We start from the raw sequence: 230,686 nt of genomic DNA, 5'->3' as shown, positions 1-230,686 counted from the left end.
CGGGAGCTGGCGCAAGGCGACCGGCATCGCCGGTGCCGCGATAGGCGTGCTCGCCGCGGGCGCGGCGGCCGGCGTCGCCATCGAGCGGATGACGGTGGGGCGCGGGATGCGCCGCAAGGCCCGGCTGGCACTGGACTCGGCGGGGCCCTACGGCACCCTGCGCGGCACCCCCGGCAAGGCGTACGCCGACGACGGCACCGAGCTGTACTACGAGGTCGACGAGGCCGAGCCGGACCCGGGGCCGAACGTCTCGCCCCGCAGGCGCCGGCTCTTCGGCCGCAAGGCGCCCGCCCCGGTCAGCGTCGTCTTCTGCCACGGCTACTGCCTCAGCCAGGACTCCTGGCACTTCCAGCGGGCGGCCCTGCGCGGGGTCGTGCGGACCGTGCACTGGGACCAGCGCAGCCACGGGCGGTCCGGTCGGGGCGTGGCCCAGACCCGGGACCGGGTGCCGGTCACCATCGACCAGCTGGGCCGCGACCTGAAGGCCGTGCTCGACGCCGCCGTACCGGACGGGCCCGTGGTGCTGGTCGGTCACTCGATGGGCGGGATGACCGTCATGGCCCTCGCCGCCCAGTACCCGGAACTGATCCGCGACCGGGTCGTCGCCACCGCCCTCGTCGGTACGTCGTCCGGGAGGCTGGGCGAGGTCAACTTCGGGCTCCCGCTGGCCGGGGTCAACGCCGTGCGCCGGATCCTCCCCGGGGTGCTGAAGGCGCTCGGGCAGCAGGCGGAGCTGGTGGAGAAGGGGCGCCGGGCCACCGCCGAGCTGTTCGCCGGGATCATCAAGCGGTACTCGTTCGCGGGGCGGGACGTCGACCCGGCGGTGGAGCGCTTCGCCGAACGGATGATCGAGTCCACCCCGATCGACGTGGTCGCCGAGTTCTACCCGGCCTTCAGCGACCACGACAAGACCGAGGCGCTGGCCTGCTTCCGGGACATGCCGGTGCTCGTGCTGGCCGGCGTCCAGGACCTGGTCACGCCCAGCGAGCACAGCGAGGTCATCGGCGACCTGCTGCCCGACGCCGAGCTGGTGCTGGTGCCGGACGCCGGGCACCTGGTGATGCTGGAGCACCCGGAAGTGGTCACCGACCGCCTCGCCGACCTGCTCACCCGGGCGGGTGCGGTGCCCGCAGGGGCTACCGTAAGTGGCTATGGAACGACCAGCAGCACCAGCAGCACCGCACGAGGCCGCTGAGATCCGGCTGACGATCACCTCGCCCGAGCAGATGCGGGAGCTGGGCCGCCGGCTGGCCAAGCTGCTGCGCGCGGGCGACCTGGTGATGCTCAGCGGGGAGCTCGGCGCGGGCAAGACCACGCTGACCCGCGGGCTGGGCGAGGGCCTCGGCGTGCGCGGCGCGGTCACCTCGCCGACCTTCGTGATCGCCCGGGTGCACCCGTCCCTCGGCGGCGGGCCGCCCCTGGTGCACGTCGACGCCTACCGGCTCGGGGGCGGCCTCGACGAGATGGAGGACCTGGACCTCGACGTCTCGCTGCCCGAGTCGGTGATCGTCGTGGAGTGGGGCGAGGGCAAGGTCGAGGAGCTGACCGAGGACCGGCTCCAGGTCGTCATCCACCGCGCCGTGGGAGACACCACCGACGAGGTACGGCACGTGACGGTGACCGGGCTGGGGGAGCGGTGGGCCGAGGCCGGCCTGGAGACGCTGACCGGCTGAGGACCCCGACAGGATTCCGACAGGCCGTCGGCAACATATTGCGCAGGACGTCCCGGGCGTGGTGACATGGTAGCCAGCCCGTAGTTAGGTCTGCCTAACTACGCCCGCCCCCGTACGTCAGGAGGCGTCCATGACCGCAACGCGGCCTCCGGAGCACCCCCGCCCCACCGGGGTGTCCATGCACGACCTGCTGGCCTCCTGCGCGGCGGCGGACGTCATCTCCAGGCCCCCACGCCCCGAACGCCCCGAAGGCGCGACTGCCACGGCGTGGGCGCGACCGGCCCCGACGGCACCGCACACGGCCGACGGCGCGGCACGGCACCCCCGGATCGCCTAGGCCCTCTCGTTCGGATCAGCCCGGCGTCGAGGGGCCTAGCGGATCACCATCACCGGCACCCCGATCGTCGCGAACTTCCACAGCGCGTCCCCGTCCGCCCGGTTCTCCCGGATGCCGCCCGTCTTCACGCTCGGGTCGGCCATCGTGCCCGAGCTGCCGTCCACCGCCGCGCTGAACCCGATCGCCGTGCCGTCCACGCTGGTGAACCGCACCACGTGTTCGACGGGGATGCCGTCGGTGCCGGTGGCCGTGTTGGAGCGGGACGTGACCCAGTAGAGGCCCGGCAGCGGGTCGACGCTGCCCGGGCGCACCGGGAAGGTGCGCTGCACCCGGTTCCCGGGGGAGACCAGCCAGACCCGGTCGTCGTCCACCGAGTACACGACCCGTTCACCCGTTCCGGAGCCGCTCGGCAGGGCGGTCGGGTTGTGCAGGTCCCGGGGCGCCTTCGTCGCGGCCGCAGGGGCGGACGCGTTCGCCGCCCGGCCGCCGCGCAGGCTCGCCGGGACGGTCGCCTGGGCCTGGTAGGCGAGGAATGCGACGGTTCCCAGGGCCGCCGCGGCGAGGCCGGCCACGATCCCCGAGCTGGACCCTGCCAATGTCCGCTCACCTCCGCCTCGCGTATTTCGTGCCCTATGTCGTAGTTCGTACAGACCGTAGCAGTCGGTCACGGTCCGCCCCGGACGGCCATGCGCGAGCCGCGGGCGCCGTAGGCTGTTCGCGTGCTCTTGCTCGCTCTGGATACCGCCACCCCCGCCGTCACCGTCGCGCTGCACGACGGCACGGACGTCATCGCCTCGTCGAGCCAGGTGGACGCGCGCCGGCACGGAGAGCTGCTGCTGCCGGCCGTCGACCGGGTCCTCGCCGAGGCCGGGCTGAAGCTGGAGGCCGTCACCGGGATCGTCGTCGGCACCGGGCCCGGCCCCTACACCGGCCTGCGCGTCGGCCTGATGACCGCCGACACCTTCGGCCTCGCGCTCGGCGTCCCCGTGCACGGCGTGTGCACGCTGGACGGCCTCGCCTACGCCGCCGACATCGAGAAGGGCCCCTTCGTCGTGGCGACCGACGCCCGGCGCAAGGAGGTCTACTGGGCCACGTACGCCGACTCCCGGACCCGGCTGACCGACCCGGCCGTCGACCGCCCGGCCGACATCGCCGAGCGGGTCGCGGGCCTCCCGGCGGTCGGCGCGGGCGCGCTGCTCTACCCGGACACGTTCCCGAGCGCCCACGAACCCGAGCACGTGTCCGCCGCCGCCCTGGCCGCGCTCGCCGCCCGGAAGCTCGCCGCGGGCGAGGAACTGCCCGCGCCCCGGCCGCTCTACCTGCGCCGACCGGACGCCCAGGTCCCCAAGAACTACAAGGTGGTCACCCCCAAGTGACACAGCCGGCACCCCCACGACTGCGCGAGATGCGCTGGTGGGACATCGACCCCGTTCTGGAGCTGGAGAAGGTCCTGTTCCCCGAGGACGCCTGGTCCCGGGGCATGTTCTGGTCCGAACTGGCCCACGCCCGGGGCTCCGGGGCCACCCGGCGCTACGTCGTCGCCGAGTCCGCCGACGGCCGGATCGTCGGGTACGGCGGCCTGGCCGCCTCCGGTGACCTGGGCGACATCCAGACCATCGCCGTGGCCGGCGCCCTCCAGGGCACCGGGCTCGGCGCGCGCCTGCTCACCGAGCTGCTGCGCGCGGCGACCGCGTTCGAGTGCCACGAGGTGATGCTCGAATGCCGGGTCGACAACATCCGCGCCCAGAAGCTCTACGAGCGCTTCGGCTTCGCCCCCATCGGCTTCCGGCGCGGCTACTACCAGCCGGGCAACGTGGACGCCCTGGTGATGCGCCTGACCACAGCACCCGACAGCGGCTCCGCCGCGGACTCCGCTTCAGCACAAGGAACCGAGATCAATGGCTGACGAACCCCTCGTCCTCGGCATCGAGACCTCCTGCGACGAGACCGGCGTCGGCATCGTCCGCGGCACCACCCTGCTGGCGGACGCCGTCGCCTCCAGCGTCGACGAGCACGCCCGCTTCGGCGGTGTCGTACCGGAGGTGGCGTCCCGGGCGCACCTGGAGGCGATGGTCCCGACCATCGACCGCGCGCTGAAGGAGGCGGGCGTCTCGGCGAAGGACCTGGACGGCATCGCGGTCACCGCGGGCCCCGGCCTCGCGGGCGCCCTGCTGGTCGGCGTCTCGGCGGCCAAGGCGTACGCCTACGCCCTCGGCAAGCCCCTCTACGGCGTCAACCACCTCGCCTCCCACATCTGCGTGGACCAGCTGGAGCACGGCCCGCTGCCCGAGCCGACGATGGCCCTGCTGGTGTCCGGCGGCCACTCCTCCCTGCTGCTGTCCGAGGACATCACCTCCGACGTCCGCCCCATGGGCGCGACCATCGACGACGCGGCCGGCGAGGCCTTCGACAAGATCGCCCGCGTGCTGAACCTGGGCTTCCCCGGCGGCCCGGTCATCGACCGGTACGCCCGCGAGGGCGACCCGGAGGCGATCGCCTTCCCGCGCGGCCTCACCGGCCCGCGCGACCCGGCGTACGACTTCTCCTTCTCCGGCCTGAAGACCGCCGTGGCCCGCTGGATCGAGGCCAGGCGCGCCGCCGGCGAGGAGGTCCCGGTCCGCGATGTGGCCGCCTCCTTCCAGGAGGCCGTGGTGGACGTCCTCACCCGCAAGGCGGTCCGCGCCTGCAAGGACGAGGGCGTGGACCACCTGATGATCGGCGGCGGGGTGGCGGCCAACTCCCGGCTGCGCGCCCTCGCCCAGGAGCGCTGCGAGGCGGCCGGCATCCGGCTGCGCGTCCCGCGCCCCAAGCTGTGCACGGACAACGGCGCGATGGTGGCCGCGCTCGGCGCCGAGATGGTCGCCCGTAACCGGGCCGCCTCCAGCTGGGACCTGTCGGCCGACTCCTCCCTTCCGGTGACCGACCCGCACGTCCCGGGCCACGACCATGTGCACGAGGTCAGCAAGGAGAACCTCTACTCGTGACCGTCGCCCTGATGTGGGAGGCGCGGGCAGCCGAGGGCCGGGGCGCGGAGCTGCTCGCCTGGGTCCGCGAACAGCCGCTCGCCCCCGGCCCGTTGCGCCGCGAGACCTTCCGCGCCCCGCAGGACCGGGTGCTGGTCATCACCTGGTGGGACGCGCCGTACGACGCCGGCCTGCCCGAACTGCCCGAGCCGGACCCGGCTCTGGTGACCCGCACGGTGCACCGGTGGCGCTTCGAGCCGGTCGCGGACGACTGAGGTTGCGCGGACACCCCCTGTCTGCGCTATGATCATCACACAGCGAACGGCCGGAAAATCGGCTCGACGCAGTGCGTTGGTGGTCCAAGGAAAGACGTCCCGCTTCCTGCGGGGAGATGCAGGTGCAAGGCCTGCCCGGCGCTCCACTCGATACCCCGCCCCCGGGACTCCGGAGGCGGGGTATCGGCGTTCCTACGGCAACACCTCGCAGTGCAGCCGCCGTTCGGCCCCCACCACCCGCGTCGGCCCCGTCAGCCGCAGCCGCGCCCGGTGCCGTACCTCCGCGCTCGACGGGCCGAGGCGCAGTTCGAGGGCGCCGGGTTCCACCACCCGGGCTCCCGTGCGGTCGGTGAAGGACGACAGGTCCGCGTGGAAGCGGAAGGTGAGGCGGCGGGCGGTGCCCGGGGGCAGCTCCAGCCGCTGGTAGCCGATCAGGCGGACGTCCGGGCGGGTCACCGAGGCCACCGGGTCGTGGAGGTAGAGCTGGACGACCTCGGTGCCCGCCCGGTCGCCGGTGTTGCGGACCGTGAGGGAGATGTCGTACGAGCCGTCCGTGGCGATCTCGGCCGCGGAGCCCGTGAAGTCCTCCCAGACGAACTCCGTGTACGAGCGGCCGTGGCCGAACGGGTACAGCGGCGTCGGGTCCAGGCTGCTGACCTCGCCGGCCAGGCCCAGCGGTGGCTGGAGATAGGTCCAGGGCTGGCCGCCGGGCAGCCGCGGCACGCTCACCGGGAGCCGCCCGGACGGGTCGACCCGGCCGGACAGCACCCCCGCCACCGCGGGGCCGCCCTCCTCGCCCGGGAAGAAGCCCTGCACCACCGCGCCGAGCCGGCCGTGCCAGCGGCCCAGCGCGTAGGGGCGGCCGGTGAGCAGCACCAGGACCACCGGGACGCCCGTCGCCACCAGCGCGTCCAGCAGGTCGGCCTGCACGCCCGGCAGCCGGAGGTCGGTCGCGTCGCAGCCCTCGCCCGAGGTGCCGCGGCCGAACAGGCCCGCGCGGTCGCCCAGCACCGCCACGCACACGTCCGCCTCCGCCGCCCGGGCCACCGCCTCCGCGAAGCCGCCGGTGTCCGGACCCGAGACCCCGCATCCCTCCGCGAACGTCACCTTGGCGTCCGGGAGTTCGGCGCGCAGGGCGTCCAGCACGGTGGGGATCTCGATGCCGAGCGGGATCTCGGGGTGGTGGGTGAGGACGTGGGAGGGGAAGGAGTAGCAGCCGAGCATGGCGAGCGGGTCCGCCGCGCGGGGGCCGACGACCGCGATCCGGGTGTCGGGGGCCAGCGGGAGCACACCGTCCGGGTTGTCCAGCAGGACCACCGACTCCTCCGCCAGCCGGCGGGCCAGCGCCCGGTTCCCCGCCGAGTCCAGGTCGAGCGGGCCCGCCGGCTCCGGACGCCAGTCCTCGTCCAGCAGGCCCAGCTCGCACTTCTGGAGCAGGACCCGGCGGGCCGCGCGGTCCACCAGCTCCTGCGGGACGCGGCCCTCCCGTACGGCCGCCACCAGGGGCTCCCCGTAGCACTTCAGGGTCGGCAGCTCGACGTCGATGCCGGCGTCCAGGGCCAGCCGCGCCGCCTCCGCCTCGTCCGCGGCCACCCGGTGCAGGCTCTGCAGGAAGCCGATGCCGAAGTAGTCGGCGACCACCGTGCCGGTGAACCCCCACTCCTCGCGCAGCAGTCCCGTCAGCAGCCGCGGGTCGGCGGAGGCGGGCACGCCGTCGGTCTCCGTGTAGGCCGCCATCACCGAGCGGGCGCCCCCCTCGCGCAGCGCCATCTCGAACGGCGGCAGGGTGACGTCCGCGAACTCCCGCACGCCCGCCCGCACCGGCGCCAGGTTCCGGGCGCCCGCCGAGGACGCGTACCCCGCGAAGTGCTTGAGCGTGGCGACGACCCCGGCCGACTCCAGCCCGCGGACATAGGCCGTGCCGACCGTGCCGACCAGGTACGGGTCCTCGCCGATCGTCTCCTCGACCCGCCCCCAGCGCGGGTCGCGGACCACGTCCAGGACGGGGGCCAGGCCCTGGTGGACCCCGGCCGCGCGCAGGTCCCGGCCGATGCGGCGGCCCACCTCCTCGACCAGGTCAGGGTCGAAGGAGGCGCCCCAGGCGAGCGGGACCGGGTAGGCGGTGGCCCGCCAGGCGGTGAACCCGGCCAGGCACTCCTCGTGGGCGACGGCCGGGATGCCGAAGCGGTTCGCGGCGGCGATCTTGCGCTGCGCCCGCGCCAGCGCCCGCGCGCCCACGTCCGGGTCCACGGGGGCGGTGCCGAAGGAGCGGGTCAGCTGGCCGAGGCCGTGGGTGATCAGCTCCTCCCATTCGTCGGCGGAGAGGCCGGCGGTCATCTCGCGCTGCAGCGGGGCGACTCCGTCGCCGTCCGTGGCGGCGCCCACCCACACGCCGTACAGCTGGGCCGTCTTCTCCTCCAGCGTCATCCGGGACAGCAGGTCGGCCACGCGGGCGTCGGCGGGCAGGGCGGGGTCGCGCCAAGGAGCGGTGGTCATGGAACTCCCGTCTCGACTCTGCTACGCATCTTCGGCTACGAAGACTTCGAATGTTTCGGCTAACTCATCGAATGTTCCGGGAACCTATGGCGCGACAAGTCCTTCGTCAAGAGGGCCTGCGGGGATACGATCCCGGGCATGAAGCCTTCGAAGCCCCCAGAAACGCAGACGGCGACCCTCGCCGAGATCGCCCGTGAGGCCGGGGTGTCCGCTCCGACTGTTTCGAAGGTCCTCAACGGCCGTGCCGACGTCGCCCCCGCGACCCGCACCCGCGTCGAGGAGCTGCTGCGCGCCTACGGCTACCGGCGCCGCCGCGCCGAGGCCTCCCGCTCGCCCCTGATCGACCTGGTCTTCCACGAGCTGGAGAGCGCCTGGGCGCTGGAGGTCATCCGGGGCGTGGAGAACGTGGCCCGGGACGCCGGCCTGAGCGTGGTCCTGTCCGAGTCGGCCGGCCGGCTCACCCCCGGCCGGACCTGGGCCGACCAGGTCGCCGCCCGCCGCCCGCACGGCGTGGTGCTGGTGCTGTCCGGGCTCGACGAGTCCCAGCGGGCGCTGCTGACCAGCCGCTCCATCCCGTTCGTGGTGATGGACCCGGCCGGCGACCCGGGCCCGGACGTGCCGTCCATCGGCGCCACCAACTGGCAGGGCGGCCTGGCCGCCACCCGCCACCTGGTGGAACTCGGTCACACCCGGATCGGCGCGATCAGCGGCCCGTCCCGGATGATGTGCAGCCGGGCCCGGGTGGACGGCTACCGGGCGGCCCTGGAGACGGCCGGCCTGCCCGTCGATCCCTCGCTCGTGGTGGCCGGCGACTTCCACCACGACGCCGGCTACCGCCTGGGCCTGGAGCTGCTGCGCCGCCCGGACCGGCCCACCGCCGTCTTCGCGGGCAACGACCTGCAGGCGCTCGGCCTGTACGAGGCCGCCCGCGAACTGGGCCTGCGCGTTCCGGAGGACCTCAGCGTGGTCGGCTTCGACGATCTGCCGGTGGCCCGCTGGGTGGGCCCGCCGCTGACGACCGTACGGCAGCCGCTGACCGAGATGGCCGAGGCCGCGGCCCGGCTGGTGCTGGAGCTGGGGCGCGCGCGGGAGGAGCGGGCGGCGACCCGGGTGGAGCTGGCGACCAGCCTGGTGGTGCGGTCGAGCACGGCGGCGCCGGCGGTGGCCGGAAGGTGACGTGTCGACGGGTGGGGTGCCCGCCCCCACACTCCTCCGAAGTCAATCGGCTGCACCGCCGAAACTTTCGGAGGCCCGCGGCATCGCCGCACCCAGTCGGGGGCTGCCGTGTCCCGCGTCAACGCCTCGTACAACGGCTCGGTGCCGGACGGCGGTTCGGTGACGTTCGGTTTCAACGCCTCCTGGAGCGGCAGCAATCCGGCACCCACCGTGACGCTGGGATGAGAATCTCCCGAGAAAGCCGCCGCGCACGGTCTCTGCTAACACTCCCTTCATAATTCGGACGTACGTTCCTGCCGTGACGCGACACGAGGAGCACGACGACGCGGGCGGGCGGGTGGGCCGGCGGCCGAGAGCGCTGAAGATCGTCGGCCTCACCCTGGCGGGCGCCCTGGTGCTGGGCGCGGCGGCGGCCGGCTGGGCGTACCGGCACCTGAACGACAACATCACCAGCGTCGACATCGACAGCGCGCTCGGCGACGACCGGCCCGCCCGGGCGGTGATCAACCCCGCCACGACCGCCTCGGCCGACGCCTCCCCCCTGCCCAGCGGCTCCCTGAACATCCTGGTCCTCGGCTCGGACTCGCGCAGCGGCACGGCCAACCGGGAACTGGGCGGCGGCGACAGTTCCGGCGCCCGGTCCGACACCGCGATGGTCGTGCACATCGACGCGGGCCGGACGAAGGCCACCGTGGTCAGCATCCCCCGCGACACGCTCGTCACCCGCCCGTCCTGCCCGCTCTCCTCCGGCGGCGCCACGACGGTGGCGTACGGCGCCATGTTCAACAGCGCCTACTCGGTGGGCGGTCCGGTGTGCGCGGTGAAGACCGCCGAGTCGCTCACCGGCGTCCGCATGGACCACTACCTCGAAATCGACTTCTCCGGCTTCGCCCGGCTGGTCGACGCGCTCGGCGGCGTCGACGTCACCACCGGCCAGGACATCGACGACGACAAGAGCCATCTGCACCTCAAGGCCGGCGCCCACCACCTCGGCGGCAAGCGGGCCCTGGCCCTCGCCCGCACCCGGCACGGCATAGGCGACGGCAGCGACCTGGGCCGCATAGAACTGCAGCAGACGCTGGTCAAGGCCCTGCTGGAGCGGATGGCGGCCACCAGGCTGCTCACCGACCCGGCCAGGCTGTACCGGGTCGCCGACGCCGTCACCGCCAGCCTCACCACCGACACCGGCCTGGACTCCCTGAGCGAGCTGATGACGCTCGGCCGGAGCGTGCAGGGGCTGACCGCGGACCAGGTGAAGACGGTCACCATGCCGGTCGTCACGGCCCCCTCCGACCCCAACCGGGTGATCGCCGAGGAACCCGAGGCGGGCGACCTGTGGACGTCCCTGCGCTGAGCCGTACAACCCCGAGGGCGGCCCGCGGGTCTGCTGCGGTGACACAGCAGCCGTACACCTGGGAGTTCTCCGTTGTTCCGTTCACGTTCGCAGGCCCGCTGGGCGCTGCCGCTGGCCCTGGGGCTGACCGTCCTCGGACCCACCGCCTGGGCCGCGTCCGGGACCCCGGTGACGAGCGCCGCCCCGGTGCGGGACGACTTCGACGGCGACGGCTACGCCGACCTGGCCGTCGGCGCCCCGCACGGCACGATCGACGGCCGGGCCGGGGCCGGCTACGTCACCGTGATGTACGGCGGCCCGCACGGACCGTCCACCGGCCGGCGCACGCTCGTCAGCCGGTCCACCGCCGGCATCCCCGGCAGCGCGGCCAAGGGCGAGGGCTTCGGCCTCCAGGTGTCCAAGGGCGACCTGGACGGCGACGGCTACGCGGACCTCGTCGTCGGCACCGGCTCACAGCGCGCCGACGCGGTCGTGGTCTGGGGCGGGCCGCACGGCCTCGGGCGCGGCACGTCGATCCCCGCGACCGACACCCAGACCGGTGACTTCGACGGCGACGGGCGGCTCGACCTGGCCGCCTTCCGCACCGGCTTCGCCCCCGGCGACGACCCCGTCGGCACCACCGCCACCCTGTGGAAGGGCCCGCTGGGGCGCAGCGGCACGCCCGCCGCCCGGACCCCGCTCGACCCCGACGGCCTGCGCTTCCTCGACGTCCACGACGGAGCCACCGGCGACCTCAACGGCGACGGCCGCGCCGACCTGGCCCTGTCGGTGTACTGCGGCGACGGCAGCCACTGCACCCGCCTCTACGTCAGCACCCCCGCCGGCCTCACCAACAGCTACTCCTACCCCGCCGGCGACGGCCCCGTGGCCTTCGGCGACCTGAACGGCGACGGCTACGACGACCTCGTCACCACGTACATCGCCGACGAGCGGATCCGGGTGGCGTACGGCTCCGCCACCGGCCTCGGCGGGGCGAACACCTGGCGGGCGTACTGGCAGAACACCCCCGGAGTGCCCGGCACCGCCGAGACGGACGACGGGTTCGGCACCTCGGTCGCCGTCGGCGACGTCACCGGCGACGGCTTCGACGACGTGGCGGTCGGCGTGCCCGGCGAGAACGGCTCCGCGGGCGCGGTCGACCTGCTGCGCGGCAGCCGCACCGGTCTGACCGGCACCGGCGCGCAGGCCTTCACCCAGAACACCCGGGGCGTCCCCGGAACGGCCGAGCGGAACGACGCCTTCGGCCAGGCCGTCGGCCTGCTCGACCTGGGCGGCGACGGCCACGCCGAACTGACCGCCTCCGCCACGGGCGAGGACGGCGGCAACGGCGCGGTCTGGGTGCTGCGCGGGCGCACGTCCGGCCTGGTCACGGACGGTGCCCTGGTCTTCGGCGGGAAGGCGGTGAAGGCGCCGTACACGAAGGCGTCGTTCGGGTCGGAGCTGAAGTAGAAAAATTTCCCGGAGATTTTTCCGCGCCCGTGTCGATCCGCGTGCCGCCCGTTCGACGCATGGGTGAGCGGCGGGGAACGGCCCCGCCGCCCCGACCGAAGGAGTCACCATGCCCCGCTACCTGTCGATCATCCACATCGACGAGTCCTCCGCCCCGGCCGGCGGCCCCAGCGAGGAGCTGATGCGGCGGATGGGCGAGCTGATCGAGGAGGTCACGAAGGCCGGCGTCATGCTCGACACCGCCGGGCTGACCCCCTCCGCCCAGGGCACCACCATGCACTGGAAGGACGGGAAGATCTCCGTCACCGACGGGCCCTTCACCGAGGCCAAGGAGGTCATCGGCGGCTACGCGCTCATGCAGTGCAAGGACAAGGCCGAGGCCCTGGAGTGGACCAAGCGGTTCCTCCAGGTCCACGAGCCGTTCTGGACCGTCTCCTGCGAGGTGCGGGAGGTCGCCGAGGGCTAGGCCCTCTCGTTTGGCCTTCCGCCGGACAGGGTGTTGCATGGTGGGCTGTGGAACCACAGCCCACCGCGGCGCACGCCATCGAGACCGTCTTCCGCCTGGAGTCGCCCCGCGTGATCGCCGGCGTCGCCCGGATCGTCCGGGACGTCGGCATCGCCGAGGAACTGGCGCAGGACGCCCTGGTCGCCGCCCTGGAACGGTGGCCGAGGGAGGGCGTGCCCGACAACCCCGGCGCCTGGCTCATGGCCACCGCCCGGCACCGGGCCGTCGACCTGGTCCGGCGCCGCGAGACCTACGCCCGCAAGCTCGCCGAGATCGGCCGCGACCTGGAGACCACGGCACCCCCGGAGGAGCCCGCCGACCCGGACGCCATCGACGACGACCTGCTCCGGCTGGTCTTCACCGCCTGCCACCCGGTGCTGTCCCCCGAGGCCCGCACCGCGCTCACCCTGCGCCTGCTCGGCGGCCTGACCACGGCCGAGATCGCCCGCGCCTACCTGGTCCCCGAGCCGACGATCGCCCAGCGCATCGTCCGGGCGAAAAAGACACTCGCCACCAAGAACGTCGCCTACGAGGTGCCGTACGGTCCCGACCGCGCGGCCCGCCTCGGTTCCGTCCTGGACGTCATCTACCTGATCTTCAACGAGGGTTACGCGGCCACCGCCGGCGACGACTGGCTCCGCCCCGGCCTGTGCGAGGACGCGCTGCGGCTGGCCCGCGTGCTGTCCGCGCTGATGCCCAAGGAGCCCGAGGTGCACGGCCTGACCGCGCTGCTGGAGTTCCAGGCGTCCCGCGCCGCCGCCCGCACCCGCCCCGACGGCACACCGGTGCTGCTGAAGGACCAGAACCGGCGCCGCTGGAACCGCATGCTCATCGCGCGCGGGGTCCGCGCCCTCGACCGCGCCGACGCCACGGCGGCCGGCCCGCCCGGCCCGTACGCCCTCCAGGCCGCCATCGCCGCCTGCCACGCGCACGCCCACACGTACGAGGAGACCGACTGGCGCGCCATCGCCACCCTGTACGGCCTGCTGGCCGCCCGCGCGCCGTCCCCGGTGGTCGAGCTGAACCGGGCGGTCGCCGTGTCGATGGCCGACGGCCCGGCGGCGGGCCTGAAGCTGGTGGACGCCCTGGCCGCCGCCCCCGCGCTGCACGACTACCACCTGCTGCCCAGCGTCCGCGGCGACCTGCTGACCCGCCTCGGCCGCCCCGCCGAGGCCCGCGAGGAGTTCACCCGGGCGGCGGGGCTGGCCCGCAACGAGAAGGAACGCGAACTGCTGCTGCGCCGGGCGCGGGAGTGCGTCACCCCGCCGGATGACCGATCAGCATCGTCGGTGCCCCGGCCACCCGGGTGAGGAAGACGGTGGCCGCGTTCGGGCCCTGCGGCTTGACCTTGCGGCGCAGTTCCTCCGGCTCGACCGCCGAGCCGCGCTTCTTCACGGTCAGCGTGCCGACCTCGCGCTCCCGCAGCAGGGCCTTCAGCTTCTTGACGTTGAAGGGGAGCCGGTCGGTGATCTCGTAGGCCGAGGCGTACGGCGTCGGGCGCAGGTCGTCGGCCGTGACATAGGCGATGGTCGCGTCGATCAGGCCGCCGCCGAGCTGCTCGGCCACCTCGGCGACCAGGTGGGCCCGGATCACGGCGCCGTCGGGCTCGTACAGGTACCGGCCCACCGGGCGTACCTCCGGATCGGGCAGGCCCCGGCCGAGCAGGGTGCGCGGTCCGGGCAGCAGGGTGGCGCGGACCAGGCCGGGCTCGGTGCCGAACCAGAGCACCGCCTCCTTCACGTCACCGCCGTCCGAGATCCACTCCGCCTCGGCCTCGGCGGGGACCGCCTCGTGCGGGACGCCCGGGGCGATCTTCAGGGCGGCGCGGGGTGCGGCGAGGGCGGCGGCGACCGCCCAGGACAGGGGCGGTGAGTACGCCTCCGGGTCGAAGATGCGGCCCCGGCCGCCGCGCCGCGCCGGGTCCACGAAGACGGCGTCGTAGCCGGCGGTGCCGACCTCGGTGACGTCCGCCTCCCGGACCTCGATCAGCCGGCCGAGGCCGAGCACCTCGGCGTTCGCCCGGGCGACGGCGGCCGTCAGCGGGTCCCGGTCCACGGCCAGCACCCGGATCCCGGCCCGCGCCAGCGCGATGGCGTCACCGCCGATCCCGCAGCACAGGTCGGCGACCGAGGTCACCCCCAGGTCCTTCATCCGGGCCGCCCGGTACGCCGCCACGCTGCTCCGCGTCGACTGCTCGACCCCGTTCGGCGTGAAGAACATCCGCCCGGCGTCCTCCGCCCCGAACTTGGCCGCCGCGCGCTGCCGCAGCCGGGCCTGGCCGAGCGCGGCCGAGACCAGCTCGGCCGGATGGTCGCGGCGCAGCCGGGTGGCCACCGCCAGCTCCTGCGCGGGCTCGGTGTCGCGCACCTCGTCGAGGAGGGCGCGGCCTTCGGGGGTGAGGAGCAGAGCGAGGTCGTTCACCGGCTCATTGTGGGCCAGTCGGTGGATGGTGCGCCTCCGGCGGCGGTGTCGGCCCGGGACGCGGGCCGGCGCCTGGGAGGATCCGGCACCATGCGAGCAGTACTACAAAATGACAAAAACCGGGCGCGGGTCCGGAAGGCGGCCACGGGCTCCGCCGCCCTCGCGCTGGCTGCCTCCGCACTCCTGTCCGGCTGCGCCGACGGCGGCGAACCGGCCACCGGCCAGGGCGGCCCCGCCCGCCCCCTGGACCCGCGGACCCGCCAGGCTGCCGAACACGCCCGCCAGGCCGCCGAACAGGCCCGGCTGGCCGCCGCCGCCCGGCGCTGGGGCCTGGACCGCGCCCCGATCGCACCCCCGGCCCCGCCGGCGGAGAAGCCCAGGATCACCCCGCGGGACGGCTTCGAGGTGGACGGCCAGGAGGAGGAAGACCTCCCGCCGGTCTTCACCACCGTCCCCACCAGGAAGAAGATCGTCTTCCTCACCATCGACGACGGCGCCGAGAAGGACCCCGCGTTCCTGCGCATGATGAGCGAGCTGAAGGTGCCGTACACGGCCTTCCTCAGCAACTACCTCGTCAAGGACGACTACGGCTACTTCCGCAGGATGCAGGCGCAGGGCGTGACCCTCAACAACCACACCCTCACCCACCCCTACCTGCCCGGCCTGTCCTACGAGGAGCAGAAGGACGAGATCTGCGGCATGCAGGCCGTCATGAAGGAGCAGTTCGGCAGGGCGCCCACCGTGTTCCGGCCGCCGTACGGCAACTACGACGGCGACACCCTGCGCGCCGCCAAGGCCTGCGGGATCAGGTACGCGCCCATCTGGGACGAGGAGGTCTTCGTCGACCACTGGGAGTACCGCGACTGGGACCGCAGCCTGCACCCCGGCGACATCGTCCTCACCCACTTCCGCGGCCCGGGCGACTGGGACGGCACGATGGTGGACGACATGCGCCGCTTCCTGAACAAGGTCACGCGCGAGGGTTACGCCGTGGCCCGCCTGGAGGACTACCTGTGAGGCGCGTGCGGGGCCCGGCCGCGGTCCTCGCCTCGGCCCTGCTCCTCACGGGCTGCGCCCAGTCCGTCGACCCCATCGAACGCCTCGGCAAGAAGGCCGCCGAAGGGGTCCGCCCGTCCCGCCCCGCCGCCGACCGCCGCTACCGCCACTGGGGCCTGGCCCGCCCGCTCGCCCGCTCCCCGGTGCACCCCGCCCGGCCGCTCGCCGCGCACCCGGGGGCCCGCGCCCTGCCCCCGGTGGTCGACCACGTCCCCACCCGCGACCCGGTCGTCTTCCTCACCCACGACGACGGCGCCGAACGGGACCCCCGCTTCGTCGACATGGTCCGCGAACTCCGGCTGCCGGTCACCCTGTTCCTCACCGACAGCGTCGCCGCCCCCGGCTACCGCCACTTCGCCCGCCTGCGCGCCCTCGGCGCCGGCATCGAGAACCACACCGTCGACCACCGGGCACCGGCCGGGCTGCCGTACGCCGGCCAGCGCGCCGAGATCTGCGGCCAGCAGGACCGCCTCCGCGCCCGCCTCGGCGTCCGCCCCCGCCTCTTCCGCCCGCCCTACGGCTCCTACGACCCGACCACCCTGCGCGCGGCGGCCGACTGCGGCATCTCCGCGCTCGTCCTGTGGCGCGCCGCCCTCACCCCGGCCGGCCTCGTCTACACGCACGGCCCCCACCACCTGCGCCCCGGCGACATCGTCCTGGTGGGCCCCGAGGAGCCGGCCGGTCCGCCCCTGCGGGAACGCGTGGTGCGGGTGCTGAGGGAGGCTCAGGGGGAGGGGCTCACGGCCGGGCGTCTCGAGGACTACCTGTAGGGGCTTTCGGGGGGCAGTTCCGCGCGACGCGCCGCCGGCATTGGCACTCCGCTTGACCGAGTGCTAATCGCGGTCATAGTCTCAGGTCTGGCACTCCCCACTGGAGAGTGCCAACAACGCGACGGGCAGGTCCGGCACCCGCGACGACGGATCGACCTGGTCGCCACCTCAGACAGTTAACCCCGTGAGATCTCCGAAGGGGGAGGTCGGATCGTGACGACCGCCAGCTCCAAGGTTGCCATCAAGCCGCTTGAGGACCGCATCGTGGTCCAGCCGCTGGACGCCGAGCAGACCACGGCCTCTGGCCTGGTCATCCCGGACACCGCGAAGGAGAAGCCCCAGGAGGGCGCCGTCCTCGCCGTGGGCCCGGGCCGGTTCGAGAACGGCGAGCGTCTCCCGCTCGACGTCAAGGTCGGCGACGTCGTCCTCTACAGCAAGTACGGCGGCACCGAGGTGAAGTACAACGGCGACGAGTACCTCGTCCTCTCGGCTCGCGACGTCCTCGCGATCATCGAGAAGTAATCACCTCAAGCAACTCTCTGCTTTGAGCAGCGCCCCTGGCCCCCGCGATCGATAAGAAGCCGGGCGCCCGGGGCGCTGCGTTTTTCACCCACAGATTTCCGAGAGGGCTCCCGCTGCCATGGCGAAGATCCTGAAGTTCGACGAGGACGCCCGTCGCGCCCTTGAGCGCGGCGTCAACAAGCTTGCCGACACGGTGAAGGTGACGATCGGCCCCAAGGGCCGCAACGTCGTCATCGACAAGAAGTTCGGCGCCCCCACCATCACCAACGACGGTGTCACGATCGCCCGCGAGGTCGAGATCGAGGACCCGTACGAGAACCTCGGCGCCCAGCTGGTGAAGGAGGTGGCGACCAAGACCAACGACATCGCTGGTGACGGCACCACCACCGCCACGGTCCTGGCCCAGGCGCTCGTCCGCGAGGGTCTGAAGAACGTCGCCGCCGGCGCCTCCCCGGCCGCCCTGAAGAAGGGCATCGACGCCGCCGTCAAGGCCGTCTCCGACGAGCTGCTCGCCTCGGCCCGCCCGATCGACGAGAAGTCCGACATCGCCGCCGTCGCCGCGCTGTCCGCCCAGGACCAGCAGGTCGGCGAGCTGATCGCCGAGGCGATGGACAAGGTCGGCAAGGACGGTGTCATCACCGTCGAGGAGTCCAACACCTTCGGTCTGGAGCTGGACTTCACCGAGGGCATGGCCTTCGACAAGGGCTACCTGTCGCCGTACTTCGTGACGGACCAGGAGCGCATGGAGGCCGTCCTGGAGGACCCGTACATCCTCATCAACCAGGGCAAGATCTCCTCCATCCAGGACCTGCTGCCGCTGCTGGAGAAGGTCATCCAGGCCGGTGCCTCCAAGCCGCTGCTGATCATCGCCGAGGACGTCGAGGGCGAGGCCCTCTCCACCCTCGTCGTCAACAAGATCCGTGGCACCTTCAACGCCGTCGCGGTGAAGGCCCCGGGCTTCGGCGACCGCCGCAAGGCGATGCTCCAGGACATGGCGGTCCTCACCGGCGCCACGGTCATCTCCGAGGAGGTCGGCCTCAAGCTCGACCAGGCCGGCCTGGACGTGCTGGGCTCCGCCCGCCGCGTGACGGTCACCAAGGACGACACGACCATCGTCGACGGCTCCGGCAAGTCCGAGGACGTCGTGGGCCGCGTCAACCAGATCAAGGCCGAGATCGAGAACACCGACTCCGACTGGGACCGCGAGAAGCTCCAGGAGCGCCTCGCGAAGCTGGCCGGCGGCGTGTGCGTGATCAAGGTCGGCGCCGCCACCGAGGTGGAGCTGAAGGAGAAGAAGCACCGTCTGGAGGACGCCATCTCCGCGACCCGCGCCGCGGTCGAGGAGGGCATCGTCTCCGGTGGTGGCTCCGCCCTGGTCCACGCCTCCAAGGTGCTGGAGGGCAACCTCGACAAGGCCGGCGACGAGGCCACCGGTGTCGCCGTGGTCCGCAACGCCGTGGTCGAGCCGCTGCGCTGGATCGGCGAGAACGCCGGCCAGGAGGGCTACGTCATCGTGTCCAAGGTCAAGGACCTGGACAAGGGTCAGGGCTACAACGCCGCCACCGGCGAGTACGGCGACCTGGTCAAGGCCGGCGTCATCGACCCGGTCAAGGTCACCCGCTCCGCCCTGGAGAACGCCGCCTCCATCGCCGCCCTGCTGCTCACGACCGAGACCCTGGTCGTCGAGAAGAAGGAAGAGGAAGAGCCGGCCGCCGCGGGCCACGGCCACGGCCACGCCCACTGAGCCGAGCGCTCCCGAGCGAAGGCCCGGTACCCCGGACGGGGAGCCGGGCCTTCGCCCTGTCCGGCTACCGCTCCAACTCGTCGAGGGCGCCCAGCTGCTGCATCAGGCCCAGCTGGTCGTGCTGCCACCACATTTCGGCGATCTTGCCGGCCGCGCCGAACCGGAACAGCGTCAGCCCGGTCATGGTGACCTGCCTGCCGGTGGCCGGGATCCCCAGGAAGTCGCCCTTGTGCGTGGCGTTCCAGGTCCAGCGCGCGCAGGCCCGGTCGGCCTGGGCGAACACGTCGTCGACCGTGAACGCGAAGTCGAAGGCGCCGCGCCACATCCGGAACTCGGCGCGGACGTTGTCCAGTCCGATGGTGTCCTGCGGGTTCATCGGATCACGGCTGTGGATGTCCTCGTCGAGCAGGTCGTTGAGCGGAGGCAGCTCGTCCGCGGCACACAGCGCCTCCAGGAACCTGCGCACGGTGTCCTCGGACAGACGCTCGTCCCGTACGACGTCCAGGTCGGTGAACGTCGGCATCTCGTCGCACAGCGCGACCATCTCCCGGAAGATCCGGTCGGTCTCCGGGAGGTTCGAGTTCCGCATCGCCTCCTCGTACGAGGGGAACTCCACCACTTCGACGACATGCGACGTGTCCGAGCGGTCCGTGCCGACCACCGCGTGCGTCGCCGTCCGCTTCCCCTTGGTCTGCTGGACCCAGTCGTCCATGAGCCGGTTCATCTCGTCCAGCCGGCTCGTCCTGCACTCGATGAGCTGTACGAAGGTCATGACGCTGCCTCCGGGCCCCCCTGGTCCGGTACCGTCCCGCCCATTTTCCCACCGGGACGGCAGCGTCACCCGCCCGTCACTGCGGCCCGTACCTGCGCCCCGTACGGGAACTGATGCCGCCCAGCAGCCCACGCGGCGTCACCTTCGCCAGGCCCATCAACGCCTTGTACCGGGGATCCGGGACGGACAGCGACTTGCCGCGCGCGAGGTCGGCCAGGGCCGCCGCGACCAGCTTGTCGGCATCCAGCCACATCCAGCCCGGGATGTTGTCCGTGCCCATCCCGGCCCGCTGGTGGAACTCGGTGCGCACGAACCCCGGGCACAGCGCCATCAGCCGGACCCCGCTGCCGGCCAGGTCCCTGGCCGCGCCCTGGGTGAACTGCACGACCCACGCCTTGGACGCGCCGTACGTGCCGCGCGGGAGGAACGCGGCCACCGAGGCGACGTTCACCACCCCGCCCCGGCCGCGCTCGCGCATCGCCCCGGCCGCCGCCGACGTCAGCCGGAGCACCGCCTCGCAGTGCACCTTGAGCATCCGCAGCTCGTCCGCCATCGACACGTCCAGATAGCGGCCCTTGTTGCCGAAACCGGCGTTGTTGATCAGCAGGTCGACCGGGTTCTTCCGGTCGCCGAGCCGCTCGGCCACCGCCTCGATGCCCTTGTCCTGCGCGAGGTCGGCGGTCAGCACCTCCACCTCGATGCCGTGCCGGTCGTGCAGTTCGGTCGCCTGCTCGCGCAGTCGCCCGGTGTCCCGCGCCACCAGGACGAGGTCATGCCCGTCCGCCGCGAGCCGCCGCGCGAAGGCGGCACCGATCCCCGCGGTCGATCCTGTAATCAGAGCCGTTGTCATGGCCCAAGGGTAGTGACCCGGACCGTCAGCCTCCGCTGCCCGCGCCCACCGCGCCCCGCGTGCCGCCGACGGCCTCTCAACTGCTCGGCAGGGCACCGCGCTGACGGTTCCTCAGCCGTCGTGCTCCGCCACGTACTTCCGCGCCTTCGCCAGCGACTCCGGGTGCAGTGCCTCGCCCGCCGCGAGCAGCTCGGGCAGCAGCTCCCGTTCCGTGGTGACCGCGCGGAACTGCATCGCCGCCGTCACCCCGTGGTCCGGCCGGTGGACGATCTCGACCGGATCGCCCGTCCGTATCTCGCCCGGCTCGATCACCCGGAGGTAGGCACCCGTTGCGCCCTTCTGTGTGAACCTTCTGACCCAGCCGCGTTCGCCCAGATGGCCCTGGAACGTGGCGCACGGAATGCGGCCCGAGGTCACCTCCAGCACCACCTCGGAACCGACCCGCCAGCGCTCGCCTATGAGCGCCCCGGAGACGTCCAGCCCCTCCGTCGTCAGGTTCTCCCCGAAGCAGCCGTTGGCCAACGGTCGACCGAGTGTGCTCTCCCACGCGTCGAGGTCCTCGCGGGCGTACGCGTACACCGCCTGGTGGTCCCCGCCGTGATACCGGGTGTCGCACACCGCGTCCCCGGCCAGCCCGCTCGCGCCGACCCCCCTGGGTCCGGGCGCCGCCACCCGCACCGGCCCCTCGGCCGGGCGCTTGTCGATGCCGGTCAGGCCGTCCGGCTGGTTCGTGTAGGGCGCGTGCCGGGGGCTGCCCAGATTGACCGAAAGAAGCTTCATCCCCGCACGCTACGCGATCCGGGCTCAAAGCGTCGACGCAATATCGGGCGCCCCACCCAAGGCTGCCTTATGCTCGGAAGGTGATCGAGGCCCGTCATCTCCGTGTCCTGCGCGCCGTCGCCACCACCGGGTCCTTCTCGGCGGCGGGGCGCCAGCTGGGCTGCACCCAGCCCGCCGTCAGCCAGCAGATGAAGGCCCTGGAAGCCTCGGTCGGCACCCCGCTGCTGGTCCGCGCCGGCCGCGAGATGCGCCTCACCCAGGCCGGTGAGGCCCTGGTCCGGCACGCCTCCGGCATCCTCGCCGGGCTCACCGCGGCCGAGGAGGAGATCGCCGCCATCGCCGGCCTGCGCGCGGGCCGGGTCCGGCTGGTCTCCTTCCCGAGCGGCAGCTCCACCCTGGTCCCGACGGCCCTGGCCGCCCTGCGCGCCGCCCACCCGGGCACCCGCGTCTCCCTGGAGGAGGCCGAGCCCCCACGGTCGGTCGAACTGCTGCGCGAAGGCGACTGCGACCTGGCCCTGGCCTTCCGCTACGAGGGAGCGGCGGTCGCCGAGGACTGGGACGACCTCGTCGTACGTCCCCTGCTCGCGGACCGTCTGGTCGCCCTGGTGCCCGAACGCCACCGGCTCGCGCGCGCGGAGAGCGTCGCCATCGGCGAGCTGGCCCACGAGCCCTGGATCGCGGGCTGCCCGCGCTGCCGCGGCCAGCTGATCGAGGTGTGCGAGGGGGCGGGCTTCGCCCCGCGCATCGACTTCGCCACCGATGACTACCCGGCCGTGGTCGGACTGGTCGGCGCGGGTCTCGGCGTCGCCGTGCTGCCCCAGCTGGCCGTCGAGTCGGTACGGCCGCGAGGCGCGCGCACGGTGCGGCTGGAACCGGCGGTACGGCGGCAGATCGTCGCCCTCACCCTGCCCGACCTGGCCCAGGTGCCGGCCGTGTCGGCGACGCTGGAGCAACTGGCCCGGGCGGCCGGACGCCCCTAGGGGCGCGCTCAGGGGTACGGCGGCGGGTGCGACGGCAGAGTCATGGGCACGCGCGCGCGTGCCCAAGGGGGATGAGTGAGCGCACCCGGAGGGCCATGGGTGCAGAAACGTTCCTTCAGTGGTGGGGGGCGGTGTTCCCGCTGGTGGTCGAGGCCGCCACCAGACGGTTGCGCGCCCGCCCCATCAACTCCTCACGCTCGTCCTCGGTCAGGCCGCCCCAGACCCCGTACGGCTCGCGCACCGCCAGCGCGTGCGCCGCGCACTCCGCACGGACCGGGCACCTCATGCAGACCTCCTTGGCCGAGTTCTCGCGAGCGCTCCGAGCCGCCCCGCGCTCGCCCTCCGGGTGGAAGAAGAGCGAGCTGTCCACCCCGCGGCAGGCAGCCAGCAGCTGCCAGTCCCACAGGTCCGCGTTCGGTCCGGGAAGGCGGGAGAAATCTGCCATTACGTGACCCCTTGTCGCCGTTCTGGGCGGATACGGTGCCAACGACCGTACATCTCCGGTCTAAGGAGATGAAAATATGACTCATTGCGAATCTAGCCCCGGACACTGCGAAACGGGAAGAAAAGGGGCCGAATGGGGCATAGGTTGTGATGAAAAGTTGAGGGTCCGTTGGGCATGTCTGCACCGTGTCGGCGCCCTCACGTAGAGTGCCGAAGACGGCACGCAGCCCCGTAACTCTTTCGAGTGACCGTCGTTGAGAGTGCGGAGGCGGTTGAAAACACAAGTGCTCGGGCAGGCGTCCGAGACGGTCGACCGCACAGGTGACGATTCCGTACCAGCCTGGAGGCTCAAGGTGACGCGCATCAGCTGCGGAGGGCGGTCATGACATCCGTCCTCGTCTGCGACGACTCCCCGCTTGCCCGAGAAGCGCTCCGCCGCGCGGTCGCGACCGTGCCCGGTGTCGAGCGCGTGACGACGGCGGCCAACGGCGAGGAAGTCCTCCGCCGCTGGGGCGCCGACCGCTCCGACCTCATCCTGATGGACGTGCGCATGCCCGGCCTGGGCGGAGTGGAAACCGTGCGCCGTCTGCTCTCCGCGGACCCCGGCGCGCGCATCATCATGCTCACCGTCGCCGAGGACCTCGACGGGGTGGCCCTCGCGGTCGCCGCCGGCGCCCGTGGCTACCTGCACAAGGACGCCTCGCGGGCGGAGCTGCGCGCCACGGTGACGCAGGCGCTCGCCGACCCGACCTGGCGGCTCGCCCCGCGCCGGCTGCGCTCGGCGGAGATGGGCGCCGCGCCCACGCTCACCGCGCGCGAGATCCAGGTCCTGGAGGGCATGAGCCACGGCCGCTCGAACGCGGAGATCGGCCGTGAGCTGTTCCTCTCCGAGGACACCGTCAAGACGCACGCGCGGCGCCTGTTCAAGAAGCTCGGCGCCTCGGACCGGGCCCACGCGGTGGCCCTCGGCTTCCGCTGGGGACTGGTCCGCTAGCGAGCGCCGGGCCCCTGCGGGCCGCCCGGCACCGGGCACCACCCGGTTCCGCTCACGGCTCCCGCGGAGGCGGTCGGTCGGCGTGCGGGCACCGGGCTCGCTCGGGGCGGTCCGGTGCGGGCGCCGGGGGTACCTGGCGCGGGCGCGGGGCGGCGCTGTGCGGACTCCGGTCGCGTGCGCTCGTCGGACCCGGTGCGCCCGCAGCTCTCATGTGCTCGTCGCTCTCGTGTGCTCTTCGGTGGTGCGCGGGCGGCGGGTGCCATGAGGGGCGCGGGAGACCATGGCTGCGTCGGGCTTCAGCGCGGTCGGCGTGGCTGTCCGGGCCTAGTGCCCGTCGGTGACCACCCGGGGCGCGCGATCTCGCCGTACACGCCGGCGGACGAGCGTACGCGCCGGTGGAAACGGGCCGCGTGGCGCAGCGCGGGCGAGCCATGACGGCCCACGCGCTACGGCGCACAACCACGCCTCAGGAGGCGCGTGAATGCCCGGGCGCACACCCCTTCGGACCCCGCCAAAGGGCATGTGCAAGTCGGCCCGCCGGACGCGCGCTGCTCGTTTCGGCGCGGATGCCGCATCCTTGAGATGTGGAGTCTCTCGGGGACGAGTCGGTCGAGCGGAAGGGGAGGGCGCAGGGAATGAGTGCCGGCGCACCTGCTCATAACGCTTCGGTGCACAACCACGAACACGATGCGACGGACCGGACTGCCGCAAGGCACGATGGACCGATGCGCGACGACGAGGCGGGCACGGCCCACGGGGCGTTCGGTGCGCTCGTTCATCGTGCCGTCGACGGGGACGAGCAGGCCACGCACGATCTGCTCGCCCATGTGCACCCCTTGGCGCTGCGCTACTGCCGCACCCGGTTGTCCCGGCTTCCCGGCGACGCGCGCCACTTCGTCGAGGACCTCGCCCAGGAGGTCTGCGTGGCGGTCCTCCTCGCGCTGCCCCGCTACCGCGACACCGGCCGCCCCTTCGAGGCGTTCGTCTTCGCCATCGCGTCCCACAAGGTCGCCGACCTCCAGCGCGCCGCGATGCGCCACCCGGGGTCGACCGCGGTGCCGTCCGACGAGATGCCCGAGCGGCCCGACGACTCCCTCGGCCCCGAGGAGCGCGCCCTGCTCAGCAGCGACGCCGAGTGGGCCAAGAAACTGCTGGCCAACCTCCCCGAGAACCAGCGGGAACTGCTTCTGCTGCGCATCGCCGTGGGCTTGACCGCGGAGGAGACGGGGCAGATGTTGGGAATGTCACCCGGTGCGGTCCGCGTGGCCCAGCACCGGGCCCTGAGCCGCCTGAGGGCGCTCGCCGAACAGTAATCCCCTGTCGTGGAGCCCCTGTAGCTCCTTCGCTGAACAGGCGCGCCGTCGTTTCCGTACGAACATACGAAGCCTGAAGCGACCCCGTACCGTGGAATTTGCTAGCGATGCTTCCCGTTAGCATGGACATCCGCACCGATCAAGGCCATTTGGGGAAGGTGTCATGACTGCCAACGTCGACGGAGTGCCCGGTAAATTCGCGACACTCGGGCTGACCTACGACGACGTGCTGCTGCTGCCGGGCCCGTCGGACATGGCTCCCGACGAGATCGACACCGCCTCGTACGTCTCCAAGAACGTGCGGGTCAACATCCCGCTGCTGTCCGCCGCCATGGACAAGGTGACCGAGTCCCGCATGGCGATCGCGATGGCCCGCCAGGGCGGCGTCGGCGTCCTGCACCGCAACCTCTCCATCGAGGACCAGGCCAACCAGGTCGACCTGGTGAAGCGCTCCGAGTCCGGCATGGTCACCGACCCCATCACCATCCACCCGGAGGCCACGCTCGCCGAGGCGGACGCGCTGTGCGCCCGGTTCCGCATCAGCGGCGTCCCGGTGACCGACGGCGACAAGAAGCTCCTCGGCATCGTCACCAACCGTGACATGGCCTTCGAGAGCGACCGCAGCCGCCGCGTGCACGAGGTCATGACCCCGATGCCGCTGGTCACCGGCAAGGTCGGCATCTCCGGCCCGGAGGCCATGGAGCTGCTGCGCAAGCACAAGATCGAGAAGCTTCCGCTGGTCGACGGCGAGGGCGTCCTCAAGGGCCTGATCACGGTCAAGGACTTCGTCAAGGCGGAGCAGTACCCGAACGCCGCCAAGGACGCCGAGGGCCGCCTGCTGGTCGGCGCCGCGGTCGGCGTGGCCGGTGACTCCTTCGAGCGCGCCCAGGCGCTGATCGAGGCCGGTGTCGACTTCATCGTCGTGGACACCGCGCACGGCCACTCCCGTCTGGTCGGCGACATGATCGCCAAGATCAAGTCGAACTCCTCCGGCGTCGACGTCATCGGCGGCAACGTCGCCACGCGCGACGGCGCGCAGGCCCTGGTCGACGCGGGCGCGGACGGCATCAAGGTCGGCGTCGGACCGGGCTCCATCTGCACGACCCGCGTGGTCGCCGGCGTCGGCGTCCCGCAGGTCACCGCGATCTACGAGGCGTCGCTGGCCGCGCGTGAGGCCGGTGTCCCGGTCATCGGCGACGGCGGCCTCCAGTACTCCGGCGACATCGCGAAGGCCCTGGTCGCCGGCGCGGACACGGTGATGCTCGGCTCGCTGCTCGCGGGCTGCGAGGAGTCCCCGGGCGAGCTGCTGTTCATCAACGGCAAGCAGTTCAAGTCGTACCGCGGCATGGGCTCGCTCGGTGCCATGCAGTCCCGTGGCGACCGCAAGTCGTTCTCCAAGGACCGCTACTTCCAGGAGGGCGTCGCCTCCGACGAGCAGCTGATCCCCGAGGGCATCGAGGGCCAGGTGCCCTACCGCGGCCCGCTGTCCTCCGTGGTCCACCAGCTGGTCGGCGGCCTGCGCCAGTCGATGTTCTACGTCGGCGGCAAGACCGTGCCCGAGCTGCAGGTGGGCGGCCGGTTCGTGCGGATCACCTCGGCGGGCCTGAAGGAGAGCCACCCGCACGACATCCAGATGACGGTCGAGGCGCCGAACTACAGCAGCAAGAGGTAGCTCTCAGGTACGACACCGGCGCGTCCACGCGCGCGTGAGGCCGGTCAGGGGCGGCCCCGGGGTATCCGGGGCCGCCCTTGTCGTCCCTGTCGGCGATACTGGAAGGCGCTGCAACGCATAGGGAAAGGCCACCAACGTGACTGAGATCGAGATCGGGCGCGGCAAGCGCGGCCGCCGGGCGTACGCCTTCGACGACATCGCCGTCGTCCCCAGCCGCCGTACGCGGGACCCGAAGGAGGTCTCGATCGCCTGGCAGATCGACGCCTACCGCTTCGAGCTGCCGTTCCTGGCCGCCCCCATGGACTCCGTGGTCTCCCCGGCCACCGCGATCCGCATCGGCGAGCTGGGCGGCCTCGGCGTGCTCAACCTCGAGGGCCTGTGGACGCGGTACGAGGACCCGCAGCCGCTGCTCGACGAGATCGCCGAGCTGCCCGCCGAGCAGGCGACCCGCCGCCTCCAGGAGATCTACGCGGCTCCCATCAAGGAGGAGCTGATCGGCGCCCGCATCAAGGAGGTGCGCGACGCCGGCGTGGTCACCGCCGCCGCGCTCTCCCCGCAGCGCACCGCCCAGTTCTCCAAGGCGGTCGTGGACGCGGGCGTGGACATCTTCGTCATCCGCGGTACGACGGTCTCGGCGGAGCACGTCTCCCACTCGAGCGAGCCGCTGAACCTGAAGCAGTTCATCTACGAGCTGGACGTCCCGGTGATCGTCGGCGGCTGCGCCACGTACACCGCCGCCCTGCACCTGATGCGCACCGGCGCGGCCGGCGTCCTGGTCGGCTTCGGCGGCGGCGCCGCGCACACCACGCGCAACGTCCTGGGCATCCAGGTCCCGATGGCCACCGCCGTCGCCGACGTGGCCGCGGCCCGCCGTGACTACATGGACGAGTCCGGCGGCCGGTACGTGCACGTGATCGCGGACGGCGGCGTCGGCTGGTCCGGCGACCTCCCGAAGGCGATCGCCTGCGGCGCCGACTCGGTGATGATGGGCTCCCCGCTGGCCCGCGGCACGGACGCGCCCGGCAAGGGCCACCACTGGGGCATGGAGGCGGTCAACGAGGAGCTGCCCCGCGGCCAGAAGGTCGACCTCGGCACGGTCGGCACGATCGAGGAGATCCTCACCGGCCCGTCCCACACCCCGGACGGCTCGATGAACTTCTTCGGCGCCCTCCGCCGCGCCATGGCCACGACCGGCTACAGCGAGCTGAAGGAGTTCCAGCGGGTCGAGGTCACGGTGGCGGACAGCCAGCACCGGCGGTAGTCGCCGGGGCGGTCCCGTAGGACGCCTGAAGGGCCGGTCATCCCGGGTGGATGACCGGCCTTTTCGCATGCCCGAGTACGGCCAAGTGGGCCTGAACGGGGGCGCGTTGTGCGGAGGGGGCGCGTGGTTGCGTTCGGGGCGAATGTGGGCCGAACGGGCGTAGTGGGGCGGTAGTGTCCGTGATCGGCGACCCAAGCTCTCTGGGGCGCCCCCTTCCAAGGAAACGGACCGGACCCCGCCCTCGGGGCCCGGCCCGAAATCCAACGTGCTGCCTACCGGGCCAATGGGTGGCGTCGTGGAAGGGGGCGCGCCCATGGGCCGTCACCGCAAGCCCAACCGCTGGGACCGCATTCGGCTTCGGCTGGTGAAGTTCCGGAGGAGGTGGATCTTGTGGATTTACGGCCGGTGAGCGGCCGCCCCTATAGAGACTAGGGGCGGACACCCGGGAAACCGGCCAGGAGCCCGCTGCAGTGGCCTCTGCGGTGGGCTCCACCTGCTCCCAAAGTACCGGCGCCGAACCCCCCACGCCACCAACCCCCAGCCCCCACACCCCCACGCGCCCCCCTTCACAACCGATGCGCCGCCCCCGTGGGCGTGGCCCCCCGCGTGTCCAGCAGCAGCTGGGCCTTCACCGAGAGCCCCTGCAGGTCGTACGTCCGGTGCTGCTGGAGCAGGATCGTGAGGTCGGCGTCGGCGGCCGTCTCGTACAGGGAGTCCGCGCGCGGCACAGGCCGCTCCAGGACGCTCCACGCGGGCACGTACGGGTCGTGGTAGCTCACGGCCGCGCCCAGCTCCATCAGCCGGACGGCGATCTCCCGCGCGGGCGTGCCCTGCAGGTCGGCGAGGTCGGGCTTGTAGGTGACGCCGAGCAGCAGGACGCGGGCCCCGCGCGCGGACTTGCCGTGCTCGTTGAGGAGCGTGGCGGCGCGCTGGACGACGTACCGGGGCATCCGGCTGTTGACCTGCTGGGCCAGCTCGACCATGCGCAGGGTGCGGGTCGCGTGCCCGGTCAGGTCCTGCGGGACGCCGTGCCCGCCGACGCCCGGGCCCGGCCGGAACGCCTGGAAGCCGAACGGCTTGGTCTCCGCGCAGCGGATCACGTCCCACAGGTCCACGCCCAGCTCGTGGCAGAGGACGGCCATCTCGTTGACGAGCGCGATGTTCACGTGCCGGAAGTTGGTCTCCAGCAGCTGCACGGTCTCGGCCTCGCGCAGCCCACGCGCGCGTACCACCTTGTCGGTGAGCCGGCCGTAGAACGCGGCGGCCGACTCGGTGCAGGCGGGGGTGAGACCGCCGATGACCTTGGGCGTGCTGGCGGGGGTGTGGTCGCGGTTGCCGGGGTCGACCCGGCTGGGGGAGTAGGCGAGGTGGAAGTCGCGGCCGGCGGTGAGGCCCGAGCTCTCCTCCAGCAGCGGGCGCAGGAACTCCTCCGTCGTCCCCGGCAGCACGGGCGACTCCAGGATGACCGTGGTGTGCGGGCGGAGCCGTTCGGCCAGGGTGCGGGCGGCCGACTCGACCTGGCCGAGGTCGAGTCCGCCGTCGGCGCCGCGCGGGGTGGGCGCGCAGATCACGGCGGTGCGCACCCGGCCGAGCTGGGCCGGGTCGGTGGCGGGCCGGAATCCGGCGGAGTGCATCCGGCGCAGCTCGGCGGGGCTGAGCGAGCCCGCCTCGGGGCCGGTGGCGTAGCCGACGGTGGGGATGCCGGCGGCGACTGCGGCCTGGGCGAGCGGCAGGCCGTAGGGGCCGAGTCCGATGACAGCGAGGTCTGCGGGCATGGCGTGGGCCGTCCTTCCCAGTAACCGAAGCGGGGTACACGCGCAACCGCTGTGGACAGCAGGCACGAGCGCACTGTCAGACTAGGTACACATATGACCGATATGTGTGATTGTGTTTGTGTGTCTTCCGAGGGTTGCTCGTCAGTTGTCCACAGGTTGGGAGCCCGTGGTGGCTGAAGTCGGGCAAGCCGGTCAGAATTTGGGCATGAGGAGGGGATGAACCGGGCTACGCCCACCGGGTGCGGCCGACGCGAGCGAGTCAGCGACAGCGGGAGGCAGCGGTGAGGACAGCGACTCTGGGCCCGGCGCAGCGCGCCGAGGCACTGGCGGCGATGGCGGAGCGCGAACTGGACGTGCTGGTGGTCGGCGGCGGAGTGGTCGGCGCGGGCACCGCACTGGACGCCGTCACCCGTGGCCTGTCCACCGGCCTGGTCGAGGCCCGCGACTGGGCGTCCGGCACCTCAAGCCGCTCCAGCAAGCTCATCCACGGCGGCCTGCGCTATCTGGAGATGCTCGACTTCGCCCTGGTCCGCGAGGCCCTCAAGGAGCGCGGCCTGCTGCTGGAGCGCCTCGCCCCGCACCTGGTCAAGCCGGTGCCGTTCCTCTACCCGCTGCAGCACAAGGGCTGGGAGCGGCTGTACGCGGGCTCGGGCGTCGCGCTGTACGACGCGATGTCCATGGCCCGCGGCCACGGCCGGGGCCTGCCGCTGCACCGCCACCTGACCCGCCGTCACGCCCTGCGCGTGGCCCCCTGTCTGAAGAAGGACGCCCTGGTCGGCGCCCTGCAGTACTACGACGCCCAGATGGACGACGCCCGCTTCGTGGCGACCCTGGTGCGCACGGCGGCGTCGTACGGCGCGAAGGTGGCCAACCGCGCGCGCGTGACCGGGTTCCTGCGCGAGGGCGAGCGGGTCGTCGGCGCCCGGGTGCAGGACGTCGAGGCCGGCGGGGAGTACGAGGTCCGCGCCAAGCAGGTCGTCAACGCCACCGGCGTGTGGACGGACGACACGCAGGCCATGGTGGGCGAGCGCGGGCAGTTCCACGTCCGCGCCTCCAAGGGCATCCACCTGGTCGTGCCCAAGGACCGCATCCACTCCACCACCGGCCTGATCCTGCGCACCGAGAAGTCCGTCCTGTTCGTCATCCCCTGGGGCCGGCACTGGATCGTCGGCACCACCGACACCGACTGGGATCTCGACAAGGCCCATCCGGCCGCGTCCAGCGCCGACATCGACTACCTGCTGGAGCACGTCAACTCGGTGCTGGCCGTGCCGCTCGGCCGAGACGACGTGCAGGGGGTGTACGCGGGGCTGCGCCCGCTGCTGGCCGGCGAGTCCGACGCCACCAGCAAGCTGTCCCGCGAGCACACGGTCGCCCATCCGGCGCCGGGCCTGGTGGTCGTGGCGGGCGGCAAGTACACGACCTACCGGGTGATGGCCAAGGACGCCGTCGACGAGGCCGTGCACGGGCTCGACCTGCGCGTCGCCGACTGTGTGACGGAGGAGACCCCGCTGCTCGGCGCGGAGGGCTACCAGGCGCTGTGCAACGCGCGAGCGCGGATCGCCGCCCGCACCGGACTGCACGTGGTCCGCGTGGAGCACCTGCTGAACCGGTACGGCTCGCTGGCCGAGGAGATCCTGGACCTCATCGCCGCCGACCCCGCCCTCGGCGAGCCGCTGCACGCCGCCGACGACTATCTGCGCGCCGAGGTGGTGTACGCCGCCTCGCACGAGGGCGCCCGGCACCTGGACGACGTCCTCACCCGCCGCACCCGCATCTCCATCGAGACCTTCGACCGGGGCACCCGCAGCGCCCGCGAGGCGGCCGAGCTGATGGCACCGGTCCTCGGCTGGGACAAGGACCAGATCGAGCGCGAGGTCGAGCACTACGAGAAGCGGGTGGAGGCCGAGCGCGAGTCCCAGCTCCAGCCGGACGACCAGACGGCGGACGCGGCACGGCTGGGAGCGCCGGACATCGTGCCGCTGTGAGCACCTGGCTTCACTCGAACGAGTGACCGACGGCGGGATCTCTGCTCGGACCCCGGCCGTTCTACCAGGTGCGAGGGCAGAACTCGGCGGCGAGCAGTGCGGGTTCGAGGTCCGGGTCCGCCATCGCGTCCGTGTTCACACGGAAGGTGAGGACATGCCGGCCCCCCGTCGTGGCAGCACTCCGCACGTAGCTGCCGGATATCCGGCCGTTGTGCCCCCACACCGTGATGCCGCACGGGAGCCTCACGGGAAACAGGCCCATGCCGTACGAGCCGTGTGCGGCGCGGGTGTCGAGCATCTCGCGCAGCCGGCGCGAGGGAAGCAGCCGGCCGTCGAGCAGGGCCGCGTAGAAGCGGTCCAGGTCGGCCAGTGTGGTCACCAGCTCACCCGCCGCGCCGGCCACGCGCGGGTCGAGCCGGGTGACGTCGGAGCCGTCGGCGGCGTAGGCCCGGCCGTGCGGCGCGGGCAGTGACCTGCGGGCCCCGGGAAAGGAGGTATCCGTCAGACCCAGCGGAGCGATGATGCGGCGCTCGGCCTCGGCGGCGTAGGAGTGACCGGTGACCTGGCCGACGACCAGGCCGAGCAGGACGTAGTCGGTGTTGGAGTAGGAGTAGCGGCCCGGGCGGGCCGGAGGGAGGGCGAGAGCGATGCGTACGGCCTGAAGCGGGGTCACGGGCACGGTGCCCCGGGTGGTTTCGGCGAAGTCGGCCAGCCCGCTCGTGTGGGTGAGCAGGGCCCGCAGGGTGATGCGCCGGCCGTCGGCGCCGCGTCCCCGGAGCAGCCCCGGCAGGTGCCGCTCCACCGTGTCGGACAGGGAGAGCCGGTGCTCCGCGGCCAGCTGGAGCACGACCGTCGCGATGAAGGTCTTGGTGATGCTGCCGGCGCGGAAGTGGTCGGCGCGGCCGATGCCATGGCCGGCGTCCGAGTAGCGGAAGCGGACCCCGTCGCCCTCGGCGTCCCGGCTCAGCAGGGCCGCGGCGGGTGCCCTGCCGTCGGTGACGAGCCGCGGCAGGACCGTGTCCGTGGCCGCGGCGGGGGCGGTGTCCTGGGAGGCGGCCGGGGCGAACAGCAGCGCCAGGGACACCGGTATGGACAGGACTGTCCGAAGCGTCGGCACGGCGGTTCCTCCCTTCTTACGGCCCATCATCCCGATAAGCGGAACATCAGCTTCAGGGGGGTTCCCGAGGCGTGGAGGGCCGGTCCGGGCCAGGGGCACCCTGGGCGTCGGGCACTTGTCGGGTGAGAGACAATGGAGGCTCTGTCAGGGCGGGTTGTATGAGGGGACGCATGTCGGAGACGGAGCGGGCGGGTACATCTCGTCAGGAGACTCGTCGGGACAACAGCGAGCGGCGTCTCCTCGCCGGGCGGTACCGGCTGGGAGACGTGCTGGGCCGTGGCGGTATGGGCACGGTCTGGCGGGCCGAGGACGAGACTCTGGGCCGGACGGTCGCCGTCAAGGAGCTGCGGTTCCCGTCGAACATCGACGAGGAGGAGAAGCGGCGCCTGATCACGCGCACCCTGCGCGAGGCCAAGGCGATCGCCCGGATCCGCAACAACAGCGCGGTGACGGTCTTCGACGTGGTCGACGAGGACGACCGGCCCTGGATCGTCATGGAGTTGGTCGAGGGCAAGTCCCTGGCCGAGGTCATCCGCGAGGACGGCCTGCTGGAGCCGAAGCGCGCCGCCGAGGTGGGGCTCGCCGTGCTCGACGTGCTGCGCTCCGCGCACCGGGAAGGCATCCTGCACCGGGACGTGAAGCCGTCCAACGTGCTCATCGCCGAGGACGGCCGGGTCGTGCTCACCGACTTCGGCATCGCGCAGGTCGAGGGCGACCCGTCCATCACCTCCACCGGCATGCTCGTCGGCGCCCCCTCGTACATCTCCCCGGAGCGGGCCCGCGGCCACAAGCCGGGACCGGCGGCCGACCTCTGGTCGCTCGGCGGTCTGCTGTACGCCGCGGTCGAGGGCGCGCCGCCCTACGACAAGGGTTCGGCGATCGCCACGCTCACCGCGGTGATGACCGAGCCGCTGGAGGAGCCGAAGCACGCGGGACCGCTGCGCGACGTCATCTACGGCCTGCTGACCAAGGACCCGGCCCAGCGGCTCGACGACGCCGGGGCCCGGTCCATGCTCAACGCGGTGATCCGGGCGCCCGAGCCGGAGCCGATGGACGCCACCCGGGTGGTTCCGCTGCCGGTGCAGCCCGGCGGGCCGGAGGGCAAGCGGGGCGAGGAGGCCGGGGAGAAGCTGCGCGGCGCGCTGCGTTCGGTGCGCAAGGCGGCCGGGGCGGCCTCGGCCGCGGCGACGGCGCGGACGAAGAGCGGGAGCGAGCCGGCCGCGCCGGGCGCGGGCGGCACGGCGGGTGCCCAGGGCGCGGTGTCCGGTGGCGCGCGGCCCGGTTCCGCCGGCGGGCCGGGTGCCGGATCCGCCGCGCGCCCCGGGGGGCCGGCGTCGGGTGCCGCCGCTGTGCCGAACTCCAGCGCGAACAAGCCGAGTTCGGGGTGGCCCGTGGTGCCGCCGCCGGACCTGGACCTGCCGCCGCGGCCGGTGCCGAGGGCGCCGCTGACCGATGTGGTGCCCAAGCGCACGCTGGTGGTCATCGTCGTGGTCGTCGTGCTCGCCGTGCTCGGGACCGTGCTGGCCTTCGCCCTGAACAGCGGCGACGACAACGACGGCAAGAGCGACGGGGCCAAGGCCTCGGCCAGTGCCGGCGCGTCCACCAAGCAGGACAAGGGCAAGGGCAAGGACGGCGGCAAGGACACCGGGGCGCGGACGGACGGCGCCGGCTCGGCGTCCGCCGGCACGTCGTCGGGGGCACAGGACGCGGCGGACGACGACGCGAGCAAGTCCGCCGACGACTCCGACGCGTCCGACTCGGACGACTCCTCCGGCTCCAAGGACGGCGGCAGCGCTCCGGCGGTGACCACCCGCAAGGGCGGCCAGGGCTACTCGATCGGGCTGCCCGAGGGCTGGAAGTACCAGCGGGCCGGGTCCGCCGGCGACCGCTACACCGGGCCCGACGGGCAGAAGCTGCTCGTCGCCTGGACCGGCACGCCCAAGGGCGACCCGGTGGCGGACTGGAGGAACCAGGAGCGCTACATGGTGCGCTCCCAGTACCACAAGATCCGCATCGAGAAGGTGGGCTACCGCGGCTGGAACACCGCCGACTGGGAGTTCACCTATGTCGAGGGCGGCACGAAGTACCGCACGATCGACCGGGGTTTCGTGGTGAACGACCACCTCGGTTACGCGCTGATGTACACCGCGAAGGACGCCGAATGGCACGGCGATCTGCGCAAGGACACCTGGAAGACGTTGACGACGTCCTTCGAACCCAAGTCGTAGGCGCCGTGCGCCGGTTTGGTACGTGAGAATCCGTCATCCTCTCAATGCGGGTTGCCTCCGGCACGTATCGTGAAGGATCGCGGACCGTACGCAGCCGCATGCGTGTGCGAAACGGGTCGTGAGGCGAACGGATGTGACCGACCGGACGGCCGGGGGAGGCAAAGTGGACGACTACGCGGGTCGGGTGCTCGCCGACCGCTACCGCCTGCCACTGCCGCCGTCCGACGAGTACGAACTCACCGAGACCCGGGCCTTCGACACCTACAGCGGCCAGGAGGTCCTCGTCCGGCAGGTGCCGTTGCCCGAGGTCGTCGAGGCCGAGGTGCTCGACGCGGAGGGGCTGCCCGAGGGGTTCACCGCCCGGGAGCGCCTCTCCCGCCGGGCGCCTGAGGCCAGGACCGCCACCCGGCAGCCCGCCGATCCGGCGGTACGGCGCGCCGTCGAGGCCGCGCAGGCGGCGGCCCGCATCCCCGACCACCCGCGCCTGGACCAGGTCTTCGACGTGTTCGCCGAGGGCGGGTCCCTGTGGATCGTGAGCGAGTTGGTGGCCGCGCGTCCGCTGGCCGCCCTGCTCACCGAGAAGCCGCTGACGCCGTACCGGGCGGCCGAGGTCGCCTCCGACGTGCTCATGGCGCTCCGGGTGCTGCACGCCCACGGCTGGGTGCACCGCAACATCACCGTCCGCACGGTCCTGGTCTGCGACGACGGCCGCGTGATGCTGACCGGCCTCGCGGCCGGCGCGGCCGAGGAGGCCCTGTGCGGGTACGACCCGGTGCCGGCTCCCGAAGGCCCGGGAGCGGGCCCGGAAGAGCTGCTCGGCGCCCCGCCGGGGCCGGCCACGGGTGAGGGCGGCGGCGCACCCCCGGGCCGCGGTTCCGGCACCGGAGCCACCGGCGTTTCCGCCGGCTCCGGCTCTCGTGGGGACGGCATGTCCGGTGGGCCGGCCGCCGATGCCGATCCCGAGGCCGCGCGGCGCGCCGCGATCCAGGCGCGCGCGGCCGGTGCGCTGCCGGCGCCGGCCGGGAACGGGGTGTCCGGCGCGGCCGGTCCGGTGGGCCAGGCGGCCCTGGACACCGGCGCGGACATCCGGGCCGCCCGGGCCGGGGCCATCGCCGCGTACCGCGCGGGCGCCCGCGCCGCCGCCCGGGTGCACGAGGCCCAGCAGAGCGTGCGCACCGCCCTGCCCGGCGCCCGTCCGCCCGCCGAGGGCGACACGGGCACCGGCCGGGCCGACGGCCCGGTACCCACGTCGTACGCCGCGGAGACGGGCACCGCGTCGCCGCCCGGCCGGACAGCCGACCCCTACGGAGTGCGCGGCGCCCCGTGGCACGGCGCCGCACCCCGCACCGGGTCCGGCGGCACGCCCCCGGCCCTGGGCGGCGGTGCGCAGCGGCCCGGCCCGCCCTCGGGGGATCCCCGTACGGGGCACGCCTCCGTGCCGGGCCAGGGACACGGCCCCGACCAGGCGCCGGTCGCCGAGCGGGGTCGGCAGGGTGTCACCCCGGCCCACCCCGGACGCGCGGCCGCCCCGGCCGTCCCCGCGCAGGCGGGCGGCGGTTGGGACGAGTCCGGTGCCGTACGCCGGGGGCCCGGGACCGCGCTCGCCGCCGAGCGGGCGCGGCAGGTGCGGATGACCGTGGTGGGGCCGGTGACCGAGCGGTGGGCGCCGGAGCAGGCCGGTCCCGTGCACGAGAACTGGCAGCTGGCGGCGCCGATCGGCCCGGCCACCGACCTGTGGGCGCTGGGCGCGCTGCTGTTCCGGGCCGTGCAGGGGCACGCGCCGTACCCGGAGGAGTCGACGGCCGAGCTGGTGCAGCTGGTGTGCGCCGAGCCGCCCGCCTTCGCCGAGGAGTGCGGCCCGCTGCGGCCGGTCGTGGAGTCGCTGCTGCGCCAGGACCCCACCGAGCGGCCGGACGTGGAGGAGCTGAGCGGCTGGCTGCGCTCGCTGGTGCGGTCCGCGCCCGAGCCGGACGCCGGCACCCATGTCGTCCCCGTGCCACCCGTCGACCCGGCGCGGCTGCCGATCGTCCGGCGCCGCGGCGAGCTGGTGCGCCGGCGGCGCGCCGGGCTGCCCGCGGCCCATCCGCACGGCCGGCACAAGCGGGCCCGGGACGGCGCCCGTTCGCCGCGCAGCCTGGGCCGGACCCTGCTCCTGCTGATCCTGGTCCTGCTGGCCGGCGCGATCGCCTACGCGATGCTCTTCATGCCGAAGGAGAAGGGGAGCGGCGCGGCGAGCGGGGACCGTACGGGCAGCGCCGGGCAGGCGAGCCCCGCGCCCACGCACACCGGGCAGCCCTCCGCGGGGCAGAGCACGCCGAGCGGCGGCGGCACCGCGTCCGCGCCCGCGACGGAGACCCAGACCGGCGGCGACCCCTCCGTCCCCGACGGGTTCACCCTGCGCAGGGACCCGGACGGCTTCCGGGTCGCCGTCGCCGAGGGCTGGGACCGCACCCCGAAGAACGGCAGCGGCCAGGTGGTCTACACGCACGGGGACTTCGAGCTGATCGTCGTACCGGGCCGGGACGGCACGTCCGCGTACGGCAGCGATCCGATGGTCTACCAGCGGGACAAGGAGCGCGAACTCCAGCCGTACCGCGACTCCAGCTGGTCCACCGCCACCGGCCTGCGGACCATAGAGGTGGGCGGACGGACCATGGCCGAGGGGCAGTTCACCTGGACCGACGGGCAGGGCCGGGACCTGTTCGTGCGGAACACGGCGCTGCTGCTGAACGGCCGCTACCACATCGTCCAGGTGCGCGGCCCGGAGGCCGACCGGGACGAGGTGACGCGGCTGTACGAGCAGGCTGCGGCGACGTATCGCTACACGGGTTGAGCAGCGTGTATCCGGGGGAGGGCACGGGCGGCCCGGTTCCCCTTCTCGCGCAGAAATGACCATCGTCACAGTGCGGTTTCCTTGGCGCCCCGCTGGTTCCCTGTTCGGGGGCCGGTCCTTAGTCTGACCCTGTCAAGAGCATTGCGGGGCAACGTGAATCAGATGCAGGGCCTGCTCATAGCGGGCCGCTACCGGCTCGCCGACTCCATCGGCAGCGGCGGCATGGGCCGGGTGTGGCGCGCCCACGACGAGGTGTTGCACCGGAAGGTCGCCATCAAGGAGTTGACCGCCGCGCTCTACGTCTCCGACAGCGACCAGGCGGTCCTGCTCGCCCGCACCCGGGCCGAGGCGCGGGCCGCCGCGCGCATCAACCACTCCGCCGTCGTCACCGTGCACGACGTCCTGGAGCACGACGGCCGCCCGTGGATCGTGATGGAGCTGGTCGAGGGCGAGTCGCTGGCCGACGGGGTCAAGGAGCGGGGCCGTGTCGAGCCGACGGAGGCCGCACGGATCGGGCTGTGGGTGCTGCGGGCCCTGCGCGCCGCGCACTCCGCCGGCGTGCTGCACCGGGACGTCAAGCCCGGCAACGTGCTGCTCGGCGCGGACCGCCGGGTGCTGCTCACCGACTTCGGCATCGCCCAGATCGAGGGCGACACCACCATCACCCGCACCGGAGAGGTCGTCGGCTCGGTCGACTACCTGGCCCCCGAGCGGGTGCGCGGCCACGACCCCGGCCCGGCCTCCGACCTGTGGGCGCTCGGCGCGACGCTGTACACGGCGGTCGAAGGGCGCTCCCCGTTCCGGCGCACCTCCCCGCTGAGCACCATGCAGGCGGTCGTCGAGGAGGAGGTGGACGAGCCGCGCCACGCCGGTCCGCTCGCCCCGGTCATCGCCGCGCTGCTGCGCAAGGATCCCGCCCAGCGGCCGAGCGCCGAGGAGACGGAGCAGATGCTCGCCGAGGCGGCGGAGGGACGCCGACCGCGCGCGGCCGAGGCGTTCGTACCGACCCGGACGTCGGGCGTGCACACGGGCACCGGCCGTGGCACGGGCCCGGGCACACCCGGCGCCGGCGGCGGAACTCCGGCCACGGGGTACGGCTTCGTTTCCGGTACGCCGGGCCACGGCTCCGCCGGCTCGGCCTCCGGCTACGGCTCCGGGGCCAACCCCTCCGGTTACGGCCCCCCTCCCTCCCCCTACGGCCCCGCAGCCGGTGCCGGCCACCCCGCGACCGGCCCCACGGCCGTGGCCCCGGCGGCCGGTGGCCCGGCGTCCGCCCGCCCCCGTCGCCGGTTGCGCACGCTCGCGCTGGTCGTCGCCATGGCGGCGGTCCTCGGCGGCGCCGGAGCGGTGGCGATCCAGCAGTGGGGCCGACAGCACACCGGGTCGGGAAGCGGTACCGGCCCGGCCCCGGCGCCCGCCGACACGGACGGCACCGAGGGCGTGATCCCGGCGGGCTGGAAGACGTACGACGACCCGCTCGGCTTCAGCCTCTCCCTGCCCAAGGGATGGAAGCGCACGGTCTTCAGCGACAAGGGCGACCTCAAGCAGATCGACTACTCGCCCGACAAAGGCAAGCATTTCGTCCGCATCGCCATCGACCGCTCATCGGACTTCGTCGACGCCCTCTCCCACCAGGAGGACCTGGAGCAGCAGCTCAAACTCCACGGGCTGGTCGACTACCGGCGCGTCTCCATGGAGGAGAACCTCTACCGCGACCGCAAGGGCGCGCGGTGGGAGTACACCTGGACCGCGCTGGAGAAGGATCCGCCCTACGTGCCCGGGCCGCGTCACGCGACCGAGGAGACGTACTTCTCGCGTCAGGGCGTCGAGTACGCGATCTACATGTCCACGCCGGCCGAGGACTGGGCCACGACCAGCAAGCAGTTCCAGTGGGTGCTGCGGAGTTGGCGGCAGCCGGAAGCGGGCTGATCCGGCCGAAAATGGCTGGCTGCGCGGTGTGTCTTGGCCGGGCGGTGCCCCGGAGGCCGGGGGCCCGGTGCGGCATGATGGGGCGCATGGGGACCGAGGGAGCCGGATTCCGGCTGATCGCGGGCCGTTACCGCCTGGAGGAACGTATCGGGCGCGGCGGCATGGGCGTCGTGTGGCGGGCGAGCGACCAGGTGCTGGGCCGTCAGGTGGCGGTCAAGGAACTCCTGCCGGACGACTCGCTCCCGGACGACGACACGCGGCGCCGCCGTGCGCGCACGTTCCGCGAGGCCCGCGCGGTCTGCCAGTTGCGGCACCCGCACATCATCGTCGTCCATGACGTGGTGGAGCAGGACGAACGGCCGTACCTCGTGATGGAGTTGATCGACGGCGGTTCGCTCGCCGACCGGATCGCCCGGCACGGCCCGGTCGACGCCGCCGAGGCCGCGCGGATCGGCATCGCCCTGCTGAGCGCGCTGCGCACCGCGCACGAGGCGGGGGTGCTGCACCGGGACATCAAACCGGCGAACGTCCTGATCGAGTCTGGCACCGAGCGGGTCGTCCTCACCGACTTCGGCATCGCCCAGGTCGCGGGCGCCACCACGCTGACCGAGACCGGTTCCTTCGTCGGCTCGCCCGAGTACACCGCGCCGGAGCGGATGTCCGGGCTGCGCACCGGGCCGGAGTCCGACCTGTGGTCGCTGGGCGCGCTGCTGTGCACGGTGCTGAGCGGCGAGTCGCCGTTCCGGCGCGACTCGCTGGGCGGCATCCTGCACGCCGTCGTCGCCGACGAGATCCGCCCGCCGGTCGAGGCGGAGCCGCTGCTGCCCGTCGTACGGGGGCTGCTGGAGCGCGATCCCGACCGGCGCCTCGGCGCGGCGGACGCCGAGCGGATGCTGCGGGCGTACCTGGAGACCGGCCGCACGCCGGCCGTGCCGGGCGGCGCGGGCGCGGCGGGAGCGCACGGCGCCGGGCGCATCCACCGGATCGGCGCGAGCCGTACGGCGAAGGCCCCGGCGCCCTACACACCGACCCAGCGAGACCTGCCGTACGGCGGACCGCTGCCGTCCGACCCGGCCCGGCCGCCGGCTCAGTCGCCCCCGGCCCGGTCGTCCCCGCGCGGGGTACTGGTGGCGGCGCTGCTCGTCGCCGCGCTGGCCGGGGCCGGTGTGTCGGCCGCGGCACTGCTGCTGCACCGGGACGGTGACGGGGGCGGCGGCACCCCCGGCGGCACGGCGACGAGCCCGGCGACCCGGACCGGCACGAGCGGTACGGCGAGTGCGACCCGCTCCCCGTCGGGTACGGCGCCGTCCGGTACGCGGCCGGTGCCCACGTCCTCACCCGGCGCGCCCCGCCCGACCGGCGCCCCGCACACCGCGCCCTCCGGCTACCGCACGGCCCGCGAGCCGGCCGGCTTCTCCCTCGCCGTACCGGAGGACTTCACCCGCAGCCCGCAGGGCGAGCGCGTCTTCTACCTCTCGCCGGGGCAGACCTTCCGCCTGGGCATCAAGATCACCCAGCCGCAGCCGGGCGGCCCGCAGGGCGTCATGGAGCGGTCGGCCGCGAGCGGGCCCTCCACCAACCCCGGCTACCACGACGGCCGGGTCGTCCCGACCACGCACGCCGGACACCGGGCCGCGCTCTGGGAGTTCAGCTGGAACGGCTACAGCGCGGCGGAGGGCCCCCGCCACACCTACGACCTGTGCTGGGAGGAGGGCGGGCTGTTGTACGACGTCTGGGTGTCGGCGCCGGTGGGGAAGGTGCGGGAGGCCCGGGAGTACTTCGACGTGGCGGTCGACACGTTCTCGGTCACGGGTGTGTGACCGGTTCGCCCTCCCTGTGGCTGCGGGCGCCGGGCGCGCGGTAGAGATGACGCATGAGCACTGACGGGGGAGCCGGGCGGGTCCGGGGCACCGGCCACGGGGCCGACGACACGACGAGTTTTGTTCTGCAACCGCCGAGACCGCGACCGGGTCCGGCCGCCGAGGTCCCCACGGCGCCGGGCCCGGCCCCGCAGGCCGCGGGTCCCGCCTCGGCCGCGTCCGCCGCGGAGCCCGGCGTCGGGCGGCTCGTCGCGGGCCGCTACCGGCTGCTCGGCAAGCTGGGGCACGGCGGCATGGGCACCGTATGGCGGGCCAAGGACGAGACGGTGGACCGTGAGGTCGCCGTCAAGGAACCCCGCGTACCGGACCATCTTCCCGAGCGTGAACGGGCCAACGCCTTCGAGCGCATGCGCCGGGAGGCCCGCGCGGCGGCCCGCCTGGACCATCCCGCGGTGGTGAACGTGCACGACGTCGCGGTCGTCGACGGCCGGCCGTGGATCGTGATGGAGCTGGTGCACGGCCGCACCCTGGGCAGCGCGCTGCGGGAGGGCACGCTGGACGTCCGGGAGGCGGCCCGGATCGGCCTCCATGTCCTCGGCGCGCTGGAGGCGGCGCACGCGGCGGGCGTGCTGCACCGGGACGTCAAGCCCGAGAACATCCTGCTCGGCCGGCACGACCGGGTGGTCCTCACGGACTTCGGCATCGCCTGGATCGAGGGCGACCCACGGCTGACGGACACCGGCGGCTTCGTCGGCTCGCCCGAGTTCATCGCGCCGGAGCGGGTGCTGGGGCAGCGGCCCGGCCCGGCGAGCGACCTGTGGTCCCTGGGCGTGGTGCTGTACACGGCCACGGAGGGCGTGTCGCCGTTCCGCCGCAGCAACACGCCGGCCACCCTCCAGTCCGTCCTCAACGCCACCCCGGCCCCGCCCGTGTCCGCCACCGGCCCGCTGGCCGAGGTCGTCAACGGACTGCTCGCCAAGGACCCCGCGCATCGCCCGACGGCGGACCGGGTCCGCGCCCTGCTGACGGAGGCGGCCAAGCCCCCGGCGCCCCCTGCCCCGACGGCGCCTCCGGCTGCCGCGCGCTCCCGCTCCCGACGCCGTCTCGCCTGGCTGGGTGCCGGCGCGACGGTGGTCGCGGCGGCCGTCACGGCGTACTTCGTCCTCCCCGGCCCCTCCGCGGGCCCGCTGCCCGACGGCTGGGCGAAGCGGCCGGAGAGCAGGCTCGGTGTCACCCTCGCGGTCCCCGCGGGCTACCGGGCCGCCCGGCCGGAGAAGGACGACAGCGACAAGAACTGGGTGACGTACACGGACTGGAGCGGCGGCATCTGGATCCGCCTGCACCTGGAACGCCGGTCGCAGGACTCCCTGGACCGGATCAAGTCCAGCGCGCGGGCCCAGATGTACGACGACAACGAGCAGTTCAAGAGCCAGGGCGACTACGAGCTGGACATGGCCCGGGCCACGCGGACCGCCCCGGACACGGACGCCACGTACCAGGGCTGGCAGGCGGCCGGGAACACGGTCACGTACCCCTCGGACGACTCGGCCGGCCTCCCGCGCGAACTGCGGATCTTCTACTACCGCACCAGGTCCGGGGACATGTACGAACTGGCCGTCGGCTACCCGGGCAAGGGCGACTTCACCGCCCGCGGCCGGGAGGTGGCGAAGGCGGCGATCACCGACCTGGAGATCACGAAACCCTGAGATCGCGGTACCGGCCCGGGGTGATCCCGAACTCCCGGCTGAACGCGTGCGAGAGGGCGTACGGGCTGCCGTACCCCGTCTCCCGCGCCACCGTCGCGAGCGGCGCGTCCGTCTCGCGCAGCCGGGTCGCCGCCAGGGTCAGCCGCCACCAGGTGAGGTACGCCATCGGCGGCCGGCCGACCAGCGCGGTGAACCGGCGGGCCAGGGTGGCCCGGGAGACGCCGGCCTCGGCGGCCAGCCGGCCGGCCGTCCAGGGCGCCGCCGGGTCGGAGTGCAGGGCGCGCAGCGCGGCGGTCGTCACCGGGTCGGACAGCACCGCCGGCCAGGCGCCCGTCTCCGCCTCGGCCATCCAGGCCCGGATCAGGTAGACGAACAGCAGGTCCAGCAGGCTGGGCAGGGCGAGGCAGCCGCCCGGCCGGCGCTCCGCCAGCTCGCCCGCCAACAGGTCGACCGCCGCGCGCAGTTCCGGGTGGCCGCCGACCCGGTGCGGCAGATGCACCACCTGCGGCAGCTCCGCCATCAGGGGGTGCGTACGGCTGCGGTCGAGCCGGTACTTGCCGCACAGCAGCTCCACCTCGGGGCCCGGCCCGGGACGCCCTACGTCCGTGTCCCGCACCTCCTCGAAGGGCACCGCCCGCCGCACCTCGGCCGGCTCCGCCCCCGCGTGCGCCAGCACGTGCCCGGCGCCGTGCGGCAGCAGCACCACGTCCCCCGGACCCAGCGGCACCGGCGCGCCGCCCCCGTCCGGGACGAGCAGACAGGAGCCGCTCAGTACGACATGGAAGCCCGCGCCCTCGTACGGCGCCAGCCGCACGCACCACGCGCCGGCCACCCGCAGCCGGTCGGAGGAGGGGCTGCCCGCCCGGACCGCGGCGATCGCATCGCTGACCACATCCATGAGACGACAGCGTATTCCCCTGCGCCGGTCGAGCATTGGAACGCTCAGCGCGGCCTCCTAGGGTCCTGGGTATGACCGATGACCGTGTACAGAGTTTCCTGATCGGTGACGTCGAGGTGCTCCGCATCGTGGAGTGGCAGGGGCCGTACGTGCCCGCCGCCGACCTGCTGCCGGACGCCGGGCCGGACGTGTGGGAGGCCCATGAGGCGCAGCTCGTCCCGGACCACCGCGAGGCGGACGGGGACCGTGCCGTGGTGGCGCTGCAGACCTGGGTGCTGCGCACCGGCGGCCGGACCGTGCTGGTCGACACCGGTGTCGGCAACGGCAGGGAGCGTCCCGGCAACCCCCTCTTCCACCGGCGGCAGGGCGACTTCCTGGGCCGGCTGGAGCGGGCCGGTGTCCGGCCGCAGGACGTCGACGTCGTGATCAACACCCATCTGCACGCCGACCACGTCGGCTGGAACACCCGGGACGCCGACGGCGAGTGGGTGCCGTCCTTCCCCCGCGCCCGCTACCTCCTCCCGGCCGCCGACGACCACCACTTCGGCCCGGCGGGCGACTACGCGGGCGGCGCGCGTCCCGTGGACCGGCTGGTCTACGAGGACAGCGTCGCGCCCGTGCACCGGGCCGGGCAGGCGGACCTGTGGCAGGACACGTACCGGATCGACGAGCACCTCGTGCTGGAGGCCGCCCCCGGGCACACCCCGGGCTCCTGCGTGCTGCGCGTCGAGTCCGGCGGCGAACGGGCGGTGTTCGTGGGCGACCTGCTGCACAGCCCGGTGCAGATCCTGCGGCCCGAGTGCAGCAGCTGCTTCTGCCTCGACCCGAAGGAGGCGGCCCGGACCCGGCAGCGGGTGCTGGAACGGGCGGCCGAGGAGCGGGCGTTGGTGGTGCCGGCCCACTTCGGCGGGGCCGGGGCGGTTCAGGTGCGCGCGGCCCGGCACGGCTTCAGCCTGCACCGCTGGGCCGTCTGACCGCCCGCTTCGACAACGGCGTGGTGCGCACGGTACTCATGTGCCATGACTGAAGACGGCGAACTCCCGCCCGACGCACGTCTGATCGGCGGCCGTTACCGGCTGGCCGGACGCCTCGGGTCCGGGCCGACCGGGACCGTGTGGCGCGCCCGGGACGAGCGGGGGCAGCGGCTCGTCGCCGTCAAGGAGCCGCTGCTGCCCGGCGATCCGGCCACCGACGAGGAGAGCGGGCGCGTCGCGCACCGGCTCCACCACGAGGCCCGCGCCGCCACCCGGGTACGGCACCCCTCGGCCGTGACGGTGTACGACGTCGTCACCGAGGCCGGGATCCCCTGGATCGTCATGGAACTGGTGGCGGGCGAGTCCCTGCGCGAGGTACTGCGGCGCGGGCCGCTGCCGCCCGCCGAGGCCGCGCGCATCGGGCTCGCCGTGCTCGGCGCGCTGCGCGCCGCCCACGCCGTCGGGATCGTGCACCGGGACGTCAAGCCGGCCAACGTCCTGCTGGAGTCCGGCACCGGACGGGTCGTCGTGACCGACTTCGGCATCGGCGACGGGCACGCGGGCAACGCGCCCTCCGGGTTCGTCGCCCCCGAGCGGGCGGCGGGGCCCGGCGCCGGCCCGGCCTCCGACCTGTGGTCCCTGGGCGCGCTGCTCCGCGCCGCCGTGGGGGACGCGGACGCCGGCCCGCTGGGCCCGCTGCTGGACCGGCTGCACGCCGACGAACCGGCGGCCCGTCCCGGCGCGACGGAGGTCGCCGCCGTACTCCGCGACTACCTCGGCCTCGCCGACGTACCGGATGCACCGGAGCTGCCGACGCAGCCGGCACCGGAGCCGGAGCCGGAGCCGCGCCCGGCGCCCGCGGCCGTCCCCGGTCCCGACGCCCGCCGCCGCACCCCCCTCGGCGCCCTCGGCCTGCTGCTCGCGAGGAAACCCGGGGTCGACTGAGCGCCACCCCGCCAACGCCCTGATCAGCGCATTTACTGCCAGTGATCACTGGCAGTGTGTGAGCACTCGGTGAATCCGCGTTACCGACGGGTACACAAAGCCTGCGCTCCGGCATACCCTGCGCCTCATGACGGACACGCAGGCCCCGGACATCGCCGGTACCAACCCGCTCGCGCCCGCCCCCGAAGGCGCCCGCACCGCCGCCGACGTGGTCACCCCGGAATTGGTGGCCCAGCTCACCAAGGGCGTCGTCGGCTCCGGCCGCACCGCCAACCACACCCCGTTCACCGGCGACAAGCTGGCCGACCTGCCCGAGTCCACCCCGGAGGACGTCGGCAGGGCCTTCGACGCGGCCCGCGCCGCCCAGGCCGTATGGGCGAAGACCCCGGTACGGCAGCGGGCCGCCGTCCTGCTCCGCTTCCACGACCTGCTGCTGGAGCGGCAGGCCGAGGTCCTCGACCTGATCCAGCTGGAGACCGGCAAGGCCCGGCTGCACGCGCACGAGGAGGTGCAGGCCGTCGTCGTCGCGGCCCGGCACTACGGCCGCCGCGCCGCCGCGTACCTGAAGCCCAAGCGGCACGCCGGCGCCGTGCCGACCCTCACCAAGACCCTCGAACTGCGCCACCCCCGCGGGGTGGTGGGCCAGATCGCGCCCTGGAACTACCCGCTGGAGCTGTCCGTCGGCGACGCCCTGCCCGCCTTCGTCGCGGGCAACGCCGTGGTGATGAAGCCCGACACGGAGACCTGCCTCACCGCGCTGTGGGCACGTGACCTGCTCGTCGAGGCCGGACTGCCCGAGGGCGTCTTCCAGGTCGTCATCGGCGAGGGCCCGGTCGTCGGCCCGGAGCTGGTCAAGCGCGCCGACTACGTCTCCTTCACCGGCTCCACCCGCACCGGCCGCGAGGTCGCCGTCGGCGCCGCCTCCCGCCTGGTCGGCGTCTCCCTCGAACTCGGCGGCAAGAACGCCATGCTGGTGCTGGACGACGCCGACATCGAGAAGGCCGCCGCCGGAGCCGTCCGCGCCTGCTTCTCCTCCGCGGGCCAGCTGTGCATCTCCATCGAGCGGCTGTTCGTCCACGAGTCCGTCGCCGACGCCTTCCTGGAGCGGTTCGCCGCCCGCACCAAGGCCATGCGGCTCGGCAACTCCCTCGCCTACGGCGCCGACATGGGCTCGCTGGTCGGCGAACGGCAGCTGGAGACCGTCGAACGGCATGTCCAGGAGGCCGTCGCCAAGGGCGCGAAGGTGGTCGCGGGCGGTGTGGCCCGCCCCGACATCGGCCCCTACTTCTTCGAACCCACGATCCTGGACGGCGTCGAGCCCGCCATGGCCGTCTGCGAGGAGGAGACCTTCGGCCCGGTCGTCTCGGTCTACCGCTTCGGGACCGACGACGAGGCCGTCGAACGCGCCAACGCCACGCCGTACGGCCTGAACGCGTCCGTCTGGACGACGAACAGCCGCCGCGGCCTGGACGTCGCCGCCCGCCTGCGCACCGGCACGGTCAACGTCAACGAGGGCTACGCCCCCGCCTACGGCAGCGCCCAGTCCCCGATGGGCGGCATGAAGGACTCCGGTCTCGGCCGCCGCCACGGCTCCGAGGGCATCCTCAAGTACACGGAGGCCCAGACGGTGGCCCAGCAGCGACTGCTGCCGATGGCACCGTCGCTGGGGATGGACGACGAGGGCTACGCCCGCTTCATGAGCACGAGCCTTCGCCTGATGAAGGCGTTCCGTTTCCGCTAGACAACCGCGTTCGCACCACCCGGTTCTCAACGAGGAGAGCACGTGTCGCAGGAGAAGTCTGTCCAGACCCGGGACGACGACGGGTACGACTACGACGTCATCGTCGTGGGTTCGGGGTTCGGCGGCTCGGTGTCCGCCCTGCGCCTCACCGAGAAGGGGTACAAGGTGGGCGTCCTGGAAGCCGGCCGCCGCTTCACCCGCGCCGGGCTCCCGAAGAACTCCTGGGACCTCAAGAACTACCTCTGGGCCCCGAAGCTCGGCATGTACGGCATCCAGCGCATCCACCTGCTGGGCAATGTGATGGTGCTGGCCGGCGCGGGCGTCGGCGGCGGTTCACTGAACTACGCCAACACCCTCTACGTACCGCCGAAGCCCTTCTTCGACGACCCCCAGTGGCGGCACATCACCGACTGGCAGGAGGAGTTGAACCCGTACTACGACCAGGCCCGGCGCATGCTCGGCGTACGGCTCAACCCCACCATGACCCCCTCCGACGTCCACCTGAAGGCGGCGGCCCAGCGGATGGGCGTCGGCGACACCTTCCACCTCGCGCCGGTGGGCGTGTTCTTTGGCGACGGCAAGGACGCGGACGGGAAGGCGAAGGCCGGGCCGGGCGAGCAGGTGAAGGACCCGTACTTCGGCGGCGCCGGCCCCGACCGGAAGGCCTGCACCGAGTGCGGCGAGTGCATGACCGGCTGCCGGCACGGCGCGAAGAACACCCTCAACGAGAACTACCTGTACCTCGCCGAGAAGGCGGGCGCGGTCGTCCACCCCATGACGACGGTCGTGTCCGTCACGGACGACTCCCGGGGCGGCTACGCGGTGGCCACCCTGCCGACGGACCAGAGGAAGAAGGGCAAGGGCCGGATCCTCACCGCCCGCAGGGTGATCCTCGCGGCCGGGACCTACGGCACCCAGACCCTGCTGCACCGCATGAAGGCCGGCGGCCAGCTGCCGTACCTGTCCCAGCGGCTGGGCGACCTGACCCGCACCAACTCCGAGGCGCTGGTCGGCGCGCAGACCGACAGCCGCCGCTACCGCAGGGCGACCGGCGCGCCGAAGGCCGACTTCACGCGGGGCGTCGCCATCACGTCCTCGATCCACCCCGACGAGAACACCCACATCGAGCCGGTCCGCTACGGCAAGGGCTCCAACGCGATGGGCGGCCTGTCGATCCTCCAGGTGCCGTACGCGGAGGGCTCCTCGCGCGTGCTCGGCTGGCTGGCGAACGCGGCCCGGCACCCGCTGCTGGTGGCCCGCTCCCTGTCCAACCGGCGCTGGTCGGAGCGGACCATCATCGGCCTGGTCATGCAGTCCCTGGACAACTCGCTGATCACGTACCTGAAGCCCGGCGGCGTCGGCAAGGGCCTGCTCACCGCCCGGCAGGGGCACGGGGCGCCGAACCCCAAGCAGATCAAGGCCGCGACCGAGGCCGCCTCCGCGCTCGCCGCCGAGATCAACGGCTTCGCCGGCAGCAACGTCGGCGAGCTGATGGGCACCCCGCTCACCGCGCACTTCCTCGGCGGCTGCCCCATCGGCGACTCCGCGCAGACGGGCGTGATCGACCCGTACCACCGGCTCTACGGCCACCCCGGCATCTCGGTCGTGGACGGCGCCGCGGTCTCGGCGAACCTGGGGGTGAACCCCTCGCTGACGATCACCGCGCAGGCCGAGCGGGCGATGTCGTTCTGGCCGAACAAGGGCGAGGAGGACCCGCGGCCGGCGCCGGGAGCGGCGTACGAGCGGCTGAAGCCGGTGGAGCCCAAGGCCCCGGCGGTCCCGGCGGACGCCTTCGGCGCGCTGCGGCTGCCGTTCCTGGGGATGCCGGCGGTGCCGCCGAAGAAGTGAGCGGAGCGGGCCCGGAACGGCGAAGAGGGACCTGCATCCCCCTCCGAAGGCAGGTCCCTCTCAGCTTTTCTTGATCCGGCAGGTTTGATCAGCGAAAAGCGCGAAGGGTTGCTCCGGTTGTGCAGGGTTTCCCTGTGATGTGGGTCACGTCGGTGGATGCCGGTCGCGGGCAGGACCTCGTGGGCATGACGAAGGGCCCCGCGGGACGGAGAGACCGCGGGGCCCTTCGTGCAGTCAGCACCGGCGTCAGGGCAGCGCCGGTGCCTGGGAACGGCGCCGGGGGGTTGCGCCGCTTGTTCCTGTGCCCTGGTGACCTGTCTGCAGTTTTCCGCCGGCCGGCCCCGGGCGTCCCCGGGGCCGGCCGTTCTCTTGGATGACCGGGCTGCTGTCCCCTGCCGTCCGGTCACTTTCTGGAGCGAGGTCCCACGACATACGGCACGACCCGTACGCCTCATCGCCCCAGTGAGCCACGCGTGGTTCTGTCGGGCCCGCCCCTGGCTGGCACGGACACCCCCTCAACGAGGCGGTGCGCGGCCCGGTCACGCGCCGTACGGGTGAGAGCGGCACCGAACTCAGATGCGACCCCGGCACAGCTCCAGCAGGGTCATGGCGAGGGCGGTGCCGGGCTTGCCGAGGGCGTCCCGGTAGCGGCCGAGGATCTCCATCTCGCGGGACAGGTGCACCCGGCGCCCGCCGGAGGCGATCCGGGTCTGCTGGACGACGGCGGAGACGGCCATCCGCTCCTGGACGAGGCCGATGATCCGGTCGTCGAGCGCGTCGATGCGCTCACGGGCGTCGGCGATGGTCTGTTCCGGGGTGAGCGTGGTCATGGTTCGGGGCTCCTCAAGGAGTGAGTGCCCCGGAACGGCAGGACCCGGGAGAACGACAGACGCCCCGGGCCTTGTCGGCCCGGGGCGCCTGGGAAGTCGCTTGGCGGTTGGCTCAAGCAGCACGACCATGGCAGCCGGCGGGCCGGGTGCCATAGGTAAAGAAGAAGGTCGTCTGCGTGAACACGGGGCCAGTATGCCACGGCTGCCCACGCGAGCCGCCTTCCCGCCCCACCCCGTTAGACTCGGTAGCACAGACCCCCGCCCGACCACCAGAAGGCACCCCGTGTCATCAGCGACTCCCACTGCCGCCACCCCCGACACCGTCCTGGTCGTCGACTTCGGCGCGCAGTACGCCCAGCTCATCGCCCGTCGCGTCCGCGAGGCGCGGGTCTACAGCGAGATCGTGCCGAGCACCATGCCGGTCCAGGAGATGCTCGCCAAGAACCCCGCGGCGATCATCCTCTCCGGCGGCCCCTCGTCCGTGTACGAGGAGGGCGCCCCCCGCCTCGGCCGCGAGCTCTTCGAGGCCGGCGTCCCCGTCTTCGGCATGTGCTACGGCTTCCAGCTGATGGCGCAGGTCCTCGGCGGCACCGTCGACAACACCGGGGCGCGCGAGTACGGCCGTACCGACCTGCACGTCTCCCGCACGTCCTCCACCCTCTTCGAGGGCACCCCGGCCGAGCAGCACGTGTGGATGTCGCACGGCGACGCCTGCTCCGCCGCCCCCGAGGGCTTCACCGTCACCGCGTCCACGGACGTCGTCCCGGTCGCCGCCTTCGAGAACGACGAGAAGAAGCTCTACGGCGTCCAGTACCACCCCGAGGTCATGCACTCCACGCACGGCCAGCAGGTGCTGGAGCACTTCCTCTACCGCGGCGCGGGTCTGACCCCCTCCTGGACCACCGGCAACGTGATCGAGGAGCAGGTCGCCGCGATCCGCGAGCAGGTCGGCGACAAGCGCGCCATCTGCGGTCTGTCGGGCGGTGTGGACTCCGCCGTCGCCGCCGCCCTCGTCGCGCGCGCGATCGGCGACCAGCTGACCTGCGTGTACGTCGACCACGGTCTGATGCGCAAGGGCGAGACCGAGCAGGTCGAGAAGGACTTCGTGGCCGCGACCGGCGTCAAGCTGGTCGTCGTGGACGCCGAGGAGCGCTTCCTGACCGCGCTCAAGGGCGTCAGCGAGCCCGAGGAGAAGCGGAAGATCATCGGCCGCGAGTTCATCCGCGTCTTCGAGCAGGCGCAGGCTGACATCATCGCCGACGAGGGCCCGGCCGTGGAGTTCCTGGTCCAGGGCACCCTGTACCCGGACGTGGTCGAGTCCGGCGGCGGCACCGGCACCGCCAACATCAAGTCGCACCACAACGTCGGCGGCCTGCCCGAGGACCTCGAGTTCCAGCTGATCGAGCCGCTGCGCAAGCTGTTCAAGGACGAGGTCCGCATGGTCGGCCAGGAGCTGGGCCTGCCGGAGGAGATCGTCCAGCGCCAGCCCTTCCCGGGCCCCGGCCTCGGCATCCGCATCGTCGGCGAGGTCACCAAGGAGCGCCTGGACCTCCTCCGCGAGGCCGACGCCATCGCCCGCGAGGAGCTGACCGCGGCCGGCCTGGACCGCGACATCTGGCAGTGCCCGGTGGTCCTGCTCGCCGACGTCCGCAGCGTGGGCGTCCAGGGCGACGGCCGCACCTACGGCCACCCGATCGTCCTGCGCCCGGTCTCCTCCGAGGACGCCATGACCGCCGACTGGTCCCGGCTGCCGTACGACGTCCTCGCCCGCATCTCGACCCGGATCACCAACGAGGTCCGGGACGTCAACCGGGTCGTCCTCGACGTGACGTCGAAGCCGCCGGGCACCATCGAGTGGGAGTAGTCCCGCTCGCTGTGAAGGTCATGTCCGCTTGAGCGTGCGCACCGGCGCTCCGGGCTTCCAGACCTGGGCGACCAGATACGTGTCGTCCTCGACGTAGGTCCGTACGACCTCCGTCAGCTCGGTGCGGAAGAGGTGGAACGGCTGCGGCGGTTCCACCTCTTTCACGTACGCGGCCCTGGCCGTGCCCTCCACGACCTCGAAGGCCCGCCCGCTGATCCGGACGTCCCCGCCGCTCATGCCCGTCCCGTCCCCGGGGTTGGCCTGGAGCGTGAAGCGCGGATCGCGGCGCAGGTCGAGGGCCTTGAGAGAGCCCGGCATCATGCCGAGCCACAGCTCCCCGCCCAGGAACCGCACCTCCAGCCCACAGGTGCGGGGCGAGCCGTCCTTGCGGAGGGTCGCGAGGATGTGATGCCGGTACGCGCCGAAGCGCTCCTCGGCGGTCTTCGCCAGTTCGGGTACGGCGGTGCTGAAGGCTTCCCAGTCCATGCGGACCAGTCTCACCGGGAATCCAGACATCTTCTGTCCGGTATCCGCCGCGTACGGCATCTTTACAAACCGGCTCTGCCCTTTCGCGCCGGTCAGCGGTACCTTCCGGCCCGTACGCCATGCCAGTACGGGAGGATCTATGCACGGGCCCACCCCGCCCCTGCCGCTGTCCACGGACCAGCTGCAGTTCGCCATGCCGCCGATGCACGACTCGGCCGAGGACGAACGCAGGCACCGCAAGGAGCGGCTCGCGGGCGCCCTGCGGATCTTCGGGCGGGCCGGGTTCGAGGACGGCGTGTCCGGGCACATCACGGCCCGGGACCCGGAGTTCACCGACTGCTTCTGGGTCAACCCCTTCGGGATGCCGTTCCGGCACGTCACCGTCGGCGATCTGGTGCTGGCCAACCAGGACGGGCAGGTCGTCGAGGGCCGTTACCACGTCAACCAGGCCGCGTTCACCGTGCACGTCCAGGTGCACACCGCCCGCCCCGATGTCGTGTCCGTCGCCCACTGCCACTCCGTGCACGGCCGCGCCCTCGCCGCCCTCGGCGACCTCATCGACCCCATCACCCAGGAGAGCTGCGCCTTCTACGAGGACCTCGCCCTCTACGACGCGTACACCGGTGTCACCGTGGACGCCGAGGAAGGCCGCCGGATCGCCGCCGCCCTGGGCTCCCGCAAGGCGCTCGTGCTGCGCAACCACGGGCTCCTCACCGTCGGGGACTCGGTGGACGCGGCAGCCTGGTGGTTTCTCTCCCTGGACCGGTCCGCCCAGGTGCAGCTGCTGGCGAAGGCGGCGGGCCGGCCGGTGCTCATCGACCACAAGGCAGCCGTCGCCACCCGTGAGCAGCTCGGCGGCGACCTGGTGGCCTGGATCAACTACCAGCCGCTGTGGCAGGACATCTGCCGCAGCGAACCCGACCTGCTCAGCTGAGGCCGCCGCCGGCCGCACCACGGGAGCCGCTGTCCGGCCGGAGCCGCCGGTCAGCCGAAGCCCCTGAGGATGACCGCCTTGGTCGCCGCGAACTCCTCGTCCGTGAGCACCCCCTCCCGGTGCAGCTCGCCCAACTCCCGCAGACGGCGCAGCAGGACGTCGTGGTGGCCGTCCCGCCCCGGTACGGCGGCCCGTACCGGATGCCGGCCGGCCGGTGCCTCGCCACCTCGGGTGGAGGGATGCGGCAGCCGCGCGGTGACGGCCGCCGCGACCAGCGCTGTCAGCAGATCCCGCCGGACACTGCCCCACAGGTCCAGGGCGTACGGGTCCCGCTCGGACGGCAGCTTGGAGAACACCGTCTCCCGGGTCACGAACCGCAGAAACCCGTCCTCGTACCCGGAGTTGGGCAGCCACTCCACCTGCACCAGATCCGCGAGCCCGATGATCCGCGGGCCGGTCGCGCGCTTGATCCGGTCGGAGGTGTCCGCCCAGTCGATGCGCACCTGGCCGCCGTCGAACGACACCGTGCCGTCGGAGGACCGCACCGACACCGGCACCGGCGGCCCCGGCAGCAGATAGCCGGCCGTCGGCTCCCGGGGGACCTGGTCGAGGAGCAGCGCCTGCCGGATCTCCTCGGCGACGTACTCCGCGACTCCCGAACGGTCCGCGTCCACCGTCAGCCGGTAGGGATCGGCCGCCTCCGGCAGCCGGCCGCCGGTGGCCTGCAGCAGGGGGTCGGCGCCCTCGCGCAGCCGCATCCGCAGCCGGCCCCGCCTGCGCTCCGGCTCGTAGACGACACCCGAGACCGCCTCCAGCGGTACGACGATCTCCCCGTACGTCTGCCGGAACAGCGGCACGGAGCGGTGCAGTCCCGGGGTGATCCGGATCGTGCTGCCGTCGAAGGCCCAGGTCCCGTCCCGCTGGATGATCTCGGCCATACGGAGATTCTCGCAGCCGGGTCAACACGGCGGCCCCGGCTTCACCCGCGGTGACCCGGCCCCGTCCTCCCGAACGGTCTGATGTAGGGCACAATTCGCTGGCAACACAGGGGAGTTGCCGGACCGTCGTGCGCACCACGGGCGCCGGCGGCCGGGTCGGCAGGTCGTGCGGAAGGCGGGCGTCGGGCGTGGCGGTGCAGGAGGCGAGAGGGGACACGGATGCCGAGGGCGTCCACGAGGGCGGCTGCACCTGCGGGGACTGTCCGCACGGTGCCCGGGAGGGGCACCGGCGGGCCGTCGCCGCGTTCCTGCGCCGGCGTGACGAGTTCGCCGCCGGCCGGGGCCTGCCGGCGGCCGTGGCCCACTCGGCCTCGGCGTCCCGCCAGTGGGTCTCCGAGGAGCTGACCCAGCGGGCCGAGGCCGTCGCCGAACAGGGCCGGGCCGAGGGCACGGTCCGGCTCGCCCGGCTGTGGCTGCGGACGGTGTGCACCGTGTGGGGCGCGGTCACCGTGCTCCTGCTCGCCGAGGCGCTCACCGCGATCGGCGCGGGCTGGACCGGCGCCCGCACCGCGGCCCTGCTCGCCGCGCTCGTCGTCGCCGGCGCGCTGAGCGCTGCCTGCTTCTTCCACCGGGCGCGCGGCGGAGCGCTCGCGCCGGTGATCGGTGAGGACAACCGCATCTCCACCTCCCGTACCGTTGCCGCCTGCTGGGTGATGTTCGTCGGTTACGCCGTCCTGCTGCTCGCCGCCCGCCTGGCCGCCGCCTCCGACCACGCCGAACGCGACGCCCTGATCTCCGGCCTCGATCTGGCGCGCGGCGCGGGCGTGGTGACCGTCCTCGCCGTGGTGTGCGGCATCGCCGTCCTGGTCCGCCGGGTGGTGGGCCTGCGCATCCTCGCCCAGCGGCTGCAGAAGGTGCCGGCCCACCGCCCGCGCGCCGCCGACCTGCTCACCGACGACTCCGGCCGGGGCGCCTTCGCCGACATCCAGTACGTCGCCATCAGCGCCGTGGCCCTGCTGTTCGCCGCCGTACGGCTGGCCCGCCGCCCCGACCAGCTGCCCGACCTGCCCTGGGGCCTGGGCGTGGTCGTGCTGATCTCGGCCGCGACCTACCTGGCCGGCAAGTACGCCGAGGGCGGCCGGCCGGTGATCCTCTCGGTGGTCCGCGCCCGCGAGCCCGGCGACCTGGACGGCCCGGTCCGCACCGGCGACGACATCGAGATCCGCGGCTCCGGCTTCGTCCCGCCCGGCGCCCAGACCGCCGACCGGCTCTCCCGGACGGTCGTCCGCATCGGCACGGTCGACGTCCACGTCCCCCTCGTCCCCGTCGCGGGCGGCTTCCGCAACCCCACGGACAGCACCCTGACCGTGCCCGTCCCCGCGGACGTCGAGCCCGGCGCGGTGGACGTCCAGGTGGTGACCGCGGCCGGCGTGGCCACCAACCGGTACCCCCTCCAGGTGACGGAGTGAACGCCGGGAGAGGCCGCACGGACGCCCGAAATCCGGAAAATCGTCCGGGTGAGGATTGAACTGGCTCCCTTCGTCATACGTATCGTCATGTGAGGAGTGGCACGGCGGGCGAGAGGCGGCTGGCAGCGATGACTCACGGGATGCGGACGGAGAGGCACACCACCCGGCTGGACGGCCCCCGCGGCTGGCGCGACACGGCCGCCCATTACGCCCTGCTGCCGCTCCGCGTCTTCCTGGGCGTCACCTTCATCTACGCCGGCCTGGACAAGCTCACCGACAGCGCGTTCCTGCAGTCCGGCGGCGCCGGCTCGATCGGCGAGACCATGCGCGGGGCCCATGACTCCGCCGCGATCCCGGCCCTGGTCGATCTGGCCCTGAAGAGCCCGGTCGGCTTCGGCTACGCCATGGCCCTCGGTGAGCTGGCCGTCGGCATCGGCACCCTGCTCGGTCTGCTCGGCCGGCTGGCCGCTCTCGGCGGCGCGCTGATCTCGCTCAGCCTCTGGCTGACGGTGAGCTGGGCGACCACCCCCTACTACCTCGGCAACGACCTCGCCTACCTGATGGCCTGGCTCCCCCTGGTCCTCGCCGGCGCACCCTACCTCTCGCTGGACGCGGCCTGGCGGGCCCGGCGACGGTCCGGCGGCTTCCGCTAGGGCCGCTCTTTCGGACACCTAGCCGCGCTCGGCGCCGCCGCGTCTGCGTATCCCCCGGGCCAGCGCGGCCGTGACACCGGCCAGGCAGAGGCCGCCCACGACCAGCGGGACGACCACGAACCACGGCGTGTCCCACAGGCCGCCCGCGTCCCCCGCGTAGACCACACCCGTGACGGTGAGGAAGAGCCCGGCGACCAGCTTCCCGGGCTGGAACTCATGACGCAGCACGGCTGACCTCCACCTGTCCCACCCCGACGCCGAGCGTCAGATCCAGCGTGCCGGACCTCCCGGCACCCTTGGCCGGTGCCAGCGTCACGTCCTTGTGCCTGCCGGGCTGCACGTCCACGTCCTTTCCGCTGTCCCCGGGCAACCGGATGTCGCCCACTCCCACATCGATGCTCATCTTCACCGTCGCGTCCGCCGGCACGATCACCTTCAGCTGTCCCGCACCCACCCGGGCGTCCGTGGCGACCGTCTGCCCCTGACCCGGGTGCACCCGGGTCAGATCCAGGGTGCCCCGCCCGGTGCCGAGGTCGTACCCGGACCGCACCTGGGCCGTCGCGGCCGGCTTCCAGGACGTCTCCCGCCAGTGAGTGGTGATGTCCCGGGGCAGGGCCGCCGCCCCGGCGAGCAGGGCCGCCGTGACCAGTGCCAGGAACACCGTCCCGGCCCCGGTCCGGCCCAGGACCGCGCTGCCGGCGATGCCCAGCCCGAACACCGCGAGCGCGCACGCCAGACCGGTCTGCAGGCTGGTGCCCAGCGGGTGCGTGTCCCAGCTGAGACCGGTGCCCAGGCCGCCCGCCAGCAGGGCGAACAGGAACACCCAGCCGCCGATCCAGCGGGGGCCGCGCGGTCTCGGGGGCGCGGCGCGCGGCGGCTGTATCGCCCCGGGGTGTGTCCAGGGGGTGGCCATGCCGACGTCCACGACCGAGAGCAGGTCCCGCTCGCGGGCGTCGTCCGGCCCCCACAGATAGCCGGTGCCGCCGACATGGGTGCCGTCCTTGACGATCGGGTCCCGCCACCAGGAGGGGTAGGTGGTGACGACCGGCGGCGCCTGGGCCTCCGGCGGGGCGTCGGCGGCGGCCTGCGCGGCCAGGGGATCGGGATCGGCGGCGCCACGGCGCCGCGACCAGTACCCCGCGCCCGCGAGCAGCAGCGAGAGCACCGTGGCGAACGCCAGCACTCCGCCGTTTCTCAGCATCGTCAGGAAGATCCCGCAGCCGACCAGTGCGAACAGCACGGCGGCCAGCGCCTGGCCGTCGACCCGGCCCGTGAAGAGCTTGCGCAGCTCGTTCTCCTCCTCGTCCTCGTACGGCACCAGGAGCCAGACGAAGCCGTAGAAGATGAGGCCGAGGCCGCCGGTCGCGGACAGCACGGCCAGGGTGATCCGGAAGATCACCGGGTCCATGTCGGTCTGCCGCCCCAGTCCCGCGCACACGCCCGCGACCATCTTGTGCCCGCGGTCGCGCCGGAACCGGGCCGGGACCTCAGGGGCCTCCGGCTGCTCCGGCTCGTCGGCGGGGGACCGGGTGCCGGTCCGGGAGCGGGAGTCCGAGTGGGCGTGGGAGTCCGAAGGGGCGTGGGCGTCCGTGCCCCCGGTGCCGGTGTTGCTGTCGGCGGGGGTGCCGGTGCCGGCCGCTCCTGTCTCTCCCGTCGCGGCGGGCGCGGCATCCGTCGGTCCGGTGCCCGGGGCCGGGCGCGGGCCGGTGCCGGGTCCCGGACCCGTCGCGGCGTGCTCGTGATCCGTCATGCGTCCATGGTGACGGCCCGGCCGCCGCGACGGCAGTCGGGACGACCCTGGGCCAACCCTGAAATCGGCCCTGAGACGGGACGGGGAACCGTTCGAGCGGCGCGGATCGCCGTGGACCGGTGCACGATCCGCCCACCCGGACCGGCCCCGGCGGAAGATCAGGGGCGTCTCGGGGGCCGACCCTGATGCTCTGCCCGGCCGGTCGTGTGACCATCGTTGGCATGCCGGAAGCCGCAAGCCTGCCACTCGACGACCCGCGGCCTCCGCGCAAGCTCTACCGCAGCAGCGACGGACGCTGGCTCGGCGGAGTGGCGCGGGGCCTCGCCGGGCATCTCGGGCTGCCCGTCGTCTGGGTGCGGCTCGCCTTCGTCGGCCTGTTCATGGCCGACGGACTCGGCGCGCTGCTGTACGCGGCGTTCTGGTTCTTCGTACCGCTCGGCATCGGCGGCGTCGGCGACCAGAAGCCGTCGCTGGTGGGCACCGAGGCCTCGCCGGACGGCCGCCGCAGACTGGTGGCCCGCAAGCCGGACCGGGGACAGATCGTCGCGCTGCTCCTCATGGTCATCGTGTCGATGGTCTTCGTGGGCAGCGTCAACCTGGGCAGCGCGGCCAAGGCGTACCTGGTGCCCGCCGTGCTCGTCGCGGCCGGTGTCGCCCTCGTCTGGCGCCAGGCGGACAACGCCCGCCGGGCCCGCTGGGTCGAGGCCGGCCGGCGGCGCCGCACCCTCACCCTGCTGCGCGCGGCCGGCGGCGTCCTCCTCGTCACGGCCGGTGTCTCCGCCGTCTTCGTGCTCCAAGGCTCGACCGCCCACCTCGGCGCGGTTCTCCAGGCCGCGCTCGCCGTCCTCGTCGGTATCACCCTGCTCGCCGGCCCCTACCTGGTCCGCATGACCCAGGACCTGTCCGAGGAACGGCTGATGCGCATCCGCGCCCAGGAGCGCGCCGAGGTCGCCGCCCACGTCCACGACTCCGTGCTGCACACCCTCACCCTGATCCAGCGCAACGCCGACAACGCGAGCGAGGTGCGCCGCCTCGCCCGCGCCCAGGAGCGCGACCTGCGCACCTGGCTCTACAAGCCGGAGGGCACCGGCAAGGACGAGGCCGACGAGCCGGACACGGTCGCCGAGGCGGTGCGGCGCAATGCCGCCGAGGTGGAGGACAAGCACGGTGTGCCCATCGAGGTCGTGATCGTCGGCGACTGCCCGCTCGACGAGAAGACCGCCGCGCAGATGCAGGCCGCGCGCGAGGCGATGGTGAACGCCGCCAAGTACGGTGGCGAGGGCGGCGCCGTACAGGTCTACGCCGAAGTCGAGGGGAGGACGGTCTTCGTGTCCGTGCGGGACCGCGGCCCTGGCTTCGACCTCGACGCGATACCCGCCGACCGCATGGGCGTCAGAGAATCGATCATCGGCCGCATGGAGCGAAACGGCGGCACGGCCCGGCTGCGGGCGGTGCCGGGCGGCGGTACGGAGGTCGAGCTGGAGATGGAGAGGGCGGAGAAGACGTCATGAGCGATGCGACCGAGGCGAACGGCACGGCGGGAGCGGCGGAGGCGGCCGGGTCCGGCCGGCCCGACGGGGGCTCTGGCGGGCGGCATGTGCGGGTGGTGCTCGTGGACGACCACCGGATGTTCCGCACCGGCGTCCAGGCCGAGATCGGCCAGACCGCCGAGACCGGTGTCGAGGTGGTCGGCGAGGCCGCGGACGTCGACCAGGCGGTCACCGTCATCACCTCGACCCGGCCCGAGGTGGTCCTCCTCGACGTCCATCTGCCGGGCGGCGGCGGAGTCGAAGTGCTGCGCCGGTGCGCCGCGTTGATGGCGGACGCCGAGCAGCCCGTCCGCTTCCTCGCGCTGTCCGTGTCGGACGCGGCGGAGGACGTGATCGGGGTGATCCGCGGCGGCGCCCGCGGCTATGTCACCAAGACCATCACCGGCACCGACCTGGTCGACTCCATCTTCCGCGTGCAGGAGGGCGACGCCGTCTTCTCCCCGCGGCTGGCCGGGTTCGTCCTGGACGCCTTCGCCTCCACCGACGCCCCGCCGGTGGACGAGGACCTGGACCGCCTCACCCAGCGGGAGCGCGAGGTGCTGCGCCTGATCGCCCGTGGCTACGCCTACAAGGAGATCGCCAAGCAGCTGTTCATCTCGGTGAAGACGGTCGAGTCGCATGTGTCGGCGGTCCTGCGCAAGCTCCAGCTGTCCAACCGGCACGAGCTGACCCGCTGGGCGACCGCGCGCCGGCTGGTCTGACCCGCCCGCAACGCCTGCCCGTCACGCCACCCTGGTCGCCCCGGCGAACGGCATCTGGTCGATCGGGGCCAGGCGGACCGGCGCCGAGGGGTTCGGCGCGTGGATCATCTGGCCGTTGCCCACGTAGATGCCGACGTGACTGATCCCGGAGTAGAAGAACACCAGGTCCCCGGGCTGGAGTTCGGAGCGGGAGACCCGCCGGCCCGCGTTGATCTGGGCGTAGGTGGTGCGGGGCAGGGAGATGCCGGCGGAGCGGTAGGCGGCCTGGGCCAGGCCCGAGCAGTCGAAGGCGTTCGGGCCGGTGGCGCCCCACACATAGGGGCTGCCGAGCTTGCCGTAGGCGTAGGAGACGGCCGCCGCGGCGCGCGCGGTGGGGGCCGGTACCGAACCGGCCCGCTCCAGCGGCTCCCGCGGGTCCGCGGCCGACCGGGAGGCGCGTCCGGCCGTGCCGTCGGCACCGGTGACCTCGGCCCGCTGCCGCGGAGTCAGCCGCGCCAGCAGTCGCCGGGCCTCGTCCAGCTTGCCGACGACGGTCTTCTTCTGCCGCTTCAGCTCGGCCTGCCGTGACCGCAGTGACGTCAGCTCGATGCGCGCGGCACCGCGCAGCCGCTCGATCTCCCGCAGCTGCCGGCGCACCCGCGACACCGCGCCGGCCTGCCGGTCACCGACCCGCTCCGCGAGCGCGGCGCCGTCCAGGTACCGGTCGGGATCGCTGGAGAGGGCCAGTTGCCAGGCCGGGTCGATGCCGCCGTCCCGGTACTGCGCCGCCACCATCGAACCCAGCGCGTCCCGGGCGGAGTTGAGCTTCTCCTGACCGCGGGCGGTCTCTTCCTGGAGCGCGCTCAGCCGCCGCTGGGCCGAGTCCGACTCCTCCTTCGCCCCGTTGTACTTCTCGGTGGCGGCCTCGGCCTCCCGGTACAACGTGTCCACCTTGGCCTTCACCTGCGCCTGCGTCAGCTGCGGCGCGGCGTTCGCCGTCCCGTCGAAGCCGGTCGCGGTGGCCGCGCCCGCCAGGGCGAGAGTGGCGGCCGTCCGGGCCGCGTGGCCGCTGAGCGGGCGTTGCGGGGGCTTGCGGTGCGCTGCCACCTGGACTGTCACGTCCTTCCGTACGACTCGTACGAGCGAGCGGTCAGTACGCCCCGCGGCGGCCCGCACAGGGGGATCGGGCCGCCGCCGGGCCTTTCTCGGCGGTGGTGGCCGGCTGCCGTCCCGGTCCGGGCGGCGGTGGGGAGCCGGTCACCTGGGGGAGGACGCTAGGCCGGACGGTGACAAGCAGGTAACGCGGTGTACGGAACTGGCTGTGACAGACCGGGAAGTGACCATATGTGACCGCGCGGCCGGGTCGGCATCGTCACCTTCACGCAGCGTGGTGATCGAAGCACGGAAAGCGGGACAGGCGGGAGGTGTGGGGTGCTATAGGGCGCATATATGCAAGACCCGCGGTGCGTGGCCACACACCGTCACAGCGCCCCCTCCCGGCCGCCGGACGGTGGGCCCGGTGGCGGGAGGCGTGGTGGCTCCTCGTTAGGCTCCGGCTCCATGGACGTACTCATCCATCTCTTCGTCGGCCTGCACATCATCGGCATCGCCGCGCTGCTCGGCGGCTTCCTCACCCAGATGAAGGCGATGGGCCAGGGCACGGCCCGGTTCGTGCCCGGGATGCTGCACGGCGCGCTGACCATGCTGGTCACCGGCGTGGCTCTCGTCGGCCTCGACCAGGCCGACGGTCACCACGTCAACAACATCAAGATCGGCGTGAAGCTGGCCCTGCTGATCGTGATCCTCGGCCTGGTCTACGTGAAGCGGGACGAGGAGCGGATCGACAAGGGGATCTTCGGGCTGGTCGGCCTGCTGACCATGGCCAACATCTTCATCGCCGTCCTCTGGACCTGATCCCCGTCGCGCTCGGTCAGCCCGGCCGTACCACGCTGTGGACGGCCGCCCCGCCGACGCCGGAGACCGGCTCCTCGCGGACGTACGCCCCCGGCCGGGGAGCGTGGATCATCATGCCGTCACCGGTGCAGAGCCCGACATGGCTGACGTCGTCACGGAAGAACACGAGGTCGCCGGGGCGGGCCTCGTCCGGCGGGACCGGGGTGCCGGCGTCGGCCTGCTCGCGCGCGGTGCGCGGGAGGGTGACGCCGGCGGACTTCCAGGCGGCCTGGGTGAGGCCCGAGCAGTCGTAGGAGCCGGGACCGGCGGTGCCCGCCAGACACGGCTTGCCGAGCTGGGCGCGGGCGAAGGCGATGGCTTTCCTGGCCTTGCTCGCGTACGTGCCGGACGGTGTCGCGGCGCCCTGGGCGGTCTGCTGCGCCAGCAGCACGCGCGCGTGGGCGAGCTTTTTCTGAACGGCGGCCTTGGCCGCCTTCGGACCGCTCGCGGCGGCTTCCCGCGGGCTGCCGGCCGATGTCACAGCGGCGGTGCCGGACGCGGCCGGGGCATCGCCCATGTCCCGAACCGGCACGGCGCCCGGCGTGTCCCGAAGGGGCGAGGCCGTGCGCGCGCCCGGTACGGACGGGGTGGCGGCCTGGTCCCGTCCTGGCTGAGTCATCCCCGTGTCCCGTACGTATGGAGGGATGTCCTGGTCCCGCACGGGCGAGGCAGGGGCCGCATCCCGCACGGACGGCGTGGAAGGCGTGGACGGCACGGACGGCGGTGTGCCGCGCGTGTCCCTCACGGGCGCCGTCGGGGTGGTGTCCGGGGCCGGCGTGGAGCCGCGCTGGGCCGGGACCGCCCCCCGCTGGGCGGGCAGGCCACGGCCCTGGGCGCGCCGGGCGACCTCGTCGCGGAGCCGTTGGAGACTGTCCGCGCGGCGCCGTGAATCCTCGGCCCGCTCGGCCTGCCGCGCCCGGTCGGCCCGCTCGGCCTGCCGCGCCCGCTCGGCCTCCTGAGCCCATTCGGCCCGGTCCCTGCCCGTGCCGGACATGAGGGACGCGAAGGACGCCCCGGATGTCTCGGCCGTCGACTCCGCCCGGCGGTACAGGTCGTCGATCTTCCGCTCGACCTCCTCCAGGCTCGGCTTGCCGTGCGCGGCCATGGGCGTGGCCTCGGCGCTCTGGGAGAGGACCGCCACGGAGGTGAGGGCGGCGGTGGCGAGGGCGGGGGTGCGGATACCCGTCCCCGGGGTCCCGCCGGGGCGAGGCTTGCGGTGCGACGCCAAAGGAGGCGACTCCTTCCGTACTGCCGCCTACCGGGTTAGCTGTCGGGTTCGGGCGGGTGCTTGGAAGGGTTGCCCTACGGCGTCGTCCCGGGCGGGAGTCGGCCGATTCACCCCGGGATCGGTGGGTCCCCGGCTCCGGGCACCGTGCGGGGGCGCGCCGGACTCGGCGGAGGCCGCGCGGCCCGGCGACGTTCGCCGGAGTGGGGTCGTGCGGCCTGACGGCAACCTAGCCAACTCGTGTGTCTTCTGTGAAGGTTGGTGTGCGGTATGTCCGATACATTTCTGTGACCTGGCAGAGGTTTCACACGCGTGTGACCAGGTGCTTCCGCTGGGTGAGCGGTCGCCGGGCGCCGTCGGGGCGGGGATCGGCTGTCCGGGAAGTGAGCCATGTTCCCGGGACCGGGACCGGTTGTCGGTGGGGCGCCCTAGACTCGGAGAGCGATGAGCAGCCTCTTTGACGACAGCTTCCTGGCGGACCTCCAGCCCCCTCGCGGGCGCGAGGAGGAACCCCCGCCGCCGCCCGAGGACGATCACGCTCCGGAGCCGCTTCCGGACGATCTGTTCGGCGGGAAGTTCGACGTGCCGCCGGACCGGGACGCGTACTACCGCGATGGCGCCCCGCGCCCCGTGCTCGACGCGGCGGCCCTCCTGGCGGGGCTGAACGAGAACCAGCGCGCCGCGGTCGAGCACGCCGGCTCCCCGCTGCTCATCGTCGCCGGCGCCGGCTCCGGCAAGACCCGCGTGCTGACCCACCGCATCGCCTACCTCCTCGCCGAGCGGGACGTCCACCCGGGCCAGATCCTCGCGATCACCTTCACCAACAAGGCCGCGGGCGAGATGAAGGAGCGCGTCGAGCAGCTCGTCGGCCCGCGCGCGAACGCGATGTGGGTGATGACCTTCCACAGCGCGTGCGTGCGCATCCTGCGCCGCGAGTCGAAGAAGCTCGGCTTCACGTCGTCGTTCTCGATCTACGACGCCGCCGACAGCAAGCGCCTGATGGCCCTGGTCTGCCGCGACCTGGACCTCGATCCCAAGCGCTTCCCGCCCAAGTCCTTCAGCGCCAAGATCAGCAACCTGAAGAACGAGCTGATCGACGAGGAGGACTTCGCCGCCCAGGCCGCCGACGGCTTCGAGAAGACCCTCGCCCAGGCCTACGCGCTCTACCAGTCGCGGCTGCGCGAGGCGAACGCGCTGGACTTCGACGACCTGATCATGACGACGGTCAACCTGCTGCGCGCCTTCCCGGACGTCGCCGAGCACTACCGCCGCCGCTTCCGGCACGTCCTGGTCGACGAGTACCAGGACACCAACCACGCCCAGTACGCGCTGGTCCGCGAGCTGGTCGGCACCGGCGACCACGACGCGGAGACGCCCGCGAGCGAGCACGACATCCCGCCCGCCGAACTCTGTGTCGTGGGTGACGCGGACCAGTCGATCTACGCCTTCCGGGGTGCGACGATCCGCAACATCCTCCAGTTCGAGGAGGACTACCCGAACGCGACGACGATCCTGCTGGAGCAGAACTATCGCTCCACGCAGACCATCCTGTCCGCCGCCAACGCGGTCATCGAGCGCAACGAGTCCCGCCGCCCGAAGAACCTGTGGACCAACGCCGGCCAGGGCGCCGGGATCGTCGGGTACGTCGCCGACACCGAGCACGACGAGGCCCAGTTCGTCGCCGACGAGATAGACCGCCTGGTCGACGCCGGCGCGACGCGCGCGGGAGACGTCGCCGTCTTCTACCGCACCAACGCCCAGTCGCGTGTCTTCGAAGAGGTCTTCATCCGCGTCGGCCTGCCCTACAAGGTCGTCGGCGGTGTCCGCTTCTACGAGCGCAAGGAGGTCCGGGACGTCCTCGCCTACCTGCGGGTCCTCGCCAACCCCGAGGACTCGGTGCCGCTGCGCCGCATCCTCAACGTGCCCAAGCGGGGCATCGGCGAGCGCGCGGAGGCGATGATCGACGCCCTCTCCCAGCGCGAGAAGATCAGCTTCCCGCAGGCCCTGAAGCGCGTGGACGAGGCGTACGGGATGGCCGCGCGCTCCACCAACGCGGTCAAGCGGTTCAACGCGCTGATGGAGGACCTGCGCACGATCGTGGAGTCCGGCTCCGGACCGGCCACGATCCTCGAAGCGGTCCTCGAACGCACCGGCTACCTGGCCGAGTTGCAGGCCTCCACCGACCCCCAGGACGAGACCCGGATCGAGAACCTCCAGGAACTCGCGTCCGTGGCCCTGGAGTTCGAGCAGGAGTACGGGGAGGGCGAGCAGGGCACGCTCGCCGACTTCCTGGAACGGGTCGCGCTGGTCGCCGACTCCGACCAGATCCCGGACGAGGAGGACGGCGACGGCGTCGTCACGCTGATGACCCTGCACACCGCCAAGGGCCTGGAGTTCCCGGTCGTGTTCCTGACGGGCATGGAGGACGGCGTCTTCCCGCACATGCGTGCCCTCGGCCAGACCAAGGAACTGGAGGAGGAGCGGCGCCTGGCGTACGTCGGCATCACACGCGCGCGGGAGCGGCTGTACCTCACTCGGTCGGCGATGCGCAGCGCCTGGGGCCAGCCGTCGTACAACCCGCCCTCCCGCTTCCTGGAGGAGATCCCGGCCACCCACGTGGAGTGGAAGCGGACGGGAGCGGCGGCGCCGGTGTCCTCCGGGCCGGCGTCCGGGATCGCGGCCTCGCTGTCCTCGACCCGCTCGCGCTCCTCCGCGTCGGGCGCGTCCGGGTTCGCCACGCGGCGCACGGCGGAGAAGCCGGTGGTCGCGCTGGCCGTCGGGGACCGGGTCACCCACGACCAGTTCGGGCTCGGCACGGTCGTCGCGGTGAAGGGCACGGGCGCGAACGCGGAGGCGACGATCGACTTCGGCGACGCCAAGCCGAAGCGGCTGCTGCTGCGGTACGCACCGGTGGAGAAGCTGTAGCGACGGAAAAGGGCCCCGCTGAAGAGCGGGGCCCCAGGTCCGATGGGCGGCTCAGGTGGGATCCAGTCCGTGACTGCGGAGCCACGGCAGCGGATCTATCGCCGACCCGCCCGCCGGCCGGACCTCGAAATGCAGGTGCGGGCCGGTGGAGTTGCCCGAGTTGCCGGAGTAGGCGATCGGCTCGCCGGCCTTGACGGTCGTACCGGAGGCGACGCGGTAGCTGGAGAGGTGGCAGTACCAGGTCTCCGTGCCGTCCTTCGCCGTCACGATCATCATGTTGCCGTAGGCGCTGTTCCACTTGGTGGTGACGGTGCCGTCGGTGGCGGCCATCACCGTGGTGCCGTAGGAGACCGGGAAGTCGATGCCGGTGTGCACCGACATCCAGTTGATGCCCGCCTGGCCGAAGTAGGCGCTGAGCCCGTGCTGGCCGACCGGCAGCGCGAACTTGGGACGCAGCCGCTCCTTGAGCGCGGCCTCCGCGGCGGCCTTCTTCTTCTCCAGTTCCTGCTGCGCCTTGAGGTCGATGCGCTCCTGGGTGCGGCTCGCCCGGTCGGCGAAGTCGGTCGCGCCGGCGGAGAGCGTCTTGAGCTGGGAGTCCAGCTTGCTGTTGGCGACCGACGGCTGGACAGCGTGCGCGTCCGAGGCGGTGGTGGAGGTGTCCTTGGACGAGTCGTCGGTGAGCGCGCCGACCGAGGCGGCGGCGATTCCGGCGACGCCCATCACGCACGCCGAGGGCACGGCGACGGTCAGCAGCGCGGAGCGCTTGGCGGGCGTACGGCGCCGGGAGCGCGAGGCGCTGCGCGAGCCCGCGCGGGTCGCCGGCGCCGGAGTGATCTCCTCCTGGTCGTCCAGCAGGCCGGTCACGGCGGGCAGTTCACCGGTGGCGTCCGGTTCGCCCTCGCCGGAGGGCTGCTCGTCGAAGGCGGTGTCCTCGTACGACATCTGCTCGAAGGCCGCCGTCGCCTGCGGGTCGCCCGGCTGCTCGAACGGGGCGTGCGGGTCGGCGACCGCCTCGAACGTCGCGGTGGCCTGCTGGTCGAACGGTTCGCCAACCTGCTCGGGCCCCGCCGGCACGGCGTGCCCGGCCGAGTTCCACTGCGTGGCGTCGTACGCGCCCGTGTCGAAGGTCTGGGTGCCCCACTCCCACTGCTGGGTGGGGTCGGCGCCGCCGGACTGGTCGGGCTGCAGCCAGGCGTTCGCGTCCCACTGGCCACTGACGTCGTTCCCGGTGGGCTGCGCGGGCACGGTCCAGGCGGTGTTGTCGTAGACCCCGGAGTCGTAGGCGGCGTGGTGCTGGGCCGCGTACGGGTCGTAGGCCGGGGTGTGGCCGGTACCGGTGTGCCACTGGGTGGTGTCGTAGGCGCCGGTGGTCTGCTCGCTGCCCGGGAGGCTGCCGAAGAGCGGGTCGGTGTGGAAGGCCGTGGTGCTTCCGGAACCACCGGCAAAACCGGTGGCGTCATAGCCGCCGTACGTGGTGAGGTCGTCGTAGGGAGCTTCCTGTGCCCCGTACTGCGCGTAGTGCGCGGCGGAGGCGTCGGAAGCCGGGGCCGGGGTGGTCATGGTCCCCGACGGGTGACGGTCGTTCACCAACTTCTCTTTCGCCTCGACAACAGGGGCTGCCAGAGCAGTGCGGCGACTGTACCCGGCAGTACCTGGGCGCGACAATCTTCGGCCGGTTTCGCGTGGGCCGGAAACGGGCATTCGGCCGTGTTTCGGGGGAGCCGGACGCGACCTTGGCCTTGTGTTCGAAGAATGTTCGATGTCGAGTGGCGATGCGTCTGCTGTGCGCGGGCCGTGCGCCCCCTCGGAGCCGGCCATCGGGCCCGGCCTCCTGGTCGCCGTTCGGCCGGCCTCAGGCCACGGTCACGCCGCCGGCGGTCCGGTCCCCGGGGAGCGGGGCGTCGAGGGCCTCACGTATCCCGGCCGCCACGGCCGGATGCACGGGCAGGGCGAGATGACCGATGCCGCTCACCCGGACGTTCTGCGCGTCGAGGTCGGGATGCTCCAGGCAGGCCGTCTCCAGCGGGTCCATCAGGGAGTCCAGGTCGCTCCAGAAGCTCACGAAGCGGGTCCTGCAGCCGGGCGCGGGCCGGGACAGCTCCTCGATCACCGCCGAGCCGGGGCGCATCTGCCGGACGATCGGGTGCGCGTTCGCCAGCGGCGCGACCCGCGTGCCGGAGTGCGGGGTGCCGAGCGTGACCAGTGTGCGAACCCGCAGGTCACCGCCGAGGCACTGGGTGTAGTAGCGCGCGATCAGGCCGCCGAGGCTGTGCCCCACGATGTCGACCTGGGTGCTGCCGGTGCGCTCGCAGATCTCCTCGATGTGCCGGCCGAGCAGCTCGGCGGCGATGCGTATGTCACAGGTGAGCGGAGAGTAGTTGAGCGACTCGACGCGCTGCCTGCCGTCCTGCGCGAGGGCCCGGCGGAGCAGGACGAACACCGAGCGGTTGTCGATGAAACCGTGCAGCAGTACGACCGGCGGGCCGGGGCGGACCGGCAGCCGGGCGGTGCCGTCGGCGGCGGGTAAGGCGGTGGGGCGGCGTTCCTGGAGCAGGCCCGTCGGATACAGCAGGAGATGGCCGGCCAGGATCGCGGCCTCCAGAGCGGTCGCCTTGAGCAGCGTCACGGACAGTCCGGCCAGTCTGCCCGGCCAGAGGCGGCGGCAGAGCGGGAGAAAGAGTGGCAATACCCCGGTGACCTTCATGGCCGACCTCCTGTCGGCACGCCCGGAGGACGGCTAGGTCCCCCGTGTGCCCTCATGTCCCACCATGTGATTTCCCCCTCGCCGCGCACCGTAAAACTGCCGGCTGCGGGATGCTGGAGATAACGTTCGTTCACTTCGCGACGGTGGCGGAACGCGCCAAAAGTGCGGTACTTGTCGATACGGACGGAAGCGATCGCTTCCGTGGTCGCTTGATGGAGGCAGTGATGGGTGTGGCAGCCGGTCCGATCCGCGTGGTGGTCGCCAAGCCGGGGCTCGACGGCCACGATCGTGGGGCCAAGGTCATCGCGCGCGCCCTGCGCGACGGCGGTATGGAGGTCATCTACACCGGTCTCCACCAGACGCCGGAACAGATCGTCGACACCGCCATCCAGGAGGACGCCGACGCGATCGGCCTGTCCATCCTCTCCGGCGCCCACAACACGCTGTTCGCCGCCGTCATCGACCTGCTCAAGGAGCGGGAGGCCGAGGACATCATCGTCTTCGGCGGCGGCATCATCCCGGAGGAGGACATCCCGCCGCTGAAGGCGAAGGGCGTCGCGGAGATCTTCACCCCGGGGGCGACGACCACGTCGATCGTGGAGTGGGTCCGGGAGAACGTCCGTCAGCCGGCCGCGTCCGGCGGCTGAGCAACCGCCCGCGGTGACCCGGCGGGCGGCGTCGGCGGTGTCAGTTCCCGCGTCATCGCCGCCCGCAGCCGCAGTGTGGTGACCAGCCGCTGGAACGCCTCGGCCCAGTACCCTCCGGCGCCCGGCGCGGCGTCCTCCCGCTCGTCGGGTATCGCCAGCAGCGCCTCCATGCGTACGGCCTCCGCGGGGTCCAGGCAGCGCTCCGCCAGCCCCATCACCCCGCTGAAGCTCCACGGATAACTGCCCGCGTCCCGGGCGATGTTGAGGGCGTCCACCACCGCCTGGCCCAGCGGGGGCGCCCACGGGACCGCGCACACCCCGAGCAGCTGGAACGCCTCCGACAGGCCGTGCGTGGCGATGAACCCGGCCACCCACGCGGCCCGTTCGGCCGGTCCCAGCGCGGCCAGCAGCTTCGCGCGCTCCGCCAGGGACACCGCGCCCGGGCCACCCGCCTCCGGTGCCGACGGCGAGCCGAGCAGCGCCCGCGACCACGCGGCGTCCCGCTGCCGCACGGCCGCCCGGCACCAGGCCGCGTGCAGTTCGCCCTGCCAGCCGTCCGCCACCGGCAGCGCCACGATCTCCTCGGCCGTCCGCCCGCCGAGCCGGTCCGGCCAGATGCCGAGCGGGGCCGCCTCCACCAACTGCCCCAGCCACCACGACCGTTCCCCCCGGCCCGCGGGCGGTGTGGCCACGACACCGTCCCGCTCCATGCCCGAGTCGCACTCGAGCGGCGCCTCGACCGCGATCACCGGCGGGTGCGCGGTGCGGTCCAGGGCCACGCACGCCGTGGCCCGCACGGCCATCCGCGCGGCGAGCGCCGAGCCCGGCAGCGCCGACAGCAGTTCGGCCGCCGTCGCCCGGACATTGCGGCTGCGGTCGCCCAACACCTGCTCCAGGAACGGCTCGTCCGCGTCCGACAGGCCCGTGCGCAGCGAGTCGAGGAACATCAGCCGGTCCTCCGCCCGCTCCGTCGCCCACGTGGACGCCAGCAGCTCGCGCCCCGGCGCGGGCGTCCGCGCGCGCAACGCGCCCAGCAGCGCCGCCCGCTCGGCGAACAGCCCCTCCTGCCACAGCCGGTGCACCGCCTCGGTGTCCTCCGGATCGGGCAGCGCCGCACCGCCGCCGGGGGCCGCGCGCAGCGCGAACCGCCAGTCCGCGTTCAGCCGGGCCAGCCACAGCGCGCGCGGACCGGCGAACTCCAGCGCCGCCGGGCGCAGGTCCGTACGGCCCCGGGCCGCGTCCAGCAGGGCGGGCAGCGCCTGCGGGGGTGCCGCGTACCCGTGCGCGTTGGCCGCCGCGAGCCACTGCGGGAGCAGCTCCATGAGGTCCGGGGAACTGCCGCGCCGGCCGCCGGCCGCTCCGCCGGACCGGTCCGCGAGCAGGGTGGTGAGCCGGTGCGCCGCCGGTGCGGGCAGGGCCGGGCGCGGGTCTGCGGGCGCTCGCTCGGGCCGCTGTGCCGCCCGCGCGGGCCGCAGCCCGGCCCGTCGCCGAACCGTCGCCACGGCAGCCGCGTCGAGCAGCGCCGCCGGGGCCGTGCGCCCCGGCGCGGAGTGCGCCGGGGCGCGCCGGTCGGTGCCGAGGAGCGCGGTGGTGACCAGCTCCTCCCAGGAGCTTTCCGGCGCCGCGGTGCCGCCGCTGGTCGGTGTCCCGTTCATCACGTTCCCTTCCCTTCGCGTGCCTGCGCGGGTGTGTCTGTACGGCCGGTCAGCACAGCGGCACCGCCTCGCCCGCCCCCTCCGGCCAGGCCGTGAGCGGGGTGAAGCCGCGGTGGCCGCACTCGCCGAAGACCGTGACGGGGGCGCCGCCGGACAGGGCGACCAGCCGCCACAGCCCGGGCCGGGAGCGGGCGGCCCGGGTCAGCGGGAGGGCCGTGTCCGTGTCGGCGTCGGCCAGCTGCCAGCGGTCGCCGTCGGGGACCGGTATCACCCGGTCCAGGGTCACCGGGACCGAGTCCAGCCACGGGTCGTCGCGCAGCGCCTCGCCGTACCGGGCCGCCGCCTCGGCGGTGGTCGTGCCCGGCGGGCGGAACGCGGCCGGGACCGGCGCGGCGAACCGTTCGCCCAGGGCGGCCCGGGACTGGCCGGCGCCCGGATAGGCCGTCAGCTCCGCCTCCAGAGCGAGGCCGACCGGCAGGGACAGTTCCGGGGCCCGGCCCGCCGCGCCGTAGGACAGCAGCAACCGGGTCCGGCCGGACTCGGCGCCGTGCAGCCATATCCGGCGCGTCGTCAGTTTCGGGTCCGCCGTGTCGTACTGGGCGAGGACCAGCCAGCTGTCGCGTTCCGGCGGGCCGTCCGGTGCGGCGGGCAGGCCGAGCCGGGAGCGGACCGTGGCCGCGAGGGCGTCCGGCAGCTGGTCGCGGCGCAGCCAGCCCTGGTCGAGCAGGTGCAGCAGCGCGCACTCCTCCAGCAGCCGCGCCGGCCAGCCCGCGCCCGAGGCGGGGATCGCTCCCAACTCCCGCACGCGCGCCGCCAGCCCGGGCGCCTGCGCGTCGACCATGCGGGCCGCCGTCTCGTCCCACAGGCCGTACCCCTCCTGCTCGGCCGCGGCCAGGCCGCCGCGCAGCAGGTCCGCCAGGCGCTGCTCCAGCTCGGTCGCGCCCGCCGTGACCCGCTCGGCCCGGCGCTCGGCCCGCCGCCGGGCCGCCTCCGGATCGGCGGGACCGGCGCCCGGATCCGCCTCGGCCCGCGTCCTCCTGGTCTCGGCGCGACCGCGCCGGCCCGCGAGCCACTGCCCGGCCCAGTCCGGCGGCTGCGCGGCGGCCGGCACCAGGCCGTCCTCGCCCGCCCAGAGCAGCAGCAGCCCGAGCGCGTGCTTGCACGGGAACTTACGGCTCGGACAACTGCACTTGTACGCCGGCCCGGCCGCGTCGGCCAGGTCCACCACCGTCTGGTACGGCCTGCTGCCGCTGCCCTTGCACAGTCCCCACACCGTCCCCTCTCCGCTGCCTGTCCCGGACCACGGCCCGGCCGCGCCGAGTTTGCTCCCCGCCTTGCGTGACGCGGCGTCAGGCGCCAGTGCCAGCACCTGCTCCGCGGTCCAGCGCACCCCCTGCTCAGTCATGCCACCGACGGTAGGTCCCACCACTGACAATCGGTCCGGCGGGCGCGTTTGTGCAGGTCAGAGCGATTGTCAGTGGCGTGGTGCACGGTGGATGCCAGATCCGAACCGGCCGAGCTGGAGGGGGCCTCAGCCATGACTGTGTCCGTGCGACCGACGACCGCCGAAACCGACCGCGACGAGAACGCCCAGGCGTTGCGACCGCATGCCGAGCACGCCTTCGCGGCCGAACTCGCCGCGCTCGCCGCGCAGGACGACCGCCCGCGCCCGGCCCGCTGGAAGCTGTCGCCGTGGGCGGTGGCGACGTACCTGCTCGGCGGCACCCTGCCGGACGGCACGGTGATCACACCGAAGTACGTGGGGCCGCGCCGCATCGTCGAGGTCGCCGTCACCACCCTCGCCACCGACCGCGCCCTGCTCCTGCTCGGTGTGCCCGGCACCGCCAAGACCTGGGTGTCGGAGCACCTGGCCGCCGCCGTCAGCGGCGACTCGACGCTGCTGGTGCAGGGCACGGCCGGCACCCCGGAGGAGGCGATCCGGTACGGCTGGAACTACGCGCAGCTCCTCGCCCACGGCCCGAGCCGCGACGCCCTCGTGCCCAGCCCCGTCATGCGCGCCATGGCCGAGGGCATGACGGCCCGCGTGGAGGAGCTGACCCGCATCCCGGCCGACGTGCAGGACACGCTGATCACGATCCTGTCCGAGAAGACCCTGCCCGTCCCCGAGCTGGGGGAGGAGGTCCAGGCGGTCCGCGGGTTCAACCTGATCGCCACCGCCAACGACCGCGACCGGGGGGTCAACGACCTCTCCAGCGCCCTGCGCCGCCGCTTCAACACCGTCGTGCTGCCCCTGCCGGAGAGCGCCGACGCCGAGGTCGACATCGTCACCCGCCGGGTCGAGCAGCTCGGCCGCTCCCTCGACCTGCCGGCCGCGCCCGACGGCATCGAGGAGATCCGCCGGGTCGTCACCGTCTTCCGCGAGCTGCGCGGCGGCATCACCGCCGACGGGCGCACGAAGCTGAAGTCGCCCAGCGGCACGCTGTCCACGGCGGAGGCGATCTCCGTCGTCACAGGCGGCCTCGCGCTGGCCACCCACTTCGGCGACGGCGTGCTGCGCCCCGGCGACATCGCCGCCGGCATCCTCGGCGCCGTCGTCCGCGACCCGGCGGCCGACCGGGTCGTCTGGCAGGAGTACCTGGAGACGGTCGTCCGCGAGCGCGAGGGCTGGACCGACTTCTACCGCGCCTGCCGCGAGGTGAGCGCATGACCGGCCCCGGCGGGAGCACGGCGTACGACTCCGGGCCGCTGCTGCTCGGCGTACGGCACCACGGGCCCGGCTCCGCGCGCGCGGTGCGGGCCGCGCTGGACGCCGCCCGCCCCGCCGCCGTCCTGATCGAGGGCCCACCCGAGGCCGACGCGCTGATTCCGCTAGCCGCCGACCCCGGCCTGCGGCCCCCGGTCGCGCTGCTCGCCCACGCCGTGGACGAGCCCGGCCGCTCGGCCTTCTGGCCGTTCGCCGAGTTCAGCCCCGAGTGGGTGGCCGTCCGATGGGCCCTGGAGCAGGGTGTCCCGGCCCGCTTCATCGACCTGCCGGCCACCCACACGCTCGCGTGGGAGGAGGAAGCGCGGGAGTCGGGCGCCGAACCGGACCCCGGTGACGGCGACGAGGTCCGCGTCGACCCCCTCGCGGTGCTCGCCGAGGCCGCCGGGTACGACGATCCCGAGCGCTGGTGGGAGGACGTCGTCGAGCACCGGGGGCCGGGCGCCCGCGACCCCTTCGCGCCGTTCGCGGCGGTGGCGGAGGCCATGGGCGCGCTGCGCGAGCGGTACGGCGCCGGAGGGCGCCCCCGGGACCTGGTCCGCGAGGCCCATATGCGGCTCCGGCTTCGGGATGCGCGCAAGGAGTTCGGGCACGCCGTGGCCGTGGTGTGCGGGGCCTGGCACGTGCCCGCGCTGCGCGAGAGGACCACCGTCACCGCCGACCGGGCCCTGCTCAAGGGCCTGCCCAAGGTCAAGACGGACCTGACCTGGGTGCCGTGGACGCACCGCAGGCTGGCCCGGGCCGGCGGATACGGCGCGGGCATCGACTCGCCCGGCTGGTACGCGCATCTGTTCCACGCCCCCGACCGGCCCGTCGAGCGGTGGCTGACCAAGGTGGCCGGGCTGCTGCGCGAGGAGGACCGCCTTGTCTCCTCCGCGCACGTCATCGAGGCCGTCCGGCTCGCGGAGACCCTGGCGGCGCTGCGCGGCCGTCCGCTGCCCGGCCTGGGCGAGACCACCGACGCGGTGCGCGCGGTGCTGTGCGACGGCTCGGACGTGCCGCTGGCGCTGGTGCACGATCGGCTGGTGGTCGGGGACGTCCTGGGCGAGGTCCCGGAGTCGGCGCCCGCGGTGCCGCTGCAGCGCGACCTGACCCGGCAGCAGCGCTCGCTGCGGCTCAAGCCCGAGGCGCTGGAGCGCGAGCTGGAGCTGGACCTGCGCGGGGACACCGACGCCGGCCGCAGCAGGCTGCTGCACCGGCTGCGGCTGCTCGGCGTCGGCTGGGGCGAGCCGGCCCGCTCCCGGGGGAGCACGGGCACCTTCCGGGAGACCTGGCGGCTGCGCTGGGAGCCCGAGCTGTCGGTGCGGGTGGCCGAGGCGGGCGTGTGGGGGACGACCGTACACGCGGCGGCGCGGGCCAAGGCCGAGGCCGACGCGGCGGCGGCGAGCGCCCTCGCCGACGTCACCGCGCTCGCCGAGCAGTGCCTGCTGGCCGGGCTGCCGGACGCGCTGCCCGTGGTCATGCGGGTGCTCGCCGACCGGGCGGCCCTCGACACCGACGTCGGGCACCTCGCCCAGGCCCTGCCCGCCCTGGTCCGCTCGCTGCGGTACGGCGATGTGCGCGGCACCGACACCGGCGCGCTGGCCGAGGTCGCGGCGGGCCTCGCCGAGCGCGTCTTCGTCGGCCTGCCCCCGGCCTGCGCCGCACTCGACGCGGACGCGGCGGAGGAGATGCGCGCCCACGTGGACGCCGTGCACGCGGCGGTGGGCCTGCTGACGGAGAGCCTGCCCGGGGCGTGGGCGGGCGGCGGCGGGGAGGGCGCCGGTACGCCGACGGAGGGCGGCCGGAGCGGCCCAGGCGGCCCGGGCGGCGGTGGGGCGGCCGGGGGGATCGAGGCGGACGCGGATGGCTCCGCCCGGGACGGCGCCGCTCAGCCTGCTGAGGGGGCCGGGAGCGGCATCGGCGCCTCCTCGGAGGACGCCGAGGATCGAGAGGGCGTTCCGGAGAGGGACCGCGCCGGTGGTGGGCTGCGGGAGCGTTGGCGGGCCGTGCTGCGGGTGTTGTCGCTGCGGGACACCGCGCCCGGTGTCATCCGGGGGCGGGCCGTGCGGCTGTTGCTGGACGACGGCGCGCTGCGGCCCGAGGAGGCGGCCCGGCTGATGGGGCTCGCACTGTCGCCGGGCACGCCGCCCGCCGCTGCCGCCGCCTGGATCGAGGGCTTCGCCGGCGGCGGGGGCGGCATGCTGCTGGTGCACGACGAGCGGCTGCTCGGCCTGCTCGACAGCTGGCTGACCGGGGTGCCGGCGGAAGCCTTCACGGACGTACTGCCGCTGCTGCGGCGCACCTTCTCGGCGTACGAGCCGGGGGTGCGCAGAACCCTCGGCGAACTGGTCCGCCGAGGCCCCGGGGACCGGCCCGGCGGGGCCGCGGCCCAGGGGGCCGCGATCCCCGGCTTCGGTACCGAACCGGACACCGGGCGCGCCGACGCCGTGCTGCCGGTGCTGCGGCTGCTCCTCGGCCTGGACGCGGAGGATGACACGGCCACGCACCACACGACACACGGCACGACGCACGACAGGACAGCGGACGACAGGGCAGGGCACGACAGCCTCGCGGGGGTGGGGACATGACGTACACGACGGCCGAGCCGGTGGCGGCGGGGGTGCCGGACCCGGCGCGGGAGCGGCTGCGGCGGTGGCGGCTGGTGCTCGGCGGGGACCAGGCCGACGGCACCGGGCACACGCTGTCCGGGCGGGACGCGGCGATGGACGGCACGCTGGCCGCCCTCTACGGCCGGAGCGACAGACCGCAGTCGGGCCGGGACCGGTCGGCGGGGCTCGGTGCCTCGGCGCCGTCCGTGGCGCGCTGGCTCGGGGACATCCGGCGCTACTTCCCGTCCTCCGTCGTCCAGGTCATGCAGCGCGACGCCATCGACCGGCTCGGCCTCGCCTCCCTGCTGCTGGAGCCGGAGATGCTGGAGGCGGTGGAGGCCGACGTGCAACTGGTCGGCACGCTGCTCTCGCTGCACAAGGCGATGCCGGAGACGACGAAGGAGACGGCACGAGCGGTCGTGCGCAAGGTGGTCGAGGACCTGGAGAAGCGGCTCGCCACCCGTACCCGGGCCACGCTCACCGGCGCCCTGGACCGCAGCGCGCGGATCCACCGGCCGCGCCACCACGACATCGACTGGAACCGCACCATCGCGGCGAACCTCAAGCACTACCTGCCCGAGCACCGCACGGTCGTACCGGAGCGGCTCGTCGGCTACGGGCGGGCCGCGCGGTCGGTGAAGAAGGAGGTCGTGCTCTGCATCGACCAGTCCGGGTCGATGGCGGCGTCCGTGGTGTACGCGTCCGTGTTCGGGGCGGTCCTCGCCTCCATGCGGTCGATCAGCACCCGACTGGTGGTGTTCGACACGGCGGTCGTCGACCTCACCGACCAGCTGGACGACCCCGTGGACGTGCTCTTCGGCACCCAGCTCGGCGGCGGTACGGACATCAACCGGGCGCTCGCCTACTGCCAGGCGCAGATCACCCGGCCGGCCGAGACCGTCGTCGTGCTGATCAGCGATCTCTACGAGGGCGGCATCCGCGACGAGATGCTCAAGCGGGTCGCGGCGATGAAGGCGGCCGGGGTGCAGTTCGTGGCGCTGCTCGCGCTGTCGGACGAGGGGGCACCCGCGTACGACCGGGACCACGCGGCGGCGCTGGCCGCGCTCGGCGCACCGGCCTTCGCCTGCACGCCCGACCTGTTCCCGGAGGTGATGGCCGCGGCACTGGAGAAGCGGCCCCTGCCGATACCGGACACGGCGTGACAACGTGACCCGGGCCGGAATGGCAGCGTAACGGCGGGGGCACACGGTATCGGGAGTGAGCGGCGCCGGCAGCTTCGCGCGGTGGCCGTACCCGGGCGGCCGAACGCCGTCGGCTCGTCCGGGGGGAAGCCGCGCGGACGGGGTGGGTGGTCCCCATTGGGGTGGGGATCAAGCGCCCCGGGCCCCGGGCGACCCGGGGCCGTCCGGGGGTCTCACCGGGTCCACCCCAGCCCGGTGAGGCCTCGCACATCGCCCGTGGGCACGCAACGGCACCCATACGACGGCACGCTGTGCCAGGGAGCGCGGCATCATGTGACAGGTATCACCGCTCGGGTGTGACCCTCGATTTAGGGACCCCACGCAAGCGGCGATAACCTGCGAGACGGACATGCCGCGCGCTCGGACACCGTGTGCGCCCCCCTAGTGACAAGCGGACGTCACGTTGCCCTTCGCGGCACGCCCACGCATCCAACGAACCGCGAGATCACTGATAGGGACGGAAGCGCGTGGACCTGTTCGAGTACCAGGCGAGGGACCTCTTCGCCAAGCACGATGTACCGGTGCTGGCCGGTGAAGTCATCGACACGCCTGAGGCGGCGCGCGAGATCACCGAGCGGCTGGGCGGCAAGTCCGTCGTCAAGGCGCAGGTGAAGGTCGGTGGTCGCGGCAAGGCCGGTGGCGTCAAGCTGGCCGCCTCCGCGGACGAGGCCGTCGCCCGCGCGACGGACATCCTCGGCATGGACATCAAGGGCCACACGGTCCACAAGGTGATGATCGCCGAGACCGCCCCGGAGATCCTCGAGGAGTACTACGTCTCCTTCCTCCTCGACCGTGCCAACCGCACCTTCCTCTCCATCGCCTCCGTCGAGGGCGGCATGGAGATCGAGGAGGTGGCGGCCACCCGTCCGGAGGCCGTCGCCAAGACCGCGATCGACCCGATCGACGGTGTGGACGAGGCCAAGGCCCGCGAGATCGTCGCGGCCGCCAAGTTCCCGGCCGAGGTCGCCGACAAGGTCGCGAACGTCCTCGTCAAGCTGTGGGACACCTTCATCAAGTCGGACGCCCTCCTCGTCGAGGTCAACCCGCTCGCGAAGGTCGCCTCCGGCGAGGTCATCGCCCTCGACGGCAAGGTGTCGCTCGACGACAACGCCGAGTTCCGCCACGACTGGGACGAGCTGCACGACAAGGCTGCGGCCAACCCGCTCGAGGCCGCGGCCAAGGAGAAGAACCTCAACTACGTCAAGCTTGAGGGCGAGGTCGGCATCATCGGCAACGGCGCGGGTCTCGTCATGAGCACCCTGGACGTCGTCGCGTACGCCGGTGAGAAGCACGGTGGCGTCAAGCCCGCCAACTTCCTGGACATCGGTGGCGGCGCCTCCGCCCAGGTCATGGCGAACGGCCTGGAGATCATCCTGGGCGACCCGGACGTCAAGTCCGTCTTCGTGAACGTCTTCGGTGGCATCACCGCCTGTGACGAGGTCGCCAACGGCATCGTCCAGGCCCTGAAGCTCCTGGAGGACCGCGGCGAGAACGTCACCAAGCCGCTCGTCGTCCGCCTCGACGGCAACAACGCCGAGCTGGGCCGACAGATCCTCACCGACGCGAACCACCCGCTGGTGCAGCGCGTCGACACCATGGACGGCGCGGCCGACAAGGCCGCCGAGCTGGCCCACGCCGCCAAGTAAGCACTCAGGACGAGGACACAACACACCATGGCTATCTGGCTCAACAAGGACAGCAAGGTCATCGTCCAGGGCATGACCGGCGCCACGGGCATGAAGCACACCAAGCTCATGCTCGGTGACGGCACCAACGTCGTGGGCGGCGTCAACCCGCGCAAGGCCGGTCAGAAGGTCGACTTCGACGGCACCGAGGTACCGGTCTTCGGCACCGTCAAGGAGGCCATCGAGGCCACCGGCGCCAACGTCTCCGTCATCTTCGTGCCGGAGAAGTTCACCAAGGACGCGGTCGTCGAGGCCATCGACGCCGAGATCCCGCTGGCCGTCGTGATCACCGAGGGCATCGCCGTGCACGACACGGCCGCGTTCTGGGCGTACGCCGGCAAGAAGGGCAACAAGACCCGCATCATCGGCCCGAACTGCCCCGGCATCATCACCCCGGGCCAGTCGAACGTCGGCATTATCCCGGGCGACATCACCAAGCCGGGCCGCATCGGCCTGGTGTCGAAGTCCGGCACGCTGACGTACCAGATGATGTACGAGCTGCGGGACATCGGCTTCTCCACCGCCGTCGGCATCGGTGGCGACCCGATCATCGGCACCACGCACATCGACGCCCTGGCCGCGTTCCAGGACGACCCCGACACCGACCTCATCGTGATGATCGGTGAGATCGGCGGCGACGCCGAGGAGCGCGCGGCCGCGTTCATCAAGGAGAACGTGACCAAGCCGGTCGTCGGCTACGTCGCGGGCTTCACCGCGCCCGAGGGCAAGACCATGGGCCACGCCGGCGCCATCGTCTCCGGTTCCTCCGGCACCGCCCAGGCGAAGAAGGAGGCCCTCGAGGCCGCGGGCGTCAAGGTCGGCAAGACCCCGACCGAGACGGCGAAGCTGGCGCGCGAGATCCTCAGCGCCTGACCTTCCCAGCTCGAAGCCGGTAGGCCCGTCCCCTCGCCCGGGGCGGGCCTACCGGCGTCTGCGGCCCGGGTTCACCGCGCCTGGGGAGCCAGCCTCTCCGGGCCGGGTGTCGCCTGGTGCAGCTTCGCCCGCAGCGCCTGCTCCTCCCGTGACAGCGGGCCCAGCGCGGCAGGGGGCGGCACCCCCTGGACCGCCTGCGCCGGGGCCACCGGCGCCTCGTAGCGCGTCGGCGCCGTCCGCAGGGTGAGTGTCGTCGCGCCGACGATCGTGAACGTGAAGGCGATGGCCGCCCGGGTCCAGAAGACATTCCGGCGTTCGCAGCCGGTGCGTACGGCAGGCGGCCGGGCCGAGCGCAGCCGTTCGGTCGAGGCCAGTTCGCGCAGGCGGCGGTGGAGTTCGGCGGGGTCGGCCAGTTCCGGCAGCCGCGCGGCGACCACTTCGCGCGCGTGGGTGAGCCGGTGCGCGGCGGCCGGTGTGCTCGCCTCCGTCTCCGCCGCCGTCTCCGGCAGATCGAGGCCCACCCCGTCGTACAGGACCAGGGTGCGCCGGTACGACGGCGGCAGTTCGAGCAGCACGTCCAGCAGTTCCCGGTCGGCGGGGTCGGCGGGCGGGGGCTCCGGGGCCCGGTGGCGGGGGCGGAAGCGGTGCCAGGGGGAGAGCGCGCAGTCGTACGCCACCGCACGCACCCAGCCGGCCGGATCCCGGTCCCGGGCCACCTCCGGCCAGCGTTGCCAGGCCAGCTGGAAGGCTCGCTCCACGGCCTCGCGGGCCAGCTCCCGGCGCCCGGTGAGCAGATAGGTCTGGCGTACCAGGGCGGGGGCGCAGAAGGCGTACAGCGCGTCGAATGCCTGATCGGGCGTCAGGGCCGGGGAGCCGGCAGGGTTCTTCATCGTCACCATGCACCCTTTCGTACGAAAAAGAACATAAACATATATTGAGCGACACATCGGGGGTTCGCCTGTTACGCCGGGAAAGCGCGTGTCGTTGGGAGCATGGCGTGCGTGACGCAGATGACCGCTCGCCGCTCGTCCTCGCCGCTGCGCTCCCGGATGCGCGACCGCTCGCCCGGACTCGCCGCGAGCCTCCTGAACGGTGCCGTCGCCGCCGGACTGGGCCTCGGCTCGTTCGCCGTGCTGGTGATGGTGCTGTGGGTCAGCTCGCCGTACCCGGACAGCGGACCGGGCGGGGCGCTGCACGTCGCCGCCGCCCTGTGGCTGCTGGCGCACGGCGTCGAACTGGTCCGCACCGACACGCTCTCCGGCGCGCCCATGCCCGTCGGCATCACCCCGCTGCTGCTGCTCGCCCTGCCGGTGTGGCTGGTGTACCGGGCGGCACGGGACGCCACCGACGCGTCCGCCGAACCGGACGGCCCGCCACCGGTGCCGGTGCGTACGGCGTGGACGGGCGTGCTCCTCGGCTATCTGGGCGTCGGCGCGGCAGCGACGCTGTACTGCTCCGGCGGCGAACTGCGCCCGGAATGGCCCTGGGTGACGGTGTGTCTGCCGGCCGTCGCGGCGGGCGCGGCCGGTGCCGGGGTGTGGTCGGCGTACGGCCGCCCGCGCGAGCCCCTGCTGAGCCTGCTGGCGGTGCTGCCGGGACGGGTGCGGCGGCTGGTGTTCGGCACGGACGAACGGGCCCGGCTGGGCGCGGCCGTACGGGCCGCCGGCGCCGCGACGACGGTGCTCTTCGGGGGCGGGGCGCTGCTCGTCGGGGTGTCACTGGTGTGGCACGGCGAGCCGGCGCGGGCTTCCTTCCTCCAGCTGACCGAGGGCTGGACGGGGCGGTTCGCGGTACTGCTGCTCGGCATCGCCCTCATCCCCAACGCGGCGGTGTGGGCCGCGTCCTACGCGCTCGGCCCCGGCTTCGCCCTCGGCGCCGGGCACCTGGTCCACCCCCTCGCGTCCGACCCCGCCCCGCTGCTGCCGCCGTTCCCGCTGCTGGCCGCGGTGCCGGAGCCGGGCGTCGGTACGGAGCAGAACTGGGCGGCGGGGCTGCTGCCGGCGGTGGCCGGGATGACGGCGGGGTGGTTCGTGGCACGGGCTGCCGTACTGCGGCCGGAGTCCGGGGAACCCGCGCGGGCGAGCTGGTCGGCGGGCCGTACCGCCGGGGTGGTCCTGCTGACGGCGACGGTCTGCGCGGCGGGCCTCGCCCTGCTCGCCGAGCTGGCGGGCGGCCCCCTGGGCGTGGCCGCGCTGACCCGCCTCGGCCCGCTGTGGTGGCAGACCGGGGGAGCGGCCGGCGCCTGGACGCTGACGTTCGCGCTGCCGGTGGCGCTGATCGTACGGGCCTGGCGACTGCGCGGCCGACGCCCGGGGCACGGCGGGATCCCGTCACAGGGCACGGAGGCGGGGGGTACGGCCCCGAAGGGAGCGCAGGGCGGCACGGGGGTCGTGACACCGACGGCTGCAGGGAAGGCCGGGCAGTCGGGTGCGACCGGAGAGACCGTAGAGACCGGAGAGAGCGGAGAGAGCGGGAAGGCCGGAGGGGCTGGAGAGGTGGCCGAGGCGGGGGATGCAGGGAAGGCGGGAAGAGCGCCCGCTCAGACGGGCCCGGCGGCCGGCGCGAGCGGAGCCTGCACGAGTGGAGCCGGCGCGACCGGAGCCGGGGCCGAGGTCGCCGAGGAGGACCTGTACGACTTCGTCCCCGCCGAGGACCCGTTCCCGACGCCGTTCACCGAGCCCTTGCCCGGGAACTGGCACGACGACGTCGCCCGCGCCTCCCGCTGGGCGGCCCTGAGGGAGGCGGCGGCGTCCCGTGACACGGCCGGCACCGCCGACACCGCCCCCGCGTCACCGCCCGAGCCTCGCCCGGACTCCTCCGGGTGAGGCCCTCAGCTGTTCTGCGCGCCCAGTACGCCCCGCAGCTCCCGTGGCAGCAGGGTCTCGCAGGACTGCTTGGCCTGGTGGGTGAGGGCGTCGTTCACACAGGTGTAGTAGTCGCGGTAGACCAGCTGGACGGTGAAGGTCGAGGCCACCAGGACCAGGGCCAGGGACGCCGTGATCAGGCCGCCGACGGCCGCCGTCGTCTGGGGCCGGCCGGCCGGGGCCGCCGGGGCGTCCGGGGCCGGGCGGCGCGGCTTGGCCCGCAGCGCGCTGCTGCCCCAGTACAGGGCGAGGGCGCCCAGCAGCAGGGACACGTACGGCCAGCTGAAGAGGGCGAAGAAGACCGCCCACATGCCGGAGAGCAGGGCGTACCGCGCGCGGCGCTGGGCCGGGTCCGTGGGGTCCCAGCGCATGCCGGGGCCGGCCGGTCCGCCGGGGCCCTGCGGGCCGCCGCCCGGCCGCTCGCCGAAGCCGCCGGGGGAGCGGCCGGGCTGCTGGTCGCTCCACTGACTGCCCCAGGGGCCGCCACCGCCGGCACCCGGACCGTGCCCGGGCCCCTGCCCCGGCCCGGCACCGTGACCTTGACCGTCGCCGGCACCGTGACCGGAGTCGTGGCCGTGACCAGCGCCGGGACCGTATCCAGGTCCGTACCCCGGACCCGGCCCGTACCCAGGACCGGTCGGGCTCCCGGGATGGCGCGGCTGCCAGGGCCGGTCCGGAGTGCCCTCCGGCGGCGGCGCGAACGGGTTGTCGTCCTGCCGCTCATCGCCCTGCCCAGAGCCACCCTGGCCCGAGCCGCCGTTCCCGGTGCCACCGTTTCCCGCACCACCCTGACCAGAGCCACCCTGCCCGGAACCCCCGTGCCCGGGGCCCCCGTGACCAGAGCCCCCCTGCCCGGCACCGCCGCCCGCTCCCGGGCCGCCGGGACCGCCCCACGTGGGGTCCGTCGGGGGTGAGGTCGGGCGCTCCCGCAGCAGTGCGGCGCCACGCTCGCCTCCCTGGGCCGGGCGCGGGGGGAACGTGAGGAGTCGCAGGCTGCGATCGGGCATCAAAAGAGCGTCTTCCCCTAGGTGACTACGGCAGTCCGACGTGAGCTTCCACCCCGTGAACGCGCCGCGCGACGGCCGCGTTCCCGAGGCTGCTCTTCGTGATTCCTTGCGAACGCTACCGTCCGGCCGACCACCCGTCCCGAGGGGCCCTTCCCGAGTGCCGGTATCGTTGCTGACGGTCGGCCGCTTCGTAGACTTCCCCGTATACCGGGACGCGAAGCATTCGTACGAATGTACAAACCGACCGTCCGTGGATCGCAACCCGAGAAAGGGCCCCACCGTGGCCGCCACCACCCCTGGCCCAGCGGTCAAGCGTCTTGTCGTGCTGGTCTCCGGATCCGGCACCAACCTGCAGGCGCTCCTGGACGAGATCGAGCGCACCGGAGCCGAGTCGTACGGCGCGCGGATCGTCGCCGTCGGGGCCGACCGCACCGGCATCGAGGGGCTCGCCCGGGCCGAGCGGGCCGGGCTGCCGACCTTCGTGTGCCGGGTGCAGGACCACGCCACCCGGGAGGAGTGGGACGCCGCTCTCGCCGAGGCCGTGGCCGCGTACCAGCCCGACCTCGTGGTCTCCGCGGGGTTCATGAAGATCGTCGGGAAGGAATTCCTCGCGCGGTTCGGCGGGCGGTTCGTCAACACCCACCCGGCCCTGCTGCCCAGTTTCCCGGGAGCCCACGGGGTGCGTGACGCGCTCGCGTACGGCGCCAAGGTCACCGGCTGCACCGTCCACTTCGTCGACGACGGCGTCGACACCGGGCCGATCATCGCCCAGGGCGTGGTCGAGGTCCGGGACGAGGACGACGAGAGCGCGCTGCACGAGCGCATCAAGGAAGTCGAGCGAAGGCTGCTCGTCGAGGTCGTGGGGCGGCTCGCCCGCAACGGCTATCGCATTGAGGGACGAAAGGTAGTTATCCAGTGACCGCCACCGCCGAGAGCAACAAGCGGCCCATCCGTCGCGCGCTCGTCAGCGTCTACGACAAGACCGGGCTGGAGGAGCTGGCCCGCGGGCTGCACGAGGCCGGTGTGGAGCTGGTCTCCACGGGGTCCACGGCCGGCCGGATCGCCGCCGCCGGTGTCCCCGTCACCAAGGTCGAGGAGCTGACCGGCTTCCCCGAGTGCCTGGACGGCCGGGTGAAGACCCTGCACCCGAAGGTGCACGCGGGCATCCTCGCCGACCTGCGCCTGGACAGCCACCGCGAGCAGCTCGCCGAGCTGGGGGTGGAGCCGTTCGACCTGGTCGTCGTCAACCTCTACCCGTTCCGCGAGACCGTCGCCTCGGGCGCCACGCCGGACGAGTGCGTGGAGCAGATCGACATCGGCGGCCCCTCGATGGTCCGTGCCGCCGCCAAGAACCACCCCTCCGTCGCCGTGGTCACCAGCCCGGAGCGGTACGCCGACGTCCTCGCCGCGGTGAAGGACGGCGGCTTCGACCTCGCCACCCGCAAGCGGCTGGCCGCCGAGGCCTTCCAGCACACGGCCGCCTACGACGTGGCCGTGGCCTCCTGGTTCGCCTCCTCCTACGCGCCCGTCGACGAGACGCGGTTCCCCGACTTCCTGGGCGCCACCTGGGAGCGCGAGAACACCCTGCGCTATGGCGAGAACCCGCACCAGCCGGCCGCCCTCTACGTCGACGGCAGCGGCGGCGGACTGGCCCAGGCCGAGCAGCTGCACGGCAAGGAGATGTCGTACAACAACTACACGGACACGGACGCCGCCCGCCGTGCCGCGTACGACCACGCCGAGCCCTGCGTCGCGATCATCAAGCACGCCAACCCCTGCGGCATCGCGACCGGCGCGGACGTCGCCGAGGCGCACCGCAAGGCGCACGCCTGCGACCCGCTGTCCGCGTTCGGCGGCGTCATCGCCGTGAACCGCCCGGTCAGCAAGGAGATGGCCGAGCAGGTCGCCGAGATCTTCACCGAGGTCATCGTCGCGCCCGACTACGAGGAGGGGGCCCTGGAGGCCCTCGCCAAGAAGAAGAACATCCGCGTCCTCAAGGCGCCGGGCGCCCCGGCGAACCCGGTCGAGGTCAAGCCCATCGACGGCGGCGCGCTCCTCCAGGTGACCGACCGGCTCCAGGCCGACGGCGACGACCCGGCCAACTGGACGCTCGCGACCGGTGAGCCGCTCTCCGCCGACGAGCTGGCCGAGCTGGCCTTCGCCTGGAAGGCGTGCCGCGCGGTGAAGTCCAACGCCATCCTCCTCGCCAAGGACGGCGCCTCCGTCGGCGTGGGCATGGGCCAGGTCAACCGCGTCGACTCCGCGAAGCTGGCGGTCGAGCGGGCCGGTGCCGAGCGCGCCCAGGGCTCGTACGCCGCCTCGGACGCGTTCTTCCCGTTCCCGGACGGCCTGGAGATCCTGACCGCCGCCGGCGTCAAGGCCGTGGTCCAGCCGGGCGGTTCGGTCCGTGACGAACTGGTCGTGGAGGCCGCCGAGAAGGCGGGCGTGACCATGTACTTCACGGGCACGCGCCACTTCTTCCACTGAGCCGCACCCGCCACCCCCGCTGAGTCCCGCCCGTCCCCGACGGGCGGGACTCGGCCGTATCCGGGCGCCAGTATCCGGACGCCACCCGTCCGAAGCGGCCTCGGCGGCCGCCCGCGACAACGGTCAGCAATGTTTCAGTCCATCGTCAGCGGTGGACGCGAGGGTGGTGGGCATGACGTCGATCGTGGCAGTCTCCAGCTGCCTTCCCGACACCATCCCGATCGCCCGGTTCCATCGTGAACTCGGGCTCACGGACGTCCAGTTGCGCCGCTACCAGCGCTTCTACGGGCTGTCGGACGTGTGCCGCGACCCGGAGGCCGACGAGACGCGGCTGCTGCTGCGTGCCGTGGCCGGACTCGCGGAGCTGCGCGGGCAGGAGGAGCGGGTCCGGTACGTGCTCCAGGCGCGCACCATGCCCGCCCCGCTGCCGTATCCGCTGACCTCGCTCGGCCCGATCCAGGACGAGCTGGGACTGCGCCACGCCACCGGATTCGTCGTCTCCCAGCACGCCTGCGCCTCCGGGCTGCTCGCCGTCGACCTGGCCGGCACCCTGCTCGCCGCCGACCCCGACCCGGACGCCCTCGCCCTCGTCCTGACCGGCGAGAAGGCCGGCACCGGGCACAACCAGTCCATCCCGGACGTCACCGTCATGGGCGAGGGCACCGCCGCGCTGCTGGTCAGCGCCGACCGCACCGGACGCAACCGGATGCTCGGCTACGCGGCCCGCACCCACAGCCGGTTCGGCGCCGAGTTCATCATGGGCGCCGAGGCCGCCGCGGACTTCCAGGACCGGTACGGGCCCGGCCTGTGCGAGGTGATCACCGCAGCCCTGGAGGAGGCCGGCTGCGCCCTCGACGAGCTGGCCCTCGTCCTGCCGCACAACGTCAACCGGCTGTCCTGGATCGGCGTGTGCCGCACCCTCGGGCTGCCCCTGGAGCGGGTCTTCCTCGACCTGGTGCCGCACACCGGGCACTGCTTCTGCGCCGATCCCTTCATCAACCTGCAGCGGGCGAGCGAGGTGGGCCGGCTGCGCCCCGGCGACCGCTATCTGATGACCAGTGTCGGCCTGGGCGCGACCTTCGCCGCCATGGTCCTCGAGCACTGAGCCCGCGAGCCCGCGTCGGACCCGCCGCGCCCGCGCGGCGGCGACACCGGCCGGTGCGCACCCGAGAGAGCACCGCGCGCCCCCAGACGACACCGCGCACCCGAGAGATCAAGAGGTCGATATGCCATCACCGCCCCCCGGCTTCACCGGCCGCCTCAAGCGCGCCGTCACCGGTGACGCGGGCACGCCACTGGTGTTCCTCGGCAACTTCGAGGTGGAGAACCAGTGGGCCCTCGGCGAGCCCGCCCTGCCCCGGGTCGCCGCGCACGCGGGCAGTGCCGTCGTCAACCGCATGGACGAGTTCGCGCTGCTGCTCGGCGGCAAGGACGACCACGTCGTCCTGAAGACCGCCCTGGACGACGGCTACCGCGCCTACCTGGAGGGGCTCGGCCTCGCCCTGCCCACCGTGCACGTGGTCGCCGGTCAGGAACCCCGGCGCACCGTCAGCGAGGACGCCCTCGCCGACCCGGAGCTGCTGCGCACCCTGTCCGCGCTGGCCGCCGAGGGCGCCCGGCTGACCGCCCACGGCATCTCCACGGTGGAGGAGGAGCTGGCCGAGCGGACCGGACTGCGGCTCGCGGCCCCGTCCGCCGACCGGTGCAAGCACGTCAACAGCAAGGTCTACAGCCGCCGGCTCGCCGACGAGCTGGGTATCCGGCAGGCGCGCGGCTGGGCCTGCGAGACCCTGGAGGAACTGGCGGCCGCCGTCGAAGCGGCCGGCGAGCTGCTGGCCGCCGGTCACCGGGTCGTCGTCAAGGACGCGTTCGGGGTGTCCGGCAAGGGCATCGTCGTGGTCGACAACGCGCGGACGCTCGCCCGGCTGCACCGCATGGCCGCCACCCAGGCCGAACGCACCGCCAAGGCCGCCGGCACCGCCGTACGCACCGCGCTGGTCATCGAGGAGTGGGTGGCCAAGCGGGCCGACCTCAACTACCAGTTCACCGTGGCCCGCGACGGCGGGGTGCGCTTCGACTTCGTCAAGGAGCTGCTCACCGAGGGCGGGGTGCACAAGGGGCACCGCATGCCCGCGCGGCTGAGCGAGCGCCAGACGGACGAGATCCGCGACACCGCGCTCCGGCTCGGCGAGCGGCTCGCGGCGGACGGCTACTTCGGGGTCGTCGGCGTGGACGCGATGGTCGACCCGGACGAGGGCCTCTACCCGGTGGTGGAGATCAACGCCCGCAACAACATGTCCACCTACCAGGCCGTGGTGCACGAGGTGCTGGCCGGGCCGGACGACGTCGCCGTGGCCCGCCACTTCACCGTCCGGCCGCGCCGCCCGCTGCCCTTCGCGGAGCTGCGCGAGCTGCTCGGCCCGCTGCTGCTCACCCAGCCCGGCGACCGCCCGCACGGCCTGTTCGTCAACAACTACGCCACGGTCAACGCCGCAGCCGACGACGCCGGCGCGAGCGGCTTCGAGGGCCGGCTCTACGGCGTGCTCCTCGCCGCCTCCGACGAGCGGATCGAGGCCCTCGACACCGACATCACCCGCCGCCTCGCGGCCCTGACGGAACGGAGCTGAGCATGAGCGTCGCCTTCGAGGTGCAGGGCCTGAGCGTCAGCGGACTCGCCGCGGAGTTCGGCACTCCGCTGTACGTGTACGACGGCGAGGAGATCACCGGCCGGTTCCGGGACCTGCGCGCCCGGCTGCACCCCGCCCTGGAGGTCTTCTACTCCCTCAAGGCCAACCCCAACATCTCCGTGTGCGCCCTGCTCCACCGCAGCGGCGCCCGCGCCGAGGTGTCCTCGCTCACCGAGCTGGTCACGGCCCTGCGCGCCGGGGTCGCCCCGCACGACATCATCTTCCTCGGCCCCGGCAAGAGCGCCGCCGAGCTGGCCGCCTGCCTGGACGCGGACATCCACGCCATCGTCTGCGAGAACCTGGACGAACTCGCGCTCATCGACCGGGCGGCCCGGGAGCGGGGAGTCACCGCGCGGGTGGCACTGCGGGTCAACCCGGCGTTCTCGGTGAAGGGTTCCGGCCTGACCATGGGCGGCAAGCCCCGGCAGTTCGGCATCGACGAGGAGCAGCTGCTCGCCGCCGGACCCGCACTCGCCGCCCGGTACGAGGCCGTACGCCTCATGGGCGTCCAGGTGTACCTGGGCACCCGGATCCTCGGCGAGGACACCGTCGTGGACAACACCCGGCGCATCCTCGACCTCGCCGAGCGGCTCTCGGAGCGGCTCGGCTTCCCGCTGGAGACGGTCGACGTCGGCGGCGGCCTCGGCATCGCCTACTTCGACAACGAGAAGGACCTGGACGTCGCCGAGCTGACGGCCCGGCTCAACCCGGTCCTGGACGCCTTCCACACCCGGCGCCCCGAGACCCGCCTGATCATGGAGCTGGGCCGGTTCCTGGTCGCCGCGTCCGGCACGTACGTCACCCGGGTGCGCTACACGAAGACGTCGATGGGCGAGAACTTCGCGGTCACCGACGGCGGCACCAACCACCACATGGCGGCGGTCGGCATCGGCTCGTACGTCAAGCGGAACTTCCCGATGGACGCGCTGGAGCGCCTGGACGAGCAGCCCACCGAGCCCTGGAACATCACCGGGCCCCTGTGCACCCCGAACGACGTCATCGGCAAGAAGGTGCCCATGCCGCCGCTGCGCGCCGGCGACCTGATCGGCGTGCGGCGCTCCGGCGCCTACGGGCCGACCGCCTCGCCGGTGCACTTCCTCAGCCACGGCTACCCGGCCGAGGTCCTCGTCCTGGACGGCACGGCCCATCTGATCCGGGAGCGCGACGACACCGAGGCGATGCTCGCCCGCCAGCGGCTGTACGACGCCGGTCCCGGCGCCCGCTGAACCCCCACCACGACAAGGAGAACGACATGACCGAGAACACCCTCACCGAGCGCGGCCGCTACCTCGACGCCGTCCGCCAGGGCCTGACCGAGGTGCTGAACAAGGACGTCTCCGCCGCCGAGGAGGGCGTCCGGCTCTTCGACGACCTGGGCCTGGACTCCAGCAGCGCGCTGGAGCTGCTCATCACCATCGAGGAGATCCTCGACGTGCAGTTCGACGCCGAGGAGCTGGAGATGACGCACTTCGAGACGGTCGGCTCCCTCGCCGACTTCGTGTCGGCGGAAGCGGACGCCTGAGCATGTTCCGCGCGACAGCGGCCGTACGGCCCGCCGCCCGGCCCGGTCCCGGGGACGCTGCGGCCGGTGTGCCGCGGCTGGTGCGGGCCGGCCGGTACGCGCCGGACGGGCCCGGCACGCCGTACGTACCGGCCGCGGACCGGGAGGAGTTCTTCCGGCAGCTCGGTGCCCCGCACGGGGTGCCGTTCGACCGGGCCGGCTTCGCCGCCGCGCCCCGCCGCACCTCCGTGGAGCTGGTCCGGGGCGCGCTCGCGGAGCTGGGACCGCTGTCCGCCGAGGAGGCGCCCGAGGTAGTCGTGGTGGCGTACGCCGCCCCCGACTTCGAGCACGCCGAGTTGATCGCGTCCTGTGCGCAGGGCCTGCTGCCGGGCGAGCCCCTGGCGTTCGGCCTGTCCGACCAGGGTGTGCTGGCCCCGTTCAGCGCGCTGCGGGCGGCGGTCGAGTACGCCCGGCGCTGCGGCCTGCGCCGGCTGCTGGTGCTGGCCGTCGACCAGAGCAGCCAGCCCTTCGCCGTACCGGCGGACCATCCGGGCGCGGTCCTGGCGGACGTGGCGGTGGCGCTGCTCTTCGAGTGGCGCGACGCGGCGGCCCCGGTGCACGGCATGGGGCAGCTGCCCTGGCCGGGCCCCGGTCCGGCGGTGCCGTGGGACCGGGAGCTGCCGCTGGTGGCGGGCGCCGGGGTGCGCACCGCCGTGTCCGGGGTGTGGCCCTGGGCGACCTGGGCCCCGGCCGGGCAGCCGGCCACGGCGGTGTGGTCGGCGCTGGCGGACCTCGCGGGCGGCGGACCGGCCCGTGCCGTCGTGGCCGACCACGACGCGGAACGCGCGATGCTGGCCCACTGCACGCTGGACCTCGCCTGCCGGACGAGTACGGGGGAGTGAGAGGACGATGACGGTACCGCCCGAGGTACGGGAGCACGGCCGGCAGGCCCGGACCAGCGCGCGCACGGACGGCCTGGTCCCGGCGCTGACGCTGCTGGTCCGCGCCCTGTCCCCGAAGGCGCCGCCCCGGGGCCCGCGCGGCCACGCGGTCCTGCCGAAGGAACTCCTGGAGGAGTTCGCGGCGGAGGAGGCGCAAAGCTCCGCCGGCGCATCAAGTCCCCGCGAACAAGAGCGAGTCGAGGATCCCGGTCCGCTTCCCGGGCTCGCCGTGCTGCGGCCCGGATCCGGGGCCGGCGCCCCCACTCCGCCCGAGTGGGGGTGGGCCCTGGCCTGGCTGCGGCTCGGGATGTCCGAGCGGCTCCGGGACGCCTGCCTGGCCCATCTCGCCGCCCGGCAGAGCGAGGGCGGCTCGCTGCTGATGCAGCAGATGGTGAAGGGCACGCTGGCCGACGTCCTGCTGGAGCACCTGGAGATCGAGGGCGTCCTCGACGACCTCGCCGACGGCCGGACCGGACCCCTCGGCCCGCTGCACCCCGCCGGCGACGACCGGCACCTCGCCGGACTGCAACAGCAGATCACCCGGGCCGACCGGGCGCTGCTGCGGCTGCTCGGCGCCCACGGCTTCACCGCCGACGGCCCGGGCGCCGGCGCCCACGCCTCCGAACTGCTCGCCGACGCCTACGGCGTGACCGGCACCGGCACCGGACGGGAGGACGCGTGATCAGCCTGCCCGCCTCGCTGGCCACGGCACACCGGGAGGTGCGCCGCTGGGCCGACGACCTCCGGCAGGGCGCCCTGGAACTCGACCGGGACCCGGACGCCATCCACCGCTACCTCGACCTGCCCGCCGTACGGTTCCTCGCCGGCCACCAGGTGCCGTCCGACTGGGACCGGGCGAGCACCGACCCCGGCAGCGGGCCCGCGCACGGGCTCGCCACCCTGGAGCGGGTGCTGGTGAGCGAGGAACTGGCCCGCGGCGACGCCGGGATGATGCTGGCCTCGCCGGGCCCGTCGATGTGCGGGGTGCTGCTCGGCGTGCTGGCCGCACCCGAGCAGCGCGCGTGGGCCCACGACCGGCTCGCCGAGCGCCCCCGCTGGACCTGCTTCGCCCTGACCGAGCCGGAACGGGGCTCGGCCATCGGCGAGATGACCAGCACCCTCACCCCGGTGGGCGACGGCTCCTACGTCCTGGACGGCGAGAAGCGCTACGTCGGCAACGCCGCCCGCGCCGACCTGGGCGCCGTCTTCGCCCGGGTCGCGGGCACCGAGCGGCTCGGCGTGCTGGCGGTGCTCGTCGACACCGCCGACCCCGGCTTCCACGCCGAGCCGCTGCCCACGGTCGGGCTGCGCGGCGCCCAGCTCACCCGGATCCGGCTCGACGGGGTGCGGGTGCCGGCCGAGCGGGTGCTGGGCGCGCACCTGCCGCCGACCCGGCGCGGCATGTGGAGCATCGTCCAGGTCTTCAACCGGCTCCGGCCGAGCGTCGCCGCCATCGCCCTGGGCATCGCCCGCGCCGCCCACGACTACGTCGGCGAACACCGCCGCCTGTTGCGCGGGCCGGAGCGGGAGGCGTACGAGGAACTGGGCCGGCGGATCGACGCGGCCCGGTCGCTGACCTACCGGGCGGCCCTCGCGGTGGACCGCAGGCCCTCCGCCGGCCATCTGGCGTCGGCGGCGAAGGCCAGGGCCTGCGAGGTCGCCGAGGAGGTGACGCTGCGCGCCCCGGACTTCTTCGGCCCCGGTGCCCGGCTCGACCATCCGCTGCTCGACAAGTGGGCCCGGGACGCACGGGGCGTGGAGTTCATGGAAGGCACCCGGAACATCCAGAAACTCACCCTGTTCCAGGGCCTGCACACCGGAAAGGTGGGCCGGAACTGACGATGCCGCATCCCATGTCGCCGGCGACACCGATACCCACGGCCGACGTCGACGAGGTGGAGATCTGGCGGATTCCGCTGGACGCCTGGCCGGACCCGGAAGGATATCCGCCGGAACTCGAGGACATCCTGGACGACGAGGAGAGGGAACGCGCACGACGGGGCACCGAACCGGGAATGCGGCGGCGTTTCGTCGTCGCGCACGCCGCCGTGCGGATCATCCTCGGGGAACGGCTGGGCCGCGCCCCGGAATCGGTGCGCCTCACCCGGGGCCGCTGGGGCAAACCACGGCTCGCCCGGGAGACCGGACCGCACTTCAGCCTGTCCCACTCCGGCGAGCTGGCCCTGCTCGCCCTCGCCCCGCGGCCGGTGGGCGTCGACGTGGAACTGCCGCGGGCCGGTCTGGACGCGCTGCGCCTGGCCGGACGGTTCTTCACGGCCGAGGAGAGCGACTGGGTGGCCCGCGACGGACACGCGGCGTTCACCCGGCTGTGGACCAGGAAGGAGGCGTGCGTCAAAGCGGCCGGCGGGCGGCTCGCCCAGGGAATGGCGCTGCCCGTGGGGCATTCCTCGGCGCAGGCCGCCGTCCGTGATCCCACGGGAGTTCTTCCCGGTCCCTGGCGCGTGCGGGACGTACCGCTTCCCGGTGCGTATGCGGGGGCCGTCGCCCTGCTCGGCGACGGTCCCTTTTCCGTGTCGCGCCGGATGTGGTATCACATCCGGCCAGAAGAATCCGACACCGTGTGGAACACATGGGGTGTCAAGTAGAAGAAACTCCCCCGACATCGGAGTACTTGTACCCGTGATCGCGCTCCGGCCCGTCACTAGTTTTCCGTATGCGAGGAGCGCGCCAATGTACCGGCCGGATGCCGAAAGCCCGGCCCGTTTCCCGTGATCCGGGTATTTCTTTCGAGGAGGGGAGAGCAGACGTGGCAGGCAGGAACCTGATCACCAGGGCCGCCCGGTGGAGCGCCGTCCACCCCTGGTGGGCGATGACGCTCTGGGTGGTGTTCGTGCTCGGCGCCCTGGTGGTCGGCGGTATGACGGGCACCCGGTCCGCCACCGACTCGGATCTGGCCATCGGGCAGTCCGGGCGGGAGGCGGCCCTGGCCCGCAGCGGCGGCCTGGAGAACCGCGCGGTGGAGAACATCCTGGTCACCCCCTACCGGGGCACCCTGGACCGGGCCGCCGCCGACCGTGCCATGGACGAGGCCGTCGGCGCGCTGAAGGGCGCCGAGGGCGTCGCCGCCGTCGGCCGGCCCGTCGCCGCCCCCGACGGTTCGGCGCTGCTCGTGCCGGTGACCCTGGCCGGCGACCCCGAGACCGCGGCCGACCGGGTCGCGCCGCTGCTGGACAAGGTGGCGAAGGTCCGCGACGCGCACAGCGACGTACGCGTCGAACTCGTCGGCGCCGGTTCCATCAAGGCGGGCCTGAACGACATGCTCGACCGGGACCTCGGCAAGGCCACCGTGCTGAGCCTGCCGGTGACGCTGCTCGTGATGGTCTTCGTGTTCGGGGCGATCGTCGCCGCGAGCGTCCCGGTGCTGCTCGGCATCTCCTCGGTGCTCGCCGGGCTCGGCCTGTGGGGCGTGGCCTCGCAGTTCGTGCCCGACCCCGGACCGGTGACCCACATCATCGTCCTGATGGGCATGGCCATCGGCGTCGACTACTCCCTCTTCTATCTCAAACGGCAGCGCGAGGAACGGGCGCTGGGCGCCGACAACATCGACGCCATCGAGATCGCCGCCGCCACCTCCGGGCACTCCGTGATGATCTCGGGCCTGGTCGTGATGGCGTCCATGGGCGCGCTCTACCTCGCCGGGCACATCGCCTTCGAGTCGATGGCCACGGGCGCGGTGCTGGTGGTGGCCATCGCGATGCTCGCCTCGCTGACCGTGCTGCCGGCCATGCTCTCCAAGTTCGGCCGCTACCTGGACAAGCCGCGGGTGCCGCTGGTGTGGCGGCTCACGCAGAAGGGCGGCGTCAAGCCGCGGCTGTGGTCGGCGATGCTGAAGCCCGCCCTGCGGCACCCGGCGCTGGCGCTCGTCCTGTCCGTCGGCGCGCTGCTGGCCCTCGCCGTGCCCGCGCTAGACCTGCGGCTGAAGGCCACCGGCATCGACGACCTGCCCCGGTCGATCCCCGCGATGCAGGCCAACGAACGGCTGACGCGGTCCTTCCCGAGCCAGGCGGACACGCACACGGTCGCCGTCCGGGTGCCCGCGGGCCGTGACGCGGAGCTGGCGAAGGGGGTCGGCGCGCTCGTCGACCGCGTGCGGCACGACAGCCTCTTCGTGCACACGCCGGCGCCCGAGGTGCGGACCTCGCGGGACGGGCGGGTGGTGACGATCGCCGTCGGCACCCGCTTCAACAGCAGCTCGCGGCAGGCTCAGGAGTCCCTGTCCCGACTGCGTGAGGACATCGCCCCGGCCACGGTGGGCCGGATCGAGGGCGCGCGGTACGCGGTGGGCGGCAGCGACGTCGCCTACGACGTCGACTACCGGGCGAACGTCGTGGACAAGATGCCGTGGGTGCTGCTGGTCGCCCTGGTATTCACCTTCCTGGTGATGGCGGCGGCGTTCCGGTCGCTGATGCTCGCCGCGATCACGGTGGTGCTGAACGTGCTGTCCGCGGTGGCCTCCTTCGGGGTGCTCGCGCTGATCTTCCAGCGGACCTGGGCGGAGGGGCTGCTGGACTTCGAGTCGACCGGGCGGGTGGTGGCCTGGCTGCCGCTGATGCTGTTCGTGATCCTGCTGGGCCTGTCGATGGACTACCACGTGTTCGTGATCAGCCGGATCCGGGAGGCGGCGCGCGGCGGCCTCGGCATCCGGGAGGCGGTGGAGCAGGGCATCACCCGCACGGCCGGCGTGGTGACGAGCGCGGCGGTGGTGATGGTCTGCGTGTTCGCCCTGCTGGCCTCGCTCACCTTCATCGAGATGAAGCAGATGGGCGTGGGCATGGCCTGCGCGGTGCTGCTGGACGCCACGCTCATCCGGATCGTCGTCCTGCCCTCGGTGGTGATGCTGCTCGGCTGGAAGACCTGGTGGCCCTCGCGCCTGGCCCGCCAGGACGAGACGCGGCCGGTGTGCGTGCCGGCCGCGGTGGCGGAGCGGGCCACCACGGTGCGGTGAGGACGGGCGCCCGGCGCACAGCGGCCGGGCCCTGACGGCCGGGGAGACGGGTGACACCGTCTCCCCGGCCGTTTCGCGTCGCGGGTGCTCCGTTGCCTGTGAATTTTCCTGAGGGAGTTCTTTCTCTGCAACGACGCTTGGGGGAGCGCTACACTCGGTCCCGCGTTCGACGGAAACTGGCCGACCACCAAGGTTTCCGGCGTGCGCTGACGGGGGAACGGGGCGATCACGGGGAGAGGCCCTTATGTATGGTGACGACGGCTTGCCGTCGGCTCGTTGGGAGTATCAGCTCACCCAGGTCGAGTCCCTCTCGGAGCGCGAGAGGCAGGTTTTCTCACTGCTCGGAGCAGGGTTATCGAATCGCGCGATCGCGTCCAGGTTGCGAGTGACGGAACGTACGGTGAAGGCGCATGTCGCGAATATCCTGGCCAAGCTGAAAGTGGAATCCCGCCTTCAGGTGGGTCTCGTCGCCCAGGCCCACCTGCTCATGTACGAAGGTACAGTGCCAAACCGGCCAGCTGTGACCGATAATTGATCAGTTCTATCACTCTGACGTTTTCCCGGTTTTTATGAGTAGGGACGGGAAATTGGTACACATCTCCATATTGGGTCCGCTGCTGATCGGCGACGGTCAAAAGACCATCGGTGTGCGGGCGAAGAAGATTCGCGTGATGCTGACCATGCTGGCCCTGAATCCGGGTCAAGTGGTCGCCTTCGACGAACTGATCGACGAACTCTGGGGCGAGGCGCCGCTGAAGAACACGCGAAACGCCTTGCAGGCGAATGTGCGGCGCATGCGGAAGTCCCTGGCCGAGCTGGGCCTCGCGGACGGGGAAGAGGGGCTGATCCGCACCGTCGACAACGGCTACATGCTCGACATGCCCGAGGACGCCCTGGACGCCTACCGCTTCCTCCGGCTGGCCGAGCAGGGCGCGAGCCTGGTCAACCGGGAGCCGCACGAGGCCATCGGGCGGCTCCGGGAGTCCCTCGCCATGTGGCGCGGGCCCGCCCTGCTGGACGTGAGCGACGGACCGCGCTGCCGGGCCGTCGCCCTCCGGCTGGACGAACAGCGCAAGACCGCGCGGGAGGATCTGATCCAGGCTCAACTGCAGGCCGGCGAGGCGGGGGTCGTCGTTGCCGAGCTGAAGCAGCTGCTGGCCCAGTATCCCGAACGCGAGCGGTTCAGCGAGCAGTTGATGATCGCGCTCTACCGGTGCGGGCGGCAGTCCGAGGCCGTCGACATCTTCCATCGCACCCGCAAGTGGCTCGACGAGGAACTGGGCCTCAAGCCGAGCCAGCGGCTGCACACCCTTTACCAGGCGATCCTGATGCAGGACCCCTCTCTGCTGTGACCCGCTGAACGGACGGCGGAGCGCCGGCGGCCCCGGGCCGCCGGCGCTCCCGTGCGTGCGGTCAGCTCTCCCGCAGGGCCCTGTCGGTGAGCGCGCCGATCCGCGCTACCGCCGTACCCCCGAGCATCTCCTCGTGGTCGCAGTCGATCTCGTGCACGGTGAGCGGGCCGTCCAGGTGCGGACGCCAGCGCCCGGCGAGTTCCCCGGTGGGAGCCGCCTGCCCCCGCGTCGCCACGAACAGGGTCAGCGGCCCGGCGAACCGGCCCGGCGTGAACGCGCGCGCGATGTCGGTGTGGTGGCGCATCACCGTCATCAGCCGGTCCAGGTCCCGGTCCGCGATCGTCATGCCGCGGGCGTGGTGGGCGAGGAACGCGGACCGGATCTCCTCGTCGCCCGGGTCGGGGTCGCCGGGCGCCACCGGGAAGGCGTCGAGAGCGGCGAGGAACGCCACCCGCTCGCCCGCCGCCTGCAGCCGTACGGCCATCTCGTGCGCGACGAGCCCCCCGAACGACCAGCCCAGCAGGTGGTACGGCCCGTGCGGACGCACCCGCCGCACCCGCTCCACGTACGCGGCCGCCAGCGACCGTACGTCCGCCGGCCGCTCCCAGGCCCCCGGCTCCGCCGCGACACCGTCGGACTGCAGCGCGTACACCGGCCGCTCCGGGTCGAGACGCGCGGCCAGCTCCGCGAACGGCAGCCCGAAGCCGACTCCGCCGTGCACGCAGAACAGCGGTGCGGCGGTGCCGTGCGGCCGGATCTCCAGCAGCGGCACGGTGGCCGCCTCCCGCGCCGCGGCCGGGGCCGATGCCGCCGCCAGGGCCGCCACCGTCCGGTGCGCGAAGACGTCGGACAGGGCGAGCGTCAGCCCCGCCTTGGCGGCCCGGCTCACCACCTCCACCGAGCGCAGACTGTCCCCGCCCAGCGCGAAGAAGTCCCCGTCCGCATCGACCCCGTCCAGCCCGAGGACCTCGCAGAAGACGTCGGCGAGCGCCTGCTCGGCCGCGGTGCGCGGGGCGCGGCCGGTACCGGCGGGCGCCGGGGCGCCGGGCGCAGGCAGGGCCCGTACGTCGAGCTTGCCGTTCGGGGTCAGCGGCAGCGCGGGCAGCGACACCAGCGCGGTCGGCACCATGTGCGCCGGCAGCGACTCGGCGAGGTACGCGGTCAGCACGGGCACGTCGACGGCGGCCACACCGGGTACGGGCACCACGTACCCGGTCAGCCGGTCGCCGCCGTCCGCCGGGGTCAGCACCACCGCGGCCTGCGCGATCACCGGATGACGGGTGAGCGCGGACTCGATCTCGCCCGGCTCGATGCGGAATCCCCGCAGCTTGATCTGCTGGTCGGCGCGGCCCACGTAGTCCAGCTCGCCGTCCGTCCGCCACCGCACCAGGTCCCCGGTGCGGTACATGCGGGTGCCGGCCGGCCCGTAGGGGTCGGCGACGAACCGCTCCGCCGTGGTGACCGGCCGGCCCCGGTAGCCCTGGGCCAGGCCCGCGCCGGCGATGTACAGCTCGCCGGTGACCCCGTCCGGCACCGGTGCGAGCGCCGTGTCCAGCACGTACGCCCGGACGCCCGGCAGGGGCCGGCCGATCGGCGGCCGGCCGCTGTCCGGGGCGAGCGGGGCGCTGAGGGTGGCGGCCACCGAGATCTCGGTCGGGCCGTAGGCGTTGCGCAGGACCACCCGGCCCGCGGTGCGCTCCACCACCGCGGGCGGGCAGGCCTCGCCGCCGACCATGAGGCACAGGTCGCCGGGCAGGGCGGCCGGTTCCGGGAAGCGGCCGACGACGGTCGGCGGCAGGATCGCGTGATTGATCCGCTGCTCGGCGAGCAGCGCGGCGAGCAGCGGCGCGGACAGCCGGCTCTCCGCGGGGGCCAGCACCAGGGTGCCGCCGGAGAACAGCGAGGCGGCCAGCTCCCACACGGTCGCGTCGAAGCTGAACGAGGCGAACTGCAGCGCCCGGGTGTCCGGGCCGGTGCCCAGCTCCTCCTGGTGGTGGGCGACGAGGTGGGCCGCGCCCGCGTGCGGCACCACCACCCCCTTGGGCCGGCCGGTCGAGCCGGACGTGTAGATGACGTACGCGGCGTCCCCCGTCGACAGCGGGCGCGCCCGCTCGGCGTCGGTGACATCGGTGTCCGGGAGGGTGCCGGCGAGGTCCGCGGTGGCCGGGTCGTCCAGCACCACGCGTGCGGTGCCGTCGGGGACGCGGCCGGCGGTCTCCCGGGTGGTGAGGACGGTGACCGGGGCCGCGTCGCCGAGCATGTAGGCGATGCGCTCGGCCGGGTAGTCGGGGTCGACGGGCAGATAGGCGGCGCCGGTCTTCAGCACCGCCAGCAGGGCCGTGACCGTGCGCGCCGAGCGGGGCAGCAGGAGCGCGACCACGGCACCCGGCCCGGCGCCGTGGCCGAGCAGCAGCCGGGCGAGCCGGTTGGCCTCCGCGTTCAGCCGCCCGTACGACACCTCCGGCGCGCCCGGCTCGACCAGTGCGGGGCGCTCCGGTGCCGCCGCCGCGTGGGCCTCGAACAGCGCCGGGAGCGGGTGCGCCGGGCGGGGCCGGGACGGGCCGTGCCGCTCGGTCAGCAGGGTGCGGCGCTCGTCCGGGGTGAGCAGGGAGAGCGCGCTGAGCGGCGCGCCGGGGGTGCGGGCCGCCTCGGCGAGCAGCACGGCCAGCGCCCCGGCGAGGCGGTCCGCGGTCGCCTCGGTGAACAGGTCCGCGCTGTACTCCAGGCGGATGTCGAGCCCGTCCGGGCGGCCGTCGGCGGTGATCCGCTCGGTCACCTCGAAGGCCAGGTCGAACTTGGCCGTGTGCGAGGGCACCGGCTCCACGGTGGCCGTCAGCTCCGGCAGCGTGGGCAGCGGGTCGCCGCCCGGGGTGAGGGAGAGGACCACCTGCACCAGCGGGTGCCGGGACAGCGACCGCTCCGGCTTCAGCTCGTCGACGAGATGCTCGAAGGGCAGCTCGGCGTGCGCGTACGCGGTCAGGTCCGTCTCCCGCACCCGGTCCAGCAGCGCCGCGAACGACGGGTCGCCGGAGGTGTCGGTGCGCAGCACCAGCGTGTTGACGAAGCAGCCGACCAGATCGCGCACCGCGTCGTCGGTCCGCCCGGCGACCGGGCTGCCCAGCGGGATGTCGGTGCCCGCGCCGAGCCGGGTCAGTACGGCCGCGAGACCCGCCTGGACCGCCATGAACAGGCTGGCACCGGCACCCTGGGCCAGCTCGGCGAGCCGGGCGTGGTCGGCGGCGGGCAGTGCCCGGGTGACCGCGGCACCGCGCTGCGAGGACCGGGCCGGCCGCGGGAAGTCGGCGGGCAGCTCCAGCTCCTGCGGCATCCCGGCCAGCACACGCGTCCAGTGGGCGAGTTCCACGGAGAGCGGGCTGTCCGGGTCGTCCTTGGCGCCGAGCAGCTCGCGCTGCCAGCGGGCGTAGTCGGCGTACCGCACGGGCAGCGGCGGCCAGTCGGGTGCGCGGCCCGCCCGGCGGGCGTCGTAGGCGGCGGTCAGATCGCGAGCCAGCGGCCCGAAGGACCAGCCGTCGGCGGCTATGTGATGCAGCGTCAGCAGCAGGACGTGGGTCCGGTCCGTGAGCGCGAACAGGCGCGCCCGCACCGGGATCCGGGCGGCCAGGTCGAACGGCTCGGCGGCCTCGGCGGCCAGCGCCGCGGCCAGGGCGGCCTCGTCCGGCACCGGCACCACGTCGAGCCCGGCGCCCGCCTCCTGGGGGGTGAGCACCAGCGGCGCCGCCCCCGCGTCGGCCGCCACGAACAGCGTCCGCAGCGTCTCGTGCCGGGCGATCACATCCGCCACCGCCGCGCCCAGCGCACCGGTGTCGAGCGGGCCGGACAGCCGTACCGCCAGCGGGATGTTGTAGCCGGCCCCCGCGCCCATGCGGTCCAGGAACCACAGGCGTTCCTGCGCGTACGACAGCACCGCCGGCGCCTCCGGGTGCGCCGCGGCGCGCAGCGCGGGCCGGGCGGCGGGCTCCGGGGCGCCGTCCCCGGGGAGGGCGCCGGCCAGCGCCTGAGCGGAGCGGGCGTCGAACAGCGCCCGCAGCGGGACCTCCGTGCCCAGCTCGGCCCGCAGCCGGTTGACGACGCGGATCGCCGACAGCGAGTGGCCGCCGAGCGCGAAGAAGTCGTCGTCGGCCCCCACCCGGTCCAGCCCGAGGACCTCGGCGAAGACCGCGCACAGCAGCTCCTCGCGCGGCCCGGACGGCGGCCGGCCGGTACCCGCCCGCCGCTCGTCCGGGGCGGGCAGCGCCTTGCGGTCGACCTTGCCGTTGGGGGTCAGCGGCAGCTCGTCCAGGAAGACGTACACGGCAGGGACCATATGCGTGGGCAACACCGCGGACGCGCGCTCCCGCAGCCGGTCGCGGTCGGTCCCTGCCGGTACGACATGGGCGACCAGGCGGGTGTCCCCGCTCCGGTCGGTACGGGCGGTGACCACCGCCCGCTCGACGCCGGGCTGTGCGCCCAGCACGGATTCGATCTCGCCGAGTTCGATCCGGTGCCCGCGGATCTTCACCTGGTGGTCGGTGCGGCCCCCGTACTCCAGCGCCGTGCCGTCCGGCGCCCAGCGCACCACGTCGCCGGTGCGGTACATCCGGCTGCCGGGCGGCCCGAACGGGTCGGCCACGAACCGCTCGGCACTCAGCCCCGGCCGGCCCTGATAGCCGCGGGCGAGGCCGGTGCCGGCGAGATACAGCTCGCCGAAGCGGCCGTCGGGCACCGGGCGCAGCGCCGCGTCCAGGACGTAGACGCGGGTGTTGGCGATGGGCCGGCCGATGGGCACGGGCCCGGCCGGTGCCGCGGGCAGGGGCGCCGCCGTCGACCAGATCGTGGTCTCCGTCGGGCCGTAGACGTTGATGACCGACGCGCAGTGCGCGGCCATCGCCCGGGCCAGCGGCTCCGGCAGCGCCTCACCGCCCACCAGGGCGCGCAGCCCCGCCAGGGCCGGGCCGTACCCGCCGGCCAGGGCCTGCCACAGGCTCGGCGTGGCCTGCAGCAGCGTCGCGCCGCAGGCCGTGATCAGCGCGGCGAGGGCGGCCGGGTCGCGCACCGTCTCCCGGTCGGCGACGACCAGCTCGGCACCCGCCGCGAGCGGCACGAACAGCTCCAGATTGGCGATGTCGAACCCGAACGTGGTCACCGCGAGGAACCGGTCGGCCGGCGTCACCGCGCAGCGCCGCCCCATGTCCGCGACCAGGTTCACGAGCGCGCCGTGCGGTACGACGACACCCTTGGGGCGGCCGGTCGAGCCAGAGGTGTGGATCACATAGGCGGGATGGCCGGCCCGGGGAGCGGCGGGGCCGGCCGGCGCCGTGGTGGCGGGCGGCCGGGCGGGCTCGTCCAGGATCCACAGGGCGCCGGTGAGCGCCGGGCCCATCTCGTCGAGCAGGGGGCGGATCCGGCGGTGGGTGAGGGTCACCACGGGCGTCGCGTCCGTCAGCATGTGCCGCAGCCGCCCGGCGGGGTGGTCGGGGTCGAGCGGCAGATAGGCCGCGCCCGACTTCAGTACGGCCAGCGCCGCGACCACCAGGTCGGCCGACCGGTCCAGGGCGAGCCCGACCACCCGCTCCGGGCCCGCGCCCGCGGCCCGCAGGTCCGCCGCCAGCCGGTCCGCGCGGTCGTGCAGCTCCCGGTACGTCAGCCGTTCGGTGCCGCAGGTGAGCGCCGGCGCGTCGGGCGTGCGCGCGGCCCACCGCTCCAGCAGCGGTGCCAGCCACGGCCCCGGCACCGGGGCCTCGGTGCGGTTGCGGTCCGTCAGGATCCGGGCGGTCTCCTCGGCGTCCAGCAGGTCCAGCCGGCCGCACGGCTCGTCCGGGCGGCGGACGGCCTCCTCCAGCAGCCGGACCAGACACCGCCCGAGGCGGCGCGCCTCGGCCTGAGGGACGAGCGCCGGCACATGGTCGACGGCCAGCTCGAACGGCTCCCCGGGGAACACCGTCACGGTCAGCGGGTAGTGGGTGGCGGAGCGGATGTCCAGGCCGGTCACCCGGGGGCCCGCCGTGGCGGGGGCGGGCTCCGGGCCGGCCATCGGATAGTTCTGGAACAGCAGCACCGTGTCGAACAGCTCACCGCGCACCGCCGTCCGCTGCTGGATCTCCGCCAGCGGCAGATGCTCGTGCGCCAGCAGCTCCGTCCGCGCCCGCTGCACCCGCGCGAACAGCTCGGCCGGGGTGAGCCCCGGGGCCACGTCGACACGCACCGGCAGGGTGTTGGCGAACAGGCCCACCATCCGCTCGACGTCCGGCAGCTGCGCCGGCCGGCCGGCGGCGACGGTCCCGAACACCACCGTGTCCTGCCCGGTCAGCCGCGCCAGCAGCAGCGCCCAGCAGCCCTGCACCACCGCGCCCACGGTCAGCCCCCGGGACCGGGCGAAGCCGGCGAGGGCGGCGGCGACACCGGGCGCCACCTCGACCCCGACCCGGTGCGGCAGCGCCGCACCCCCGGCCGGGCCTCCCGCCGCGTCCCCGGCGCCCGGCACCAGCCGGGTCGGCTCCGTCACCCCGTCCAGCGCCCGCCGCCACGCCGTGCGGGCCGCCTCCTTGTCCTGCGCGCCCAGCCAGGCGAGGTACGCCTGGTACGGCGGCACCGCCGGCCGCGCCGCCGCCCCGCCCCCGCGGAACTCGGCGAAGGTCTCGGCCAGTTCCCGGGTCAGCGTCGCCATCGACCAGCCGTCCACCAGGATGTGGTGCACCGTCCACAGCAGCCGGGCCCGCCCGTCCCGCGCCCGCAGCAGGGTGAAGCGGTGCAGCGGCGGCCGGGCCAGGTCGAAGCGGCGCAGCCGTTCCTCGGCGGTCACCCGGTCGAACTCGCCCGCGGGCAGCCGCTGCTCCCGCCACGGCGGCTCCACCGACCGCGGCAGTACCTGGACGGCCTCGCCGCTCCTGCGGTACCGGAAGCACGCCGCCAGATTCGGGTACCGGTCGAGCAGCGCGCCCGCCGCGGCCCGCAGTGCCCCGGCGTCCGCGTCGGTCAGGTCCGCGAGGTCGAGCACCAGTTGCAGCGCGTAGACGTCCGCCGCCTCCCGGTCGTACGCGGAGAGGAACAGCAGACCCTGTTGCAGCGGCGACAGCGGGAGGACTTCACTGATGGCGGATTGCCGGTTCAAGCCATGCTCCTCACGGAAGAGCGGGACGGGCGCGGCCGCATTTCCGGCCCGCACGATTCCAACCGGACGACGATTTCACGAGCACGCTGACGAACAACTGACCGTCAGCTGACGCCTGAACCCCCCCCCGCCGACAAGGCCGGAAGCCGTCAGCAGACCGTCAGTCCCCGGTCAGCGCCCGTCGACAGGCTTTCGGCGAGGCCCATTCGCCGCCGTAGGCCAGGAGTGCCAGTGCCGGTCATCACCGCGTCGCATGAATTCGATGTCAGCGACCTCTTCGTGAATCTTCAGCCGCTCTTCGGGCGCAGGCTGTTCCTGAAGATCGAGGGATTCAACTTCGCCGGATCCATCAAACTCAAGGCCGCCCGCGAGATGGTCGCCCAGGCGGAGGCCGCAGGGCTGCTCCGCCCGGGCTCGACCCTGGTGGAGTCCTCGTCCGGCAACATGGGCGTGGCGCTGGCCCTGCTCGCGGCGAGCCGCGGCTACCGGTTCGTGTGCGTGACCGACACCCGCTGCAACGCGGTGACCCGGCGCACCATGGAGTCCCTCGGCGCCGAGGTCCACGTCATCACCGAACCGCACGAGACCGAGGGCTTCCTCGGCGCCCGGATCCGCCACGTCAAGGCGCTGCTCGCCGCCGACGACAGCAGGGTGTGGCTGAACCAGTACCTCAGCCCCGGCAACTGGATGGCCCACTACCGCACCACCGCCCCCGCCATCGCCCGCCAGTTCCCCGACCTGAACGTGCTGTTCGTCGGCGCCGGCACCACCGGCACCCTGATGGGCTGCGCCCGCTGGTTCCGGGAGCGGCGGCCCTCGGTGCGGGTGGTCGCCGTCGACAGCGTCGGCTCCGTCACCTTCGGCGGGCCGGCCGGCACCCGGCACATCCCCGGCCTCGGCACCAGTGTGCGGCCCGCGCTGCTCGACGAGAGCCTGGTCGACGCCGTCGTCCACGTGCCCGAGGCGGCCACCGTGCGCACCTGCCGGGCGCTGACCCGGCACGGCTTCCCGGTCGGCGGCTCCACCGGTACGGCGGTGACCGGCGCGCTGCGCTGGCTGGAGGAGCAGTACGGCGACGGCGCCGGCGGGGTCCGCGAACAGATCACCGCGGTGACCGTCTCCCCGGACCTGGGCGACCGCTACATGGAGACCGTCTACCACGACGAGTGGGTGCACGGCGCCTTCGGCCCGGACCTGCTGACGGACCTGGCCGCCGACCGCGCGGACCTGACGCGCCTCGCCCGGCCGGCCGCCCCGGCGGACCACGACAACGCCGGCGGACTGACGACGGCCACGGCAGCCGCCGCCACGGACCGAACGAGCTGAGCGGGGCTGATTTCCGACAATGACGGGGAGCAAAGCGATGACGACAAACCGAGGCGCCGTCCTCCCGCTCACCGCGGCGCAGGCCGAGATCTGGTTCGACGAACAGTTCGCCACCGGACCGCTCGGCTACAACATGGCCGACTACATCGACCTGCGCGGGCCGCTCGACACCGGGCTGCTGGAGCGGGCGCTGCGCCGCCTGGGGCACGAGGCCGAAGGGCTGCGCGTGCAGTTCGTGGAAGACGCGGGCACCCCGGGCCAGATCATCCGGCCGCTCGCCCGGCTCCCGCTCCGCAAGCTGGACTTCAGCACCGAGCCCGAGCCGCTCGCCGCCGCCGAGCGGTGGATGCGCGCCGACCACGCCGAACCCCTGGAGATCACCGACTTCCCGCTGTTCCGCGGCGCCCTGCTCACCCTCGGCCCCGAGCACCACCTGCTCTACCTGTGCATGCACCACATCCTGGCCGACGGCTACAGCCGCGCCCTGCTCTACCCCAAGCTGGCCACGCTCTACGCCCGCCTGGCCGCGGGCGAGGACGACCCTGCCCTGGACGCGGACGCCATCCCGCCCTTCCACAAGCTGCTCGACGGCGAACGCCGCTACCTGGAGTCGAAGCAGGTCGAGCGGGACCGTGCCCACTGGACCGGCCGCCTCACCGGCGACGGCCCGGCCCCCGAACTCGTCTCGCTCTCCGACCGCGACCCGGCCCCCGGCCGCAGCGCCCTGCGCCACACCACCCGGCTCACCCCGCACGCCACCGAGGCCCTGCGCGAGCTGGCCCGGGCCGGCAAGGTCACCCTGCCGGTCCTCATGGTCGGCGCCATGGCCGCCTACACCCAGCGGGTCACCGGCGTCGCCGAACCGCTGCTCACCCTCCCGGTGACCGGCCGCACCGGCGCCGTCGCCCGCGAGATCCCCGGCATGCTCGCCAACTACCTGCCGCTCGCCGTGCGCGTCCGCCCCGAGCTGACCGCCCGGCAACTGCTCCGGCAGGCCTGGACCGAGGTCTCCGGCGCCCTCAAGCACCAGCGGTACCGCGGCGACCGCATCCGCCGCGACATCGGCCTGCGCTCCGACGACCGGCGGGTCTTCGGCCCCTTCATCAACGTCCTCAACCAGGACCCGGCGCTGGCCTTCGGCGACTGCCGGGGCACGGTGGTCAACATCTCCACCGGCATCGTCAACGACCTCATCGTGACCGTCCTCAACACCGTCGACGGCACGATGGAGATCCACCTCGACGGCAACCCGGAGCTGTACTCCGACGCCGGCCTCGCCGCGCACCTCGCCCGGTTCGAGGCGTTCCTGGCCGACCTCGCCGCGCTGCCCGCCGACGCGCCCCTCGCCCGCATCGCCCTGCGCGCCCCCGGCGAGCCGGTCGGCCTGCTGGGCGCCTGGGACCCGGACGCCGAACGCGCCGGGTACGAGGGCCTGGTGGAGCGGGTGCGCGCGGTCGCCGCCCGCACTCCCGACGCCGTCGCCGTCACCGACGGCACCGAGCGCGTCACCTACCGGCAGCTGCTGACCCGGGCCGCCGGCGTCGCCGCCCGCCTGACCGCGTCCGGCTTCCGCCCCGGCTCGGTGGTGGCGATGCTCGCCGACCCCGGGGTGCCGTTCGTGACCGGTGTGCTCGGCGTCCTCGCCGCGGGCGGGGCCTATCTCCCGCTCGACCCGGCGGCCCCGGCCGCCCGCAACGCGTCCCTGCTCGCCGACAGCGGCGCCCGCCACCTGCTGGTCGGGCGCGCATACGAGGCGCAGGCCCGCGACGACCTGACCGCCCTGCCGCTCACCGACCCCGCCGACCTCACCTGCCCCACCGAACTCCCCACCGTCGGCGGGGGCCTGGATCTGGCGTACGTGATGTTCACGTCGGGGTCGACGGGTCGTCCGAAGGGGGCGATGGTGCAGCGGTCCGGGATGGTGAACCACCTGTGGGCGAAGGTGGGTGACCTGGAGCTGGTCGCGGGGGAGTCGGTGGTGCAGAACGCGCCGCTGACGTTCGACGTGTCGGTGTGGCAGATGCTGGCTCCGCTGCTGGTGGGTGGCACGGTGCGGGTCGCGGGGGAGTTGGCGGCGGATCCGTCGGGGTTGTTCGCGATGGTGGCCGGTGAGCGGGTGGCGGTGCTGGAGGTGGTGCCGTCGCTGTTGCGGGCGGCGCTGGACGCGTGGGACATCGAAGGGACCGCGCCGCAGCTGCCGGATCTGCGGTGGCTGATGGTGACGGGTGAGGCGTTGCCGGCGGATCTGTGCCGTCGGTGGCACGAGCGGTACCCGCATGTTCCGCTGATGAACGCCTACGGTCCGACGGAGTGTTCGGACGACGTGACGCACGCGGTCATCCGGGCCGGGGACACGCTGGGCGCTCGGGTGCCGATCGGTTCCGCTGTGCGTAACACGCGTTTGTACGTCCTGTCGGACGAGCTGCAGCCGGTGCCGGTGGGAGTGCCCGGTGAGCTGTACGTCGGGGGCGCGGGTGTCGGTCGCGGCTACCTCCACGACTCCTCCCGTACGGCGGGCACCTTCGTGGCCGACCCCTTCGGCCACGCCGGAACGCGCATGTACCGGACCGGTGACCGCGTCGTCCAGCGCCCCGACGGTCAGCTGGAGTTCATCGAACGCCGTGACCACCAGGTCAAGATCCGTGGCCGGCGTGTCGAGACCGGGGAGATCGAGGCGGTGGTCCGTTCGCTGGAGGGTGTGACGGACGCGGCGGTGGCCGTGCTCCCGGACGCCTCCGGCAACCCCCGTCTCGTCGGCTACCTGACCGGCCCCGAGGTGGACGCCGTCCGGGTACGGGCCGAGCTGGCCCAGCTGCTCCCGTCGTACATGATCCCGGCGTCGTGGCTGGTCATGGACTCGCTGCCGTTGACGGCCAACGGCAAGCTGGACCGCAAGGCGCTGCCCCAGCCCGCGTTGGAAGGGCAGGAGGCCAAGCGGGCCGCGGGCAACGACCGTGAGCGCGTCCTCGCCGAGATCTTCGCCGACGTCCTCGGGGTCGCCGAGGTCGGCGTGGACGAGGACTTCTTCGCTCTCGGCGGTGACAGCATCCGCTCCATCCAGCTGGTCAGCCGGGCCCGCGCCGCCGGGATCGCCCTGACCACCCGCGACGTCTTCGAGCACAAGTCGGTCACCGCCCTCGCGCGGGCCGCCGGAAGCCTGGACGCGCACGCCGGGCCGACCGGGGACGACGGGGTCGGGCCGTACGAACTCACCCCGATCATGGCCCAGTTGCACGAGGAGACCGGCACGCTCACCGGGCCGGTGGTCAAGTACAGCCAGCACATCGTCGTCGGCGTTCCCGCCGGGCTCGACGCCGGGCTGCTCGACGCCGCCCTGCACGCCGTGGCCGACCACCATGACGCCCTGCGCACCCGGGCCACCGAACCGGCACCCGGCCTGTGGCACATGGAGGTCCTCGCCCCCGGTGCGCTGGCCGGTGTGCCGCTGGCCGCCACCGCCGAACCGGACGGCAAGGACGACCCGGCCCGCGCCGAACGGCAGGCCGCCGCTGCCCGCGCCCGGCTCGACCCGGCCCGCGCGGTCATGATCCAGGCCGTGCTGCTCGCCGCCCCGCCCGGAGCGGACACCGCCCGGCTGGTGCTGTGCGCCCACCACCTCGTCGTGGACGGTGTGTCCTGGCGCGTGCTGCTGCCCGACCTCGAAGCGGCCTACCGCGCCCTCGCCGAGGGCCGCACCCCGGCGCTCGACCCGGTCGGCACCTCCTACCGCGGCTGGTCCGCGTTCCTCGCCGAGCAGGCCCGCACCCAGGTGCGCGGCGCCGAACTCGCCGTATGGCAGCGGCAGCTGGCGGGCCCCGACCCGCTGGTGGGCACCCGGCGTCCCGACCCGGCCCAGGACGTCCACGGCACCCTGCGCACCCTCCGTCTCGAACTGGGCCCCGCGGCCACCGCGCCGCTGCTGACCGAGGTGCCCGCGGCCTTCCACGCCGAGATCAACGACGTACTGCTCACCGGGCTCGCCGTCGCCGTGGCGGACTGGCGCCGCCGGCACGGCCACACCCACCACGCGCAGACCCTGATCGAGCTGGAGGGGCACGGCCGGGAGCAGCTCGGTGACGAGCTGGACCTGTCCCGTACCGTCGGCTGGTTCACCAGCGCCTTCCCGGTCCGCCTGGACGTCGGCGCCGTCGACTGGACGGAGCTGTGGGCGGGCGGCCCCGCGCTCGCCGCCGTACTGAAGCGGATCAAGGAGCAGCTGCACGCCCTGCCCGACCGGGGCGTCGGCTTCGGCCTGCTGCGCTACCTCAACCCGCACGCCGCCCGCGTCCTCGCCCGCCACCCGCGGCCCCAGATCGGCTTCAACTACATGGGCCGCTTCGACGCCCGCGCGGACCGGCTGTGGGAGCCCGTCGGCGGGGACGGCGTCGTCGGCACCGGAGCCCACCCGGGCATGCCGCTGCCGCACCTCATCGACGTCACCCCGGCCACGGAGGACCGGCACGACGGACCGCACCTGATCGCCAACTGGGCGTGGGCCGGGAACGCGGTCGCCGAGGAGGACGTCCAGGACCTCGCCGACACCTGGTTCCGGGCCCTGGAGCTGCTCGGCCGGCACGCACCGGCCGCGGGCGGCCGTACCCCCTCCGACGTGCCGCTGGTCGACGTCACCCAGGACGAGATCGAGGCGTACGAGGCCGAACTCGCCGACGCGGGCACCGCCCTGGCCGACATCCTGCCCCTCACCCCGCTGCAGCAGGGCATGCTCTTCCACGCCGACTACGACACGGCGACCGACCACGGCACCGACGTCTACACCCTGCAGATCGTCGCCGAGGTGGAGGGCGACCTCGACCCGGCCGCCCTGCGCGCCGCCGGCCAGGCGCTCCTGGACCGGCACCCCAACCTGCGCGCCTCCTTCCGGGCCCGGCCGGCCGGCGCCCCCGTACAGCTGATCCCGGCCCGCGCGGACCTCCCCTGGCAGGAGACCGACCTGCGCGACCTGCCGGAACCCGAGCGGACCGCCGAGCTGGACCGGATCACCGCGGCCGAACGCGCCCACCGCTTCGACCTGGACCGCCCGCCGCTGCTGCGGTTCACGCTCGTCACCCACGGCGAGGGCCGGCACCGGTTCATCTGGACCAGTCACCACATCCTGGTCGACGGCTGGTCGATGCCGCTGCTGGTCCGCGAGCTGTTCGCGCTCGGCCGGTCCGGCACCGACGCCGGCACCCTGCCCGCCCCCGTCCCCTACCGCACCTACCTCGCCTGGCTGACCCGGCAGGACCGCACGGCCGCCCGGGCCGCCTGGCGCGAGGCGCTCGCCGGCCTCGACGGTCCGACCCTCCTCGTGGACGCCGCCCCCGACCGCGCCCCGGTGCTGCCCGAGTCCCTGCGGCTCGACCTGCCCCGCGACCTGACCCAGGCCCTCACCGGCTGGGCCCGCGCCCGGGGCCTGACCCTCAACACCGTGCTCCAGGGCTGCTGGGCGCTGCTGCTCGGCCGGCTCACCGGCCGCCAGGACGTCGTCTTCGGCGCCGTCACCTCCGGCCGGCCCGCCGAGGTCCCGGGCGTCGAGTCGATGATCGGCATGTTCCTCACCACCGTGCCCGTGCGGGCCCGGCTGCACCCCGGCACCCGCCTCACCGAGCTGCTGCGCACGATCCAGCACCAGCAGACGGCGCTGCTGCCCCACGAGCACCTGGGCCTCGCCGACATCCACAAGGCGGCGGGCCTGTCCGGCGAGGTCTTCGACACCGTCGTCCTCTTCGAGAACTTCCCGCTCGACGCCGCCGACCCGGCCGCCGGCACCGACGGCCCCCGCGTGCTGCGCACCGAGGCCCTGGACGCCCGCCACCACCCGCTCAGCATGGCGGTGTTCCCCGGCGACACCCTCACCCTGCGCTTCGACTACGCGCCCGACCTGTTCACCGGCGCCGACGTCGAGCGGATCGCCGTCATGGTCCGGCACCTGCTGCGGACCGTCACCGACGGCGGCGACCTGCCGCTCGCCCGGATCGACATCACCGCCCCGACGACCCTCGCCGGCCCCGGACAGCCCGGCGAACTCGGCGGCCTGCTCGGCTCCTGGGACCCGAGCCTGCCCGAGGAGAGCCTCGGCGTCGTGGAGCGGGTCCGGGCGGTCGCGGCCCGCGTGCCCGACACCGTCGCCGTGGCCGACGGCACGGACAGCGTCACCTACGGCGCACTCGTGGAGCGCGCCGGCGGCCTGTCCGCCCGCCTCACCACCGCCGGCGCCGGCCTCGGCTCGGTGGTGGCGCTGCTCGCCGACCCCGGGGTGCCGTTCGTGACGGGCGTCCTGGGCGTGCTGGGCGCGGGCGGGGCGTATCTGCCCCTCGACCCGGCGGCCCCGGCCGCCCGCAACGCGTCCCTGCTCGCCGACAGCGGCGCCCGGCACCTGCTGGTCGGGCGCGCGTACGAGGCGCAGGCCCGCGAACTCGCCGCCGACACCACCGTGCTGGTCCTGGAGGACACCCTCACCGACCACGCACTGCCGACCGCCCTCGGCGGGGGCCTGGACCTGGCGTACGTGATGTTCACGTCGGGGTCGACGGGTCGTCCGAAGGGGGCGATGGTGCAGCGGTCCGGGATGGTGAACCACCTGTGGGCGAAGGTGGGTGATCTGGAGCTGGTCGCGGGGGAGTCGGTGGTGCAGAACGCGCCGCTGACGTTCGACGTGTCGGTGTGGCAGATGCTGGCTCCGCTGCTGGTGGGTGGCACGGTGCGGGTCGCGGGGGAGTTGGCGGCGGATCCGTCGGGGTTGTTCGCGATGGTGGCCGGTGAGCGGGTGGCGGTGCTGGAGGTGGTGCCGTCGCTGTTGCGGGCGGCGCTGGACGCGTGGGACATCGAAGGGACCGCGCCGCAGCTTCCCGACCTGCGCTGGCTGATGGTCACCGGTGAGGCGTTGCCGGCGGATCTGTGCCGTCGGTGGCACGAGCGGTACCCGCATGTTCCGCTGATGAACGCGTACGGTCCGACGGAGTGTTCGGACGACGTGACGCACGCGGTCATCCGGGCCGGGGACACGCTGGGCGCTCGGGTGCCGATCGGTTCCGCTGTGCGCAACACGCGCTTGTACGTCCTGTCGGACGAGCTGCAGCCGGTGCCGGTGGGAGTGCCCGGTGAGCTGTACGTCGGCGGCGCGGGTGTCGGTCGCGGCTATCTGTTCGACCCTGCGCGTACGGCGGGGACGTTCATGGCGGACCCCTTCGGTGGCGCGGGTGCGCGGATGTACCGGACGGGTGACCGGGTGGTCCAGCGCCCCGACGGTCAGCTGGAGTTCATCGAGCGCCGTGACCACCAGGTCAAGATCCGTGGCCGGCGTGTCGAGACCGGGGAGATCGAGGCGGTGGTCCGTTCGCTGGAGGGTGTGACGGACGCGGCGGTGGCCGTGCTCCCGGACGCCTCCGGCAACCCCCGTCTCGTCGGCTACCTGACCGGCCCCGGTGTCGACCCCGACCAGGTCCGCTCGGCACTGGTCCGGCTGCTCCCGTCGTACATGATCCCGGCGTCGTGGCTGGTCATGGACTCGCTGCCGTTGACGGCCAACGGCAAGCTGGACCGCAAGGCGCTGCCCCAGCCCGCGTTGGAAGGGCAGGAGGCCAAGCGGGCCGCGGACAACGACCGTGAGCGCGTCCTCGCCGAGATCTTCGCCGACGTCCTCGGGGTCGCCGAGGTCGGCGTGGACGAGGACTTCTTCGCTCTCGGCGGTGACAGCATCCGCTCCATCCAGCTGGTCAGCCGGGCCCGCGCCGCCGGGTTCCCGCTGACCACCCGCGACGTCTTCGAGCGGCGCACGGTCCTGGACCTCGCCCGGGCCGCGGCCGAGGCCCCCGCCGAGGAGGCCGCCGCCGCGCCGCAGCCCGCCGACGCGCTCATCGCTCTCTCCGCCGAAGAACTCGCCGACCTGGAACTTGAGTTGAGTGAGGACCTGTCGTGACCGAATCCAGCACCGGGTCGAAGATCAGCGCAGTGCTTCCGCTCTCGCCGCTGCAGCAGGGGCTGCTCTTCCTGTCCTCGTACGACCGCGCGGCACCCGACCACTACCTCCTCCAGTTCACCGCCGACATCGAGGGCGACGGCGCGGACCTGGAACGCAGACTGCGCGCCGCCTCGGCCGCGCTGCTGCGCCGGCACCCGAACCTGCGGGCCTGCTTCCGGCACCGCAAGAGCGGTGAGCCCGTGCAGGTCGTCCTCCGCGAGGACGACGTGACCCCCGAGTGGGCCGTGCACGACCTCACCCGCCTGCCCGCCGGGGAACGGACGGCCGCGGCGGACCGGCTGGCCCGGGAGGACCGGCGGCGCCGGATGGATCCGGCCCGCCCGCCGCTCATGCGGTTCAGCCTCCTCCGGCTCGGCGAGCGCAGCCACCGGCTGGTGTGGTCCGTGCACCACATCCTGGTCGACGGCTGGTCGCTGCCGCTGGCGGTGCGCGAACTGACCGTCCTCGCCGACGCATCGGGTGGGGAGTCTCTGCCGGAGCCCGCGCCGTACAGTTCCTACCTGGCCTGGCTGGGCACCCGCGACAAGGCCGCGGCGCGGGACGCGTGGGCCGGGCTGCTGCGGGGGCTCGACGGGCCCGTCCGGGTCGCCCCGGACGCCGTCGGTGCCGGGGAGCAGCCCGTCGAGGCCGAGGCCGTCCTGCCGCGCGAGCGGACCGCCGCGCTGCTGGCGTGGAGCCGGGCCCAGGGGCTCACCCTCAACTCCGTGGTGCAGGGCTGCTGGGCGCTGCTGCTCGGCCGGCTCACCGGGCGCGCGGACGTCGTCTTCGGCGCCGTCACCTCCGGGCGGCCCGCCGAGGTCCCGGACGTCGAGTCGATGATCGGGCTGTTCGCCAACACCCTGCCCGTCCGGGCCGACGTACGCCCGGAGCGGCCGGCCGGCGAACTGTTCCGGGACCTGGCCCGGCAGCAGCTCGCGATGATGCCGCACGAGCACCTGCCGCTCGCCGAGGTGCAGGCCGCCTGTGGCATCCAGGGGGAACTCTTCGACGCGGTCCTCGCCTTCCAGAACTATCCGCTCGACGAGGAGGAGCTGCGCCGGCACTCCGGCGGCACCGTCTCCGCCGCCCGCGTGCACGCGGCCACGCACTACCCCCTCCACCTGACCGTCACGCCCGGCGAGAGCCTCGGGCTGCGGCTGTCGTACCGGGCATCGGCGCTGGGGGAGGGCACCGCTGCCGCACAGCGGCTGCTGGACCGGCTGGTGCGCATCCTCGGCGAGGTGGCCGCCGACCCGGACGCGCCCCTCGCCCGCCTGGGCGCCCTCGACCCGGCCGAGGAGCACCGCATCCTCACCGAGTGGAGCGGCACCCCGACGGCCACCGGGCCGACCGCCGACGGGACGAGGGGCTCCGCCCGGTCCGCCGCCGACGGTACGCCGGCCCTCGGCCGATCCGCCGTGCCCGACCGCGCGCCCATCGCCGAGGGCGTCGCCGACGGTACGAGAGGCTCCGGCCGGTCCGCCGTAGCCGTCACTCCCGGTACCACCATCCCCTCCCGCTTCGCCGCCCAGGCCGCCCGTACGCCCGAGGCCACAGCCGTCACCACCTCCGGCGGCACCCGTCTCACCTACCGTGAGCTGGACGAGCGGTCCAACCGGCTGGCCCGGTTGATCGTCGCGCGCGGTGCCGGTCCGGAGGACTTCGTCGCCGTCGCCCTGCCGCGCGGCGCCGAGCTGATCGTGGCGGTCCTCGCCGTGCTGAAGGCGGGCGCCGCCTATCTGCCGCTCGAACCCGCCCACCCGGCCGAGCGCATCGCCCACACCCTGCGCGACGCCCGCCCCAAGCTGCTGCTGACCACCACGGACACCCGGCTGCCCGGCCCGGCGGACGTCCCCGGACCGCTCCGCGTCGACCTCGACACCGACGCCACCGGCGCCGAGCTGGCCGCCTGCCCGGCCACGGCCCCCGACCCCGCCCTCACCGCCGACCACCCGGCCTACGTCATCTACACCTCCGGCTCCACCGGCCGGCCCAAGGGCGTCGTCGTCCCGCACCGCAACGTGATCCGGCTGCTGGACTCCACCGACCGCTGGTTCCGCTTCGGCCCGGACGACGTGTGGACCCTCTTCCACTCCATCGCCTTCGACTTCACCGTCTGGGAGCTGTGGGGCGCACTGCTGTACGGCGGGCGCCTGGTCGTCGTGCCGTACGACGTCTCCCGCTCGCCAGGCGCCTTCCTGGACCTGCTGGCGGCCGAGCGGGTCACCGTCCTCAACCAGACGCCGTCCGCCTTCTACCAGCTGATGCGCGCCGACGCCGACCGTCCCCGCGAACTCGCCCTGCGGCACGTGGTGTTCGGCGGCGAGGCACTCGACCTCGGCCGGCTCGCCGACTGGTACGCCCGGCACCCGGACGCCCCGCGCCTGGTGAACATGTACGGCATCACCGAGACCACCGTGCACGTGTCGTACCAGGAACTGGACCGGGAGCTGGCGGCGGCCGGGCACGGCAGCGTCATCGGGCGGGGCATCCCGGACCTGCGGGTGTACGTGCTGGACAGCGCGCTGCGGCCGGTGCCGCAGGGTGTGCCCGGCGAGCTGTACGTGGCCGGGCCCGGCCTGGCCCGCGGCTATCTGGGCCGGCCCGCGCTGACCGCCGGACGGTTCGTGGCCTGCCCGTACGGGGAGCCCGGCGAGCGGATGTACCGCACCGGCGACCTCGCCCGCTGGCGTCCCGACGGCACCCTCGTCTACCTGGGGCGCGCCGACGAACAGGTCCAGCTGCGCGGCTTCCGCATCGAACTCGGCGAGATCGCCACCGTCCTCGGCGGCCACCCCTGGCCGGCCGAGGTGGCCGTCGTGGCCCGCGAGGACCGGCCCGGCGACCAGCGCCTGGTCGCCTACGTCGTCCCGCACGAGCCGGACGGCGGCCCCGACGACCGCGAACTCGCCGCGGGACTGCGGGCGTACGCCGCCGAGCGGCTGCCCGAACACATGGTGCCGGCGGCCGTCGTACGGCTGCCCGCGTTGCCCCTGACCCCCAACGGCAAGCTCGACCGGCGGGCCCTGCCCGCACCCGCCTACACCACCTCCGGGCAGGCCCCGCGCACCCGCGAGGAGGCCGCCCTGTGCACCGTCTTCGCCACCGTCCTCGGGCTCGAACGCGTCGGCGTGGACGACGACTTCTTCGCACTCGGCGGCCACTCGCTGCTCGCCACCCGCATCGTCAACCGGGTCCGCGCCGAACTGGACGCGGAACTGGAGGTCCGGGACCTGTTCGAGGCGCCCAGCCCGGCCGCGCTCGCCGGCCGGCTGCGCGGCGCCCGGCCCGGCCGGCCCCCGCTCACCGCCCGGCCCCGCCCGGCCGTCGTCCCGCTGTCGTACGCCCAGCAGCGGCTGTGGTTCATCGAGCGGCTCGGCGCGCCCGGCGGGCTCTACGCCATCCCCCTCGCGGTCCGGCTCACCGGCCCGCTCGACGTCCCCGCGCTCCACGCGGCGCTGCGCGACCTCGTCGCCCGCCACGAGGCGCTGCGGACCGTGTTCCCGGCGCGCACCGCCCCCGGTGCCGCCCCGGACCCCGGTGCCGGGACACCCCCCGTTCCCGGCACCGGTCCCGCGGTGAGCGTCGGCCCGGCCGAGCAGCGGGTGCTCGCGCCGGCCGACGCTCCCGTGCCCCTGCCCAGCAGCACCGTCACCGAGGCCGGGCTGCCCGCCGCGCTCGCCGCGGAGACGGCCCGCGGCTTCGACCTGGAGACCGGGATCCCGCTGCGGGCACGCCTGTTCACGCTCGGCCAGGACGAGCACGTCCTGCTGCTCGTCCTGCACCACATCGCCGGCGACCGCTGGTCCCTCACCCCGCTCGTCCGGGACCTGACCGCCGCGTACGCCGCCCGCCGCGCCGGCCGCGCGCCCGAACTGCCGGCGCTTCCGGTGACGTACACCGACTTCACGCTGTGGCAGCGCGAGCTGCTCGGCGACGAGGACCGGCCGGACAGCGAACTCGCCCGCCAGCTCGCCTACTGGCGGACGGCGCTCGACGGGCTGCCCGAGGAACTTCCGCTGCCCCGCGACATCCCGCGCGGCGCCCGCACCAGCCACCGGGGCGGCGTCGTGCGCGCCGCCCTGCCCGAGCGGCCGGCCGCGGCGCTGCGGCGGCGGGCGGCCGAGTGGAACGTCAGCCCGTTCATGGTGCTCCAGGCGGCGCTCGCCGCCCTGCTCACCCGGCTCGGCGCGGGCACCGACATCCCCCTCGGCACCCCCGTGGCGGGCCGCGGCGACGAACGGCTGAACGACGTGGTCGGCATGTTCGTCAACACGCTGGTACTGCGCACCGACACCGGCGGCGACCCCGGCCTGCGGGAACTCGTCGACCGGGTCCGGGTCCGGGACCTGGCGGCCTACCAGCACCAGGACGTGCCGTTCGAGAAGCTGGTGGAGGCGCTCGCCCCGGAGCGGTCCGCGGCCCGGCACCCGCTGTTCCAGGTGATGTTCGCCTTCGAGCAGCAGCAGGAGGCGCCCGCCGCCCGGGACGGACTCGCCGTACGGCCCGAGGAGGTGCCGTCCGCCACCGCCAAATGGGACCTGTTCTTCCAGTTCACCGAGGCGGGCGAAGGCGTGGAGCTGGCCCTGGAGTACAGCGCCGACCTGTTCGAACCCGGCACCGCCCGGCGCATCGCCGACGCCTGCGTCCGGCTGCTCGACGCCGCCCTGGCCGACCCGGACCGCCCGCTGTCCCGGCTCGACCTCCTCGGCGCCGAGGAACGGGCCGCGCTGCTGGCCCGCGGCACCCGCCGCACCGGCACCCCGGCCACCACCGTCACGGAACTCGTGGCCCGGCGGGCCGCCGCCACCCCGGACGCCGTCGCCCTGGTCCACCGGGACCCGGCGGGCGACCTCGTCCACACCGGCTACGCCGACCTCCACCGCGCCGCCGGACGCCTGGCCCACCTGCTCACCGCCCGGGGCGTCGGCCGCGGCGACGTGGTCGCGCTGTGCCTGGAACGCGGCCCGGCCGTCGTGACCACGCTGCTCGCCATCGCCCAGGCCGGCGCCGCCTACCTGCCGCTCGACCCCGCCTACCCGGCCGAGCGGATGCGGGACATGCTCGCCGACGCCGGGGTCCGGCTGCTGCTCACCCAGGACTCCCTCGCCGCCCGCTGCGCCGAGGCCGCCGGACCCGGCACCGAGCCGGTCGTCCTGGACACGCCCGCCACCCGGGCGGCCCTGGCCGCCCTGCCCGACCACGCACCGGACGTGCCCGCACCGCACCCCGACGACCTGCTCTACGTCATCTACACCTCCGGCTCCACCGGCCGGCCCAAGGGCGTGGCCGTCTCCCACCGGTCCGCCGTACGCCTCGTGCACGCCCTGCCCGAGCTGCGGTTCACCGCCGACGACACGTTCCTGTACTTCGCGCCGGTCGCGTTCGACGCCTCCACCTTCGAGATCTGGGCCCCGCTCGCGCACGGCGCCCGGCTCGCCGTCTGCCCGCCCGGGCCCGCGGACCCCGAGGCGCTCGGGGCGTTCCTGCGGCAGGCCGGGGTGACCGTCGCCTTCCTCACCACCCAGTTCGTCAACGCCGTCGCCGACACCCGGCCGCGCGCCCTGGCCCCGCTGCGGGCCCTGCTCACCGGCGGCGAGGCCCACTCCCGCGACCACCTCGACCGGCTCCGGGCCGCCCTGCCGGACACCGCCGTGCACAACGTGTACGGCCCCACGGAGGCCACCACCTTCGCCACCCGCCAGGACACCGCCGACGCCACCGACGCCCCCGCCGGTGTGCCCATCGGCCTGCCCATCGGCGACACCTGCGCCTACGTCCTGGACGAGGCGCTGCGACCGGTGCCGCAGGGCGTGGTCGGCGAGCTGTACCTGGCCGGGCCCGGCCTCGCCCGCGGCTACCTGGGCCGGCCCGCGCTGACCGCCGGCCGGTTCGTCGCCTGCCCGTACGGCGAGCCCGGCGCGCGCATGTACCGCACCGGCGACCTGGTGCGCTGGGACGCCCGCGGCCGGATCGACTACCTGAGCCGCGCCGACCAGCAGGTGAAGATCCGCGGCTACCGCATCGAACCCGGCGAGATAGAACGCCACCTGACGGCCCACCCGGCCGTCGCCCGCGCCGCCGTCCTCGCCTCCGCCGGCCGGCTCGTCGCCTACGTCGTCCCCGTCCCCGGCGAGCCCGCGCCCGAGCCGGCCCGGCTGCGCCGGCACCTGGCCCGCACCCTGCCCGACTACATGGTGCCGGGCGCGTACGTCCCGCTGCCGGAACTGCCGATGACCGTCAACGGCAAGCTCGATGTGGCCGCCCTGCCCGCCGCCCCGGACCGGCCCGCCGGCTCCGGCACGGCCCGCCCGCCCCGCACCGACGCCGAGCGGCGGCTGTGCGCGGCCGTCACCGAAGTGCTCGGCGGCCCGGCCGGACCGGACGACTCGTTCTTCGCACTCGGCGGGGACAGCCTCAAGGCGATCCAGCTGGTCAACACCGCGACCCGGGCCGGCCTGCCGATCACCCTCGCCGCAGTCTTCGAACACCGCACCCTGGAGTCCCTGGCCGCAACCGCCACACCGGTCGGGGGCACGCGGGAGGCTCCTGCGGGGGGCGCCGCCGAGCAGCACCGGGCTCTGGAGGCACCGGCCGCGAGCGCCGCGCCTGACGGTGGCATGTCGGAGGTGCCTGCCGGGCGGGCTGTCGCCGAAGGGGGCGCCGTCGAGCCGCACCGCGCCCCGGAGATGCCCGCCGCGCCCGCCAGGGGCACACGGGAGGTACATGCGGGGAGTGGCGTCACCGGACGGCACCGCGCCCCGGAGATGCCCGCCACGCTCGACCTGCTCGGGCCCGTCCTGCCCATCCGTGCCACCGGTGGCCGGCCGCCGCTGTTCTGTGTGCACGGCGGCCTCGGTTTCGGCATCCCGTTCGCCGCGCTCGCCGAACACCTCGGCCCCGAGCAGCCCGTGTACGCCCTCCAGGCCCGCGGACTCGCGGACGACGGGCCGCTGCCCGGCAGCATCGGCGAGGTCGCCGCCGACTACCTGGCGCGGATCCGCGCCCTCCAGCCGCACGACCCCTACCACCTGCTCGGCTGGTCCTACGGCGGCATCGTCGCCCACGAGATCGCCGCCCGCCTGCACACGGCCGGCGAGGAGGTCGCCTACCTCGCCAACCTGGACGCCTACCCGGACGACGGGCGCGGCGTCCACCCCACCGACGAGGAGTTCCTCGCCGACTTCCTCGCCGAGGCCGGCGTCGGCACCACCGGCCTGGACCGGCTCGACCCGCCCTCCGTCGCCGCCCACCTGGAGCGCACCGGCGGCCCGCTCGCCGGCCTCGGCCAGGCCACCCTGGAACGGCTGCTCGCGGTCATGCGCAACCACCTCGAACTGGTCCAGCGGCACACCCCGGACCACTTCGACGGCTGCCCGATGACGCTGTTCCGGGCCGCCGACGGGCTCACCGCGGAGGAGCGCGCCCTGAAAGCCAAGAGCTGGGAGCCGTACCTGGGCCGGCCCGCCGAGGTCCACGACGTGCCCTGCGGCCACCAGCAGATGCTCCGGCCGGCCCCGGCGGCGCTCATCGGCACCGCCGTGGCACACCGTCTGGGCGCCCTGGCCCCGGCCCGCTGACCCCCATCCCAACCGTCCGAGATCTGGAGACCCGCCATGGCCAATCCCTTCGACAACGAAGAGGGCACCTTCCTCGTCCTCGTCAACGACGAGGGGCAGCACTCCCTGTGGCCGTCCTTCGCCGCCGTACCCGACGGCTGGCGCGTGGCCCTGGACGCCACCGACCGTGCCTCCGCCGTCGCCTACGTGGAGAGCAACTGGACCGACCTGCGTCCGCTCAGCCTGCAGCGCCAGGCGGACTGACCGTGGCCGCGTCCGACACCGCGATCCTCGCCGAGGGGCTGGGCAAGACCTACCGCTCCCACACCGCACTGCACGGCATCGACCTTGCGGTGCCGGCCGGCACCGTCCTCGGGGTCCTCGGCCCCAACGGCGCGGGCAAGACCACCACCGTCCGCATCCTCGCCACCCTGGTGCAGCCGTCCGCCGGCCGGGCCAGCGTCGCCGGGTACGACGTGGTCCGCGAGGGCCGCGAGGTCCGCCGGCGCATCGGCCTGGCCGGGCAGTACGCCGCCGTCGACGAACTCCTCACCGGCCGCGAGAACCTCGTCCTGCTCGCCCGGCTGCTCCGGTTCGGGCGGCGCGGTGCCGTCCGCCGGGCCGCGCAGCTGCTGGAGAGGTTCGAGCTGACCGAGGCCGCCGACCGGCCCGCGGGCACCTACTCCGGCGGGATGCGCCGCCGGCTCGACCTGGCCACCTGCGTCATCGGCGACCCCGAGGTGCTGTTCCTGGACGAGCCCACCACCGGCCTTGACCCGGCCAGCCGCAACGTCCTGTGGGACGTGGTGCGCGACCTGGCCGCCGGCGGTGTGACCATCCTGCTCACCACCCAGTACCTGGAGGAGGCCGACCAGCTCGCCGACCGGATCGCCGTGATCGACGCCGGCCGGGTCATCGCCGAGGGCACCCCGGACACCCTCAAACGGAAGGTCGGCAGCGACCGCCTCGAAGTGACCGTGGCCGGCCCCGAGAACCTCGCCGACGCGGTCGCCGCGCTGGCCGTGCTCGGCGGTCCCGCCCCGGTCACCGACGAGGCCGCCCGCCGGGTCTCCGTACAGCTCGGCCAGGACGGCCTGGACGACCTCGCCCGCGCCGCGCAGGCCCTGCGCGACAAGGGAGTGCCCACCGTCGACGTCGAACTGCGCAAGCCGACGCTCGACGACGTCTTCTTCGACCTCACAGGCACGGGCCGGAAAGAGGAGCAGGAACCGACCCCACCCGAGAAGCCCGTGCCGGCCACGAAAGAGGTGTCCCAGTGACGGCCACGGCCACCACCCCGACCGCCGCCCGCCCCGGGCGGGCCGGACCCCTCCGCGGCCACCTCGGCGACACGCTCGCCCTGGCCGGCCGCCATCTCACCCATCTGCGCCGCTCACCGGGCCGGCTGGTGCTGGTCACCATGAACCCGCTGGTGATGCTGATCGCCGTCGGCTATCTGTTCCGCAACTCCATGCACATCCCGGGCGGTGTCGCCTACGAGGACTTCATCATGGCCGGCATCGCCATCCAGGTCGGGCTGACCGGGGTCGGTCCCACCGCGATCGGCGTCGCCCTCGACCTGCGGCACGGGCTGGTCGACCGGTTCCGCTCGCTGCCGATCTCCCCGTCCGCCGTCCTCCTCGGGCGCACCCTGTCCGACCTGGCCGTCGGCGCGGCCAGTCTCACCGCGGTCAGCCTCGTCGGCCTCGCCGTGGGCTGGCGCCCGCACGAGGGCGCGCTGCGCACCGCCGCCGGCTTCGGCGTGCTGCTCGCCTTCATCTACGTGATGACCTGGGTCGGCATCCTGCTCGGCACCACCCAGCGCAACATCGAGGCCATCGACGGCACCGGCGCCCTGGTGCTGGTCATCCTCAGCTTCCTGTCCAACGCCTACGTCCCCGTCGGCGGCCTGCCGGGCTGGCTGCGCCCGGTCGCCGAATGGAACCCCGTCACCTCGGTCATCACCACCTGCCGGCAGCTGTGGGGCAACGATCCCGGGCAGGCCGCCTCCGGTGGCTTCCCCGCGCACCACCCGGGCCTGGTGACCGCCGTGACCCTCACGGCGCTGCTGGCCGCCGCGGTGTGGGGCAGCGTCCGCGGGTTCCGCCGCGCGGGCGGGCGCTGACCGCCGTCAGCGGGCCGTCAGTTGACGGTCACTGGACAGTCATCGCCGCTGACTAGGTTTTTGCCGAGCCTCATCGCTGCCCTTTCCCGCGCAGCCTCTTTGCTCTTCTCGACTGTTTCTCCCAGCTTTTCCCAGCCTTTCCCGCATCATCGTCCGGCAATCCGAAAACGGAGGACCGAGCCATGACCACGGCCGCTCCCGAGCACCTCACCCGCATCCGGGAAATCATCGCCGAGAACATCGACGTGGACCTGGAGCGCCTTTCCGACACGGCGCTCTTCATCGACGAACTGGGTGCCGACTCCCTGAAGCTGATCGATGTCCTCAGCGCGCTGGAAATGGAGTTCTCCATCGTCATCGACATGAATGAACTGCCGAAGATGGTGAACGTGGAGGCCACCTACCGGGTGGCCGCCGAGGCCGCCGGCTGGTGACACCGATGACCACCACAGCATCCACCGGGCAGGCCGGGCAGCGCCGGGTCGTCGTCACCGGCTTCGGGGTCATCTCCAGCATCGGCACCGGAGTCGAGGAGTACACCGCCGGCCTGAAGGCCGGCCGGTCCGGCGCCCGGCCGATCACCCGCTTCGACACCGAGGGCTTCGGGCAGAACACCGCCTGCGAGGTCCCCGACTTCGAGCCGGAGCGCTGGATCCGCCGCATTCCGCTCGACCATGTGGGCCGCGCCGGCCAGTTCGCCGTCGCCGCGGCCCGCATGGCCGTCGAGGACGCCGGGCTGAGCGAGAGCGACCTCGCCGACCGGGCCGCCGTCATCACCGTCGGCACCACCGACGGCGAGTCCCACGACATCGCCGTACTCCTGGAGCAGGAGCTGGCCGCCGGGGACCCCGAGGCGATGGACCCGGTGCTCGCCCGCCGGATCAACGCCGGCCGGCTCTCCACCGCCATCGCCCGCGAACTGCGCATGCCGAACGTGGAGGCCACCACCGTCACCACGGCCTGCGCGGCCGGCAACTACTCGATCGGCTACGGCCTGGACGCCATCCGCTCCGGCGAGGTCGACCTCGCGCTGTGCGGCGGCGCCGACGCCGTCTGCCGCAAGGCGTTCGCCCTGTTCAAGCGGTTCGGCGCGCTCAGCCCGGACGTGGTGCGCCCGTTCGACAAGGACCGCCAGGGCATCCTCACCGGCGAGGGCGCCGGCATCCTCGTCCTGGAGAGCCTGGAGTCGGCCCTGGCCCGTGGCGCGCACATCTACGCCGAGGTCCTCGGCTACGGCCTCAGCTGCGACGCCGCCCACCCCACCGCCCCCAACCGGGAGGGGATCGCCCGGGGCATCCGGCTCGCCCTGGACGACGCCGGCGTCAAGCGGCAGGAGATCGACTTCATCTCCGCGCACGGCACCGGCACCAAGGCCAACGACAGCACCGAGACGGCGGCCATCCTGGACGTGTACGGGGACGAGCCGCCGCGCACGGTCGCCGTGAAGTCGATGCTGGGCCACTCGATGGGAGCGGCCAGCGCCCTCGGCGCCATCGCCTGCGGCCTCGCCATCGAGCACGGGTTCATCCCGCCCACCATCAACCACCGCGAGACCGACCCGGACTGCCCGCTCGACGTCGTGCCCAACGAGGCGGTCGAGGCCGACGTGCGGATCGTGCAGAACAACTCAAGTGCCTTCGCCGGCAACAACGCCGTGCTGATCCTGGGCGCCTACGGGGAGAGAGTCCGACCATGAGCAACGCAACTGCCGTCCCGCGGGCCGCGCTGCCCCGGGACACGCCCGTCATCACCGGCTGGTCGGCGGTGTCGCCGTACGGCATCGGCCGCGAGGCGTTCGCCGCCGGCGTGCGCGCCGGAGCGAGGACGGCCGTGAAGGCGGACCCCGGTCTCGGCACCCTGCCGTCGCCGGAGGTGTGCACCGTGCCCGGCTTCGACATCCAGGAGGTGCTCGGCAAGCGGGGCACCGCGAAGATGGACCGGCTCACCGCGCTCGCCCTCGTCGCCTCCGACGGGCTGCTGCGGGACGCCGACGGCAACCCGTCGGTCACCACCGACGACCTCACCGGCGTCGTCCTCGGCATCACCATGGGCAGCCTGGAGAACGTCACCGACTTCCTGCGCCAGTCCTACACCAACGCGCGCCCCTTCTACGTCGACGCCGGCCGCATCCCGTTCGGCAGCCTCAACCACGCCGCAGGCGCCACCGCCATCCGGCACGGTCTGAAGGGCCCCAACACCACGGTCGCCGGCGGCCGGGTCAGCGGACTGCTTGCCCTCAACTACGCCCGCCGGCTGCTCGCCCAGGGCCGGGCCACCAAGTACGTCGCCGGTTCCGCCGAGGAGTTCTCCGCCGCGCACGCCTGGTACGAGGCGACCGCCGCCGGGCCCGGCGGGGACGCGCCGCTGCTCGGCGAGGGCTGCGGGCTGTTCCTGGTGGAACCCGCGGGCCGGGCCGAACGCCCGCCGCTGGCCGCCGTGCTGAGCATCGAGACCCGCGTCGACATCGACGACGACCCCCTCGCCGCGGTCGGCGCCTGCGCCCGCCGCGCCCTGGAGCGGGCGGGGGTCCCCGCCGACGAGGTCTGGGCGGCCGTACCCTGCGCGGCGGCCGGTGCCGCCGGCCGCGCCGAGCACGAGGCGCTCGCCGCGCTGGTGCCGGCCGAGGCGCTGCGCCGGGTGCCGTCGATGGACCTCCTCGGCGACACCAGCGCGGCCACCGCGTCCTTCCAGATCGGCGCGGTGCTCTCGGTCGCCGCGGCCGACCCGGACTCCCGGGGCCGGGCCGCGCTGGTGACCGCCGTCGACCGGGACGGCGCCGTGGCCGCGGCCGTCCTGCGACTGCTCGGGGAGGACGCGTGACCGCGCTGGTCAGCGGGGGTTCCCGGGGCATCGGCCGGGCCGTCGTACGACGCCTGGCGCAGGACGGCCACGACGTGTCGTTCTGCTACCGCGCCAACCAGGACGCCGCCGAGGAACTCGCCAAGGAGGCCGCCGAGTACGGCACCCGGGTGCTCGCCGTGCGCTGCGACGTGGCCGACGCGGAGGACGTCCGCGAGTGGTTCGCGTACACCGAACGCGAACTCGGCCCCGTCGACACCGTCGTCACCTCGGCGGGCATCACCCGCGACCTGCCGCTGGTGCTGATGGGCCAGGAGGACTGGGACGCGGTGCTGCGCACCAATCTCGACGGCGTCTACCACGTGTGCCGGGCCGCCGCGTTCACCATGAGCAAGCGCAGGTCCGGCGCCATCGTCAACCTGTCCTCCGTGGCGGGGGTGTACGGCAACACCGGCCAGGCCAACTACGCCGCGTCCAAGGCCGGGATCATCGGTTTCACCAAGTCCCTCGCCAAGGAGCTGGGCCCGCGGGGCGTGCGCGCCAACGTCGTCGCCCCCGGGCTGATCGAGACCGACATGGTCGGCGGCATGCCGGCCGCGGCTCTGGAACGCCAGCTGAAGGGCGTGCCGCTGGGCCGCCTCGGCCGCGCCGAGGAGGTCGCGGACCTGGTGTCGTTCCTGGTGTCGGACCGGGCCGCGTACATCACCGGTTCGGTCGTCGAGATCCACGGCGGCGGCGTCTTCTGATGGGGGACCAGATGCGGGAAGCGGTTGAGCGCTACGACGCGATCGTGGTCGGCAGCGGCGTCGGCGGCCTGGTGACGGCCGGCTACCTGGCCGCCGACGGCCGCCGGGTCCTCGTCCTGGAGCAGCACGACGTGGCCGGCGGCAACGCGCACGTCTTCCGCCGCCGGCGCAAGTACGAGTTCGACGTCGGCACGCACTACCTCGGCGACTGCGGCCCGGACGGACTGCTGCCCGCCGTCCTCGCCGGGCTCGGCGTCGCCGACCGGGTGCGGTTCCGGCCGCTGGACAACGACGGCGGCTTCGACCGGATCATCACGCCCACCGCCCAGCTGGACGTACCGGCCGGCTGGGACCGCTACCGCGCCCGCCTCAAGGAGGCCCTGCCCGCCGAGGCCGACGCCGTGGACCGTTTCGTCGACCTCGCCACGGACGTCGCCGAGGCCGGCCGGGCCAGCCTGCTCGGCACCCCGATGGTGGAGCTGTTCCGCCGGTCACCGGAGACCATGCGGTGGAACCGGCGCACCCTCGGCCAGGCCCTGGACCACTGCGGGCTGTCCGCCAAGGGCCGTACCCTGCTCGCCGCGCAGGCCGGCAACTACGGCGCCCTGCCCGCCGACGTGGGCCTCGCCGAGCACGTCACGATGATGGACCACTACCTGCGCGGCGCCTACTACCCGGAGGGCGGCGGCCAGACCCTGGTGGCCGCCTTCGTGGAGGCCCTGGAGGCGTACGGCGGCGAGCTGCGCACCCGCTGCGAGGTGCGCCGCATCCTGGTCGAGCGGGGCCGTGCCACCGGCGTCGAACTCGCCGACGGCACCCGGATCTCCGCCCCGCTGGTCGTCTCCAACGCCGACTACCGCAGCACCGTCCTCGACCTGTGCGGCGGCGAGCGGAACTTCCCCGCCGACCTGGTCGACCGCACCCGCCGGGCCACCATGCGGGACGCGGTCGTCGCGGTGTACGTCGCCCTGGACACCGAACTGCCCGGCCTGCCCAACGCCAACATCTGGTGGCACGACAGCGACGACATGGAGGGCGCGCACGCCGCGATGCTGGAGCGGTACGCCCGCACCGGCACCCTGGACCGCATCCCCCAGCTCGCCTTCTCCTTCGCCTCCGTGAAGGACGCCGGGACCCCCGCCGTGTGCCCGCCGGGCCACAGCAACTTCCAGCTGATGACGATCCTCCCGCCCGGACCCGGCTTCTGGGGCACGGACGGCGGCCCGCTCGCGGGCGAGCCGTACCGCCGCAGGCCCGCCTACCTGGCCCGCAAGCGCCAGGTCACCGAGCTGGTCCTGGACACCGCCGAGCAGGTCCTCGGCACGTTCCGGGACCGGATCACCCATGTGGAGGCCGCCACCCCGCTCACCAACGAGCGCTACATCCGCGCCAGCGGCGGCACCCCGTACGGCATGGCCACCTGGGGCGGGCCCGGCCGGCGGCCCGATGTGCGCACCGAGATCGAGGGGCTGTACGTGGTCGGGCAGAACACCCGGCACGGCAGCGGCATGGCCGGGGTCGCCGCCGGCGGCATGGCCGCGGTCTCCCGGATCCTGGAGCGCCCCCTGCTCCCCGAGGTGATGTCCGGCACGGTGCTCGGCGATCCGGCCCGGCTGCCCCGGCGCGGGGCCGGCTGGGACCCGCTGCAGGTGTCGCGCGGACGCGCCCGGCGGCACGCCAAGGGCCTGGCCCGCATCGGCTGACCCGTCCCTCCCGAATTCCCTGGAGCAGTGTTCCCATGACCCCACAGGTGTCCCAGGTCCCGTCCTTCTCCGTGATCTCCGGTGCCCAGGTGCACCAGGCGCTCGCCGGGGCCGAGGACGAGGTCGTCGCCACCGTCGAGGCCGCCTACCGGCTGCACGGCGAGGCACAGACCGTGAACCCCGACTCGTACTTCCTGCGCTTCCCGGACCGGCCCTCCTCCCGGATCATCGCGCTGCCCGCCTCGGTGCGCGGTGACGTGGACGTGCACGGCATCAAGTGGATCTCCAGCTTCCCGGAGAACGTGGCCGCCGGCCTGCCGCGCGCCTCGGCCGTCCTCGTGCTCAACGACGCCGGGACGGGCTACCCGTTCGCCTGCCTGGAGTCCTCCATCATCAGCGCCGCGCGCACCGCCGCCTCCGCGGCCCTCGCGGCCGACCGGATCAGCCGGGCGCGCGGCACCCGGCCCACCCGGGTCGGCTTCTTCGGCACCGGCCTGATCGCCCGCTATCTGCACACCTACCTGGCGGCGACCGGCTTCGCCTTCGACGCCATCGGCGTGCACGACCTGTCCGCCGCGCACGCCGAGGGCTTCACCGGCTATCTGCGCCGCACGGCCGGCGACCGCACGGAGATCACCGTGCACGACAAGCCCGAGGACCTGATCCGCGCCAGCGATCTCGTCGTCTTCGCCACCGTCGCGGGCGAGCCGCATGTGACCGACCCCGGCTGGTTCACGCACCACCCGCTGGTGCTGCACGTGTCGCTGCGCGACCTGTCCCCGGAGATCATCCTCTCCGCGTGGAACACGGTCGACGACATCGACCACTGCCTGAAGGCGAACACCTCGCCCCACCTGGCCGAACAGCGCACCGGGAACCGGGACTTCATCGCCGGGACCCTGTACGACGTGCTGACCGGCGCGATCACCCCGCCCGCCGACCGGCCGGCGGTCTTCTCGCCGTTCGGCCTCGGCGTGCTCGACCTGGCGGTCGCCAAGTACGTCTACGACCGCGTCCGCGACGCCGACCAGCTGCACACCGTGCCCGGCTTCTTCCACGAGCTGAAGCGGTACGGCTGACCTCCGGTGCGCGCCGGAGCCGGTACGGTCTCCGGCGCGCGCTGACGAACGGATGACGGCCCGCTGACCGAACGGCCGCACGGCGGGCGACCGCCTTGTCCGGCGCTTCGGCAGCCGCACAGAATCGACGCCATGAGATCTTTCGCCAGTCTGGACGAGTTCTCCGCCGCCACCGGCGAACACCTCGGCTACAGCGCGTGGTTGCGGGTGACGCAGGACCAGGTGGACCGGTTCGCGGGGGCGACCGGCGACCTGCAGTGGATCCACACGGACCCGGAGCGGGCGGCGACCGGCCCGTTCGGCGGCACCATCCTGCACGGCTATCTGACCCTCGCCCTGCTGCCCGCCATGATGCGGGACATCTTCGACATCGAGAAGGTCGACATGGGCGTCAACTTCGGTCTGGACAAGGTGCGTTTCCCGCGCCCGGTGCCGGTCGGCTCCCGGGTGCGCGGCGGGGCGAAGCTCACCGGCGTACGGGAGACGCCCTCCGGTCATCTGGCCGCCGTCCGCATGACGGTGGAGGTGGAGGGCGAGCGCCGGGCCGCCTGTGTGGCCGACACGCTCTCGCTGTTCGTCGCTCCCTGACATTCCCCTGACGAGGCGGAAGAGGGGAGTTTTTACCACCGATTTCCCCGCCCCTCCGCCACCACAATGAGGGACTGTACGACGGAGCAGCAGCAAGGCCAGGAAGGAGCGAGTCGCATGGACGACCGCACGATGCAGCTGGGCGGGATCCGCCCGCCGGACGCGATCAGAGGATTCTCGGTGTCCGCCGGACTGACGGGCCTGCGCCGGGCGGTGACCCTGTGCTGGATGTCGATGGCGGCCTTCGGCCGTTCGCTCGCCGTGTCCGGCGCGATCAGCCTGGTCGGCCCGGGCCTCGGCATGGTGCCGCGGGCCATGGAGGGCGTGCGCAACCTGGCCGCGCAGCAGCGGGAACTCTCCCGGCGCTGGGCGGGCGTGGAGATCCCCGGCCCGCCCGGACCGCTGCCGCCGGCGCCCGCGGGTGCCTCCGGTGCCGTCGCCCGCTACCGCTGGATCATGAGCGACCCGCAGACCCGGCGGGAGTACGTCTGGGTGCTCACGGACCCGATCGCCGGCGGATTCCTGGCCTTCTTCCCGCTCGCGCTGATCCTCAGCGGTGCCTGGGGCGTGTTCCTCGCCTTCTTCGGTGTCCCGCTCTCCACCGAGTGGGACGGCCTGTGGTACCAGTTCATCCCGATCGAGGGCCAGGCCACGGCGGTCCTCGCCGGCGTCCTGGGCCTGCTCCAGCTGCCGCTGGCCCTGTGGGCGGCCCCGCGCGCGGTGCGCCGGCACGCCCTGTACACCAGGGCGATGCTGGCGCCGAGCGAGAGCGAGATGATGGCCAGCCGGATCCAGCACCTGGCCGCCACCCGCTCCGACGCGGTGGACACGCAGATGGCGGAGATCCGCCGGATCGAGCGCGACCTGCACGACGGCGCCCAGGCCCGCCTGGTTGCCATGGGCATGACTCTGGATGCGGCCGAGCACCTGCTGGAGACCAACCCCGAGGCCGTACGCGCCCTGCTGATCGAGGCCCGCCAGTCCTCCTCCGCGGCCCTGGAGGAGCTGCGCAACCTGGTCCGCGGCATCCACCCGCCGGTCCTCGCCGACCGCGGACTCGCCGACGCCGTACGGGCGTTGGCCATGACCTGCCCGGTGCGCACCGAGGTCCAGGTCGACCTGCCGGGCCGCCCCGAGATGCCCGTCGAGTCCGCCGCCTACTTCGCCATCTCCGAGATCCTCACCAATGTCGCGAAGCACGCGCGTGCCGACCGGGCCTGGATCGACCTTCGTTACGATCGAGGCATGCTCCACATCACCGTGACCGACGACGGTCAGGGCGGCGCCGACGCCTCCCGCGGCACCGGCCTGCGGGGCATCGAGCGCCGGCTCGCCACCTTCGACGGCGTGCTGGCCGTGAGCAGTCCGGTGGGTGGGCCGACGATGGTGACGATGGAGATCCCGTGCGTATTGTCCTCGCCGAAGACCACTTTCTCCTGAGGGACGGGCTGATCCGTCTGCTCGGGGCCTACGGCCACGACGTCGTGGCCGCCGTGGACAACGGCACCGATCTGCTCGAAGCGCTCAGCCGGGAACAGCCGGACGTCGCCGTCGTCGACGTCCGGCTCCCGCCGAACTTCACCGACGAGGGCCTGCGCGCCGTCCTGGCCGCGCGCAGGCAGAACCCCGACCTGCCGGTGCTCCTGCTCTCCCAGTACGTCGAACCGCTCTACGCCCGTGAGCTGCTCACCAGCGGCGGCCGGGGCGTCGGCTACATGCTCAAGGACCGCGTCACCAACGGCGCCCAGTTCCTGGACTCCATCCAGCGGGTGGCCGCCGGCGGCACCGCGATGGACCCCGAGGTCATCTCCCAGCTGCTGGTCCGCAAGGAGCGCGACGAATCCGTCGGCAGCCTCTCCGAACGCGAACGCGAGGTCCTCGAACTCGTCGCCCAGGGCCGCTCCAACGCGGGCATCGCCCAGGCCCTGTTCGTCACCGAGAAGGCCGTCGCCAAACACATCAGCAACATCTTCACCAAGCTGGGCCTCATCCCGACCGACGGCGACAACCGCCGGGTACTGGCGGTACTGGCCTATCTGGACCAGTGACCCCCCGAACGCGACCGGGCTGTGCCCCTCCTCGGGAGGGGCACAGCCCAGTCGGCCGGGTGTCGTCGGTGATCAGTAGCGCGGCCGGTTGAACCAGGCCGAGCCGGACGGGGCGATCATCGCCGCCGCCATGATGCCGCCGAAGCTCATCCACAGCAGCGCCGAGATCAGGCCGGCGCTGGAGCCCTGGTCCGCCGCGCTGATCAGGATCAGAACGCCGACGAGGGCGCCGAGGATGCCGTAGATCATCGTGGTGATGCGGATGCCCTGCCCGCCGCGGGAGAACTTCACTCCCAGCGTGATCGACAGCGCGGAGAGCCCCAGGAAGAGCAGCGCGAAGACGAGGGCGATGCCCGCGCCGTCGTGACCGATGTCGGAGAAGGTGTTGTCGCCGAAGGTGTCCTCGCCCGCGTTGGACACGTCGTTGATCGTCGCGGCGAGGTACAGGACGATGAGACCGATGACGATCTGCACGGCCGCCACGATGTAGAGCATGACCCGCGCCGTGACCATCAGGCCCGGCATCGTCTGAGGCATCATGTTGGCGGCCGGGTAGCCGGGGTACATGGGCTGCGGCGGGATGCCGGGAGCCTGCGGGTAGCCGTAGCCGGGAGCGGCCGGCGGCTGCTGCGGCGGCGCGCCGTAGGGGTTGTTCGGGTCGCCAAAGCTCATGGCGGTCTTCCTCCGTTGCGTTGCTCAAGTGCGGGGACGACGCGCGGCACGGTTCGGAGGAGAGTTCTACAGATGCGGTCCGTCCCCCCGGCACTGCCCGCGGCACTGTGTTCCCATCGTTCTTTAACGGGCTCTTACTTGTCCAGCCGGATACGCCAGGTGTTGTGCAAGTGCAACATCACTGATCATGCTGTGACATCAGAGGACGCCCGGATTGGAACCGGGGCCGGGTCATCCGCGAGGATGGGGGCATGACCGCCCAGATTCTCGATGGCAAGGCCACCGCAGCCGCGATCAAGTCCGATCTGACCGCCCGCGTGGCGGCGCTGAAGGAGAAGGGCGTCACGCCCGGCCTCGGCACGATCCTGGTCGGGGACGACCCCGGCAGCCAGAAGTACGTCGCGGGCAAGCACCGCGACTGCGCCCAGGTGGGCCTCGCCTCCATCCAGCGCGAGCTGCCGGCCACGGCCACCCAGGAGGAGATCGAGGCGGTCGTCCGCGAGCTGAACGAGGACCCGGCCTGCACCGGCTACATCGTCCAGCTGCCGCTGCCCAAGGGCATCGACGAGAACCGCGTCCTGGAGCTGATGGACCCGGCCAAGGACGCCGACGGCCTGCACCCGATGAACCTCGGCCGCCTCGTCCTGAACGAGCCCGCCCCGCTGCCCTGCACCCCCAACGGCATCATCACCCTGCTGCGCGCCCACGGCGTGGAGATCAAGGGCGCCGAGGTCGTGGTCGTCGGCCGCGGAGTCACCATCGGCCGCCCCATGCCGCTGCTGCTCACCCGGCGCAGCGAGAACGCCACCGTCACCCAGTGCCACACCGGCACCCGTGACCTCTCCGCCCACCTGAAGCGCGCCGACATCATCATCGCGGCGGCCGGCTTCCCGCACCTGATCCGCGCCGAGGACGTCAAGCCGGGCGCGGCCGTCCTCGACGTCGGCGTCTCCCGCAACGCCGAGGGCAAGATCGTCGGCGACGTCCACCCGGACGTGACCGAGGTGGCCGGCTGGATCTCCCCGAACCCCGGCGGTGTCGGCCCGATGACCCGGGCCCAGCTGCTGGTCAACGTGGTCGAGGCGGCGGAGCGCAGTGCCGGCTGAGGACACCCGCGGGCACGCGGAACCGACCGTGCAGGGGCGCCTGCGCCGCACCACCCGCCGCTTCCCGCTGTTCACCAGGGACACGGCCCGGCCCGAGGGCGGCGGCCGGGCCGCGGCCGGTGACGCCCCGGCGCCCGCCCGGCAGTGGCCGATGCTCGCCGTCACCGGCCTGGTCGCCGTCGGCCTGCTGGTGACCGCGCTGGACGCGCTCCGCCCGGGGACGCTGCTCATCGGCGTCGCCCTGCTGGGCGGTGCGGTGCTGCGCTGGCTGCTGCCGGACGTCGGCATGCTCGCCGTGCGCTCCCGCTTCACGGACATCGCCACCTACGCCGTGCTCGGCCTGGCGATCTGCCTGCTGGCGCTGATGATCCAGCCCGACCCGCTGCTGAAGATGCCGTTCCTGAAGGACATCCTGCACTTCACGCTCGCCAAGTAGCGGCCCGTCGCACGACAGGTGGCCCGCGCCTCCCCCGGGGACGCGGGCCACCGCCGTACCCCCTGCCCGACGCTACGGCCGCCCGTCGCGCACCGCCTCCGCCTCCGGGCCGAACCGCCCGTACCACCCCGGGAGGCGGCCGCCCGGTGACTGCAACTTCCGTGGTACCGCGTCCGGTTGACTCCGGTGCCCGGCCAGGCGCGTTACCCTGCGGCGATGCGACCGAGGACGCCCCGCCCGCTCGTCGTGGACACGTTGATCGCGGTGGCCATGGCCGTGGTCGCCGTCCTGCTCGCGCAGGAGTCCCGGTCACAGGGTTGGCCGGAACTCGACGCCCGCGCCTACGTCCTGGTCGCGCTCGCCCACCTCCCCGTCGCCCTGCGCGGCCGCCGCCCCGTCGTCGTCTTCGCCGTCGTCGAGACCGCGGCGACCGGCTACATCACCCTCGGCTACTGGCCGGTGGTGTGCACCTTCGGCGCCATGCTCGCCCTGTACACCGTGGCCTCCGTCCGCTCCCTGCGCACCGCCCTGGCCTGCGCCGGCTGCACGGGCGCGGTCTGGGTGTACGCCGGCGTGGTCAGCCACACCCCGTCCATGGCCTCCGTGCTCGGCCAGGCGCTGCTGTACAGCTCGGTGCTCGTCTGGTTCGGGCACCTGGCCCGCCGCTCCGCCGAACTCACCCGGCGGCTGCGCGCCGAACAGGCCGAGCGGGCCCGGCGCGCGGTCGCCGAGGAACGCGGCCGGATCGCCCGCGAACTGCACGACGTCGTCGCCCACCACATGTCGGTCATCTCGGTGCAGGCCGGACTCGCCCGGTTCGTCTTCGACTCGAACCCCGGCACGGCGCGCGGCGCGCTCGGCACCATCGCCGACACCAGCGGCGAGGCCCTGGAGGAGCTGCGCCGCATGCTCCAGGTGCTGCGCGAGGAGGACCCCGAGGCGCCCGAACGCGCGCCGATGCCCACCCTGGCCCGGCTCGGCGACCTCCTCGACCGGGTCCGGGCCGGAGGTCTGCCCGTGGACCTCGCCGTCGAGGGCACCGCCCGCCCGCTGCCGCCCGGCGTCGAACTGTGCGCCTACCGCGTCGTCCAGGAGGCCCTCACCAACGCCCTCAAGCACGCCGGCCCCGCCCGCGCGCGCGTGGAACTCCGGTACGGAGCCCACGAGCTGACCGTCCGTGTCACCGACGACGGGGAGGGGGCGGATCCGGCCAGAGTGCCGAAGGGCAGCGGACACGGCTTGATTGGCATGCGCGAGCGGGCCAAGCTCTACGGCGGGACCATCGTGGTAGGTCCACGCTCCGAAGGCGGCTACGAGGTGCGGCTGACCCTGCCGACCTCGGCCGCCGACCGCGGCCGCGGGGGCATGCCGGAGACGGAGCGGTGACGGGGGCGCACGGCGGGGGGACGACCGTACGGGATGACCAGAGTGCTCGTCGTGGACGACCAGTTCCTCATCCGCGCCGGACTTGTCGGCCTGCTCGACGCCGCGCCCGGCTTCGAGGTGGTGGGCGAGGCCGCGGACGGCGAGGAGGCCGTACGGCTCGCCGCCGAGACCCGCCCCGACGTCGTCCTCATGGACATCCGGATGCCCGGCGTCAACGGCATCGAGGCCACCGGACGCATCCTCGCCCAGGCCGTCGAACGCCCGCCCCGCGTCCTGGTGCTGACCACCTTCGACCTGGACGAGTACGTGTACGGGGCACTGCGCGCCGGCGCCTCCGGGTTCCTGCTGAAGGACTCCGGGCCCGAGCGGCTGCTCGCGGCGGTCACCGCGGTCGACGGCGGCGACGCGCTCTTCGCGCCCAGCGTCACCCGGCGCCTCGTCGAGGCGTTCGCCAGACAGCAGGAACCCGCCGACGGCACCGCGGCGCCGCCCGACCTCGACGTGCTCACCTCCCGTGAGGTGGAGGTCCTCAAGCTCACCGCGCGCGGCCTGTCCAACCTGGAGATCGCCGACCGGCTCTACATCAGCGAGGCCACCGTCAAGACCCACCTCAACCGCACCATGACCAAGCTCGACCTGGGCAGCCGGGCGCAGGCGGTGGTGCTGGCGTACGAGACGGGACTGGTGACCCCCGGCGGTTGATCCCCGCCCCCGCTCGTGTGCACCCCGTCCCGGGAACTGGGATCCTTGGTCAGCGCATCCCTGTGGGTGGCCGGGGGTCCTGCGCGCGATCGACAGCACGACCGGGGAAGAGGGGGAGACCCATGCCTCGCTGGAAAGCCTTGCCGGATGATCTGGACCCGCAGATCAAGGAGTTCACCGGCCAGTTGCGGCAACTCGTGGACCGCAGCGGCCTGAGCGTCGCGGCACTGGCCGACCGTACGGGCTACAGCCCGACGTCCTGGGAGCGGTACCTGGGGGGCCGGCTCCTCGCACCCAAGGGCGCGGTCATCGCGCTCGCCGAGGCCACCGGCGCCAGCCCCGTCCATCTGACCACCCTGTGGGAGCTGGCCGAACGCGCCTGGAGCCGGGCGGAGATGCGGCACGACCACACCATCTCGGCAATCAGCATCGCCGAGGCCCGAGCCGCCCTGGGAACCGTAGGCACACCGACCGAGCCGGTCGGGGGAGCGTCCACGGGGAAGCCGGACGGGACGGCCGGCGGGAAGGCTGGCGGCAAGACCGGCGGGTCGGCACGCGGGTCGGCTGGTGGATCGGCTCGCGGGGCGGCTGGTGGGTCGGTCGGCGGGAAGACCGGAGGGGCGGCCGGTGGGTTGGCTGCCGGGTCGGCCGGCGGGAACATCGGTGGGTCGGCTCGCGGGGCGGCCGACGGGACCGCTGGGGCGGCCGACGGGACCGCTGGGTCGGCCGACGGGACCGCTGGGTCGGCCGACGGGACCGCTGGGTCGGTCGACGGGTTGGCTGCCGGGTCGGCTGGTGGGAAGACCGGCTGGGCGGCCGACCGGAAGGGCAGCGGGAAGAACGGCGGCGAGGAGGCCGGCCGGGGCGGCGGCAACGGCTTCGGTGCCGCCGTCGTGCCGGGCGTCGCCGGTCCCGCCGGGGTCTCGCCGACGTTCCCCGCCCAGCCCGCGGACGCGGTGCCCGGCGGTGCCGACACGCCCGGCAGGAACTCCTGGGGGCTGGCGGGCTACCGGGGCCCGTCGGAGAAGAGCGCCCGCCCGGGCACCCGGCCGCCGGCCCGCCCGGACGGCTCCGCGCGCACCCCGGAGGGGCCCGGCACCCGGCCTCAGGCCCGCCCGGACGGCTCCGCGCGCACCCCGTCCGACCCGCCCCGCACCCCGGAGGGGCCCGGCACCCCGGGCCCCTCCGGCGGGCAGCCCGCGGTGGCCCCGCGACCGGCACCGGCGACGGAGTGGTCGCCGCGCCGCCAGCAGCTGACGATGTTCTTCGCGGGCCTGTTCGGCGTGCTCGTCCTCATCGCCGGCGTCTTCTTCTTCACCCACCCAGGCGGCGACGGCCACAAGAACGAGGGCACCGCCAAGTCGCCCGCCCCGTCGGCCCGTACCCGTACGAGCCTGCCCCCCGGCGTCAAGTGCGCCGGCTCCGCCTGCACCGGCAAGGACGCCGAGGCCATGGGGTGCGCGCGCGACCTGGTGACCACCGCCCGGACCGTCGCCCTCGGCACCACCACCCTGGAGGTCCGCTACAGCAGAGCGTGCGGCACGGCCTGGGGCCGGATCACCAGCGGCGCGCCCGGCGACAGCGTGCGGCTGACCGCGGGCAAGGTCCGGCAGTCGGGGGACATCACCGTGGCCGGGGACACCATCGCGTACACCCCGATGATCGCGGTGAAGGACCCGGGGGAGGCCCGGGCCTGCGCCACGCTGGCCTCGGGACGCACGGGCTGCACGAAGTAGCGGCCCCCGGCAGGAATGGCCGCCGGGAAAGTGGGCACGCGAGGAGTACCCCCCACGGGAGTCCGGCAACGGTGTCCCGGAACGGCGGCCGTCTCCGTCCCCCCTCTCCCGGACGGACGGCCGCCTCTTCATGTCCGCGGCCGTCGCGCCGATACGTCCGAGCTGGTCCCCTTGTGGGGTGAGCCACAGGGCCCCGCACGTCTCGCATGGCGGATGCGCGATAGCCTGACCGCTGGATCTCTCTTGATACCAAGAGATCGATCATCCGCCCGGGGCAGGGACGCCCCACCGCCAGCTGTCATACGGAGAACGCCATGACCCGCACTCCCGTGAACGTCACCGTCACCGGCGCGGCCGGCCAGATCGGTTACGCCCTGCTCTTCCGCATCGCCTCCGGCCAGCTGCTCGGCGCGGACGTGCCGGTCAAGCTGCGCCTCCTGGAGATCACCCCCGCGCTCAAGGCCGCCGAGGGCACGGCCATGGAGCTGGACGACTGCGCCTTCCCGCTGCTCCAGGGCATCGAGATCACCGACGACCCGAACGTCGCCTTCGACGGCGCCAACGTAGCCCTCCTCGTCGGTGCCCGCCCGCGCACCAAGGGCATGGAGCGCGGTGACCTGCTGGAGGCCAACGGCGGCATCTTCAAGCCGCAGGGCAAGGCCATCAACGACCACGCCGCGGACGACATCAAGGTCCTCGTCGTCGGCAACCCGGCCAACACCAACGCGCTGATCGCCCAGGCCGCCGCCCCGGACGTCCCGGCCGAGCGCTTCACCGCGATGACCCGCCTGGACCACAACCGCGCGCTGACCCAGCTCGCGAAGAAAACCGGCTCCACGGTCGCCGACATCAAGCGCCTGACCATCTGGGGCAACCACTCCGCCACCCAGTACCCGGACATCTTCCACGCCACGGTCGCCGGCAAGAACGCCGCCGAGGTCGTGAACGACGAGAAGTGGCTGGCCGAGGACTTCATCCCGACCGTCGCCAAGCGCGGTGCCGCGATCATCGAGGCCCGTGGCGCGTCCTCCGCCGCCTCCGCCGCCAACGCCGCCATCGACCACGTCCACACCTGGGTCAACGGCACCGCCGAGGGCGACTGGACCTCCATGGGCATCCCGTCGGACGGTTCCTACGGCGTCCCGGAGGGCCTGATCTCCTCCTTCCCGGTCACCTGCAAGGACGGCAAGTACGAGATCGTCCAGGGCCTGGACATCAACGAGTTCTCCCGCGCCCGCATCGACGCCTCCGTCAAGGAGCTGTCGGAGGAGCGCGAGGCGGTCCGCGGTCTCGGCCTCATCTGATCCGACGTGGTGTCACCCGGCGCCGGTGCGCTATAGTTGATCACGCACCGGCCGCCGGGAAACCGGCACCAGGTGATGCGTTGGTGGTCCAAGGAAAGACGCCCCGCTTCCTGCGGGGAGATGCAGGTGCAAGGCCTGCCCGGCGCTCCACACACGAAGTCCCCTCCCGCGGTGCGCGGGAGGGGACTTCGTCGTATGCCGGGCGCTCCCGCCCGAGCACCGGGCGGGAGCGGGCCCGGCGGCGGGTCACTTCCCCCGCTTGAGCACCTCGATCCCGGCCTCGTCCGTCTGCTCCGCCCGCCCGTTCAGCCGGTGGACCACGACCCACCGCCCGTCCTCCAGCGCCCCGGCGAACACGGACGCGTCCCCGGTGGCGCCGTTGTGCCAGCGCAGCGGCCCCGCCGACTGCCAGCTGACGGACGGCTCGCCAAGGCGCCGCTCCACCAGCAGCCGTACGACGAGATCCGCGGTGGCGCGCGGCGTCGCCCACAGGCCGCCCGCCGGGAGGATCGCCCCGTCCATCGTCCACGGCCGGCGCCGCACGCCCGGCCAGAACCCCGGCGCCGTCAGCCGCTGCCCGGGAGCCGGGTGCGCGGTCACCTCGGTGACGTCCAACGGCCGCAGGACGTAGGTGTCCAGCAGTTCCTCGTAGGCCGCGCCGCCCGCGGCGGACAGGGCCGCGCCGAGGACGGCGTACCCGAGGTTGGAGTACTCCTCGTCCCCCGGCGGCCGTTCGGCGACGGTGTCCAGGACGCGCACCAGCGCCAGCAACTCCGCCCGGCCGAAGGCCGCGTACGGATCCCGGCCGCCGAGGCGCGGCGGCAGCCGGGGGAGGCCCGAGGTGTGCCGGGCCAGGTTCAGCAGGGTGATGCCGGTGCCGGGCGGCGCCGGGAGCCAGCGTTCGACGGGGTCGTCGAGGCCGACCACGCCCGCCTCCGCCATACGGGCCAGCAGCGTGCCGGTCAGCGCCTTGGTGAGGGACCCGATCTGGACGTGCCGGTCCAGCGCGTGCCCGCCGGTCACCCGCGGCGGGCCCGCGTCGCTCAGCACACAGGTCGGGATACGGCGCACGGTGGGTCCTCTCGGGTCGGGACCTGCCATTCTGCGGCAGGTCCGGTACCGGCCGTCATGATCAGGCCACCGGTTCCCCGGCCGTCTCCGTCGCTCCCGACGCCGCCCGGGCGGAGTTGCCGGAGCCCCGGTGGCCCGTCACGACCGCGGCCGTCGCCAGCAGGACCACCACTGCGACGGTCCGCAGCGCCGGTCCCATGCCGTCGGCGAAGTGCGCGTGGCCCGCCAGGGCCGTGCCGGCGACGGCGACACCGAGGGCCGCGCCGATCTCCCGGGCCGAGGTGCCGAGGCCGGAGCCGAGACCCGCCTGGTGCGCGGGGAGGGACACGACGACCCCCAGGGTGAGCGCCGGCATGGCGAGGCCGGTGCCCGCCGAGATCACCAGCAGCCAGCAGGCGTACAGCGGGTACGGCGTGTGCGCGTCCGCCGTGGACGCGGCCAGCAGGCCCAGGCCGATCAGCGCGAGCCCGGTGCCGACGACCGGACGCGGACGCGCCGACCAGCGGGCCGCGAACCTGGGCACCAGGGCCATGCCGACGATCAGCGGCACGATCGCCACCCCGGTCACCGCCGGCTCGAAGCCCTTGACCTCCTGCAGGTACTGCGAGTTGACGAAGAACAGCGCGAACAGGCCGAAGAAGCCGGTCGCCAGGCCCAGCGTGTTCGCGCGCAGCGCGCGGGAGCGGAAGACGCGCGGGTCGAACAGCGGGGCACGGGAGCGCAGGGCGAGAACGGTGAAGGCCGCCACCAGCACGGCGCCCGTCCCGAACGCGGTGAGGATGCGCACCGAGGTCCAGCCGTGGTCGGGGCCCTCGATGATGCCGAACAGCACGGCGACCAGGCCCGCGGTGAGCAGCAGGGTGCCGGCCGGGTCGGGGCGGGCCTGCGGGGAGCGGGCCGTGCGCGGGGTGGTCACCGCCACCACGGCGGCGAGGATGCCCGCCAGCGGCACCATCGCGGCGAACAGCGCCCGCCAGGACAGGAACTGGCCGGCCAGGCCGCCCCCCAGATTGCCGGCCAGGCCGCCCAGCCCGATGGCCAGCGTCCAGGACGCCATCGCCCGGGCGCGGTGCTCGGGTCCGGCCAGCTGCACCAGGATCGACATGGTGGCCGGCGTGATCAGCGCCGCCCCGGCGCCGGACACGCCCCGGCCCGCGATCAACTGCGCCGGACCGGAGGCGAGCGCGCTGGTCGCGGCGCCCGCGGCGAACAGGGCGAGACCGGCGAGCAGCGCGCCCTTGCGGCCGTACCGGTCGCCGAGCGCGCCCGCCGGGATCAGCAGGCCCGCGAAGGTGATGACATAGGCGTCGACCGTCCACAGGATCTCGGTGTGCGAGGGGTGCAGGCCGGACGAAGCCAGCTGCGGTATCAGCAGGTTGATGGCGGCGACCATGCTCTGCGCGACCAGGACGCAGGCGCACAGGGCGAGCAGGGTGGGGCGTTTCAGGGCGTGCGCGGGCACGGCTCCTCCCGGGGAGCTGGTGAGTGGTGTGGGATGCGCGTCCACCGTAGGCTCGGCACTGACCTGCCTTCCAGTGCAACCTTTGCAAGGAATACCTGCACATGACGCAATCCACGGGCCTGGACCTGAATCTGCTGCTCGCGCTGGACGTCCTGCTGGAGGAGCAGAGCGTGCAGGGCGCCGCCCGCCGGCTGCATCTGTCCGAGCCGGCGATGAGCCGCACCCTCGGCCGGATCCGCAAGGCGCTCGGCGATCCGGTGCTGGTCCGCGCCGGCCGCCGGATGGTGCCGACACCGCACGCGCTGGCCGTGCGCGCCGAGGTGAGCGCGGTGGTGGAGCGGGCCAGGGCGCTGTTCGCGCCGGGCCGGGACACCGATCTGCGCACGGTGACCCGCACCTTCACGATCCTCGCCGCCGACGCGATCGCCGCCACCCATGGCGCCGCCCTCTTCGCCCGCGCCGCCCGCGAGGCCCCCGGCATCGGCCTGCGCTTCCTGAGCGAGAGCCATGTGGACGCCCCGTTCCTGCGTCAGGGCACCGTCGACCTGGAGGTCGGGGTGATCGACTCGGTCGCACCCGAGGTGCATGTGGAGACGGTGTACGAGGACCGCATGCTGGGTGTCGTACGCGCCGGACACCCGCTGCTCCGGGGCGAGTTGACGCCCGAGCGGTTCGCCGGGGCGGCCGGGCACCTCATCGTCTCCCGGCGCGGCAGGCAGTACGGGCCGGTCGACGACGCCCTCGCCGGACTCGGTCTGGAACGCCGGGTCGTGGGCAGCGTCGGCACCTTTCCGGCCTCGCTGTTCGTGCTGCGCGAGACCGATCTGATCGGGCTGATCAGCCGGTGGGGCCGCCCGCTGGCCGACACCCTCGGCCTGGTCACCTTCGAGATCCCGCTCCGGCTGCCCACGATGAAGCTCGGGTACGCCTGGCATCCGCGCCACGACGCCGACCCGGCCCACGCCTGGCTGCGCGGCTGCGTACGGGAGCTGATGCTGCGGGAGGCGGACGCCGTCTAGGGCTCGCCGGTGAGTTCCTGCCGGAGTCTGGAGATGTCCACGGACTCGGTCGCGGACGGGGTGGCGGACGGGACCGGTTCGTCGTAGCCCGTGAAGGTCAGGGACTGGTCGCCGCCGGCCCTCCGCTCGGTGGCCTTGACCAGGCGGTGCGGGGCGGCCGAGGTGACGTAGAGGACCTTCTTGCGGCCGTGCTCCGTGCCGGTCAGCGGGATCACCTTCGTGCCGTCGACCTTCGTCTCCCCGCCCTTGGTCAGCCGGATGCCATGGGCGGAGTCGGCTCCGGCCTCCTTCTGGAAGGCGGCCAGGTCACAGGTGTGGGCCATGCCCCGGAGCACCATCTCCTTCGTGGAGCCGTGCAGATAGCGGTTCCTGAGGCGGTCGGCTATGGCGGCGCCCTGGCCGCCGGGCAGCTGCGCCTTCCAGAACGCGCTGTCCGGCTTCATCCACACCTGATCGCCGCGCTTGATCAGCTCGACGCTGCCGCCGCCGTCGCCCATGACCAGCTTGCCCGCGCAGTTGCCGGCCCGGTCCAGCGCCAGCTCCATGGAGGCGGGGGTGGACCGGCCGACGCTCCTGCCGCGCTCGGTGAGCTTCAGATGCACCGAGTGGGCCTTGAGCAGATTGCTCCGGGCCTCGTCCGCGAGAGCGCGCGCGCTCGGGCCGCCGTCGTCGTCGGCGTGGGCCGTGACGGGCAGGACGAGCGTGGCCAGCATCGCCGTGGCGATGCCCGCCGCCGCGCAGAGAGGTGATCTTCCGGCCATCACGCCACCTCCCGAGACCCCTCCTCACCCTACTTTTGTCCCTTTTCGACCGCATTTTCAGTGACGCGGCGCACTTTCGCCCACCGATTGCGCATGCGACGCGGAGGCCGGGGCAGGCGACGGCGGTCCCTGACTGTGACACGACTGTGACACAGGGGCATGGAACAGGAACGGAAGGCAACACCGATCATGGCGGACAGAACGGAACGACAGGCCGAGGCGACCATCCACGCGGGCGGCGCATGGCTGACGGCGATCTCCGGCGCGACCCGGGAGATCCTCGACCCCGCGGACGCCCGGCCGTTCGCCGTGGTCGCCGAGGGCGACGAGAAGGACGCGGAGCGCGCGGTGACCGCCGCCCGGCAGGCCTTCGACCACGGCCCCTGGCCCCGCACCCCGGTCGCCGAACGCGCCGCGCTGCTGCGCCGCGTCGCCGGCCTCCTCGTACGCGACCGCGAGGAACTCGGCCTGCTGGAGAGCCGGGACGCGGGCAAGACCGCCGAGGAGGGCCGCGTCGACATCGACTGCGTCGCCGACGCCTTCCGCTACTTCGCCGACCTGGTCGCCGCCGAGGCCCCGGGCCGGGTGGTGGACGCCGGCTCGCCCGACATCCACAGCGTCGTCGTCCACGAGCCGGTCGGCGTCTGCGCGCTGATCACCCCCTGGAACTACCCGCTCCTCCAGGCCAGCTGGAAGATCGCCCCGGCGCTCGCCGCCGGCAACACCTTCGTGATCAAGCCCAGCGAGATCACCCCGCTGACGACCATCGCCCTGATCGAGCTGCTGACCGAGGCCGGCCTCCCCGAGGGCGTCGCCAACATCGTCACCGGCCCCGGCCACACCGTCGGCGCCCGGCTCGCCGAGCACCCCGACGTCGACCTGGTCTCCTTCACCGGCGGCCTGGTCAGCGGCACCAAGGTCGCCCAGGCCGCCGCGCCCACCGTCAAGAAGGTCGCCCTCGAACTCGGCGGCAAGAACCCCAACGTCGTCTTCGCCGACGCCTGCGCCACCGAGGAGGGCTTCGACACCGCCGTCGACCAGGCCCTCAACGCCGCCTTCATCCACAGCGGCCAGGTCTGCTCGGCCGGCGCCCGGCTCATCGTCGAGGAGTCCGTCCGGGACCGCTTCGTCGCCGAACTCGCCCGCCGCGCCCAGCGGATCAGGCTCGGCCGCGGCACCGCGGACGGCGTCGAGTGCGGCCCGCTCGTCTCGGAGCAGCAGCGCGCCAAGGTCGAGGCGTACGTCGCCTCCGCCCTGGAGGAGGGCGCGGTGCTGCGCTGCGGCGGCAAGCGGCCCGAACCGTCCGACGTACGACCGGAGTCCGGCTACTTCTACGAGCCGACCGTCCTCGACGCCTGCCACCGCGAGATGAAGGTCGTCCGCGAGGAGGTCTTCGGCCCGGTCCTCACCGTCGAGACCTTCCGCACCGAGGAAGAGGCGGTGGCGCTGGCCAACGACACCGAGTACGGCCTCGCCGGCGCCGTCTGGAGCGCGGACACCGCGAGGGCCCGCAGGGTCGCGGCCCGGCTGCGCCACGGCACCGTCTGGATCAACGACTTCCACCCCTACCTGCCGCAGGCGGAATGGGGCGGCTTCGGCAGGAGCGGCACCGGCCGCGAGCTGGGGCCCGCCGGACTCGCCGAGTACCGCGAGACCAAGCACGTCTACGAGAACCTCGCGCCGAAGCCGGTGCGCTGGTTCGCCGGCTGAGTCCCCCTTCCTCGACGTACCCCCTGGAGTAGTACCCCCATGCCCGACACCACCCCCCACCTCTACGACTACGTCGTCATCGGCGGCGGCACCGCAGGCTCCGTCATCGCCTCCCGCCTCACCGAGAACCCCGACGTCACCGTCGCCGTCATCGAGGGCGGCCCGAGCGACGTCGGCCGCGACGACGTCCTCACCCTGCGCCGCTGGATGGGCCTGCTCGGCGGCGAACTCGACTACGACTACCCGACGGTCGAACAGCCCCGCGGCAACTCCCACATCCGGCACAGCCGCGCCCGCGTCCTCGGCGGCTGCTCCTCGCACAACACCCTCATCTCCTTCAAGCCCCTGCCGTCCGACTGGGACGAGTGGGAGGAGGCCGGCGCCAAGGGCTGGGGCGCCGTCCCCATGGAGGCCTACTTCGCCCGCCTGAAGAACAACATCGTCTCCGTCGACGAGAAGGACCGGAACGCCATCGCCCGCGACTTCGTCGACGCCGCGCAGTCGGCGCTCGGAGTACCCCGGGTCGAGGGCTTCAACCGCAAGCCGTTCAACGACGGCGTCGGCTTCTTCGACCTCGCCTACCACCCCGAGAACAACAAGCGCTCCTCCGCCTCCGTGGCGTACCTGCACCCGGTGATGGACGAGCGCCCCAACCTGACGATCCTGCTGGAGACCTGGGCGTACAAGCTGGAGCTGAACGGCACCCGCGCCGAGGGCGTCCACGTGCGCACCAAGGACGGCGAGGAGCTGCTGATCCGCGCACGCAACGAGGTCGTGCTGTGCGCCGGCGCCGTCGACTCCCCGCGCCTGCTGCTCCACTCGGGCATCGGCCCCCGCGCGGACCTGGAGGCGCTCGGCATCCCCGTCGCGCACGACCTGCCCGGCGTCGGCGAGAACCTCCTCGACCACCCCGAGTCGGTCATCGTCTGGGAGACCCACGGACCGATCCCGGAGAACTCCGCGATGGACTCCGACGCGGGCCTGTTCGTCCGCCGCGACCCCGGACACGCGGGCCCGGACCTGATGTTCCACTTCTACCAGATCCCGTTCACGGACAACCCGGAGCGCCTCGGCTACGAACGCCCGGCGTACGGCGTCTCGATGACCCCGAACATCCCCAAGCCGAAGAGCCGCGGCCGCCTCTACCTGACCAGCGCCGACCCGTCCGTGAAGCCCGCCCTGGACTTCCGCTACTTCACCGACGAGGACGACTACGACGCCCGGACCCTGGTCGACGGCATCCGCATCGCCCGCGAGATCGCCAAGGCCGAGCCGCTGGCCGGCTGGCTCAAGCGCGAGGTGGCCCCCGGCCCGGACGTCACCGGCGACGCCGAGCTGAGCGAGTACGCCCGCAAGGTCGCGCACACCGTCTACCACCCGGCCGGCACCTGCAGGATGGGCGCCCCCGACGACGAACTCGCCGTAGTGGACCCGGAGCTGAGGATCCGCGGCCTCGACGGCATCCGCATCGCCGACGCCTCCGTCTTCCCGACCATGACCGCCGTGAACCCGATGATCGGGGTGCTCATGGTCGGGGAGAAGGCCGTCGACCTGATCGGAGGTGACTTCCGATGACCCTCACCGTCCCCACCCGCAAGCCCCCCACCACGACCGAGCCCGTCTTCTCGGTGTCCGGCCTGTGGAAGGTCTTCGGACCGAAGCCGGAGCGGATCCCCGCCGACCCGGAGCTGGCCGCGCTCTCTCCCGCCGAGCTCCGCTCCCGCACCGGCTGCACCGCCGCCGTCCGGGACGTCTCCTTCGACGTCCGCAAGGGCGAGGTCTTCGTCGTCATGGGCCTCTCCGGCTCCGGCAAGTCCACCCTGGTCCGCTGCCTGACCCGGCTGATCGAGCCGACGGCGGGCACCATCGCCATCGACGGCGAGGACGTCCGCGCGATGGACCAGGCCCGCCTGCGCGAACTGCGCCGGCACCGGGCCGCGATGGTCTTCCAGCACTTCGGCCTGCTCCCGCACCGCACGGTGCTGGACAACGTCGCCTACGGCCTGGAGATCCAGGGCGTCGGCAAGTCCGAACGCCGCGAGCGCGCCGCCGAGTTCGTCGCCAAGGTCGGCCTGGAAGGCATGGAGAAGCGCCGGCCCAGCCAGCTCTCCGGCGGCCAGCGCCAGCGGGTGGGGCTCGCACGGGCGCTGGCGGTCGACCCCGAGGTGCTGCTGTTCGACGAGCCGTTCAGCGCCCTCGACCCCCTCATCCGCCGCGACATGCAGGACGAGGTGACCCGCCTGCACCGCGAAGAGGGCCGCACGATGGTCTTCATCACCCACGACCTGAGCGAGGCCCTGAAACTCGGCGACCGCATCGCCCTGATGCGCGACGGCCGCGTGGTCCAGCTGGGCACCCCCGAGGAGATCGTGGGCTCCCCGGCGGACGACTACGTCCGCGAGTTCGTGCGCGAGGTCCCGCGCGAACAGGTGATGACGGTCCGTACGGCGATGAGGACCGCGTCCGCCAAGGAGGCGGGCAGCGGTCCCGCGGTCCCGCCGGAAGCCACGGTCGCGGAGGCGATCGAGGCGGTGGCCCGCGCGGGCGCCCCGGCACGCGTGGTGGACGAGGGCAGGTGCCTGGGCGTGGTCGACCACGAGCAGCTGCTCGGCGTGGTCGCCGGCGTGGCGGCACCCGGCGAGCACCGGCGAGCGACCCCGCCCGCGCCCCGCACCAGCCCGGAGGCCGTCTGATGGCAACGCTCACCGTCTTCACCTCCCGCACGGACACCCCCCGCCTGCTCAAGAGCCGAGCCGCGGGCAAGCTCCTCCTGCTCGGCCTCCTCACCGCCGTCCTGCTGCCCCTCTTCAACCGCTGGGGCGACGGGACCTGGCCCCGAGAGCTGACGGTCCACCTCTCCAAACCCCTCACCACCGCCAGCGACTGGGTCATGGACAACCGGGACAGCCACCCCCTGTTCCTGTACTTCTTCGGCTACATCAGCAACGCGGTCGTCCTCTCCGTACGAGCCGTCTACCTCACCCTGCTCGCCGCGGGCTGGGCCGGCGTCACCGCGTTCGGCGCCCTGCTCGCCTGGCGCTTCGCCGGCCCCCGCCTCGCCGCCGGCACGGCGACCGCCTTCCTGGCCTGCGGGGCACTGGGCATGTGGGTGCCGACCATGCAGACCCTCGCCCTGATGGTGGTCGCCGTCCTGGTCTCCGTGATCGTCGGCGCGTTCCTCGGTCTCGCCGCCGGCCTCTCCGACCGCCTCGACCGCGCCCTGCGCCCGGTCCTGGACACCATGCAGGTGCTCCCGGCCTTCGCCTACCTCCTCCCCGTCGTCCTGGTCTTCGGCATCGGCGTCCCCGCGGCCGTCCTCGCCACCGTCGTGTACGCCGCCCCGCCGATGGCCCGCCTCACCGCGCTCGGCCTGCGCGGCGCCGACCCCGAAGTCCTGGAGGCCGTGGAGTCGCTCGGCGCCACCCGTCGCCAGCGGCTGCTGACCGCCCGTATCCCGCTGGCCCGCAGGGAACTCCTCCTCGGCCTCAACCAGACGATCATGATGGCGCTGTCCATGGCCGTCATCGCCGCGGTCATCGGCGCCGGCGGCCTCGGCGACCGCGTCTACCAGGCCCTCGCCTCGGTCGACGTCGGCGCGGCCCTCGCGGCCGGCATCCCGCTCGTCCTGCTCGCGGTGGTCCTGGACCGCGTCACCGCCGCCGCCGGCAACGGTGAGACACGATCCCGGACCATCGGCTGGCCGTACGCCCTGGCCGTCACCGCGGCCGTGGCCCTCGCCGTCCGTCTCCTCGGCGCGCCGGACTGGCCCGCCGGCTGGGTCCTGGGCATCGCCGAACCCGTCAACCGCGCCGTCGACTGGATGACCGGCCACCTCTACTCCGGCGTCCCGGTCGTCGGTGGTACGGCCGACTGGGCGGGCCACTTCACCACCTGGGTCCTGGACCCCGTCCGGGACGGCCTGCAGTGGCTGCCCTGGTGGTCGGTGCTGCTCGTCGTCGCCGCCCTGGCCTGGCTGATCGGCACCTGGCGCACCGCGCTGACCGCGGTCCTCGCCATGGCCGCGATCGGCGTGCTCGGCGTGTGGGAACCTTCGCTCGACACCCTCTCCCAGGTGCTGGCCGCCGTAGCCGTCACCCTCGTCCTGGGCATCGCGACCGGTATCGCCGCGGCCCGCAGCGACCGCGTCGAACGCGCCCTGCGCCCGGTCCTGGACGTCTTCCAGACCATGCCGCAGTTCGTGTACCTGATCCCGGTCGTGGCCCTCTTCGGTGTCGGCCGCGCCCCCGCCGTCGCCGCGGCCGTCGTCTACGCGCTGCCGGCCGTCGTCCGGATCACGGCGCAGGGCCTGCGCCAGGTCGACCAGGCAGCGCTGGAGTCCGCGCGCTCGCTCGGCGCGACCGGCCGCCAGCAGCTGTGGCAGGTCCAGCTCCCGCTCGCCCGGCGGTCGCTGCTGCTCGCCGTCAACCAGGGCGTGGTCCTGGTCCTCGCCGTCGTCATCATCGGCGGTCTGGTCGGCGGCGGCGCCCTCGGCTACGACGTCGCCTTCGGCCTCGCCCAGGGCGACCTGGCGACGGGCCTGGTGGCCGGTGCCGCCATCGTCTGCCTGGGCCTGATGCTCGACCGGGTGACCCAGCCGACCGAACGCCGCGCGAAGAAGGGAGCGTGACATGCGCATCCGTACGACCCTCACGGTGGCCGCCGGAGCGTCCGCGCTCGCACTGCTGACCGGCTGCGGCGCCGCCGACATGACCAAGCAGGCCAGCCCGTTCGCGAACGCCCAGGGCGCGAAGACGGTCACCCTGTCCGTGCAGTCCTGGGTGGGCGCGCAGGGCAACGTGGCCGTGGCCCAGTACATCCTGGAGCACAAGCTCGGCTACCGCGTCGACACCGTCCAGGTCGACGAGGTGCCCGCCTGGGACGCGCTCAGCCAGGGCCGGGTCGACGCCCTCCTGGAGGACTGGGGCCACCCGGACCAGGAGAAGCGGTACGTCACCGACAAGAAGACGATCGCGCGGGGCGGCGACCTCGGGGTGACCGGCCACATCGGCTGGTACGTCCCCACCTACCTGGCGAAACAGCACCCGGACATCACGGACTGGAGGAACCTCAACAAGTACGCCTCCCTCTTCCGCACCGCGGAGAGCGGCGGCAAGGGCCAGCTGATGGACGGCTCCCCGTCCTACGTCACCAACGACAAGGCCCTGGTGAACAACCTGAAACTGAACTACCAGGTCGTCTTCGCCGGCTCCGAGGCCGCGCAGATCACCCAGATCAGGCAGTTCGCCAAGGAGAAGAAGCCCTTCCTCACGTACTGGTACGCACCCCAGTGGCTGTTCGAGAAGGTGCCCATGACGGAGGTGAAGCTGCCCCCGTACAAGGACGGCTGCGACGCCGACCCGGCGAAGATCACCTGCTCCTACCCGCACACCCCGCTGCAGAAGTACCTCAACGCCGACTTCGCGAAGGGCGGCGGCGAGGCGGCGGCCTTCCTGAAGAAGTTCAAGTGGACGACGAAGGACCAGAACGAGGTCTCCCTGATGATCGCCGACCAGAAGCTGACCCCCCAGGAGGCGGCGAAGAAGTGGGTGGACAGCCACCCCACCGTGTGGAAGGAGTGGCTCGACGCCCGCTGACCACGCGGTGACCCTAGAGGATCACATGCGGCAGAAAGCGCGCGTACTCGTCCGTGATCAGGCCCGTCGACTCGCGCAGGCCGAGGCCGGCCGACTCGTCGCGGACGACCCAGGCGCCGAGGACGACGTGGTTGCCGTCGAAGGCGGGCAGCGGGGCCAGCTGCTGGTAGCAGCAGGGCTCGTCGCGGAGGGCGGGCGGGGAACCGGGCTCGTGCACGGTGACGCCCGCGCCCTCCCGGCCGAGGAGGGGCTTGGCGACGTAGCCGGTCGTCCCGGCCAGTTCGCGCGGGCCGTCCAGGTAGGCGGGGAGGAGGTTGGGGTGGCCGGGGTACAGCTCCCACAGGATCGCCAGCAGGGCCTTGTTGCTCAGGAGCATCTTCCAGGCCGGCTCGATCCACAGGGTGCTGCCGGTGCCGCCGCCGTTGTCGAGCGTGTCCAGGACGTGCCCGCCGAAGGCGTCGGTGGTGAGCCACTCCCAGGGGTAGAGCTTGAAGATGCCGCGGATGAAGCGGAGCTGGTTGTCGACGAAGCGGCCGGAGAGGGTGTCCCAGCCGATCTCCTCCATGGCGAGCCAGTCGGTGGCGAGGCCGGCCTGCTCGGCGGTCTCCTTCAGGTAGGCGACCGTCATCAGGTCCTCGCCGAGTTCGTCGGCCGCGGAGTGCGCGAAGTGCAGCGGGCTGCCCGGAGGCAGCAGGGCCGCCTGCTCCCGCCAGGCGTCGACCAGGCGTTCGTGCAGGGAGTTCCACTGGTCGGCGCCGGGGAAACGATCCCGCATCCAGAACCACTGCGGGGAGGCGGCCTCGACCAGGGAGGTGGGGGTGTCGGCGTTGTACTCCAGGAGCTTCGCCGGTCCCGTGCCGTCGTAGCGGAGGTCGAAACGGCCGTAGACGGACGGCAGTTCGGCACGGCGCTGCCAGGCCTCGGTGACCGCGGCGGCCACCCGCGGGTCGGTGATGCCGAGGTCGGCGAGACGGTCCTTGGCCACGATGTGCTCGGCCGCCGCGAGGCACATGCGGTGCAGTTCCTCGACGACCTCCTCCAGCGCCTCGACCTCCTCCAGCGAGAAGACGTAGTAGGCGCTCTCGTCCCAGTACGGGCGCAGGGAGCCGTCGGGGTGGCGGGTGAGGGGGTAGATCAGTCCCTGTTCCTCGACGGTCTGCTGCCAGCCGGGGCGGGGTGTGGTCGTACGGCGTTCCATGGTCGGTCCGTCAGCCGCCGGAGCTGCCGTGGCCGCCGCCGAAGCCGCCGCGGTGGACCCCGCTGTGGCTCCCGCTGTGGTTGTCGTCGTCGTACGAGCCGCCGCTGCCCGAGCCGCCGCTGGACCTGGTGAAGGAACCGCCGTCGACCCAGCCGTCGTCCTCGTCGCCGTCGTAGTACCAGGCGGCGTCGGTCGTCTTCTTGAGGGTCTTCTTCTTGCCCGTCTTCCTGACGGACGTCTTCACGGATCCGGAGCCGGTCTTGCAGTTCTGGTCGGAGACGACCTTGTAGCCCTTGGTGACGTTGTAGCTGTCGCGGTCGACGCAGCGCTTGTCCGGCTCGGACGAGCAGGCGGCGAGCGCGGCGGCCAGCAGGCCCATGCCGCCGAGGACGACGGTGCCGGAGCGGAGCTGTCGGCGTGTCTGCGCCATGGTGGTGTCTCCCCCGTCGGATGTGATGTTCGGCGGTCAGCCTAGAAGCAGGTGTGAGTGACCGCGCAGGGGCCCCCGCGATCTCCCGCTCGCCTAGAGTCGCTTCGTGCTTTTTGGAATGGTGTGCGCCCTCGGCGCGGCGGTTTGCTTCGGTACGGCGACGGTGTTGCAGGCGGTGGCCGCGCGGGCGGCGGGTGCGGAAGAGGGCGGCGGCGGGGACGCGGCGCTGCTGCTGCGGGCGCTGCGGCAGTGGCGGTACCTCGCCGGTCTGGCGCTGGACGGGCTGGGCTTCCTGTTGCAGATCGCGGCCCTGCGGTCCGTGCCGATCTACGCGGTGGGCGCCGCGCTGGCGGCGAGCCTCGCGGTGACGGCGGTGGTGGCGGCGCGGCTGCTGGGGGTCCGGCTGAACGGCCTGGAGTGGACCGCCGTGGGGGTGGTGTGCGCGGGGCTCGCCATGCTGGGGCTGGCCTCGGGCACCGAGGGCGAGCGGAGCGGGCCGGACTGGCTGCCGTACGCGATGGTGGCGGTGGCGGTCGGCGTGCTGCTGCTCGGCGGGGCGGGCGGGCGCCTGTCCGGCCGGTCCCGGGCGCTGCTGCTGGGGCTCGGCGCCGGGTTCGGGTTCGGGGTGGTGGAGGTGTCGGTACGGCTCGTCGACTCGCTGCGGCCCGCGGACCTGCTGGCCAACCCGGCGGCGTACGCCCTGCTGCTGGGCGGCGGCGCCGCGTTCCTGCTGCTCACCTCGGCCCTGCAGCGCGGCTCGGTGACGACGGCCACGGCCGGCATAGTGATCGGCGAGACGATCGGCCCGGCGGCAGTGGGCGTGGTGTGGCTGGGCGACCGGACCCGGGAGGGCCTCGCCTGGCTGGCGGCCCTGGGCTTCGCGGTCGCGGTGGCGGGAGCCCTGGCACTGGCGCGGTTCGGGGAGGCGCCGGCGGCCGAGGAGGAATGACGGCGAGCCCCGGCGCACCGGTGGCGCCGGTGCACCGGGGCGGCGTCGCTAGGGAAGCAGGGTCGTCGAGCGCAGCGCGTGGTGGTCGGAGCCCCACGTGCCCGCCGAGACCGCGCACGCGGTGTGCCCGGCCCCGAAGATGTAGTCGATCTTCGAGTTGCCGGTGGTGTTCCGGCCGTCCCGCGCGCTGCCGGCGTCCTGCAGCTGAGCGCACTCGCGGTACGCGTCGTACGCCGGGTCGAGGACCGCGTGGCCGTCCCAGCCGCGGGCCGGCGGGTTGACGTTCAGGTCGCCGCCGAACACCACGCGGTAGCCGCTGTCCTTCGCTCTCGCCTCGTCGCCCATCAGCTCGTCCCGCTGGAAGCCGTGGGCCGACCAGTCGGTGTCCTCCCAGTCCTTGCCGCCGGTGCTGAAGTGCGCGCCGCAGTACATGACGGCCTTCGACACGATGGCCGCGCACAGGGCGGCCCGCTGCTCCGCGCCGGCCGGGGACCTCAGGATGTGCGCCCGGTACCAGGTGTTCTCCTCCGGCACCGCGACGCTGATGCCGTACGCGCCCCGGTTGCCGTACCCCGTGGCGTCGGCGCATTCCTTCTGCGCGAGCACGGAGCCGCCGTTGGTGGCGACGGTGTAGTAGATGGGTGCGAACCTGACGTCCCAGCCGGTGCCCGTGCGCTGCTCCAGCGCCGTCTCGACCGGCTTGGCGAACTGCTCGCAGGTCTCCTCGAAGAACAGCGCGTCGGGGGTGTAGGCGGAACCGACGTCGTTGAGCTGCCCGATGACCTGGTCGGCGATGTGGCCGGGCGTCGAGTGGTGGTTCGCGCAGTCGGTGTTCTGGTCCCCGCACAGGTTCCAGGCCATGACCTTCACCGAGGCGGGCGAGGGCGCCACGGGGGCGGGCGGAGAGCCCCACTGAGCCGTGTCGGCCTCGACGGCCCCCACGTGGTCGTCGCCGGCCCGAACCAGCCGGAAGCGCTCCCAGGAGCCGATCCTCGCCGTCGTCGCCGTCCGGGCCCGCAGCACCGCGTAGTCGGGGTCCGTGGTGGCGTAGCCGAGTTCCGCGGCTACGTACTTGTCGGCGATGGGCGAGTACAGCTTGTAGTAGGCGCCGTCCGCGTCGCTGCCCTCGTACGTCAGCTGCAACTGCTCCCAGGAACCGAGGTGGTCGCCCTGGGCGCGCAGCTTGTCACTGTTGTTGATGTCGGTGCTGACGAACAGCCCGTTCACCTCGCTGCGCAGGCTGACGTGCGCACCCTTGTCCTCGGTGTGCAGCGTGAACCGCTCGGCGGGACCGGCCGAGCCGGCGACCGCCCGGAGCCTGGCGTAGTCGGCGCCCGTGCCGGTGGCCGGGGCCGAGACGAACTTGCTGTTCGCCATGGACTGCAGGGCCCACGTCTGCCCGGCGGACTTGCGGAGCTGATCGGCATCCGGCGCGGCGCTCGCCCGTCCGGGCCACTGCCACTGGACGCAGATGACCAGACCGAACAGCGCGGCCAGCAGGGCCACGGCTCTTCGCATGGACGCCCCTCCCCGTCGTGCGGCCCGCTTTCGACCCACGACCTCGTACGTTCGAATAGCGAGGCGCAGACACTACCGGTTCATGGCGGGCGGCCGAACCGCACTCCTACGGCAGCACCCTGCACAGAGCCTCCAACGCCCCCGCCCAGGCGCTGTCCGGTGGTGTGCCGTAGCCGACGACCAGGGCGTCCAGGGGCTCGGCGACGGCCTCCGGGTGCCGGTGGTAGTCCAGGCCGTGCAGGGCCAGGCCCTGCCAGGCGGCGGCCTGGACCACCGACTGCTCGGTGCCGGGCGGGAGGCGCAGGAGCGCGTGCAGGCCGGCGGCGATCCCGGTGACCTGTACCCCGGGCGCGCGTGCGGTGACGGCGGCGGCGAGGGCGTCGCGGCGGCGCCGGTAGCGCAACCGGGAGGAGCGGACGTGCCGGTCGTAGGCGCCGGAGGTGAGGAACTCGGCCAGCGTCAGCTGATCCAGCGCCCCGACCGTGTCGATGCGCCCCTTGGCCGCGGTCACCTCCTCCACCAGGGCCGGCGGCAGCACCATCCAGCCCAGCCGGAGCCCGGGGGCCAGGGACTTGCTGGCGGTGCCCAGGTAGACCACGCGGTCGGGGTCCAGGCCCTGCAACGCGCCGATCGGCTGGCGGTCGTAGCGGAACTCGCCGTCGTAGTCGTCCTCCAGGACCAGGCCGCCGGTGCGCCGCGCCCAGTCCACGACGGCGGCCCGCCGGTCGGGGTGCAGGGGCGTGCCCATCGGGAACTGGTGGGCGGGGGTCAGGAGTACCGCGCCGGCGTCGCCCAACCCGCCGGGGTCGGTGCCGAGTTCGTCGTACGGCAGGGCGGGCGTGGCGCAGCCCGCGTCCCGCAGCAGCGACCAGTGGACGTCCAGGCCGTACGACTCCACCGCCACCGTCCGCACCCCGCGGGCCCGCAGCACCCGGCCGAGGATGCCCAGGGCGTGCGAGAAGCCCGCGGTGATCACGACCCGGTCCGGGCCGGTGCGGACGCCCCGGGCGCGGGCGAGATAGCCGGCGAGGGCGGCGCGCAGTTCGGGGCGGCCCCGCGGGTCGCCGTAGTCGAGGGCGTCGAAGGGGGCCGTGGCCAGCGCGCGGCGGGCGGCCTTGAGCCACTCGGCGCGCGGGAAGGCGGCGAGGTCGGGGGTGCCCGGGACGAGGCTGTGGACGGGGCGGCCGGGTGCCCGGCGGGCCGCCGCGGCCGTACCCGACGGCGGGGCCACGACCCGGTCGCCGACCCGGGTGCCGGAGCCCTGCCGGGCGGTGAGCCAGCCCTCCGCGACCAGGTCGGCGTAGGCCTCGGCGACGGTGTTGCGGGCGATGCCGAGGTCGGCGGCGAGGGAGCGGGAGGACGGCAGCCGGGTGCCGGGGGCGAGCCGGCCGGAGCGGACCGCGTCCCGCAGGGCGTCGGTCAGGCCCCGGCGCAGGCCGCCCGCGCGGCTCGGTTCGAGGTGCAGGTCGACGCCCAAAGTGGCCCAGGATCTCCCCATGGAAATGGACCATACTCCTGGGCTGCCTCGCTTCTAGGGTCGAAGACATGACCACTGCAGAAGAACCCGTCGTGTACGCCGCCGAAGAAGCCCCGCGCCTGAACTGGGCCGAGCACGCCCCCGAGGTCTACAAGGCGATGATCCGCCTGGACACCGCCGCCCGGCGCGGGCTGGACCCGAAGCTGTACGAGCTGGTGAAGATCCGGGCCTCGCAGCTCAACCACTGCGCGTTCTGCCTCGACATGCACACCAAGGACGCGCTCGCGGCCGGCGAGAGCGTCGAGCGGATCGTCCAGCTCAGCGCGTGGGAGGAGTCGCGGCACTTCTACACCGAGAAGGAGCTGGCGGCGATCGAGCTGACCGAGGCGATCACCGTGCTGACGGACGGTTTCGTGCCGGACGAGGTGTACGAGAAGGCCGCCAAGCAGTTCGAGGAGGCCGAGCTGGCCCAGCTGATCGCCGCGATCACGGTGATCAACGCATGGAACCGGTTCGGCGTGACGACCCGGATGACGCCGGGCCACTACCAGCCGGGGCAGCACAAGTGAGCCGTACCCAGCTGCTGGACCCGGCGGTCGGCCGGGCGATGGCCACGGCCGGCGCGGCGGCGAAGAAGGGGCTCGGCGATCCGGCTCTCGCCGAGCTGGTCATGATCCGGGCCTCGCAGCTCAACCACTGCGCGTTCTGCCTCGACATGCACCTTCGACTGGCCCGGGAGAACGGGGAGTCGGAGGACCGCGTCCAGCTCCTCAACGCCTGGGAGGAGACCGAGGACCTCTACAGCGAGCGGGAGCGGGCCGCGCTGGCGCTGACCGAGGCGGTCACGGTCCTCACGGAGGGCTTCGTGCCGGACGAGGTGTACGAGCGGGCCGCCCAGCACTTCGACGCGGGCGAACTCGCCCATCTCATCGGCCTGATCACCGTCATCAACGGCTGGAACCGCCTGATGGTCAGCCGCCGCGTCCCACCAGGGGGGTACCAGCCGTGAGCAAGGTGGACGAGTTCCGCGCCCTGCACCGAGGGCGCGCCCAGGGTGATCCGCTGGTCCTGCCCGGGCCGTGGGACGCGGCCAGCGCGCGGGTGTTCGTGGCGGCCGGGTTCCCGGCGCTGGCCACGCCGAGCGCGGGCGTCGCCGCGTCCCTCGGGTACGAGGACGGGGCCACCCCGGCCGACGAGATGTTCGCCGCGGTCGCCAGGATCACCCGGGCGGTGGACGTGCCGGTGTCGGCGGACGTCGAGAGCGGGTACGGGCTCGCGCCGAAGGAGCTGGTGGAGCGGCTGCTGGAGGCGGGTGCCGTCGGCTGCAACCTTGAGGACTCCGACGGGGGCGCCCTCAAGGACCCGCACGAGCACGCCGAGTTCCTCGCCGAGGTGCGGTCCGCCGCCGCCGACCGGCTGTTCGTCAACGCCCGCGTCGACGTCTTCGTCCACGGCGACGGGGATCCCGAACGGGTCATCGAGCGGGCCGCGCTGTACGTCGCCGCGGGCGCCGACTGCGTGTACCCGATCCTCGCCCCGGCGGACGTACTGCCCCTGCTGCGCTCCGGGATCCAGGGCCCGCTGAACGCCCTGTCCCGGCTGGACGGCGAGGGCCCCTCGCCCGCCGCGCTCGGCGGACTCGGGGCCACTCGGGTCACGTTCGGGCCGGGATTCCAGCGGCGGGCCGCGGCGGCACTGCGGGGGATCGCCGACGGCCTGCTGCCCTGAGGCCGTTCAGGTCCAGCGCGGAGACGGCCGTCGTCCTGCCCGCAGGTGATACAGATGCCGATGTCGCCCTTGAAGCTGCGGATGCTGGCGCCCGGTGCTCCGAGGGCCTGGCGGCGGTCCCGCGTGCAGCGGGTACCGGAGTCGCCAGCGGCGGCGCGGTTGTCCAGCTTGCGGCGGCGGTTGCGAGTCATCGCGGAATCTCTCCCTGGCACGTCCACGCCCGCGCCGAGGCGAGGAAAAGATCGTTGGACTTGTCCGCGGGGAATCCGGCGTGGTCGAGAGATCACGGGGGGTGTGCGATGCCGTACGGCGTGGACTTGGCGTTCCGGGTGGAGGAGGAGCCGGCCGAACTTTCCGACGTCGGCTGTGTGAGCTGGGCCTGAGGGAGTCGACGCGTGGTGTGGATTCGAGCGCGGCGGGCCAAGCGGCTGCCTCAGCGGCTACTGTGGCGGCTCGTCTGATCTCCGTTTCGCCGAGGAGCAGCCCGATGCACAGCGCCCCCTTCCGTCTTGTCGTCACGGGCGGCGGGACCGGTGGACACACGTATCCCGCGCTGACTGCGGTTCGCACCCTGCAGGCCCGGCTCGCCGCCGAGGGGCGGGCGCTCGAGACTCTGTGGATCGGGACGGCTGACGGGCTGGAGGCGCGCGTCGCTCCGGCCGAGGGCATCGCGTTCACCGCGGTGGCGACCGGCAAGATCCGCCGCTCCAGGAATCCGATCAGGATGGCGTCGCCGGCGAACGTCAAGGACATGGCCCGGGTGCCGCTCGGCGTGCTGCAGGCGCGGCGGGCCATCGACCGGTTCCGGCCGGATGTGGTGCTGGCGACGGGTGGCTATGTGGCGGTGCCGGCCGGGCTGGCGGCGCGGATGTGCCACCGGCCGCTGGTGCTGCACGAGCAGACGGTGCGGCTGGGATTGGCGAACCGGAAGCTTGCGGCGTCGGCGGCGCGCATCTGCGTGTCGTCGGAGTCGACGCTGGAGCTGCTGTCGGAGTCGGCGCGCGCGATCGCCGTGGTGACCGGGAACCCGGTGCGGCCCGAGGTGCTGTCCGGACAGGCGGACAGGGCTGTCCAGGCGTTCGGCCTGTGGGGGTTCGATCGGCAGCTGCCGACCGTGTACGTCACTGGTGGGGCGCAGGGCTCGCAGCAGATCAACGAGCTGGTCGCCGAGGTGCTGCCGTGGCTGCTGCAGTACGCGAATGTCATCCACCAGTGCGGCCCGGCCAACGAGGAGGGTCTGCGGGCACGCGCGGCCGGGCTGCCGCCGGAGCTGGCGGCTCGCTACCACCTGGCGGGGTTCGTCAGCGGCGAGCTGCCCGACGTCCTGGCCCTGGCCCACGTCGTGGTCTCGCGCAGCGGGGCCGGGACGCTGGCGGAGCTGACCGCGCTCGGCAAGCCGGCCGTGTTTGTGCCGCTGGCGTCGTCGGCGGGGAACGAGCAGGTTCACAACGCGCGGCACTTGGAGCAGGCCGGGGCGGCGGTCGCGCTCACGGGCGAGGTGACGGCGGCCCGGTTGCAGACAGCGGTGGGCCCGCTCCTGGCCGATGCCCAGCTGCGGTGGGGCATGGCGGAGCGGGCTCGCGCGTATGGCCGTCCGGACGCGGCGGACAGGCTCGTGGACGAGATCCTTTCCGCCGCGGCGGGTCAGCCGGTCACCGGTCGGGCCGGCCGACGTGGAGAGCCGTCCCTGCCTCGATGAGGACGGCGCACGCGTTGAACGCCTCCTGGTCCTTGCCCATCGGGTCGGGGACGTCGCGGTCGGTCGGATACAGGCTCAGCTTGGGCTGAACGTCGTCGTCGGTGATCTCGCGGAGGACTTGGAGCACGGAGGCATCCATCGCCAGGACGCTGTCGGCCCAGCCGAGCATCTCCCGGGTGAGCTGCTGGCCGCGGTGGGCGGTGAGGCCGAGGCCGAGCCGCCTGGCGGCCTCGATCATCGAGTCATTGGCGGGCTCGCCTTCCCACTTGCCGATCAGCCCGGCTGAGCGGACTTCGAGTTCGCCGGCGCCCCGCTTGGCGAGAGCGAGCGCGGCGAACGGGCTGCGGCAGTAGTTGCCGACGCAGACGGTCAGGACCTTGCGCACGATGCGGCTCCCACGGTCTTGAGGACCTGACCGAAGACGGTGACGACCTGGTCGATGTCGCTGTTGGTGAGGTGCTGGTGGAACGGCAGCGTCAGGACCTACGGAGCGGTCGGGGTCGACATCGACCAGCCTCACGCCGTCCAGGCCGGCGAGCACGCGCCGGTAGTCTCCGGCAGACGGACCCACTGCGTTCCGGTCTGGAACTTGAACGCGATCGCATCGATCACCTCCCGGTGGTCCCGCCGGCGGCCACCCCGCTTCGGCGTCCGGTCCGGGAGCAACGGCTCGATCCGTGCCCCCTGCGTATCAGTCAACGGCACACCCGGACCAACGACCGACTGGTCCGAACGACAGGGCCTAATCGGCCAGCAGCCTCTCCACCGCCGCCCGCGCCTCCCCCGCCGCCGCCGGATCCCCGGTGATGCCCGCCGTGACGATGGCTCCCTCGGCGAGCAGGAACACCGGTTCGGTCACCGGGGCGCCGGTGGCCGACACCCAGGCGGCGAGCTGGTCGTGGAAGGCCCGCTTGTGGGCGCGGACCTCGGCCAGGACCGGCTCGGACGACGAGCCGAGTTCGCCGTGGGCGTTGATCCAGGCGCAGCCGCGGAAGCCGGGCTCCGCGAACCACCCGGCGAGCCAGTCGAAGACCGCGAGGACCCGTCCGCGCGGGTCCGGGACGCGCTCCACATGCGCGGCCAGGCTCGCGCGCCAGCGCCGGTCGCGCCGCCGGAGCATGGCGACCACGAGGTCCTCCTTGGTCGCGAAGAGCCGGTAGATCCGCTTCAGCGGCAGTCCGGACGCCTCGCGGACCCGGTCCATCCCCACCGCCTGGATGCCGTGCGCGTAGAACAGCGCCTCCGCCGCGTCCAGGAGTGTCTCGCGGTCCTGGCGGTTCTGCTCTTCGGTGATCGGGGCGGGCATCCGGGGGCTCCTTGACGATGAGAACGGTCGTTCTCTACCTTAGTCGCATCACTGGAGAACGCTCGTTCTCGACTTGAGGAGGCCGCCGTGCCCGAGGACCGCCCGCCCTACCCGCCGTACACCCTGGAAACCGCCCTCCAGAAGGTGCGGGCGGCCGAGGACGCCTGGAACAGCCGCGACCCCCACCGGGTCGCCCTCGCCTACACGCCGGACTCCGTCTGGCGGAACCGGGACCGGTTCCTCACCGGCCGGGAGGAGATCGTCGCCTTCCTCACCGAGAAGTGGGAGCGCGAACGCGACTACGCGCTGCGCAAGAGCCTCTGGAGCTTCCACGAGAACCGGATCGCCGTCCGCTTCCAGTACGAGTGCCGCGACGCCGACGGCCAGTGGTGGCGCAGCTACGGCAACGAACTGTGGGAGTTCGACGAGCACGGCCTGATGCGCCGCCGCGAGGCCGGCATCAACGACGTAGCCATCAGCGAGGCCGACCGGCGCATCTTCGGCCCCCGGCCCGCCGACGAGCACGGGACCGACATCCCGCTCCGCTGATCAGTCCCCGCAGAGCACCTCCCGCAGCTGCTCCAGCCCCCACTCCAGCTCCTCCTCGCCGATCACCAGCGGCGGCGCGATCCGGACCGTCGACCCGTGGGTGTCCTTGACCAGGACCCCACGGGCCAGCAGCCGCTCGGAGACCTGCCGGCCGGTGCCCACCGCCGGCGAGACGTCCACCCCGGCCCACAGCCCGCGCCCGCGCACCGCCGTCACCCGGCCCGTGCCGCGCAGCTCGGCCAGCCGCCGGTGCAGCCGCTCGCCCAGCCGCGCCGCCCGCTCCTGGGGCTCGCCGGTCCGCAGCATCGCGATCACCTCCAGCGCCACCGCGCAGGCCAGCGGATTCCCGCCGAACGTCGACCCGTGCTCGCCCGGCCGGAACACCCCGAGCACCGCCGCGCTCGACACCACCGCCGACACCGGCAGGATCCCGCCGCCCAGCGCCTTCCCCAGGAGGTACATGTCCGGGACCACGCCCTCGTGCTCGCACGCGAAGGTGCGGCCGGTGCGGCCGAGCCCCGACTGGATCTCGTCCGCGACGAAGAGGACGTTCCGCTCGCGCGTCAGCTCCCGCACCCCGGGCAGATAGCCGGCCGGCGGCACGATCACCCCGGACTCGCCCTGGATCGGCTCCAGCAGCACGGCGACCGTGTTCTCGGTGAGCGCCGACCGCATCGCGGTCAGATCGCCGTACGGCACGATCTCGAAACCGGGCGTGTACGGCCCGAAGTCCGCCCGCGCCTCCGGATCCGTCGAGAAGCTGATGACCGTCGTCGTACGGCCGTGGAAGTTGCCGCCCGCCACGACGATCTTCGCCATCTCCGCGGGCACCCCCTTCACCCGGTACCCCCACTTCCGGGCGGTCTTCAGCGCGCTCTCCACCGCCTCCACGCCCGTGTTCACGGGCAGCACCATCTCCATCCCGCACAGCTCCGCCAGCTCGGTGCAGAAGGCGGCGAACCGGTCGTGGTGGAAGGCGCGGGAGGTCAGCGTCAACCGGTCCAGCTGCCGCCGGGCCGCCTCGACCAGCCGCGGGTGGCCGTGCCCGAAGTTCAGCGCCGAGTACCCGGCCAGCAGGTCCAGATAGCGCCGCCCCGCCACATCGGTCAGCCACGACCCCTCACCGGTGGCGATCACGACCGGCAGCGGATCGTAGGTGGGCGCGCTGTGCGCGTCGGCGGCGGCGATGAGGTCTTCTGCAGCGGTCACGGCCTCTCCCGGAGACGACTCGCATTCGACGGTGAACCCCTTCTCATCCTCGCTCGCACGGCGCACGCGGGCCGCGATCGACATGCGGCCACCGCCGCGTGTGCCCCGCCCGGCGCGCCCGGTAGGCTGACGAGCGGGCCGTGACTGGCGCGCTGGGATGGGACGGACCATCAGGGAGCGGCCCGAGTGGGAAAAGTGCCGTGCGCCTGGGCCGAACGTGAACGCTGTACGCACACCGTCCGGAGGTCCCCATGCCAGAGCAGCCCCTGTCGACCGAGTCCACCGCCTTCCGCGCCGCGCTCGACGTGATCCGTGCCGTCGAGCCGCGGGTCGCCGACGCGATCGGCCAGGAGGTCACCGACCAGCGCGAGATGCTGAAGCTGATCGCCTCGGAGAACTACGCCTCCCCGGCGACCCTGCTCGCCATGGGCAACTGGTTCAGCGACAAGTACGCCGAGGGCACCATCGGCCGCCGCTTCTACGCCGGCTGCCGCAACGTCGACACCGTCGAGGCCCTCGCCGCCGAGCACGCCCGCGAACTCTTCGGCGCCCGCCACGCCTACGTCCAGCCGCACTCCGGCATCGACGCCAACCTCGTCGCCTTCTGGGCCGTCCTCGCCGACCGCGTCGAGGCCCCCTTCCTGGAGAAGGCCGGCGCCCGGCAGGTCAACGACCTCACCGAGGCCGACTGGGCCGAGCTGCGCCAGGCCTTCGGCAACCAGCGCATGCTCGGCATGTCCCTGGACGCCGGCGGCCACCTCACCCACGGCTTCCGCCCGAACATCTCCGGCAAGATGTTCGACCAGCGCTCCTACGGCACCGACCCGGCCACCGGCCTGATCGACTACGAGGCGCTGCGCGCCCAGGCCCGCGAGTTCAAGCCGCTGATCATCGTCGCCGGCTACTCGGCGTACCCCCGTCTGGTGAACTTCCGGATCATGCGCGAGATCGCCGACGAGGTCGGCGCCACCCTCATGGTCGACATGGCGCACTTCGCCGGCCTGGTCGCGGGCAAGGTCCTCACCGGCGACTTCGACCCGGTCCCGCACGCCCAGATCGTCACCACGACCACCCACAAGTCCCTGCGCGGCCCGCGCGGCGGCATGGTCCTGTGCGACGACTCCCTCAAGGACCAGGTCGACCGCGGCTGCCCGATGGTCCTCGGCGGCCCGCTCCCGCACGTCATGGCCGCCAAGGCCGTCGCCCTGGCCGAGGCCCGGCAGCCGTCCTTCCAGGACTACGCCCAGCGCATCGTCGAGAACTCCCGCGCCCTCGCCGAGGGCCTGATGCGGCGCGGCGCCACCCTGGTCACCGGTGGCACGGACAACCACCTCAACCTGATCGACGTCGCCACCTCCTACGGCCTCACCGGCCGCCAGGCCGAGTCCGCCCTGCTCGACTCGGGCATCGTCACCAACCGCAACGCCATCCCGGCCGACCCGAACGGCGCCTGGTACACCTCCGGCATCCGCGTCGGCACCCCCGCGCTCACCACCCGCGGCCTCGGCACGGCGGAGATGGACGAGGTGGCGTCCCTGATCGACCGCGTCCTGACGACGACGGAACCGGGCACGACGAAGTCGGGCGCCCCCTCGAAGGCCGCCCACGTCCTGGACGCGAAGATCGCCGACGAGATCTCCCACCGGGCGACGGACCTGGTGGCGGGCTTCCCCCTCTACCCGGAAGTCGACCTCGGCTGAAGCACCCCTGAAAGGGGCACGGGGAACTGCGCGCCCAGCCACAACGGGCCCGCGGTTCCCCACGCACCGATCCCGCCCCATCTCTCTGCGACAATAAAAAACATGGCTTCAGACCGACCTCGCGTGCTCTCCGGTATTCAGCCAACGGCTGGCTCGTTCCACCTCGGCAACTACCTCGGCGCCGTCCGCCAGTGGGTGGCCCTGCAGGAGTCCCACGACGCGTTCTACATGGTCGTCGACCTGCACGCGATCACGGTCGCGCAGGACCCGAAGGAGCTGCGGGCCAACACCCGGCTCGCCGCGGCCCAGCTGCTGGCCGCCGGCCTGGACCCCGACCGCTGCACCCTCTTCGTGCAGAGCCATGTCCCCGAGCACGCCCAGCTGGCCTGGGTCATGAACTGCCTCACCGGCTTCGGCGAGGCCAGCCGCATGACCCAGTTCAAGGACAAGTCCGCCAAGCAGGGGGCCGACCGGGCGAGCGTCGGCCTGTTCACGTACCCGATCCTCCAGGTCGCCGACATCCTCCTGTACCAGGCCAACGAGGTGCCGGTCGGCGAGGACCAGCGCCAGCACATCGAGCTGACCCGTGACCTCGCCGAGCGGTTCAACGGCCGGTTCGGCGACACCTTCACCGTCCCGAGGCCGTACATCCTCAAGGAGACGGCGAAGATCTACGACCTCCAGGACCCGACGGTCAAGATGAGCAAGTCGGCGTCCACGCCGAAGGGCCTCATCAACCTCCTCGACGACCCGAAGGCCACGGCCAAGAAGGTCAAGAGCGCGGTCACCGACACGGACACGGTGATCCGCTTCGACGCCGAGAGCAAGCCGGGCGTGTCGAACCTCCTCACCATCTACTCCACGCTCACCGGCACGTCGATCGGCCAGCTGGAGCAGGACTACGAGGGCAAGATGTACGGCGCCCTCAAGACCGACCTCGCCGACGTCATGGTCGAGTTCGTCACCCCGTTCCGCGAGCGCACCCAGCAGTACCTGGACGACGCCGAGACGCTGGACTCGATTCTGGCCAAGGGCGCGGAGAAGGCGCGCGCCGTCGCCGCCGAGACCCTCGCGCAGGCGTACGACCGCGTGGGCTTCCTGCCCGCGAAGCACTGAAAGGCGCCCAGGGACACCGGGAAGGGCAGAGCGCTGCACATCACTTCCGCTGCGCCTGCCCACAGGACATCCGTGGCCGTACAGTCGATAGCCGACGGCCGGGACGAGTCGGCCGAGAAGACGACAGACGCGACGACAGGAGACGACGTGGGGACCGTAACGATCGGCGTGTCGATCGCGGTCCCGGAGCCTCACGGCAGCCTGCTCCAGGAGCTGCGCGCGGGCTTCGGCGACGCCGCGGCTCACGGCATCCCCACGCACGTCACGCTGTTGCCGCCGACCGAGGTGGACGCGGCCGACCTGCCGGCGATCGACGCGTACCTCACCGAGGTCGCCGCGAGCGGCCGGCCGTTCCCGATGCAGCTGTCCGGCACGGGCACCTTCCGGCCCCTGTCGCCGGTGGTGTACGTGCGGGTCGTCCAGGGCGCCGAGGCGTGCACCCGGCTGCAACAGCGGGTCCGGGACGCCTCCGGGCCGGTGGCGCGCGAGCTGCAGTTCCCGTACCACCCGCATGTCACCGTCGCGCACGGCATCGACGACGCGGCGATGGACCGCGCCTTCGAGGAACTGGCGGGCTTCGACGCCGAGTGGCCGTGCACCGGCTTCGCGCTGTACGAGCAGGGCGCCGACGACGTGTGGCGCAAGCTGCGCGAGTACACGTTCGGGGGATCCGTCGTACCGCCCCAGGTGGGCCACGCGGACGCCGAACGCGGCACGATCGCGAGCCGTTGAGCGAGCGGCTCTAGACGGGCAGCCGCCGGAACAGCGCCCGCGGTGTGTGCCGTAGCGCCGCCATCAGCGGGCGGAGCGAGCCCGGTACCCAGATCGTCTCCGAGCCGCGGCGCAGGCCGAGTTCGATGGCCGTGGCGACCGCCTCCGGTGTGGTGGCGAGCGGCGGCCGACGCAGGCCGGCCGTCCTCCTCGTCCGGACGAATCCGGGGCGTACGACCATCACGTGCACGCCGGTGCCGTGCAGCGCGTCACCGAGGCCCTGGGCGAAGGCGTCCAGGCCGGCCTTGCTGGAGCCGTAGATGAAGTCGGCCCGGCGGGCCCGCTCGGCCGCGGTGGCGGACAGGACGACGAGGCGGCCGTGGCCCTGGCCCTGGAGGGCGCGGCCGGCGACCAGACCCGCCGAGACCGCCCCCGTGTAGTTGGTCCCGGCGACCCGCACCGCGCGGACCGGGTCGCGCTCGTCGTGCGCCTGGTCGCCGAGGACACCGAAGGCGAGCAGCACCATGTCGATCGCGCCCTCGGCGAAGACCTTGCCGAGGACGGTCTCGTGGGACTCGGGGTCGAGCGCGTCGAAGGCGACGGTGCGGACGTCCGCGCCGAGCGCGCGCAGGCTGCCGGCGGCCTTCTCCAGCGCGGGACAGGGGCGGCCCGCCAGCCACACCGTGCGCGTGCGGCGGGCGATCAGCCGGCGCGCGGTGGCCAGCGCGATCTCGGACGTGCCGCCGAGGACGAGCAGGGACCGGGGCAGTTCGGTGGGCGGTACGGTGGCATCCTTCATGACAGTCGACCGTATCGCCCATATATGCCCGTTCGGGCGGTGAAACGCGGTGTTGCTATTCCCGCGCAGCGGGCACAGTCGGATCATGGACTGGCTGAAGAAGCTCCCCGTCATCGGGCCGATCGTCACCCGGCTGACCGCCACGCACGCGTGGCGGTCCTACGAGCGGCTGGACCGGGTGAAGTGGACCCGGCTGGCCGCCGCCATGACGTTCGTCAGCTTCGTGGCGCTGTTCCCGCTGCTGACCGTGGCCGCGGCGATCACCGCCGCCACGCTCAGCCCGGACCGGCAGAAGACCGTGGAGCGCAGGATCGCCGACCAGTTCCCGGGCATCTCCGAACAGCTGGACCTCACCTCCCTGGTGCACAACGCGGGCACGGTCGGCGTCATCGCCGGCGCGGTGCTGCTGTTCACCGGCATCGGCTGGGTCGGCCAGATGCGGGACTGCCTGCGCGCGGTGTGGGAGCTGCCGGACCGCGAGGAGAACCCGGTCCTCACCAAGGCCAAGGACGCCGGCATCCTGCTCGGCCTCGGCGGCGCCCTGCTGGTCACGCTCGCCGCGTCCACCCTCGCCTCGGCCGCCGTCGGCTGGCTGTCCCGGCAGATCGGCCTGGGCGAGCACAGCTGGGGGAGCGTGCTGCTGCGGATCGCCGCGTTCGCCGTTGCCGTGCTCGCCGACTTCCTGGTCCTGCTCTACGTCCTGACCCTGCTGCCCGGGGTCGAGCCGCCGCGCCGCCGCCTGCTCGTCGCCGCGCTGCTCGGCGCGATCGGCTTCGAAGTGCTGAAGCTGCTGCTCAGCGGCTATATCCAGGGCGTGGCCGCGAAGAGCATGTACGGCGCGTTCGGGGTCCCCGTGGCACTGCTGCTGTGGATCAACTTCACCTCGAAACTCGTCCTGTTCTGCGCCTCCTGGACGGCGACGCAGGCCAAGGAATCCGAGGTCACGGGCGCGTCCGACGGCGCATCAGGTCCGGCAGCGGCCAACGGCGGTTGACCAGGAAGGCCCCGCCGGCGAGCAGCACCAGCAGCCCGCCGGCGACGGCCAGGGCGATGCCGGCGCCGCTGGAGCCGGACCCGGCGCCGGCGCTCGCCGCCGCCTTCGCACCCGACCCGCCCGTCCCGCCGGACGCGCGTCCCGCGTCCTGCCCCGCCTGCCCGGCCGAGGCGGCGGCGTCCGGTCCCGCGGCGTGGGACGCGGCGCTCTTCGGCGGCACCAGCTCGCCCACCGCCTTGACCTTGCCGACCGCCTGGAACCCCCAGTCGAAGAGCTTCGCGGTCTCCTTGTAGACCTCGTTGTGCTCCTTCTTCTCCGGGTTCATCACGGTGACCAGCAGCACCTTGCCGCCCCGTTCGGCGACGCCGGTGAAGGTGGCGCCCGCGTGTGTGGTGTTGCCGTTCTTCACGCCCGCGATGCCCCGGTAGACGGGGACGTCGCTGTCACCGCTCAGCAGCCGGTTGGTGTTCCGGATCTCGGCGTCCCCGAACTTCGCGCTCACGGTGGAGCAGTACTCGCGGAAGTCCTTCTTCTGCAGCCCGGAGCGGGCGAACAGCGTCAGGTCGTACGCCGACGAGACCTGGCCCGGCGCGTCGTAGCCGTCCGGCGAGACCACGTACGTGTCCAGGGCCTGCAGTTCCTCGGCGTGGTCCTGCATGTCCCTGACGGTCTGCCCGACCCCGCCGTTCATCGCGGACAGCACGTGTACGGCGTCGTTGCCCGAACGCAGGAACACCCCGAGCCACAGGTCGCGCACGGAGTAGGTGCCGCCCTCCTTTATCCCGACCACGCTGGAGCCGGCGCCCATGCCCTTGAGGTCCGCCGGCGCCACCTTGTGCCGGGTGTTCTTGGGGAAGCGGGGCAGCACGGTGTCCGCGAACAGCATCTTCAGGGTGCTCGCCGGGGGCAGCCGCCAGTGCGCGTTGTGCGCGGCGAGGATCTCGCCCGACTCGGCGTCGGAGACGATCCAGGAGCGGGCGGTGAGGCCCTTGGGCAGCACCGGGACGCCGGGGGCGAGGTCGACCTGGGTGCCCGGCTGCCCGAGCCGGACGCCGCCCACGGTCGACATCTGCGCCGGGGGAGTGGCCGTAGGGCTCGTCGAAGGGGTCGGCGCGGCGAGCGCGGCGGGCGCGGTGACGGACAGGGACAGCAGGGCGGCGGAGGTGAGCAGCAGGGATCGCCGGCCCGCCCCACCCCCGACACGGCACCGGACAGGCGACGGCGATACTGAGGGCATGAAGCTCAGCCGCCCGGTCTCCTGGTTCCTGCTCGCGTTCGGGGTGTGGTCCTGGGTCATCTGGGTCACTTTCGTCAAGAACTTGATCAAGGACAGTAGCGGGCTCGCCTTCGACGACGGTCACCCGACCGCGTACTTCTGGGTGCACCTGCTGCTGGCGGTCGTCTCCTTCGTATTGGGGACGGTCATCGGGGTCATCGGGTTGCGCGGACTGCGCGCGCTGCGCCGGAGGTCATAGCGAAGAGTCTGTGAATTCCGGCGGAGACAACGCGTCGGTAAGTTCTTCCACAACTGGTCAGAAAGCCCTTCCCCCCGGTGAAACCGGTGTGATTAGGTGAGCCGCGTCACTCAGGGGGAGTGGCCGATTCGTGCTGGGCCAGGGGTAGGGCCTTGACGGGCCCGGGGAGGGCACCACCGTGCGATCTGTTCGCATGCGGATTCTCGTGACGCTGCTCGTGCTCGCCGTCGTGGGGATCGGCGGCTGGCAGCTGTTACCGTCGCGGGAGGGCAAGAGCGGGACCATCACCGTCGGTACGACGGACGCGGTCACCGCGCTCGACCCGGCCGGCGCCTACGACGCCGGATCCTGGGCGCTGTTCAGCAATGTGTTCCAGTCGCTGCTGACGTTCGAGCCGGGCGGGGTGGAGCCGGTCCCGGACGCCGCGCGGAGCTGCGCCTTCGAGGGCGGCGGCCTGAAGACGTACCGGTGCACCCTGCGTTCCGGGATCACCTTCCCGAGCGGGCGCGAGATGACCGCCGAGGACGTGAAGTACTCCTTCGAACGGGTCAAGAAGATCGACTCCGATGTCGGCCCGGCCTCCCTGTTCGACACGCTCGGCACGGTGACCGCCGACGACGCGCACACCGTCACCTTCCACCTCTCCTCCGGGGACGCCACCTTCCCGCTGAAGGTCGCCACCGGCGCCGGCGCGATCGTGGACAGGGAGAAGTACCCGGCCGACTCCCTGCGCACGGACGCCGCCGTCGACGGCACCGGCCCGTACACCCTGACGGCGTACACCAAGGACGAGAAGGCGGACCTCGCGCCGAACAAGCGCTACAAGGGCTCTCTGGGCGGTACCGGCCGCCCGGTCGAGCTGCGCTACTACGCCGACTCCGCGAAGCTCGACCGCGCCTGGCGGGACCGGCGGATCGACGTCGCCACCCGGACCCTGCCGCCCAAGGTGCTCTCCGAGCTGAACCCGAGCGACCCCGGGCAGCGGGTCACCGAGTCCGACAGCTCCGAGACCCGCAACCTGTACCTCAACACCCGCTCCGGCTCCGCGCTGCACGATCCGCGGGTGCGCCGGGCGATGGCCTGGCTGATCGACCGCGAGCAGCTGGCCGCGACGGTCTACGACGGCACGGTCGACCCGCTGTACTCGCTGATCCCGACCGGTATCACCGGCCACACCACGTCGTTCTTCGACAACTACCCGAAGCGGAGCACCCGGAAGGCGCGGGAGCTGCTCGCCGAGGCCGGGGTGAGTCTGCCGGTGCGCTTCACCCTCGGCTACGGCATCGGCCGCGGCGCGAGCGCGGAGGAGTCCGCGGAGCTGAAGAAGCAGCTGGAGGCGAGCGGTCTGTTCGCGGTGGACCTCAAGGGCTACGAGTGGACCGACTTCCAGAAGCGCTGGGCGGCCGGGAAGATGGACGCGTGGGCGGTCGGCTGGGTGGCCGACTACCCCGACCCGGACACCTTCGGCGCCCCGCTCGTCGGCACCGGCTCCACCATGAGCACCGGGTACAGCAACAAGCTGGTCGACCATCTCATCCTGGAGAGCCGGCAGTTCGCCGACCGCAGCCGGGCCGCGAAGGACTTCGAGGACATCGAGGCGGACGTGGCCGAGGACGTCCCGCTGATCCCGCTGTGGCAGCGCAAGGAGTACGTGGTCAGCACCGAGGACGTGGGCGGGGGCCAGTACCTGACGGACGGCACGGGGGTGTTCCGGTTGTGGCGGCTGACCTGGATCTGATGGACAGCCAGGTCAGCCGTGGCCGGCTTGAAGGAGGCGGGTCACATCGAGGGTGACCTTGCCTCCGACGGACTCGGGAAGGGTGACGAGTTCGCCGGGGATGTGGATGCCGTGGTTCTTGTAGCGGTCGGCCACCGGCTCGGTGAGGAGATGGACGCGCTGGTGGTGGCGGTCGATGATGACGTACACCGGGACCTTGGCCTTGGCGTAGGAGGTGACCTTGTCGCGCAGATCCGTCCGCCAGTTACTGGAGGTGACCTCCATGACCAAGCGGAAGCAGGTGGGGTCGTAGCAGCTGTTCTCCACCAGGTGATCGCGGTAGTCGTCGTCGACCACGGACAGGTCGGGGAGGGCGTAGTCCTCCGGACCGGTGGGCAGCCACAGCCCGATTCCCGGCAGCGCTCTCACGAGGCCCAGCTGCTGGAAGGGAGCTGCGAAGAGCATCAGGGCCTCGGAGTGCGGGCCGTCCGGTGCTGGGCTCACGAGAATCTGGCCTCCGAGGATCTCGGCACGAAGGCCCGGGAGACGCTCCATGATCTGGTTCGCCTCGGCGATCTGCGACCAGTCCTCGTGGGGCCGCTCGACAGCTGCTGCGGACATCAGGTGCCTCCTATGGGCGGTGTCGAGAGCATCATCGTAGGCAGCCGGAACCCCAGGTGTCCCCTTCCCGCGCCTTCACCCGAAGGTGATCACTCCTCCCGTTTGCGCCCCGGATCCGGCAGCACCTTCGTCATCCCCGGCAGGAAGTCCGTGAACAGCTCGTGGACCTCCAGGACCAGCGGCCGTAGCACCCGGAACCGGGCCAGGGAGACACCGCGGGCCGTCAGCCGGGCCCCCCGCCGCGCCAGCCGGTAGCTGCGCTCGCGGTCCTCCGTGCGGTCGAAGACCCAGTACAGCACCAGGCCCATCTGGGACAGCCACATCAACTCCGGGAGTACGTCCCGGAGTTCGGGGGCCACCTTGGACTTGGACCCGGCCAGCACCTCCCGGTGGACGCTGACGGCCTGCTCGCGGGCGTGCTCGCTCTCCGGCGAGAAGGGGCTGAGCGGGCTGTCGGGGTCGGCGGCGTTCTTGAAGAACTGGACGGCGAACTCGTGGTACGGCCGGGCGATGTCCAGCCACGCGGTGAGCACGCCCGCGAGCCGCGCCTCCAGGTCGGTCTCCCGGTCCAGCACGTCCCGGACCGCCGCCTGGTGCTCGGCGGCGATCCGGTCGTAGAAGCCCTGGATCAGGTGTTCCTTGCCCGCGAAGTAGTAGTAGGCGTTGCCGACGGAGACCCCGGCCTCCGTGGCGATGGCCCGCATCGTCGTCTTGTCGTACCCGCGCTCCTGGAACAACCGCATCGCGGTCTCCAGGATCAGCGCACGGGTCTGCTCGGACTTGCTGCTCTGGGGGCCGGCCGCCTCGGGGCCGTCGTTCTTCTCGGGCACGGTAGAAGAGCCTAACGAGTGGCGCAGGCGGGCCCGGAGCAGGACGGCGAAGAGTAGGTCCAGCCCGTGCTGGGGTGGTACGACCAGCCGTCCGCCCGCCGGTACACCCGGCCGCCCCACTGCGTGCCCCGGGCCTGCGTCTCCCGCCACTTCGCCGCGGCGAGCACGGCCCCGCGGGCCAGCTTCGCGCCCGCCGGGGTGGCGAGCCGGTGGGCGAGCGGACGGTGCTCGCGCAGGGCCCACAGGACGACGATCCAGGCGCGCGAGCCCTGGTAGACCTGCCCGGAGTCGCCGACGGCGGTGACCTCGTCGAGGGTGGCGGCGTGGTCGAGTCCCGGGAAGCGGGCGCGGGCCTCGGCCGAGCCGGCCGGCACCAGCTCCAGCGGCACCAGCTGCGACTGCCGGGCCAGCCAGCCGCGCAGATGGGTGCACAGGGCGCACTCGGCGTCGTACAGGACGGTCAGCCCCCGGACCGGGGTGCCCGCGGCACCCCGGCCCTCCGTGACGGTCACGGCGGTCATGCCGGTCACGCCCCGGCCGTCGGCGCGATCCACTCCTGCGGGGTGACCGGGGGCAGCTGCTCCCGCTCCATGATCCCGCGCCGGCGGATCCGGTTGAGCACGTACACGTTGCCCAGGTGCATCACGCCGAGCACCAGCAGGACCACGCCCAGCTTGGTCGACAGGGCCTCGAAGATGCCGCGGGTGTCCTCGATCGTCTCGTCGTCCCCCAGGTACAGCGCCACGAAACCGAGGTTGACCAGGTAGAAGCCGACCACCAGGAGGTGGTTGACGGCGTCCGCGAGCTTCTCGTTGCCGCGCAGGACGTCGGCCAGGAAGATCCGGCCGTTCCGGCTGAGCGTGCGCGCCACCCAGACGGTCAGCGCGATGCTGACGACCAGGTAGATGACGTAGGCGATGACGGTGCGGTCCATGCCCCACCCCTTCTTGAACGCGTTCAAAACGCTGACAGGGATGACTGTAGACCTATTTTTGAACGTGTTCAACTCAAGGATGGGATCACGGGTGGGGTCAGCCTCTGCGGCCCAGCGCCGGGCGCTTGGTGTAGTCCGTGAAGCCGAGGATGTTCCCCCAGGGATCGGCGATCTCCACGGCCCAGCCGGTGGCCGCCTGGAGGATCTCGTCCAGCGGCTCGATGCCCGCGGCGGCCAGCTCCCGTGCCGCCACCCGCGCGTCCGGCACCTCCAGCCAGAGCCGCGGCGAGGGCCAGTGCGGCGGCCGGTGCCGCAGCCCCTCCTCGGCGCGCAGCAGGATGCCGGGCGTCTCCCCGCCGACCTTCAGCAGTGCGATCCCGGCCTCGTCGAACCGGAATCCCACGGCGAACCCGGCCCGTTCGTAGAAGGCGACCGCCTCACCCAGGTCGCCGACGGGGAGCAGCACGTTGTCGAAGCCGAGCAGTTCGTACGACTCTTCGTCTGACATGTCGTCAGATTAGGAGCCTCGGTCCCCGGAAGCGAGGAGCCCCACCGGAGCGGACTCCGGTGGGGCTCTGCGGCGGACGTGTCAGTGGCTCACTGCGGGAAGCCGGGGTCGAGTTCGGTCTGTGCGGCGCCGCTGGTCGTGATCCCGGCGGCAGTCGCCCGGAGCAGGACGCTCGGATAGCTGAGCTGGCCCGACATCAGCAGGTCCGCGTCGCCGTCCCGGTCGAAGTCGCGCAGCCGGACGTACAGGCCGAGCATCTCGTACTCGGTGGGGCTGCCGGGTACGCCCGCCGTGGCGCGGGTGAACCACTGCGAGCCGGTGCCGGTGAGGCCGTGCGGGCCGCCCCTGAGGACGTGGACCCCGCCCGCGGTCTTGACCGTGCCGACCTTCTCCTCGGTCACGCCCACCGCGAGGTCCGGGTAACCGTCGCGGTTGGTGTCGCCGGCGGAGAGGGCGGAGCCGAAGCCGTCGTGCGCCGTGGCGGCGGTGGCCACACCCGACGTCGACTGGGTCAGGCGGTACGAGGTGGTCGGGCCGGTCGAGCCGCCGCGCAGGACGACGACGGAGCCCGCGCCCTTGTTGTACCGGGTGTCGCCGACGGCCAGGTCCCCGTAGCCGTTCTTGTCGAAGTCGGCGATGACTCCGGTCGGCCCGTAGTCCGGCGACGTGGCGTTGTACGTCGTGAACTTGCCCGACGTGACGGTGGTGCCGCCGCGCAGGAACCAGGCGGCCTGGGTCATCTTGTCGTTCTTGTAGCCCTGGCCGAGGACGTACAGGTCCGTCGCCCTGTCCTTGGTGACCTTTCCGGCGACGAGAGCGGTCGGTTCCAGGACGTCGTCGGGGCCGGGGCTCCGCGTGTGCTTGGTTACCTGGCCCGTCGTGCCGGTCTGGGAGAAGCCGCCGCGGTAGATGAAGACGGTGTCCACGCCGTTGGCGACCGCCAGGTCGGCCTTTCCGTCGCCGTTGAAGTCGCCGCTCGCGAGGGCCGCGCCGAACCCGTGGTCGGCGTGGGCGGTGGCGGGGATCCGCGTGGCCTTCGTGCCCAGGCCGGACCTGGCGCCCCACAGGATGGTGACCGCGCCCGCCCCGGCCTTCGTACCCACCTTCTCGCTGCGGTCCGCGACCGCGAGGTCGGCGTATCCGTCGCGGTTGAAGTCCGCGTTGGCGAGCTGGTCGCCGAACCCGTCGGCGTACCCCCCGGCATCGCCGGACTTCCCGGGGATGCCGGCGCTGTCCTGGGTGAACGTCTTCGTCGTGGCGCCGGGGCCCGTCGCCGTACCGTACGTGACGTTGACCTCGCCGGCCCAGCCGGACGCGTAGTCCCGGTAACCGTCGCCGTTGAAGTCGTCGGCGTACTTGGCGGGGGTCGCCGCGGCCGCCGTACCGGCCGTGAAGGCCAGCAGCCCGCCGGTGAGCGAAAGAGCCGCGGCCGTCGCCACGGCGAGCTTTCTGTGCGTGCGCATGTGTCTCCTTGATCGCGTACACAGGAGACACCCGAGGGCGGGGAAGAGTTGTACGGCGCGGGCCCCGCCCCCGGTGCGCGACCGGAGACGGGGCCCGATGAGCCGTAGCCGTACGGCGGATCAGTAGCGACGCGTGATCAGCGCGCGCTTGACCTCCTGGATCGCCTTCGTGACCTCGATACCGCGCGGGCAGGCGTCCGTGCAGTTGAAGGTCGTGCGGCAGCGCCACACGCCGTCGCGGTCGTTGAGGATCTCCAGGCGCTGCTCGCCCGCCTCGTCCCGGCTGTCGAAGATGAAGCGGTGGGCGTTCACGATCGCGGCCGGACCGAAGTACTGGCCGTCGTTCCAGAACACCGGGCAGGAGGACGTGCAGGCCGCGCAGAGGATGCACTTCGTCGTGTCGTCGAAGCGCTCGCGGTCCTCGGCGGACTGCAGCCGCTCACGCGTGGGCTCGTTCGTGTCCTTCGTGATGAGGAAGGGCATGACGTCCCGGTACGCCTGGAAGAACGGCTCCATGTCCACGACCAGGTCCTTCAGGACCGTCAGGCCCTTGATGGGCTCGATCGTGATCGGCTTCTCGGGGTTGATGTCCTTGATCAGCGTCTTGCAGGCAAGACGGTTCTTGCCGTTGATCCGCATCGCGTCCGAGCCGCAGATGCCGTGCGCGCACGACCGGCGGAAGGTGAGGGTGCCGTCGACGTCCCACTTGATCTTGTGGAGGCCGTCGAGCACACGCTCCTTGGGGTCGATCTCCAGCTGGAAGTCTTCCCAGGTGGCCTCCGCCGAGACCTCCGGGTTGAACCGGCGGACGCGGAAGGTGACCGTGATGTAGGGGGAGTCGGCGAAGCCGGGCTCGGGCTGGCCGGCCGCGTCCGCCTTGTCCAGAACAGGGGTAGCCATCAGTACTTACGCTCCATCGGCTGGTAGCGGGTCTGGACGACCGGCTTGTAGTCGAGACGGACGGTTTCCGAGCCGTCGGCGCCGACCTCGCGGTACGCCATGGTGTGGCGCATGAAGTTGACGTCGTCGCGGTTCGGGTAGTCCTCGCGGTAGTGGCCGCCGCGGGACTCCTTGCGGGCGAGGGCCGAGACCGCCATGACCTCGGCCAGGTCGAGCAGGTTGCCCAGCTCGATCGCCTCCAGCAGGTCCGTGTTGAACCGCTTGCCCTTGTCCTGGATCGCGACGTTCCGGTAGCGCTCGCGCAGCTCGGCGATCTTCTCGACCGCCGTCTTGATCGTCTGCTCGGTGCGGAACACCATGACGTTGGCGTCCATGGTCTCCTGCAGCTCACGGCGGATCTGGGCCACCCGCTCGTTGCCGGTGGAGGTGCGCAGCCGCTCGATCTGCTCGACGACGAAGGACGCCGGGTTCTCCGGCAGCTCGACGAAGTCGGCCTTGTCGGAGTACTCGGCGGCGGCGATGCCGGCGCGCCGGCCGAACACGTTGATGTCCAGCAGCGAGTTGGTGCCCAGGCGGTTGGCGCCGTGCACCGACACGCAGGCCACCTCGCCGGCGGCGTACAGGCCGGGGACGACCGTCGTGTTGTCCGCCAGGACCTCACCCTCGACGTTGGTCGGGATGCCGCCCATCGCGTAGTGCGCGGTCGGCTGGATCGGGATCGGGTCCGTGTAGGGCTCGATGCCGAGGTAGGTGCGGGCGAACTCCGTGATGTCGGGCAGCTTGGCGTCCAGCTGCTCCGGCGGGAGGTGCGTCAGGTCGAGGTAGACGTGGTCGCCCTCGGGACCGCAGCCGCGGCCCTCGCGGATCTCCGTGTAGATGGAGCGGGAGACGACGTCACGGGACGCGAGGTCCTTCATGACCGGCGCGTACTTCTCCATGAAGCGCTCGCCGTCCTTGTTGCGGAGGATGCCGCCCTCACCACGGGCGCCCTCCGTCAGCAGGATGCCCATGCGCCAGATGCCGGTCGGGTGGAACTGGAAGAACTCCATGTCCTCCAGCGGCAGACCGCGGCGGTAGACGGCGGCCTGGCCGTCACCGGTCAGCGTGTGGGCGTTGGACGTCACCTTGAAGAACTTGCCGGTGCCGCCGGAGGCGTAGATGACCGCCTTCGCCTGGAAGATGTGGATCTCACCGGTGGCCAGCTCGTAGGCGACCACACCGGCGGAGTGCTTGACCCCGTCGACCTCGGTGATCAGCTGGTCCAGGACGTAGAACTCGTTGAAGAACTCCACGCCCTCCTTGACGCAGTTCTGGTACAGCGTCTGGAGGATCATGTGGCCGGTGCGGTCGGCCGCGTAGCAGGACCGGCGGACCGGGGCCTCGCCGTGGTTGCGGGAGTGACCGCCGAAGCGGCGCTGGTCGATCGTCCCGTCGGGCGTCCGGTTGAACGGCAGGCCCATCTTCTCCAGGTCGAGGACGGCGTCGATGGCCTCCTTCGCCAGGATCTCGGCGGCGTCCTGGTCGACCAGGTAGTCACCGCCCTTGACCGTGTCGAAGGTGTGCCACTCCCAGTTGTCCTCCTCCACGTTGGCGAGCGCGGCGGCCATGCCGCCCTGCGCGGCGCCCGTGTGGGAGCGGGTGGGGTAGAGCTTGGTCAGCACGGCGGTGCGGCTGCGCTTCGTCGCCTCGATGGCCGCGCGCATGCCGGCGCCGCCGGCGCCGACGATGACGGTGTCGTACTTGTGGATCTTCATGATTCTCGCAGCCCCGTGCCTAGCGGATGTTCGGGTCGAAGGTGAAGATCACCAGCGTGCCCAGCAGGATGGTGAACACCGTGGCCGTGTAGAGCAGAGCCTTCAGCCACAGCCGGGTGTTCGGCCGCTCGGCGTAGTCGTTGATGACCGTGCGCAGACCGTTGGCGCCGTGCAGCATCGCCAGCCACAGCATCACCAGGTCCCAGACCTGCCAGAACGGGGACGCCCAGCGGCCGGCCACGAAGGCGAAGCCGATCTTGGAGACGCCGCCGTCCAGCACCAGCTGGATGAGCAGGTGGCCGAGGACGAGGACGACCAGCACGATGCCGGACAGGCGCATGAACAGCCAGGCCGCCATCTCGAAGTTGCCCCGGGTGGACCGGGGGGTCTTCTTGGTGCGCTTGCGCGGCGCCTCGATGAGCGGGGCCGGGTTGTCGACGGTGTAGACGGGGGCGCCCTCGACGGGGCCGACTCCGGACGCGGTGGTTTCAGTCGTGGACATGGGCGTCAGCTCCCGAACAGAACACGAGCGGCGTGGCCGAGGACGGGGTAGATCGCCCCCGCCATCAGGACGACCCAGATGCCGACGACGGTCCAGAGCATCTGCTTCTGGTAGCGCGGGCCCTTCGACCAGAAGTCGACGGCGATGACGCGCAGGCCGTTGAGCGCGTGGAAGAGGATGGCGGCGACGAGGCCGTACTCCAGCAGCGCGACGATCGGCGTCTTGTACGTGGCTACGACCTTGTCGTAGTCCTCGGGGGAGACACGCACGAGAGCGGTGTCCAGCACGTGAACGAACAGGAAGAAGAAGATGAGGACGCCGGTGACTCGGTGAGCCACCCAGGACCACATTCCTTCCCGGCCGCGGTACAGCGTTCCAGCCGGCACGGAAGAACCCTCCGGGAGCGGGGACTAGGGCCGCGCCGGCTTCACTGTCGGTCGGGCCCGGCCGGGTACGGTCCACCGGCCCTCTGCATCGTAGCGAGGCGCTGCGCTGTGCTTTACGGGGGGCCTACCTGTGTGATCAAAGTGGCATCCGATGGGCTATTGCAGTGCGGCTACTGGGGTGGTGTGTCCCGTTATCTGCCGGGTGTGGGTGCGTTGTGGCTGGTCGTGCAGTTCCTCGCGCCCCTGAGGTGGGCCAGGAGCCGTCCTCTCGCAAGGCGCCGCAGCTCCTCCGCCGCCACCACCCGTTCCTCCTCCGGATCGTTCGCCAATCGTGATCGGATCGCTTCGAGGATGTGGTCGATGACCTCGTCCCGGGGGACGTCACCCGGATAGATGACGAACGCGTGTCCGAATCGGGCCTCGTAGGCCGCGTGGGCCGCGCTCAGGGCCATGTGGGCCGCCGAGTAGGTGTCCTCGGGAAGCTCGGGGAGGGACTCACCGGCCAGGGCCTCCGCCAGGTCGGCCGGTGCGAGGTCGTACGCCGCCTCGTCCGCCGCCGCCAGCAGGGAGTCCAGGTCCGGGTAGGGGCGGTGGTCGGCGACCCGGCGGGACCAGCGCAGGCTGTGCAGGCAGTGCAGGAGAAGGGTGCGCGCCTCGTCGGCGGTGGCCGTGTTGAAGGCGTCGAGAGGCCGGGGGAGGTACGGCATGCGGTGGGCGGGCAGCGTGGGTCCTCGCGTCACATGGGGTGTGGCAGGGGATGCTGTGAAAGGTGTGTCGTCAGGTTATCGAGAGTGGTCACGCTGTGTCCGATGGATGCCTGAAATTCACCCGAACGGGAGAGTTTCGGAGCGTCGGGGTGACAGGTGAGTACGCGTGTGGTCGTACGTTGGCGGGGTGACCCAGCACAGCCACAGGCGTCGGGGCTCGGCGCGGCAGGTGATTCGGAAGCGGACGGTGGTGGCCGCCGCGGTCGTCGGGACGGTCGCGCTCGGCACCGGCGTCGGCGTGTGGGCCTCGTCGGACGGGAGCGACGGGAAGCCCGGGGGAGGCGCGCGGCAGTCGTCGTCCGGCCGGGCGGCCGGCACCGGCGACCCGGGAGAAGCGGGCACGGCGTCGCCGAGTCCCCGTCCGACCCGGTCGTATCCGCTGTCGCGGGCGCCGCGGACGATACCCGCGGTGCGCTCCCACACCCCGGCGCGCGGGCCCGGCTGGCAGCCCCGGCGGGGTGAGCGGGTGGTGGTGAGCGATGCCGGCCTGGCCGACGAGGGGCGGCTGCTGGCCGGGGAGCTGGGGCTGACCTACGCGGGCGAGAAGAACGACGTGCGGGCGGGCGACGTCCGGCTCGCGCTCGGCGGCGCGGGCAGGAACCCGGAGTCGTACACCATGACCGTCCGCGGCGGGCGGGTCGAGATCAGCGGGCCCGGCGAGGGCGGCGTCTTCTACGGCACCCGCACCCTGAAGCAGGAGGTCCACGGCGGCGGCACGGCCCCGGAGGGGGTCGTCCGGGACGAGCCGGCCAAGCCGGTGCGCGGGTTCATGCTGGACATCGCGCGCAAGCCGTTCAGCGAGTCCTGGATCGCGGACCGCATACGAGAACTGGGCGACCTGAAGTACAACGAGCTGGGGCTGCACTTCTCGGACGACCAGGCCTTCCGGATCGAGTCCAGCAGCCACCCCGAGATCGTCTCCCCGGACCATCTGACCAAGGCGCAGGTCAGGAGGATCGTGGACCTGGCGGCCTCCCGGCACATCACCGTCGTGCCCGAGATCGACTCGCCCGGCCACCTGGGCGCCGTCCTCGCCGCCCACCCGGACCTGCAGCTGCGCAATGTGAACGGGGTCGCGACGCGGGGCGCCATCGACATCTCCAAGGACGCCTCCGCGAAGATCGTCGACGATCTGCTGAACGAGTACGCCGGCCTCTTCACCGGCGGCCAGTGGCACCTCGGCGGCGACGAGTACCAGGCGCTGACCGTGAAGAACCCGCAGGCCTCCTATCCGCAGCTGGCCGCCGCGGCCCGGCGCAAGTACGGCTCCGCGGGCAGTGTCGCCGACCTCGCCACCGGCTGGCTGAACGACCGCGCCGCCACCGTGCGCGCCCACCACCGGACCCTGCGCGCCTGGAACGACGGCTTCTTCCGGAACACCTCCGTCCAGCCCGCCGAGGACCTCCGCGTCGCCTACTGGACCGGCAAGGAGATCGGCGCCCGGCAGCCGGTGGAGTACCTGGGCGCCGGCCGCAAGATGATCAACTACAACGACGAGTTCCTCTACTACGTGCTCGGGCAGCCGCAGACCTTCGTCTACCCGACCGGGCAGCGCATCTACGAGCAGTGGAACCCGCGGGTGCTGCGCGGCACGACCGCCGTGCCGGCCCGCTACGACGGGCAGATCCTCGGCGGATCGTTCGCGGTGTGGTGCGACCTCGCGGGCTCCCAGACGCCGCGGCAGATCGCCGCGGGCATCCGGATGCCGCTGCGGGCCACCGTGCAGAAGTTGTGGGACCCGGGCAGGCCCGCGCTGTCCTGGGCGGACTTCCGGAAGCTGGCGGACCGGCTGGGCTGAGAAACCGAAGAGAGTACGGCGGGGCCGAGCAACCGAGGAGACGTACGGCAGAGACGTACGGCGGGGGCCGGGAAACCGAATGGACGTGCGGCGGCGTCCGACCGTATGTTCCGGTGTTCGCGCGTCCGGCTCGGGGGGAGTGGCGCGCCGCCTCAGCTCACTTCTTCCCGGGGGAACTCCGTCATGACCTCGCCCATGCCCGCACCGCCGTACGCCGCCCCGCCCGGCCCCTGGCTGCGCTCACCGGCCGGGCTCGGCCGGGCCACCGCCGTCCTGCTCGGGCTCGTCAGCGCCACCGACCTGTTCGCCTGCTACGCGGACCTGCTGGAGATGAACGTCGCCGGCGACATCGTCGACGGCGCCATCGGCGCCGACGTGGTCGACCGGGCCGACCACGCCGACGCGCTCTACGGCACCGCCGGCATCGCCCAGGGGACGGCGCTGGTGGCCACGGCCGTCGTCTACCTGTGCTGGCTGTGGCGGGTGCGGGTGAACGCCGAGGTGTTCGACGCCTCCCGGCACAGCAAGAAGCGCGGCTGGACGATCGGCGCCTGGTTCGTCCCGGTCGTGAACCTGTGGTTCCCGCGCCGGATCGTCCTGGACTGCTGGAACGCCAGCGCTCCCTGGGGCGAGCGGGAGCGGTCCGGGCTGGTCAACGCCTGGTGGACGGTGTGGCTCGCCAGCCTCTGCGTGGACCGGGTCGCGTACACCAGGTGGGACCGCGCGGAGACGGCGCCCGAACTGCGCGACGCCGCCCGGGTGATGCTGTTCTCCGACGCGTTCGACATCGTGGCCGCCGTCCTCGCCGTCGTGGTGGTCGTCCAGCTGACCCGTCTGCAGGAGCGCAAGGTCCTCTCCGGCGAGCTGCCGGGGCCGGCCCTTGGCTGAAAACCCGTCACTGTGACACTCCCGCGCCGTCGCACGCAGTAAGGGGAAGTGCGGGCTCCGTACCGGTCGGTGCCCTGGCAAGGGAGACATTCATGAGCCTGGTGGAACTGATCGCACAGGCCGACGAACGCGGACTGGCCGCCAGCGGGTTGGCTTGTTTGGATCGGTGTCTGCCGCTGCTCGGCGGCGACGACGAGCTGCTGCGACCGCTGTGGGCCAGCCTGGCCGACGGCTCCGACTGGGCCGGGAGGCTGGAGGAGGCGCGCGGCGCGCTGGGCCCGGCGGTCTCCGCGGGCGACGAGGCCGCGCTGCTCGCCCACCGCATGCTGGAGTCGGCCCCCGCCGAGCGCACCGCCGGCGCGGTACGGCCCTGGGCCGACGCCTGCTCGGTCGCCTCGCTGCGCATCCACCGGCTGCTCGACCCCGCCGCGGACGGCGGCTCGGCCCCGGACGGTCTCCACGCCGGGCGCGCGGGCGACACCGCGGACCTGCCCCCGCTCGTCGCCGCCGAGCTGCGCCGCCAGGCCGCGGTCCTGGAACTCCTCGCGGGCCACGGCGCGCAGGGGCTGCGCGGGGCCCTGGAGGTGTCGGTGGAGGGCCGCCGGGTGCTGCGCGCGGTGGTCTCCCGCCGGGCGCGCAGCGCCGCGGAACCCGGAGAGTGAGGGGTTCCTGTGATGCTCCCGTGGGGGACGTGGTGCGGTCCTGCGCCGGTTGGCCAAACGTCGGAGAAACGTTTCGAAAGCCCGTGACGGAACCGCGCCCCGGCTCGCTCTTCCCTATGTGACAGCCGAACTGACAGCCCAGGTGACAGCCCGGTACGGGACAGCCCAGCAGGAGACCAGGCCGCACGCCGCCGCGAAGCCCGTGCGGTGGGCGGCGGACGCGGTGGCGACGATGCGCGAGGGCGCGCGGGTGCGGCTCGACTACTCGGCGCAGAGCCTGTGGCGGGTGGACCGGATGATCGAGGAGATACGCCGTGAGGAGCCGCCGTACGCGGCCGTCGAGACCGTGCTGCGCGGCTTCGGCGCCTACGCCGGCGAGGTGATCGTCCGCCAGGCCGGCGCCGAGTGGTGGGCGACCGGCGGCGAGCACTGGGTGCGCACTCCCGACGGCCGGCTGTGGGACCCCATGGAGGAGGCCCGCCGCTGCTACGGCGGCCACGGCTCGCTCCGGCTGCTGTGCCGGGACGCGACCGGCTCCGCCTGACCGGCTCCGCCCGGCTGTGACACTTCCGTCGGGGGCGACGCTGATGATCGTGGAGGGCGGGGACACGGCCGGAGCGTGTCGCACCGTGAGGCAAGCGCCACGCAGTGGCCAGGAACTCGGCACGAACGAGGACGGTCTTGGGCCAGGGAGGGGAACCCCGCCGCCCGCAACCGCGGGACGGGGAGCTGGGCGCGGCCGTCGCGCGGGCCCAGGACGGTGACGAGACCGCCTTCGCGGTGGCCTACCGGATCGTGCAGCCCGGCCTGCTGGGCTATCTGCGCGGGATCGTCGGCGAGGACGCGGAGGACGTCGCCTCCGAGGCATGGCTCGAGATCGCGCGCGACCTCGGCCGGTTCCGGGGCGACGGCGCCGGGTTCCGCGGCTGGACCGCGACCATCGCCCGGCACCGCGCGCTGGACCATCTGCGCCGGCAGCGGGTACGGCCCCGGGCCGCGCAGCTCGAACAGGACGCCCTGGAACTGCCCGGCCGGCACAGCACCCAGGACCAGGCCCTGGAGTCGCTCTCCACCGCACGCGCGCTGGAACTGGTGCGCGCGCTGCCCCGGGACCAGGCCGAGGCGGTGCTGCTCCGGGTGGTCGTCGGTCTCGACGGCCCGGCCACCGCCCGCGTCCTCGGCAAACGCCCCGGCGCCGTCCGCACGGCCGCGTACCGGGGCCTGCGCCGCCTGGCCCGCCAACTCGGCGCCCACGCCGGAGGGGACGGGACCACCGACGGTGTGACGGATGCCGACCCCCCGACGCTGGGTGAGTCGAGGTGAACGGCACCGGGCGCGGGACGTATGTAAGGGCGTGGGGCGCCCCGGCCGCGCAGACGTACGGGGCTTCGGCGGCCGGCAGGTGTACGGGCACGGGCCCGCGGGGCCATGGGCGCGGGCCGCGCGCGGGCGGGTCGGCGTACGGGATTCCGGGTGGGCCGGGTGAGGACGGGAACGGACATGGGTGAACGGCACAGCGGCGACGGGCTGCCCGGCCGCCGGCGCGCGCACCCTGACGGCACCGTCGCCGCGCCGGAACGGGCCGACGCGTCCGGCGGGGTCTTCGAACTGGAGTCGCGGCTCGGCGCGGCACTGCGCGCCGGGAAGGTCGACCCCGAGGCCGAGCGCAGCGCCGTGGCGGCCTTCCGCGCCGCCCGCGAGGCGGGGGCGCACGACGCGCGGACCCGGGCGCGGGACGACTGGCGGCCCGGGCGGCCGGGCCGTGCCCGCCGCCCGCTGCGGACCACGCTCTCCCTGGTGCTCGCGAGCCTCACCATGGGCGGGGTCGCCGTCGCGGCGATCGGTTCCGCCCGGTCCGGCACGGACGACGGCCCGACCGCCACCCGGTCCCCGCGCCCGTCGGCGAGTGCACCGGCGGCCCCGGCCGGCCCCGCGGCCGACGGCCGGGAAGCCGGGCCCGCGGACACCGGTTCCGCCGGACGCTCCGCGCATCCCGCGGGCGGCCCGGCCACCGCCCGGGACACCCTCGCCCACTGCCGTACCTACGTACGGGCCGGGGACCGCGGCGGCGCCCTGGAGGCGACGGCCTGGCAGCGGCTCGTCACGGCGGCGGGCGGCACCGGGAAGGTCGCGGCCTACTGCGCCGCCCGACTGGCGCACGCACCGGGCAAGAACACCGACAAGCCGGACAACTCCGGCGACGGCGGCAGGAGCGCGAACGAAGGCGGCGGCAAGGGAACGCCGACCGGTGGCGCGTCGACCGGCGGGACCTCGAACGGCGGGAATCCGACCGGCGGAGACCCGGCCGACGGGAATGCGACCGGCGGGAATCCGGCCGCCGGGAAGTCCAGCGGCGGCAAGCGCTAGGCATCGGCCGACGGCCCCCGAAAGCAACGGCCGGGGCCGCCACCCCCCACAGGAGAGGCCCCGGCCGTCGCGCGGACGGGCCGCGCGCGGCCCGTACTTCCTTCAGCGCCGTGAGTGCGGTTTCTGTCACACCCCGCCACGCCCGGATCTCACCCTGCGCACATCCGAACCCGGTCACGAGTTAGTTGCATCTTCTACGGACATGGACGAGCAGCGCTTTAACGCCGTAACGTGCCTTTCGCGCCGACAGAAGACAGGCGTAAAGGGAGTACGGTGCTGGGGGACGACGCGGAGCTGACCGCCGCGGTGCGTGCGGCACAGATCGGGGACGAGACCGCGTTCCGTACGGTGTACCGCGCGGTGCATCCCCGGCTGCTCGGATACGTACGCACACTGGTCGGCGACCCGGACGCCGAGGACGTCACGTCCGAGGCATGGCTGCAGATCGCCCGCGATCTCGACCGGTTCAGCGGCGACGCCGACCGGTTCCGCGGCTGGGCCGCCCGGATCGCCCGCAACCGCGCCCTGGACCACATCCGCATGCGAGGCCGCCGGCCCGCGATAGGCGGCGACGAGACCGAGCTGACCGGCCGGGCCGCCGAGTCCGACACGGCCGGCGAGGCCATCGAGGCCCTGGCCACCGACAGCACCCTCTCCCTGATCGCCCGGCTCCCGCAGGACCAGGCCGAGGCGGTCGTCCTACGCGTGGTCGTGGGCCTGGACGCCAAGACCGCGGCCGAGACGCTCGGCAAACGCGCGGGTGCCGTCCGTACCGCCGCGCACCGCGGTCTGAAGCGGCTCGCGGAGCTGATCGGCGCCGATCCGGAATCGGCGGGCGGACTCGACGCACTCCCGCCGCAAAGAGAACCGCGCCGCCGCGCGGTGACGTCCGCCACTGTGACGCATACGCGTGCGCGGACGCAGAAGGACATGTGATGGCCGACGAGCAGGACAAGTGGCTGAACCGTGAGACGGCGGAACGCCTGTTGCGCGGAGAGCCGCTGGAAGCCGTCGACCCCTCCGCACGTGACCAGGCCGAACGCCTCTACCGGACCCTCGGCGCGCTGTCCGCGGCGACGGCCCCCGCCACCGGCGAACTCCCCGGCGAAGAGGCCGCCCTGGCCGCGTTCCGCAAGGCCCGTGAGGCCGCCGAGGCGGAGCGCACCGCAGCCGCCCACGCCACCGCCGCCCCCCGCACCCCGGCACCCGGCCCCGACGCGGGCCTGGTCCGCATCGGACCCCGGACCCGTACCGGAATCCAGGCCCGGCGTCCCCGCTGGGCCCGCCCGGTGCGCCTGGCCCTCGCCGCCGCGGTGGCCGCGGGCACGCTCGGCGGGGTCGCCGTGGCCGCCGGCAGCGGGGTGCTGCCCACGCCGTTCGCCGACGACCACCCCCGCCCCGGCGCGTCCGCCGGCACGGACTCCGGGCAGCCGCTCGTCTCCCCGTCCCCGACGGCCACACCGGGCGGCGGGACGGGTACGGGCACGCCGGACGGCGGCGCGGAGGAGCGCCGGGGCTCCGGCTCCGACGAGGCCGCCGGGCAGGACGACACCGGCCGCGGCACCGTGCCCGGCACCGGATCCCCCTCCGCGACACCCGGCCCCGGGTGGCTCGGCGCCGCCGCGGCCTGCCGTGCCCTGCGCGACGGCAAGGACCTGGACGCCGGCCGCAGGCGCGCGCTGGATCACCTGGCGGGCGGCTCCGCCCGGGTGACCAAGTACTGCAAGGTCCTGCTGGCCACCGGCGACTCCGGCACCGCGAACGGCGGCACGGCCGGGAACACCGGCGACGGCGGCCAGGGCGGCCAGGGCAAGGACAAGGGCGGAGACGGGGACAAGGACAAGGGCAAAGGCGGGGACGGGGACAAGGACAAGGGCGACGGCCAGGGCAAGGGGAACGGCGGGGGCAAGGGCGCCGACGGCCCGGCCCGCCCGGGCCACGGCCACGGCGGCCGGCGTCACGGCGGCGCCGCGCCCGCTCCCTCCGCCTTCGCCCCGGAACCCGGCCGGCCGGGTTCCGGGAACCAGTCGGCCCCGTCCCCGAGCCCGTCGTACACAACCCTCTGACCTGCGGTTCTGTGCGGCGGGAAAATTTTTCGGGCCGAGGTGTGACGTTTCTGGAGCCCACGACGCAGTACTGAGTGAGCCGACTGGTCATCGGCCGTCGCACTGAGCCGGGGTTCCCCCCGTACCTACGGCTCGTGCACCCGGCGCGGGCGGGACACGTTCCCCCGGTCCCGCCCGCGCCCCGCTCCTCACCAGGAGACGACGACCTTGTCGCCGGTCCGCACCTGGGCGAAGAGCCGGGCGATCGCCGCCTCGTCCCGGACGTTCACGCACCCGTGCGAGCCGCCCGCGTAGCCGCGCGCCGCGAAGTCGTACGAGTAGTGCACCGCCTGGCCACCGCTGAAGAACATCGCGTACGGCATCGGCGAGTCATAGAGGGTCGACACATGGTGCCGTGACTTCCAGTAGATGGAGAACACACCCTCGCGGGTCGGGGTGTACTGCGTGCCGAACCGTACGGCCATCGTGGACAGGGTCCGTCCGTCGACCATCCAGCGCAGCGTCCGGCTGGTCTTGCTGATGCACAGCACCCGCCCGGTCAGGCAGCGCGGATCCGGCGCGGCGGCCGGCTGACCGCCCATCGGATACAGCTCCCAGGTGCCCGGCCGACGTGTCATCGCCACCAGCCGCCGCCAGGTCTCGGCGTCCGTCGCGCCGGTCCGCGGCAGCCCGCGCCTGCCCTGGAAGCCCCGGACCGCCCGCTCGGTCGCGTCGCCGTACCACCCCGTCGGCGCCTGGGCCAGCCAGGCCACCTGGCGCAGCCGCGCCTGCAGCTCCCGCACGGCCGGCCCGCTGTCCCCGCGCGACCACAGCACACGTGGCGATGGTGTGGCGGCGGACGCGGCCGGTGCCGGAGTCCGGGCGGGCGCGGGACCACGGCTCTCGGGCAACCGCACCCGCGCCGGCGGACCGTTCCTCCCGTCGGCGTCCGGCGGCTGCACGGTGCACCCGCAGAGCACGGCAAGCGCGGCGGTCGAGGCGAGCAGGACGGCAGGTCTCCCCGGGATCCTCATGCCGGGGATGCTTCCCGTGTGACCGGCGCCGGACTCCGGGGCATGGTGAGGAGTACCGGTCGCAACCGGTCGTCCTGCGGAGGCATCCATGGCACATGAGTCGGAGTCGGGCCTGCCGATCGAGCCGGTCTACGGGCCGGCCGACCTGTCCGGCTGGGACCCGGACGGGAAGCTGGGCGAGCCGGGCGCGTACCCGTTCACCCGTGGCGTGTACCCGACGATGTACACCGGCCGTCCCTGGACCATGCGCCAGTACGCGGGCTTCGGCACGGCCGCCGAGTCCAACGCCCGCTACCGCCGGCTGATCGCCCACGGCACCACCGGCCTGTCCGTCGCCTTCGACCTGCCCACCCAGATGGGCCACGACTCCGACGCGCCCCTCGCGCACGGCGAGGTCGGCAAGGTGGGCGTCGCGATCGACTCGGTCGAGGACATGCGGATCCTCTTCGACGGCATCCCGCTGGACCAGGTCTCCACGTCGATGACGATCAACGCGCCCGCCGCCCTTCTCCTCCTCCTCTACCAGCTGGTGGCGGAGGAGCAGGGCGTCCCGGCTGACCGCCTGACCGGCACCGTCCAGAACGACGTCCTGAAGGAGTACATCGCGCGGGGGACGTACATCTTCCCGCCGAAGCCCTCCCTGCGGCTGACGGCGGACATCTTCCGGTACTGCACCGCCGAGATCCCGAAGTGGAACACGATCTCGATCTCCGGCTACCACATGGCCGAGGCGGGCGCGTCCCCCGCGCAGGAGATCGCCTTCACCCTCGCCGACGGCATCGAGTACGTCCGTACGGCGCTCGCGGCGGGCATGGACGTCGACGACTTCGCGCCGCGCCTGTCCTTCTTCTTCGTGGCCCGTACGACGCTGCTGGAGGAGGTCGCCAAGTTCCGTGCGGCGCGGCGGATCTGGGCGCGGGTGATGCGGGAGGACTTCGGCGCCCGGAACCCGAAGTCCTGGATGCTGCGCTTCCACACCCAGACGGCGGGGGTCCAGCTGACGGCCCAGCAGCCGGAGGTGAACCTGGTCCGGGTGGCCGTCCAGGCCCTGGGCGCGGTGCTCGGCGGCACGCAGTCCCTGCACACCAACTCCTTCGACGAGGCGATCGCGCTGCCGACGGACAAGAGCGCGCGGCTCGCGCTGCGGACGCAGCAGGTGCTGGCGTACGAGACGGACGTGACGGCGACGGTCGACCCGTTCGCGGGTTCGTACGCGGTCGAGAAGCTGACCGACGAGGTCGAGGCAGCCGCGCTGGACCTGATGCGCCGGGTCGAGGACCTCGGCGGCGCCGAGGCGGCGATCGAGCGGGGCTTCCAGAAGGCCGAGATCGAGCGCAACGCCTACCGCATCGCCCAGGAGACGGAGTCCGGGGAGCGGGTGGTCGTGGGTGTCAACCGCTTCCGGCTGGACGAGGAGGAGCCGTACGAGCCGCTGCGGGTGGACCCGGCGATCGAGGCGCGGCAGGTGGAGCGGCTGGCCAGGCTGCGGGCCGAGCGGGACCAGCGGGCCGTGGACCTGGCTCTGGACGCGCTGAGGAAGGCGGCCGAGGGCACGGAGAACGTGCTGTACCCGATGAAGGAGGCGCTGCGGGCGCGGGCGACGGTGGGGGAGGTGTGCGACGCGCTCCGGGAGGTGTGGGGAGCGTACGAGCCTTCGGAGGTGTTCTGAGCTGGGCGGTTACTTCGTATGGGTGATCAGGAGCGGAATCTGCCCGGCCGCTATTACTCTCGTGGAGAGTGTTCCCGAAAGGAGGGGGCTATGGCTGTGATGCTGCACGAGTCGTCGCTTGCCGATGCTGCCGACTGGCTTTGGGAGGAGCTGCCGGGCCACCGGGTCGAGATCCTCAACGGGAGCATCGTCGTGACACCGCCGCCGGACGGACCGCATCAAGTGACACTGTCTTGGATGATCGTGGCGTGCCACCAAGCGGGTGCACGGCAGGCGGGGCTCAGAAGCGTGGCGGGCATCGGCCTGTGGCTGCCGACGGGGCCTGACGACTACGCCGTGCCCGACTTGGCGATCGTGGATGCCGACTTCCATGACGCCCTGGTCGAGAAGAACTGTTACGCACCGCATGTCTTCCGGCTGGTCGTGGAGATCACTTCTTCCAACTGGACCAATGACACTGCGACCAAGGTGGATGTCTACGCTCGCGCCAACATCCCCGCCTATCTCATCGCCGACCGCAAACACGACGAGGTACTCCTGTACACCGACCCGGCCGACGGCAAGTACCCCGACCCCGTCCGCTACAAGCGAGGCCAGACCGTCGTCGTCCCTGAATCCGTCGGCATCGCCCTCGACCTCTCCGTGGACACCCTCCTCGACGGCGACGACTGACTGTCGTACCTCCGTGCGACACTCCTTTGCATGTTCGGCGTCATCGATCTCCCCACCTATCTGGCCGGTCTCGTCCTGATCGTCCTGCTGCCCGGCCCCAACTCGCTCTACGTCCTCTCCGTTGCCGCCCGCCGTGGCGTGCGGGCCGGGTACACCGCCGCCGCGGGCGTGTGGTGCGGGGACACGGTGCTCATGACGCTGTCCGCCGCCGGAGTCGCCTCGCTGCTCCAGGGGAACGCCCTGCTGTTCGGGATCGTGAAGTACGCCGGTGCCGGCTATCTCACCTGGCTGGCGATCGGGATGATGCGGTCCGCGTGGGGGATGTGGCGCACCCGGCGGGAGCGGGCCGCCGAGGAGGCCGGGCCCGCCGAGGGCGCCGACGAGCGGCCGTTCCGCCGTGCCCTCGTCGTGAGCCTCTTCAACCCCAAGGCGATCCTCTTCTTCGTCGCCTTCTTCGTGCAGTTCGTGGACCCGGGCTACGCCTACCCGGCCCTCTCCTTCGTCGTCCTCGGCGCCTTCGCCCAGCTGGCCAGCTGTCTGTACCTCAGCGCGCTGATATTCGGCGGCACCCGCCTCGCCGCCGCCTTCCGCCGCCGCAGGCGGCTGTCGGCGACGGCCACCTCGGCGGCGGGGGCCCTGTTCCTCGGGTTCGCGGTGAAGCTGTCGCTGGCCGGCGCCTGAGCGAACGCGTTCAGCGGACGCCGACCCGGGCGAGATAGGCCCCGAGTCCGTCCGTCGAGTCGCCCGCCCAGCCCACGTATCCGTCCGGCCGGACCAGGAAGACACCCGGGCCGTACGACTCCGGGGCCGCCGGGAGCGACCGGACTCCCGGCGCCGACGCGCCCAGCAGCGTCCAGTGCGGGCCACGGAAGGCGTCGAAGAGCCGGGTGCCCTCCACCGTGCCGTCCGGCGCCCGGTCGCCCGCCCGCAGACCGGCCGGGGCCGTACGCGCGTCCACGCTGAGCGACGACTCCCGGTACCCGAGGCCGAGCTGCACCGTCGCCTGTCCGCGCCGCACCTCCCCGCGGTGCACCCCCGTCGACAGGCCCAGCATGTCGGCCGCGTTCGGGCGGCGCTCCTCCTCGTAGGTGTCCAGCAGCGCCTCCGGTGCCCCGTCCCGCAGCACCGCGCCCAGCTTCCAGCCCAGGTTGTAGGCGTCCTGGACGCTGGTGTTCAGGCCCTGGCCGCCGGCCGGGGAGTGGATGTGCGCCGCGTCGCCCGCGAGGAACACCCGGCCCACCCGGAACCGGTCCGCGAGGCCGGTGCGCGGCCGGAAGTCGGAGATCCAGCGCAGCTCGGTGACGCTGTCGGCGTCCAGATGCGTGTACGCGGCCACCAGCTCGCGGACACCGTCCAGGGACAGCTCGGTCCCGATGCCCTCCGGGAAGCGCCCCTGCAGCTGGAAGCAGTCCGTGCCGGCGAGCGGGCACAGCGCGAGGCCGCTGTCCTCGGACGCCCAGAACATGTGCCAGTGATCGCGGTCGAGGCCCGTCAGTCGTACGTCCGCCACCAGGAACGACGCCGGGTCGACCGACTCCCCGGCCATGCCGACGCCCAGCGCGCGCCGGATCACCGAGCGGCCCCCGTCGGCGGCGACGACGTACCGCGCGCGGACGGTCGTACCGTCGGCGAACCGCACGCTCACACCCTCCGCGTCCTGCTCCAGGCCCGTCACCTCGCGCCCGAACGCGACCTCCCCTCCCAGCTCCGTCAGCCGCGCGTACAGCACCTCCTGGGTGCGCCACTGGGCGACCATCAGCGGCTCGGTGTACGGCGTGCCCTCGTCCGCCGGGATCTCCTCGAACATCGGCTGCGTGCCGAGCCGCTCGCCGTCCTTCCAGATCAGCCGGGCCGGATAGGGGCCGCCGGCCGCCCGGACGGCGGCGAGGACGCCCAGGTCGTCGAAGACCTCCTGGGTGCGCGGCTGGATCCCCTTGCCGCGCGAGCCGGGGAACAGGCCGTCCGCCCGCTCGACCACCAGCGCCCGCACCCCGCGCCGGGCGAGGTCGATGCCCAGCGTCAGACCCGTCGGACCCGCACCCACGATCACGACATCCATCGCATATCTCCTTAACGTCGTTAAGTGCTGCTGACGACGAGAGTGCCCTTAACGCTGTTAAGCTGTCAAGCGTGAGTCCCGAGAAACGCGCCCCCCTGGATCGCGAACGCGTCGCCGACACGGCGCTGCGGCTGCTGAACGAGGTCGGTCTGGAGGGCCTGACCCTGCGCGCCATCGCCAAGGAGCTGGACGTCAAGGCGCCCGCCCTGTACTGGCACTTCAAGGGCAAACAGGAGCTGCTGGACGAGATGGCGACGGAGATGTACCGGCGGATGACGGCCGGCGCCACGCTCGACCCGGCCGACACCTGGCAGGAGCGGCTGCTCAAGGCCAACCGCGGACTGCGGACCGCGCTGCTCGGCTACCGCGACGGCGCCAAGGTCTTCAGCGGCTCACGCTTCACGGGCACGGACCACGCCCACGGACTGGAGGCGAACCTGCGCCTGCTGACGGAGTCCGGCTTCACCCTCGCGCAGGCCGTCCACGCCGGCCGCACGGTGCACGCGTTCACCATCGGCTTCGTCACCGAGGAACAGGGCGTACGGCCCCTCCCGGGCGAGCGCCGGGAGGGGTACGACGTCGAGGAACGCGCCCGTCTGCTGGCCGCCTTCCCACTCGCGGCCGAGGCCGGGAAGCTGCTCTTCGACGACTACGACCAGCAGTTCGAGGAGGGGCTGGCGCTGGTCGTCGCCGGCATCGGGGCGCGGTACGGGATCGGCTGAGCGGGGGTCAGCCCCTGGCGGCGCGCGCGCCTCGGATCGCCCGGGTGACGACCGGCGGCAGCAGGTCGACGGCGATCCGGCGGACCTGCCCGCCACGCCGGGCGGGCGCCGGCGCGGGCGTGGTCCCCGAAGCCGCGGACCTCGTCCGGACGGCCGCCTCCGCGTGCCGGGACCGCGGGAACTCGGGCGCCGGCATCCCCCGGGACTTCAGGCGGACGATCCGGTGCCCGGCGGCCTCCTGGACGCTCAGGAGGCAGTCGGACCGCTCCCGCGCCATGGCCAGCAGTTCCTCCTGGACCGGCTCGGGGTCGCCCCAGGTGCCGTAGAGCTTCTGCGTGCTCAGGCAGACGGGGCGCAGGCCCCGGTTGAGCACGGCCTCCCAGGTGGCCACGGACACGCCGGGCGTGTGCTCGGAGCGGAAGTCGTCGAGGACGACGATGCCCTCGGGCAGCAGCAGATCGCGGGCGGCTCCTATGTCTCCGTGCACGTGCTCGTACAGATGCGAGGCGTCGATGTGCACGAAGCGGCAGGAGCGGGGCTCGACCTCGGCGGGCACCAGGGAGCTGGGTCCCTGGAGGACGCGGGGCAGTTCGTCGTGGAAGGAGCGGTAGTTCTCCTCGAACACGCCGCGGGTCAGCGCGCCGTAGGACTTGGCCGACTCGGCCCGGTTGGCGTCGTCCGGGGCATCGCCCTCGAAGAGGTCGCACACGGTGTACTTCTCGCCGGGCCGCTGGTGCCGGCCGATGAAGATCGCGCTCTTGCCCATGTAGACACCGACCTCCAGGAGGTCGCCGTGGGCTCCGGCGGCCTCCTGCCGGGTCAGGAACCAGTCGAAGAGCAGCTGGTCGAGCACCGGGAACCAGCCGGGCACGTCGTCGAGGCGGTGGGGCGGTCGCGTCGCTTCCTGGGTGGCCATGGGACGGGGGCACTCCCTCGGTTCGGCAGTCGGGGTCATTCCTGCGGAAAGCCTGCGGGGGGCGGCAGGGTGCACCACGGTGCCTGCCCCGAGGGACGGGCCGAAACCGAAGAAGAGATGAACGGAATGCCAACTTCCGCCCGGTCCGGTCAGCCGAGCGCCGGTGGGCCCGTTCGCTTCAGCGCCCTCTTCAGGCGCGGGCCGAATGGTTTCTCCACGAAGCGGTGGATCAGCCAGGCCAGCGCCAGCATGCCCGCCACGGCCGTGACGAGCGTCGGCCACGCCGGCAGGCCGAGACCGCGGTGCAGCACCCGGATCACGAACCAGCCCAGGTGCTCGTGGACCAGGTAGAACGGGTAGGTCAGCGCGCCGGCCGTGACCAGCCAGGGCCAGTTCGCCCGCCGCGTCCAGCCCAGCGCCACGGCCGCGACGGCGGCGAAGGCGAGGGTGACGATCGCCAGGATGACCCACGGCTCGCGGTGGAAGTCGCCCTGCGCGCCGGGGTGCCACAGCCCGCGCGTGGCGTTGCTCTGCCCGAGCAGCCAGGACGCGGCGACGATGCCCCACAGCAGCAGATCGCTGCCGAAGCGGTGGATCAGGTAGAGGGCGAGACCGCCGATGAAGAAGGGCGCGTACTCGGGCATGACGAGCTGGTCCGTGAGCGCGTTCCCCGAGGTCCGGCACACCACCGCGGCAAGTGTCCAGACGCAGCAGAAGAGCACGACCCGGCGGTAGGTGACCCCGCGCACGACCACGAGCAGGGCGAACAGCACGTAGAAGCGGACCTCCACCCAGAGCGTCCAGCACACCCCGAGCACCCGGTGGGCGCCCATGGGCTGCTGGAACATCGTCAGGTTGACCAGGAACTCGTCCGGCCGGACCGGATGGACGACGACGGGCAGTGCGACGGCCGCCGCGGTCACCAGCACCAGGGCCACCCAGTAGGCGGGGTACAGGCGGGCGACCCGGGAGCGGAAGAAGTCGCCGAGGGTGCGGCCCCAGCTGCTCATGCAGATGACGAAACCGCTGATGACGAAGAAGAACTGCACGCCGAGACAGCCGTAGGTGGCCGCCTGCGACAGGGTCGGGAAGACGTGGGCCGGGGTCTGGTGCCAGGACGCCGAGACCGGACCGCCGCGTCCGGCGTAGTGATACAGGCAGACCATCAGGGCGGCCACGAGCCGTAGACCGTCCAGGGCTTGCAGACGGCTCTGGCGCCCGCCGCGGGCGGGGGTGGCGGGGGCCGTCCCGGGGGCGGGCGGGGCCGGAACGCCGGCGAGGGTGGAGGGGGAAGAGGACATGATGCTCGACATCTTCCCGAACAAACGTTACTCGTCTCGGATTTTTTTGTGAACGTCATCAAGATGCCAAGCGGATTCACCGCCACCTGGCCAAAACACAGAAATGACTTGGTTGACAACCTAACCATTCGCCTGAGTGCCGTGATTCGTTAACCCATACGTCGTTTTCCCTTCCTGGTTTCTCCATCCACCCCCACGCTTCGGTAAACGCATGGCACCCGGCCGTGAAGGCCGGCCCCATCGCCGCCGAACTGCTGGACGCTGGAGGCGCTCGGCGAGGAGCGGGAGGCCGTCGAGGCCTACGAGCGCTACCCGGACCTCACCGCTGAGGACGGCTTCGGTGTCGCCGCCCGGGTCGCGGGCCTGCGCCTGGCCGCCGATCGGGAATGCGAACTCGCCCTGGACCGGGTCAACGCCCGGCGCGGCCTGGTCATCGGCGGCGGCGGGCTGTTCATCCCGGACACCATGCCCAACGGCAACAGCGCCTGGCAGTGGAACGTCCCGGACGAGCACCTGGCCGCCGTCGACGTGCCGGTCATGGTGTTCGCGGTCGGCTTCAACGCCTTCGACGGGCAGTCGTACCGCGCCCGCCGGTTCAAGGACAGCCTCAGGCTGCTGGTGGAGAAGTCCGCAACGACGAGATCCGCCAGACCTACGCCAGGACCCGGCTGGTCATCAGCATGCGCGGGCACGCCGGAATGATCCCCTTCGGAGTCGGCACGCCCATCGTCGGCCTGATCTCGCACCCCAAGATGCGTCGCGGCCCGGATCCGGCGGATCCTGGGACGGTAAGAGCCGGGGGGCGGGCCCCCTTCGGGCCCGCCCCCGTGGTCAGCGCCGTACGACCCGGCGCAGGCTGCGCGCCTTGCGCGCCACCCGGCGGACCGTCGCGTTGCGCGGGATGAACGACAGCTGGGCGGGCACCCCGCCGGGCAGCGCCAGCGAGGTCAGCCGCTTGCGCTTGAAGTAGCGGTTGGTCCGCTCGTTCAGGTTCTTCGCCAGCCAGGTCTCGGTCTCCGCGCGCAGCCTCGGCAGGATCTTCGGCTGCATCGCGAAGCCCACCGCACGCACCAGCGCGCCCAGCGTCTCCACGTCCATGCCCTGACGCTGCCCGGTGACGGCGGCCTTGTCGGACAGCTCGGGCAGCAGCCCGTCCACGATGGTGACCGGGACGCGGTTGCTGTTCTCGTACGGCGTCAGCCGCTCCAGCAGCATCTCGGTGCCCACCCGGGCGACCGGCAGGCCGTACAGCGCGGAGGCGGTGAGCAGGGCGGTGGAGAAGCAGCCGACGACCAGCGCGGGACGCATCCGCTGGTACAGCACCTCCGCGAGCACCGGCGTGTCCAGCACGGTCAGCTCGACCTTCAGCTTCTCCGCCTCCTGCTCCAGCAAGCGGGTGAAGCGGGCCGGCGCCGACGGGTGCGGCTTGAACACCACCTTGCCGTGGCCGAGGGCGACCGCGCCCTTCAGCATCCGCACATGCAGGTTCTCCTCCTGCTCGGCGGTGAGGATGTCCAGCGCGGACAGATACTGGCCGAGCAGCAGCGCCGGTTCCTCGATCGCCGGCAGCTCGTCGCCGAGCGGCGCCAGTTCGGCGAGGACCTTGGTGAAGGCCGCCGTCGGCACGATCTCGCCGGGCACCCCGAACTCCGTGAGCAGCAGCGGCTTCAGACCGGGCACCAGGTCCAGGTGGAGGACCCGGTCCACGCGGGTGCCGACCAGCGGGTCGATCTTGTTGCGGGTGGGGCCGTAGCTCATCAGGCCGTCGGCGTAGACGGTGACCGGGGCGCCGGTGAAGATCTGCGCGAGCGCCAGCGACGGGTTCACCTGGATCGACTCGACGGCCAGCTCGACGTCGTCGGTGCCGAGCTGCCACTCGTGGCGCAAGTACCGCTCCCAGAGCGGCAGATCGTCCCCGCGGGGCGCCCAGCCGCCCGGGTGGAACGGGAAGATCGCCTCGTTGTACGACACCACGTCGTCGAACCGGTCGCGCAGCCGCTCGAAGCCCGGCATGTCGTCCAGCGCCGGTGAGGTCTCGGGCGTGGCCGCGTTGTTGCAGACCAGCAGGATCCGCCGGTCGGCCGGGCCGAAGCAGCCGGAGTCCAGGGCGGCGGCGAGCGTGGCCGTGCCGTACAGCGTCGACGCCTGGAAGATCTGGGTGGTCACGCGGCGACCCCCGCGGCGGCGGGACGGCGGCGCAGCCGGCGCAGCCGGGTGGCGCGCTGGAGGTCCATGGAGTCCAGTGCCTCGTCCAGCACGTCCTGCGGCATGCGCCGCAGGGCGGCGGCGCTCAGGGACTTCAGTTTCTTCGCCACCGCTGGCTCGAACCTTTCGATGGATCCCAGGTGATGGGAAATGATCGCGCAATAGGTGCGGACGGCCTTCGGCAGCAGGGTGTCGGCCTCCGGGTCCGCGGCCGTTTCCGTGATGACCTGATCGAACGCCCGGATGAAATCGAGCTGCCGGACATCCCCGATCTGAGTGAGCGACGAGGCGACCCCCCGCCGGTAGAACACGCCGAGCAGGTTCACCGCGGCGAAGGAATCCGCCTCCCGGTGCAGCTTCCAGATCCACGGCCGGTCCTCGGCCGTGCGCAGCCCGTCGGTGAAGTGCAGCAGCCCCTTGTCCAGCAGCCGCCGGTGGTAGATGCCGGCCCAGGCGAACGCGTAGTCCACCGAGGTGGACCGGTCGGCGGGCAGGATCGCCTCCCGCGGGTTCAGCACCGTGTTCCGCCGGCCCACCGGCACCCGGTGCACGCTGCGCGACCGGGCGGTGCACTGCACATGGTCGGTGCGGAGGAAGTCGCAGCCCAGCTCCTCGATGGCCGCGAGCAGCCTCGGGTAGTAGCCGGGGGCGAGCCAGTCGTCGCCGTCCAGGAATGTCAGGTACTCGCCGCGCGCCCGGTCGATGCCCGTGTTGCGCGCGGTCGCCAGCCCTCCGTTCTGCTCGTGCCGGACCAGGACCGCGCCCGGCAGCTCGCGCTCCGCACGCGCGAGAATCTCTGGTGTCCCGTCGCGGGAGCAGTCGTCGACGAGAATGAATTCGAAGTCCTCACGCGCGTTCGACTTCAGGCTCCTGAGCGTGTCGGGCGCGTATTGCTGCACGTTGTAGAACGGCACGATGACGGAGAGCTTGACCACGTCAGGGACGTTAGGGCGCGGCCCGTCATTCGTCTTGACGACCTGCTTGATACTGAGTGAACGACACGTGGCGAAGCTGTGAACCAGGCTGTTTTACGGCGCGATCCCGGCCTGATTCGCCATTCGGCGATGTGCTGTTAACCGTTTGTTGCATTCGGGTTGGGCGGAACCTCGGAATCGCTTCCTAGCGTCTTCGACGTGCCAGCAAGTGCAACGAAGTCCCTGCGGGTCGCCGTCCTCGCGGACTCCGACACCCGGTGGAAGTGGGGCGCGCTCACCGCGCAGCGTCTCACTCCCGCGGCTGCCGAGGTCCGGCTCGACGGCTACCTGCTGCGGGGGCGCGCCACGCCCACCGCCCGCCAGCTGAAGGAAGTCGGCGTCCCGGCGGACTCCCTGCGCGAGGTCACCGCCGTCGAGTTCCTGCGCGCGATGACCGGGGAGACCGAGGAGCCGGCGTACGACATCCTCGTCCTCTCCCTCGTCGGCGGCGGCGTCCAGGCGATGCTGCACGGGCTGCGCGCGGCCTGGGGCTCGGGAAAGCGCCCCGTGGTCGTCACCGGCTACGTCGGCGTCGTCTACGAGAAGCTCGCCGACGGCCTGCTGCTGCGGCACGGCGCGGACCTCGTCCTCGCCAACTCCCGCCACGACGCGGACCGGTTCCGGGCCGTGTACGAGGGCGTGGGCGCCGACGCCTCCTCGGTCACCGAGGTCGCGCTGCCCTTCCTCGGCGGCACGCCGTACACCGGCGAACACGAGCCCTACACCGTGGTGTTCGCGGCCCAGCCGTCCGTGCCGGACAACCGCCGGGACCGCACCTACCTGCTCGACCGCCTCATAGACCACGCCCGGAAGCACCCCGAGCGCGAAGTGCTGCTCAAGCTGCGCTCCAAGCCCGGCGAGCACACCACCCACATCGAGGAGCTGCCGTACCAGAAGCTGGCCCAGGGCAAGGACCTGCCGGCCAACTTCCGGCTGGTGTACGGGCACATGGGCGAGGTGCTGGACCGCACCGACCTGCTGGTCACGGTCAGCTCCACGGCCGCCCTGGAGGCCCTGCACCGCCGCATCCCCACGGCCGTCCTCACCGACCTCGGGATCCGCGAGGTGCTCGGCAACCACCACTTCACCGGCTCCGGCTGCCTCGCCTCCTGGGAGCAGCTCGACGCCGGCCACCGGCCGGTGCCGGACGAGGAGTGGGTGGCCCGGCAGGGCGTGGCCGCCGACGGCTCGTACGACACGGCCTTCGACACCGCCCGCGAGCGCATCGCCAAGCTGCTGGACCGCCCCGGCGGCCTGCCGCCGCTGAACCCCTACTACACCCCCGAGACCGCGCCCGGCTATCTGCCCGGCATCCTCGCCCGCCACCACCTCGGCCCCGACGGCGCACCGCTGCCCGGCGCGCCCGCCGCCGACAAGGCGCCCGGCCCCGTCCGGCAGATCGTGCGCCGGGCCGCGCGCGGCGCCTACCGGCACGGCGTCCAGCGGGTCGCCCCCGTGATCCGGCGGATGGGCGAGCTGTGACCTCACTGCAAGGAGTAGACCCCATGCCCAACTCGGAAGCGGGCCCGGGCGCACCGGTCCGCCGGGTGCTCGCGGTGATCCCCGCGCGCGGCGGCTCCAAGGGCGTGCCCGCGAAGAACCTCGCCCCCGTGGGCGGTGTCCCGCTGGTGGCGCGCGCGGTCCGCGAGTGCCGGGCCACCCGGCTGGTGACCGACGTCGTCGTGTCCACCGACGACCAGGCCATCGCCGCCGCCGCGCGGGAGGCCGGCGCCGAGGTCGTGCTCCGGCCCGCCGCCATCGCCGGCGACACCGCCACCTCGGAGGCCGCGGTCCTGCACGCCATGGACACCCACGAGGCGGTGCACGGCGCCCCGGTCGACGTGGTCCTGCTCGTGCAGTGCACCAGCCCCTTCCTGATCCGCGAGGACATCGACTCGGTCGCCGCCGCGGTCGCCGAGAACGGTGCCGACACCGCCGTCACCGTGGCCCCCTTCCACGGCTTCGTCTGGCGCGACGGCGCCCCCGAGACCGAGGGCGGGGTGGGCGTCAACCACGACAAGTCCTACCGCCCGCGCCGCCAGGACCGCCCCCAGGACTTCCTGGAGACCGGCGCCGCCTACGCGATGGACGCGGCCGGCTTCCGCGAGCAGGGTCACCGCTTCTTCGGCCACACCGAGCTGGTCCGCACCGACCCGGCCCGGGTGCTGGAGATCGACGACCCGCACGACCTGGCGCGGGCCCGCGCCCTCGCGCCCCTCTTCGACGCGGACCGCCCCGGTGCGCTGCCGACCGCCGGTGACATCGACGCGGTCGTACTGGACTTCGACGGCACCCAGACCGACGACCGGGTGCTGATCGACGCCGATGGAAAGGAGTTCGTCTCCGTGCACCGCGGAGACGGCCTCGGCATCGCGGCCCTGCGCAGGAGCGGGCTGCGGATGCTGATCCTGTCCACGGAGCAGAACCCGGTCGTCGCCGCCCGCGCACGGAAGCTGCAGATCCCCGTGCTGCACGGCATCGACCGGAAGGACCTCGCGCTGAAGCAGTGGTGCGAGGAGCAGGGCATCGCGCCGGAGCGCGTGCTCTACGTCGGCAACGACGTCAACGACCTCCCGTGCTTCGCCCTCGTCGGCTGGCCGGTGGCGGTCGCGAGCGCTCACGACGTCGTACGCGGCGCCGCACGCGCGGTCACCACCGTCCCCGGCGGTGACGGCGCGATCCGAGAGATCGCCAGCTGGATCCTCGGCCCCTCTCTCGATTCCCTCCCCAAGTAAGGACACTCCCCTGATGAGCACCAACTCCCGTCTGCGTACGTTCGGTTCCCGCGAGGTCGGCCCCGGCAAGCCCGTCTACATCTGCGGCGAGATCGGCATCAACCACAACGGTGAGCTGGAGAACGCCTTCAAGCTGATCGACGTGGCCGCCGAGGCCGGCTGTGACGCCGTCAAGTTCCAGAAGCGCACCCCGGAGATCTGCACCCCCCGCGACCAGTGGGACATCGAGCGCGACACCCCCTGGGGCCGGATGACCTACATCGACTACCGCCACCGCGTGGAGTTCGGTGAGGACGAGTACCGCCAGATCGACGCGTACTGCAAGGAGAAGGGGATCGACTGGTTCGCCTCCCCGTGGGACACCGAGGCCGTCGCCTTCCTGGAGAAGTTCGACGTCCCCGCCCACAAGGTGGCCTCCGCCTCCCTCACGGACGACGAGCTGCTGAAGGCGCTGCGCGCCACCGGCCGTTCGGTCATCCTCTCCACGGGCATGTCGACGCCGAAGCAGATCCGCCACGCGGTCGAGGTCCTCGGCTCGGACAACATCCTGATGTGCCACGCCACCTCGACGTACCCCGCGAAGGCCGAGGAGCTGAACCTCCGCGTGATCAACACGCTGGAGAAGGAGTTCCCGAACGTCCCGATCGGCTACTCCGGCCACGAGACGGGCCTGCAGACCACCCTCGCCGCGGTCGCGCTCGGGGCGACCTTCGTCGAGCGTCACATCACCCTGGACCGCGCCATGTGGGGCTCCGACCAGGCCGCCTCGGTCGAGCCGCAGGGCCTCACGCGCCTGGTCCGCGACATCCGCACCATCGAGGCCTCCCTCGGTGACGGCGTCAAGAAGGTCTACGACTCCGAGCTGGGCCCGATGAAGAAGCTGCGCCGCGTCGCCGGCGTCGTCGCCGAGGCGGAGATCGCCGCGGCGGCGGGCGAGCCCGTCTCGGTCTGAGCACCCCGATCGCCTTAGCTGCCCTACGACGGGACGGTCGTACGCCGATGAGCCCCCGCGCCGGTCATGCCGGCCACCCTGCCCGCACGCTCGCCTTCGTGGAGAGCCCGGTCCAGCTGCTGAACGTACTGGAGTGGGCGCACCTGCAGGGCCTGCACGGCGCGGAACCGGACGGACCGCCGTCCGTGCCCGCGCAGATACGGCGCACGGTGGCCGGTGCGAACCCGGCGGCCGGCGCGGAGCTCACCGTCGTCGTCCTGTCCCCGACCGACCCCATGACCCGGGGCCAGCTGCGCCGCATGGCCGACCTGGCCCGGGACGAGGGGTACCGGGTGCGCTGGGAGGAGGCGCGGGGCGGTACGACCGCGCCCTTCCACACGATCGGCGGCCTGGCGGGTTCCCTCCGCCGGGCCGACCGCATCGTCATGGGGGACCCGTTCTCCCGCTACGTACAACTGCTGCTCACCATCACCCGTGCCCGTGACCTGGTCGTGGTCGACGACGGCACGGCGACCATGGAGTTCGTGGCCCAGCTGGCCCGTGGCGAACGCCTGGTCCGCTGGCACCGCAAGGGCGGCCGCCCCGGCGCGCGTGACCTCCTCTTCGCCCCGGTCTCCTCCTCCGCCCGCCGCCGCCTCACCCCGAGCGAGGGCCGCCGTGTCGAGGTCTTCTCCTCCATGCCGGTGACGGAGACCCCGGGCGGAGTGACGGTCACCGCCAACGACTTCGCCTGGACCCGCGCCCGCTTCGGCCCGCCGCGCATCACCAAGGGCGCGGACATGGTCGGCACGTCGCTGGTGGAGACCGGTGTGGTGGACGGCGACCACTACGTGGAGGCGGTCCGTTCCCTCGCCAAGGCCCACGGCGCCACCCGCTACTTCGCCCACCGCCGCGAGAGCACGGAGAAGCTCCACCGCCTGGCCACGGAAACAGGCCTGGAGATAGTCCGCCCGGACCTCCCCCTGGAACTGATCGCCCGCCGCGGCCCCATCGGCCGGACGATCCTCAGCTTCCCCTCCACCGTCGTCCACACCCTCCCGCTGGCCCTGGCCGGCACGGGCGTGCGCGTGGCCGTCTGCGACATCGACCCGACCTGGCTCACCGACACCGCCTCCCCACGGGCCCAGGGCTTCCTCTCCGGCGTGACCGGCACGGCCCGGGATGTGCACCGGCTCGCGGCGGTGAGCCTCGCCTAGGCGACGGTAAACCTGCGGACCGGTCAAGAGTTTGATTTGATTTCAGACCTGATCCGCAAGGAGCATGGTGTGGCCGGCGGGGGTTGCCGGCGACGGGGAAACGGGGAGGACCACACGCATGTCTTGGGACGAGTGGGAGCAGCTGAAGGCGGAGGCCGCGGCTCGCGGCGGCGCCACCCACATGCGGCTGAACCAGGTGGTACCGGACGCCGGCGGCGGCACCGGAGCCGGTGACCTGAAGTCGAGCAAGAAGGCATGGACGAAGGCCGGCCAGGACACCAAGGGGCTGCAGGGCGACGTCGACAAGGCGTTGGCCAAGCTGGACGACGGGCAGTCCGGGCTGGGTGACACGTCCGGTTGTCAGTCGGCGGCGGCGCAGAAGGAGCTGTACGACTCCTGGAAGAAGTACGTCGGTGACGTCAAGGACCGCTGCGGTGCGCTCGGCGGGCTGATGGAGAGCTCCGGGCACGACCTGGCGAAGTCGGACGCCGATGTGAAGGCCGAGCTGGACAGGCTCAGGACGAAGTACCAGGACACCGAGCCGGTCGGCGGCCAGGCGAAGGGCCGGTGACGACGACGATGGACCTCGCGACGCTGCAGGCGCTGAAGCCGTCCGAGTACCAGGAAGCCGCCGGCGGGTACCGGGCGACGAGCGACATGGCGAGCACCGCCAAGGACGCCGTGCAGAACCAGATCTCCGCGGGCATCCGCAACCAGCTCAAGGGCGACACGGCGGACGCCGCGCTGCGGGAGCTGAAGGAGCTGGGCAAGAACTTCCACTACGTCCAGACCGAGTGCGCGCTGGCCAGTACGGCGCTGAATGGTTTCGCCTTCGACATGGCCGCGGCCAAGCGCAAGCTGGAGGCGGCCATCGAGGACGCCAAGGCGGCCGGCTGCACGGTCGGCGCGGACGGCTCGGTCAGCTTCCCGGCGGGCGGCAAGGAGGTCGACGGGAAGGTGCCCGAGGGCGGCACCGTGTCGCCCGGTACCAGCAAGACGGACCCCACGTCGTCGGCGATCGAGCGCCAGGCCGTGAACATGCACCCGAACCCGAACTTCGGCAAGGCCGTCGGGTTCGCCAACCGCATCGGCGACGCCCTGCAAGAGGCCACGGAAGCGGACGCCAAGTGGGCGCCGAAGCTGCGCGCGCTGAAGGCCGACGACGACCTGGTGGTGACCAACCGGGACTGGACCGACGTCAAGAGCGACACGGACGGCGTCGTGAAGGGCGCCGACGCCTACGCCCGGTCCCTCCCGAAGCCCCCCAAGGACGGCGACCCGGAGCTGGTCGCCCACTGGTGGAAGGGCCTCACCGACGAGCAGAAGTCGGCCTACATCTCCATGCACCCCGACTCCCTCGGCGCCATGGACGGACTTCCCGCCACCGTGCGGGACGAGGCCAACCGTGTCGTGCTGGCCGAGAGCAGGGGAACGTACCAGGACAAGCTGGATGCCTGGCTGAAGAAGGAACCCGACCGTTACGCCCCCTACATCAGCCCGGTCACCGGCCGGGAGGTGAAGGGCGCTCAGATCGAGACCGAAGAATGGAAGGAGTGGAACAAGAAGAAGCAGGAGCTGGAAGGCCGTATCCGCGGTATGGACGCCATCCAGTCGCGCTTCGACAGAACCGGAACCGACAACCTGCCCGAGGCGTACCTGCTCGGCTTCGACCCCGAGGGCAAGGGTCATGACGGCAAGGTCATCATCGCCAACGGAAACCCGGACACCGCCGACCACACCGGGATCTACGTCCCCGGCACGGGAACCCTGCTGCAGGACATCGAGAAGGACATGGGCCGGGGCGAGATCCTCTGGCACGAGACCCACCGGTACGCGCAGGGGCAGAAGGTCTCCACCATCACCTGGTTCGACTACGACGCGCCGCTGCAGGCGAAGCCCTTCGAGAAGGGCGGCGGCCTGTTCCCGGAGGCGATGTCGGACGAATGGGCGGCGAAGGGCGGGCCGGGCCTGTCGCACTTCCTCGACGGCGCCCGTGAAGCGCACCGGATGGAGTCCGGCAACACCAACCTCGGCCACACCACCTTGATGGGACACAGCTACGGCACCACGCTCATCGGCGACGCGGCCAAGTCGCGCACCTGGCCCGAGGGGGCGCTGCCGGTGGACGACGTCATCGCGGTGGGCAGTCCCGGCATGCAGGCCGAGCACGCCGCGGACCTCGGCATCCCCAAGGGGCACATGTGGGCGGAGGCGGGCGGCGGCAACGACTCGGCGGTGCGGATCGGCGGGAAGTACGTCGCCGGCCTCGGTGACAACTGGACGATCCCGACCGACCCCGAGTTCGGCTCCAACATCATGGAGTCGGACGCCGAGGACCATGGCGCCTTCTGGGACGAGGGCTCGACGAGCCTGCGCAACCAGGCTCTCGTGATGGCGGGCCAGTACGACAAGGTGACCCTTGAATAGGACAAGCGCGACCGCTGTAAGCGCGGCACTGGCCGCCATCCTCGTGGGAGGCTGCTCTCAGGTGAGCGAGAAGGACGAGAAGAAGATCGACGTCCGCGACGAGCGAGCCGTCAAACAGAGCGTCGAGCGGGCCTCCAGCGACATCCTCGACATTCTGGCGGTGAAGGGAAAGGTCACCCAGTCGGGTGCCGTAGCCACCCCCTGCACGGCGTACCCGGAGGAGGACGAGGTGCATCGCATGCGGCACCCGTGGAGCGTCTACGGCGTGCCGGGCGACGACCTCGAAAGGGCCATGGACCGCGTGCGCTCGCAGCTGCCGGCCAAGGGCTGGAAGATCGTCAAGGACGGTCCCGACAAGAGCCGGGCGAAGCTTCCGCAGATCGTGGCCGACTCACCCGACGGTCATCTGTCCGCCGACCTCCGCCTGTGGCTGGAGCCCGCGGACAGCAAGCGCTCGTCCATGATCGAGGTCACGGTGGTGTCCGACTGTTTCCGCAGCAAGCCGGACGGCACGGCGCAGACGGGCTGACGGCGGTACCCGGGGCCGACCGGGCCTTCCCGGCCGGCCCACTTCCTGGACACGGCGCGCGTGACCCCCGTCATGCGTGGTATGCGTGGAGTAAGAAAACAGAGGTTTTACCCACCAGAGTCCGCCGCCATGCGTCCGCCGGTCAGATTTTCTTCCCCTAACGGGCTGAACTTTTGTTGATCGAGGGGTAGTTGATCAGTGGGCGTCCTACCCTTCAGAGGGTGAAGCAATTGATGTCCCTAGAGTCCGAGGCCGGCCTCCCGGGGGATGTGCTCCCCGGCGTGCTGAGCGAGTCCCTGCACGCCGAACTCGTGGCCTTCCGCCGCGACTTGCACATGCATCCGGAGCTGGGCAACCAAGAGTTCCGTACGACCGCCGCGATCAAGGAGCGGCTGGAGCGGGCCGGGCTCAGGCCCCGCGTGCTCAGCACCGGAACCGGCCTCGTCTGTGACATCGGGCTCGCCGAGGGCAGGCGCCCGTCCGTACCGCTGCTCGCGCTGCGCGCCGACATCGACGCCCTGCCCATCCCGGACACCAAGGCCGACTGCCCGTACCGGTCGACCGTGCCGGACCGGGCGCACGCGTGCGGTCACGACGTGCACACCACCGTCGTCCTCGGCGCCGGACTGGTCCTCGCCGACCTGGCCGCCAAGGGCCTGCTGCCCCGCCCGGTGCGGCTGATCTTCCAGCCCGCCGAGGAGGTGCTGCCCGGCGGCGCCCTGGACGTCATCGAGGACGGCATCCTCACCGGGGTGGGCCGGATCCTCGCCGTGCACTGCGACCCCCGGGTGGACGCCGGGAGGATCGGGCTCCGGCACGGCCCGATCACCAGCGCCTGCGACCGCCTGGAGATCGCGCTCGACGGTCCCGGCGGCCACACCGCCCGCCCCCACCTGACCACCGACCTGGTCACCGCCGCCGCCCGGGTCGCCGTCGACGTGCCCGCGCTGATCGCCCGCCGGGTCGACACCCGGGCCGGGCTCGCGGTGACCTGGGGCCGGATCGAGTCGGGGCACGCCCCGAACGTGATCCCGCAGCACGCGGAGCTGTCCGGGACCGTGCGCTGCCTGGACCTGGACGCCTGGCGGCAGGCCCCCGACATCGTGCACGCGGCCATCGACGAGATCGCCACCCTGCACCGGGCCAAGTCCGAGATCAACTACATGCGCGGGGTGCCGCCCGTCGTCAACGACCGGGAGACCACCGAGCTGCTGCGCCGCGCCATGGTCGCCCGGCGCGGTATGCAATCCGTCGAGAGCACCGAGCAGAGCCTCGGCGGCGAGGACTTCTCCTGGTACCTGGAGCACGTGCCGGGCGCGCTCGCCCGCCTCGGGGTGCGCCGGCCCGGCGAGCGCACGGTGCGCGATCTCCACCAGGGCGACTTCGACGCCGACGAGCACGCGATCACGGTCGGCGTGGAGCTGTTCACCGCCGCCGTCTTCCTGGAGCCGACCTCGGTGCAGGACTGAACGGAGCCGGGTGGACGGCCCCCTCAGGGGCCGTTCCCCTGGCCGGCGCAACACACATGCAAGCCATTCGTGCACTGTCCGCAACAGTGTCGCCACGGGGCCCAGAGTCCGAGTTCAGATGCTGTTTGCCTCGAATCGATAACGGCTTCGCGAGAGGGTTTTTTGCGACATCTACGCGCGTTACGATGCCGCGAAGCCGACGCCGAAGGGGCGTCTCGGCTGGAGCGCTGACATGGTGCTCCCATCAAGCGCCGACATGGCGCTCAGGTCAGGTGAAGGAGCCTTCCCGTGCGCCGGGTAGCCAAGCTTTCCGCTGCGTGTATCGCGTCCGCAGCACTCGCACTGACTGCCACAGCCTGTGGCAGCACCTCCTCCGACAACAACGCCGGTTCGACCCCCTCGGGCGACGGCAAGGGTGTCAAGGTCGGTCTCGCCTTCGACGTCGGCGGCCGTGGTGACCGCTCCTTCAACGACTCCGCCGCGCGCGGTGTCGACCAGGCGAAGAAGGAGTTCGGCGGCGACGTCAAGGAGCTGACCGCCAAGACCTCGGACACCGAGGCCGACCGCGAGCAGCGCCTGTCGGACCTGGCGGAGGCGGGCTACAACCCGGTCATCGGTGTCGGCTACGCCTACGCCGCCTCCATGACCAAGGTCGCCACGAAGTACCCGAAGACCACCTTCGGCATCGTCGACTCGGTCGTGAACGGCAAGAACGTCGACAGCATCACCTTCACGGAGGAGCAGGGCTCCTACCTGGCGGGTGTCGCCGCCGCGCTGAAGACCAAGACCAAGCACGTCGGCTTCATCGGCGGTGTCGACGTCCCGCTGATCAAGAAGTTCGAGGCGGGTTACGTCCAGGGCGTCAAGGACACCAACCCGAAGATCAAGGTCGACACGCAGTACCTGTCGCACGGCTCGGACACCTCCGGCTTCGCCAGCCCCGACAAGGGCAAGGAGGCCGCGCAGGGCATGCTCGACAACGGCGCGGACGTCGTCTACACCGCGGCCGGCTCCTCCGGCAACGGCGCCATCGAGGCCGTCGCCGGCAAGAAGGGCGCCTGGGCCGTCGGCGTGGACTCGGACCAGTACGCCATCCCGGGTCTGGCCAAGTACAAGAACTCGATCCTGACCTCGGTGGTCAAGAACGTCGACGTCGGCGTCTACGACCTGGTCAAGTCGGTCCACGCCGGCAAGCCGCTGACCGGCACCAACACCTACTCGCTCGCCAAGAACGGCGTCTCGCTGGCCACCAGCGGTGGCTTCATCGACGACATCAAGGCCAAGCTGGACGCAGCGCAGAAGAAGATCGTCGACGGCTCGATCAAGGTCAAGACCACCCCGTGACCTGATGGGTCCCGTCGGACCTAGGCTCGGCGCGGGGGCGCCCTCCGGAGCCCCCCGCCGAGCCATAACAATGTGTCAACTCTACGCGTGTAGCGCAGAGTTGCCGCGCTAGCGTCGCCGACGCCTGCCACCTCCCCTAAGCAGCCCCTTTCCCCGAGGAGAGTGCGCCATCAACGCGTCCAGCCCTCCCGCTGCCGTCGAACTGCGCGGCATCACCAAGCGTTTCCCCGGCGTCGTCGCCAACCGCGACATCGACATCACGGTCCGCACGGGCACCGTCCACGCCCTGTGCGGTGAGAACGGCGCCGGCAAGTCCACCCTGATGAAGATCCTCTACGGCATGCAGCAGCCGGACGAGGGCACCATCACCGTCAACGGCGAACAGGTCGTCCTCCACAACCCCGGCGACGCCATCGCCCGCGGCATCGGCATGGTGCACCAGCACTTCATGCTCGCCGACAACCTCACCGTCCTGGAGAACGTCGTCCTCGGCGCGGAGAAGCTGTACGGCATCGGGGGCAAGGCACGCGGCAAGATCAAGGAGATCTCCGACGCGTACAGCCTGAACATCCGGCCCGACGTCCTCGTCGAGGAGCTGGGTGTCGCCGACCGCCAGCGCGTGGAGATCCTCAAGGTCCTCTACCGCGGCGCCAAGACCCTCATCCTGGACGAGCCCACCGCCGTCCTCGTGCCGCAGGAGGTCGACGCCCTCTTCGACAACCTGCGCGAGCTGAAGGCCGAAGGCCTCACCGTCATCTTCATCTCCCACAAGCTGGGCGAGGTGCTCTCCGTCGCCGACGAGATCACCGTCATCCGCCGCGGCACCACCGTCGGCACCGTCGAGCCGCGGGGCACCACCCCCAAGCAGCTCGCCGAGCTGATGGTCGGCAGCGAGCTGCCCACCCCGGAGACCGAGGAGTCCACGGTCACCGACGTCCCGATGCTGAAGGTGGACGGCCTGCACCTCGCGCAGACCGACCTCGACGGCATCGAGCGGATCATCCTGGACGAGATCTCCTTCACCATCCACAAGGGCGAGGTCCTCGGCATCGCCGGTGTGGAGGGCAACGGCCAGTCCGAGCTGGTCGAGGCGATCATGGGCATGCGCCACCCCGACGCCGGCGTCGTCAGCCTCGACGGCACCGACATCTCGCACGCCCCGACCCGCCACCGCCGCGAGTCCGGCATCGGCTACATCCCCGAGGACCGCCACCGCCACGGCCTGCTCCTGGAAGCACCGCTGTGGGAGAACCGCATCCTCGGCCACGTCACCGAGAAGCCCAACTCCCGCGGCGGCCTGCTCGACCCCAAGGCCGCCCGCGCCGACACCCAGCGCATCGTCGAGGCCTACGACGTCCGCACCCCCGGTATCGACGTCACCGCGGCCTCCCTGTCCGGCGGCAACCAGCAGAAGCTGATCGTCGGCCGCGAGATGAGCCACAACCCCAAGCTGCTCATCGCCGCCCACCCCACCCGCGGTGTGGACGTCGGCGCCCAGGCGGCCATCTGGGACTACATCCGCGAGGCCCGCCGCGAGGGCCTGGCCGTGCTGCTGATCTCCGCCGACCTGGACGAGCTGATCGGCCTCTCCGACACCCTGCGGGTGATGTACCGCGGCCGTCTGGTCGCCGACGCCGACCCCGCCACGATCACCCCCGAAGAGCTGGGCTCCGCCATGACGGGTGCGGCCACCGGCCACCTGGAGCACACAGAGGACGACGAGCGATGAACAAGCTGACCCAACGCATCGACAAGGAGCGGCTGCTCCTCGGCATCGCCGCGCCGCTGCTCGCGATCGTCGCCGCGCTCGTCGTCACCACCCTGGTGATCCTCGCGACCGGCAAGGACCCCGGCGCCGCGTTCAGCGACATGGGGACCTACGGCTTCGCCAGCGACAGCCAGGTCTACATCCTGAACAAGGCGACGACGTACTACCTCGCGGGTGTCGCGGTGGCCATCGGCTTCCGCATGAACCTGTTCAACATCGGTGTCGACGGCCAGTACCGGCTCGCCGCGTTCATCGCCGCCGTCCTCGGCGGGGCGCTCACCGTGCCCGGCTGGATCGCCATCCCGCTGATCATCCTCTGCGCCATGGCGACCGGCGCCCTGTGGGCGTCCATCGCGGGCATCCTCAAGGTCACCCGGGGCGTCAGCGAGGTCATCTCGACCATCATGCTGAACTCGATCGCCACCGCGGTCATCGCCTTCCTGCTGCAGCCCGGAAAGCTCGGCCAGCTGGACCAGGCCGGCACCCTCGTCTCCACCAAGCCGCTGCCCGCGTCCTCGTACTTCTTCAGCTTCGACACCGGCCCGGCCGGTGAGCTGTGGGGCTTCATCGTCATCGCCGCACTCGTCGGCGTCGCGTACTGGTTCGTGCTCGGCCGCACCCGGTTCGGCTTCGACCTGCGCACCGTCGGCCAGTCCGAGAGCGCGGCGAGCGCGAGCGGTGTCTCGGTGAAGAAGATGGTCGCCACCAGCATGATCATCTCGGGTGCGGTGGCCGGTCTGATCGGCATGCCGACCCTGCTGAACGACAGCCACCAGTTCAGCAACGACTTCCCGGCCGGCATCGGCTTCACCGGCATCGCCATCGCGCTGCTCGGCCGCAACCACCCGATCGGCATCGCGCTCGGCGCCCTGCTCTGGGGCTTCCTGGAGCGCACCACCAACCACCTGGAGTTCCAGGGCTACGACAAGGAGATCCTCGGCGTCATCCAGGGCGTCATCGTCCTGTGCGTCGTCATCGCCTACGAGGTCGTACGCCGCTACGGCATGAAGCGCCAGCAGCAGCGTGTCGGCGCCGAACTCGCCGCCCAGGCCGCCGCCACGACGAAGAAGCAGGAGGTGGCGTGATGACTGCCACGATGACCGACGCGCCGCCGCCGGCGGCCCCGAAAGCGGCGGGCGCGCCTCAGCGCTCCGGCCGTTCCCTCGGCCTGACCCTCATGATCGTCGCGGGCGCGCTGCTGCTCCTGGCCGCCGTCCGCGTGATCACCGGCGCCAACCAGCTGGACTCCGCCGGACAGGTCGGCGCCGCCCTCGGCCTCGCCGTGCCGATCGGCCTGGCCGGACTCGCCGGCCTGTGGTCCGAGCGGGCCGGCGTGGTCAACATCGGCCTCGAAGGCATGATGATCCTCGGCACCTTCGGCGCCGGCTGGGTCGGCTGGCAGTCCAGCCCCTGGCTGGGCCTGCTGTGCGGCGTCGGCTTCGGCGTCCTCGGCGGCCTGGTGCACGCCGTCGCCACCATCACCTTCGGCGTCGACCACATTGTCTCCGGTGTCGCCGTCAACCTGCTCGCGCTCGGCGCCACCCAGTACCTGGCCAAGCTGTTCTTCGCCGAGGGCAAGGCCGCCGAGGCCGGCGGCAACCCCAAGGCGTCCCCGCCCGCGGACTCGCTGCCCGACGTCACCATCCCCGGCCTCTCGGACGGCCTCGCGTCGATCGAGAAGCACCACTGGTTCCTGGTCTCCGACCTCGCCGGCATCATCGGCGGTCTGATCACCAACCTGTCCGTGGTGACGATCCTGGCCGTGCTGCTGTTCATCGGCAGCTGGTGGCTGCTGTGGCGCACCCCGTTCGGGCTGCGGCTGCGCTCCTGCGGTGAGAACCCGATCGCGGCGGAGTCGCTCGGCGTCAACGTCTACCAGTACAAGTACGCGGCCGTGGCCGTCTCCGGCGGCCTCGCCGGCCTCGGCGGCGCGTTCCTCGCGCTGGTCACCTCGCACACGTACCTGGAGGGCCAGACCGGCGGCCGTGGCTACATCGGTCTCGCCGCCATGATCTTCGGCAACTGGCGTCCGGGCGGGCTGGCGATGGGCGCGGGCCTGTTCGGCTACTCCGACGCCCTCCAGCTGCGCAACGGCGGTGTGACGGTGCACGCCCTGCTCCTCCTGCTGGTCGTCCTGCTCGCGCTGCTGGCCGGCTGGAAGCTGTACAAGAAGGCCCACTGGCAGGGCGGCGTCAGCCTCCTGGTGGCCGCGCTGGTCCTGGTCTGGTACCTGTTCACCGACGAGGTCCCGAGCGACTTCGTGGGCGCCACCCCGTACGTCGTCACCCTGCTCGTGCTGTCGCTGTCCGCGCAGCGCCTGCGGATGCCGAAGGCGGACGGCATGCGGTACCGGAAGGGCCAGGGCAAGTGACCGGGGAAGCCGCCGGCTTCGACTGGGAGGCGCTGCGCGCCGAGGCGCGGACGGCCATGTCCCACGCCTACGCCCCCTACTCGGGGTACGCGGTCGGCGCGGCGGCCCTGGTCGACGACGGCCGCACGGTTTCCGGCTGCAACGTCGAGAACGCCTCGTACGGCCTCGGCCTGTGCGCCGAGTGCGGTCTGGTCTCGGCGCTGCAGCGCACGGGCGGCGGCCGGCTGACGCACTTCACCTGCGTCGACGGCACCGGGGCCCTGCTGGTCCCGTGCGGTCGCTGCCGCCAGCTCCTGTACGAGTTCGGCGGGCCGGACCTGCTCCTGGACACCCCCGCGGGCGTCCTCCCGCTCTCCGAGATGCTGCCCCAGGCCTTCGGCCCGGATCATCTCACCAAGTAAGCCCCGTACGGCCCCCCTGCCCCGCTCGCAGGGGGGCCGCACACTTCGCACCTCCCGGAAGGAAGCCCCCAGCCATGGCCATGGACGCCATCTCCGTCATCCGCACCAAGCGGGACCGCGGCGAGCTGACCGACGAGCAGATCGACTGGGTCATCGACGCGTACACCCGGGGCGAGGTCGCCGACGAGCAGATGTCCTCGCTCGCCATGGCGATCCTGCTGAACGGCATGAACCGCCGCGAGATCGCCCACTGGACCGCGGCCATGATCGCCTCCGGCGAGCGCATGGACTTCTCGTCGCTGTCCCGCCCGACGGCCGACAAGCACTCCACCGGCGGCGTCGGCGACAAGATCACCCTCCCGCTGGCCCCGCTCGTGGCGGCCTGCGGCGCGGCCGTCCCCCAGCTCTCGGGCCGGGGCCTCGGCCACACCGGCGGCACCCTGGACAAGCTGGAGTCGATCCCCGGCTGGCGCGCCCTGCTCTCGAACGAGGAGATGCTGCACGTCCTCGACACCACCGGCGCGGTGATCTGCGCGGCGGGCGACGGCCTCGCCCCCGCGGACAAGAAGCTGTACGCCCTGCGTGACGTGACCGGCACGGTGGAGGCGATCCCCCTGATCGCCTCCTCGATCATGTCGAAGAAGATCGCCGAGGGCACGGGCAGCCTGGTCCTGGACGTGAAGGTGGGCACGGGCGCCTTCATGAAGACGATCGAGGACGCCCGCGAGCTGGCGTCCACGATGGTCGGCCTGGGCACCGACCACGGCGTGAAGACGGTGGCCCTCCTGACGGACATGGCGACGCCGCTGGGCCTGACGGCGGGCAACGCGCTGGAGGTCCGCGAGTCGGTGGAGGTCCTGGCCGGCGGCGGCCCCGCGGACGTCGTCGAGCTCACGATCGCCCTGGCCCGCGAGATGCTCGACGCGGCCGGCGTCAAGGACGCGGACCCGGCGAAGGCGCTGGCCGACGGCTCGGCGATGGACGTCTGGCGCCGCATGATCGCGGCCCAGGGCGGCGACCCGGACGCGGAGCTGCCCACGTCGCGCGAGCAGCACGTCATCAAGGCCCCCGCCTCCGGCGTCCTCACCCGCCTGGACGCCTACGACATCGGTGTCGGCGCCTGGCGCCTCGGCGCGGGCCGCGCCCGCAAGGAGGACCCGGTGCAGGCGGCGGCGGGCATCGAGATGCACGCCAAGCCGGGCGACACGGTGACCGAGGGCCAGCCCCTCCTCACCCTCCACACGGACACCCCCGAGCGCTTCGAGTACGCGCTCCAGGCGGTGGAGGGCTCCTACGACATCGCGGCCCCGGGCACGGCCTTCACGCCGACGCCGGTGGTGCTGGAGCGTATCGCCTGACCAGGTAGTTCCTCGTTCGGGTGAAGGGGATCGGTGGACCTCCACCGGTCCCCTTCGGCGTGTTGGACGAGGCCTCGTGACCGCGTCCTCGCGTCCGGGGATTTCGGCGCGTCTGTCAGGTTCCCCGCACCCTTCGGCCTCGCGCTCCCCGTCGGCCGACCCGGCCTGTGATCCGTGTCCGGGCGGGCGGCGCCGGGCGATGAGTTCTGCCCGCCCCGCCGGTCTACCCGCACGTGGATGCCAAGACCCCCGCCGTGCTCGTGCTGCCCGGGCCCGTCCGTCGTGACGAGGTGCCCGGGCTGTGCGCCGACGTGCGGGCATTGCTGGAGGGCGGAGCCGGGGTGGTCGTGTGTGACGTGGGCGGGCTCGGACCGCCGGGGCTGGCGGCCGTCGACCTGCTCGCCCGCCTGGAGCTGACCGCCCGCCGGGCCGGCGGGCGGATCATGCTGCGGGACGCCGACCCCGCGCTACAGGCCCTGCTCGACCTCGTCGGCCTCCGCTTCCAGATGGAGGGGCAGCTCGAAGAGCGGGAACCAGCGCTGGGTGTCGAGGAAGCAGTGGAAACCGGTGATCCGGCCGTCTGAGATCTCCAGCACCTGCACCGCCCACGGGCTGAACCCGCCCTTCTCCGGGTCCGGCTTGTAGTGCGCGAAGCCCGGCAGGCCGTTGGCCCGCACCGGCAGCAGGCGGGAGCCGGCGCAGGAGGCGCCGAGGGTGGTCATGAAGCCGGTGATGTCGGCGGTGCCGCGCAGCCACAGGTCGAACGGCGGCATCGTCATGACGGCGTCCTCGTGCAGCAGCGCCGTCAGCGCCGTCATGTCATAGCCCTCGAACGCCTTGACGTACCGCTCCAGCAGCTTCTGCTGCTCCTCGTCCAGCGGGTCGGACACCGCCCCCTCGGCGCCCGCGTCCCCGCGCTCCGCGAGCGTGGCCCGGGCCCGCTGCAGCGCGCTGTTCACCGAGGCGACCGTGGTGTCCAGCAGCTCGGCCACCTCGCTCGCCTTCCAGGCCAGCACCTCGCGCAGGATCAGCACCGCCCGTTGCTTGGGCGGCAGCTGCTGGAGGGCGGCCATGAAGGCGAGCCGGACGGACTCCTTGGCGACGGCGGCCTCCGCCGGGTCGTCGACCGTCGGCAGCACGCGCGCGTCGGGCATGGGCTCCAGCCAGGTGTTGTCCGGGCGCGGGGAGAGCGCGGCCTGCGCGAGCGGGGCCGCCTCGGTCAGGTCCATGGGCCGCGCCCGCTTGTTGCCCGCCGTCAGCATGTCCAGGCACACGTTCGTCGCGATCCGGTACAGCCAAGAGCGCACCGAGGAGCGGCCCTCGAACCTGTCGTAGCTCCGCCAGGCCCGCACCAGGGTGTCCTGCACCGCGTCCTCGGCCTCGAAGGAGGAACCGAGCATGCGATAGCAGTACCCGGTCAGCTCGGTCCGGTGCTTCTCCAGTACGACGTCGAGATCCGCCGTCGCCGTGCCGTTGCCCATCGTCCACCCACCCCTGTGGCCGTCCTGTTCACGCGCCTTCGCGCCCAGCACTTCGGAAGCTACCGCAGCCCACTGACAATGGCCCCCGGAGTACGAGAACGCCCAGCTCGGAACGGTTGCTTCGCGGAGACGAGCGGCGCGCGCCCGCTCAGTGCGCGCCCACCGGCTCCCGACGGGCCGCCACCCGGGCCGCCCGGGAGCCGAACACCGTGATCGTGACGACGCCGAGGACCGCGAGGAGGCCGACGCCGACCGTGCCGGTCCAGCCGTTCGCGTGGAAGGCCAGCGCGCCGACCGTGCTGCCGGCGCTGGAGCCGATGTAGTACGCGGACTGGTACAGCGCCGAGGCCTGGGCCCGGCCGTGGGTGGCCGTCTTGCTCACCGCGGAGGAAGCCACCGCGTGCCCGGCGAAGAAGCCCGCCGTGATCAGCACCAGCCCCAGCAGGACCAGGACGAGGGACGCGGTCAGGGACAGCAGCAGACCCGCCGCCGTCGTACCGCCCGCCAGATACAGCGCGCCCCGGCGGCCGAACCGGCCCACCAGCCGGCCCGCGGTCGACGCGGAGACCGTACCCACCAGGTAGACCAGGAAGATCGAGCCCACGATGCCCTGCGGCAGCCCGAACGGCTGTGCCGTCAGCCGGTAGCCGATCACCGTGTAGACACCGCCGAACACCGTCATGAACAGCGCGCCGATCGCGTACAGGCGGCGCAGCAGCGGGTCGGACAGGTGGCCGCGGACCGTGTCGAGCAGCACCCGGGGGCGCAGCGAGCCCGCGGTGAAGTGCCTCGGCGCGGGCAGGAGCAGCCGGAACGCCACCGCGCACGCGACCGCGAGCACGCCGATCACCCCGAGCGAGACCCGCCAGCCCCACTCCTGCGCGACCCAGCCGGTGATCACCCGGCCGCTCATCCCGCCGACGCTGTTGCCCGCCACGAACAGGCCGATCGCCGTGACCAGCGCCTTCGGCCGCACCTCCTCGGCCAGATACGCCTGCGCCGAGGCCGGGAGACCGGCCAGCGCCGCGCCCTGCAGGCCCCGCAGCACCACCAGCGCGCCGATCGACGGCGCGAACGGCACCAGCAGGCCGATCGTGACGGCGACGGCGAGCGAGCCCGTCATCACCGCACGACGGCCGAAGCGCTCCGACAGGGCGCTCATGGGCAGGACGAACAGGGCCAGCCCGCCGGTCGCGGCCGCCACCGTCCAGCTCGCCTCGCTCGCCGCGACCCCGAACTCCCCGGAGATCAGCGGCAGCAGGGCCTGGGTGGAGTAGAGGAGGGCGAAGGTCGCGACTCCGGCGAGGAAGAGGGCGAGCCGCATCCGGCCGTAGCCGGGGTCGCCCGGGGCCATCCGGGAGTCGGAGTCGGAAGCGGGAACGAACGGAACGGCGCCCACAGCGGTGGACGCCCCGGTACTGGCGGGAGACATGCTTCGACCGTAGGTACGGCCCCTCTCATCCGTCCAATGCATGGAATCGCCATAATCGTTCCTATGGTGCATCAGCAGAGGTCACAGGCGTGGCTGTCACCGTCCGGTGACACAGAAGACATGAGTGAGATGTCGAGAGTGCTCGCGCCGCGCCTCGCCTACTTCGCCGGCGTGGCCCGCACGGAGCACGTCACCCGGGCCGCGCTGGAGATGAACGTCCCCCAGTCCACCCTGTCCCGGGCGATGGCCCGCCTGGAGCAGGACCTGGGCGTCGACCTGTTCGCCCGGCACGGCCGCACGGTCTCCCTGACCACCGCGGGCCGCACCTTCCTCGCCTCCGTCGAGCGGGCCCTCGCGGAGATCGAGCGTGCCGCCGAGGAGGTCCGCGCGGACGCCGACCCGGCCACCGGCAAGGTCGCCTTCGGCTTCCTGCACACCATGGGCGCCGAGACCGTGCCCGGCCTGCTGCACGCCTTCCGCGCCGACCATCCGCGCATCCGCTTCAGCCTGGTCCAGAACTACGGCGAGGCGATGCTGGAACGCCTGCGCGCCGGAGAACTGGACCTCTGCCTCACCTCACCCGTCCCCGACGCCCCCGACCTGGTCGCCCGCCGCCTGGACGAGCAGAAACTCCGCCTGGTCGTCCCTGCGGACCACCGCCTGGCCGCCCGTCGTCGCATCCGTCTGGCCGAGGCGGCCGAGGAAACCTTCGTCACCCTGGAACCCGGCTACGGCCTGCGCCGCATCACCGACGCCCTGTGCCGCGAGGCCGGTTTCAAACCCCGCATCGCCTTCGAGGGCGAGGAGGCCGAGACGCTGCGGGGCCTGGTGGCGGCGGGCCTCGGGGTCGCCCTCCTGCCGCCCCCGACCGTCCCCCGCCCGGGGGTGGTGGAACTGACGGTCACGGCCCCGAGGGCGGCCCGCGAGATCGGCGTGGCCTGGCTGGCGGACCGCCCGGACACACCACCGGTGGCGGCCTTCAAGAAGTTCCTGCTGTCGAGGAGGGGCAGCCTGTTGCCCTGAGGGAACCCCCGAGCTCTACCGCTTCAACGACCTGCCGAACCCCGCGGCCAACGGCATCCGAAGCCCGATCGGCGGCGGCGCGGCCAACGCGTCCTCCACCGGCCGCGAAACCGGGCACCCGAACAGCGCTCCCATCACGAAGTCCGTCGCCAGACACAGCACTTCCTCCCGGTGGCCGTGCAACCCGTGGCCGTCGGAGTGCACTTCGAACCGGCACACCTCCCGGTTCGCCTTCTTCGCGCGGGCCGCGAAGCGGAACGACAGTTCGGGATCGGTCCGTTCGTCGTTCGTGCCGTGCGCGATCAGCACCCGGCGTCCGACCAGCTGCTTCACCGGCTCGGCGGGTGCGGCGACATCGTCCTCGGGGAGCCAGGGGGCCAGCGCCACCACGGAGTTCACGGCCTCGTGGCCGCCGGCCCGGAGCGCCGCGCGTCCGCCCATGTCCACGCCGGCCAGGCACACGGGAACGTCCCCGTACCGTCGTACGACCTCGTCGGCGGCCCACTCGGCGTCCGCCGCCAGATGGGCCTCGCTGCCGTTCCAGCCGCGGTAGCGGTAGTGGACCGGGTGGACGGCCAGTCCTTCGGTGCGTCCCGCGCGGGCGAGCGCGCGGCCCAGGGAGCGGATGAGGGGCATCGCCCAGACGGGGGACGGCCGGCGGGCGGAGCTCTCCTCGCCGCCGGGGAGCAGCAGCACCGCTCCGCTCACCGACGTCGGCTCCGGACCGACTGCCCTGCCCAGCCTGGCCGTTCGGACCGGCGTCGCTTGCTGTCCCATGACAGAACAGTGTCAGAAGGTGCGGCGTACGAAACCCGTACGTGGGGTCACCGTTGCGTATCGACGGGAAAGGGCCGGAAAACAGCTGCCGTGCGCACCCGATTCTCTACGCGCGTAGGAGTTAGAGTGCGGAAATGACGAGCCAGACTGCATCGACGGGGGCCGTCCCGGCGACCGTGCCGGCCCATGTGCCGACGCCGGACCAGATCCGCCGGGCGCCCAAGGTACTGCTGCACGATCATCTCGACGGCGGGCTCCGCCCGCGGACCGTCGTCGAACTCGCCCGGGACTCCGGGTACGCCGAGCTTCCCGAGACCGACCCCGACAAGCTGGGGATCTGGTTCCAGGAGGCCGCCGACTCCGGCTCGCTGGAACGGTATCTGGAGACGTTCCGGCACACCGTCGGCGTGATGCAGGGCAAGGAGGCCCTGATCCGGGTCGCCCGGGAGTGCGCAGAGGACCTCGCCGCGGACGGGGTCGTCTACGCCGAGGTGCGGTACGCGCCCGAGCAGCACCTCGAGAACGGGCTCACCCTCGAAGAGGTCGTCGAGGCCGTCAACGAGGGGTTCCGGCAGGGCGAGCGGCGGGCCCGGGAGAACGGCCACCGGATCCGGGTCGGCGCCCTGCTCACCGCCATGCGGCACGCGGCCCGCTCCCTGGAGATCGCCGAACTCGCCAACCGCCACCGGGACTCCGGCGTGGTCGGCTTCGACATCGCCGGCGCCGAGGCCGGCTACCCGCCCACCCGGCACCTCGACGCGTTCGAGTACCTCAAGCGCGAGAACAATCATTTCACCATCCACGCCGGGGAGGCCTTCGGGCTGCCGTCCATCTGGCAGGCGCTGCAGTGGTGCGGCGCCGACCGGCTCGGGCACGGGGTGCGGATCATCGACGACATCGAGGTCCGCGAGGACGGCTCGGTCAGACTCGGCCGGCTCGCCTCCTACGTACGGGACAAGCGGATCCCGCTGGAGCTGTGCCCCAGCTCCAACCTGCAGACCGGCGCCGCGCCCTCCTACGCCGAGCACCCGATCGGGCTGCTGCGCCGGCTGCACTTCCGGGCCACCGTGAACACCGACAACCGGCTGATGTCGCACACCAGCATGAGCCGGGAATTCGAGCACCTCGTCGACGCGTTCGGTTACACGCTCGACGACCTGCAGTGGTTCTCCGTCAATGCGATGAAATCAGCGTTCATTCCTTTCGATGAACGACTCGCGATGATCAATGACGTCATCAAGCCCGGATATGCAGAGCTGAAATCCGAATGGCTGTTCCGGCAGACCGCGTCCACCAGCGGTTCTGTCGGCCTGGAGGCGTAGTCACGGATTGTTTCCCGGTACGGAATGCGGACGCGCTTTCACAAGGCGTCCGCATTTCGGTGTTTGCGGCGGGTGGTCCGGCATGTTTACGGTCGTGGACCGCTCAGATCGTTTGTGATCACCATCTCCCCATTCAAGGACGCATTCACCATGAAGCAGTCTGCTGCCAAGACCCTGGGCGTCGCCGCCCTCGGTGCCGCCATCGCCGCCGTCGGCGCGGGCACGGCCGACGCCGCCCCGGCCGGCCCGGGCGCCGCGCAGGCCCTGGACACCGTCACCAAGACGCTGCCGGGCGAGAACGTCGGCAGGGCGGTGCCGGTCGCCACCCAGGCGCTCGTCCAGGGGCAGGGTGTCGTGGGTGCCGGGCTGGCGGCCGTCCAGCCCTCCGTGGCGAAGGCCCTCGCCGAGGGGCCGACCGCGCCGGCCGCCGGGCTGCTCGGCGGAATGCCGGTGCAGAACACGGGCCTGCCCATGCACGGCACGGGAGTGAACGGGATCCCGCTCGGCTGACCGGGCCGGCCGTACGACGCCGCTGGGGCGCTCCGGAATCGTCCGGGGCGCCCCAGCGGCGTTCGCGCGCGTCGGCGCGGCGGGTCACCAGGCGGTGCGGGCCTTGTCCTCGGACGGCAGCAGCAGCCACAGCGCTATGTAGAGCAGGAACTGCGGGCCCGGCAGCAGGCAGGACACCAGGAAGATGACCCGCATCGTGGTGGCCGAGGTGCCGAAGCGTCGGGCCAGTCCGGCGCAGACTCCGCCGATCACGCGGCCGTGGGTGGGGCGGGCAAGGGCGGTCATGTCGGCTCCTCCGTGGTCGTCGGCTCATTCCCGAGCCGGTGGCGGGCCCCGGGCGGGACCCTTCAACTGACATCGACGATACGGAGACGAAGGGGACGAAGCGTCGCTCTACGGGGCTATCCCGACCCTGGGAATCGTCGGGGTACGCCCCTGACACAGCTCCTCCTGGACGGTGACCGCCGACCCCGCCGCAGCGGGTTCCCGCGCGTCCCGGCGCCGCAGCCAGGCCCGGCCCGCCGGTACGACGGCCAGGTGGGCCAGGATGACGCCCGCCGTGTTCAGCAGCAGTGAATCGACGTCCACGACCCGGCCCGGCACACCGGTCTGCAACAGGGCGATACCGAGGGAGATCAGCGCGCCGGCCGCGGCCGTACGCAGCAGGGAGGCGAGCGGCGAGACGGTGAGCCTGCCGTGCGCCGCCGGCAGCAGCACGCCCAGCGGGGCGAGCAGCGCGAGCCCCTCGCCGAGGGGTCTGACCGCCGCCGGCCAGCCCAGTGCCAGATCGGCCCGGATGCCGGCCAGGGGCCGCAGGTTCGGGGGCATCACCCAGGGGACGTCCAGGGGGCGCAGCATCAGCCAGGCGACGAGGGCAAGGTGTGCGACGAGGAGGACACCCCCCGTCACACGGATGCGGATCGCGGCGCTGCCGCCGATGGAGCCTTGACGCTGCACGACCCCCTAGACGCGGGGGCGGGCGCGATTGGTTCCGCGACGGAAACGATTGGTTCCGCAGCGGAAACGTTTCGGCGTGCGTACCCGGAAGGCGCTGACCGAGCTAGGTGCCCGTCACCTCGCCGGACGGCGGCTCCGTGGTGCCCGGCCGGTCGCGGACCTCGTCGGTGCACTCGTAGCGCCGGAGCGGACTGCCGTCCGGGCCGCCCAGGATGACCGAGCCGTCGTCCTCCGTCGCCGCCGAGTCGGACAGCGTGCACACCAGCTGGGCCAGGGCGTAGGAGGTCAGACGCGACGGCGGCGTGCTCAGCCGGAGCGTGTCCTCGGGGTCCTTCGGGCCGGGCCCGCGCACACCGAGGGCGCCCGGCACGGACGTCGTGTAGCCCGCGGAGCGCTCCGCGGCCGACGGCGACGCGGCCAGCTGGTCCAGCAGCCCCTGGGCCACGATCACCCGGCGCCGGGCGTCCGGGGTGCCCTCCGGGACCCGTACCGTGCGGTCGACGGCCACCAGGGACGCCCCGCAGAGCAGGAAGACCTGCACCGGCACCCCGCGCGAGGACTGCGTGGCCACATCGGGCCCGGCCAGTGAGCACGGCACCCGGGACGGCGCCGCCCCGAAGTCGGTCGGCACCTCCGTGGCCCGGATGCCGCAGCCGGTGAGCAGCGCGCCGAGGAGGGGCAGCGCCAGCAGGCGTCGTACGGTCATGACCCCTCCTCTCCTGAACTGTTCTGGTCGGTCTTGCTGTCCTTGCCGCCTCCGCCGTCCTCCTCGGTCAGCCGTGAGGCGTCCCGTGGCAGCCGGAGCGTGAACACCGCGCCGCCCTCTGGGGAGTTGGCCGCGGTGATCTCGCCGCCGTGGATGTGGGCGTTCTCCAGGGCGATGGAGAGGCCGAGCCCGCTGCCCTCGGAGCGCGGCCGGGAGGCGCTCGCCTTGTAGAAGCGGTCGAAGACGTGCGGGAGGACGTCCTCCGGGATGCCGGGCCCGTGGTCGCGGACCTGGATCTCGATCGAGTCGTCCGCCTCCCGGACCGACACCCGCACCGGCGAGCCGCCGTGCTTGAGCGCGTTGCCGATCAGGTTGGCGAGGATGACGTCCAGGCGGCGCGGGTCCAGCCGGGCGTGGAGGCCGCGCTCGGCGTCCAGCTCGACCGCGTCCAGCCAGGCGCGGGCGTCGATGCACGCGGTGATCTGGTCGGCGACGTCGACGTCGTCCAGGACCAGCCGGGCGGTGCCCGCGTCGAAGCGGGTGACCTCCATCAGGTTCTCGACCAGGTCGTTCAGCCGCCGGGTCTCGCTGACCACCAGCCGGACGGCCGGCTCGATCATCGGGTCCATGCTCCCGGTCTCCGCCTCCAGCTCCTCCTCCAGCACCTCCGTGACGGCGGTGATGGCGGTGAGCGGCGTGCGCAGCTCGTGCGACATGTCGGCGACGAACCGGCGGGACGCGTCGTCCCGCGCGGCCATCTCCGCGACCCGCTGCTCCAGCGCCTCGGCGGCGTTGTTGAACGTGCGGGAGAGATCGGCCAGCTCATCGGTGCCGGAGACCCGCAGCCGGGTGTCCAGCTTGCCCTCGCCGAGCCGCCTGGCGGCCACGCCGAGCCGGTGCACCGGTTTCAGCACGGTCGTGGCGGCGGCCTGCGCGAGCAGCGCGGCGCCGATCAGCGCGAGCCCGGTGGCGATGCCCAGCGACCAGGCCAGCGAGTTGAGGTCCTTCGCCTCCGGCTCCAGGGACTTCGCCATGTAGCCGGTCGGACCGCCGCCGATCACGCGCGTACCGGCCACCAGGTACGGCGTGCCGTTGTCCGTGACCCGCTGCCAGTACAGGTGGTACGGCTCCTTGTTGGAGCCGGTCACCTTCTGCCGCTTGGTCACGGCCGCGCGCAGCGACTTCGGCACGTCCTCCAGCGCGAAGCCGTTGATGCCACCCGAGTTGCCGTACACCGTCTTGCCGTCGGAGTCCTCGGCGACCAGCAGCACGCTGAACCGCTGGCTGCTGGCGGCCATCTGGCCCGCGGCGCGCTGCAGTTGGTCCTGGGTCGGGTGCTCGGGCAGCGCGCCCGCCCGGTTCTGCATCTCCTGCCGGAAGTCGCGCAGCACCGCGTCCTGGGCGCGGGTGAGCACCGCCTCCCGGTTGAGCCAGTAGGCGATGCCCGACGCCGACACCGCGGCGGTGAGCGCGACCAGACCGAAGACCAGTACAAGTCGCAGCCTGAGGCTGGTGAACCTGAGCCGCGACAGACTTCCCTTGCGCCCCGCGGCCCAGCCGCGCAGCCCCCCTCGCGTGTCGGTCACTGAGGCGCGTCCAGGCGGTAGCCGACACCACGGACGGTACGGATCAGCGTCGGGGACGACGGCACGTCCTCGACCTTGGCGCGCAGCCGCTGCACACACGCGTCCACCAGGCGGGAGTCCCCCAGATAGTCGTGCTCCCACACCAGCCGCAGCAGCTGCTGGCGGGACAGCGCCTGACCGGGCCGCCGGCTCAGCTCAAGGAGCAGCCGCAGTTCGGTCGGCGTGAGCTGGAGGTCCTCGCCGTTCTTCGTGACGGTCATCGCGGACCGGTCGATGACGAGGCTGCCGAAGGTCGCCGAGTCGCTGGACTCGCGCTCCCCGCGCCGCAGCACGGCCCGGATCCGGGCGTCCAGCACCCGGCCCTGGACGGGCTTGACGACATAGTCGTCGGCGCCGGACTCCAGCCCGACCACGACGTCGATGTCGTCGCTGCGCGCGGTCAGCAGGATGATCGGCAGCTGGTCCGTGCGCCGGATGCGCCGGCACACCTCGAACCCGTCGATGCCGGGCAGCATCACGTCCAGCACGATCAGGTCCGGCCGCTGCTCGCGCAGCAGCTTCAGACCGTCCTCGCCGCTGGCAGCGGTGGCCACCCGGTGCCCCTGGCGCGTCAGTGAGAGCTCCAGGGCCGTACGGATGGCGTCGTCGTCCTCGATCAGCAACAGGGAAGGCACGGGCTCATTCTGGCCCATGGACGGGGTGTCGTACGACCTTCCGGTGCCCTCCTGTCGGGGGCCTGCCCCGGCGCCACCGCCTGTGCGCGCTCTGTGACCGTCCTGGGCAGGGGCCCTGTGACAGGTCTGTGACAGTCGACGGACACGGCCATGAAGTCACCCCGGCAGTCTTTTGGTCACGGGCCGGACGGGGAGCCGGAGACCGGCCCGGCACGACCGAATCACCGGAAGTCCACGACGGGGAGCGCGAGATGAACACGCTGCACAGCATCAGCACCAGCGCAGTGGTCACGCGTCTGCACGACGTGCACCGGGGATCCGAGAAGTCCGGTGCCGTGAGCGGGCGGGGGTGCGCTCGCGGCACCGGGCGTCAGCACACCACGTACATGACGGTGGTTGACGCGCACACGGGGGAAACGCACGGGGGAACCGCGTACAGGGAGGACTCGGGGGAGCAGCGCCGTTCGCTGACCGAGGCGGAGTTCACCGCCTACGTCCAGGAGCGCCGCGCCTCCCTGTACGCCACCGCCTACCACCTGACCGGCGACCGCTTCGAGGCCGAGGACCTGCTGCAGAGCGCGCTGTTCTCGACGTACCGGGCGTGGGAGCGGATCAGCGACAAGGCGGCGGTCGGCGGCTACCTGCGCCGCACCATGACCAACCTGCACATCAGCGCCTGGCGGCGCCGCAAGCTCAACGAGTACCCGACCGAGGAACTGCCGGAGACGCCCGGCGAGACGGACGCGATGCGCGGCACCGAGCTGCGCGCGGTCCTCTGGCAGGCGCTGGCCCGGCTGCCCGAACTCCAGCGCACCATGCTGGTCCTGCGCTACTACGAGGGCCGCACGGACCCGGAGATCGCCGACATCCTCGGCATCAGTGTCGGCACGGTGAAGTCCAGCATCTGGCGGTCGCTCCGCCGGCTGCGCGAGGACGAGATCCTCAGCTTCGGCCGTGACGAGGAGAACGCCTTCGGCGAACTGGTCGCCTGAAGGTCCGGGGGGAACGGGGGAAGCACGGGGGAGAACCGGGGACCACTGGGGGGTGGGCCCACGGGGGAAACACGGGGGAGAAGAGAGCGGGACTGGTGGGCCGGAGCCCAACCAGTCCCGCTTATCCCTTTTTGCGTTTTACGCTCACTTCATGGTCGCGGTGCTCTTCGCGCTCGCGTGCCGCCCGGCTGCCGCCGCCGCCAGCCGGCTCAGCGCCTCGTCCCGGTCGCAGGGATGCGCGCCCAGGGACACCTGGCGGGTGACGATCGAGCGCTCGGCGCGCATCAGCCGCCAGCCGCGGCGCAGCAGGAACGGCACCGACTTGCGGCCCTCCTTCAGATCGCGCAGGAAGCGCCGCCGGAAGGTGGTGACCGGACCCCGGGACAGGCACAGCGCGTCCGCGAGCAGGCCCAGCTCCCGGCAGCGCCCGACGATCTCCGCGGCGAAGATGCCCTCCGCGATGAACAGCGGGGTGCGGTCGATGTGCAGCGTCTCCTCGCCGGTACGGGCGCTCAGCGCGATGTCGTACACCGGCACCGGCGTCGACCCCGTGGCGCACAGCCGGGCGATGGCCTCGACCGCGACGTCCGCGTCCCACGACTCCGGGTGGTCCCAGTCGATGTCCGAACTCCCCTCCACCAGCGGCAGAGTCGGGTCGTCACCTTCCTTGTAGAAGTCGTCCAGACGCAGGACGGGGAGCCCGGAGCGGGCGGCGACGAGTGACTTGCCCGAGCCCGAGGGGCCGCACAGCAGCACGACACGGGCGGGGGGCGGGGGATGAATGCTCACGGAACACCAGTTTGACGCATGGGGAGCGCCCTGCCGACCCCGCGGGTCGGCTTTTGAGCGTGAGTCTCACCTCAACTACCCTGTGTGTCGACCTCATTACCCTGCGTACCTGAAGGTGGCAACAACGATGGCCCGACACGCCTCTCCCCGGCACTCCACCGCGCCGCGCGCCCTGATCGCCCTCGCCACCGCCGGTGCGGCCCTGGGCGCGGGCGCGGCCACGGCGCACGCGGAGACCGGCCCGCAGCTCGCGAAGGTGCCGCTGCGGTCCACCTCGCTGGGCAACATCGACCCGCGGGCGGGCGTGGCGGGCGCCGCCGAGGCGCTCCCCCATGTCACCGGCCCGCTCACCGGCATCCGGTCCAACCCCCTCGCGGGCCCCGGTCCCGCCCCGCTGGGGGGCGGCGTGGGCCCGCGGGTCGGCGACTTCGCGCCGGTCGGTGCGCCGCTGCTGGTGGCCCCGGTCGCCGCGACCGAGGCGCTGGGCGCGGCGGCCCTGGGAATCCTGGGCCGCTGAGGCGCCCCGAATAGCGTGCGGGGAGCTGCGGCGCGGGCGGGTGAGCGGCCGGGACCCCCCCCGTCGGG

At 72.9% G+C, this 230,686-nt stretch carries 194 protein-coding genes, 2 pseudogenes and 2 riboswitches (1 of these 198 cut by a window edge); of the genes and pseudogenes, 132 read left to right on the top strand and 64 right to left on the bottom strand.

Annotated elements, in window-relative coordinates; all coding sequences use genetic code 11:
• The 3 genes from ABZ937_RS00980 to ABZ937_RS00970 all read left to right on the top strand — a co-directional run.
• On the top strand, positions 1-1,195 hold the 3' portion of the coding sequence (locus ABZ937_RS00980) for an alpha/beta hydrolase (protein ID WP_361684293.1). It extends 74 nt beyond the left edge of the window; 1,195 of the gene's 1,269 nt are visible here — the last part of the coding sequence; the start codon falls outside the window, past its left edge; the stop codon is at positions 1,193-1,195.
• Positions 1,152-1,673, top strand: coding sequence for a tRNA (adenosine(37)-N6)-threonylcarbamoyltransferase complex ATPase subunit type 1 TsaE (gene tsaE / locus ABZ937_RS00975; RefSeq protein ID WP_361684291.1), 522 nt, complete (start codon positions 1,152-1,154; stop codon positions 1,671-1,673). The genes ABZ937_RS00980 and tsaE overlap by 44 nt, the downstream gene beginning before the upstream one ends.
• A 130-nt stretch (positions 1,674-1,803) precedes the next feature.
• Positions 1,804-2,010: a hypothetical protein gene (locus ABZ937_RS00970; RefSeq protein ID WP_361684289.1), complete on the top strand. Its 207-nt coding sequence runs from the start codon at positions 1,804-1,806 to the stop codon at positions 2,008-2,010.
• Positions 2,011-2,045: 35 nt separating this feature from the next.
• Here ABZ937_RS00970 and ABZ937_RS00965 read toward each other — a convergent pair whose 3' ends face one another.
• On the bottom strand, positions 2,046-2,606 hold the full coding sequence (locus tag ABZ937_RS00965; protein ID WP_361684287.1) for a hypothetical protein: 561 nt from the start codon (positions 2,604-2,606) through the stop codon (positions 2,046-2,048).
• Positions 2,607-2,729: 123 nt separating this feature from the next.
• Between ABZ937_RS00965 and tsaB the strand changes: the two genes are divergently transcribed.
• From tsaB to ABZ937_RS00945, 4 genes are read left to right on the top strand one after another with little or no spacing between them, the layout of a single operon-like run.
• Complete coding sequence (tsaB, locus tag ABZ937_RS00960) at positions 2,730-3,386, top strand: tRNA (adenosine(37)-N6)-threonylcarbamoyltransferase complex dimerization subunit type 1 TsaB (protein ID WP_361684285.1); 657 nt, start codon at positions 2,730-2,732, stop codon at positions 3,384-3,386.
• A gap of 29 nt (positions 3,387-3,415) precedes the next feature.
• Positions 3,416-3,916 (top strand): ribosomal protein S18-alanine N-acetyltransferase, encoded by a 501-nt coding sequence (gene rimI / locus ABZ937_RS00955; protein ID WP_361684724.1) that lies wholly within the window; start codon positions 3,416-3,418, stop codon positions 3,914-3,916.
• Positions 3,909-4,994, top strand: a complete 1,086-nt coding sequence (gene tsaD, locus ABZ937_RS00950; RefSeq protein ID WP_361684283.1) for a tRNA (adenosine(37)-N6)-threonylcarbamoyltransferase complex transferase subunit TsaD — start codon at positions 3,909-3,911, stop codon at positions 4,992-4,994. Before rimI ends, tsaD begins: the two co-directional genes overlap by 8 nt.
• Complete coding sequence (locus ABZ937_RS00945) at positions 4,991-5,248, top strand: hypothetical protein (RefSeq protein WP_361684281.1); 258 nt, start codon at positions 4,991-4,993, stop codon at positions 5,246-5,248. Before tsaD ends, ABZ937_RS00945 begins: the two co-directional genes overlap by 4 nt.
• Positions 5,249-5,440: 192 nt before the next feature.
• Here the strand turns inward: ABZ937_RS00945 and ABZ937_RS00940 are convergent, their stop codons facing one another.
• On the bottom strand, positions 5,441-7,744 hold the full coding sequence (locus ABZ937_RS00940) for a glycoside hydrolase family 3 N-terminal domain-containing protein (protein WP_361684279.1): 2,304 nt from the start codon (positions 7,742-7,744) through the stop codon (positions 5,441-5,443).
• Positions 7,745-7,882: 138 nt separating this feature from the next.
• Between ABZ937_RS00940 and ABZ937_RS00935 the strand changes: the two genes are divergently transcribed.
• The 6 genes and pseudogenes from ABZ937_RS00935 to ABZ937_RS00910 all read left to right on the top strand — a co-directional run bounded on the left by ABZ937_RS00935 (position 7,883) and on the right by ABZ937_RS00910 (position 13,538).
• Positions 7,883-8,920: a LacI family DNA-binding transcriptional regulator gene (locus tag ABZ937_RS00935; protein ID WP_361684277.1), complete on the top strand. Its 1,038-nt coding sequence runs from the start codon at positions 7,883-7,885 to the stop codon at positions 8,918-8,920.
• Between the two features lie 90 nt (positions 8,921-9,010).
• Positions 9,011-9,145 (top strand): annotated as a pseudogene (locus ABZ937_RS00930) (cellulose binding domain-containing protein); the annotation flags it as partial.
• Positions 9,146-9,218: 73 nt separating this feature from the next.
• Positions 9,219-10,274: an LCP family protein gene (locus ABZ937_RS00925; RefSeq protein WP_361684275.1), complete on the top strand. Its 1,056-nt coding sequence runs from the start codon at positions 9,219-9,221 to the stop codon at positions 10,272-10,274.
• 72 nt (positions 10,275-10,346) lie between these two features.
• A complete protein-coding gene (locus ABZ937_RS00920) occupies positions 10,347-11,723 on the top strand; it encodes an FG-GAP-like repeat-containing protein (RefSeq protein WP_361684273.1) in 1,377 nt (458 codons plus the stop codon).
• 109 nt (positions 11,724-11,832) lie between these two features.
• Positions 11,833-12,189 carry a YciI family protein gene (locus ABZ937_RS00915; RefSeq protein WP_361684271.1) on the top strand — a complete coding sequence of 119 codons (357 nt, stop codon included), beginning with the start codon at positions 11,833-11,835 and terminating at the stop codon, positions 12,187-12,189.
• 47 nt (positions 12,190-12,236) lie between these two features.
• Positions 12,237-13,538 carry a sigma-70 family RNA polymerase sigma factor gene (locus ABZ937_RS00910; RefSeq protein ID WP_361684269.1) on the top strand — a complete coding sequence of 434 codons (1,302 nt, stop codon included), beginning with the start codon at positions 12,237-12,239 and terminating at the stop codon, positions 13,536-13,538.
• Here the strand turns inward: ABZ937_RS00910 and ABZ937_RS00905 are convergent.
• Positions 13,486-14,649, bottom strand: coding sequence for a methyltransferase domain-containing protein (locus ABZ937_RS00905; RefSeq protein ID WP_361684267.1), 1,164 nt, complete (start codon positions 14,647-14,649; stop codon positions 13,486-13,488). The genes ABZ937_RS00910 and ABZ937_RS00905 overlap by 53 nt on opposite strands.
• 90 nt (positions 14,650-14,739) lie before the next feature.
• Between ABZ937_RS00905 and ABZ937_RS00900 the strand changes: the two genes are divergently transcribed.
• The 4 genes from ABZ937_RS00900 (at position 14,740) to groL (ending at position 18,741) form a co-directional block, all read left to right on the top strand.
• Complete coding sequence (locus ABZ937_RS00900; protein WP_361684265.1) at positions 14,740-15,666, top strand: polysaccharide deacetylase family protein; 927 nt, start codon at positions 14,740-14,742, stop codon at positions 15,664-15,666.
• Positions 15,663-16,475: a polysaccharide deacetylase family protein gene (locus ABZ937_RS00895; RefSeq protein ID WP_361684263.1), complete on the top strand. Its 813-nt coding sequence runs from the start codon at positions 15,663-15,665 to the stop codon at positions 16,473-16,475. The genes ABZ937_RS00900 and ABZ937_RS00895 overlap by 4 nt, the downstream gene beginning before the upstream one ends.
• Before the next feature lie 213 nt (positions 16,476-16,688).
• Positions 16,689-16,997 (top strand): co-chaperone GroES, encoded by a 309-nt coding sequence (gene groES, locus ABZ937_RS00890; RefSeq protein WP_004955293.1) that lies wholly within the window; start codon positions 16,689-16,691, stop codon positions 16,995-16,997.
• A gap of 118 nt (positions 16,998-17,115) precedes the next feature.
• Complete coding sequence (groL, locus tag ABZ937_RS00885) at positions 17,116-18,741, top strand: chaperonin GroEL (RefSeq protein ID WP_361684261.1); 1,626 nt, start codon at positions 17,116-17,118, stop codon at positions 18,739-18,741.
• Between the two features lie 64 nt (positions 18,742-18,805).
• Here the strand turns inward: groL and ABZ937_RS00880 are convergent, their stop codons facing one another.
• The 3 genes from ABZ937_RS00880 to ABZ937_RS00870 form a co-directional block, all read right to left on the bottom strand.
• The gene (locus ABZ937_RS00880) at positions 18,806-19,513 is read right to left on the bottom strand and encodes an ester cyclase (RefSeq protein WP_361684259.1); all 708 of its coding nucleotides are present in this window, start codon (positions 19,511-19,513) and stop codon (positions 18,806-18,808) included.
• Between the two features lie 76 nt (positions 19,514-19,589).
• Positions 19,590-20,363, bottom strand: coding sequence for an SDR family oxidoreductase (locus tag ABZ937_RS00875; protein WP_361684257.1), 774 nt, complete (start codon positions 20,361-20,363; stop codon positions 19,590-19,592).
• Positions 20,364-20,474: 111 nt separating this feature from the next.
• Positions 20,475-21,143 carry an MOSC domain-containing protein gene (locus ABZ937_RS00870; RefSeq protein ID WP_361684255.1) on the bottom strand — a complete coding sequence of 223 codons (669 nt, stop codon included), beginning with the start codon at positions 21,141-21,143 and terminating at the stop codon, positions 20,475-20,477.
• Positions 21,144-21,223: 80 nt separating this feature from the next.
• Between ABZ937_RS00870 and ABZ937_RS00865 the strand changes: the two genes are divergently transcribed.
• Entirely contained in the window at positions 21,224-22,123 is a 900-nt protein-coding gene (locus ABZ937_RS00865; protein ID WP_361684253.1) for a LysR family transcriptional regulator, read from the top strand.
• Between the two features lie 115 nt (positions 22,124-22,238).
• On the opposite strand, the gene ABZ937_RS00860 is transcribed toward ABZ937_RS00865, so the two are convergent.
• Positions 22,239-22,568, bottom strand: a complete 330-nt coding sequence (locus tag ABZ937_RS00860; protein WP_361684251.1) for a WhiB family transcriptional regulator — start codon at positions 22,566-22,568, stop codon at positions 22,239-22,241.
• Positions 22,569-22,949: 381 nt separating this feature from the next.
• On the opposite strand from ABZ937_RS00860, the gene ABZ937_RS00855 reads away from it, so the two are divergent.
• The 4 genes from ABZ937_RS00855 to ABZ937_RS00840 all read left to right on the top strand — a co-directional run bounded on the left by ABZ937_RS00855 (position 22,950) and on the right by ABZ937_RS00840 (position 27,807).
• Positions 22,950-23,561 (top strand): response regulator transcription factor, encoded by a 612-nt coding sequence (locus tag ABZ937_RS00855; protein ID WP_003948568.1) that lies wholly within the window; start codon positions 22,950-22,952, stop codon positions 23,559-23,561.
• A 725-nt stretch (positions 23,562-24,286) separates the two neighbouring features.
• On the top strand, positions 24,287-24,874 hold the full coding sequence (locus tag ABZ937_RS00850) for a sigma-70 family RNA polymerase sigma factor (RefSeq protein ID WP_100827787.1): 588 nt from the start codon (positions 24,287-24,289) through the stop codon (positions 24,872-24,874).
• A 163-nt stretch (positions 24,875-25,037) separates the two neighbouring features.
• A complete protein-coding gene (gene guaB, locus ABZ937_RS00845) occupies positions 25,038-26,546 on the top strand; it encodes an IMP dehydrogenase (RefSeq protein WP_361684249.1) in 1,509 nt (502 codons plus the stop codon).
• 136 nt (positions 26,547-26,682) lie between these two features.
• Positions 26,683-27,807 (top strand): GuaB3 family IMP dehydrogenase-related protein, encoded by a 1,125-nt coding sequence (locus ABZ937_RS00840; RefSeq protein ID WP_361684247.1) that lies wholly within the window; start codon positions 26,683-26,685, stop codon positions 27,805-27,807.
• Positions 27,808-28,373: 566 nt separating this feature from the next.
• Here ABZ937_RS00840 and ABZ937_RS00835 read toward each other — a convergent pair.
• Positions 28,374-29,582, bottom strand: a complete 1,209-nt coding sequence (locus ABZ937_RS00835; RefSeq protein WP_361684245.1) for a nucleotide sugar dehydrogenase — start codon at positions 29,580-29,582, stop codon at positions 28,374-28,376.
• Positions 29,583-29,863: 281 nt separating this feature from the next.
• Between ABZ937_RS00835 and ABZ937_RS00830 the strand changes: the two genes are divergently transcribed.
• The gene (locus tag ABZ937_RS00830; RefSeq protein WP_361684243.1) at positions 29,864-31,570 is read left to right on the top strand and encodes a glycerol-3-phosphate dehydrogenase/oxidase; all 1,707 of its coding nucleotides are present in this window, start codon (positions 29,864-29,866) and stop codon (positions 31,568-31,570) included.
• A gap of 61 nt (positions 31,571-31,631) precedes the next feature.
• On the opposite strand, the gene ABZ937_RS00825 is transcribed toward ABZ937_RS00830, so the two are convergent.
• Positions 31,632-32,687: a serine hydrolase domain-containing protein gene (locus ABZ937_RS00825; RefSeq protein WP_361684241.1), complete on the bottom strand. Its 1,056-nt coding sequence runs from the start codon at positions 32,685-32,687 to the stop codon at positions 31,632-31,634.
• Positions 32,688-32,857: 170 nt separating this feature from the next.
• On the opposite strand from ABZ937_RS00825, the gene ABZ937_RS00820 reads away from it, so the two are divergent.
• The 5 genes from ABZ937_RS00820 to ABZ937_RS00800 all read left to right on the top strand — a co-directional run bounded on the left by ABZ937_RS00820 (position 32,858) and on the right by ABZ937_RS00800 (position 43,203).
• Complete coding sequence (locus ABZ937_RS00820) at positions 32,858-34,915, top strand: serine/threonine-protein kinase (protein ID WP_361684239.1); 2,058 nt, start codon at positions 32,858-32,860, stop codon at positions 34,913-34,915.
• Between the two features lie 163 nt (positions 34,916-35,078).
• A complete protein-coding gene (locus tag ABZ937_RS00815) occupies positions 35,079-37,748 on the top strand; it encodes a protein kinase (protein WP_361684237.1) in 2,670 nt (889 codons plus the stop codon).
• A 162-nt stretch (positions 37,749-37,910) separates the two neighbouring features.
• On the top strand, positions 37,911-39,677 hold the full coding sequence (locus ABZ937_RS00810) for a serine/threonine-protein kinase (protein WP_361684722.1): 1,767 nt from the start codon (positions 37,911-37,913) through the stop codon (positions 39,675-39,677).
• An 86-nt stretch (positions 39,678-39,763) separates the two neighbouring features.
• Positions 39,764-41,497 carry a protein kinase gene (locus ABZ937_RS00805; RefSeq protein WP_361684235.1) on the top strand — a complete coding sequence of 578 codons (1,734 nt, stop codon included), beginning with the start codon at positions 39,764-39,766 and terminating at the stop codon, positions 41,495-41,497.
• 53 nt (positions 41,498-41,550) lie between these two features.
• Positions 41,551-43,203: a serine/threonine-protein kinase gene (locus ABZ937_RS00800; protein ID WP_361684233.1), complete on the top strand. Its 1,653-nt coding sequence runs from the start codon at positions 41,551-41,553 to the stop codon at positions 43,201-43,203.
• On the opposite strand, the gene ABZ937_RS00795 is transcribed toward ABZ937_RS00800, so the two are convergent.
• Complete coding sequence (locus ABZ937_RS00795; RefSeq protein WP_361684231.1) at positions 43,190-44,101, bottom strand: AraC family transcriptional regulator; 912 nt, start codon at positions 44,099-44,101, stop codon at positions 43,190-43,192. The genes ABZ937_RS00800 and ABZ937_RS00795 overlap by 14 nt on opposite strands.
• A gap of 71 nt (positions 44,102-44,172) precedes the next feature.
• On the opposite strand from ABZ937_RS00795, the gene ABZ937_RS00790 reads away from it, so the two are divergent.
• The 4 genes from ABZ937_RS00790 to ABZ937_RS00775 all read left to right on the top strand — a co-directional run bounded on the left by ABZ937_RS00790 (position 44,173) and on the right by ABZ937_RS00775 (position 49,609).
• Complete coding sequence (locus ABZ937_RS00790) at positions 44,173-45,075, top strand: MBL fold metallo-hydrolase (RefSeq protein ID WP_361684229.1); 903 nt, start codon at positions 44,173-44,175, stop codon at positions 45,073-45,075.
• A 45-nt stretch (positions 45,076-45,120) separates the two neighbouring features.
• The gene (locus ABZ937_RS00785) at positions 45,121-46,020 is read left to right on the top strand and encodes a serine/threonine-protein kinase (protein ID WP_361684227.1); all 900 of its coding nucleotides are present in this window, start codon (positions 45,121-45,123) and stop codon (positions 46,018-46,020) included.
• A gap of 127 nt (positions 46,021-46,147) precedes the next feature.
• Positions 46,148-47,761: a succinic semialdehyde dehydrogenase gene (locus ABZ937_RS00780; RefSeq protein WP_361684225.1), complete on the top strand. Its 1,614-nt coding sequence runs from the start codon at positions 46,148-46,150 to the stop codon at positions 47,759-47,761.
• A 42-nt stretch (positions 47,762-47,803) separates the two neighbouring features.
• Positions 47,804-49,609: a GMC family oxidoreductase gene (locus tag ABZ937_RS00775; RefSeq protein ID WP_361684223.1), complete on the top strand. Its 1,806-nt coding sequence runs from the start codon at positions 47,804-47,806 to the stop codon at positions 49,607-49,609.
• Positions 49,610-50,181: 572 nt separating this feature from the next.
• Here ABZ937_RS00775 and ABZ937_RS00770 read toward each other — a convergent pair.
• Entirely contained in the window at positions 50,182-50,439 is a 258-nt protein-coding gene (locus ABZ937_RS00770) for a chorismate mutase (protein WP_361684221.1), read from the bottom strand.
• A gap of 283 nt (positions 50,440-50,722) precedes the next feature.
• Between ABZ937_RS00770 and guaA the strand changes: the two genes are divergently transcribed.
• On the top strand, positions 50,723-52,303 hold the full coding sequence (guaA, locus tag ABZ937_RS00765; protein WP_361684220.1) for a glutamine-hydrolyzing GMP synthase: 1,581 nt from the start codon (positions 50,723-50,725) through the stop codon (positions 52,301-52,303).
• A gap of 18 nt (positions 52,304-52,321) precedes the next feature.
• Here the strand turns inward: guaA and ABZ937_RS00760 are convergent, their stop codons facing one another.
• Complete coding sequence (locus ABZ937_RS00760; protein ID WP_361684218.1) at positions 52,322-52,789, bottom strand: pyridoxamine 5'-phosphate oxidase family protein; 468 nt, start codon at positions 52,787-52,789, stop codon at positions 52,322-52,324.
• A gap of 139 nt (positions 52,790-52,928) precedes the next feature.
• Here ABZ937_RS00760 and ABZ937_RS00755 point away from each other — a divergent pair, with 139 nt between their 5' ends.
• Positions 52,929-53,723, top strand: a complete 795-nt coding sequence (locus ABZ937_RS00755) for a class II aldolase/adducin family protein (protein ID WP_361684216.1) — start codon at positions 52,929-52,931, stop codon at positions 53,721-53,723.
• A 50-nt stretch (positions 53,724-53,773) separates the two neighbouring features.
• Here the strand turns inward: ABZ937_RS00755 and ABZ937_RS00750 are convergent, their stop codons facing one another.
• Positions 53,774-54,661 (bottom strand): DUF4429 domain-containing protein, encoded by an 888-nt coding sequence (locus ABZ937_RS00750; protein WP_361684214.1) that lies wholly within the window; start codon positions 54,659-54,661, stop codon positions 53,774-53,776.
• Positions 54,662-54,849: 188 nt separating this feature from the next.
• On the opposite strand from ABZ937_RS00750, the gene ABZ937_RS00745 reads away from it, so the two are divergent.
• Positions 54,850-56,130: a hypothetical protein gene (locus tag ABZ937_RS00745; protein WP_361684212.1), complete on the top strand. Its 1,281-nt coding sequence runs from the start codon at positions 54,850-54,852 to the stop codon at positions 56,128-56,130.
• A gap of 128 nt (positions 56,131-56,258) precedes the next feature.
• The gene (locus ABZ937_RS00740; protein WP_361684210.1) at positions 56,259-56,783 is read left to right on the top strand and encodes a DoxX family membrane protein; all 525 of its coding nucleotides are present in this window, start codon (positions 56,259-56,261) and stop codon (positions 56,781-56,783) included.
• 18 nt (positions 56,784-56,801) lie between these two features.
• Here the strand turns inward: ABZ937_RS00740 and ABZ937_RS00735 are convergent, their stop codons facing one another.
• The gene (locus tag ABZ937_RS00735; RefSeq protein ID WP_361684208.1) at positions 56,802-57,011 is read right to left on the bottom strand and encodes a hypothetical protein; all 210 of its coding nucleotides are present in this window, start codon (positions 57,009-57,011) and stop codon (positions 56,802-56,804) included.
• Entirely contained in the window at positions 56,998-58,533 is a 1,536-nt protein-coding gene (locus tag ABZ937_RS00730; protein ID WP_361684206.1) for a PspC domain-containing protein, read from the bottom strand. The genes ABZ937_RS00735 and ABZ937_RS00730 overlap by 14 nt, the downstream gene beginning before the upstream one ends.
• A 185-nt stretch (positions 58,534-58,718) precedes the next feature.
• Between ABZ937_RS00730 and ABZ937_RS00725 the strand changes: the two genes are divergently transcribed.
• Both ABZ937_RS00725 and ABZ937_RS00720 read left to right on the top strand, forming a co-directional pair.
• Positions 58,719-60,044: a PspC domain-containing protein gene (locus tag ABZ937_RS00725; RefSeq protein WP_361684204.1), complete on the top strand. Its 1,326-nt coding sequence runs from the start codon at positions 58,719-58,721 to the stop codon at positions 60,042-60,044.
• Positions 60,041-60,784: a response regulator transcription factor gene (locus ABZ937_RS00720; RefSeq protein WP_361684202.1), complete on the top strand. Its 744-nt coding sequence runs from the start codon at positions 60,041-60,043 to the stop codon at positions 60,782-60,784. Before ABZ937_RS00725 ends, ABZ937_RS00720 begins: the two co-directional genes overlap by 4 nt.
• 21 nt (positions 60,785-60,805) lie before the next feature.
• Here the strand turns inward: ABZ937_RS00720 and ABZ937_RS00715 are convergent, their stop codons facing one another.
• Complete coding sequence (locus tag ABZ937_RS00715) at positions 60,806-61,870, bottom strand: NlpC/P60 family protein (protein WP_361684200.1); 1,065 nt, start codon at positions 61,868-61,870, stop codon at positions 60,806-60,808.
• 453 nt (positions 61,871-62,323) lie between these two features.
• On the opposite strand from ABZ937_RS00715, the gene ABZ937_RS00710 reads away from it, so the two are divergent.
• Entirely contained in the window at positions 62,324-62,677 is a 354-nt protein-coding gene (locus ABZ937_RS00710) for a hypothetical protein (RefSeq protein ID WP_361684198.1), read from the top strand.
• 16 nt (positions 62,678-62,693) lie between these two features.
• Here ABZ937_RS00710 and ABZ937_RS00705 read toward each other — a convergent pair whose 3' ends face one another.
• A complete protein-coding gene (locus tag ABZ937_RS00705; RefSeq protein ID WP_361684196.1) occupies positions 62,694-63,944 on the bottom strand; it encodes an NlpC/P60 family protein in 1,251 nt (416 codons plus the stop codon).
• Between the two features lie 8 nt (positions 63,945-63,952).
• A riboswitch (cyclic di-AMP (ydaO/yuaA leader) is annotated at positions 63,953-64,123 on the bottom strand.
• 262 nt (positions 64,124-64,385) lie between these two features.
• Here ABZ937_RS00705 and pcrA point away from each other — a divergent pair.
• Entirely contained in the window at positions 64,386-66,866 is a 2,481-nt protein-coding gene (gene pcrA, locus ABZ937_RS00700) for a DNA helicase PcrA (RefSeq protein ID WP_361684194.1), read from the top strand.
• Positions 66,867-66,917: 51 nt separating this feature from the next.
• On the opposite strand, the gene ABZ937_RS00695 is transcribed toward pcrA, so the two are convergent.
• Both ABZ937_RS00695 and ABZ937_RS00690 read right to left on the bottom strand, forming a co-directional pair.
• Positions 66,918-68,453, bottom strand: coding sequence for a M23 family metallopeptidase (locus ABZ937_RS00695; protein ID WP_361684192.1), 1,536 nt, complete (start codon positions 68,451-68,453; stop codon positions 66,918-66,920).
• Between the two features lie 265 nt (positions 68,454-68,718).
• Positions 68,719-69,570 (bottom strand): alpha/beta fold hydrolase, encoded by an 852-nt coding sequence (locus ABZ937_RS00690; RefSeq protein ID WP_361684190.1) that lies wholly within the window; start codon positions 69,568-69,570, stop codon positions 68,719-68,721.
• 224 nt (positions 69,571-69,794) lie between these two features.
• Between ABZ937_RS00690 and ABZ937_RS00685 the strand changes: the two genes are divergently transcribed.
• Entirely contained in the window at positions 69,795-70,217 is a 423-nt protein-coding gene (locus ABZ937_RS00685) for a cobalamin B12-binding domain-containing protein (protein ID WP_361684188.1), read from the top strand.
• Here the strand turns inward: ABZ937_RS00685 and ABZ937_RS00680 are convergent.
• Together ABZ937_RS00680 and ABZ937_RS00675 are read right to left on the bottom strand one after the other, a co-directional pair.
• A complete protein-coding gene (locus ABZ937_RS00680; RefSeq protein ID WP_361684186.1) occupies positions 70,193-71,872 on the bottom strand; it encodes a DUF5691 domain-containing protein in 1,680 nt (559 codons plus the stop codon). The two genes, ABZ937_RS00685 and ABZ937_RS00680, sit on opposite strands and share 25 nt — an antisense overlap.
• Positions 71,873-71,921: 49 nt before the next feature.
• Positions 71,922-73,277, bottom strand: a complete 1,356-nt coding sequence (locus ABZ937_RS00675) for an SWIM zinc finger family protein (RefSeq protein WP_361684184.1) — start codon at positions 73,275-73,277, stop codon at positions 71,922-71,924.
• Positions 73,278-73,409: 132 nt separating this feature from the next.
• Here ABZ937_RS00675 and ABZ937_RS00670 point away from each other — a divergent pair, with 132 nt between their 5' ends.
• From ABZ937_RS00670 to sucD, 5 genes are all read left to right on the top strand, one after another.
• The gene (locus ABZ937_RS00670) at positions 73,410-74,540 is read left to right on the top strand and encodes an AAA family ATPase (RefSeq protein ID WP_361684182.1); all 1,131 of its coding nucleotides are present in this window, start codon (positions 73,410-73,412) and stop codon (positions 74,538-74,540) included.
• The gene (locus ABZ937_RS00665; RefSeq protein WP_361684180.1) at positions 74,537-77,164 is read left to right on the top strand and encodes a DUF5682 family protein; all 2,628 of its coding nucleotides are present in this window, start codon (positions 74,537-74,539) and stop codon (positions 77,162-77,164) included. The genes ABZ937_RS00670 and ABZ937_RS00665 overlap by 4 nt, the downstream gene beginning before the upstream one ends.
• Positions 77,161-78,348: a VWA domain-containing protein gene (locus tag ABZ937_RS00660; RefSeq protein WP_361684178.1), complete on the top strand. Its 1,188-nt coding sequence runs from the start codon at positions 77,161-77,163 to the stop codon at positions 78,346-78,348. The genes ABZ937_RS00665 and ABZ937_RS00660 overlap by 4 nt, the downstream gene beginning before the upstream one ends.
• Positions 78,349-78,854: 506 nt before the next feature.
• Positions 78,855-80,033 (top strand): ADP-forming succinate--CoA ligase subunit beta, encoded by a 1,179-nt coding sequence (gene sucC / locus ABZ937_RS00655; protein ID WP_361684176.1) that lies wholly within the window; start codon positions 78,855-78,857, stop codon positions 80,031-80,033.
• Between the two features lie 27 nt (positions 80,034-80,060).
• Positions 80,061-80,945: a succinate--CoA ligase subunit alpha gene (sucD, locus tag ABZ937_RS00650; protein WP_361227799.1), complete on the top strand. Its 885-nt coding sequence runs from the start codon at positions 80,061-80,063 to the stop codon at positions 80,943-80,945.
• Positions 80,946-81,016: 71 nt separating this feature from the next.
• Here sucD and ABZ937_RS00645 read toward each other — a convergent pair whose 3' ends face one another.
• Positions 81,017-81,844, bottom strand: a complete 828-nt coding sequence (locus ABZ937_RS00645; RefSeq protein WP_361684173.1) for an RNA polymerase subunit sigma-70 — start codon at positions 81,842-81,844, stop codon at positions 81,017-81,019.
• Between the two features lie 93 nt (positions 81,845-81,937).
• On the opposite strand from ABZ937_RS00645, the gene ABZ937_RS00640 reads away from it, so the two are divergent.
• Positions 81,938-83,770 carry a DUF6350 family protein gene (locus ABZ937_RS00640; RefSeq protein ID WP_361684171.1) on the top strand — a complete coding sequence of 611 codons (1,833 nt, stop codon included), beginning with the start codon at positions 81,938-81,940 and terminating at the stop codon, positions 83,768-83,770.
• 5 nt (positions 83,771-83,775) lie between these two features.
• On the opposite strand, the gene ABZ937_RS00635 is transcribed toward ABZ937_RS00640, so the two are convergent.
• Positions 83,776-84,816: a hypothetical protein gene (locus ABZ937_RS00635; RefSeq protein WP_361684169.1), complete on the bottom strand. Its 1,041-nt coding sequence runs from the start codon at positions 84,814-84,816 to the stop codon at positions 83,776-83,778.
• Between the two features lie 280 nt (positions 84,817-85,096).
• Between ABZ937_RS00635 and purN the strand changes: the two genes are divergently transcribed.
• The 13 genes from purN (at position 85,097) to ABZ937_RS00570 (ending at position 98,750) form a co-directional block, all read left to right on the top strand.
• Positions 85,097-85,735 carry a phosphoribosylglycinamide formyltransferase gene (purN, locus tag ABZ937_RS00630; protein WP_361684167.1) on the top strand — a complete coding sequence of 213 codons (639 nt, stop codon included), beginning with the start codon at positions 85,097-85,099 and terminating at the stop codon, positions 85,733-85,735.
• Positions 85,732-87,303, top strand: a complete 1,572-nt coding sequence (gene purH / locus ABZ937_RS00625; RefSeq protein ID WP_361684165.1) for a bifunctional phosphoribosylaminoimidazolecarboxamide formyltransferase/IMP cyclohydrolase — start codon at positions 85,732-85,734, stop codon at positions 87,301-87,303. The genes purN and purH overlap by 4 nt, the downstream gene beginning before the upstream one ends.
• 163 nt (positions 87,304-87,466) lie before the next feature.
• A complete protein-coding gene (locus ABZ937_RS00620; RefSeq protein WP_361684720.1) occupies positions 87,467-88,408 on the top strand; it encodes a 3-oxoacyl-[acyl-carrier-protein] synthase III C-terminal domain-containing protein in 942 nt (313 codons plus the stop codon).
• Positions 88,409-88,529: 121 nt separating this feature from the next.
• Positions 88,530-89,930 carry an ATP-grasp domain-containing protein gene (locus ABZ937_RS00615; protein ID WP_361684163.1) on the top strand — a complete coding sequence of 467 codons (1,401 nt, stop codon included), beginning with the start codon at positions 88,530-88,532 and terminating at the stop codon, positions 89,928-89,930.
• A gap of 2 nt (positions 89,931-89,932) precedes the next feature.
• A complete protein-coding gene (locus tag ABZ937_RS00610) occupies positions 89,933-91,216 on the top strand; it encodes a type III PLP-dependent enzyme (RefSeq protein WP_361684161.1) in 1,284 nt (427 codons plus the stop codon).
• 26 nt (positions 91,217-91,242) lie between these two features.
• On the top strand, positions 91,243-91,512 hold the full coding sequence (locus ABZ937_RS00605) for a phosphopantetheine-binding protein (RefSeq protein ID WP_361684160.1): 270 nt from the start codon (positions 91,243-91,245) through the stop codon (positions 91,510-91,512).
• Between the two features lie 2 nt (positions 91,513-91,514).
• Complete coding sequence (locus ABZ937_RS00600) at positions 91,515-92,393, top strand: hypothetical protein (RefSeq protein WP_361684158.1); 879 nt, start codon at positions 91,515-91,517, stop codon at positions 92,391-92,393.
• Positions 92,394-92,400: 7 nt separating this feature from the next.
• Positions 92,401-93,114, top strand: a complete 714-nt coding sequence (locus tag ABZ937_RS00595) for a hypothetical protein (protein WP_361684156.1) — start codon at positions 92,401-92,403, stop codon at positions 93,112-93,114.
• Positions 93,111-94,271 (top strand): acyl-CoA dehydrogenase family protein, encoded by a 1,161-nt coding sequence (locus ABZ937_RS00590; RefSeq protein WP_361684154.1) that lies wholly within the window; start codon positions 93,111-93,113, stop codon positions 94,269-94,271. The genes ABZ937_RS00595 and ABZ937_RS00590 overlap by 4 nt, the downstream gene beginning before the upstream one ends.
• Positions 94,272-94,285: 14 nt before the next feature.
• Positions 94,286-95,038 carry a 4'-phosphopantetheinyl transferase superfamily protein gene (locus ABZ937_RS00585; protein ID WP_361684152.1) on the top strand — a complete coding sequence of 251 codons (753 nt, stop codon included), beginning with the start codon at positions 94,286-94,288 and terminating at the stop codon, positions 95,036-95,038.
• Between the two features lie 161 nt (positions 95,039-95,199).
• The gene (locus ABZ937_RS00580; protein WP_361684150.1) at positions 95,200-97,398 is read left to right on the top strand and encodes an MMPL family transporter; all 2,199 of its coding nucleotides are present in this window, start codon (positions 95,200-95,202) and stop codon (positions 97,396-97,398) included.
• 244 nt (positions 97,399-97,642) lie between these two features.
• Positions 97,643-97,933, top strand: a complete 291-nt coding sequence (locus tag ABZ937_RS00575) for a helix-turn-helix transcriptional regulator (RefSeq protein WP_361684148.1) — start codon at positions 97,643-97,645, stop codon at positions 97,931-97,933.
• Between the two features lie 52 nt (positions 97,934-97,985).
• Positions 97,986-98,750 carry an AfsR/SARP family transcriptional regulator gene (locus ABZ937_RS00570; protein ID WP_361684146.1) on the top strand — a complete coding sequence of 255 codons (765 nt, stop codon included), beginning with the start codon at positions 97,986-97,988 and terminating at the stop codon, positions 98,748-98,750.
• A gap of 61 nt (positions 98,751-98,811) precedes the next feature.
• On the opposite strand, the gene ABZ937_RS00565 is transcribed toward ABZ937_RS00570, so the two are convergent.
• On the bottom strand, positions 98,812-105,858 hold the full coding sequence (locus ABZ937_RS00565) for an amino acid adenylation domain-containing protein (protein WP_361684144.1): 7,047 nt from the start codon (positions 105,856-105,858) through the stop codon (positions 98,812-98,814).
• A 231-nt stretch (positions 105,859-106,089) separates the two neighbouring features.
• Between ABZ937_RS00565 and sbnA the strand changes: the two genes are divergently transcribed.
• The 15 genes from sbnA to ABZ937_RS00490 all read left to right on the top strand — a co-directional run bounded on the left by sbnA (position 106,090) and on the right by ABZ937_RS00490 (position 133,791).
• Positions 106,090-107,184, top strand: a complete 1,095-nt coding sequence (gene sbnA / locus ABZ937_RS00560; RefSeq protein ID WP_361684142.1) for a 2,3-diaminopropionate biosynthesis protein SbnA — start codon at positions 106,090-106,092, stop codon at positions 107,182-107,184.
• A 37-nt stretch (positions 107,185-107,221) separates the two neighbouring features.
• On the top strand, positions 107,222-115,102 hold the full coding sequence (locus ABZ937_RS00555) for an amino acid adenylation domain-containing protein (RefSeq protein WP_361684140.1): 7,881 nt from the start codon (positions 107,222-107,224) through the stop codon (positions 115,100-115,102).
• The gene (locus tag ABZ937_RS00550) at positions 115,099-122,724 is read left to right on the top strand and encodes an amino acid adenylation domain-containing protein (protein WP_361684138.1); all 7,626 of its coding nucleotides are present in this window, start codon (positions 115,099-115,101) and stop codon (positions 122,722-122,724) included. The genes ABZ937_RS00555 and ABZ937_RS00550 overlap by 4 nt, the downstream gene beginning before the upstream one ends.
• A 36-nt stretch (positions 122,725-122,760) precedes the next feature.
• Positions 122,761-122,967, top strand: a complete 207-nt coding sequence (locus ABZ937_RS00545) for an MbtH family protein (protein WP_361684136.1) — start codon at positions 122,761-122,763, stop codon at positions 122,965-122,967.
• Positions 122,968-122,969: 2 nt separating this feature from the next.
• Positions 122,970-123,983 carry an ATP-binding cassette domain-containing protein gene (locus tag ABZ937_RS00540; RefSeq protein ID WP_361684134.1) on the top strand — a complete coding sequence of 338 codons (1,014 nt, stop codon included), beginning with the start codon at positions 122,970-122,972 and terminating at the stop codon, positions 123,981-123,983.
• On the top strand, positions 123,980-124,828 hold the full coding sequence (locus ABZ937_RS00535) for an ABC transporter permease (RefSeq protein WP_361684132.1): 849 nt from the start codon (positions 123,980-123,982) through the stop codon (positions 124,826-124,828). The genes ABZ937_RS00540 and ABZ937_RS00535 overlap by 4 nt, the downstream gene beginning before the upstream one ends.
• Before the next feature lie 182 nt (positions 124,829-125,010).
• A complete protein-coding gene (locus tag ABZ937_RS00530; protein ID WP_361684131.1) occupies positions 125,011-125,262 on the top strand; it encodes an acyl carrier protein in 252 nt (83 codons plus the stop codon).
• A 5-nt stretch (positions 125,263-125,267) separates the two neighbouring features.
• On the top strand, positions 125,268-126,524 hold the full coding sequence (locus ABZ937_RS00525; protein ID WP_361684129.1) for a beta-ketoacyl-[acyl-carrier-protein] synthase family protein: 1,257 nt from the start codon (positions 125,268-125,270) through the stop codon (positions 126,522-126,524).
• A complete protein-coding gene (locus ABZ937_RS00520; protein WP_361684127.1) occupies positions 126,521-127,648 on the top strand; it encodes a beta-ketoacyl synthase N-terminal-like domain-containing protein in 1,128 nt (375 codons plus the stop codon). Before ABZ937_RS00525 ends, ABZ937_RS00520 begins: the two co-directional genes overlap by 4 nt.
• Entirely contained in the window at positions 127,645-128,373 is a 729-nt protein-coding gene (gene fabG, locus ABZ937_RS00515; protein ID WP_361684125.1) for a 3-oxoacyl-[acyl-carrier-protein] reductase, read from the top strand. The genes ABZ937_RS00520 and fabG overlap by 4 nt, the downstream gene beginning before the upstream one ends.
• A gap of 11 nt (positions 128,374-128,384) precedes the next feature.
• Positions 128,385-130,076 carry an NAD(P)/FAD-dependent oxidoreductase gene (locus ABZ937_RS00510; RefSeq protein ID WP_361684123.1) on the top strand — a complete coding sequence of 564 codons (1,692 nt, stop codon included), beginning with the start codon at positions 128,385-128,387 and terminating at the stop codon, positions 130,074-130,076.
• Between the two features lie 35 nt (positions 130,077-130,111).
• Complete coding sequence (gene sbnB / locus ABZ937_RS00505; protein ID WP_361684121.1) at positions 130,112-131,155, top strand: 2,3-diaminopropionate biosynthesis protein SbnB; 1,044 nt, start codon at positions 130,112-130,114, stop codon at positions 131,153-131,155.
• 123 nt (positions 131,156-131,278) lie between these two features.
• Positions 131,279-131,743 (top strand): MaoC family dehydratase, encoded by a 465-nt coding sequence (locus tag ABZ937_RS00500; RefSeq protein WP_361684718.1) that lies wholly within the window; start codon positions 131,279-131,281, stop codon positions 131,741-131,743.
• Positions 131,744-131,860: 117 nt separating this feature from the next.
• Positions 131,861-133,183 carry a sensor histidine kinase gene (locus tag ABZ937_RS00495; RefSeq protein ID WP_361684118.1) on the top strand — a complete coding sequence of 441 codons (1,323 nt, stop codon included), beginning with the start codon at positions 131,861-131,863 and terminating at the stop codon, positions 133,181-133,183.
• Entirely contained in the window at positions 133,147-133,791 is a 645-nt protein-coding gene (locus ABZ937_RS00490) for a response regulator transcription factor (RefSeq protein WP_361684115.1), read from the top strand. Before ABZ937_RS00495 ends, ABZ937_RS00490 begins: the two co-directional genes overlap by 37 nt.
• Before the next feature lie 72 nt (positions 133,792-133,863).
• On the opposite strand, the gene ABZ937_RS00485 is transcribed toward ABZ937_RS00490, so the two are convergent.
• Positions 133,864-134,463 carry a hypothetical protein gene (locus tag ABZ937_RS00485; RefSeq protein ID WP_361684112.1) on the bottom strand — a complete coding sequence of 200 codons (600 nt, stop codon included), beginning with the start codon at positions 134,461-134,463 and terminating at the stop codon, positions 133,864-133,866.
• Positions 134,464-134,714: 251 nt separating this feature from the next.
• Between ABZ937_RS00485 and ABZ937_RS00480 the strand changes: the two genes are divergently transcribed.
• The 6 genes from ABZ937_RS00480 to ABZ937_RS00455 all read left to right on the top strand — a co-directional run bounded on the left by ABZ937_RS00480 (position 134,715) and on the right by ABZ937_RS00455 (position 141,133).
• Positions 134,715-135,569: a bifunctional methylenetetrahydrofolate dehydrogenase/methenyltetrahydrofolate cyclohydrolase gene (locus ABZ937_RS00480; RefSeq protein ID WP_361684109.1), complete on the top strand. Its 855-nt coding sequence runs from the start codon at positions 134,715-134,717 to the stop codon at positions 135,567-135,569.
• The gene (locus tag ABZ937_RS00475; protein WP_361684106.1) at positions 135,559-136,005 is read left to right on the top strand and encodes a DUF3017 domain-containing protein; all 447 of its coding nucleotides are present in this window, start codon (positions 135,559-135,561) and stop codon (positions 136,003-136,005) included. The genes ABZ937_RS00480 and ABZ937_RS00475 overlap by 11 nt, the downstream gene beginning before the upstream one ends.
• A gap of 216 nt (positions 136,006-136,221) precedes the next feature.
• Positions 136,222-137,391 carry a sensor histidine kinase gene (locus ABZ937_RS00470; RefSeq protein WP_361684103.1) on the top strand — a complete coding sequence of 390 codons (1,170 nt, stop codon included), beginning with the start codon at positions 136,222-136,224 and terminating at the stop codon, positions 137,389-137,391.
• Positions 137,392-137,424: 33 nt separating this feature from the next.
• Positions 137,425-138,093 (top strand): response regulator transcription factor, encoded by a 669-nt coding sequence (locus ABZ937_RS00465; RefSeq protein ID WP_361684100.1) that lies wholly within the window; start codon positions 137,425-137,427, stop codon positions 138,091-138,093.
• 122 nt (positions 138,094-138,215) lie between these two features.
• Positions 138,216-139,829 carry a DUF2690 domain-containing protein gene (locus ABZ937_RS00460; protein ID WP_361684097.1) on the top strand — a complete coding sequence of 538 codons (1,614 nt, stop codon included), beginning with the start codon at positions 138,216-138,218 and terminating at the stop codon, positions 139,827-139,829.
• Between the two features lie 314 nt (positions 139,830-140,143).
• Complete coding sequence (locus ABZ937_RS00455) at positions 140,144-141,133, top strand: malate dehydrogenase (protein WP_361472685.1); 990 nt, start codon at positions 140,144-140,146, stop codon at positions 141,131-141,133.
• A 246-nt stretch (positions 141,134-141,379) separates the two neighbouring features.
• Here the strand turns inward: ABZ937_RS00455 and ABZ937_RS00450 are convergent, their stop codons facing one another.
• Together ABZ937_RS00450 and ABZ937_RS00445 are read right to left on the bottom strand one after the other, a co-directional pair.
• Positions 141,380-142,204 (bottom strand): serine hydrolase domain-containing protein, encoded by an 825-nt coding sequence (locus tag ABZ937_RS00450; RefSeq protein ID WP_361684094.1) that lies wholly within the window; start codon positions 142,202-142,204, stop codon positions 141,380-141,382.
• Positions 142,205-142,265: 61 nt separating this feature from the next.
• On the bottom strand, positions 142,266-143,666 hold the full coding sequence (locus ABZ937_RS00445) for an MFS transporter (RefSeq protein ID WP_361684091.1): 1,401 nt from the start codon (positions 143,664-143,666) through the stop codon (positions 142,266-142,268).
• 101 nt (positions 143,667-143,767) lie between these two features.
• Between ABZ937_RS00445 and ABZ937_RS00440 the strand changes: the two genes are divergently transcribed.
• Entirely contained in the window at positions 143,768-144,685 is a 918-nt protein-coding gene (locus ABZ937_RS00440; protein WP_361684088.1) for a LysR family transcriptional regulator, read from the top strand.
• Here the strand turns inward: ABZ937_RS00440 and ABZ937_RS00435 are convergent.
• Positions 144,682-145,446 carry a hypothetical protein gene (locus ABZ937_RS00435; RefSeq protein WP_361684085.1) on the bottom strand — a complete coding sequence of 255 codons (765 nt, stop codon included), beginning with the start codon at positions 145,444-145,446 and terminating at the stop codon, positions 144,682-144,684. The genes ABZ937_RS00440 and ABZ937_RS00435 overlap by 4 nt on opposite strands.
• Before the next feature lie 189 nt (positions 145,447-145,635).
• Here ABZ937_RS00435 and ABZ937_RS00430 point away from each other — a divergent pair, with 189 nt between their 5' ends.
• The 5 genes from ABZ937_RS00430 to ABZ937_RS00410 are packed head-to-tail and all read left to right on the top strand — an operon-like array spanning position 145,636 to position 152,750.
• Positions 145,636-147,156, top strand: coding sequence for an aldehyde dehydrogenase family protein (locus ABZ937_RS00430; protein ID WP_361684082.1), 1,521 nt, complete (start codon positions 145,636-145,638; stop codon positions 147,154-147,156).
• A 39-nt stretch (positions 147,157-147,195) separates the two neighbouring features.
• On the top strand, positions 147,196-148,731 hold the full coding sequence (locus tag ABZ937_RS00425) for a GMC oxidoreductase (RefSeq protein ID WP_361684079.1): 1,536 nt from the start codon (positions 147,196-147,198) through the stop codon (positions 148,729-148,731).
• Positions 148,728-149,849: a glycine betaine/L-proline ABC transporter ATP-binding protein gene (locus ABZ937_RS00420; protein WP_361684076.1), complete on the top strand. Its 1,122-nt coding sequence runs from the start codon at positions 148,728-148,730 to the stop codon at positions 149,847-149,849. Before ABZ937_RS00425 ends, ABZ937_RS00420 begins: the two co-directional genes overlap by 4 nt.
• Positions 149,849-151,783 (top strand): ABC transporter permease subunit, encoded by a 1,935-nt coding sequence (locus tag ABZ937_RS00415; protein ID WP_361684073.1) that lies wholly within the window; start codon positions 149,849-149,851, stop codon positions 151,781-151,783. Before ABZ937_RS00420 ends, ABZ937_RS00415 begins: the two co-directional genes overlap by 1 nt.
• A gap of 1 nt (position 151,784) precedes the next feature.
• Positions 151,785-152,750: an ABC transporter substrate-binding protein gene (locus ABZ937_RS00410; protein WP_361684070.1), complete on the top strand. Its 966-nt coding sequence runs from the start codon at positions 151,785-151,787 to the stop codon at positions 152,748-152,750.
• Positions 152,751-152,763: 13 nt separating this feature from the next.
• Here ABZ937_RS00410 and ABZ937_RS00405 read toward each other — a convergent pair whose 3' ends face one another.
• Together ABZ937_RS00405 and ABZ937_RS00400 are read right to left on the bottom strand one after the other, a co-directional pair.
• Positions 152,764-153,948: a glutathionylspermidine synthase family protein gene (locus ABZ937_RS00405; RefSeq protein ID WP_361684067.1), complete on the bottom strand. Its 1,185-nt coding sequence runs from the start codon at positions 153,946-153,948 to the stop codon at positions 152,764-152,766.
• Between the two features lie 10 nt (positions 153,949-153,958).
• The gene (locus ABZ937_RS00400; protein ID WP_361684064.1) at positions 153,959-154,378 is read right to left on the bottom strand and encodes a hypothetical protein; all 420 of its coding nucleotides are present in this window, start codon (positions 154,376-154,378) and stop codon (positions 153,959-153,961) included.
• A 118-nt stretch (positions 154,379-154,496) separates the two neighbouring features.
• On the opposite strand from ABZ937_RS00400, the gene ABZ937_RS00395 reads away from it, so the two are divergent.
• Positions 154,497-155,327, top strand: a complete 831-nt coding sequence (locus tag ABZ937_RS00395; protein ID WP_361684716.1) for a hypothetical protein — start codon at positions 154,497-154,499, stop codon at positions 155,325-155,327.
• A gap of 48 nt (positions 155,328-155,375) precedes the next feature.
• Here ABZ937_RS00395 and ABZ937_RS00390 read toward each other — a convergent pair whose 3' ends face one another.
• On the bottom strand, positions 155,376-156,845 hold the full coding sequence (locus ABZ937_RS00390; protein WP_361684061.1) for an endonuclease/exonuclease/phosphatase family protein: 1,470 nt from the start codon (positions 156,843-156,845) through the stop codon (positions 155,376-155,378).
• 106 nt (positions 156,846-156,951) lie between these two features.
• Positions 156,952-158,343, bottom strand: a complete 1,392-nt coding sequence (locus ABZ937_RS00385) for a PLP-dependent aminotransferase family protein (protein WP_361684058.1) — start codon at positions 158,341-158,343, stop codon at positions 156,952-156,954.
• A gap of 47 nt (positions 158,344-158,390) precedes the next feature.
• Here ABZ937_RS00385 and ABZ937_RS00380 point away from each other — a divergent pair, with 47 nt between their 5' ends.
• From ABZ937_RS00380 to ABZ937_RS00365, 4 genes are all read left to right on the top strand, one after another.
• On the top strand, positions 158,391-158,891 hold the full coding sequence (locus tag ABZ937_RS00380; RefSeq protein ID WP_361684055.1) for a carboxymuconolactone decarboxylase family protein: 501 nt from the start codon (positions 158,391-158,393) through the stop codon (positions 158,889-158,891).
• Entirely contained in the window at positions 158,888-159,331 is a 444-nt protein-coding gene (locus ABZ937_RS00375) for a carboxymuconolactone decarboxylase family protein (protein ID WP_361684053.1), read from the top strand. The genes ABZ937_RS00380 and ABZ937_RS00375 overlap by 4 nt, the downstream gene beginning before the upstream one ends.
• Entirely contained in the window at positions 159,328-160,050 is a 723-nt protein-coding gene (locus ABZ937_RS00370; protein WP_361684050.1) for an isocitrate lyase/phosphoenolpyruvate mutase family protein, read from the top strand. The genes ABZ937_RS00375 and ABZ937_RS00370 overlap by 4 nt, the downstream gene beginning before the upstream one ends.
• Positions 160,051-160,537: 487 nt before the next feature.
• On the top strand, positions 160,538-161,749 hold the full coding sequence (locus ABZ937_RS00365) for a UDP-N-acetylglucosamine--N-acetylmuramyl-(pentapeptide) pyrophosphoryl-undecaprenol N-acetylglucosamine transferase (RefSeq protein ID WP_361684047.1): 1,212 nt from the start codon (positions 160,538-160,540) through the stop codon (positions 161,747-161,749).
• Here ABZ937_RS00365 and ABZ937_RS00360 read toward each other — a convergent pair.
• From ABZ937_RS00360 to ABZ937_RS00350, 3 genes are all read right to left on the bottom strand, one after another.
• Positions 161,703-162,134, bottom strand: a complete 432-nt coding sequence (locus ABZ937_RS00360; RefSeq protein WP_361684044.1) for a low molecular weight phosphotyrosine protein phosphatase — start codon at positions 162,132-162,134, stop codon at positions 161,703-161,705. The genes ABZ937_RS00365 and ABZ937_RS00360 overlap by 47 nt on opposite strands.
• Positions 162,135-162,265: 131 nt before the next feature.
• A complete protein-coding gene (locus tag ABZ937_RS00355; RefSeq protein ID WP_361684041.1) occupies positions 162,266-162,454 on the bottom strand; it encodes a transposase in 189 nt (62 codons plus the stop codon).
• 37 nt (positions 162,455-162,491) lie between these two features.
• On the bottom strand, positions 162,492-163,055 hold the full coding sequence (locus ABZ937_RS00350; protein WP_361684038.1) for a TetR/AcrR family transcriptional regulator: 564 nt from the start codon (positions 163,053-163,055) through the stop codon (positions 162,492-162,494).
• 87 nt (positions 163,056-163,142) lie between these two features.
• On the opposite strand from ABZ937_RS00350, the gene ABZ937_RS00345 reads away from it, so the two are divergent.
• A complete protein-coding gene (locus ABZ937_RS00345) occupies positions 163,143-163,604 on the top strand; it encodes a nuclear transport factor 2 family protein (RefSeq protein ID WP_361684035.1) in 462 nt (153 codons plus the stop codon).
• On the opposite strand, the gene rocD is transcribed toward ABZ937_RS00345, so the two are convergent.
• On the bottom strand, positions 163,605-164,813 hold the full coding sequence (rocD, locus tag ABZ937_RS00340; protein ID WP_361684032.1) for an ornithine--oxo-acid transaminase: 1,209 nt from the start codon (positions 164,811-164,813) through the stop codon (positions 163,605-163,607). It abuts the gene before it with no gap.
• A gap of 130 nt (positions 164,814-164,943) precedes the next feature.
• Positions 164,944-165,032, top strand: a riboswitch (ZMP/ZTP riboswitch).
• A gap of 32 nt (positions 165,033-165,064) precedes the next feature.
• On the opposite strand from rocD, the gene ABZ937_RS00335 reads away from it, so the two are divergent.
• The 3 genes from ABZ937_RS00335 to ABZ937_RS00325 all read left to right on the top strand — a co-directional run bounded on the left by ABZ937_RS00335 (position 165,065) and on the right by ABZ937_RS00325 (position 168,361).
• Positions 165,065-166,513, top strand: coding sequence for a glycine hydroxymethyltransferase (locus ABZ937_RS00335; RefSeq protein WP_361684029.1), 1,449 nt, complete (start codon positions 165,065-165,067; stop codon positions 166,511-166,513).
• Between the two features lie 102 nt (positions 166,514-166,615).
• The gene (gene trpS, locus ABZ937_RS00330) at positions 166,616-167,629 is read left to right on the top strand and encodes a tryptophan--tRNA ligase (protein ID WP_361684026.1); all 1,014 of its coding nucleotides are present in this window, start codon (positions 166,616-166,618) and stop codon (positions 167,627-167,629) included.
• Between the two features lie 147 nt (positions 167,630-167,776).
• The gene (locus ABZ937_RS00325; protein WP_361684023.1) at positions 167,777-168,361 is read left to right on the top strand and encodes a 2'-5' RNA ligase family protein; all 585 of its coding nucleotides are present in this window, start codon (positions 167,777-167,779) and stop codon (positions 168,359-168,361) included.
• Between the two features lie 10 nt (positions 168,362-168,371).
• On the opposite strand, the gene ABZ937_RS00320 is transcribed toward ABZ937_RS00325, so the two are convergent.
• The gene (locus ABZ937_RS00320; RefSeq protein WP_361684020.1) at positions 168,372-169,139 is read right to left on the bottom strand and encodes a decaprenylphospho-beta-D-erythro-pentofuranosid-2-ulose 2-reductase; all 768 of its coding nucleotides are present in this window, start codon (positions 169,137-169,139) and stop codon (positions 168,372-168,374) included.
• An 85-nt stretch (positions 169,140-169,224) separates the two neighbouring features.
• Here ABZ937_RS00320 and ABZ937_RS00315 point away from each other — a divergent pair, with 85 nt between their 5' ends.
• Positions 169,225-170,133 carry a YihY/virulence factor BrkB family protein gene (locus tag ABZ937_RS00315; RefSeq protein WP_361684017.1) on the top strand — a complete coding sequence of 303 codons (909 nt, stop codon included), beginning with the start codon at positions 169,225-169,227 and terminating at the stop codon, positions 170,131-170,133.
• Here the strand turns inward: ABZ937_RS00315 and ABZ937_RS00310 are convergent.
• Positions 170,081-171,370, bottom strand: a complete 1,290-nt coding sequence (locus ABZ937_RS00310) for a D-alanyl-D-alanine carboxypeptidase (protein WP_361684014.1) — start codon at positions 171,368-171,370, stop codon at positions 170,081-170,083. The genes ABZ937_RS00315 and ABZ937_RS00310 overlap by 53 nt on opposite strands.
• Between ABZ937_RS00310 and ABZ937_RS00305 the strand changes: the two genes are divergently transcribed.
• Positions 171,369-171,608: a hypothetical protein gene (locus ABZ937_RS00305; protein WP_361684011.1), complete on the top strand. Its 240-nt coding sequence runs from the start codon at positions 171,369-171,371 to the stop codon at positions 171,606-171,608. The genes ABZ937_RS00310 and ABZ937_RS00305 overlap by 2 nt on opposite strands.
• A gap of 193 nt (positions 171,609-171,801) precedes the next feature.
• Positions 171,802-173,346 carry an ABC transporter substrate-binding protein gene (locus ABZ937_RS00300; protein ID WP_361684008.1) on the top strand — a complete coding sequence of 515 codons (1,545 nt, stop codon included), beginning with the start codon at positions 171,802-171,804 and terminating at the stop codon, positions 173,344-173,346.
• A 12-nt stretch (positions 173,347-173,358) separates the two neighbouring features.
• Here the strand turns inward: ABZ937_RS00300 and ABZ937_RS00295 are convergent, their stop codons facing one another.
• The 11 genes from ABZ937_RS00295 to ABZ937_RS00245 form a co-directional block, all read right to left on the bottom strand.
• Positions 173,359-173,946: a Uma2 family endonuclease gene (locus ABZ937_RS00295; protein ID WP_361684005.1), complete on the bottom strand. Its 588-nt coding sequence runs from the start codon at positions 173,944-173,946 to the stop codon at positions 173,359-173,361.
• Positions 173,947-174,035: 89 nt separating this feature from the next.
• A complete protein-coding gene (locus ABZ937_RS00290; RefSeq protein WP_361684002.1) occupies positions 174,036-174,776 on the bottom strand; it encodes a TetR family transcriptional regulator in 741 nt (246 codons plus the stop codon).
• Between the two features lie 11 nt (positions 174,777-174,787).
• Positions 174,788-175,297: a DUF393 domain-containing protein gene (locus ABZ937_RS00285; protein WP_361684714.1), complete on the bottom strand. Its 510-nt coding sequence runs from the start codon at positions 175,295-175,297 to the stop codon at positions 174,788-174,790.
• 5 nt (positions 175,298-175,302) lie between these two features.
• Positions 175,303-175,710, bottom strand: a complete 408-nt coding sequence (locus ABZ937_RS00280) for a hypothetical protein (protein ID WP_361683999.1) — start codon at positions 175,708-175,710, stop codon at positions 175,303-175,305.
• A 97-nt stretch (positions 175,711-175,807) separates the two neighbouring features.
• Complete coding sequence (locus tag ABZ937_RS00275) at positions 175,808-176,218, bottom strand: VOC family protein (protein WP_361683997.1); 411 nt, start codon at positions 176,216-176,218, stop codon at positions 175,808-175,810.
• 89 nt (positions 176,219-176,307) lie between these two features.
• The gene (locus ABZ937_RS00270; RefSeq protein WP_361683994.1) at positions 176,308-177,681 is read right to left on the bottom strand and encodes an FG-GAP and VCBS repeat-containing protein; all 1,374 of its coding nucleotides are present in this window, start codon (positions 177,679-177,681) and stop codon (positions 176,308-176,310) included.
• 120 nt (positions 177,682-177,801) lie between these two features.
• Entirely contained in the window at positions 177,802-178,581 is a 780-nt protein-coding gene (locus ABZ937_RS00265; RefSeq protein ID WP_361683991.1) for a succinate dehydrogenase iron-sulfur subunit, read from the bottom strand.
• Complete coding sequence (gene sdhA, locus ABZ937_RS00260) at positions 178,581-180,335, bottom strand: succinate dehydrogenase flavoprotein subunit (protein ID WP_361683988.1); 1,755 nt, start codon at positions 180,333-180,335, stop codon at positions 178,581-178,583. The genes ABZ937_RS00265 and sdhA overlap by 1 nt, the downstream gene beginning before the upstream one ends.
• 19 nt (positions 180,336-180,354) lie before the next feature.
• Positions 180,355-180,837, bottom strand: a complete 483-nt coding sequence (locus ABZ937_RS00255) for a succinate dehydrogenase hydrophobic membrane anchor subunit (protein ID WP_361683985.1) — start codon at positions 180,835-180,837, stop codon at positions 180,355-180,357.
• A 5-nt stretch (positions 180,838-180,842) separates the two neighbouring features.
• A complete protein-coding gene (gene sdhC / locus ABZ937_RS00250) occupies positions 180,843-181,223 on the bottom strand; it encodes a succinate dehydrogenase, cytochrome b556 subunit (protein WP_361683982.1) in 381 nt (126 codons plus the stop codon).
• 191 nt (positions 181,224-181,414) lie between these two features.
• Entirely contained in the window at positions 181,415-181,930 is a 516-nt protein-coding gene (locus tag ABZ937_RS00245) for a 2-oxo-4-hydroxy-4-carboxy-5-ureidoimidazoline decarboxylase (protein WP_361683979.1), read from the bottom strand.
• A gap of 229 nt (positions 181,931-182,159) precedes the next feature.
• Between ABZ937_RS00245 and ABZ937_RS00240 the strand changes: the two genes are divergently transcribed.
• The 8 genes from ABZ937_RS00240 (at position 182,160) to ABZ937_RS00205 (ending at position 189,771) form a co-directional block, all read left to right on the top strand.
• Positions 182,160-183,788 (top strand): glycoside hydrolase family 20 protein, encoded by a 1,629-nt coding sequence (locus tag ABZ937_RS00240; RefSeq protein ID WP_361684712.1) that lies wholly within the window; start codon positions 182,160-182,162, stop codon positions 183,786-183,788.
• 183 nt (positions 183,789-183,971) lie between these two features.
• Positions 183,972-184,676, top strand: a complete 705-nt coding sequence (locus ABZ937_RS00235) for a DUF4328 domain-containing protein (RefSeq protein WP_361683976.1) — start codon at positions 183,972-183,974, stop codon at positions 184,674-184,676.
• Positions 184,677-184,768: 92 nt separating this feature from the next.
• Positions 184,769-185,338: a hypothetical protein gene (locus tag ABZ937_RS00230; RefSeq protein ID WP_361683973.1), complete on the top strand. Its 570-nt coding sequence runs from the start codon at positions 184,769-184,771 to the stop codon at positions 185,336-185,338.
• 118 nt (positions 185,339-185,456) lie between these two features.
• Positions 185,457-185,882, top strand: a complete 426-nt coding sequence (locus ABZ937_RS00225) for a hypothetical protein (protein WP_361683970.1) — start codon at positions 185,457-185,459, stop codon at positions 185,880-185,882.
• Positions 185,883-186,019: 137 nt separating this feature from the next.
• Positions 186,020-186,661 (top strand): RNA polymerase sigma factor, encoded by a 642-nt coding sequence (locus tag ABZ937_RS00220; protein WP_361683967.1) that lies wholly within the window; start codon positions 186,020-186,022, stop codon positions 186,659-186,661.
• Positions 186,662-186,838: 177 nt separating this feature from the next.
• Positions 186,839-187,705, top strand: coding sequence for a hypothetical protein (locus ABZ937_RS00215; RefSeq protein WP_361683964.1), 867 nt, complete (start codon positions 186,839-186,841; stop codon positions 187,703-187,705).
• 273 nt (positions 187,706-187,978) lie between these two features.
• Positions 187,979-188,641, top strand: coding sequence for an RNA polymerase sigma factor (locus ABZ937_RS00210; RefSeq protein WP_361683961.1), 663 nt, complete (start codon positions 187,979-187,981; stop codon positions 188,639-188,641).
• Positions 188,641-189,771, top strand: a complete 1,131-nt coding sequence (locus ABZ937_RS00205; RefSeq protein WP_361683957.1) for a hypothetical protein — start codon at positions 188,641-188,643, stop codon at positions 189,769-189,771. Before ABZ937_RS00210 ends, ABZ937_RS00205 begins: the two co-directional genes overlap by 1 nt.
• Positions 189,772-189,959: 188 nt before the next feature.
• Here the strand turns inward: ABZ937_RS00205 and ABZ937_RS00200 are convergent, their stop codons facing one another.
• Positions 189,960-190,784 carry a L,D-transpeptidase family protein gene (locus tag ABZ937_RS00200; RefSeq protein ID WP_361683954.1) on the bottom strand — a complete coding sequence of 275 codons (825 nt, stop codon included), beginning with the start codon at positions 190,782-190,784 and terminating at the stop codon, positions 189,960-189,962.
• Positions 190,785-190,872: 88 nt separating this feature from the next.
• On the opposite strand from ABZ937_RS00200, the gene ABZ937_RS00195 reads away from it, so the two are divergent.
• From ABZ937_RS00195 to leuE, 3 genes are all read left to right on the top strand, one after another.
• A complete protein-coding gene (locus ABZ937_RS00195) occupies positions 190,873-192,453 on the top strand; it encodes a methylmalonyl-CoA mutase family protein (protein WP_361683951.1) in 1,581 nt (526 codons plus the stop codon).
• Positions 192,454-192,543: 90 nt separating this feature from the next.
• Positions 192,544-193,125 (top strand): Uma2 family endonuclease, encoded by a 582-nt coding sequence (locus tag ABZ937_RS00190; RefSeq protein ID WP_361683948.1) that lies wholly within the window; start codon positions 192,544-192,546, stop codon positions 193,123-193,125.
• Between the two features lie 30 nt (positions 193,126-193,155).
• The gene (leuE, locus tag ABZ937_RS00185; protein ID WP_361683945.1) at positions 193,156-193,806 is read left to right on the top strand and encodes a leucine efflux protein LeuE; all 651 of its coding nucleotides are present in this window, start codon (positions 193,156-193,158) and stop codon (positions 193,804-193,806) included.
• Between the two features lie 10 nt (positions 193,807-193,816).
• Here the strand turns inward: leuE and ABZ937_RS00180 are convergent, their stop codons facing one another.
• Positions 193,817-195,184 (bottom strand): FAD-dependent monooxygenase, encoded by a 1,368-nt coding sequence (locus ABZ937_RS00180; RefSeq protein WP_361683942.1) that lies wholly within the window; start codon positions 195,182-195,184, stop codon positions 193,817-193,819.
• Positions 195,185-195,255: 71 nt separating this feature from the next.
• On the opposite strand from ABZ937_RS00180, the gene ABZ937_RS00175 reads away from it, so the two are divergent.
• Positions 195,256-195,906, top strand: a complete 651-nt coding sequence (locus ABZ937_RS00175; protein ID WP_361683939.1) for a TetR/AcrR family transcriptional regulator C-terminal domain-containing protein — start codon at positions 195,256-195,258, stop codon at positions 195,904-195,906.
• A gap of 7 nt (positions 195,907-195,913) precedes the next feature.
• On the opposite strand, the gene ABZ937_RS00170 is transcribed toward ABZ937_RS00175, so the two are convergent.
• On the bottom strand, positions 195,914-196,822 hold the full coding sequence (locus tag ABZ937_RS00170; protein WP_361683936.1) for a class I SAM-dependent methyltransferase: 909 nt from the start codon (positions 196,820-196,822) through the stop codon (positions 195,914-195,916).
• A gap of 149 nt (positions 196,823-196,971) precedes the next feature.
• Positions 196,972-198,123 (bottom strand): acyltransferase, encoded by a 1,152-nt coding sequence (locus ABZ937_RS00165; protein WP_361683933.1) that lies wholly within the window; start codon positions 198,121-198,123, stop codon positions 196,972-196,974.
• Between the two features lie 396 nt (positions 198,124-198,519).
• Between ABZ937_RS00165 and ABZ937_RS00160 the strand changes: the two are divergent.
• A pseudogene (locus tag ABZ937_RS00160) lies at positions 198,520-198,878 on the top strand (hypothetical protein); the annotation flags it as partial.
• 76 nt (positions 198,879-198,954) lie between these two features.
• On the opposite strand, the gene ABZ937_RS00155 reads toward ABZ937_RS00160, so the two are convergent.
• Entirely contained in the window at positions 198,955-200,289 is a 1,335-nt protein-coding gene (locus ABZ937_RS00155; protein WP_361683930.1) for an alpha-2,8-polysialyltransferase family protein, read from the bottom strand.
• Complete coding sequence (locus tag ABZ937_RS00150) at positions 200,286-201,263, bottom strand: glycosyltransferase family 2 protein (RefSeq protein ID WP_361683927.1); 978 nt, start codon at positions 201,261-201,263, stop codon at positions 200,286-200,288. Before ABZ937_RS00150 ends, ABZ937_RS00155 begins: the two co-directional genes overlap by 4 nt.
• A gap of 198 nt (positions 201,264-201,461) precedes the next feature.
• Between ABZ937_RS00150 and ABZ937_RS00145 the strand changes: the two genes are divergently transcribed.
• The 15 genes from ABZ937_RS00145 (at position 201,462) to ABZ937_RS00075 (ending at position 218,436) form a co-directional block, all read left to right on the top strand.
• Entirely contained in the window at positions 201,462-202,784 is a 1,323-nt protein-coding gene (locus tag ABZ937_RS00145; RefSeq protein WP_361683924.1) for a DUF6716 putative glycosyltransferase, read from the top strand.
• Positions 202,785-202,807: 23 nt separating this feature from the next.
• Positions 202,808-204,037: an N-acylneuraminate cytidylyltransferase gene (locus ABZ937_RS00140; RefSeq protein ID WP_361683921.1), complete on the top strand. Its 1,230-nt coding sequence runs from the start codon at positions 202,808-202,810 to the stop codon at positions 204,035-204,037.
• Between the two features lie 13 nt (positions 204,038-204,050).
• Positions 204,051-204,989, top strand: a complete 939-nt coding sequence (locus tag ABZ937_RS00135) for an N-acetylneuraminate synthase family protein (protein ID WP_361683918.1) — start codon at positions 204,051-204,053, stop codon at positions 204,987-204,989.
• A gap of 47 nt (positions 204,990-205,036) precedes the next feature.
• Positions 205,037-206,185 carry a hypothetical protein gene (locus ABZ937_RS00130; protein WP_361683915.1) on the top strand — a complete coding sequence of 383 codons (1,149 nt, stop codon included), beginning with the start codon at positions 205,037-205,039 and terminating at the stop codon, positions 206,183-206,185.
• A gap of 118 nt (positions 206,186-206,303) precedes the next feature.
• Positions 206,304-206,756, top strand: coding sequence for a hypothetical protein (locus ABZ937_RS00125; protein ID WP_361683912.1), 453 nt, complete (start codon positions 206,304-206,306; stop codon positions 206,754-206,756).
• Complete coding sequence (locus tag ABZ937_RS00120; RefSeq protein WP_361683909.1) at positions 206,753-208,612, top strand: alpha/beta hydrolase; 1,860 nt, start codon at positions 206,753-206,755, stop codon at positions 208,610-208,612. The genes ABZ937_RS00125 and ABZ937_RS00120 overlap by 4 nt, the downstream gene beginning before the upstream one ends.
• A gap of 61 nt (positions 208,613-208,673) precedes the next feature.
• On the top strand, positions 208,674-209,141 hold the full coding sequence (locus ABZ937_RS00115; protein ID WP_361683907.1) for a hypothetical protein: 468 nt from the start codon (positions 208,674-208,676) through the stop codon (positions 209,139-209,141).
• A 233-nt stretch (positions 209,142-209,374) separates the two neighbouring features.
• Entirely contained in the window at positions 209,375-210,610 is a 1,236-nt protein-coding gene (locus ABZ937_RS00110; protein ID WP_361683904.1) for an amidohydrolase, read from the top strand.
• Positions 210,611-210,898: 288 nt separating this feature from the next.
• Positions 210,899-211,954, top strand: a complete 1,056-nt coding sequence (locus ABZ937_RS00105; RefSeq protein WP_361683901.1) for a BMP family ABC transporter substrate-binding protein — start codon at positions 210,899-210,901, stop codon at positions 211,952-211,954.
• Positions 211,955-212,156: 202 nt separating this feature from the next.
• Positions 212,157-213,683, top strand: a complete 1,527-nt coding sequence (locus tag ABZ937_RS00100) for an ABC transporter ATP-binding protein (RefSeq protein WP_361684710.1) — start codon at positions 212,157-212,159, stop codon at positions 213,681-213,683.
• Positions 213,680-214,807 carry an ABC transporter permease gene (locus tag ABZ937_RS00095; protein WP_361683898.1) on the top strand — a complete coding sequence of 376 codons (1,128 nt, stop codon included), beginning with the start codon at positions 213,680-213,682 and terminating at the stop codon, positions 214,805-214,807. The genes ABZ937_RS00100 and ABZ937_RS00095 overlap by 4 nt, the downstream gene beginning before the upstream one ends.
• On the top strand, positions 214,807-216,093 hold the full coding sequence (locus ABZ937_RS00090) for an ABC transporter permease (protein WP_361683895.1): 1,287 nt from the start codon (positions 214,807-214,809) through the stop codon (positions 216,091-216,093). Before ABZ937_RS00095 ends, ABZ937_RS00090 begins: the two co-directional genes overlap by 1 nt.
• The gene (locus ABZ937_RS00085; RefSeq protein WP_361683892.1) at positions 216,090-216,494 is read left to right on the top strand and encodes a cytidine deaminase; all 405 of its coding nucleotides are present in this window, start codon (positions 216,090-216,092) and stop codon (positions 216,492-216,494) included. Before ABZ937_RS00090 ends, ABZ937_RS00085 begins: the two co-directional genes overlap by 4 nt.
• An 80-nt stretch (positions 216,495-216,574) precedes the next feature.
• A complete protein-coding gene (locus tag ABZ937_RS00080) occupies positions 216,575-217,852 on the top strand; it encodes a thymidine phosphorylase (RefSeq protein ID WP_361684708.1) in 1,278 nt (425 codons plus the stop codon).
• Between the two features lie 233 nt (positions 217,853-218,085).
• Positions 218,086-218,436 carry an STAS domain-containing protein gene (locus ABZ937_RS00075; RefSeq protein WP_361683889.1) on the top strand — a complete coding sequence of 117 codons (351 nt, stop codon included), beginning with the start codon at positions 218,086-218,088 and terminating at the stop codon, positions 218,434-218,436.
• On the opposite strand, the gene ABZ937_RS00070 is transcribed toward ABZ937_RS00075, so the two are convergent.
• Together ABZ937_RS00070 and ABZ937_RS00065 are read right to left on the bottom strand one after the other, a co-directional pair.
• Positions 218,320-219,333: a sigma-70 family RNA polymerase sigma factor gene (locus ABZ937_RS00070; RefSeq protein ID WP_361683886.1), complete on the bottom strand. Its 1,014-nt coding sequence runs from the start codon at positions 219,331-219,333 to the stop codon at positions 218,320-218,322. The genes ABZ937_RS00075 and ABZ937_RS00070 overlap by 117 nt on opposite strands.
• 148 nt (positions 219,334-219,481) lie before the next feature.
• Positions 219,482-220,765 carry an MFS transporter gene (locus ABZ937_RS00065; protein WP_361683883.1) on the bottom strand — a complete coding sequence of 428 codons (1,284 nt, stop codon included), beginning with the start codon at positions 220,763-220,765 and terminating at the stop codon, positions 219,482-219,484.
• Positions 220,766-220,828: 63 nt separating this feature from the next.
• On the opposite strand from ABZ937_RS00065, the gene ABZ937_RS00060 reads away from it, so the two are divergent.
• A complete protein-coding gene (locus ABZ937_RS00060) occupies positions 220,829-221,788 on the top strand; it encodes a LysR family transcriptional regulator (RefSeq protein ID WP_361683880.1) in 960 nt (319 codons plus the stop codon).
• A gap of 15 nt (positions 221,789-221,803) precedes the next feature.
• Here the strand turns inward: ABZ937_RS00060 and ABZ937_RS00055 are convergent, their stop codons facing one another.
• Complete coding sequence (locus tag ABZ937_RS00055) at positions 221,804-222,565, bottom strand: alpha/beta hydrolase (protein ID WP_361683877.1); 762 nt, start codon at positions 222,563-222,565, stop codon at positions 221,804-221,806.
• A gap of 134 nt (positions 222,566-222,699) precedes the next feature.
• On the opposite strand from ABZ937_RS00055, the gene ABZ937_RS00050 reads away from it, so the two are divergent.
• Together ABZ937_RS00050 and ABZ937_RS00045 are read left to right on the top strand one after the other, a co-directional pair.
• The gene (locus ABZ937_RS00050; protein WP_361683874.1) at positions 222,700-223,887 is read left to right on the top strand and encodes an adenosine deaminase; all 1,188 of its coding nucleotides are present in this window, start codon (positions 222,700-222,702) and stop codon (positions 223,885-223,887) included.
• Between the two features lie 150 nt (positions 223,888-224,037).
• Entirely contained in the window at positions 224,038-224,397 is a 360-nt protein-coding gene (locus ABZ937_RS00045; protein ID WP_361683871.1) for an ATP-binding protein, read from the top strand.
• A gap of 84 nt (positions 224,398-224,481) precedes the next feature.
• On the opposite strand, the gene ABZ937_RS00040 is transcribed toward ABZ937_RS00045, so the two are convergent.
• The 5 genes from ABZ937_RS00040 to afsQ1 all read right to left on the bottom strand — a co-directional run bounded on the left by ABZ937_RS00040 (position 224,482) and on the right by afsQ1 (position 228,320).
• Positions 224,482-224,682 carry a PspC domain-containing protein gene (locus ABZ937_RS00040; protein WP_189817805.1) on the bottom strand — a complete coding sequence of 67 codons (201 nt, stop codon included), beginning with the start codon at positions 224,680-224,682 and terminating at the stop codon, positions 224,482-224,484.
• Between the two features lie 108 nt (positions 224,683-224,790).
• Complete coding sequence (locus tag ABZ937_RS00035) at positions 224,791-225,354, bottom strand: VanZ family protein (RefSeq protein ID WP_361683868.1); 564 nt, start codon at positions 225,352-225,354, stop codon at positions 224,791-224,793.
• A 103-nt stretch (positions 225,355-225,457) separates the two neighbouring features.
• Complete coding sequence (locus ABZ937_RS00030; RefSeq protein ID WP_361683866.1) at positions 225,458-226,060, bottom strand: hypothetical protein; 603 nt, start codon at positions 226,058-226,060, stop codon at positions 225,458-225,460.
• Positions 226,057-227,646: a HAMP domain-containing sensor histidine kinase gene (locus ABZ937_RS00025; RefSeq protein WP_361683863.1), complete on the bottom strand. Its 1,590-nt coding sequence runs from the start codon at positions 227,644-227,646 to the stop codon at positions 226,057-226,059. Before ABZ937_RS00025 ends, ABZ937_RS00030 begins: the two co-directional genes overlap by 4 nt.
• The gene (gene afsQ1, locus ABZ937_RS00020) at positions 227,643-228,320 is read right to left on the bottom strand and encodes a two-component system response regulator AfsQ1 (RefSeq protein WP_031024517.1); all 678 of its coding nucleotides are present in this window, start codon (positions 228,318-228,320) and stop codon (positions 227,643-227,645) included. Before afsQ1 ends, ABZ937_RS00025 begins: the two co-directional genes overlap by 4 nt.
• 251 nt (positions 228,321-228,571) lie before the next feature.
• On the opposite strand from afsQ1, the gene ABZ937_RS00015 reads away from it, so the two are divergent.
• Positions 228,572-229,312, top strand: coding sequence for a SigE family RNA polymerase sigma factor (locus ABZ937_RS00015; protein WP_361683860.1), 741 nt, complete (start codon positions 228,572-228,574; stop codon positions 229,310-229,312).
• Between the two features lie 144 nt (positions 229,313-229,456).
• Here ABZ937_RS00015 and ABZ937_RS00010 read toward each other — a convergent pair whose 3' ends face one another.
• Positions 229,457-230,101 (bottom strand): uridine kinase, encoded by a 645-nt coding sequence (locus tag ABZ937_RS00010; protein ID WP_361683857.1) that lies wholly within the window; start codon positions 230,099-230,101, stop codon positions 229,457-229,459.
• Positions 230,102-230,228: 127 nt separating this feature from the next.
• Between ABZ937_RS00010 and ABZ937_RS00005 the strand changes: the two genes are divergently transcribed.
• A complete protein-coding gene (locus tag ABZ937_RS00005; RefSeq protein ID WP_361683854.1) occupies positions 230,229-230,618 on the top strand; it encodes a hypothetical protein in 390 nt (129 codons plus the stop codon).
• The last annotated feature ends 68 nt before the right edge of the window (positions 230,619-230,686 follow it).

Source organism: Streptomyces sp. NPDC046727, assembly GCF_040645635.1.
Taxonomy (GTDB): Bacteria; Actinomycetota; Actinomycetes; order Streptomycetales; family Streptomycetaceae; genus Streptomyces.
This window is presented reverse-complemented; position numbering and strand designations above follow the sequence as displayed.

Coding starts and splice junctions, on each gene's coding strand:
- ABZ937_RS00285 (WP_361684714.1), bottom strand. CDS start 175,297: ATGACCGCCGTGACCGTCACGGAGGGCCGGGGTGCCGCGGGCACCCCG.
- ABZ937_RS00135 (WP_361683918.1), top strand. CDS start 204,051: ATGAGCACCAACTCCCGTCTGCGTACGTTCGGTTCCCGCGAGGTCGGC.
- ABZ937_RS00395 (WP_361684716.1), top strand. CDS start 154,497: ATGGTGTGCGCCCTCGGCGCGGCGGTTTGCTTCGGTACGGCGACGGTG.
- ABZ937_RS00680 (WP_361684186.1), bottom strand. CDS start 71,872: ATGAACGGGACACCGACCAGCGGCGGCACCGCGGCGCCGGAAAGCTCC.
- ABZ937_RS00390 (WP_361684061.1), bottom strand. CDS start 156,845: ATGCGAAGAGCCGTGGCCCTGCTGGCCGCGCTGTTCGGTCTGGTCATC.
- ABZ937_RS00245 (WP_361683979.1), bottom strand. CDS start 181,930: ATGCCGTACCTCCCCCGGCCTCTCGACGCCTTCAACACGGCCACCGCC.
- ABZ937_RS00365 (WP_361684047.1), top strand. CDS start 160,538: ATGCACAGCGCCCCCTTCCGTCTTGTCGTCACGGGCGGCGGGACCGGT.
- ABZ937_RS00335 (WP_361684029.1), top strand. CDS start 165,065: ATGCCAGAGCAGCCCCTGTCGACCGAGTCCACCGCCTTCCGCGCCGCG.
- ABZ937_RS00400 (WP_361684064.1), bottom strand. CDS start 154,378: ATGGCGCAGACACGCCGACAGCTCCGCTCCGGCACCGTCGTCCTCGGC.
- ABZ937_RS00030 (WP_361683866.1), bottom strand. CDS start 226,060: ATGACCGTACGACGCCTGCTGGCGCTGCCCCTCCTCGGCGCGCTGCTC.
- ABZ937_RS00055 (WP_361683877.1), bottom strand. CDS start 222,565: ATGGGACAGCAAGCGACGCCGGTCCGAACGGCCAGGCTGGGCAGGGCA.
- ABZ937_RS00795 (WP_361684231.1), bottom strand. CDS start 44,101: ATGGATGTGGTCAGCGATGCGATCGCCGCGGTCCGGGCGGGCAGCCCC.
- ABZ937_RS00860 (WP_361684251.1), bottom strand. CDS start 22,568: ATGGCAGATTTCTCCCGCCTTCCCGGACCGAACGCGGACCTGTGGGAC.
- ABZ937_RS00470 (WP_361684103.1), top strand. CDS start 136,222: ATGCGACCGAGGACGCCCCGCCCGCTCGTCGTGGACACGTTGATCGCG.
- ABZ937_RS00940 (WP_361684279.1), bottom strand. CDS start 7,744: ATGACCACCGCTCCTTGGCGCGACCCCGCCCTGCCCGCCGACGCCCGC.
- ABZ937_RS00725 (WP_361684204.1), top strand. CDS start 58,719: ATGCTCTGCCCGGCCGGTCGTGTGACCATCGTTGGCATGCCGGAAGCC.
- ABZ937_RS00275 (WP_361683997.1), bottom strand. CDS start 176,218: ATGTCAGACGAAGAGTCGTACGAACTGCTCGGCTTCGACAACGTGCTG.
- ABZ937_RS00760 (WP_361684218.1), bottom strand. CDS start 52,789: ATGGACTGGGAAGCCTTCAGCACCGCCGTACCCGAACTGGCGAAGACC.
- tsaD (WP_361684283.1), top strand. CDS start 3,909: ATGGCTGACGAACCCCTCGTCCTCGGCATCGAGACCTCCTGCGACGAG.
- ABZ937_RS00915 (WP_361684271.1), top strand. CDS start 11,833: ATGCCCCGCTACCTGTCGATCATCCACATCGACGAGTCCTCCGCCCCG.
- ABZ937_RS00610 (WP_361684161.1), top strand. CDS start 89,933: ATGAGCGTCGCCTTCGAGGTGCAGGGCCTGAGCGTCAGCGGACTCGCC.
- ABZ937_RS00605 (WP_361684160.1), top strand. CDS start 91,243: ATGACCGAGAACACCCTCACCGAGCGCGGCCGCTACCTCGACGCCGTC.
- ABZ937_RS00190 (WP_361683948.1), top strand. CDS start 192,544: ATGGCTGTGATGCTGCACGAGTCGTCGCTTGCCGATGCTGCCGACTGG.
- ABZ937_RS00790 (WP_361684229.1), top strand. CDS start 44,173: ATGACCGATGACCGTGTACAGAGTTTCCTGATCGGTGACGTCGAGGTG.
- pcrA (WP_361684194.1), top strand. CDS start 64,386: ATGAGCAGCCTCTTTGACGACAGCTTCCTGGCGGACCTCCAGCCCCCT.
- ABZ937_RS00005 (WP_361683854.1), top strand. CDS start 230,229: ATGGCCCGACACGCCTCTCCCCGGCACTCCACCGCGCCGCGCGCCCTG.
- ABZ937_RS00125 (WP_361683912.1), top strand. CDS start 206,304: ATGTCTTGGGACGAGTGGGAGCAGCTGAAGGCGGAGGCCGCGGCTCGC.
- ABZ937_RS00315 (WP_361684017.1), top strand. CDS start 169,225: ATGGACTGGCTGAAGAAGCTCCCCGTCATCGGGCCGATCGTCACCCGG.
- ABZ937_RS00320 (WP_361684020.1), bottom strand. CDS start 169,139: ATGAAGGATGCCACCGTACCGCCCACCGAACTGCCCCGGTCCCTGCTC.
- ABZ937_RS00585 (WP_361684152.1), top strand. CDS start 94,286: ATGTCGCCGGCGACACCGATACCCACGGCCGACGTCGACGAGGTGGAG.
- ABZ937_RS00195 (WP_361683951.1), top strand. CDS start 190,873: ATGGCACATGAGTCGGAGTCGGGCCTGCCGATCGAGCCGGTCTACGGG.
- ABZ937_RS00425 (WP_361684079.1), top strand. CDS start 147,196: ATGCCCGACACCACCCCCCACCTCTACGACTACGTCGTCATCGGCGGC.
- ABZ937_RS00300 (WP_361684008.1), top strand. CDS start 171,802: ATGCGGATTCTCGTGACGCTGCTCGTGCTCGCCGTCGTGGGGATCGGC.
- ABZ937_RS00665 (WP_361684180.1), top strand. CDS start 74,537: ATGACCGGCCCCGGCGGGAGCACGGCGTACGACTCCGGGCCGCTGCTG.
- ABZ937_RS00420 (WP_361684076.1), top strand. CDS start 148,728: ATGACCCTCACCGTCCCCACCCGCAAGCCCCCCACCACGACCGAGCCC.
- ABZ937_RS00405 (WP_361684067.1), bottom strand. CDS start 153,948: ATGGAACGCCGTACGACCACACCCCGCCCCGGCTGGCAGCAGACCGTC.
- ABZ937_RS00280 (WP_361683999.1), bottom strand. CDS start 175,710: ATGGACCGCACCGTCATCGCCTACGTCATCTACCTGGTCGTCAGCATC.
- sdhA (WP_361683988.1), bottom strand. CDS start 180,335: ATGAAGATCCACAAGTACGACACCGTCATCGTCGGCGCCGGCGGCGCC.
- ABZ937_RS00205 (WP_361683957.1), top strand. CDS start 188,641: ATGGCCGACGAGCAGGACAAGTGGCTGAACCGTGAGACGGCGGAACGC.
- ABZ937_RS00430 (WP_361684082.1), top strand. CDS start 145,636: ATGGCGGACAGAACGGAACGACAGGCCGAGGCGACCATCCACGCGGGC.
- ABZ937_RS00110 (WP_361683904.1), top strand. CDS start 209,375: ATGTCCCTAGAGTCCGAGGCCGGCCTCCCGGGGGATGTGCTCCCCGGC.
- ABZ937_RS00870 (WP_361684255.1), bottom strand. CDS start 21,143: ATGAAGCTTCTTTCGGTCAATCTGGGCAGCCCCCGGCACGCGCCCTAC.
- ABZ937_RS00460 (WP_361684097.1), top strand. CDS start 138,216: ATGCCTCGCTGGAAAGCCTTGCCGGATGATCTGGACCCGCAGATCAAG.
- ABZ937_RS00040 (WP_189817805.1), bottom strand. CDS start 224,682: ATGACCGCCCTTGCCCGCCCCACCCACGGCCGCGTGATCGGCGGAGTC.
- ABZ937_RS00530 (WP_361684131.1), top strand. CDS start 125,011: ATGACCACGGCCGCTCCCGAGCACCTCACCCGCATCCGGGAAATCATC.
- ABZ937_RS00170 (WP_361683936.1), bottom strand. CDS start 196,822: ATGGCCACCCAGGAAGCGACGCGACCGCCCCACCGCCTCGACGACGTG.
- ABZ937_RS00770 (WP_361684221.1), bottom strand. CDS start 50,439: ATGACCACGCTCACCCCGGAACAGACCATCGCCGACGCCCGTGAGCGC.
- ABZ937_RS00660 (WP_361684178.1), top strand. CDS start 77,161: ATGACGTACACGACGGCCGAGCCGGTGGCGGCGGGGGTGCCGGACCCG.
- ABZ937_RS00480 (WP_361684109.1), top strand. CDS start 134,715: ATGACCGCCCAGATTCTCGATGGCAAGGCCACCGCAGCCGCGATCAAG.
- ABZ937_RS00465 (WP_361684100.1), top strand. CDS start 137,425: ATGACCAGAGTGCTCGTCGTGGACGACCAGTTCCTCATCCGCGCCGGA.
- ABZ937_RS00070 (WP_361683886.1), bottom strand. CDS start 219,333: ATGGGCAACGGCACGGCGACGGCGGATCTCGACGTCGTACTGGAGAAG.
- trpS (WP_361684026.1), top strand. CDS start 166,616: ATGGCTTCAGACCGACCTCGCGTGCTCTCCGGTATTCAGCCAACGGCT.
- ABZ937_RS00415 (WP_361684073.1), top strand. CDS start 149,849: ATGGCAACGCTCACCGTCTTCACCTCCCGCACGGACACCCCCCGCCTG.
- ABZ937_RS00200 (WP_361683954.1), bottom strand. CDS start 190,784: ATGAGGATCCCGGGGAGACCTGCCGTCCTGCTCGCCTCGACCGCCGCG.
- ABZ937_RS00525 (WP_361684129.1), top strand. CDS start 125,268: ATGACCACCACAGCATCCACCGGGCAGGCCGGGCAGCGCCGGGTCGTC.
- ABZ937_RS00015 (WP_361683860.1), top strand. CDS start 228,572: ATGAACACGCTGCACAGCATCAGCACCAGCGCAGTGGTCACGCGTCTG.
- ABZ937_RS00520 (WP_361684127.1), top strand. CDS start 126,521: ATGAGCAACGCAACTGCCGTCCCGCGGGCCGCGCTGCCCCGGGACACG.
- ABZ937_RS00635 (WP_361684169.1), bottom strand. CDS start 84,816: ATGCCCGATCGCAGCCTGCGACTCCTCACGTTCCCCCCGCGCCCGGCC.
- ABZ937_RS00810 (WP_361684722.1), top strand. CDS start 37,911: ATGCAGGGCCTGCTCATAGCGGGCCGCTACCGGCTCGCCGACTCCATC.
- ABZ937_RS00645 (WP_361684173.1), bottom strand. CDS start 81,844: ATGGTGACGATGAAGAACCCTGCCGGCTCCCCGGCCCTGACGCCCGAT.
- ABZ937_RS00065 (WP_361683883.1), bottom strand. CDS start 220,765: ATGTCTCCCGCCAGTACCGGGGCGTCCACCGCTGTGGGCGCCGTTCCG.
- ABZ937_RS00755 (WP_361684216.1), top strand. CDS start 52,929: ATGCACGGGCCCACCCCGCCCCTGCCGCTGTCCACGGACCAGCTGCAG.
- ABZ937_RS00295 (WP_361684005.1), bottom strand. CDS start 173,946: ATGTCCGCAGCAGCTGTCGAGCGGCCCCACGAGGACTGGTCGCAGATC.
- ABZ937_RS00710 (WP_361684198.1), top strand. CDS start 62,324: ATGGACGTACTCATCCATCTCTTCGTCGGCCTGCACATCATCGGCATC.
- ABZ937_RS00545 (WP_361684136.1), top strand. CDS start 122,761: ATGGCCAATCCCTTCGACAACGAAGAGGGCACCTTCCTCGTCCTCGTC.
- ABZ937_RS00265 (WP_361683991.1), bottom strand. CDS start 178,581: ATGGCTACCCCTGTTCTGGACAAGGCGGACGCGGCCGGCCAGCCCGAG.
- ABZ937_RS00880 (WP_361684259.1), bottom strand. CDS start 19,513: ATGACCTTCGTACAGCTCATCGAGTGCAGGACGAGCCGGCTGGACGAG.
- groL (WP_361684261.1), top strand. CDS start 17,116: ATGGCGAAGATCCTGAAGTTCGACGAGGACGCCCGTCGCGCCCTTGAG.
- ABZ937_RS00305 (WP_361684011.1), top strand. CDS start 171,369: ATGAAGCTCAGCCGCCCGGTCTCCTGGTTCCTGCTCGCGTTCGGGGTG.
- ABZ937_RS00640 (WP_361684171.1), top strand. CDS start 81,938: ATGGCGTGCGTGACGCAGATGACCGCTCGCCGCTCGTCCTCGCCGCTG.
- ABZ937_RS00555 (WP_361684140.1), top strand. CDS start 107,222: ATGACGACAAACCGAGGCGCCGTCCTCCCGCTCACCGCGGCGCAGGCC.
- ABZ937_RS00050 (WP_361683874.1), top strand. CDS start 222,700: ATGACGAGCCAGACTGCATCGACGGGGGCCGTCCCGGCGACCGTGCCG.
- ABZ937_RS00385 (WP_361684058.1), bottom strand. CDS start 158,343: ATGGGGAGATCCTGGGCCACTTTGGGCGTCGACCTGCACCTCGAACCG.
- ABZ937_RS00820 (WP_361684239.1), top strand. CDS start 32,858: ATGTCGGAGACGGAGCGGGCGGGTACATCTCGTCAGGAGACTCGTCGG.
- ABZ937_RS00440 (WP_361684088.1), top strand. CDS start 143,768: ATGACGCAATCCACGGGCCTGGACCTGAATCTGCTGCTCGCGCTGGAC.
- ABZ937_RS00230 (WP_361683973.1), top strand. CDS start 184,769: ATGAGCCTGGTGGAACTGATCGCACAGGCCGACGAACGCGGACTGGCC.
- ABZ937_RS00970 (WP_361684289.1), top strand. CDS start 1,804: ATGACCGCAACGCGGCCTCCGGAGCACCCCCGCCCCACCGGGGTGTCC.
- ABZ937_RS00270 (WP_361683994.1), bottom strand. CDS start 177,681: ATGCGCACGCACAGAAAGCTCGCCGTGGCGACGGCCGCGGCTCTTTCG.
- ABZ937_RS00685 (WP_361684188.1), top strand. CDS start 69,795: ATGGGTGTGGCAGCCGGTCCGATCCGCGTGGTGGTCGCCAAGCCGGGG.
- ABZ937_RS00510 (WP_361684123.1), top strand. CDS start 128,385: ATGCGGGAAGCGGTTGAGCGCTACGACGCGATCGTGGTCGGCAGCGGC.
- ABZ937_RS00740 (WP_361684210.1), top strand. CDS start 56,259: ATGACTCACGGGATGCGGACGGAGAGGCACACCACCCGGCTGGACGGC.
- rimI (WP_361684724.1), top strand. CDS start 3,416: ATGCGCTGGTGGGACATCGACCCCGTTCTGGAGCTGGAGAAGGTCCTG.
- ABZ937_RS00060 (WP_361683880.1), top strand. CDS start 220,829: ATGGTGCATCAGCAGAGGTCACAGGCGTGGCTGTCACCGTCCGGTGAC.
- ABZ937_RS00935 (WP_361684277.1), top strand. CDS start 7,883: ATGAAGCCTTCGAAGCCCCCAGAAACGCAGACGGCGACCCTCGCCGAG.
- ABZ937_RS00575 (WP_361684148.1), top strand. CDS start 97,643: ATGTATGGTGACGACGGCTTGCCGTCGGCTCGTTGGGAGTATCAGCTC.
- ABZ937_RS00900 (WP_361684265.1), top strand. CDS start 14,740: ATGCGAGCAGTACTACAAAATGACAAAAACCGGGCGCGGGTCCGGAAG.
- ABZ937_RS00675 (WP_361684184.1), bottom strand. CDS start 73,277: ATGACTGAGCAGGGGGTGCGCTGGACCGCGGAGCAGGTGCTGGCACTG.
- ABZ937_RS00750 (WP_361684214.1), bottom strand. CDS start 54,661: ATGGCCGAGATCATCCAGCGGGACGGGACCTGGGCCTTCGACGGCAGC.
- ABZ937_RS00235 (WP_361683976.1), top strand. CDS start 183,972: ATGACCTCGCCCATGCCCGCACCGCCGTACGCCGCCCCGCCCGGCCCC.
- sucD (WP_361227799.1), top strand. CDS start 80,061: ATGGCTATCTGGCTCAACAAGGACAGCAAGGTCATCGTCCAGGGCATG.
- guaB (WP_361684249.1), top strand. CDS start 25,038: ATGACTGCCAACGTCGACGGAGTGCCCGGTAAATTCGCGACACTCGGG.
- ABZ937_RS00455 (WP_361472685.1), top strand. CDS start 140,144: ATGACCCGCACTCCCGTGAACGTCACCGTCACCGGCGCGGCCGGCCAG.
- ABZ937_RS00690 (WP_361684190.1), bottom strand. CDS start 69,570: ATGAAGGTCACCGGGGTATTGCCACTCTTTCTCCCGCTCTGCCGCCGC.
- ABZ937_RS00380 (WP_361684055.1), top strand. CDS start 158,391: ATGACCACTGCAGAAGAACCCGTCGTGTACGCCGCCGAAGAAGCCCCG.
- ABZ937_RS00090 (WP_361683895.1), top strand. CDS start 214,807: ATGACTGCCACGATGACCGACGCGCCGCCGCCGGCGGCCCCGAAAGCG.
- ABZ937_RS00310 (WP_361684014.1), bottom strand. CDS start 171,370: ATGCCCTCAGTATCGCCGTCGCCTGTCCGGTGCCGTGTCGGGGGTGGG.
- ABZ937_RS00045 (WP_361683871.1), top strand. CDS start 224,038: ATGAAGCAGTCTGCTGCCAAGACCCTGGGCGTCGCCGCCCTCGGTGCC.
- leuE (WP_361683945.1), top strand. CDS start 193,156: ATGTTCGGCGTCATCGATCTCCCCACCTATCTGGCCGGTCTCGTCCTG.
- ABZ937_RS00615 (WP_361684163.1), top strand. CDS start 88,530: ATGCCATCACCGCCCCCCGGCTTCACCGGCCGCCTCAAGCGCGCCGTC.
- ABZ937_RS00670 (WP_361684182.1), top strand. CDS start 73,410: ATGACTGTGTCCGTGCGACCGACGACCGCCGAAACCGACCGCGACGAG.
- ABZ937_RS00435 (WP_361684085.1), bottom strand. CDS start 145,446: ATGGCCGGAAGATCACCTCTCTGCGCGGCGGCGGGCATCGCCACGGCG.
- ABZ937_RS00350 (WP_361684038.1), bottom strand. CDS start 163,055: ATGCCCGCCCCGATCACCGAAGAGCAGAACCGCCAGGACCGCGAGACA.
- ABZ937_RS00180 (WP_361683942.1), bottom strand. CDS start 195,184: ATGGATGTCGTGATCGTGGGTGCGGGTCCGACGGGTCTGACGCTGGGC.
- ABZ937_RS00255 (WP_361683985.1), bottom strand. CDS start 180,837: ATGTCCACGACTGAAACCACCGCGTCCGGAGTCGGCCCCGTCGAGGGC.
- ABZ937_RS00080 (WP_361684708.1), top strand. CDS start 216,575: ATGGACGCCATCTCCGTCATCCGCACCAAGCGGGACCGCGGCGAGCTG.
- ABZ937_RS00410 (WP_361684070.1), top strand. CDS start 151,785: ATGCGCATCCGTACGACCCTCACGGTGGCCGCCGGAGCGTCCGCGCTC.
- ABZ937_RS00215 (WP_361683964.1), top strand. CDS start 186,839: ATGGGTGAACGGCACAGCGGCGACGGGCTGCCCGGCCGCCGGCGCGCG.
- ABZ937_RS00835 (WP_361684245.1), bottom strand. CDS start 29,582: ATGCCCGCAGACCTCGCTGTCATCGGACTCGGCCCCTACGGCCTGCCG.
- ABZ937_RS00785 (WP_361684227.1), top strand. CDS start 45,121: ATGACTGAAGACGGCGAACTCCCGCCCGACGCACGTCTGATCGGCGGC.
- ABZ937_RS00600 (WP_361684158.1), top strand. CDS start 91,515: ATGTTCCGCGCGACAGCGGCCGTACGGCCCGCCGCCCGGCCCGGTCCC.
- ABZ937_RS00595 (WP_361684156.1), top strand. CDS start 92,401: ATGACGGTACCGCCCGAGGTACGGGAGCACGGCCGGCAGGCCCGGACC.
- ABZ937_RS00130 (WP_361683915.1), top strand. CDS start 205,037: ATGAGCCCCCGCGCCGGTCATGCCGGCCACCCTGCCCGCACGCTCGCC.
- ABZ937_RS00875 (WP_361684257.1), bottom strand. CDS start 20,363: ATGACAACGGCTCTGATTACAGGATCGACCGCGGGGATCGGTGCCGCC.
- ABZ937_RS00730 (WP_361684206.1), bottom strand. CDS start 58,533: ATGACGGATCACGAGCACGCCGCGACGGGTCCGGGACCCGGCACCGGC.
- ABZ937_RS00720 (WP_361684202.1), top strand. CDS start 60,041: ATGAGCGATGCGACCGAGGCGAACGGCACGGCGGGAGCGGCGGAGGCG.
- ABZ937_RS00485 (WP_361684112.1), bottom strand. CDS start 134,463: ATGAGCTTTGGCGACCCGAACAACCCCTACGGCGCGCCGCCGCAGCAG.
- tsaE (WP_361684291.1), top strand. CDS start 1,152: ATGGAACGACCAGCAGCACCAGCAGCACCGCACGAGGCCGCTGAGATC.
- ABZ937_RS00805 (WP_361684235.1), top strand. CDS start 39,764: ATGGGGACCGAGGGAGCCGGATTCCGGCTGATCGCGGGCCGTTACCGC.
- ABZ937_RS00850 (WP_100827787.1), top strand. CDS start 24,287: ATGCGCGACGACGAGGCGGGCACGGCCCACGGGGCGTTCGGTGCGCTC.
- ABZ937_RS00495 (WP_361684118.1), top strand. CDS start 131,861: ATGGACGACCGCACGATGCAGCTGGGCGGGATCCGCCCGCCGGACGCG.
- ABZ937_RS00140 (WP_361683921.1), top strand. CDS start 202,808: ATGCCCAACTCGGAAGCGGGCCCGGGCGCACCGGTCCGCCGGGTGCTC.
- ABZ937_RS00855 (WP_003948568.1), top strand. CDS start 22,950: ATGACATCCGTCCTCGTCTGCGACGACTCCCCGCTTGCCCGAGAAGCG.
- ABZ937_RS00095 (WP_361683898.1), top strand. CDS start 213,680: ATGAACAAGCTGACCCAACGCATCGACAAGGAGCGGCTGCTCCTCGGC.
- ABZ937_RS00165 (WP_361683933.1), bottom strand. CDS start 198,123: ATGTCCTCTTCCCCCTCCACCCTCGCCGGCGTTCCGGCCCCGCCCGCC.
- ABZ937_RS00800 (WP_361684233.1), top strand. CDS start 41,551: ATGAGCACTGACGGGGGAGCCGGGCGGGTCCGGGGCACCGGCCACGGG.
- ABZ937_RS00780 (WP_361684225.1), top strand. CDS start 46,148: ATGACGGACACGCAGGCCCCGGACATCGCCGGTACCAACCCGCTCGCG.
- sbnB (WP_361684121.1), top strand. CDS start 130,112: ATGACCCCACAGGTGTCCCAGGTCCCGTCCTTCTCCGTGATCTCCGGT.